Annotated in this window: 227 protein-coding genes and 4 tRNA genes (2 of these 231 running past the window's edge); 162 read left to right on the top strand and 69 right to left on the bottom strand. The window is 65.3% G+C overall.

Going from position 1 to position 227,489, the window contains the following annotated elements; all coding sequences use genetic code 11:
- A protein-coding gene (menD, locus tag GD628_RS02940) for a 2-succinyl-5-enolpyruvyl-6-hydroxy-3-cyclohexene-1-carboxylic-acid synthase (protein ID WP_091602284.1) crosses the window boundary here: on the top strand, positions 1–831 show its end. 870 nt of this gene lie to the left of the window's left edge; only the last 831 of its 1,701 coding nucleotides appear in the window; its start codon lies off the left edge, out of view; its stop codon occupies positions 829–831.
- Positions 832–923: 92 nt separating this feature from the next.
- Here menD and GD628_RS02935 read toward each other — a convergent pair whose 3' ends face one another.
- The 5 genes from GD628_RS02935 to GD628_RS02915 all read right to left on the bottom strand — a co-directional run bounded on the left by GD628_RS02935 (position 924) and on the right by GD628_RS02915 (position 5,728).
- Positions 924–1,685: an amino acid ABC transporter ATP-binding protein gene (locus GD628_RS02935; protein ID WP_091602287.1), complete on the bottom strand. Its 762-nt coding sequence runs from the start codon at positions 1,683–1,685 to the stop codon at positions 924–926.
- A gap of 6 nt (positions 1,686–1,691) precedes the next feature.
- The gene (locus GD628_RS02930; RefSeq protein ID WP_091602290.1) at positions 1,692–2,477 is read right to left on the bottom strand and encodes an amino acid ABC transporter permease; all 786 of its coding nucleotides are present in this window, start codon (positions 2,475–2,477) and stop codon (positions 1,692–1,694) included.
- Between the two features lie 73 nt (positions 2,478–2,550).
- The gene (locus tag GD628_RS02925; RefSeq protein ID WP_091602293.1) at positions 2,551–3,333 is read right to left on the bottom strand and encodes a basic amino acid ABC transporter substrate-binding protein; all 783 of its coding nucleotides are present in this window, start codon (positions 3,331–3,333) and stop codon (positions 2,551–2,553) included.
- 186 nt (positions 3,334–3,519) lie between these two features.
- The gene (locus tag GD628_RS02920) at positions 3,520–4,305 is read right to left on the bottom strand and encodes a basic amino acid ABC transporter substrate-binding protein (protein WP_152273776.1); all 786 of its coding nucleotides are present in this window, start codon (positions 4,303–4,305) and stop codon (positions 3,520–3,522) included.
- Positions 4,306–4,405: 100 nt separating this feature from the next.
- A complete protein-coding gene (locus GD628_RS02915; RefSeq protein ID WP_152274212.1) occupies positions 4,406–5,728 on the bottom strand; it encodes an isochorismate synthase in 1,323 nt (440 codons plus the stop codon).
- Between the two features lie 140 nt (positions 5,729–5,868).
- Here GD628_RS02915 and GD628_RS02910 point away from each other — a divergent pair, with 140 nt between their 5' ends.
- The 3 genes from GD628_RS02910 (at position 5,869) to GD628_RS02900 (ending at position 9,011) form a co-directional block, all read left to right on the top strand.
- Positions 5,869–6,579, top strand: coding sequence for a demethylmenaquinone methyltransferase (locus GD628_RS02910; RefSeq protein WP_152273775.1), 711 nt, complete (start codon positions 5,869–5,871; stop codon positions 6,577–6,579).
- Entirely contained in the window at positions 6,576–7,913 is a 1,338-nt protein-coding gene (locus GD628_RS02905) for a geranylgeranyl reductase family protein (RefSeq protein ID WP_091602302.1), read from the top strand. The genes GD628_RS02910 and GD628_RS02905 overlap by 4 nt, the downstream gene beginning before the upstream one ends.
- 87 nt (positions 7,914–8,000) lie before the next feature.
- Entirely contained in the window at positions 8,001–9,011 is a 1,011-nt protein-coding gene (locus GD628_RS02900; protein WP_091603700.1) for a polyprenyl synthetase family protein, read from the top strand.
- Positions 9,012–9,090: 79 nt separating this feature from the next.
- On the opposite strand, the gene GD628_RS02895 is transcribed toward GD628_RS02900, so the two are convergent.
- The 3 genes from GD628_RS02895 to GD628_RS02885 form a co-directional block, all read right to left on the bottom strand.
- Positions 9,091–9,513: a hypothetical protein gene (locus tag GD628_RS02895; protein WP_152273774.1), complete on the bottom strand. Its 423-nt coding sequence runs from the start codon at positions 9,511–9,513 to the stop codon at positions 9,091–9,093.
- A gap of 93 nt (positions 9,514–9,606) precedes the next feature.
- Positions 9,607–10,239 (bottom strand): putative glycolipid-binding domain-containing protein, encoded by a 633-nt coding sequence (locus GD628_RS02890; RefSeq protein ID WP_091602312.1) that lies wholly within the window; start codon positions 10,237–10,239, stop codon positions 9,607–9,609.
- Between the two features lie 91 nt (positions 10,240–10,330).
- Positions 10,331–11,758, bottom strand: a complete 1,428-nt coding sequence (locus tag GD628_RS02885) for a PucR family transcriptional regulator (protein ID WP_193313184.1) — start codon at positions 11,756–11,758, stop codon at positions 10,331–10,333.
- 170 nt (positions 11,759–11,928) lie between these two features.
- Here GD628_RS02885 and gabT point away from each other — a divergent pair, with 170 nt between their 5' ends.
- Positions 11,929–13,284 (top strand): 4-aminobutyrate--2-oxoglutarate transaminase, encoded by a 1,356-nt coding sequence (gene gabT / locus GD628_RS02880; protein ID WP_152273772.1) that lies wholly within the window; start codon positions 11,929–11,931, stop codon positions 13,282–13,284.
- Between the two features lie 78 nt (positions 13,285–13,362).
- Here gabT and GD628_RS02875 read toward each other — a convergent pair whose 3' ends face one another.
- Entirely contained in the window at positions 13,363–14,022 is a 660-nt protein-coding gene (locus GD628_RS02875; protein WP_152273771.1) for a TetR/AcrR family transcriptional regulator, read from the bottom strand.
- A 180-nt stretch (positions 14,023–14,202) separates the two neighbouring features.
- On the opposite strand from GD628_RS02875, the gene GD628_RS02870 reads away from it, so the two are divergent.
- The 3 genes from GD628_RS02870 to GD628_RS02860 are packed head-to-tail and all read left to right on the top strand — an operon-like array spanning position 14,203 to position 18,005.
- Complete coding sequence (locus GD628_RS02870) at positions 14,203–15,567, top strand: flavin monoamine oxidase family protein (protein WP_091602326.1); 1,365 nt, start codon at positions 14,203–14,205, stop codon at positions 15,565–15,567.
- A gap of 6 nt (positions 15,568–15,573) precedes the next feature.
- Positions 15,574–16,455, top strand: a complete 882-nt coding sequence (locus tag GD628_RS02865) for a universal stress protein (protein ID WP_152273770.1) — start codon at positions 15,574–15,576, stop codon at positions 16,453–16,455.
- The gene (locus GD628_RS02860) at positions 16,452–18,005 is read left to right on the top strand and encodes an APC family permease (protein ID WP_091602331.1); all 1,554 of its coding nucleotides are present in this window, start codon (positions 16,452–16,454) and stop codon (positions 18,003–18,005) included. The genes GD628_RS02865 and GD628_RS02860 overlap by 4 nt, the downstream gene beginning before the upstream one ends.
- Positions 18,006–18,067: 62 nt before the next feature.
- Here the strand turns inward: GD628_RS02860 and rarD are convergent, their stop codons facing one another.
- Positions 18,068–19,093, bottom strand: a complete 1,026-nt coding sequence (gene rarD, locus GD628_RS02855) for an EamA family transporter RarD (protein WP_152273769.1) — start codon at positions 19,091–19,093, stop codon at positions 18,068–18,070.
- Positions 19,094–19,231: 138 nt separating this feature from the next.
- Between rarD and GD628_RS02850 the strand changes: the two genes are divergently transcribed.
- Positions 19,232–20,659 carry an FAD-dependent oxidoreductase gene (locus GD628_RS02850; protein ID WP_152273768.1) on the top strand — a complete coding sequence of 476 codons (1,428 nt, stop codon included), beginning with the start codon at positions 19,232–19,234 and terminating at the stop codon, positions 20,657–20,659.
- A 212-nt stretch (positions 20,660–20,871) separates the two neighbouring features.
- Positions 20,872–22,200 (top strand): GAF domain-containing protein, encoded by a 1,329-nt coding sequence (locus GD628_RS02845; RefSeq protein WP_226802311.1) that lies wholly within the window; start codon positions 20,872–20,874, stop codon positions 22,198–22,200.
- Here the strand turns inward: GD628_RS02845 and GD628_RS02840 are convergent.
- The gene (locus GD628_RS02840) at positions 22,197–23,861 is read right to left on the bottom strand and encodes a DHA2 family efflux MFS transporter permease subunit (RefSeq protein WP_152273767.1); all 1,665 of its coding nucleotides are present in this window, start codon (positions 23,859–23,861) and stop codon (positions 22,197–22,199) included. The two genes, GD628_RS02845 and GD628_RS02840, sit on opposite strands and share 4 nt — an antisense overlap.
- A gap of 192 nt (positions 23,862–24,053) precedes the next feature.
- On the opposite strand from GD628_RS02840, the gene exaC reads away from it, so the two are divergent.
- The 8 genes from exaC to GD628_RS02800 all read left to right on the top strand — a co-directional run bounded on the left by exaC (position 24,054) and on the right by GD628_RS02800 (position 32,853).
- Positions 24,054–25,577: an acetaldehyde dehydrogenase ExaC gene (gene exaC / locus GD628_RS02835; protein WP_091602343.1), complete on the top strand. Its 1,524-nt coding sequence runs from the start codon at positions 24,054–24,056 to the stop codon at positions 25,575–25,577.
- Between the two features lie 57 nt (positions 25,578–25,634).
- Positions 25,635–26,654 (top strand): alcohol dehydrogenase AdhP, encoded by a 1,020-nt coding sequence (gene adhP / locus GD628_RS02830; RefSeq protein WP_176697538.1) that lies wholly within the window; start codon positions 25,635–25,637, stop codon positions 26,652–26,654.
- The gene (locus tag GD628_RS02825) at positions 26,654–27,058 is read left to right on the top strand and encodes a DUF779 domain-containing protein (protein ID WP_091602346.1); all 405 of its coding nucleotides are present in this window, start codon (positions 26,654–26,656) and stop codon (positions 27,056–27,058) included. Before adhP ends, GD628_RS02825 begins: the two co-directional genes overlap by 1 nt.
- A 116-nt stretch (positions 27,059–27,174) precedes the next feature.
- On the top strand, positions 27,175–27,549 hold the full coding sequence (locus GD628_RS02820) for a hypothetical protein (RefSeq protein WP_091602349.1): 375 nt from the start codon (positions 27,175–27,177) through the stop codon (positions 27,547–27,549).
- 137 nt (positions 27,550–27,686) lie between these two features.
- Entirely contained in the window at positions 27,687–28,298 is a 612-nt protein-coding gene (locus GD628_RS02815; protein ID WP_091602352.1) for a TetR family transcriptional regulator, read from the top strand.
- Positions 28,299–28,333: 35 nt separating this feature from the next.
- Positions 28,334–30,955 (top strand): MMPL family transporter, encoded by a 2,622-nt coding sequence (locus GD628_RS02810; protein ID WP_152273766.1) that lies wholly within the window; start codon positions 28,334–28,336, stop codon positions 30,953–30,955.
- A 118-nt stretch (positions 30,956–31,073) separates the two neighbouring features.
- A complete protein-coding gene (locus GD628_RS02805; protein WP_091602360.1) occupies positions 31,074–31,373 on the top strand; it encodes a DUF4193 domain-containing protein in 300 nt (99 codons plus the stop codon).
- 292 nt (positions 31,374–31,665) lie between these two features.
- Positions 31,666–32,853: a TerC family protein gene (locus GD628_RS02800; RefSeq protein WP_091602363.1), complete on the top strand. Its 1,188-nt coding sequence runs from the start codon at positions 31,666–31,668 to the stop codon at positions 32,851–32,853.
- 63 nt (positions 32,854–32,916) lie between these two features.
- Here the strand turns inward: GD628_RS02800 and GD628_RS02795 are convergent, their stop codons facing one another.
- Positions 32,917–33,549 carry a DUF2238 domain-containing protein gene (locus GD628_RS02795; RefSeq protein WP_152273765.1) on the bottom strand — a complete coding sequence of 211 codons (633 nt, stop codon included), beginning with the start codon at positions 33,547–33,549 and terminating at the stop codon, positions 32,917–32,919.
- 84 nt (positions 33,550–33,633) lie between these two features.
- On the opposite strand from GD628_RS02795, the gene GD628_RS02790 reads away from it, so the two are divergent.
- On the top strand, positions 33,634–34,407 hold the full coding sequence (locus GD628_RS02790) for a glycosyltransferase family 2 protein (protein ID WP_152273764.1): 774 nt from the start codon (positions 33,634–33,636) through the stop codon (positions 34,405–34,407).
- Here GD628_RS02790 and idi read toward each other — a convergent pair.
- A complete protein-coding gene (idi, locus tag GD628_RS02785) occupies positions 34,355–34,885 on the bottom strand; it encodes an isopentenyl-diphosphate Delta-isomerase (protein ID WP_091602417.1) in 531 nt (176 codons plus the stop codon). The two genes, GD628_RS02790 and idi, sit on opposite strands and share 53 nt — an antisense overlap.
- 50 nt (positions 34,886–34,935) lie before the next feature.
- On the opposite strand from idi, the gene GD628_RS02780 reads away from it, so the two are divergent.
- The 6 genes from GD628_RS02780 to GD628_RS02755 are packed head-to-tail and all read left to right on the top strand — an operon-like array spanning position 34,936 to position 40,084.
- A complete protein-coding gene (locus GD628_RS02780; RefSeq protein WP_226802310.1) occupies positions 34,936–35,988 on the top strand; it encodes a polyprenyl synthetase family protein in 1,053 nt (350 codons plus the stop codon).
- A gap of 2 nt (positions 35,989–35,990) precedes the next feature.
- Entirely contained in the window at positions 35,991–36,911 is a 921-nt protein-coding gene (locus GD628_RS02775) for a phytoene/squalene synthase family protein (RefSeq protein ID WP_226802309.1), read from the top strand.
- Positions 36,908–38,518: a phytoene desaturase family protein gene (gene crtI, locus GD628_RS02770; protein WP_152273762.1), complete on the top strand. Its 1,611-nt coding sequence runs from the start codon at positions 36,908–36,910 to the stop codon at positions 38,516–38,518. Before GD628_RS02775 ends, crtI begins: the two co-directional genes overlap by 4 nt.
- Positions 38,518–38,868 (top strand): lycopene cyclase domain-containing protein, encoded by a 351-nt coding sequence (locus GD628_RS02765; protein ID WP_152273761.1) that lies wholly within the window; start codon positions 38,518–38,520, stop codon positions 38,866–38,868. Before crtI ends, GD628_RS02765 begins: the two co-directional genes overlap by 1 nt.
- A complete protein-coding gene (locus tag GD628_RS02760) occupies positions 38,865–39,200 on the top strand; it encodes a lycopene cyclase domain-containing protein (protein ID WP_152273760.1) in 336 nt (111 codons plus the stop codon). The genes GD628_RS02765 and GD628_RS02760 overlap by 4 nt, the downstream gene beginning before the upstream one ends.
- Positions 39,197–40,084 carry a prenyltransferase gene (locus tag GD628_RS02755; protein ID WP_152273759.1) on the top strand — a complete coding sequence of 296 codons (888 nt, stop codon included), beginning with the start codon at positions 39,197–39,199 and terminating at the stop codon, positions 40,082–40,084. Before GD628_RS02760 ends, GD628_RS02755 begins: the two co-directional genes overlap by 4 nt.
- Before the next feature lie 144 nt (positions 40,085–40,228).
- Here GD628_RS02755 and GD628_RS02750 read toward each other — a convergent pair whose 3' ends face one another.
- The gene (locus GD628_RS02750; protein WP_152273758.1) at positions 40,229–41,719 is read right to left on the bottom strand and encodes a catalase; all 1,491 of its coding nucleotides are present in this window, start codon (positions 41,717–41,719) and stop codon (positions 40,229–40,231) included.
- 43 nt (positions 41,720–41,762) lie between these two features.
- Positions 41,763–42,230 (bottom strand): Fur family transcriptional regulator, encoded by a 468-nt coding sequence (locus tag GD628_RS02745; RefSeq protein WP_091602438.1) that lies wholly within the window; start codon positions 42,228–42,230, stop codon positions 41,763–41,765.
- Positions 42,231–42,337: 107 nt separating this feature from the next.
- On the opposite strand from GD628_RS02745, the gene GD628_RS02740 reads away from it, so the two are divergent.
- Positions 42,338–43,096, top strand: coding sequence for an alpha/beta fold hydrolase (locus GD628_RS02740; RefSeq protein ID WP_152273757.1), 759 nt, complete (start codon positions 42,338–42,340; stop codon positions 43,094–43,096).
- Positions 43,093–43,824 (top strand): esterase/lipase family protein, encoded by a 732-nt coding sequence (locus GD628_RS02735; protein WP_226802308.1) that lies wholly within the window; start codon positions 43,093–43,095, stop codon positions 43,822–43,824. The genes GD628_RS02740 and GD628_RS02735 overlap by 4 nt, the downstream gene beginning before the upstream one ends.
- A gap of 20 nt (positions 43,825–43,844) precedes the next feature.
- Here GD628_RS02735 and GD628_RS02730 read toward each other — a convergent pair whose 3' ends face one another.
- The gene (locus GD628_RS02730; RefSeq protein ID WP_152273756.1) at positions 43,845–44,588 is read right to left on the bottom strand and encodes an MBL fold metallo-hydrolase; all 744 of its coding nucleotides are present in this window, start codon (positions 44,586–44,588) and stop codon (positions 43,845–43,847) included.
- Positions 44,589–44,736: 148 nt separating this feature from the next.
- Between GD628_RS02730 and GD628_RS02725 the strand changes: the two genes are divergently transcribed.
- From GD628_RS02725 to GD628_RS02715, 3 genes are all read left to right on the top strand, one after another.
- Entirely contained in the window at positions 44,737–46,008 is a 1,272-nt protein-coding gene (locus tag GD628_RS02725; protein ID WP_152273755.1) for an MFS transporter, read from the top strand.
- 129 nt (positions 46,009–46,137) lie between these two features.
- Positions 46,138–47,010: a zinc metalloprotease HtpX gene (gene htpX, locus GD628_RS02720; protein ID WP_091602450.1), complete on the top strand. Its 873-nt coding sequence runs from the start codon at positions 46,138–46,140 to the stop codon at positions 47,008–47,010.
- 47 nt (positions 47,011–47,057) lie between these two features.
- Complete coding sequence (locus tag GD628_RS02715; protein ID WP_152273754.1) at positions 47,058–47,735, top strand: histidine phosphatase family protein; 678 nt, start codon at positions 47,058–47,060, stop codon at positions 47,733–47,735.
- A gap of 224 nt (positions 47,736–47,959) precedes the next feature.
- On the opposite strand, the gene GD628_RS02710 is transcribed toward GD628_RS02715, so the two are convergent.
- From GD628_RS02710 to GD628_RS02650, 15 genes are all read right to left on the bottom strand, one after another.
- Positions 47,960–48,208, bottom strand: coding sequence for a hypothetical protein (locus tag GD628_RS02710; protein WP_152273753.1), 249 nt, complete (start codon positions 48,206–48,208; stop codon positions 47,960–47,962).
- Between the two features lie 363 nt (positions 48,209–48,571).
- Positions 48,572–48,811, bottom strand: coding sequence for a MerR family transcriptional regulator (locus GD628_RS02705; protein WP_152273752.1), 240 nt, complete (start codon positions 48,809–48,811; stop codon positions 48,572–48,574).
- Between the two features lie 503 nt (positions 48,812–49,314).
- Positions 49,315–50,052: a hypothetical protein gene (locus tag GD628_RS02700; RefSeq protein ID WP_152273751.1), complete on the bottom strand. Its 738-nt coding sequence runs from the start codon at positions 50,050–50,052 to the stop codon at positions 49,315–49,317.
- Between the two features lie 26 nt (positions 50,053–50,078).
- The gene (locus tag GD628_RS02695) at positions 50,079–50,336 is read right to left on the bottom strand and encodes a hypothetical protein (RefSeq protein WP_152273750.1); all 258 of its coding nucleotides are present in this window, start codon (positions 50,334–50,336) and stop codon (positions 50,079–50,081) included.
- 682 nt (positions 50,337–51,018) lie between these two features.
- On the bottom strand, positions 51,019–51,198 hold the full coding sequence (locus GD628_RS02690) for a hypothetical protein (RefSeq protein WP_152273749.1): 180 nt from the start codon (positions 51,196–51,198) through the stop codon (positions 51,019–51,021).
- 498 nt (positions 51,199–51,696) lie between these two features.
- Positions 51,697–52,041 (bottom strand): terminase, encoded by a 345-nt coding sequence (locus GD628_RS02685; RefSeq protein WP_152273748.1) that lies wholly within the window; start codon positions 52,039–52,041, stop codon positions 51,697–51,699.
- 150 nt (positions 52,042–52,191) lie between these two features.
- Positions 52,192–53,028, bottom strand: a complete 837-nt coding sequence (locus GD628_RS02680) for a hypothetical protein (protein ID WP_152273747.1) — start codon at positions 53,026–53,028, stop codon at positions 52,192–52,194.
- A gap of 365 nt (positions 53,029–53,393) precedes the next feature.
- Complete coding sequence (locus tag GD628_RS02675) at positions 53,394–53,621, bottom strand: hypothetical protein (protein ID WP_152273746.1); 228 nt, start codon at positions 53,619–53,621, stop codon at positions 53,394–53,396.
- A gap of 90 nt (positions 53,622–53,711) precedes the next feature.
- Positions 53,712–54,839, bottom strand: coding sequence for an AAA family ATPase (locus GD628_RS02670; RefSeq protein WP_152273745.1), 1,128 nt, complete (start codon positions 54,837–54,839; stop codon positions 53,712–53,714).
- Positions 54,840–54,854: 15 nt separating this feature from the next.
- Positions 54,855–55,088, bottom strand: a complete 234-nt coding sequence (locus GD628_RS02665; RefSeq protein ID WP_152273744.1) for a hypothetical protein — start codon at positions 55,086–55,088, stop codon at positions 54,855–54,857.
- The gene (locus GD628_RS16440; protein WP_193313183.1) at positions 55,081–55,233 is read right to left on the bottom strand and encodes a hypothetical protein; all 153 of its coding nucleotides are present in this window, start codon (positions 55,231–55,233) and stop codon (positions 55,081–55,083) included. The genes GD628_RS02665 and GD628_RS16440 overlap by 8 nt, the downstream gene beginning before the upstream one ends.
- Entirely contained in the window at positions 55,230–55,478 is a 249-nt protein-coding gene (locus GD628_RS16960; RefSeq protein ID WP_152273743.1) for a DUF3039 domain-containing protein, read from the bottom strand. Before GD628_RS16960 ends, GD628_RS16440 begins: the two co-directional genes overlap by 4 nt.
- Positions 55,471–55,614: a hypothetical protein gene (locus tag GD628_RS16435; RefSeq protein WP_193313182.1), complete on the bottom strand. Its 144-nt coding sequence runs from the start codon at positions 55,612–55,614 to the stop codon at positions 55,471–55,473. The genes GD628_RS16960 and GD628_RS16435 overlap by 8 nt, the downstream gene beginning before the upstream one ends.
- A 95-nt stretch (positions 55,615–55,709) precedes the next feature.
- Positions 55,710–55,940 carry a hypothetical protein gene (locus tag GD628_RS02655; protein WP_152273742.1) on the bottom strand — a complete coding sequence of 77 codons (231 nt, stop codon included), beginning with the start codon at positions 55,938–55,940 and terminating at the stop codon, positions 55,710–55,712.
- A gap of 69 nt (positions 55,941–56,009) precedes the next feature.
- Entirely contained in the window at positions 56,010–56,186 is a 177-nt protein-coding gene (locus GD628_RS02650; protein WP_152273741.1) for a helix-turn-helix transcriptional regulator, read from the bottom strand.
- 132 nt (positions 56,187–56,318) lie between these two features.
- On the opposite strand from GD628_RS02650, the gene GD628_RS02645 reads away from it, so the two are divergent.
- Positions 56,319–56,870, top strand: coding sequence for a hypothetical protein (locus GD628_RS02645; RefSeq protein ID WP_152273740.1), 552 nt, complete (start codon positions 56,319–56,321; stop codon positions 56,868–56,870).
- On the top strand, positions 56,870–57,991 hold the full coding sequence (locus tag GD628_RS02640) for a tyrosine-type recombinase/integrase (RefSeq protein ID WP_152273739.1): 1,122 nt from the start codon (positions 56,870–56,872) through the stop codon (positions 57,989–57,991). The genes GD628_RS02645 and GD628_RS02640 overlap by 1 nt, the downstream gene beginning before the upstream one ends.
- Before the next feature lie 31 nt (positions 57,992–58,022).
- On the opposite strand, the gene GD628_RS02635 is transcribed toward GD628_RS02640, so the two are convergent.
- Entirely contained in the window at positions 58,023–58,514 is a 492-nt protein-coding gene (locus tag GD628_RS02635; protein WP_055239270.1) for a YajQ family cyclic di-GMP-binding protein, read from the bottom strand.
- Between the two features lie 151 nt (positions 58,515–58,665).
- On the opposite strand from GD628_RS02635, the gene GD628_RS02630 reads away from it, so the two are divergent.
- From GD628_RS02630 to amt, 6 genes are all read left to right on the top strand, one after another.
- Positions 58,666–59,115 (top strand): hypothetical protein, encoded by a 450-nt coding sequence (locus GD628_RS02630; protein WP_141653632.1) that lies wholly within the window; start codon positions 58,666–58,668, stop codon positions 59,113–59,115.
- Positions 59,116–59,206: 91 nt separating this feature from the next.
- Positions 59,207–59,288: transfer RNA gene (locus tag GD628_RS02625), tRNA-Tyr, on the top strand.
- Positions 59,289–59,450: 162 nt separating this feature from the next.
- On the top strand, positions 59,451–59,897 hold the full coding sequence (locus tag GD628_RS02620; RefSeq protein WP_152273738.1) for a MarR family winged helix-turn-helix transcriptional regulator: 447 nt from the start codon (positions 59,451–59,453) through the stop codon (positions 59,895–59,897).
- Between the two features lie 66 nt (positions 59,898–59,963).
- On the top strand, positions 59,964–60,362 hold the full coding sequence (trxA, locus tag GD628_RS02615; protein ID WP_091602462.1) for a thioredoxin: 399 nt from the start codon (positions 59,964–59,966) through the stop codon (positions 60,360–60,362).
- 232 nt (positions 60,363–60,594) lie between these two features.
- Positions 60,595–61,821, top strand: a complete 1,227-nt coding sequence (gene fdhA, locus GD628_RS02610; RefSeq protein ID WP_091602465.1) for a formaldehyde dehydrogenase, glutathione-independent — start codon at positions 60,595–60,597, stop codon at positions 61,819–61,821.
- Between the two features lie 290 nt (positions 61,822–62,111).
- A complete protein-coding gene (gene amt, locus GD628_RS02605) occupies positions 62,112–63,695 on the top strand; it encodes an ammonium transporter (RefSeq protein WP_218054922.1) in 1,584 nt (527 codons plus the stop codon).
- 66 nt (positions 63,696–63,761) lie between these two features.
- Here amt and GD628_RS02600 read toward each other — a convergent pair whose 3' ends face one another.
- Entirely contained in the window at positions 63,762–64,040 is a 279-nt protein-coding gene (locus GD628_RS02600; RefSeq protein ID WP_091602471.1) for a putative quinol monooxygenase, read from the bottom strand.
- Positions 64,041–64,078: 38 nt separating this feature from the next.
- Positions 64,079–65,035 carry a DNA-3-methyladenine glycosylase family protein gene (locus GD628_RS02595; RefSeq protein WP_152273736.1) on the bottom strand — a complete coding sequence of 319 codons (957 nt, stop codon included), beginning with the start codon at positions 65,033–65,035 and terminating at the stop codon, positions 64,079–64,081.
- A gap of 123 nt (positions 65,036–65,158) precedes the next feature.
- Here GD628_RS02595 and GD628_RS02590 point away from each other — a divergent pair, with 123 nt between their 5' ends.
- Entirely contained in the window at positions 65,159–66,529 is a 1,371-nt protein-coding gene (locus GD628_RS02590; protein ID WP_152273735.1) for a cystathionine beta-synthase, read from the top strand.
- Between the two features lie 57 nt (positions 66,530–66,586).
- On the top strand, positions 66,587–67,735 hold the full coding sequence (locus GD628_RS02585; protein ID WP_152273734.1) for a cystathionine gamma-synthase: 1,149 nt from the start codon (positions 66,587–66,589) through the stop codon (positions 67,733–67,735).
- A 21-nt stretch (positions 67,736–67,756) separates the two neighbouring features.
- On the opposite strand, the gene GD628_RS02580 is transcribed toward GD628_RS02585, so the two are convergent.
- Entirely contained in the window at positions 67,757–68,173 is a 417-nt protein-coding gene (locus GD628_RS02580) for a hypothetical protein (RefSeq protein WP_152273733.1), read from the bottom strand.
- Between the two features lie 240 nt (positions 68,174–68,413).
- Here GD628_RS02580 and GD628_RS02575 point away from each other — a divergent pair, with 240 nt between their 5' ends.
- From GD628_RS02575 to GD628_RS02565, 3 genes are all read left to right on the top strand, one after another.
- Positions 68,414–69,697: a glycosyltransferase 87 family protein gene (locus tag GD628_RS02575; RefSeq protein ID WP_152273732.1), complete on the top strand. Its 1,284-nt coding sequence runs from the start codon at positions 68,414–68,416 to the stop codon at positions 69,695–69,697.
- A 10-nt stretch (positions 69,698–69,707) separates the two neighbouring features.
- Entirely contained in the window at positions 69,708–70,373 is a 666-nt protein-coding gene (locus GD628_RS02570) for an MOSC domain-containing protein (RefSeq protein ID WP_091602489.1), read from the top strand.
- Between the two features lie 332 nt (positions 70,374–70,705).
- Positions 70,706–72,607: a DEAD/DEAH box helicase gene (locus GD628_RS02565; RefSeq protein WP_377955313.1), complete on the top strand. Its 1,902-nt coding sequence runs from the start codon at positions 70,706–70,708 to the stop codon at positions 72,605–72,607.
- 45 nt (positions 72,608–72,652) lie between these two features.
- On the opposite strand, the gene GD628_RS02560 is transcribed toward GD628_RS02565, so the two are convergent.
- Both GD628_RS02560 and GD628_RS02555 read right to left on the bottom strand, forming a co-directional pair.
- Complete coding sequence (locus GD628_RS02560) at positions 72,653–72,907, bottom strand: hypothetical protein (RefSeq protein ID WP_193313181.1); 255 nt, start codon at positions 72,905–72,907, stop codon at positions 72,653–72,655.
- 76 nt (positions 72,908–72,983) lie between these two features.
- On the bottom strand, positions 72,984–74,351 hold the full coding sequence (locus GD628_RS02555) for a protein kinase domain-containing protein (protein WP_226802307.1): 1,368 nt from the start codon (positions 74,349–74,351) through the stop codon (positions 72,984–72,986).
- Positions 74,352–74,597: 246 nt separating this feature from the next.
- Here GD628_RS02555 and GD628_RS02550 point away from each other — a divergent pair.
- From GD628_RS02550 to GD628_RS02530, 5 genes are all read left to right on the top strand, one after another.
- Positions 74,598–74,669, top strand: a tRNA-Thr gene (locus tag GD628_RS02550).
- Positions 74,670–74,742: 73 nt separating this feature from the next.
- Positions 74,743–74,816 (top strand) — tRNA-Met (locus GD628_RS02545).
- A 179-nt stretch (positions 74,817–74,995) separates the two neighbouring features.
- Positions 74,996–76,834, top strand: a complete 1,839-nt coding sequence (locus tag GD628_RS16430) for an AAA family ATPase (protein WP_193313180.1) — start codon at positions 74,996–74,998, stop codon at positions 76,832–76,834.
- Between the two features lie 91 nt (positions 76,835–76,925).
- A complete protein-coding gene (locus GD628_RS02535) occupies positions 76,926–77,492 on the top strand; it encodes a type 1 glutamine amidotransferase domain-containing protein (RefSeq protein WP_091602499.1) in 567 nt (188 codons plus the stop codon).
- Positions 77,493–77,678: 186 nt separating this feature from the next.
- Positions 77,679–78,893, top strand: a complete 1,215-nt coding sequence (locus tag GD628_RS02530) for a CaiB/BaiF CoA transferase family protein (protein ID WP_226802306.1) — start codon at positions 77,679–77,681, stop codon at positions 78,891–78,893.
- Here GD628_RS02530 and GD628_RS02525 read toward each other — a convergent pair.
- On the bottom strand, positions 78,878–80,368 hold the full coding sequence (locus GD628_RS02525; protein WP_152273729.1) for a PucR family transcriptional regulator: 1,491 nt from the start codon (positions 80,366–80,368) through the stop codon (positions 78,878–78,880). The genes GD628_RS02530 and GD628_RS02525 overlap by 16 nt on opposite strands.
- A gap of 157 nt (positions 80,369–80,525) precedes the next feature.
- On the opposite strand from GD628_RS02525, the gene GD628_RS02520 reads away from it, so the two are divergent.
- The 9 genes from GD628_RS02520 (at position 80,526) to GD628_RS02480 (ending at position 88,359) form a co-directional block, all read left to right on the top strand.
- Complete coding sequence (locus GD628_RS02520) at positions 80,526–81,716, top strand: acyl-CoA dehydrogenase family protein (RefSeq protein ID WP_152273728.1); 1,191 nt, start codon at positions 80,526–80,528, stop codon at positions 81,714–81,716.
- A gap of 36 nt (positions 81,717–81,752) precedes the next feature.
- The gene (locus GD628_RS02515; protein ID WP_226802305.1) at positions 81,753–83,231 is read left to right on the top strand and encodes an aldehyde dehydrogenase family protein; all 1,479 of its coding nucleotides are present in this window, start codon (positions 81,753–81,755) and stop codon (positions 83,229–83,231) included.
- A gap of 70 nt (positions 83,232–83,301) precedes the next feature.
- Complete coding sequence (locus GD628_RS02510) at positions 83,302–84,210, top strand: DUF2797 domain-containing protein (RefSeq protein WP_152273727.1); 909 nt, start codon at positions 83,302–83,304, stop codon at positions 84,208–84,210.
- A gap of 46 nt (positions 84,211–84,256) precedes the next feature.
- A complete protein-coding gene (locus tag GD628_RS02505; protein ID WP_091602508.1) occupies positions 84,257–84,487 on the top strand; it encodes a hypothetical protein in 231 nt (76 codons plus the stop codon).
- Positions 84,484–84,933, top strand: coding sequence for an FAS1-like dehydratase domain-containing protein (locus GD628_RS02500; protein WP_091602511.1), 450 nt, complete (start codon positions 84,484–84,486; stop codon positions 84,931–84,933). Before GD628_RS02505 ends, GD628_RS02500 begins: the two co-directional genes overlap by 4 nt.
- 2 nt (positions 84,934–84,935) lie before the next feature.
- The gene (locus GD628_RS02495) at positions 84,936–85,367 is read left to right on the top strand and encodes a MaoC family dehydratase (RefSeq protein WP_152273726.1); all 432 of its coding nucleotides are present in this window, start codon (positions 84,936–84,938) and stop codon (positions 85,365–85,367) included.
- A 5-nt stretch (positions 85,368–85,372) separates the two neighbouring features.
- The gene (locus GD628_RS02490; RefSeq protein WP_091603730.1) at positions 85,373–86,446 is read left to right on the top strand and encodes a UDP-N-acetylmuramate dehydrogenase; all 1,074 of its coding nucleotides are present in this window, start codon (positions 85,373–85,375) and stop codon (positions 86,444–86,446) included.
- Between the two features lie 162 nt (positions 86,447–86,608).
- The gene (locus tag GD628_RS02485) at positions 86,609–87,091 is read left to right on the top strand and encodes a MarR family winged helix-turn-helix transcriptional regulator (RefSeq protein ID WP_152273725.1); all 483 of its coding nucleotides are present in this window, start codon (positions 86,609–86,611) and stop codon (positions 87,089–87,091) included.
- A gap of 26 nt (positions 87,092–87,117) precedes the next feature.
- Positions 87,118–88,359, top strand: a complete 1,242-nt coding sequence (locus GD628_RS02480) for an MFS transporter (RefSeq protein ID WP_091602519.1) — start codon at positions 87,118–87,120, stop codon at positions 88,357–88,359.
- Positions 88,360–88,467: 108 nt separating this feature from the next.
- On the opposite strand, the gene asd is transcribed toward GD628_RS02480, so the two are convergent.
- The 9 genes from asd to GD628_RS02435 form a co-directional block, all read right to left on the bottom strand.
- A complete protein-coding gene (gene asd / locus GD628_RS02475) occupies positions 88,468–89,610 on the bottom strand; it encodes an aspartate-semialdehyde dehydrogenase (protein WP_091602522.1) in 1,143 nt (380 codons plus the stop codon).
- Between the two features lie 24 nt (positions 89,611–89,634).
- Positions 89,635–90,297: a dihydrofolate reductase gene (locus GD628_RS02470; protein ID WP_226802304.1), complete on the bottom strand. Its 663-nt coding sequence runs from the start codon at positions 90,295–90,297 to the stop codon at positions 89,635–89,637.
- A 12-nt stretch (positions 90,298–90,309) separates the two neighbouring features.
- On the bottom strand, positions 90,310–91,116 hold the full coding sequence (locus tag GD628_RS02465) for a thymidylate synthase (RefSeq protein ID WP_091602525.1): 807 nt from the start codon (positions 91,114–91,116) through the stop codon (positions 90,310–90,312).
- Positions 91,113–91,514 (bottom strand): GntR family transcriptional regulator, encoded by a 402-nt coding sequence (locus GD628_RS02460; RefSeq protein WP_152273724.1) that lies wholly within the window; start codon positions 91,512–91,514, stop codon positions 91,113–91,115. Before GD628_RS02460 ends, GD628_RS02465 begins: the two co-directional genes overlap by 4 nt.
- 90 nt (positions 91,515–91,604) lie before the next feature.
- On the bottom strand, positions 91,605–92,129 hold the full coding sequence (locus GD628_RS02455; RefSeq protein ID WP_091602530.1) for a ferritin: 525 nt from the start codon (positions 92,127–92,129) through the stop codon (positions 91,605–91,607).
- Positions 92,130–92,222: 93 nt separating this feature from the next.
- On the bottom strand, positions 92,223–93,269 hold the full coding sequence (locus GD628_RS02450) for an NUDIX hydrolase (RefSeq protein ID WP_152273723.1): 1,047 nt from the start codon (positions 93,267–93,269) through the stop codon (positions 92,223–92,225).
- Positions 93,269–95,494 (bottom strand): RNA degradosome polyphosphate kinase, encoded by a 2,226-nt coding sequence (locus GD628_RS02445; protein WP_091602536.1) that lies wholly within the window; start codon positions 95,492–95,494, stop codon positions 93,269–93,271. Before GD628_RS02445 ends, GD628_RS02450 begins: the two co-directional genes overlap by 1 nt.
- A 91-nt stretch (positions 95,495–95,585) precedes the next feature.
- Entirely contained in the window at positions 95,586–96,557 is a 972-nt protein-coding gene (mshD, locus tag GD628_RS02440) for a mycothiol synthase (protein ID WP_152273722.1), read from the bottom strand.
- Positions 96,558–96,598: 41 nt separating this feature from the next.
- Positions 96,599–97,309, bottom strand: a complete 711-nt coding sequence (locus GD628_RS02435) for a winged helix-turn-helix transcriptional regulator (protein ID WP_091602542.1) — start codon at positions 97,307–97,309, stop codon at positions 96,599–96,601.
- Positions 97,310–97,446: 137 nt separating this feature from the next.
- Here GD628_RS02435 and GD628_RS02430 point away from each other — a divergent pair, with 137 nt between their 5' ends.
- The 4 genes from GD628_RS02430 (at position 97,447) to GD628_RS02415 (ending at position 100,639) form a co-directional block, all read left to right on the top strand.
- On the top strand, positions 97,447–98,199 hold the full coding sequence (locus tag GD628_RS02430) for a hypothetical protein (RefSeq protein ID WP_152273721.1): 753 nt from the start codon (positions 97,447–97,449) through the stop codon (positions 98,197–98,199).
- A gap of 217 nt (positions 98,200–98,416) precedes the next feature.
- Complete coding sequence (locus GD628_RS02425; RefSeq protein ID WP_152273720.1) at positions 98,417–99,016, top strand: nitrobindin family protein; 600 nt, start codon at positions 98,417–98,419, stop codon at positions 99,014–99,016.
- Positions 99,017–99,072: 56 nt separating this feature from the next.
- Positions 99,073–100,170, top strand: coding sequence for a CAF17-like 4Fe-4S cluster assembly/insertion protein YgfZ (gene ygfZ / locus GD628_RS02420; RefSeq protein ID WP_152273719.1), 1,098 nt, complete (start codon positions 99,073–99,075; stop codon positions 100,168–100,170).
- Between the two features lie 64 nt (positions 100,171–100,234).
- Entirely contained in the window at positions 100,235–100,639 is a 405-nt protein-coding gene (locus GD628_RS02415) for an ankyrin repeat domain-containing protein (protein WP_152273718.1), read from the top strand.
- 64 nt (positions 100,640–100,703) lie between these two features.
- Here the strand turns inward: GD628_RS02415 and GD628_RS02410 are convergent, their stop codons facing one another.
- The 5 genes from GD628_RS02410 to GD628_RS02390 all read right to left on the bottom strand — a co-directional run bounded on the left by GD628_RS02410 (position 100,704) and on the right by GD628_RS02390 (position 104,775).
- A complete protein-coding gene (locus tag GD628_RS02410; protein WP_091602557.1) occupies positions 100,704–101,423 on the bottom strand; it encodes a GNAT family N-acetyltransferase in 720 nt (239 codons plus the stop codon).
- A gap of 65 nt (positions 101,424–101,488) precedes the next feature.
- Positions 101,489–102,517 carry a 6-phosphofructokinase gene (locus tag GD628_RS02405; RefSeq protein WP_091602560.1) on the bottom strand — a complete coding sequence of 343 codons (1,029 nt, stop codon included), beginning with the start codon at positions 102,515–102,517 and terminating at the stop codon, positions 101,489–101,491.
- Between the two features lie 153 nt (positions 102,518–102,670).
- Positions 102,671–102,910: a PspC domain-containing protein gene (locus GD628_RS02400; protein ID WP_152273717.1), complete on the bottom strand. Its 240-nt coding sequence runs from the start codon at positions 102,908–102,910 to the stop codon at positions 102,671–102,673.
- A gap of 81 nt (positions 102,911–102,991) precedes the next feature.
- Positions 102,992–103,285 (bottom strand): hypothetical protein, encoded by a 294-nt coding sequence (locus tag GD628_RS16595; RefSeq protein WP_226802303.1) that lies wholly within the window; start codon positions 103,283–103,285, stop codon positions 102,992–102,994.
- Positions 103,282–104,775 carry a PspC domain-containing protein gene (locus GD628_RS02390; protein ID WP_193313179.1) on the bottom strand — a complete coding sequence of 498 codons (1,494 nt, stop codon included), beginning with the start codon at positions 104,773–104,775 and terminating at the stop codon, positions 103,282–103,284. The genes GD628_RS16595 and GD628_RS02390 overlap by 4 nt, the downstream gene beginning before the upstream one ends.
- Positions 104,776–104,909: 134 nt before the next feature.
- On the opposite strand from GD628_RS02390, the gene GD628_RS02385 reads away from it, so the two are divergent.
- Positions 104,910–106,184: an ATP-binding protein gene (locus GD628_RS02385; protein ID WP_152273715.1), complete on the top strand. Its 1,275-nt coding sequence runs from the start codon at positions 104,910–104,912 to the stop codon at positions 106,182–106,184.
- 2 nt (positions 106,185–106,186) lie between these two features.
- Positions 106,187–106,840 carry a LuxR C-terminal-related transcriptional regulator gene (locus GD628_RS02380; RefSeq protein WP_091602572.1) on the top strand — a complete coding sequence of 218 codons (654 nt, stop codon included), beginning with the start codon at positions 106,187–106,189 and terminating at the stop codon, positions 106,838–106,840.
- Here the strand turns inward: GD628_RS02380 and GD628_RS02375 are convergent.
- Positions 106,837–108,060 carry a pyridoxal phosphate-dependent aminotransferase gene (locus GD628_RS02375; protein ID WP_152273714.1) on the bottom strand — a complete coding sequence of 408 codons (1,224 nt, stop codon included), beginning with the start codon at positions 108,058–108,060 and terminating at the stop codon, positions 106,837–106,839. The two genes, GD628_RS02380 and GD628_RS02375, sit on opposite strands and share 4 nt — an antisense overlap.
- Before the next feature lie 380 nt (positions 108,061–108,440).
- Between GD628_RS02375 and GD628_RS02370 the strand changes: the two genes are divergently transcribed.
- The 8 genes from GD628_RS02370 (at position 108,441) to rplL (ending at position 113,662) form a co-directional block, all read left to right on the top strand.
- Positions 108,441–108,513: transfer RNA gene (locus GD628_RS02370), tRNA-Trp, on the top strand.
- A gap of 102 nt (positions 108,514–108,615) precedes the next feature.
- Positions 108,616–108,885, top strand: a complete 270-nt coding sequence (gene secE / locus GD628_RS02365) for a preprotein translocase subunit SecE (protein WP_091602578.1) — start codon at positions 108,616–108,618, stop codon at positions 108,883–108,885.
- Between the two features lie 98 nt (positions 108,886–108,983).
- The gene (gene nusG / locus GD628_RS02360; protein WP_091602581.1) at positions 108,984–109,781 is read left to right on the top strand and encodes a transcription termination/antitermination protein NusG; all 798 of its coding nucleotides are present in this window, start codon (positions 108,984–108,986) and stop codon (positions 109,779–109,781) included.
- A gap of 126 nt (positions 109,782–109,907) precedes the next feature.
- Positions 109,908–110,339: a 50S ribosomal protein L11 gene (gene rplK / locus GD628_RS02355; RefSeq protein ID WP_091602584.1), complete on the top strand. Its 432-nt coding sequence runs from the start codon at positions 109,908–109,910 to the stop codon at positions 110,337–110,339.
- A gap of 134 nt (positions 110,340–110,473) precedes the next feature.
- Complete coding sequence (rplA, locus tag GD628_RS02350; protein WP_091602587.1) at positions 110,474–111,181, top strand: 50S ribosomal protein L1; 708 nt, start codon at positions 110,474–110,476, stop codon at positions 111,179–111,181.
- 123 nt (positions 111,182–111,304) lie between these two features.
- Positions 111,305–112,378, top strand: a complete 1,074-nt coding sequence (locus tag GD628_RS02345) for a GNAT family N-acetyltransferase (RefSeq protein WP_193313178.1) — start codon at positions 111,305–111,307, stop codon at positions 112,376–112,378.
- A 278-nt stretch (positions 112,379–112,656) separates the two neighbouring features.
- A complete protein-coding gene (gene rplJ / locus GD628_RS02340) occupies positions 112,657–113,223 on the top strand; it encodes a 50S ribosomal protein L10 (protein ID WP_091602593.1) in 567 nt (188 codons plus the stop codon).
- A 61-nt stretch (positions 113,224–113,284) separates the two neighbouring features.
- Entirely contained in the window at positions 113,285–113,662 is a 378-nt protein-coding gene (gene rplL / locus GD628_RS02335) for a 50S ribosomal protein L7/L12 (RefSeq protein WP_091602597.1), read from the top strand.
- Between the two features lie 84 nt (positions 113,663–113,746).
- Here rplL and GD628_RS02330 read toward each other — a convergent pair whose 3' ends face one another.
- Positions 113,747–114,199: an aminoacyl-tRNA deacylase gene (locus GD628_RS02330; protein ID WP_226802302.1), complete on the bottom strand. Its 453-nt coding sequence runs from the start codon at positions 114,197–114,199 to the stop codon at positions 113,747–113,749.
- Between the two features lie 33 nt (positions 114,200–114,232).
- Positions 114,233–115,453, bottom strand: a complete 1,221-nt coding sequence (locus tag GD628_RS02325; protein WP_091602604.1) for an acetyl-CoA C-acetyltransferase — start codon at positions 115,451–115,453, stop codon at positions 114,233–114,235.
- Positions 115,454–116,065: 612 nt separating this feature from the next.
- Between GD628_RS02325 and rpoB the strand changes: the two genes are divergently transcribed.
- The 17 genes from rpoB (at position 116,066) to tuf (ending at position 138,540) form a co-directional block, all read left to right on the top strand.
- On the top strand, positions 116,066–119,566 hold the full coding sequence (gene rpoB, locus GD628_RS02320; RefSeq protein WP_091602607.1) for a DNA-directed RNA polymerase subunit beta: 3,501 nt from the start codon (positions 116,066–116,068) through the stop codon (positions 119,564–119,566).
- A 192-nt stretch (positions 119,567–119,758) separates the two neighbouring features.
- Positions 119,759–123,649 carry a DNA-directed RNA polymerase subunit beta' gene (locus GD628_RS02315; RefSeq protein ID WP_152273711.1) on the top strand — a complete coding sequence of 1,297 codons (3,891 nt, stop codon included), beginning with the start codon at positions 119,759–119,761 and terminating at the stop codon, positions 123,647–123,649.
- Positions 123,650–123,788: 139 nt separating this feature from the next.
- On the top strand, positions 123,789–124,583 hold the full coding sequence (locus GD628_RS02310) for an IclR family transcriptional regulator (RefSeq protein ID WP_152273710.1): 795 nt from the start codon (positions 123,789–123,791) through the stop codon (positions 124,581–124,583).
- A gap of 183 nt (positions 124,584–124,766) precedes the next feature.
- Complete coding sequence (locus tag GD628_RS02305) at positions 124,767–125,963, top strand: 4-hydroxybenzoate 3-monooxygenase (RefSeq protein WP_226802301.1); 1,197 nt, start codon at positions 124,767–124,769, stop codon at positions 125,961–125,963.
- Between the two features lie 145 nt (positions 125,964–126,108).
- Positions 126,109–126,951, top strand: a complete 843-nt coding sequence (gene pcaH / locus GD628_RS02300) for a protocatechuate 3,4-dioxygenase subunit beta (protein ID WP_152273708.1) — start codon at positions 126,109–126,111, stop codon at positions 126,949–126,951.
- Positions 126,951–127,514: a protocatechuate 3,4-dioxygenase subunit alpha gene (pcaG, locus tag GD628_RS02295; protein ID WP_091602624.1), complete on the top strand. Its 564-nt coding sequence runs from the start codon at positions 126,951–126,953 to the stop codon at positions 127,512–127,514. Before pcaH ends, pcaG begins: the two co-directional genes overlap by 1 nt.
- Before the next feature lie 5 nt (positions 127,515–127,519).
- Positions 127,520–128,917 (top strand): lyase family protein, encoded by a 1,398-nt coding sequence (locus GD628_RS02290; protein ID WP_226802300.1) that lies wholly within the window; start codon positions 127,520–127,522, stop codon positions 128,915–128,917.
- Positions 128,914–129,714 (top strand): alpha/beta fold hydrolase, encoded by an 801-nt coding sequence (locus tag GD628_RS02285; protein WP_152273707.1) that lies wholly within the window; start codon positions 128,914–128,916, stop codon positions 129,712–129,714. Before GD628_RS02290 ends, GD628_RS02285 begins: the two co-directional genes overlap by 4 nt.
- A gap of 61 nt (positions 129,715–129,775) precedes the next feature.
- Positions 129,776–130,186 carry a 4-carboxymuconolactone decarboxylase gene (pcaC, locus tag GD628_RS02280; RefSeq protein WP_226802299.1) on the top strand — a complete coding sequence of 137 codons (411 nt, stop codon included), beginning with the start codon at positions 129,776–129,778 and terminating at the stop codon, positions 130,184–130,186.
- A gap of 143 nt (positions 130,187–130,329) precedes the next feature.
- Positions 130,330–131,532 carry a thiolase family protein gene (locus GD628_RS02275; protein ID WP_152273706.1) on the top strand — a complete coding sequence of 401 codons (1,203 nt, stop codon included), beginning with the start codon at positions 130,330–130,332 and terminating at the stop codon, positions 131,530–131,532.
- 15 nt (positions 131,533–131,547) lie between these two features.
- Complete coding sequence (locus tag GD628_RS02270; protein ID WP_152273705.1) at positions 131,548–132,231, top strand: 3-oxoacid CoA-transferase subunit A; 684 nt, start codon at positions 131,548–131,550, stop codon at positions 132,229–132,231.
- Positions 132,228–132,908 carry a 3-oxoacid CoA-transferase subunit B gene (locus GD628_RS02265; protein WP_091602640.1) on the top strand — a complete coding sequence of 227 codons (681 nt, stop codon included), beginning with the start codon at positions 132,228–132,230 and terminating at the stop codon, positions 132,906–132,908. The genes GD628_RS02270 and GD628_RS02265 overlap by 4 nt, the downstream gene beginning before the upstream one ends.
- A 19-nt stretch (positions 132,909–132,927) precedes the next feature.
- Entirely contained in the window at positions 132,928–133,719 is a 792-nt protein-coding gene (locus GD628_RS02260; RefSeq protein WP_091602643.1) for an IclR family transcriptional regulator domain-containing protein, read from the top strand.
- Between the two features lie 335 nt (positions 133,720–134,054).
- Positions 134,055–134,429, top strand: coding sequence for a 30S ribosomal protein S12 (gene rpsL / locus GD628_RS02255; protein WP_055239341.1), 375 nt, complete (start codon positions 134,055–134,057; stop codon positions 134,427–134,429).
- 1 nt (position 134,430) lies between these two features.
- Positions 134,431–134,901 (top strand): 30S ribosomal protein S7, encoded by a 471-nt coding sequence (gene rpsG / locus GD628_RS02250; RefSeq protein ID WP_091602646.1) that lies wholly within the window; start codon positions 134,431–134,433, stop codon positions 134,899–134,901.
- Positions 134,902–135,014: 113 nt separating this feature from the next.
- Entirely contained in the window at positions 135,015–137,129 is a 2,115-nt protein-coding gene (gene fusA / locus GD628_RS02245) for an elongation factor G (RefSeq protein ID WP_091602648.1), read from the top strand.
- A 220-nt stretch (positions 137,130–137,349) separates the two neighbouring features.
- A complete protein-coding gene (tuf, locus tag GD628_RS02240) occupies positions 137,350–138,540 on the top strand; it encodes an elongation factor Tu (protein WP_066295960.1) in 1,191 nt (396 codons plus the stop codon).
- A 51-nt stretch (positions 138,541–138,591) separates the two neighbouring features.
- Here tuf and GD628_RS02235 read toward each other — a convergent pair whose 3' ends face one another.
- Genes GD628_RS02235 through aroA form a run of 3 tightly spaced genes read right to left on the bottom strand, consistent with a single transcriptional unit; the run spans position 138,592 to position 144,938 of the window.
- On the bottom strand, positions 138,592–140,679 hold the full coding sequence (locus GD628_RS02235; protein ID WP_226802375.1) for an oxidoreductase: 2,088 nt from the start codon (positions 140,677–140,679) through the stop codon (positions 138,592–138,594).
- Positions 140,680–140,712: 33 nt separating this feature from the next.
- Entirely contained in the window at positions 140,713–141,912 is a 1,200-nt protein-coding gene (locus GD628_RS02230; RefSeq protein WP_226802298.1) for an acyl-CoA dehydrogenase family protein, read from the bottom strand.
- Complete coding sequence (gene aroA / locus GD628_RS02225; RefSeq protein WP_152273703.1) at positions 141,909–144,938, bottom strand: 3-phosphoshikimate 1-carboxyvinyltransferase; 3,030 nt, start codon at positions 144,936–144,938, stop codon at positions 141,909–141,911. Before aroA ends, GD628_RS02230 begins: the two co-directional genes overlap by 4 nt.
- Before the next feature lie 766 nt (positions 144,939–145,704).
- On the opposite strand from aroA, the gene GD628_RS02215 reads away from it, so the two are divergent.
- The 25 genes from GD628_RS02215 (at position 145,705) to map (ending at position 164,204) form a co-directional block, all read left to right on the top strand.
- The gene (locus GD628_RS02215; RefSeq protein ID WP_152273702.1) at positions 145,705–150,366 is read left to right on the top strand and encodes a hypothetical protein; all 4,662 of its coding nucleotides are present in this window, start codon (positions 145,705–145,707) and stop codon (positions 150,364–150,366) included.
- Positions 150,367–150,577: 211 nt separating this feature from the next.
- Positions 150,578–150,706 carry a hypothetical protein gene (locus tag GD628_RS16835; RefSeq protein WP_263127434.1) on the top strand — a complete coding sequence of 43 codons (129 nt, stop codon included), beginning with the start codon at positions 150,578–150,580 and terminating at the stop codon, positions 150,704–150,706.
- Positions 150,707–151,400: 694 nt separating this feature from the next.
- Positions 151,401–151,709 carry a 30S ribosomal protein S10 gene (rpsJ, locus tag GD628_RS02210; RefSeq protein ID WP_003803825.1) on the top strand — a complete coding sequence of 103 codons (309 nt, stop codon included), beginning with the start codon at positions 151,401–151,403 and terminating at the stop codon, positions 151,707–151,709.
- Between the two features lie 16 nt (positions 151,710–151,725).
- Entirely contained in the window at positions 151,726–152,382 is a 657-nt protein-coding gene (gene rplC, locus GD628_RS02205; RefSeq protein ID WP_055239346.1) for a 50S ribosomal protein L3, read from the top strand.
- A gap of 4 nt (positions 152,383–152,386) precedes the next feature.
- On the top strand, positions 152,387–153,001 hold the full coding sequence (rplD, locus tag GD628_RS02200; RefSeq protein WP_152226477.1) for a 50S ribosomal protein L4: 615 nt from the start codon (positions 152,387–152,389) through the stop codon (positions 152,999–153,001).
- Positions 152,998–153,303 (top strand): 50S ribosomal protein L23, encoded by a 306-nt coding sequence (gene rplW / locus GD628_RS02195; protein ID WP_055239348.1) that lies wholly within the window; start codon positions 152,998–153,000, stop codon positions 153,301–153,303. Before rplD ends, rplW begins: the two co-directional genes overlap by 4 nt.
- A gap of 30 nt (positions 153,304–153,333) precedes the next feature.
- Positions 153,334–154,173 (top strand): 50S ribosomal protein L2, encoded by an 840-nt coding sequence (rplB, locus tag GD628_RS02190; protein ID WP_055239349.1) that lies wholly within the window; start codon positions 153,334–153,336, stop codon positions 154,171–154,173.
- Positions 154,174–154,185: 12 nt separating this feature from the next.
- On the top strand, positions 154,186–154,467 hold the full coding sequence (gene rpsS, locus GD628_RS02185; protein WP_055239350.1) for a 30S ribosomal protein S19: 282 nt from the start codon (positions 154,186–154,188) through the stop codon (positions 154,465–154,467).
- A gap of 38 nt (positions 154,468–154,505) precedes the next feature.
- The gene (gene rplV, locus GD628_RS02180) at positions 154,506–154,871 is read left to right on the top strand and encodes a 50S ribosomal protein L22 (protein WP_055239351.1); all 366 of its coding nucleotides are present in this window, start codon (positions 154,506–154,508) and stop codon (positions 154,869–154,871) included.
- Positions 154,872–155,699 (top strand): 30S ribosomal protein S3, encoded by an 828-nt coding sequence (gene rpsC, locus GD628_RS02175; RefSeq protein ID WP_055239352.1) that lies wholly within the window; start codon positions 154,872–154,874, stop codon positions 155,697–155,699. It begins immediately after the preceding gene.
- Entirely contained in the window at positions 155,700–156,116 is a 417-nt protein-coding gene (gene rplP / locus GD628_RS02170) for a 50S ribosomal protein L16 (RefSeq protein WP_055239353.1), read from the top strand.
- A gap of 2 nt (positions 156,117–156,118) precedes the next feature.
- A complete protein-coding gene (rpmC, locus tag GD628_RS02165; protein WP_055239354.1) occupies positions 156,119–156,439 on the top strand; it encodes a 50S ribosomal protein L29 in 321 nt (106 codons plus the stop codon).
- Entirely contained in the window at positions 156,436–156,741 is a 306-nt protein-coding gene (rpsQ, locus tag GD628_RS02160; RefSeq protein WP_055239355.1) for a 30S ribosomal protein S17, read from the top strand. Before rpmC ends, rpsQ begins: the two co-directional genes overlap by 4 nt.
- 374 nt (positions 156,742–157,115) lie before the next feature.
- Positions 157,116–157,484: a 50S ribosomal protein L14 gene (gene rplN / locus GD628_RS02155; RefSeq protein ID WP_055239356.1), complete on the top strand. Its 369-nt coding sequence runs from the start codon at positions 157,116–157,118 to the stop codon at positions 157,482–157,484.
- Positions 157,485–157,487: 3 nt separating this feature from the next.
- Entirely contained in the window at positions 157,488–157,847 is a 360-nt protein-coding gene (rplX, locus tag GD628_RS02150) for a 50S ribosomal protein L24 (protein ID WP_055239357.1), read from the top strand.
- The gene (rplE, locus tag GD628_RS02145; RefSeq protein WP_055239358.1) at positions 157,847–158,416 is read left to right on the top strand and encodes a 50S ribosomal protein L5; all 570 of its coding nucleotides are present in this window, start codon (positions 157,847–157,849) and stop codon (positions 158,414–158,416) included. Before rplX ends, rplE begins: the two co-directional genes overlap by 1 nt.
- 86 nt (positions 158,417–158,502) lie before the next feature.
- Complete coding sequence (gene rpsH / locus GD628_RS02140; protein ID WP_091602669.1) at positions 158,503–158,901, top strand: 30S ribosomal protein S8; 399 nt, start codon at positions 158,503–158,505, stop codon at positions 158,899–158,901.
- A gap of 18 nt (positions 158,902–158,919) precedes the next feature.
- Complete coding sequence (rplF, locus tag GD628_RS02135) at positions 158,920–159,456, top strand: 50S ribosomal protein L6 (RefSeq protein ID WP_091602672.1); 537 nt, start codon at positions 158,920–158,922, stop codon at positions 159,454–159,456.
- A gap of 2 nt (positions 159,457–159,458) precedes the next feature.
- Positions 159,459–159,842, top strand: coding sequence for a 50S ribosomal protein L18 (rplR, locus tag GD628_RS02130; protein ID WP_091602676.1), 384 nt, complete (start codon positions 159,459–159,461; stop codon positions 159,840–159,842).
- Between the two features lie 29 nt (positions 159,843–159,871).
- A complete protein-coding gene (gene rpsE, locus GD628_RS02125) occupies positions 159,872–160,558 on the top strand; it encodes a 30S ribosomal protein S5 (protein WP_193313177.1) in 687 nt (228 codons plus the stop codon).
- The gene (gene rpmD / locus GD628_RS02120; RefSeq protein ID WP_091603746.1) at positions 160,558–160,770 is read left to right on the top strand and encodes a 50S ribosomal protein L30; all 213 of its coding nucleotides are present in this window, start codon (positions 160,558–160,560) and stop codon (positions 160,768–160,770) included. The genes rpsE and rpmD overlap by 1 nt, the downstream gene beginning before the upstream one ends.
- 1 nt (position 160,771) lies before the next feature.
- Positions 160,772–161,227: a 50S ribosomal protein L15 gene (gene rplO / locus GD628_RS02115; protein ID WP_091602681.1), complete on the top strand. Its 456-nt coding sequence runs from the start codon at positions 160,772–160,774 to the stop codon at positions 161,225–161,227.
- 252 nt (positions 161,228–161,479) lie between these two features.
- A complete protein-coding gene (gene secY, locus GD628_RS02110) occupies positions 161,480–162,793 on the top strand; it encodes a preprotein translocase subunit SecY (protein WP_091602684.1) in 1,314 nt (437 codons plus the stop codon).
- On the top strand, positions 162,790–163,362 hold the full coding sequence (locus GD628_RS02105; protein ID WP_091602687.1) for an adenylate kinase: 573 nt from the start codon (positions 162,790–162,792) through the stop codon (positions 163,360–163,362). Before secY ends, GD628_RS02105 begins: the two co-directional genes overlap by 4 nt.
- 20 nt (positions 163,363–163,382) lie before the next feature.
- A complete protein-coding gene (map, locus tag GD628_RS02100; RefSeq protein ID WP_226802297.1) occupies positions 163,383–164,204 on the top strand; it encodes a type I methionyl aminopeptidase in 822 nt (273 codons plus the stop codon).
- Here the strand turns inward: map and GD628_RS02095 are convergent.
- A complete protein-coding gene (locus GD628_RS02095; protein WP_152273700.1) occupies positions 164,182–165,102 on the bottom strand; it encodes a cytochrome c oxidase assembly protein in 921 nt (306 codons plus the stop codon). The two genes, map and GD628_RS02095, sit on opposite strands and share 23 nt — an antisense overlap.
- Positions 165,102–165,569 carry a DUF2243 domain-containing protein gene (locus tag GD628_RS02090; protein WP_152273699.1) on the bottom strand — a complete coding sequence of 156 codons (468 nt, stop codon included), beginning with the start codon at positions 165,567–165,569 and terminating at the stop codon, positions 165,102–165,104. Before GD628_RS02090 ends, GD628_RS02095 begins: the two co-directional genes overlap by 1 nt.
- A gap of 191 nt (positions 165,570–165,760) precedes the next feature.
- On the opposite strand from GD628_RS02090, the gene GD628_RS02085 reads away from it, so the two are divergent.
- The 14 genes from GD628_RS02085 (at position 165,761) to glmM (ending at position 177,415) form a co-directional block, all read left to right on the top strand.
- Positions 165,761–166,753 (top strand): carbohydrate ABC transporter permease, encoded by a 993-nt coding sequence (locus GD628_RS02085; protein ID WP_152273698.1) that lies wholly within the window; start codon positions 165,761–165,763, stop codon positions 166,751–166,753.
- Positions 166,750–167,649: a carbohydrate ABC transporter permease gene (locus tag GD628_RS02080; RefSeq protein WP_400502374.1), complete on the top strand. Its 900-nt coding sequence runs from the start codon at positions 166,750–166,752 to the stop codon at positions 167,647–167,649. The genes GD628_RS02085 and GD628_RS02080 overlap by 4 nt, the downstream gene beginning before the upstream one ends.
- A gap of 74 nt (positions 167,650–167,723) precedes the next feature.
- A complete protein-coding gene (locus tag GD628_RS02075; RefSeq protein WP_091602701.1) occupies positions 167,724–169,109 on the top strand; it encodes an ABC transporter substrate-binding protein in 1,386 nt (461 codons plus the stop codon).
- Entirely contained in the window at positions 169,106–169,855 is a 750-nt protein-coding gene (locus tag GD628_RS02070) for a glycerophosphodiester phosphodiesterase (RefSeq protein ID WP_193313176.1), read from the top strand. Before GD628_RS02075 ends, GD628_RS02070 begins: the two co-directional genes overlap by 4 nt.
- A gap of 210 nt (positions 169,856–170,065) precedes the next feature.
- Complete coding sequence (gene infA, locus GD628_RS02065; RefSeq protein ID WP_055239372.1) at positions 170,066–170,287, top strand: translation initiation factor IF-1; 222 nt, start codon at positions 170,066–170,068, stop codon at positions 170,285–170,287.
- 72 nt (positions 170,288–170,359) lie between these two features.
- Complete coding sequence (gene rpmJ, locus GD628_RS02060; RefSeq protein ID WP_012397712.1) at positions 170,360–170,473, top strand: 50S ribosomal protein L36; 114 nt, start codon at positions 170,360–170,362, stop codon at positions 170,471–170,473.
- Between the two features lie 177 nt (positions 170,474–170,650).
- Complete coding sequence (rpsM, locus tag GD628_RS02055) at positions 170,651–171,028, top strand: 30S ribosomal protein S13 (protein WP_055239373.1); 378 nt, start codon at positions 170,651–170,653, stop codon at positions 171,026–171,028.
- Positions 171,029–171,095: 67 nt separating this feature from the next.
- Positions 171,096–171,497 (top strand): 30S ribosomal protein S11, encoded by a 402-nt coding sequence (gene rpsK / locus GD628_RS02050; protein ID WP_055239374.1) that lies wholly within the window; start codon positions 171,096–171,098, stop codon positions 171,495–171,497.
- 183 nt (positions 171,498–171,680) lie between these two features.
- Positions 171,681–172,691: a DNA-directed RNA polymerase subunit alpha gene (locus tag GD628_RS02045; RefSeq protein ID WP_055239375.1), complete on the top strand. Its 1,011-nt coding sequence runs from the start codon at positions 171,681–171,683 to the stop codon at positions 172,689–172,691.
- Between the two features lie 64 nt (positions 172,692–172,755).
- The gene (rplQ, locus tag GD628_RS02040; protein ID WP_152273697.1) at positions 172,756–173,310 is read left to right on the top strand and encodes a 50S ribosomal protein L17; all 555 of its coding nucleotides are present in this window, start codon (positions 172,756–172,758) and stop codon (positions 173,308–173,310) included.
- A gap of 37 nt (positions 173,311–173,347) precedes the next feature.
- Positions 173,348–174,277 carry a tRNA pseudouridine synthase A gene (locus GD628_RS02035; RefSeq protein WP_152273696.1) on the top strand — a complete coding sequence of 310 codons (930 nt, stop codon included), beginning with the start codon at positions 173,348–173,350 and terminating at the stop codon, positions 174,275–174,277.
- 278 nt (positions 174,278–174,555) lie between these two features.
- The gene (rplM, locus tag GD628_RS02030) at positions 174,556–174,999 is read left to right on the top strand and encodes a 50S ribosomal protein L13 (RefSeq protein ID WP_055239378.1); all 444 of its coding nucleotides are present in this window, start codon (positions 174,556–174,558) and stop codon (positions 174,997–174,999) included.
- 39 nt (positions 175,000–175,038) lie between these two features.
- Complete coding sequence (rpsI, locus tag GD628_RS02025) at positions 175,039–175,536, top strand: 30S ribosomal protein S9 (RefSeq protein ID WP_152273695.1); 498 nt, start codon at positions 175,039–175,041, stop codon at positions 175,534–175,536.
- Positions 175,537–176,044: 508 nt separating this feature from the next.
- Positions 176,045–177,415, top strand: a complete 1,371-nt coding sequence (gene glmM / locus GD628_RS02020; RefSeq protein ID WP_152273694.1) for a phosphoglucosamine mutase — start codon at positions 176,045–176,047, stop codon at positions 177,413–177,415.
- Between the two features lie 18 nt (positions 177,416–177,433).
- On the opposite strand, the gene mscL is transcribed toward glmM, so the two are convergent.
- Both mscL and coaA read right to left on the bottom strand, forming a co-directional pair.
- Positions 177,434–177,862 carry a large conductance mechanosensitive channel protein MscL gene (mscL, locus tag GD628_RS02015; protein WP_091602719.1) on the bottom strand — a complete coding sequence of 143 codons (429 nt, stop codon included), beginning with the start codon at positions 177,860–177,862 and terminating at the stop codon, positions 177,434–177,436.
- Between the two features lie 51 nt (positions 177,863–177,913).
- Positions 177,914–178,894, bottom strand: coding sequence for a type I pantothenate kinase (gene coaA / locus GD628_RS02010; protein ID WP_091602722.1), 981 nt, complete (start codon positions 178,892–178,894; stop codon positions 177,914–177,916).
- Positions 178,895–179,008: 114 nt separating this feature from the next.
- On the opposite strand from coaA, the gene glmS reads away from it, so the two are divergent.
- From glmS to tsaD, 18 genes are all read left to right on the top strand, one after another.
- Positions 179,009–180,886 (top strand): glutamine--fructose-6-phosphate transaminase (isomerizing), encoded by a 1,878-nt coding sequence (glmS, locus tag GD628_RS02005; RefSeq protein ID WP_152273693.1) that lies wholly within the window; start codon positions 179,009–179,011, stop codon positions 180,884–180,886.
- A 33-nt stretch (positions 180,887–180,919) separates the two neighbouring features.
- Positions 180,920–181,270, top strand: a complete 351-nt coding sequence (locus GD628_RS02000; protein WP_091602728.1) for a holo-ACP synthase — start codon at positions 180,920–180,922, stop codon at positions 181,268–181,270.
- Between the two features lie 10 nt (positions 181,271–181,280).
- Positions 181,281–182,819, top strand: a complete 1,539-nt coding sequence (locus tag GD628_RS01995) for an NAD(P)H-hydrate dehydratase (RefSeq protein WP_152273692.1) — start codon at positions 181,281–181,283, stop codon at positions 182,817–182,819.
- Positions 182,820–182,873: 54 nt separating this feature from the next.
- Positions 182,874–185,060, top strand: a complete 2,187-nt coding sequence (gene glgX, locus GD628_RS01990; protein ID WP_152273691.1) for a glycogen debranching protein GlgX — start codon at positions 182,874–182,876, stop codon at positions 185,058–185,060.
- Positions 185,057–187,363 (top strand): malto-oligosyltrehalose synthase, encoded by a 2,307-nt coding sequence (gene treY, locus GD628_RS01985; protein WP_152273690.1) that lies wholly within the window; start codon positions 185,057–185,059, stop codon positions 187,361–187,363. Before glgX ends, treY begins: the two co-directional genes overlap by 4 nt.
- A complete protein-coding gene (gene treZ / locus GD628_RS01980) occupies positions 187,360–189,126 on the top strand; it encodes a malto-oligosyltrehalose trehalohydrolase (protein ID WP_152273689.1) in 1,767 nt (588 codons plus the stop codon). Before treY ends, treZ begins: the two co-directional genes overlap by 4 nt.
- A gap of 48 nt (positions 189,127–189,174) precedes the next feature.
- Positions 189,175–190,221, top strand: a complete 1,047-nt coding sequence (gene mgrA, locus GD628_RS01975) for an L-glyceraldehyde 3-phosphate reductase (protein WP_091602743.1) — start codon at positions 189,175–189,177, stop codon at positions 190,219–190,221.
- Positions 190,222–190,229: 8 nt separating this feature from the next.
- Positions 190,230–190,736 carry a GNAT family N-acetyltransferase gene (locus GD628_RS01970; RefSeq protein WP_325785792.1) on the top strand — a complete coding sequence of 169 codons (507 nt, stop codon included), beginning with the start codon at positions 190,230–190,232 and terminating at the stop codon, positions 190,734–190,736.
- Positions 190,737–190,770: 34 nt separating this feature from the next.
- On the top strand, positions 190,771–191,976 hold the full coding sequence (gene alr, locus GD628_RS01965) for an alanine racemase (RefSeq protein WP_091602749.1): 1,206 nt from the start codon (positions 190,771–190,773) through the stop codon (positions 191,974–191,976).
- Entirely contained in the window at positions 191,973–192,515 is a 543-nt protein-coding gene (tsaE, locus tag GD628_RS01960) for a tRNA (adenosine(37)-N6)-threonylcarbamoyltransferase complex ATPase subunit type 1 TsaE (protein WP_091602752.1), read from the top strand. The genes alr and tsaE overlap by 4 nt, the downstream gene beginning before the upstream one ends.
- Positions 192,516–192,606: 91 nt before the next feature.
- The gene (locus tag GD628_RS01955) at positions 192,607–192,921 is read left to right on the top strand and encodes a DUF6507 family protein (RefSeq protein WP_152273687.1); all 315 of its coding nucleotides are present in this window, start codon (positions 192,607–192,609) and stop codon (positions 192,919–192,921) included.
- Positions 192,918–194,081, top strand: a complete 1,164-nt coding sequence (locus GD628_RS01950; protein WP_152273686.1) for a hypothetical protein — start codon at positions 192,918–192,920, stop codon at positions 194,079–194,081. The genes GD628_RS01955 and GD628_RS01950 overlap by 4 nt, the downstream gene beginning before the upstream one ends.
- The gene (locus tag GD628_RS01945; RefSeq protein WP_091602762.1) at positions 194,060–194,401 is read left to right on the top strand and encodes a hypothetical protein; all 342 of its coding nucleotides are present in this window, start codon (positions 194,060–194,062) and stop codon (positions 194,399–194,401) included. Before GD628_RS01950 ends, GD628_RS01945 begins: the two co-directional genes overlap by 22 nt.
- The gene (locus GD628_RS01940) at positions 194,359–194,847 is read left to right on the top strand and encodes a hypothetical protein (RefSeq protein ID WP_193313175.1); all 489 of its coding nucleotides are present in this window, start codon (positions 194,359–194,361) and stop codon (positions 194,845–194,847) included. Before GD628_RS01945 ends, GD628_RS01940 begins: the two co-directional genes overlap by 43 nt.
- Entirely contained in the window at positions 194,840–195,655 is an 816-nt protein-coding gene (locus GD628_RS01935) for a hypothetical protein (protein WP_152273684.1), read from the top strand. The genes GD628_RS01940 and GD628_RS01935 overlap by 8 nt, the downstream gene beginning before the upstream one ends.
- A 62-nt stretch (positions 195,656–195,717) precedes the next feature.
- A complete protein-coding gene (gene tsaB / locus GD628_RS01930; RefSeq protein ID WP_152273683.1) occupies positions 195,718–196,386 on the top strand; it encodes a tRNA (adenosine(37)-N6)-threonylcarbamoyltransferase complex dimerization subunit type 1 TsaB in 669 nt (222 codons plus the stop codon).
- A 26-nt stretch (positions 196,387–196,412) separates the two neighbouring features.
- The gene (rimI, locus tag GD628_RS01925; protein ID WP_091603752.1) at positions 196,413–196,892 is read left to right on the top strand and encodes a ribosomal protein S18-alanine N-acetyltransferase; all 480 of its coding nucleotides are present in this window, start codon (positions 196,413–196,415) and stop codon (positions 196,890–196,892) included.
- Complete coding sequence (gene tsaD / locus GD628_RS01920) at positions 196,889–197,965, top strand: tRNA (adenosine(37)-N6)-threonylcarbamoyltransferase complex transferase subunit TsaD (RefSeq protein ID WP_152273682.1); 1,077 nt, start codon at positions 196,889–196,891, stop codon at positions 197,963–197,965. The genes rimI and tsaD overlap by 4 nt, the downstream gene beginning before the upstream one ends.
- 661 nt (positions 197,966–198,626) lie before the next feature.
- Here the strand turns inward: tsaD and GD628_RS01915 are convergent.
- Both GD628_RS01915 and GD628_RS01910 read right to left on the bottom strand, forming a co-directional pair.
- The gene (locus GD628_RS01915) at positions 198,627–200,783 is read right to left on the bottom strand and encodes an HNH endonuclease (RefSeq protein WP_152273681.1); all 2,157 of its coding nucleotides are present in this window, start codon (positions 200,781–200,783) and stop codon (positions 198,627–198,629) included.
- A gap of 296 nt (positions 200,784–201,079) precedes the next feature.
- A complete protein-coding gene (locus GD628_RS01910) occupies positions 201,080–202,228 on the bottom strand; it encodes a glutamate--cysteine ligase (protein ID WP_091602779.1) in 1,149 nt (382 codons plus the stop codon).
- A gap of 151 nt (positions 202,229–202,379) precedes the next feature.
- On the opposite strand from GD628_RS01910, the gene GD628_RS01905 reads away from it, so the two are divergent.
- Positions 202,380–203,192, top strand: coding sequence for a shikimate 5-dehydrogenase (locus tag GD628_RS01905; RefSeq protein ID WP_091602782.1), 813 nt, complete (start codon positions 202,380–202,382; stop codon positions 203,190–203,192).
- Here GD628_RS01905 and GD628_RS01900 read toward each other — a convergent pair.
- Positions 203,189–204,415, bottom strand: coding sequence for a THUMP-like domain-containing protein (locus GD628_RS01900; RefSeq protein ID WP_091602785.1), 1,227 nt, complete (start codon positions 204,413–204,415; stop codon positions 203,189–203,191). The genes GD628_RS01905 and GD628_RS01900 overlap by 4 nt on opposite strands.
- A 107-nt stretch (positions 204,416–204,522) precedes the next feature.
- Between GD628_RS01900 and GD628_RS01895 the strand changes: the two genes are divergently transcribed.
- The 5 genes from GD628_RS01895 to GD628_RS01875 all read left to right on the top strand — a co-directional run bounded on the left by GD628_RS01895 (position 204,523) and on the right by GD628_RS01875 (position 209,287).
- Positions 204,523–205,671 (top strand): MalY/PatB family protein, encoded by a 1,149-nt coding sequence (locus GD628_RS01895; RefSeq protein WP_152273680.1) that lies wholly within the window; start codon positions 204,523–204,525, stop codon positions 205,669–205,671.
- A gap of 116 nt (positions 205,672–205,787) precedes the next feature.
- A complete protein-coding gene (locus tag GD628_RS01890) occupies positions 205,788–206,150 on the top strand; it encodes a DUF6507 family protein (protein WP_152273679.1) in 363 nt (120 codons plus the stop codon).
- Positions 206,150–207,382 (top strand): hypothetical protein, encoded by a 1,233-nt coding sequence (locus tag GD628_RS01885; RefSeq protein WP_152273678.1) that lies wholly within the window; start codon positions 206,150–206,152, stop codon positions 207,380–207,382. Before GD628_RS01890 ends, GD628_RS01885 begins: the two co-directional genes overlap by 1 nt.
- Before the next feature lie 94 nt (positions 207,383–207,476).
- On the top strand, positions 207,477–207,872 hold the full coding sequence (locus GD628_RS01880; RefSeq protein WP_091602796.1) for a hypothetical protein: 396 nt from the start codon (positions 207,477–207,479) through the stop codon (positions 207,870–207,872).
- A complete protein-coding gene (locus tag GD628_RS01875) occupies positions 207,869–209,287 on the top strand; it encodes a hypothetical protein (RefSeq protein ID WP_152273677.1) in 1,419 nt (472 codons plus the stop codon). Before GD628_RS01880 ends, GD628_RS01875 begins: the two co-directional genes overlap by 4 nt.
- A gap of 6 nt (positions 209,288–209,293) precedes the next feature.
- On the opposite strand, the gene GD628_RS01870 is transcribed toward GD628_RS01875, so the two are convergent.
- The 4 genes from GD628_RS01870 to GD628_RS01855 form a co-directional block, all read right to left on the bottom strand.
- Positions 209,294–210,052 carry an iron ABC transporter ATP-binding protein gene (locus GD628_RS01870; RefSeq protein ID WP_091602802.1) on the bottom strand — a complete coding sequence of 253 codons (759 nt, stop codon included), beginning with the start codon at positions 210,050–210,052 and terminating at the stop codon, positions 209,294–209,296.
- Positions 210,049–211,065, bottom strand: a complete 1,017-nt coding sequence (locus GD628_RS01865) for an iron chelate uptake ABC transporter family permease subunit (protein ID WP_476726876.1) — start codon at positions 211,063–211,065, stop codon at positions 210,049–210,051. The genes GD628_RS01870 and GD628_RS01865 overlap by 4 nt, the downstream gene beginning before the upstream one ends.
- A complete protein-coding gene (locus GD628_RS01860) occupies positions 211,058–212,098 on the bottom strand; it encodes an ABC transporter permease (protein WP_091602808.1) in 1,041 nt (346 codons plus the stop codon). Before GD628_RS01860 ends, GD628_RS01865 begins: the two co-directional genes overlap by 8 nt.
- 80 nt (positions 212,099–212,178) lie before the next feature.
- Positions 212,179–213,132 (bottom strand): siderophore ABC transporter substrate-binding protein, encoded by a 954-nt coding sequence (locus GD628_RS01855; protein WP_091602811.1) that lies wholly within the window; start codon positions 213,130–213,132, stop codon positions 212,179–212,181.
- Between the two features lie 377 nt (positions 213,133–213,509).
- Here GD628_RS01855 and groES point away from each other — a divergent pair, with 377 nt between their 5' ends.
- From groES to GD628_RS01800, 11 genes are all read left to right on the top strand, one after another.
- Positions 213,510–213,806, top strand: coding sequence for a co-chaperone GroES (groES, locus tag GD628_RS01850; protein WP_055239413.1), 297 nt, complete (start codon positions 213,510–213,512; stop codon positions 213,804–213,806).
- A gap of 71 nt (positions 213,807–213,877) precedes the next feature.
- On the top strand, positions 213,878–215,488 hold the full coding sequence (gene groL / locus GD628_RS01845) for a chaperonin GroEL (protein WP_091602814.1): 1,611 nt from the start codon (positions 213,878–213,880) through the stop codon (positions 215,486–215,488).
- A 160-nt stretch (positions 215,489–215,648) separates the two neighbouring features.
- Positions 215,649–217,739, top strand: coding sequence for an acyltransferase family protein (locus GD628_RS01840; protein ID WP_226802296.1), 2,091 nt, complete (start codon positions 215,649–215,651; stop codon positions 217,737–217,739).
- 114 nt (positions 217,740–217,853) lie between these two features.
- On the top strand, positions 217,854–219,371 hold the full coding sequence (gene guaB, locus GD628_RS01835; RefSeq protein ID WP_152273676.1) for an IMP dehydrogenase: 1,518 nt from the start codon (positions 217,854–217,856) through the stop codon (positions 219,369–219,371).
- Between the two features lie 79 nt (positions 219,372–219,450).
- A complete protein-coding gene (locus GD628_RS01830) occupies positions 219,451–220,590 on the top strand; it encodes a GuaB3 family IMP dehydrogenase-related protein (RefSeq protein WP_152273675.1) in 1,140 nt (379 codons plus the stop codon).
- A 52-nt stretch (positions 220,591–220,642) separates the two neighbouring features.
- Positions 220,643–222,364: a glycerol-3-phosphate dehydrogenase/oxidase gene (locus GD628_RS01825; protein ID WP_152273674.1), complete on the top strand. Its 1,722-nt coding sequence runs from the start codon at positions 220,643–220,645 to the stop codon at positions 222,362–222,364.
- A 16-nt stretch (positions 222,365–222,380) separates the two neighbouring features.
- A complete protein-coding gene (locus GD628_RS01820) occupies positions 222,381–222,872 on the top strand; it encodes a PTS sugar transporter subunit IIA (protein WP_152273673.1) in 492 nt (163 codons plus the stop codon).
- Between the two features lie 56 nt (positions 222,873–222,928).
- Positions 222,929–223,741, top strand: coding sequence for an SURF1 family protein (locus GD628_RS01815; RefSeq protein WP_152273672.1), 813 nt, complete (start codon positions 222,929–222,931; stop codon positions 223,739–223,741).
- Complete coding sequence (locus tag GD628_RS01810; RefSeq protein ID WP_091602832.1) at positions 223,738–224,160, top strand: DUF3817 domain-containing protein; 423 nt, start codon at positions 223,738–223,740, stop codon at positions 224,158–224,160. Before GD628_RS01815 ends, GD628_RS01810 begins: the two co-directional genes overlap by 4 nt.
- Positions 224,161–224,230: 70 nt before the next feature.
- On the top strand, positions 224,231–225,820 hold the full coding sequence (gene guaA, locus GD628_RS01805; protein ID WP_152273671.1) for a glutamine-hydrolyzing GMP synthase: 1,590 nt from the start codon (positions 224,231–224,233) through the stop codon (positions 225,818–225,820).
- A 138-nt stretch (positions 225,821–225,958) separates the two neighbouring features.
- Positions 225,959–227,489 carry the 5' end (the start) of an AAA family ATPase gene (locus tag GD628_RS01800; protein ID WP_152273670.1) on the top strand. It continues 2,351 nt past the right edge of the window, so 1,531 of the gene's 3,882 nt are visible here — the first part of the coding sequence; its start codon is at positions 225,959–225,961; its stop codon lies beyond the right edge, outside the window.

The raw sequence follows: 227,489 nt of genomic DNA, 5'->3' as shown, positions 1-227,489 counted from the left end.
ACGCTCTCCCGTCCGGTCTCCGCCCTGCTGGCCCGGCCGGACGTGAAAAAGGCGCTCTACGTGCCGCGGCCGGTGAACTGGTTTACGCCCGGCAAACGGCCGGAGACCATCGTTTCGGACCTCGCCTCCCTTCTGGCCTTCGCCGGACGGGGAGCGCCGGGCTGGCTCGAAGAATGGCAGCGGGCCTCACACGCAGCGGCTGCCGCCATCCAGGAGCTGCTGGCAGCGGAGGAACAGCTCAGCGGACTCCGCGTTGCGGGCCTGGTGTGGGATAACTCCGATGCCAACCTGGTGCTTGGATCCTCCAACACCATCCGCGACGTGGACCTGGTCGCGGCAGGCAGGTGGCACCCGCTTGATGTATACGCCAACCGCGGGCTGGCCGGTATCGACGGAACCATCTCCACTGCCTCGGGCATCGCGCTGGCCAACGGAATTCCCACCCGCCTGCTGCTCGGCGACCTCACCTTCCTGCATGACGCCGGCGGCCTGCTTCTGGGGAACGGCGAGGCAGAGCCGGACCTGCAGCTGGTGGTGCTGAATGACTCCGGCGGCGGTATCTTCACCACGCTGGAGCACGGCGAACTCGGCGAACGCGAGGAGTACCGTGGCGTCGTCGAGCGTTTCTTCGGCACCCCGCACCAGGCGGATCTGGGCGCTCTGGCGGCCGGCTACGGCGTGCGGCACCTGCGGGTAGGCACTGCCGGGGAACTGGAAGCAGCACTGCAGGAACCGGTGCACGGCCGGTCCGTGATCGAGGTCCAGGCAGGCCGAACAGGCCTGCGTGACCTGCACCGCCGGGTGCAGGCAGCAGTGCGCAGCGCCGTCTGACGCCACCGGTGCCGCACCCGTGGCTGCGGGCGGCAAAAACGGCTGTGGCCTGCACCGGAAACGATGCAGGCCACAGCCGTTAGGGCTGAATACTAGAGGACCTTGGAAAGGAAGGAGCGGGTCCGTTCGTGCTGCGGGTTGCCCAGCACGGCCTCCGGTGCTCCCTGTTCGACGACGATGCCGCCGTCCATAAACACCACGCGGTCGCCAACCTCGCGGGCGAATCCCATCTCATGGGTCACCACCATCATGGTCATGCCTTCCTGGGCCAGCTGGCGCATGACCTCCAGGACATCACCGACCAGTTCCGGGTCCAGGGCCGAGGTGGGCTCGTCAAAGAGCATCATGTCCGGGTCCATGGACAGGGCGCGGGCAATAGCCACGCGCTGCTGCTGTCCGCCGGAGAGCTGGGACGGGAATGCCTTGGCGCGGTCCGCCAGTCCAACCTTCGCCAGGTTCTTCATGGCCGTCGCCTCGGCCTCGGCCTTGCCGCGCTTCTTGGCGCGGCGCTGGGCCAGGGTCAGGTTCTGCAGCACGTTCAGGTGCGGGAAGAGGTTGAACTGCTGGAAAACCATGCCAATCCGGGTGCGGACGGCGTCCAGGTCCGTCTCCGGATCCGTGATGTCCGTGCCCTCGACGCGGATGGTTCCCGTGGTGGGTTCCTCGAGCCGGTTCACGCAGCGCAGCAGGGTGGACTTGCCTGAACCGGACGGGCCGATCACGCAGACGACTTCGCCCTGGTTGACGTGGAAGTCGATGCCCTTGAGCACCTCGTTGTCGCCGAAGGACTTGTGCAGGTTCCGGACTTCAATGGCGGGAGTGCCTGCGGACGGGGTAGGTACAGGTGTGCTCACGCTGGATTACCGGCCTCTCTGGTTGTGGCGTTCGAGCTTGGCGACCAGCTGTGTCAGCGGCAGGGTGATGATCAGGTACATGATCGCGGCCAGCACCAGGGGAGTGGAGTTGGCGTTCTGCGAGACGGAGTCCCGCGCGAAGGTGGTCAGCTCCCGGTCCTGCATTGCCATGCCGGCAATGAACAGCAGCGAGGTGTCCTTGATCAGGATGACCAGCTCATTGGTCAGCGGCGGGGTGATGATGCGGAACGCCTGGGGCAGGGTCACGGAGACCATGGTCCAGGCCGGGCCCATGCCCAGCGAGCGGGCAGCTTCGGTCTGTCCGGCGGGTACGGCCTGGATGCCTGCACGGATGGTTTCGGCGATGTAGGCGCCGGACACCATGATCAGGGCGATCAGGCCCGCTCCCGCGTTGCCTCCCGGAGGACGCCAGGAGAAGGCGATCGGGACGGCGAAGGCCATTGCGAAGATCACCAGCAGGGCGGGCAGGCCGCGGAAGATTTCGATGTACACGGTGGCTGCCCACCGGTAGGGACCCACCGGTGAGAGCTTCATCAGGGCCAGGATCAGGCCCAGGATCAGGCCGCCGATGAACGCGATGATCGTGTAGACGACGGTGTTCTTGACGGCGACCGTGATGATGGTCGGGAAGGCCGCGCGGGCCACCTCCGGGTCGAAGAAGTTCACGCCGATGGCCTGCCAGTCGGCGAGCAGGACGACGGCAACAACTGCCAGGACGAAGACGGCGTACAGGATGCCCCGGGTGAGGCGTCTGCGGGTGGACGGTTTCAAGTAAAGGCCTTCCGCGGAAGTTTAGGGCCGTCCCTGGCGGGATGTGCCAGGGACGGCCGTGGGTCAGTCAGTGTTATTCGGTGAAGTACTTGTCGTAGATTTCCTGGTACTTGCCGTTGTCACGCAGGGCGGCCAGCTGTTCGTTGACGCCGGATACGAGTTCTTCGCTCGCGTTCTTCGCCATGGCGAAACCGTAGGATTCGTCCGTCTCGAACTTCGCGGCGATGGTGAAGGCGCCCTCCTGGGTGTGGCCCAGGTTCACGGGGAGGTCCTGGAGCACGGCGTCGACATTCCCTGCCTGCAGGGCCGGGAAGAGCTCGGCGTCCGAAGGGTAGGAGATGATCTCGGCGTCGGCGGCGTTGTCCCGGGCGTAGGCCTCGCCGGTGGTGCCCTGCTGGACTCCAACCTTCTTGCCTGCGAGGTCTTCGATGCCGGTGATGTCCGAGCCCTCGGGCACCAGGATGGACTGCAGCGAATCGTAGTACGGGTCGGAGAACGTCAGGTTCTTCTGGCGTTCCTCGGTAATGGTCATGGCGCTGGCGCCCAGGTCGCACTGTCCGGCGGCCAGGACGGTGCCGCCCTGCAGGCCGTCGAAACCGACGTCCTGGATGGAGGCTTCCAGGCCCATGCCGGAGGCGATTTCCTTGACGAGGTCCATGTCGAAGCCCACGTACTCGCCGTTTTCTTCGTATTCGAAGGGCGGGTAGGGAATGTCTGAGCAGACGGTGAGCTTCCCTTCGGAAACCAGGTTCATTCCGGAATCGGACGCGCTGTCACTGCCGCCGCCGCAGGCGGAAAGGGCAAGGACGGACAGTGCCGCAGCGGCCAGGACGGAGGATCGTGCTTTGTACGGCATGGATTGGTACCTTCTCTTGGTGCCGGGCAGGACCGCCGGCGGTCCCGAACATTGTTGGTAAGCAGTCTCGATTGTACGCATCCATCAGGTTTCGGGTGCCGCAGCTCACAGCGCGGGGCGTGCCCTTTACGGCAGACGGCGCTGGCCTGTGAACCAGGCCGGCGCCGTCGTGCAGCAGCAGATGGGTTATTCGGTGAAGTACTTGTCGTAGATTTCCTGGTACTTGCCGTTGCTGCGCAGCTCTGCCAGCTCTGCGTTGACAGCAGCAACCAGGTCTTCGCTTCCGGTCTTCTTCATGGCGAAGCCGTACACTTCATCCGTTTCGTACGTGGCGGAGATGGTGAAGGCACCGCCGTCCGTGTGGTCCAGGTTGACGGGCAGGTCCTGGAGGACGGCGTCGATGTTGCCGGCCTGCAGTGCCGGGAACAGTTCGGCGTCGGACTGGTAGGAGATGATCTCGGCGTCGCCGGCATTGTCCCGGGCATAGGACTCGCCGGTGGTGCCCTGCTGCACGCCAACCTTCTTGCCGGCCAGGTCCTCCAGGGATTTCACGGAGGAGCCCTCGGGAACCAGCAGTGACTGCAGGGAGTCGTAGTACGGGTCCGAGAAGGCGAGCTTTTCCTCGCGCTCCGGGGTGATGGTTACCGCTGCGGCGATCATGTCGCACTGGCCGGCGGCCAGGACGGTGCCGCTCTGGAGTCCGTCGAAGCCCACGTTCTGCAGTTCCCACTCCAGGCCCATGCCGGAGGCGATTTCGCGCGAAAGGTCCATATCGAACCCGGCGTACTCGCCGTTGTCATCCACATACTCGAAGGGCTGGAACGGCAGGTTGGAGCAGACAGTCAGCGTGCCGTCATTGACCAGTCCCAGTCCGGACTCATCAGCTGAACCGGACCCAGAGCCGCAGGCTGCGAGGCTGAGGGCACCGACGGCCAGAACAGCGGCGACGGCGTTGCGTGCTTTGTGGTGCATTGGTTTAGAACCTTAGGTCGGAACGGAGCGTGCGGCTCCGGTGGGGGCTGGAAAAAAGCGGCAGAAAGCCGCTCTTACGGGAATAAATTGTACGCGCCGCTCAGGAAGGCTGGCCGGAGAGCACCCGGGCACGGTCCAGTCCGAGGGCTTCGAGCATGGGACGGAACTTGGACCAGGTTTCCTCCAGCTCCGCCGCGGGGTTGGAACCGGAAACGATCCCGCAGCCCGCGAACAGGCGGACAGCCTGGGGGTCTTCGATGACGGCGCCGCGCAGCGCAATGCCCCATTCACCGTTGCCGGAGCCGTCGAACCAGCCGACTGGACCGGCATAGGGGCCCCGGTCCATGTGTTCAAGTTCACTGATGAGTTCCCCGGCCACGCTGGTGGGATAGCCGCAGACGGCGGCGGTCGGGTGGAGGGCTTCGACGAGGTCCAGCGAGCTGGGCACCGCGCCGTCTTCGCTCCGAAGCTCGGCCGTGACGTCCGAGGCGAGGTGCCATACGTTGGGCAGCTCCAGGACGAACGGTTCGCTGTGCGAGGTCATGGAGGAGGTGAAGGGTTCAAGCTGGCGGGTTACTGAATCGATGGCAATTGCGTGTTCGTGCTGCTGCTTTTCCGAACCGGCCAGGACGCGCTTGGCATAGTCCGGATCATCCAGCGGGGCAGTGGCACGGTCCAGGGTTCCGGCCAGGACACGGGCACGGGCCTTGCCGTCCTCCACCTTGATCAGCATTTCCGGGGTGGAGCCGATGAGCCCGTCCACGGAGTAGGTCCAGCAGCTCTGGTACCGCAGCGCCAGTTCCCGCAGGACCTGCGCCGTCGCAATGGGAGCGGAGAGGCTCGCAACGATGTCCCGGGCCAGCACGATCTTGCTCAGCTCACCGGCGGCAATGTGCGCCACGGACCGTGCCACGGCGTTCTTCCACTCGGATTCGGAGAGCATCCCGGGAAGGATGGTGTCGCTGCCGAGGGACAGCGAGTCAGCGGAAATCTCTTCGAGGTACCCCGCCAGGGCCGTAGCCACGGACTCGCGGTCCAGGACTGCATCCGGGTCCAGGGTGGTCTGCGTAACCCAGGCGGTGCCGTTGCGGGAACCGACGATGATTTCCGGCACGACGACGCGGGACAGGAAGGGGGACCGCTTCGAGAATGCGAAGGAGCCGAAAGCTGCGAGTCCGGTTCCCGGAACCTGCACCTCGTCGTCCACCTGCGCATCGGCGCGCACGGCGTTCCACCAGTTTCGGGCGGAGTCGAAACGGTCCGGGCCCGTGGAGGTGTGGCGCAGGACTTCTCCGAATCCCACCAGGCCTTCGCCGTGGCGGATCCAGCACAGCTGGTCATTGCGGACCAGGTATTCAAGCAGCCCGATGGCGGCCGACGGCACGCCCAGGGCAATGGTGAGGGAACGCAGGGTGGTCATAATGCCTCCAACCCTACTCCGCCTCCCTGATACCCCCATATCCCGAAGCGCAGGCAGCGTTGAGGAACACACGGGTATGTGGCCCATGACCAACCGGTACACGCCGGTTCGGCGGCCTGCGCTTTGTTTGAGACAATGAGCGGGTGAAGCGTGCAACTTTGGAAAAACGCCCCGATGAAGTCGCTGCCATGTTTGACGAGGTGGCCCCCAAGTACGACATCGTCAACGATGTTCTGTCCATGGGCCAGACCCGCCGCTGGCGGCGCCTGGTGGTCGACGCCGTCGGAGCCCGTCCGGGATCCCGCGTGCTGGACCTCGCAGCCGGCACCGGTACCTCCAGCGAGCCCTATGCCGACGCAGGCGTTTCGGTTGTTGCCTGCGATTTCTCCCTGGGCATGCTCAAGGTAGGCAAGCGCCGCCGCCCGGACATCGACTTCGTCGCCGGAGACGCCACCAACCTGCCGTTCGAGGACAACTCCTTCGACGCCACCACCATTTCCTTCGGCCTGCGCAACGTCAACGAGCCAAAGAAGGCGCTGGCAGAGATGCTGCGCGTCACCAAGCCCGGCGGCAAGCTGGTCATTGCCGAGTTCTCCTCGCCGGTGGTTCCGCTGTGGCGGACCATGTACACGGAATACCTCATGCGCGCGCTGCCTCCGATCGCACGCAAGGTGGCCTCCAACCCGGATGCCTACGTCTACCTCGCAGAGTCGATCCGCGCCTGGCCGAACCAGGATGAACTGGCGGCCTGGATCGCCGCAGAGGGCTGGGAGAGCGTCGCATACCGCAACCTTTCGGGCGGCATCGTTGCCATTCACCGCGCTGTGAAGCCTGCGGAGGCAGCCGGAGCGTGAGCGTCCTCATCGTCGGCGCCGGCCCGGCCGGCTCCACCGCCGCCTATTACCTGGCTTCGGCCGGGATCGACGTGACGGTCCTGGAGAAGACGGCGTTCCCGCGCGAAAAGGTGTGCGGCGACGGACTCACCCCGCGTGCCGTCCGTGAAATTCAGCTCCTTGGCCTGCCGCACCATGAGGCAGACGGCTGGCGGCGCAACAAAGGCCTCCGCCTGATTGCCGCCGGCCGCACCATCGAACTGCCATGGCCGGACCTGGATGACTTCCCTTCCTACGGCCTGGTCCGCACGCGCCTGGGCTTCGACGAGGAACTGGCGGAGCATGCCCGCGCTGCCGGTGCCCGCATCCTTGAACGCCACAGCGTCACCGAGGCACTCCGGAACGACGACGGGCGGGTACGCGGCGTCGTCGCGAATGTCCTTGACGAAAACGGCCGGAAAACGGGCGAGGTGCGGGAATTCACCGCCGACGTCGTGCTGGCCGCAGACGGCAACTCCACCCGCACGGCGCTGAGCCTGGGGCTCGAAAAGCGCGATGACCGTCCGCTGGGCGTTGCCGTGCGCACCTACTTCACGTCCCCGCGCACCAACGATGACTGGATGGAAGGCTGGCTGGAACTGCCCGACGCCGCGGGCAACCCGCTGCCGGGGTACGGCTGGGTCTTCGGCGTCGGTGACGGGACCTCCAACGTCGGCCTGGGCATCCTGAACTCCTCCAAGGAATTCGGCCGCCTCGACTACCGCCAGGTCCTGCGCGACTGGACTGCCGGCATGCCCGCTGAATGGGGGTTCACCCCGGAAAACCAGGTGGGGGAGATCCGCGGCGCAGCCCTGCCGATGGGTTTCAACCGCACCCCGCACTATTCGCCCGGGCTGCTGCTGCTTGGCGATGCGGGCGGCATGGTCAGCCCGTTCAACGGTGAGGGCATTTCCTACGCCATGGAGTCCGCGCGCTTCGCGGCCGATTACATCGTCTCCGCCGAACAGGCCCGCAGGACCCCCGGAATCCTGGCACCGGAGGCGGCGTACGACGCCGCGCTGGAGGGTTACGCCGGACGCGTCCGGTCCGAGTGGGGCAGCCACTTCACCCTGGGCCGCGTCTTCGCCGGCCTCATCGGCAAACCCGCCGTGATGAAGCTGGCGCTGCGCACCGGCATGCCAATCCCCGTCCTGATGCGATTCGTGGTCCGGATGCTGGCCAACCTCACGGACGACTCGCCGCGGCGGATCGAGGATAGAGTGATTGCGTTGATGGAAATGCTGGTTCCGGCCGCCTCCAACCAGGACGGCGCGCCGCAGCCCGTTCAGGGCGCGGGCCGCAATGCCAGAGTTTGACCCTGCCAACCCGTCCCCACGAGAAGTTAGCCTTGAACAGTGACTGAATCCACCAATGCCAGCCCGGATGCCCTCGGGGACGCCGAGATGGCGCTGCCTCCCGGGTTCACCCCGCTCGCGGAAGATCCCGTCCTGGGCCCAGCCATTGTGGCCGGCCTGGAAAAGGTCGAAGAGGAACTGCGCGAGGCGATCGCCAATTCGGACCCCTTCGCGGACGCAACCTCCCGGCACCTGATGGAGGCGGGCGGGAAGCGCGTGCGCCCGCTGCTGGTCCTGCTTGCTTCCCACCTGGGCCCGAACCCGGGCAATGACCAGGTGCGAATGGCCGCCGTCGTTGTTGAGCTGACGCATCTTGCCACCCTCTATCACGACGACGTGATGGATTCCGCGCCCGTGCGCCGCGGTGCACCGACCGCACACGAAGTCTGGGGGAACTCCGTTGCCGTCCTGACCGGCGACCTGATCTTTGCCCGGGCATCCTCACTGGTCTCGCTCCTGGGCGCCGAAGCCCTCGGCATCCAGGCCCGCACCTTCGAGCGCCTGGTCATGGGCCAGCTGCAGGAGACCATGGGGCCGGCCGACGGCGAAGATCCCCTGGCCCACTACCTCTCCGTCATTGCGGGGAAGACCGGATCGCTGATTGCGGCCTCGGGCCAGCTGGGCGCGCTGTTTGGCGGAGCAGATCCGCAGACCGTGAAAATCATGGTGGACTACGGCGAGAAGGTGGGCGTGGCCTTCCAGCTCGCCGACGACGTCATTGACGTTGCGGGCCTGCAGGACAAGTCCGGCAAGACTCCTGGAACGGACCTGCGGGAAGGCGTGCCCACGCTGCCGGTGCTGCTGCTGCGCCGCAACGCTGCCGCCGGGGACGCTGAAGCAGCTGCTGTGCTGGAGCTCGTGGATTCTGACCTGACCTCCGACGAGGCGCTGGCCGCCGCCGTCGCGGCCGTCCGCGGCAACCGCGCCACCGCCGAAGCCTGGGAGGTGGCCCGCCAGTGGGCCGCCGACGCGGTCGCGGCGCTGGCACCGATGCCGGACTCGGTCATCAAGTCCTCGCTCGCGGCCTTCGCTGAAGCAGTCGTGGAGCGCGAAGCCTAATCGGCTGAACCAGCCTCAAAACCCTTAAAAGCAGAACGGCTGCCCGGTTTCCACCGGGCAGCCGTTCTGCGTTCGGGCCTTAGTCCTCGTCGTCTTCGAAGACCCACTCGAACATGTCAAAGACGTATTCGCTGAACGTTCCTTCTTCGCTCTGCCATTCGCCGCGCGCGTTGTTCCGCCGCCAGACGATGGGGTCCGGAACGTCCAGCTGGCCGGCACGGAAGCCCCAGGCGAACTTCTCGTCCTCATCCTCCAGGAACAGCAGGAACCCGTCTTCGAGTTCGAGCTCGTCCGGATCCCAGAAGAAGTGGTACGCCTCCATGAGGTCCTCGCAGCCGCCCAGCGCCAGGTAGAACTCACGCAGGACGAGCGGGATGGAGAAGTCATGCTCATCGAGCATCTCGTCGAGTTCATCGGCGCTCAGCCCGTCTTCGGGACGCCAATTGTCCTCGAGGTACTTCGGGACCAGGGCACGGAATTTATCGAGGAACATTTCACTCATTGCGGGGGGCTCCAACGTTGCAGACGGACGAACTTCTATCCTAGCCGCGGGCGGGGACGGTCCCTGACGTGCAGGGGTCCAGGCCCCGGCCTCTCAGGCAGTGCGGCGGGCCAGGCCGGGGTAGTCCAGCACCACGCCGTCGGAATCCACGGTAATTTCGGCGGTGAACCCGCCGGAATCGGAGGAGTAGAGGACAATCGCGCTGCCGCGTTCGTCCCGGTAGGGGGACACCTGGGAGTACACCTGCTCGCTGGCAAGGACCCGGAGGCTGGGTACCTCCACCCACGCCATGGTCAGCCTGGTCTCATCCGGCGGGGCTGAGTTGTTGAGCAGGTCCAGCCGCAGGATTGGCATGGTGTTCGTGAGCGGGCAGAGGCCAAGGTCGCAGTCCTGGGCATTGTCCAGGGACCTTGGATCCTCAATGCCGGGGGCGGGCAGGTCCACGCTTCCGCTGGTGCTTGCGTGGGAATCCCAGCGCCCGTCGATGGACCGGACGAGTTCCAGTGAACGGGACCAGCCTTGCCCGGTCACCTTGACCTCGAGCCTGCGGGTGACCCAGCCGGGGGAGGTGGACAGGGACCAGGTGACACAGTAGTCGTCGCAGGTGGATGTGCCGCTGGCGGCCAGCTCGCTTTCGCGAAAGGATACGACCGCGGAATCCCGGCGTCCGGGGTCGTCAATGCCCGCCCAGTGAAGGGTCCTGGCGGGCTTAGCTGGCAAGTCCATCCCTACAGCGTAAAGTCCGGCCTAAACCGGCACAAAACCGCGCCGCCCGGCCGAAGCCGCGCTTCCGCGGCCCGGGACAGGGGCGGGCTGCCTAGGCGGTGAGGCGCCGCACACTCAGTGCGAGGTACAGATGCACGCGGTCGGCAGTCACGGCCGGGTCATACCCGGAGAGGTCCGCAATCTGCGTGAGCCGGTAGCGGACGGTATTCCGGTGCAGGCCCAGTGCCTGGGCCACCTTCGCCACGGAACCGTTGACGGCCAGGTACTTTTCAAGCGTCGGGACCAGCTCGGCGTCGTGGGCCGCGTCGAAGGCCAGCAGCGGATCCAGCGCCTCCGCCGCCAGGTCGGCCAGCGGAACGTCACGGCTGGCCATCAGGAGCGACGCCAGGCTCAGCCGGTCCGGTTCGTTGACGGCGGCCCCGCGCAGCAGGCCTTCCTTGGCCTCGTAATATCCCCAGCGCAGGCCGGCGGGTTCGGCGTATGCGCCTCCCACGCCCACCTTGGCCGGGATCCCGGCTTCCTGCAGGTAGTCGCCGAGCTCCGCTGCGAGGACGGCCGGATCGCCGTCGGGAACCCAGACGGCCAGCCGCTCCTCGCAGGTGGCGCTCACGGCGTCCTGCAGCGCCGGGGGCAGGGGCAGGGAGGCGAGCAGCTTGGCCTGCGCGGTCCCGGCTTCCACCAGGAGCGTCAGCTGCCGCCGTTCCGTGCTGACCCCGGCGGCCCGGAGGCGGTGGACGGCATCCTGGCCCGTGAGTTTGCCCGCCACAATGTCATCGAGCAGCTGGCCGTTGACTGCCCGTTCGCTGACCCTCCGCCGGGCCTGGTTGTTCAGCTCCACGCTGATCAGGCTCTGCGCGTAGGCAAGCAGGTCCGGATGGCCGAAGGGCTTGGCGACGGAAAGCGTGCAGCGGTCCCTCATGCCCGTGGCGATCGGCAACCGGTGCCAGGCGGTCTGCGTGCCCGGGCCGGTTGCCCGGAGGCTGGTGGAGAAGACCTCGGCGCCGTACTGCTGCAGGGCTACGTCGGTTCCCAGGATTCCGGCCAGGTCCTTCAGCAGGCCGGTCAGCCCGCGGCCCGAAAGCAGCGCCTTGGCGAGGACCTGGTGCCCGGAGAGCAGCTCCTGGAGCTGTTCAACATGGTCCGCGGAAAGGGCATCGGCCACGAGCTTGCCCACCGCGATGAACGGGGTACGGTAGGGGACCTCGAACACCGGCAGGCCCAGCCGGTTTGCTTCTTCGAGCAGGGGGCCGGGCACCCGTTCCAGGCTCAGGCCGGTTCCAAAGCCGATCGCCAGGGCACCGGCACGGTGCACGCTCTCCACGAACCGGCGCTGCACGGCTCCGGTCCGCTGGCGCATTCCGGTGGTGAGCACCACCTCCCCTCCGCTGAGGAAGGGGGAAGGGTCTTCGAGTTCGGTGACCGCAACCCACTGGACCGGTACCGGGGTGACGGCAGCGCTGCCGCGGATGGCGAGGTCCAGGTCTTTGGCGGACAGCAGATCGGTGAGCGAGATAGGCACGCAACAACTATAGGGGCAGTCTTTTGGGCGCTTGCACCGCAGACGCAACATGTCATTGTGCGGGTGTCCGTGCCTTATCGCGTCCTCGGCGCGTAAATTTGGATCACTGCGGCGCAGTGCATCCATCACTTTTCGCATATCCGATTCCCCTGTCGAAAGAGGCAACACCCATGAGCACCTCAGCTACCGCCCCGGCCTTCCGGCTGGAACAGAAGCGGAACATCACCGGTTCCTTCCCGGGCCCGAAGTCCGCCGCCCTGAATGAGCGCCGCGCCGCTGTGGTTGCCAAGGGCGTTGCGTCCAGCGTCCCCGTCTACGTCCAGGATGCCGACGGCGGCATCATCGTCGACGTGGACGGCAACTCCTTCATCGACCTCGGTTCCGGCATTGCCGTGACCAGCGTCGGAGCGTCGGACCCCGCCGTCGTGGCAGCTGCCCAGGAGCAGGTTGCGCACTTCACCCACACCTGCTTCATGGTCACCCCGTACGAGGGCTACGTCGCCGTGGCCGAGAAGCTCGCCGAGGTGACCCCCGGGAGCCACGAGAAGCGCACCGTGCTCTTCAACTCCGGTGCCGAAGCAGTCGAGAACGCCATCAAAATTGCCCGCTCCGCAACCGGCCGCCAGGCCGTTGTGGCCTTCGACCACGCGTACCACGGCCGCACCAACCTGACCATGGGCCTGACGGCCAAGGCCATGCCGTACAAGACCGGATTCGGCCCCTTCGCTTCCGAGATCTACCGCATGCCCATGAGCTACCCCTACCGGGAAGAGAACCCGGAGATCACCGGCACCGAAGCTGCCGACCGCGCCATCCTCGCCATCGAAAAGCAGATCGGCGCGGACCAGCTGGCTGCCCTCCTGATCGAGCCCATCCAGGGCGAAGGCGGCTTCATTGTCCCGGCTGAGGGCTTCCTGCCGCGGCTGGCCGAGTGGGCCAAGGCCAACGGCATTGTCTTCATCGCGGACGAGGTCCAGTCCGGCTTCTGCCGCACCGGCGAGTGGTTCGCCGTCGAGCATGAGGGTGTTGTCCCGGACATCATGACCATGGCCAAGGGCATTGCCGGCGGAATGCCGCTTTCCGCCGTTACCGGCCGCGCAGAACTGCTCGACGCCGTCCACCCGGGCGGCCTGGGCGGCACCTACGGCGGCAACCCGGTTGCCTGTGCCTCCGCGCTGGCCGCCATCGAGACGATGGAAGGCCAGGATCTGGCCGGCCGTGCCCGCCGCATCGAGGAAATCACCGTTCCGCGCCTGCGCAAGGTTGCCGAAGAGACCGGTGTCATCGGTGAGGTCCGCGGCCGCGGAGCCATGCTCGCACTCGAACTGGTCAAGCCGGGCACCAAGACGCCCGACGCCGCAGCCGCCAAGGACATCGCGGCTGCCTGCCTGGCCGAGGGCGTCATCATCCTCACCTGCGGAACGTACGGCAATGTCATCCGCCTGCTTCCGCCGCTGGTAATCAGCGAAGACCTGCTCTCCGACGGCCTGGACGTGCTGGAAGCAGCCATCCGCGCCCAGGCTTAGCAGGCCCCGCAGTACCTAACGGGCGGTATCCGGTAACTCCGGATGCCGCCCGTTTGCGGTTTCCGGACCCTGCGGGGCTCAGTTACCGGAGGGAGTGCCCGCGAAGCCGTGGATCAGGGCATCCAGCCCGGTTTCAAAAGCCTGCTCGGCAGCCTTGCCGCTTTCCCGCCCGGGCGCTGCGGCAACGGCCGCAGTGAAGAGCGGGCTTTCCGAGGCCAGGGACCCGGTATCGAAGATGTCTGTCGGGGCAACGGCGTCGAAGGCCGAGCCAAAGATAAAGGACTCCAGGGCCACGATCGCCGGAATGATCCTCGCCTGGTTCCAGCCCGCGCGCAGGAAACCCTCGGTGACGGCTTCGTACATGGCCAGCGTGCGCGGCGCGCCGGAGACCTGCAGGACGGCAATCACGGCGATCAGCGGAGTGTGCCGGGCAAAGACCTCCCGGTAGGAGCGGGCCCAGGTCCGCACCGCGTCAGGCCAGTCAAGCTCCGCGAAACAGGCCGTGTCCACCCCGGCCATCAGGTGGTCCTGGATCCATCGCAGTACTTCGGCCTTCGAGGACGCGTGGTTGTAGAGGGCCGACGGCGCCACCTGCAGCCTCGCCGCCAGGGAAGACATGGTGAAGCCTTCGTAGCCGCGGGACGTGATCACCTCAAGGGCGGCTGCTGTGATGTTTTCCTGTGTCAGGACACGCTGTGACGGACGGCCGGCACTGCGCCGTGTGCGTACTCCCGCCATCACGCTCCTTCAGGGGTCTGGGGCACCCGGGTGCCCAAAATTAATATTCGCACAGACTCTCCCCGCAGGGCCGGGGGTCCGCTAGAGTGTCCGTACAAATGAACGCTGTTCATTTATGTGAGTCGAAGACAGCGTTCGGTTTGAGCGGCCGGAGGTCGGCCGCTGGAGAGAGGAAACACAGTGCGAACCCTGGAACGGAACGTCGTCATTATTGGTGCAGGCCCGTCCGGCCTGACCGCGGCGAGGAAACTGAAGGCTGCCGGCCTGAGCGTGGCAGTGCTGGAGGCGCGGGACCGCGTGGGCGGGCGCACCTGGTCGGACACGATCGACGGCGCATTCCTGGAGATCGGCGGACAATGGATTTCCCCGGACCAGGAAGCCCTTAGCGAGCTCGTCGAGGAACTGGGCTTGGAAACCTTCCCGCGCTACCGCGAGGGGGAGTCCGTGTATATCGGCTCGGACCACCGTGCGGTCCGCTATTCCGGTGACATGTTCCCGGTTGCCGAATCCACCGCGCAGGAAATGGAACGCCTGATCACCCTCCTGGACGAACTGACGGCCAAGACCGATCCGGCGGCACCGTGGACGCATCCGGACGCTCGGGCGCTGGACACCATCTCCTTCTCCGCCTGGCTGCGCGAGCAGTCCTCCGACGAGGAAGCCTGCAACAACATTGGACTGTTCGTCGCCGGTGGCATGCTCACCAAGCCCGCGCATTCCTTCTCCACCCTGCAGGCGCTGCTGATGGCGTCCTCCGCGGGTTCGTTCTCCAACCTGGTGGATGAAAACTTCATCCTGGACCGCCGGGTGGCCGGCGGCATGCAGCAGGTCTCCGAACGGATGGCCGCTGAGCTGGGTGAGGACGTCATCCTGGGCGCACCGGTCCGGACGCTCCGCTGGAGCGAGGAGGGTCCGTCCGTCACGGCAGAGGCCGACGGCGTCACCGTCCACGCGCGCTACGCCATCATGGCCGTTCCGCCGAACCTGTACTCCCGGGTCTCCTTCGATCCTCCGCTGCCGCGCCGCCAGCACCAGATGCACCAGCACGTCTCCCTGGGACTGGTCATCAAGGTCCACGCTGTGTACTCCAAGCCGTTCTGGCGCGAGGCCGGGCTCTCCGGAACCTGCTTCGGTGCCCATGAGCTGGTCCAGGAGGTCTACGACAACACCAACCACAAGGACAGCCGCGGCACCCTGGTGGGCTTCGTGTCGGACGAGAAGGCCGACGCGATGTTCGAACTCAGCGCCGGCGAACGCCGCCAGGCGATCCTCGAATCCATCGCCGGCTACCTCGGCGAGGAGGCCCTGAACCCCGAGGTCTACTACGAATCCGACTGGGGATCCGAGGAATGGACCCGCGGCGCGTACGCCGCCAGCTACGACCTCGGCGGCCTGCACCGCTACGGCCCGGACCAGCTGGCACCCGTCGGCCCCATCCACTGGTCCTGCTCCGACCTCGCCGCCGAGGGCTACCAGCACGTCGACGGCGCGGTCCGTATGGGTGCCAAGACCGCCGAGCGCATCGCTGCGCTGTACAAGGGCTAAGAACCGATGCGCTACGTAGTCGGTTACACGGCCACTGAACGCGGCAGGGACGCATTGTTCCTGGCCTGCACCATTGCCCGGACCCAGGGGGCTTCCCTGGACCTGGTGATCGTGGACCCGGAGGAGTCGCCCTTCACCGCGGTGTATCCGCCGGAACGGACGTACTCCACCCTGCTGGCACGCCAGCTTCGGGACTGGCTGGATGAAGCGCTGGCCCTGGTGCCGGCGGACATCGAGGCCAGGGGACACATCCGCACCGCCGACTCGGACGCGCGCGGCCTCATCGAAGCCGCAGAGGAATTCGCTGCGGGCCTGATCGTGGTGGGCGCCGGAAGCAACGGCCTCTTCAAGCGCTTCACGGTCGGCAGCGCTGCGAACGCCCTGCTCCATGCGGCAAGCGTGCCGGTTGCCCTCGCACCGCGCGGCTACAGCCGGATGGATCCGCTCACCCGCATCACCTGCGCAGTAGGGGAGCGGCGCGGCGCCGAGGACGTCCTGGAAGTTGCCTGCGCCTCGGCAGCCCGCCGCGGCGTTCCCCTCCGCCTGCTCTCCCTGCTCGCGCTGGACGCCCCCGGCGACGCCGCCGTGGAGGAAGCACAGCTCCACATTGACGACAGGGTGCAGCGCGCGCTGTCCCTGACCGGCGGCAGGTGTGAGGTGGCAGGCGTGGTGGCCCAGGGCAGGACCATCGAAAACGCCGTGGACGAGCTGGACTTCGACGACGGCGAGATCCTCATCATCGGCTCCAGCCGGCTTGCCCGGACCAACCAGCTCTTCCTCGGTGCCACCGCCTCCAAGGTCCTGAGGAGCTTGCCGGTTCCCATGGTCGTGGTTCCCCGGAACTACACGCCCGCCCCGCAGCGCCAGACGTCAGGAGAACCGCAGTGAGCAACCGCACCAGCACCAAAAACACTGCCGGGGGCACTGGACTGAGCAGCAAGGGGCTGAAGGGCGGACAGGTTGGGCTGATTGGCGCCGTCGTCATTGGCATTTCCTGCATCGCCCCGGCGTACACCCTGACGTCCGGGCTGGGCCCCACCGTTTCGGAGGTGGGCGTGCAGCTTCCGGCCATCTTCCTGGTCGGCTTCATCCCCATGATCCTGGTGGCCCTCGGCTACCGGGAACTGAACAACGCCATGCCGGATTCGGGTACGTCCTTCACCTGGGCCACCCGTGCGTTCGGTCCCTGGGTGGGCTGGATGGGCGGCTGGGGGCTGATTGCCGCGACGATCATCGTGCTCTCAAACCTTGCGGCCGTGGCGGTGGACTTCTTCTACCTCATGCTCGCGCAGGTCACCGGTAACGATTCGCTGGCGGACCTGACCCTGAACCTGCCGCTGAACATCGCCACCACACTGGTCTTCGTGGCCATTGCCTGCTGGATCTCCTACCGGGGGGTGGAGACCACCAAGACCGTCCAGTACGTGCTGGTGGCCTTCCAGCTGATCGTCCTGGCCTGGTTCTCAATCGCTGCCTTCTCGCACGTGGCCGGAGGCACCGCCTTCGATGCGACGCAGATCAGCTGGGACTGGTTCAACCCGTTCGCGGTCGAATCCTTCTCCGCTTTCGCCGCCGGGGTTTCACTGTCGATCTTCGTCTACTGGGGCTGGGACGTCACCCTCACCATGAACGAGGAAACCAAGGACCCGGACAAGACTCCGGGCCGTGCGGCCACGGCTACGGTGTTTGTCATTGTGCTCATCTACATGATGATCGCGCTGGCTGTGATCTCCTACGCTGGTGTGGGCGACGGCGAGCTGGGTGCCGGCAACCCGGAGAACCAGGAGAGTATCTTCGCGGTCCTGGCCACCCCGGTGATGGGACCGTTCGCGATCCTGATGTCCCTGTCCATCCTGTCCAGCTCCGCCGCCTCGCTGCAGTCCACGTTCGTCTCCCCGGCGCGGACCCTGCTGGCGATGGGCCACTACCGTGCCCTGCCCAGGCGCTTTGGCCGGATCAGCCCTGCCTACAAGTCCCCGGGCTACGCCACCGTGGCTGCCGCCGTTGCGGCGTCGGCGTTCTACGTGGTCACGCGCCTGCTCTCAGAAAACGCGCTGTGGGATACCATCACGGCGCTGGGCCTGATGATCTGCTTCTATTACGGCATTACCGCGCTGGCCTGCGTCTGGTACTTCCGGCGTGATGCGTTCGAGAGTGCGCGGTCCTTCCTGCTGAAGTTCCTGGCACCCGCGATTGGCGGCATCATCCTGTTCGTCATGTTCATCAAGACGGCCTTCGATTCGATGGACCCCAACTACGGGTCCGGCTCCTCGGTGGGCGGCGTAGGACTGGTGTTCGTGCTGGGCATGGGCGTGATCATCCTGGGCGCGGTGCTGATGCTTGTGATGTACCGGATTCATCCGGGCTTCTTCCGCGGCGAGACGCTGCGGACCGGAGACTCGCGTTCGGCAGCGGAAGCCGAGCGCTCCGAGGTCTAGCCGCCAAAAAACGAAGTGCCCCTGGTTCTCTCCGCGAGGACCAGGGGCACGCCGGTCAAGCGCTAGACGGCGGCAGCGGCGCGCCGGATTCGTGCCCGCCGCGGCGAACCCAGCATGTCGATGCTCAGCAGCACCAGGGCCAGCCAGACCAGCCCGAAGCCGGCCCAGCGTTCGGCCGGCATCGCCTCGTTGAAGACCAGCAGTGCGAGCGTGAACTGCAGGATCGGAGCCAGGTACTGCAGCAGGCCCACGGTGCTCAGGGGCAGGCGCCGTGCCGCGGCGCCGAAGAACACCAGCGGAACGGCGGTGGCAATGCCGGAGGCGGCCAGCAGCCAGAAGTGTGCGGGCCCCTCGGCCAGCAGGGTTCCGGAGCCGGTCACCGCCAGGACTCCCAGTACGACGGCGGCGATGGGGGTGAGCACGGCGGTTTCGATGGTGAGGCTGGAGACAGCATCAACCCTCCCGCCGACGTTCTTTTTTACCAGCCCGTACAGGCCGAAGCTAAAGGCCAAAGCCAGCGCGACCCAGGGAACCGTCCCGTACCCGAAGGCGAGCACCAGCACGGCGATGAATCCCACCGCCATCGCCGCCCACTGCAGCGGACGCAGGCGCTCCTTGAGGACCAGGACCCCCAGGAGGACGGATATCAGCGGGTTGATGAAGTAGCCCAGCGCCGCTTCGACGGCATGCCCGTTCAGGACAGCCCAGGCGAATACCAGCCAGTTCACCGCAATGAGCAGAGCTGCCGCGGTCAGGGTAATAAGCGCCCGGCGGTCCTTCATGGCGGTCAGCGCCTTCCGCCACGAGCGCATGACCGTCAGCAGGACCGCACAGAAGACAAGGGAGAACACCACGCGGGCAGCGACGATTTCAACCGGTCCGGCGGGCTCGAGCAGCAGGAAGTAGAGCGGGAGGACGCCCCAGATGCCGTAGGCGCCGATGCCAAAAAGCAGTCCGGAGGTGCTCGCCTTCTCCTCCGGTGCGGCTGGCGCGGAAGGGGTGCCGGAGGTGGTCCCGGAGGAAACAGGGGCGGCGGTCCGCGGCGCTGCTCCGGACAGCGGCGCGCTGGGGGAATTCTCGTTGGCCATGTGCGGTGCAACCCGCTACGCCGTGGGCGTATTCCCGGCCGTTGGAGCGCCTCCGTTTAGACGCTGCGGAAGGAGGCAATTAGAATATAAAAACGTGCGCCATTTGCGTGCCACGACTCCCAAGTAGAAGGACTCTAAGTGTCTAACTCAGCTCCGGACAGCTCGCAGCGTCCCATGCGAGTCGCAATTATCGGTGCTGGTCCGGCCGGCGTGTACGCCGCTGACATCCTGACCAAAGCGGACCGCGACTTCGAAGTCAGCATTGATCTCTTTGACCAGTACCCGGCACCCTACGGCCTGATCCGATATGGAGTGGCCCCGGACCATCCCCGTATCAAGGGCATCGTCAACGCACTTGAGAAGGTGCTGGACCGCGGCGACATCCGCTTCCTCGGCAACGTGAACTACGGCCGTGACCTGACCCTGAAGGACTTCCGGCACTTCTACGACGCGATCATCTTCGCAACCGGTGCCCTGAAGGACGCCCCGCTGGATATCCCCGGGGTCGAGCTGGAAGGCTCATTCGGCGGCGCCGACTTCGTCTCCTGGTACGACGGCAACCCGGACGTGCCCCGCGACTGGCCCCTGGATGCCAAGGAAATCGCCGTCATCGGCAACGGGAACGTGGCCCTCGACGTCGCGCGCATCCTTTCCAAACATGCGGATGACCTGCTGACCACTGAAATTCCCTCCAACGTCTACGAGGGCCTGAAGAAGTCTCCGGTCACGGACGTGCACGTCTTTGGCCGCCGCGGCCCGGCCCAGGTGAAGTTCACGCCGCTGGAGCTGCGGGAGCTCTCGCATTCCCGTGACGTGGACATTGTCCTGTACCCGGAGGATTTCGAATTCGACGAAGCCTCGGATGAGCAGATCCGCACCAATAACCAGACCAAGACCATGGTCAACACGCTGACCAACTGGCTGGTCGAGGAACAGGACACCGGAGCTTCGCGCAGGCTGCACCTGCACTTCCTGCACTCCCCGGTGGAGATCCACGATGATCCCGCCACCCCCGGCAAGGTTGCCGGCATCAAGATGGAGCGCACGGAACTCGACGGTACCGGCAACGCCCGGGGCACCGGCGAAATCATCGACTACCCGGTCCAGGCCGTCTACCGCGCCGTTGGCTACTTCGGGTCCGAGCTGCCGGAAGTTGGCTACGATTCCCGTCGCGGCGTCATCCCCAACGAGGGAGGCAGGGTAGTGGACACCAGTGGCGCACCGGTACCGGGCATCTACACCACCGGCTGGATCAAGCGCGGTCCGGTTGGCCTGATCGGCCACACCAAGGGCGATGCGCTGGAGACCATCGGCTACCTGCTCGAAGACCGCCGCACCCTGCCCGCCGCCGAAGAGCCCGAGCCCGGGGCGATCATCCGCCTGCTCGAGGAGCGCGGCGTGGAGTACACCACCTGGGAGGGCTGGAAGCGCCTCGACGCCCACGAGAAGACGCTGGGCGCCGGCTATGTCCACGGCGATCCCGGAGTTGGGGACCTGGTCCGCGAGCGCGTCAAGGTAGTTGACCGCGAAGAGATGACCCGCGTCTCCCGCGAAGGCAGCAACTAGGCCTAGTCCCCGTTTACTGAAGCCAGGCCCGCAGGGGCCTGGCTTCAGTGCGTTAACGCCCGGCCGCCGCAAGAGCGGCGGGCGCACCTCTGGAACTCGGGAGTGAGCCGTGTCACTATGGACGGGCAGCCGCTGGCTGCCCGGAACGGCAACGCGGATCCGCGCCTGCTCCGGCCCGAACGGTCTCCTTATCGACGCGGATAGGTTGGACGGTGCAGCAGTCTTCCAGTGCCCTGCAGGCAAGGGTCTTCCGGAACCCCGAGAGCCTCCAGCGTGACGCCTGGCGCGCGCATGAGAGCCTGCGTTCCCAGGGCGAAGTCCTGGACGTCCTGCGGCCCGGGGTGCGCGAGTCCTGGCAGCGTTCGCTGCGGCACCACCCGGATCCCGACGCGGCGAGGTCCGCCCTGGTCCTTGAAGGTGCCGAACTGGACGCGTACCGCCAGTCCCATCCGCTGGCCTCGATCATGCCGGTTATCCAGCGCCTCCTTGTTGAACCGGGCAGGGACACCGGCCTGCTGGTTGCCGTGGGCGACCAGCTGGGGCGGCTGCTGTGGGTGGACGGAGATCCGGAACTCCTGCGCCGGGCGGAGAACATGATGTTCATGCCCGGAGCGGACTGGTCCGAGCACGCGGTGGGAACCAGCGCTCCCGGCACCGCGCTCGCCACGGGCCGCAGCGTGCAGATAGCCGGAGCGGAGCACTTCAGCCCGCAGGTCCATCCCTGGTCCTGTACGGCCGTTCCGGTCCAGGATCCTGAGTCCGGCAGTGTGCTGGGCGTGGTGGACATAACCGGCAAGGAAGAAGCCGTTGCGGTCCACACACTGGCCCTGGTCCAGGCTGCGGTGGCGGCGGCCACTGCCCAGCTCAGGGTCGAACGCCTGCAGACCAGCGGGGCCCGCCAGGCCCGGCGCGGCAGCGAAACCCGCACTCCCCGCTCCACGCTCTACCAGGACAGCCTCCAGGTCCTGGGAACAGACACCGCAGACCTGTGCGTGGACGGGAACCGGGTGCAGCTCAGCCAGCGCCACTCTGAACTGATGACGCTTCTGGCGCTGCACCCGCGGGGACTGAGCGCCGAAGAGCTGGCGGATCTGGCCTACCCGGAGGCCGCCTCTGTTGGCAGCGTGCGCGCGGAGATGCTTCGCCTGCGCAAACTCCTCTCCCGCTCGGTCTCAGCACGCATTGTTCCCGGCTCCCGGCCCTACCGCCTGCCGGCGGAGATCGTGCTGGATGCGGGGCAGGTCCGTGCCTGCCTCTCCCGCGGTGCCCACCGGCTGGCACTGAATATCTACAAAGGTCCCGTGCTTCCGCATTCCCAGGCCCCGGGCATAGTGGAACTGCGCCGGGGCCTCAGCGCCGAGCTGCGCGAAGCGGTCCTGGCCGAGGCCGGACTCGAGACCGTGCTGCAGTACCTCAAGCTTGAGGAGGCTGCGAACGACGCCGAGGCGTGGCGCCTGGCGCTTCGCCTCCTGCCCCCTCGTTCCCCGCGCCGGGCGGGGATAGTCGCCGGACTGCAGCGGATTGAACGTGACTTGGCCTAGGGGTGGTTCTCCTTGCCGCTCCCGGCTGCCCGTACTCCGGCTGGCTCGTCCGCCTGCGGGCTGGACACCGGCTTGATCCGCAGGCTGGTCAGGAAGCCAATGAGCAGGGCTACGGCAGCGATCCAGCCGGCCAGGGAGGCGCCGCTGGTCATGGCGTCACGCGCGGCGTCCGCAATGAACGCGGTCTGGGGATCCGCTGCCAGTGCGGTGATGCTGCCCCCGGATGTGGCATTCACCGAGTCCACGGCACCGGAAAGCTGGGGTGTGCCGGCAACGGCGTCAGCAACCGCGTTCTCCGTGCCGGTTCTCAGCGTCGTGAAGAACGCCGTTCCCAGGACGGCAATGCCCAGGGCAGAACCGGTCTGCCGGGCGGTGCTCTGCGTGGCGGACCCCTGGCCGCTCTTCGCGAGGGGAACCTCGGCCAGGATGACGGAGGTCAGCTGGGCGGTGGCCAGCCCTACGCCGATGCCGTAGAAGAGCAGGATGGGGGAAGTGAGCCAGGCGGTGCTGTCCGGGCGGATCAGCAGTGCCAGCGCGGAGATGCTGAGGATTTCGAGCGCCAGGCCCATCCGCACCACCACCACGGGGCTGTACTTCCGCGCCAGTGAGGCGACCCCGCCGGAGGCGAGGAAGGAACCGATTGCCAGGGGCAGCAGGGCAAGTCCGGCCTCGAATGCGGTGTAACCCAGCACGTTCTGGAACCACAGCGGCAGCGAAAGAATCAGGCCGAACTCTCCGAAGCTCACAATCAGGGCGGTCACGTTGCCGTTGGCGAAGGATGGGATGCGGAACAGGGAGAGGTCAAGGATGACACCCTTGCCCGCTGCGGTCCGCGAGCGCTCCAGCAGCACGAAGCTGACCAGGGCCACGGCCGCCAGCCCGAAGGCCAGTGGAACAGGGGAGAGGGTTCCCACCGTGAACGGCGCGTCGTCGGCGGCGTCCCACCAGCCGTAGCTCCGTCCTTCGATGAGGCCGAAGACCAGCGCGCCGAAGCCCAGAATTGACAGTGCGGCCCCGCCCAGGTCCAGTCGCTGGGCGGCTCCGGTCACGGCTTCGGAGGATTCGGCCACGAACAGCAGCAGGCCTGCAACTACCAGCACGCCCACCGGAATGTTGATGCCGAACGCCCAGCGCCAGCTGGCATTCTCGGTCAGCCAGCCTCCCAGCAGCGGGCCGACGGCGGCCATGCCGCCAATCGTTGAGCCCCAGACGGCGAACGCGATGCCGCGGTCCCGGCCCTGGAAGTTGGCGTTCAGCAGCGCAAGCGTGGTGGGCAGGATCATTGAGCCGCCCAGGCCCTGGACCGCGCGGCCGAGGATCAGGATGCCGCCGGATTCGGCGACGGCGCACAGCACCGACGCTGCGACAAAGAGCACGACGCCGGTGAGCATGATCCGCCGCCGGCCAACCCGGTCCGCAACCCGCCCCCAGGTCAGCAGCAGGGCGGCGAAGAGCAGCGTGTAGATTTCCTGCACCCACTGGATTTCGGTGCTGGAAATGCCCAGGTCCCCGACGATCGAGGGGACAGAGACGGACACGATCGTAGCGTCCATGATGATCATTGCCACGCCGAGGCTGATAGCCAGCAGGCCCCACCAGCGGTAGCGGATATACCGGCTGGGCACCCGTTCGGAGCCGGTACCCGGAAGTTCGGAAGTCATTAGCGTTCCTTATATCTCGATTACTAAGAAATTGCCCTAGGTAACCATAAACCCGCTCGGTGCGGGCCGCCAGACGGTACGCGGTTGTCCCTGCTACGCAGATGCTACGTCCGCCTGAGTACCGTTCACCACACCGATGGACACGACACCGACGTTGTGTACCAACGCTCGAATATGAGGAGCAGACACGTCATGACCGTTTACGCGCAGCCCGGCCAGGGCGAGGCACTTGTTTCATTCAAGCCCCGCTACGAGAACTGGATCGGCGGAGAATGGGTCGCCCCCGTGAAGGGCGGCTACTTTGAGAACGTTTCACCGGTAACGGGCAAGGTCTTCTGCGAAGTGGCCCGGGGCACCTCCGAGGACATTGACCTGGCACTGGATGCCGCGCACAAGGCAGCACCGTCCTGGGGCAGGACCTCGGTAGCCGAGCGGGCCAACATCCTGAACCGCATCGCGGACCGGATCGAGGAAAACCTCGAAATGCTCGCCGTCGCCGAGACCTGGGACAACGGAAAGCCGGTCCGGGAAACCCTGGCCGCGGACATGCCGCTGGCCGTGGACCATTTCCGGTACTTCGCCGGTGCCATCCGCGCGCAGGAAGGCACCCTCTCCCAGATTGATGACAACACCACGGCCTACCACTTCCATGAGCCGCTGGGAGTCGTGGGACAGATCATCCCGTGGAACTTCCCCATTTTGATGGCCACGTGGAAGCTGGCCCCTGCACTCGCGGCCGGCAACGCCGTCGTGCTCAAGCCTGCAGAGCAGACGCCGGCCTCCATCCTGGTGCTGGCCGAGCTGATCGCGGACCTCCTCCCCGCCGGTGTGCTGAACATTGTCAACGGATTCGGCGTGGAGGCCGGCAAGCCCCTGGCATCCTCCAAGCGCATCCGTAAGATCGCGTTCACCGGCGAGACCACCACCGGCCGGCTGATCATGCAGTACGCCAGCCAGAACCTCATCCCGGTCACCCTGGAACTGGGCGGCAAGAGCCCGAACATCTTCTTCGCCGACGTCGCCGCCCGGGACGACGCGTTCTACGACAAGGCGCTGGAGGGTTTTAATATGTTCGCCCTCAACCAGGGCGAGGTCTGCACCTGTCCCTCCCGTGCCCTGGTCCAGGAATCGATCTATGACTCCTTCATGTCTGATGCCCTGGCCCGGACCGCCGCGATGGTGCAGGGCAACCCGCTGGACACCAACACCATGGTGGGAGCCCAGGCCTCCAATGACCAGCTGGAAAAGATCCTCTCCTACATGGATATTGCGGGCCAGGAAGGAGCCAAGGTCCTGGCGGGCGGCAAGCGGAACGTGCTCGACGGCGACCTCGCCGGCGGCTTCTATGTGGAACCGACCGTCTTCGAGGGCACGAACAATATGCGCATCTTCCAGGAGGAGATTTTCGGCCCGGTGGTTTCAGTGACGAGGTTCTCTGACTACGGTGAGGCCATGGCGATTGCCAATGACACGCTCTATGGCCTGGGTGCAGGAGTCTGGTCCCGGGACGGCAACACGGCATACCGTGCGGGCCGTGACATCCAGGCCGGACGCGTCTGGGTGAACAACTACCACGCCTACCCCGCGCACGCGGCGTTTGGCGGGTACAAGTCCTCCGGCATCGGCCGCGAAAACCACGCCATGATGCTGGACCACTACCAGCAGACCAAGAACCTGCTGGTCAGCTACGCCGAGTCCAAGCAGGGCTTCTTCTAGGACACCGGTTCCACCTGCCAGTCCCCAAGCAGTGCACCCCCTACTAAGGAGATCCACATGGAACGCATGCAGGCCGCCGTCGTAAACACCCTTGCCGAACCGCTCACGGTAGGCGAGACGGATGTTCCGAGCCCCGGACCGGGGCAGGCCCTGGTCAAGCTGGTATCTACCGGGGTCTGCCACACGGACCTGCATGCGGCCCAGGGGGACTGGCCGGTGAAGCCCAGCCCGCCCTTCATTCCCGGACATGAAGGGGTGGGCCGGGTGGTCTCGCTCGGGGAAGGAGTAACCGAGCTGAAGGAAGGCGACATTGTGGGCAACGCCTGGCTGTGGTCCGCCTGCGGCGTCTGCGAGTACTGCCGCACAGGCTGGGAAACCCTGTGCGAGCAGCAGCAGAACGGCGGCTACACCGTCAATGGGTCCTTCGGCGAGTACATGCTGGTGGACGAGAAATTCGCCGCCCGGATTCCCGAGGGGGCGGACCCAGTGGAAGTGGCGCCCGTGCTCTGCGCCGGCGTCACGGTCTATAAGGGGCTCAAAGTGACGGACACCAGGCCAGGGGAGTGGGTGGTTATTTCCGGAATCGGCGGGCTGGGACACGTGGCCGTGCAGTACGCCAGGGCGATGGGCCTCCGGGTTGCCGCGGTGGACATCGCCGAGGACAAGCTGGCCCTGGCACGCGAATTCGGTGCCGAGGTCACGGTCAACGCGCTGAACGAGGACCCGGCGGAGGCAATCCAGGCCCAGACCGGGGGTGCCCACGGTGTCCTCGTGACGGCAGTGCATCCCTCGGCCTTCGGCCAGGCGATCGGCATGGCCCGCCGCGGCGGAACCATCGTCTTCAACGGCCTGCCTCCCGGAGATTTTCCGGCTCCGATTTTCGACATCGTGCTGAAGGGGCTGACCATCCGGGGTTCGATTGTCGGCACCCGCCAGGACATGGTGGAGGCCCTCGACTTCTACGCGCGCGGCCTGATTCATCCCAAGATTGCCACCCGGCCGCTGGATGACATCAATGACATCTTCGATGAACTGGCCGCCGGCAGGATCGACGGCCGGGTGGTGGTCGAGTACTAATGGACCAGGCCACTGACCACATCCTGGGCGCCGCGCCCGCCCTGCCCGGAGAAACCATGTCCCGGGTGGGCCTGACGCCCGCGGCCCAGGAGCTGCTCAGGTACCTGAGGCAGCAGCATGGGCCGCTAATGTTCCACCAGTCCGGCGGCTGCTGTGACGGTTCCTCTCCCATGTGCTACCCGGAGGGGGACTTCATCACCTCCGAAGCGGACGTGCTGCTGGGTGTCTTTGACCTGGATGGCGACGGCATTGGGTTCTGGATGTCCGCAGAGCAGTTCGAATACTGGAAGCACACGCACCTGACCGTCGACGTCGTGACCGGGCGGGGGAGCGGATTCTCGCTTGAGGCACCGGAGGGAAAGCGGTTTCTGATCCGCTCCCGGCTGCTGGATGTGACCCAGTAGTCATCAGGTAGTAAGGTTACTGTTTAATTCCTCCGCAGCCTCAGGCGGCGCAGGATTGGACGGTACATCATGATGCCTCGAGCGGGGCGGGAATGAGGAACACCATGGTTAGGAAGATGACTTTTCTGGCAGGGATCGGCGTCGGTTACCTGATTGGTTCCAAGGCCGGCCGGGAGAAGATCATGTCCCTGTGGAACGATCCCAAGGTCCAGGACACGGTCAACCACGGGACCGAGTGGGCCAAGGAAAAGGTGCCGGGGATCCAGGACAAGGTCACCGGGGCAGCCAAGGACGCTGCGTCCTCCGCCAAGGATGCGGCTGCGCACGCCAAGGACAGCGTCACCGGCGGCAGCTCCAGCAGTTCGTCCGGTTCGTCCGGATCGAGCGGTTCCTCCTCCGTGGCAGGAACGGCCAACCCGGCGGACAAGTCGCACACCTCCGGTGGGGATTCTGCGATGGATCCGGCTCGCCCGCAGCCCGAAACCCGCTAGGCCGCGCCGGGGCTCCGGCCCCGCGTACAGCAGGATGATGCCCGTCCCGGGAAGCCGGGGCGGGCATCTCTGTGTCCACATCCGCCTCTGGGTGGAAGAATTTGCCTCTCGTGCAAACTTGCACGTAGTGTAGCGATGTGACTGAGCAGCAGGTTTCCCGCAGGCAGCAGAATAAGACCGCGACCCGCCGGGCGATCGCCGATGCCACCCTGGAACTGGTCCGCAGCAGAGGCGCCGGCCAGTTCACCATTGACGACATTGCCGAGGCAGCCGGGATCTCCCGCCGGACCTTCTTCAATTACTTCCCCAGCACCACGGCGGCACTCAACGTCGCCATGGAGGACTTCCTGGACGGCGTGCTGGGCCACTTCCAGGCGCGTCCGCACAACGAGAACATCGTGGACTCGATGCTCCATGCCCTCTCCCAGCCTGCCGATCCCGCGAACCTTGCCGTCATGGCCGAGCTGCACGGCCTGGCGGAACAGAACCCTGACATGGCGCGGGTCCACCTCGAAGCCTGGGATCATGCCGAACACCGGATTGTGGACTCACTGCAGACCCGCCTGGGCCAGGAGGCGGACCCGTTCTACACCAGCACCCTCGTGGCCGCGGTCCTCGCCTGCGGGCGCACCGCGTTTGCACAGTGGCAGCACCGCACCCGGGGAAAGATCACGCCGCAGACCCTCACGCTGCTTGAGGAACTCTTCTCTGAAGCCATCGGGTTCCTCCGCGACGGCTTCAGCCGCTAGACAGCCCCACCCGACCCGCCCACAGAAAGAAATCCATGGCATCCCTGCTTTACCGGCTCGGTAAATTCAGCTTCCGGCACCGCTGGTGGTTCCTCAGCGCCTGGCTCGTAATGCTCCTCGGCATTGGCGGGGCGTTCGCAGCCTTCAGCGCTCCGACCACCAACAACTTCACCATTCCCGGGTCCGAGAGCCAGCGTGTCCTTGACGAGCTGCGGAACCGGGTACCGGATGCCGCCGGAGGATCCGGGCGGATCGTCTTCGAAACCTCATCCGGCGAGGCCTTCACCGAAGCCGAGCGCCGGGCCGTCACGGACACGGTGGCAGAGCTGAACAGCCTCGACTTCCTGAAGTCCGTCAGTGATCCCTTCGAGATGCAGGCCCAGCTGGACGGCAGCGCGGACCAGCTCGCGGCAGGCCAGGCAGAGCTGGAGGCCGCCCGTGCGCAGCTGGAGGCAGGCAAGCCGCAGCTCGACGCCGCCGCGGCGCAGCTCGCCGCTGGCCGGGACCAGCTCGCCATGGCACAAATGCAGGCTGACCAGCTCGACGCTGCCGGACAGGTGCAGCAGGCAGAAGCTGTCCGGGCGCAGCTCAGCGCACAGGAAGAGCAGCTTGCTGCCGGTGAAGCCCAGCTCGCGGAGCAGCAGGGCGCCTACGACGACGGCGTGGCCCGGCTGGCCGACGGCGAAGAGGAGCTGCTGGAGGCCCAGCGCCTGGCTGAGGCCACGGACGGACTGCGCTTTGTCTCCGAGGACGGCGCCACCGCCTTCTCAGAGGTCCAGTTCCAGGAACAGTCATACTCGGTCACTCCCGAACAGCGCCAGGAAGTGCAGGACACGGCCAACCGGATCACCGATTCCGGCGTCCAGGTGTTCTTCAGCAAGGAGATCGTAGAGGACGTTTCCTCCCTGTTTGGACCCTCCGAAGGGATCGGCGTGGCCGTCGCCGCCGTCGTGCTCATCCTGATGCTGGGCACCCTGGTGGCTGCCGGACTGCCGCTGCTGATGGCACTGGTGGGCGTGATTGCCGGCGTGGGCACCACCATGGCCCTCACCGGCGTGGTGGAAATGACGTCAATTTCCCCCATGCTGGCGCTGATGCTGGGCCTCGCCGTGGGCATCGACTACTCCCTGTTCATCATCAACCGGCACCGCACGCAGCTGCTGCACGGCATGGAGCTGGAGGAATCGGCCGGCGTAGCCACCGGTACCAGCGGCAACGCCGTGCTGTTCGCCGGCCTGACCGTGGTGATCGCGCTGGCTGCGCTCGCCGTTCCCGGACTGCCGTTCCTCAGCGTGATGGGCCTGGCAGCAGCCGGCACCGTGGCCATGGCCATCCTGGTGGCGCTGACCCTCACCCCCGCCTTCCTGGGCTTCATCGGGAACCGCATCCTCTCGAAGAAGGCCTGGGCCAAGGCCGGCATCACTCCACCAGCGCCGCACGCGGCCCTGGCCCCGGAGGACCAGGCCGCAGCAGCCCAACACAAGGAAAACGGCAGCCCGCGCCGCTGGGGCCGGCTGGTCACGAAGCACCCGGTAATCACCGTGGTCCTCAGCGTCCTGCTGCTGGGAACCATGGCCATTCCGGCCGGTTCACTGCGCGTGGGACTGCCCGACGGCGGTTCGGAACCGGTGGATTCCACGGCGTACCAGGCGTACCAGCGGCTGGGGGACAGCTTCGGTGAAGGAATCAACGGACCGGTGATCGTGGTGGGCTACCTGCCCGACGGTCTCACGGACAGGGAGGCCTCGGACCTCACCTATGAAGTCGCCGGCAAGCTGCGCGGGCTGGAGAACGTCACCACGGTGGTCCCCGCCTCCACGAGCGACGACGGCGGCATGGTTGTCTACCAGGTCATCCCCGAGGGCGGGCCGGCCGCCGAAGGCACCGAGGACCTGGTGCACACCATTCGCGACGACGCGGGCCAGATTCAGGACGAGACGGGCGTGGAGATCGCCATCACCGGCCAGACCGGCATCAACATCGATGTCTCGGACAAGCTGATGGACGCCATGCCGGTCTACCTGCTGATCGTCGTCGGGCTGTCCCTGGTCCTGCTCCTGCTGGTCTTCCGTTCCGTCCTGGTGCCGCTGATCGCCACCGGAGGGTTCCTGCTCTCCCTGGCTGCCAGCTTCGGTGCCGTCGTGGCGATCTACCAGTGGGGCTGGCTGGGCGGTATCTTCGACGTGCACAACCCCGGTGCAGTCCTGAGCTTCCTGCCGATCATCCTGATCGGCGTGCTCTTCGGGCTGGCCATGGACTACCAGATGTTCCTGGTCTCGGGCATGCGCGAAGCCTACGTGCACGGTGAAGATCCGCGCCAGGCTGTCCGGAGCGGCTTTGACCACGCTTCCCGCGTAGTGACCGCAGCCGCGATCATCATGGTCTCGGTGTTCGCCGGTTTCATCTTCGCGCACCTGACGATGGTCCGCCCGATCGGTTTCGCCCTGGCGATCGGCGTCCTGCTGGACGCCTTCGTCATCCGCATGACGCTGATTCCGGCCGTGCTTCACCTGCTGGGCAAATCCGCCTGGTGGATTCCGAAGTGGCTGGACCGGATCCTTCCGGACGTGGACGTCGAAGGTGCCCGCCTGCTGGGTCCGGCGCAGTCCCCGGACGGTACCGGCGCGGAACAGGAACTGGCTTCGGCCGGACGCTGAACCGAAATGTGTCACACTTGTTGCGCTTCTGACCTGCACGGCAGACAGTACCGGTTACCATCGGGGTGCACTGCCCCGTTCCACAGCCCCCACCAAGCATTGGAGAGTGAGCCTGAATATGGCTACTGATTACGACGCACCGCGCAAGGTCGAAGAGGACGCCGGAACCGCTTCGATCGAAGAGCTTCAGGCCCGCCGGAGCGACAAGCAGTCAGCCGTAGTGGACGTGGACGAATCCGAGGCGGCGGAAGCCTTCGAACTGCCGGGCGCGGACCTCTCCAGCGAGGAACTGCTGGTCCGCGTAGTGCCGGCCCAGGAAGACGAATTCACCTGCGGCTCCTGCTTCCTGGTTCGCCACCGCTCCCAGTTCGCTGTGGAGAAGAACGGCACCAAGTACTGCAAGGACTGCGAGGGATAGAGGTCCCCGGCCGGCCGCCTTCCGGGCCGGGCACAGCCGCCGTACCCGGTTTCGGGTGCGGCGGTTGTGGTTAAAGCCGCCGGTGTGCTTTTGTTCCTTCCATGGTCAGTGCCGTGTCCGTCGCGCCCCGCAGCGCGCATCGGGTAGAGTGGACGGTTCGTAGGGGAGTATCCACCCACGCTGAACCTCGTCAACACGTAGGGCACCGACGCCCGGCCGGGGCCAGCGGGCAGCCAATGGCTGCCGGAGAGACTTGCGGTCCTTTGGTGTACCCTACGAAAGCAGAGACTCCATGACTGTTTCCCCCCTGATCTGGGGCGTGACGATCGTCGTCATCCTCGGCCTGCTGGCCTTCGACTACTTCTTCCACATCCGCAAGGCCCACATACCAACCCTGAAGGAAGCGGCCATTTGGTCCTCCATCTACGTGGGCCTGGCCGTCATCTTCGGCATCCTGGTGCTCGTCTTCGGCGGCGTCACCATGGGCGGCGAGTACTTCGCCGGGTACATCACGGAGAAAGCCCTCTCCGTGGACAACCTGTTTGTCTTCCTGATCATCATGGCGTCCTTCCGGGTGCCCCGCGAGGACCAGCAAAAGGTCCTGCTTTTCGGCATTGTCTTCGCGCTGATTGCGCGAACCGGGTTCATCTTCCTGGGCGCAGCGCTGATCAACTCCTTCTCCTGGATCTTCTACCTGTTCGGACTGATCCTGCTGCTCACCGCCGGCAACCTGCTCAAGCCCGAGGACAGCGAGAAGGATGAGGCAAACAACTTCATCATCCGCATCGCCAAGCGCGTCCTGCCCACCACGGACCACTACGACGGCGACAAGCTGATGACCGTCGAAAACGGCAAGAAGGTCCTCACCCCGATGCTGCTGGTCATGGTGGCAATCGGTGGAACCGACATCCTCTTCGCGCTGGATTCGATTCCCGCCATCTTCGGCCTGACGCAGAACACCTTCATTGTCTTCACGGCTACCGCGTTCTCCCTGATGGGCCTGCGCCAGCTTTACTTCCTGATCGACGGACTGCTGGACCGCCTGATCTACCTTTCCTACGGCCTGGCCGCCATCCTCGCCTTCATTGGCGTGAAGCTTGTGCTGCATGCCCTGCATGAGAACACCCTGCCGTTCATCAATAACGGCGAGCATGTGGAAGTGGTCGAAGTCAGTACAGGCCTGTCACTCAGCGTCATCATCGGCGTCCTGCTCATCACCGTCATTGCGTCGCTGGTCAGCCCGGCAGGCAAGGCCCAGACCGCCGTGAACAACGCCCGCCGCCATGCCAACGCCTACCTGGACCTCTCCTACACCTCGGATGAGGCCGAGCGGGAGCGCATCTACCGGGCACTCTGCGACGAAGAGAAGCAGATTCTGCAGATGGACAAGAAGTACAGGGACAAGGTTAAGGACATCGAGGACATCCGGACCGAAGTGGCCCGTGCCCACGAGGAACACTCGCGCTACTCCAGCAAGTAGCTGACTTCGGAAGGGCCCCGCAGCAGCAATGCTGAGGGGCCCTTCCTTCGTGTACGGAGGGCTTCAGCCCTGGACCCGCCGCTGGAGCGTGCTGCCGGGTGCGCCACGGTGTGCCGGGGGAGGGTTCCGCCGCATCAGGCGCGCCAGCAGGATGCCGGAGAGCACCGAGCCCAGTCCGCCGGCCGCAAGGTCCCCGATCGTGTCCCGGTAGCCGACGTTGATCGTGGCATCCACGTAGTAGTGCCCCCACCACTCGCCGAACTCCCACAGCACGCTCAGGGCCAGGCCCAGCGCAGTTACCACTGCTGGGACCGCGAAGGCCGGAACCGGCTGCCCGGAGTCCTGCCAGGCCGTCACGGCCCCGTAAGCTGCGAGCAGGTACCAGGCCATGACAGCGATGGTGCCGGTGGCCGCGAAATGGACGGCGAGGTCCCACCAGGAAATCCGTGCGTACAGGTCCATCACGCTGCTCCATGCGGCCAGGAGCAGGGTTAGGCCGTAGAGCGAAGAAAACAGCGGGGCTGCCGGCAGGCAGCGGGACACCAGGAGGCCCAGCAGCACCAGTGAGAACAGGGCTGCCTCAACCGGGCCGTACCAGAGCAGGGCCACCAGCAGGCTCACTGCGCCCAGCAGGCGGATGCCGTCCGAAACCACCTCGGAGGAAGAGGCCGGTCGGCGCAGGAGGGCATCGATCATGTTCTAACCGTAGCGGAGCAGAACTTCGGCCGCCCATACTCCGCGGCGGGCATCAGCCGCCCAGTTGCACGTAGGATCACTGGCATGCCAGCCCCCGCACATCCGTCCGTCAGCGTCGTCATCCCATGCCTCAACGACGCCGAAGCGCTGAGGACATGTCTCGCCTCGCTGGCCGTCCAGAGCGTGCAGCCCGCCGAAATTGTGGTGGTGGACAACAACAGCACCGACAACAGTGCCGAGGTGGCCCGCGGGCTCGGCGCCCGGGTGGTGTTTGAAGCCAAGCCCGGCATCCCCGCCGCGGCCGCCGCCGGATACGACGCCGCCACCTCGGACATCATTGCCAGATGCGACGCGGACTGCGTCCTTCCGCCGGAATGGATTAAGCAGTTAGCGGAACACTTCGCCGCCGACCCGCAGCTCGCCGCCGTCAGCGGACCGGGACGGTTCTATGGTTTCCCACCCCGGGCCGGGCGGATCCTCTCCGGGCTCTACCTCGGTTCCTACTACCAGGCGATGACGCTGGCGCTGGCCCACCGCCCCCTGTTCGGATCCAATCTGGCGCTGCGCACGGACGTGTGGCGCGAGGTAGGTCAGGCAGTTCACCGGGAAGACCCGGAGCAGCACGACGACGTCTGCCTCAGTGCGCACCTGGGCCAGGACTACCGCTGTGCCTGGGACCGAAACCTCGTGGTTGGCATGGCACCGCGGGCGGTGACCGGCTGGTCCAACCTGGTCCGCCGCTTCCGCCGGGCCTTCCACACCCTTGCGGTGCACTGGCAGGCAGCGCCGCCGTGGGAACGCTGGATCAGGCGTTTTCGGGGTAAAGCAGGGGAAGCTGCAGCACCAGCCAGGGACTGAAAGCCCAGGGCGTGAGCCGCACGGATTCAACCAGCTTCGCCGGATCGGCCCAGGTCCAGTCCATGACCTCATCCGCGGCCGGGACCGGGTCGGCCTCCGCAACGGCGGTGTAGACGGGGCAGATCTCGTTCTCCACGATGCCCGAGGCATCAACGGCCCGGTAGCGGAACTCGGGAAGCGCGACGGCGATGCTGTTCAGCGTCAGTCCCAGCTCGCGTTCGGCCCGGCGCACCACGGCATCCTCGGTGGCCTCACCGGGACCGGGATGGCCGCAGAACGAGTTGGTCCAGACTCCGGGCCAGGTCAGTTTGGAGAGCGCCCGCCGCGTCACGAGGATGCGGCCATCCGGGTGGTAGACGTGCGTCGAGAAGGCCAGATGCAGCGGCGTGTCGCTTGTATGCACGGTCATCTTGTCCGCTGTACCTATCATTTGGCCCCCTTTATCGACCAGAATGACTTCTTCCCGGCGTTGCGGCATTTCTTCCCCTAACGATCAGCGTGTTTACTTTATGCATGGAGACAGAACACTTGCCTGACGAGAGAATTGGCCATCAGCAGGTGGACCGTGTCCTGGACAGGTTCTTCACCGCGGCCAAGGAACGCGCCGAGCGGATCAGTCCCAGCTACCTTAGCCTCTGGGAGACCCTCGAAAAATCCACGGTTGGCGGCAAGAGGCTGCGCCCGCAGATCGTGATGACCGCCTACACACACCTGGGCGGAACCGATCTGGAAGCGGCAGCCCGGGTGGGTGCGGCATTCGAACTCCTGCACACCGCGCTGATCGTCCACGATGACGTGATTGACCTGGACTTTGTCCGCCGCGGCCAGGACAACGTCTCCGGGGTCTACCGCCGGATGGCCGAGACTGCCGGCGAACCAGCCGAAGTAGCCCGGCACCGCGGACTGTCCGTGGGCATCATCGCCGGAGACCTCGCCCTGACCGGCGCCTTTCGCATGCTTGACTCCGTCTCCACGGACCCCATGACCCGCGAAATCCTGGCAGGGATCCTTGACGAAGCCGTCTTCGCGTCCGCCGGCGGAGAACTGATCGACGTCGACTTCTCCTTCGCGGCCGGCTCGCCGCCCCTGGCCGAGATCCTGGACATGGAACGGCTGAAGACCGCCGTGTACTCCTTCGAAGCCCCGCTGCGCGCCGGCGCGGTCCTGGCCGGAGCCGGCACCGAAGTCGCCTCTGCCCTCGGCCGGTTCGGCCGCGACATTGGCATCGCCTACCAGCTGGTGGATGACCTGCTGGGTGTTTTCGGCAATGAAAGCGCCACGGGCAAGTCCAGTATGGGGGACCTCCGCGAAGGCAAGCGCACCGTGCTGATCGCCTATGCCGCGCAGACCGCCGGCTGGCCGGAGCTCTCCGGCATTATTGGCCGCCCGGACATGGCTCCGGAGGACGCAGACCGTGCCCGCAGGATCCTGGTGGATTGCGGTGCCCGGCAGTACGCCCAGGACCTCGCTGCGAACTTCGCCTCGAGTGCCCGCAGCTACCTGGAGTGCGCCGAGGTGCCGGCTGGCCTGGCAGCGGTGCTGGACGACGTCGTTTCCGCTTCCGTGAACCGGGGCCGGTAGCCGTGGGCCAGACCACGGGGCTGCCCCTCTACAACCAGGCTGCCGTTGATACGGCCGCAGTCATGATCCGGGCCTACTCCACATCCTTCGGGCTTGCTTCCCGGCTGCTGGCACCCCGGACCAGGCGCCAGATCGAAACCATCTACGCGCTGGTCCGGCTGGCGGATGAGATCGTGGACGGGGTCGCCGCTGCCGCAGAGGTTCCTCCACCCGAGATCCGGCGCATGCTCGATGACCTGGAGGCCGAGACGGCAAACGCGCTGCGCACCGGCTACAGCGTGAACCTGGTGGTCCATGCTTTCGCACTGACCGCCCGCCGCACCGGGATCGGCACGGACCTCACCGGACCCTTCTTCCGGTCCATGCGTGCGGACCTGACCCGGGCCGAACACACCCAGGCCAGTTTCGAGGACTACGTCTACGGATCCGCCGAAGTGATCGGCCTGATGTGCCTCCAGTGTTTCCTTGACGGCCGGACGGTTCCCGCTGACCAGGAAAAACGCCTGCGCGAGGGAGCGCAGCGGCTGGGCTCCGCGTTCCAGAAGGTGAACTTCCTCCGCGACCTGGCGGAAGACTTCGAGGCACTGGGCCGCAGCTACTTCCCCGGCGTCACCGTGGACGCATTCACGGAGGCCGACAAGCACCGGCTGCTGGACGACATCGAAGCGGACCTCCTCGTCTCCGGGGCGGCCATCGCCGAGCTGCCCCGGGACTGCCGCCCCGCCGTCGCGCTGGCCCAGGAACTGTTCGCGGAGCTCGCCCGCCGTCTGCGCCGGACCCCGGCATCCCGGCTTCGCACCACGCGGATCCGGGTACCGAATCCCGTCAAGCTGCGGATCGCAGCGGACGCGGTCTACCGGCACCGGCTGCGCCGCACCTCCGTCCCGGCCTACTCCACCCCCGACGCCGAAAGGGCGCCATGACCCCCGGAAAATCCACGTCCAGCCCGCGTACCGCCGTCGTTATTGGCGGGGGAATCACCGGCCTCGCCACCGCGGCCCTCCTGGCCCGCGAGGGCCTGGACGTCACGGTGCTGGAGAAGAACAGCACACCCGGCGGCCGCACCGGCAACTGGGAAACCGAAGGCTTCCGCTTCGACACCGGGCCCTCCTGGTACCTGATGCCCGAGGTATTCGACCACTTCTTCCGCCTGCTGGGCACCAGCGCGGAGGAACAGCTGGAACTGGTGCAGCTGGACCCGGGGTACCGCGTGTACTTCGAGGACGAGGCTGCTCCGGTTGATGTGCAGGCCACCCGTGCGAAGAACGTTGAACTGTTCGAGTCGCTGGAACCCGGAGCCGGCGCCCGGCTGGAGAAGTACCTGGATTCCGCTGCCGAGGTCTACGACATGGCAAAGAAGCGTTTCCTCTACAGCACCTTCGCCTCTTTCCTGCCGCTGCTGCGCCCGGACGTGCTCTCCCGCGGGCCTCGCCTGGCGAAGCTGCTGCTGCAGCCGCTGAGCTCCTTCGTGGCGAAGCGGTTCACCGACCCGCGGATCCGGCAGATCCTGGGCTATCCGGCAGTGTTCCTGGGCTCTTCCCCGTTCACGACGCCGAGCATGTACCACCTGATGAGCCGCCTGGACCTGTCCGACGGCGTGCTCTATCCGCGCGGCGGGTTCCACCGGCTGATCACGGTGATCGCTTCCCTGGCCGAATCCGAGGGCGTGAAGATCCAGCTGGAAGCCAACGTCACCGCGATCCGCACCGAGCAGCAGGGCAACGGCAGGGCCCGGGCCACCGGCGTCGAATACCGCGACGCCGCCGGCATGCCTGCAGTGCTCGACGCCGACCTGGTGGTCTCCGCGGCTGACCTGCACCACACCGAAACCCGGTTGCTGCCCGCCCAGCTGCAGACCTACCCGCCGAAGTACTGGGAATCCCGCATCCCCGGCCCCGGCGGTATCCTCCTGCACCTGGGCGTCCGCGGCGAACTGCCGGAGCTGGCCCACCACACCCTGCTCTTCACCAAGGACTGGGAAGCGAACTTCGAAAAGATCTTCGGCAAGCACACGTCGGTGCCGGACCCGGCGTCGCTGTACATCTGCAGGCCCTCAGCCACGGATGAGGATGCCGCCCCTGAAGGACACGAGAACCTCTTTGTGCTGGTCCCCGTCCCGTCGGACCCCGCGCTGGGCAGTGGCGGCGTGGACGGCGCGGGCGATCCGCGGCTTGAGGCGATGGCGGACACCGTCATTGCCCAGATCTCCGGCTGGGCCGGCATCCCGGACCTCGCCGAGCGGATCACCGTGCGCCGGACGGTGGGACCGGGCGACTTCACCGCGGACTTCAATTCCTGGAAAGGTACGCTGCTGGGCCCGGCACACGTGCTGAAGCAAAGCGCCTTCCTGCGCGGCACCAATGCTAGCCGCAAGGTGGACGGCCTGCTGTACGCCGGCGGGTCAACCTTGCCTGGAATTGGGCTGCCGATGTGCCTCATCAGCGCCGAGCTGGTCCTCAAGCGCCTGCGCGGGGACACCAGCACCGAGGCGCTTCCCGAGCCGCCCCGGGTATCGGAGAAGACACACTGATGGGGGCTTTGTACCTGCTGTTCCTGCTGGCATCGATCGGCTGCATGATGCTGCTGGACCACCGTTTTCAGCTGTTCTTCTTTTCCGGGGCACCCCTGCGTGCCGCGGCCGTCCTGGTTGCGGGACTGGCATTCTTCCTGGTCTGGGACCTCTTCGGCATTGGCCTGGATATCTTCTACCGCGGCGAAACCCAATTCATGCTCGGCCTTGAACTGGCACCCCACCTGCCGCTGGAAGAAGCGTTCTTCCTGGCCTTCCTCTGCTACCTCACCATGGTGCTGTTCGGCCTGCTGAAGGTAGCGGCGGCCCGTTTCGGCAGGCCCCACACGCAGGCGGGGGCGCAGCGGTGACCTACTGGCTGCTGAACCTCTGTTTCCTGCTCCCCGCTGCGGGTCTGCTCGCAGCAGCACTGCTGCGCCGCCGTCGTTCCGGCCTCAGCAACCGCGGCTTCATCCTGCGCCTGGCCGGAACCGCCGGGGTGCTGCTGGCGCTGACTGCCGTCTTCGACAACCTGATGATCGCCGTGGACCTGTTCGGCTATAACCCTGAGCGCATCTCCGGTGCGTTCCTGGGCCTGGCCCCGCTGGAAGACTTCGCCTATCCGCTGGCCGCCGTCCTTTTGCTGCCCGCGCTCTGGGAACTGCTGTCCCCGCGCGCCGCCCTCCCGGAGGAGAATCAATGAGCGCCCCCGCCACCCGCACGCCCGGCACCCTTCGGATGCTGCTGCTCTCCTCCCGGCCGCTTTCCTGGGTCAACACTGCCTACCCCTTCGCAGCCGCGTACCTGCTGACCACGGGCGGGATTGACGCGGCATGGGTGATCGGCACGCTGTACTTCCTGATCCCGTATAACCTGGCCATGTACGGCATCAATGACGTCTTCGACTATGAATCCGATCTGCGCAATCCACGCAAGGGCGGCGTGGAAGGAGCGTTGCTGGACCGCCGGTTCCACCGCATCACGCTGTGGGCGGCGGTCGCTGCCAACGTGCCGTTCCTGGCGGTGCTGGCGTTTCTGGGCTCCCCGCTGTCCTGGCTGGTGCTGGCGGTCAGCGTTTTCGCGGTTATCGCTTACAGCGCTCCCGGCCTGCGGTTCAAGGAACGGCCGTTCCTCGACTCCATTACTTCGAGCACGCACTTCGTCTCCCCGGCCGTGTACGCGCTGGTGCTCGCCGGCGCGCAGTTCACCCCGGGACTCTGGGCGGTGCTGGGCGCGTTCTTCCTGTGGGGCATGGCGAGCCAGGCCTTTGGCGCCGTGCAGGACATCATTCCCGACCGCGAGGGCGGACTGTCTTCCATTGCCACCGTGCTTGGCGGCAAGACCGTAGTGCGGCTGGCCTTCGCTGCCTACGCTGCGGCCGGAGCCCTCATGCTGCTCACCCCGTGGCCCGCGCTGCTCGGTGCACTGCTGGCAGTGCCGTACCTGCTGAACCTCGTTCCGTTCCTGGGTATTACCGACGAACGGTCCGAGGAAGCGAACACCGGCTGGAAGCGGTTCCTGAAGCTGAACTTCCTGACCGGTTTCCTCGTCACCATGCTGCTGATCTGGTACTGGCCCTCCCGCTAACCCTCCCCAAATCATCGAGATAGCAGAAACTGCACGTTACAGCGCTGAGACGGGCAGTTTCTGTCATCTCGATGGGGAGGGAAGACAAAAGCGGCCGGCCCCCGAAGGGACCAGCCGCTTTTCAGCTAGCCGAAGGGCCGCAGGCTACTCAGCGACGCCGACGAACTCGGCCTTTTCGTTGGCCGTGGTCTCACCGGCAGCCAGGTTGGCCCGCAGCTTGGCGCCGAGGCCGGCGTCAACGTTGGTCCAGTACTGGATCGCAGCTTCGCGGATGTGCGGGCGCTGCACACCGGAAACAGCACCGGTGATGGTCTCCAGGAAACGCTCCTTGGCGGCGTCGTCGAACACCTCGCGGTACAGCGTGCCGGCCTGGCCGAAGTCGCTGTCCTCGGAGTGCAGGGTCGCTGCGGAACGCACCAGTGCGCCGTCGTTCTCCCACGTGCCTTCGCCGGCGAGTCCCGGGTCCGCCACGGGGCCGCCCATGGTGTTCGGGGCGTAGACCGGGGTTTCCGGGGAGTTGAAGGCGAAGCGGCCGTAGCCGTCCTGGGAGTAGTTGTTAACTGGGGCCTTCGGCGCGTTGACCGGCAGCTGGTTGTAGTTGGTGCCAACGCGGTAGCGCTGGGCATCCGGGTAGGAGAAGATGCGGGCCATCAGCATCTTGTCCGGGGAGGCTGCAATGCCCGGAACCAGGTTGGCGGGGGAGAGTGCCACCTGCTCAATCTGGGCGAAGAAGTTCTCCGGGTTGCGGTTCAGGGTGTGGGTGCCCACTTTGATCAGCGGGTAGTCAGCGTGCGGCCAGACCTTAGTCAGGTCGAACGGGTTGAACCGGTAGTTCTTGGCATCCTCGTACGGCATGACCTGGACGTGCAGGTCCCAGGACGGGAAGTTGCCCTCTGCGATGTTCTCGTAGAGGTCGCGGCGGTAGTAGTCGGCGTCGGCGCCGGCGATGCGCTCTGCCTCTGCACCGGTGATCTCGTGGTTGCCCTGGTTCGAGGTGAAGTGGTACTTCACCCAGAAACGCTCACCGGCAGCGTTGATCCACTGGTAGGTGTGGGAGCCGAAGCCGGGCATTTCACGCCAGGAGCGCGGGATGCCGCGGTCGCCCATGAGGTACGTGACCTGGTGTGCGGACTCGGGGGACTGGGTCCAGAAGTCCCACTGCATGTCTGCGTCACGCAGGCCGGAACCCGGGAGGCGCTTCTGCGAGTGGATGAAGTCCGGGAACTTGATTCCGTCGCGGATGAAGAACACCGGAGTGTTGTTTCCGACGATGTCGTAGTTGCCCTCGGAGGTGTAGAAACGCAGTGCGAAACCGCGGACGTCGCGCCAGGTGTCGGGCGAGCCCATTTCACCGGCTACGGAGGAGAACCGCTGGATGGTTTCGGTGGTGGTGCCGGGCTGGAAAACAGCGGCACGGGTGTACATGGACACGTCTTCGGTGACGGTGAATTCGCCGAACGCGCCGCCGCCCTTGGCGTGCACGATGCGCTCCGGGATGCGCTCCCGGTTGAACTGGGCAAGCTTCTCAACCAGGTAGCGGTCGTGGAGGACAACCGCGCCGTCAGCTCCGTGGGACAGCGAGTGTGCGTCGCTGGCAACCGGAGTGCCGGTCTGGGTGGTGGTGAAGTTCGACATTCTCTCTCTTTCTTCTTTTGGGTGGAGTGTTAAAGCCAAGGGGTCAGGAAGTCTTGACGGCAGTGTCCGGCTTCGCTGCGCAGTCGGCGCAGAGGCCCTGGTAGAGCACATCGGCAATCTGGATGGTCATGCCGTGGGTGTTGCTGGGGGTCAGGCACGGTGCATGCCCGACGGCGCAGTCAACGTCCTCGATGCGCCCGCAGCCGGTGCACATGGCGTGGTGGTGGTTGTCATCAACGCGTGTCTCATAGAGGGCGGGGGAGTGCGGCGGTTCGATCCGCCGCAGCATTCCTGTTTCCGTGAGGTCGGTGAGGACTACGTAGACAGACTGGAGGCTGATGTCCGGAAGGGTGGTCCGCACAATAGCTGCGACTTCATCCGCCCCTGCGTGGGGGGAATGGTCGACGGCGTCCAGCACGGCCAGGCGCTGCTTGGTGACCCGGCGTCCGTGTGCACGCAGCTGCGCTGACCACTTGTCAGTGGTTGCCGCGGAGGCTGCTGTGGAAGTCATGCAACAAGAGTACAGCTTATTCTGATCTATTCATAATAAGGTTCCCCTAAGTCTCCGGCTTAGGCTGGAAGCGCGGCCGTGAGTGCAGCCGCGAACCAGGAGGCGAAGTGTCCGCAACAGCTGCCAGGCCCGGGGTGCGCCGCCTGCGCACGGGTGGGATTGAGGTAGGACTCCGTTCGTCCGGAACGCCCGGACCAGACGTAGTCCTGGTGCATGGAATCGGCGCTTCCTCACGCTACTTCGAGCCCCTGGCATGCGAACTCTCCCGGGACCACAACGTCCATCTGGTGGAGCTGCCAGGCCACGGCGGAATGGAGCGTCCGCAGGCAGGCCTCACGATGGCCGGTTACGGCGCGGCCGTTACCGGGGCCCTGCGGCAGGCCGGTATTGAAGATGCCCTGCTGGCCGGCCACTCCATGGGATGCCAGGTTGTGGTGGAAGCCGCGCTCGCGGACCCCGGGCTGGTCGCTTCGATGCTGCTCCTTGCCCCTACCGTGAACCGGGCCGAGCGGAATGCTGCCGCCCAGGCCTTCCGGCTGGCCCAGGACACGCTGCACGAAACCCTCGCCGTAAACCGCATCGTCTTCACCGACTACCTGCGCACGGGCCCGCGCTGGTACCTCGGCACCCTCCGCAGCATGCTGGACCACCGGATGGAAGCGCGGCTGGCACTCACGCACTGCCCGGTGGCGGTGGTCAGCGGCAGCAGGGATCCGATCGTTCCCCGCTCCTGGCTGCTCCGGCTGGAAGAGTCCCGCGACGGCGTCGTGCTCGGTGAGGTTCCCGCTGCGCCCCATGTCCTGATGTGGAACAGCCCCGAACCCACCGCCGAGTGGGTGCGCAAACTCCGGAAGGCCGTGCGGTGAGCGGCACGGTGTCCCGCCCGGACGCCGAGCGCGGACTGAAGTACCGCCTGCGGCTGGCCGCCGCGTGGGCGGCAGACTACGCCTACGTGGCCCGCCGGCAGGTCCAGGGTTTCCTGTGCCGCGAAGATCCGTCGGCCTACCTGCATCCGGACCCGGATGCCGGGCAGCGCGAACCGGTAGTGCTGATCCCGGGAGTCTACGAGGACTGGCAGCTGCTGCGTCCGCTCGCCGAAGCCCTCGCGGCCCGCGGGCACCCGGTCCATACCGTCACGACGCTCGGCTACAACCGGGGCCGGATCGACGAGATGGCGCGGCGGGTGGAGCACTACCTGACTGCGGCTGACCTGGACAGCGCCGTGATTGTTGCGCACAGCAAGGGAGGGCTGATCGGCAAGCATGTCCTCCTGGGACCGCAGGGGCACCGCATCCGCCGCATGGTTGCCGTGAACGCACCCTTTTCCGGCTCGCCGTATGCCCGCTATTTCCTGGTCCCGTCCATCCGCGCGTTCTCACCGCGTAACGAACTGCTGCGCGGATTGCAGGCCAGCCTGGAGGCAAACGCCAGGATCACTTCGATTTACGCGGCCTTTGATCCGCATATTCCCGGCGGCAGCCGGCTCGACGGCGCCCGCAACCTGCAGCTGGAGGCAATGGGACACTTCCGGCCGCTGGGGGATACGGAACTGCACCGGCTGGTAGTGGACGAGGTGGAGGCAGGGGGCGCCTGACCCGGCCCGCCGGAAGGGGACTAGCTTGCCCCCTGCGCGAGCGCACGCTCGACCGCCGACTGGATGCCGGAAGTCCACGGCTCCCCATGCCCGGTGAGCACCGTGGGTGCTGCGGTCTCCGCCAGCGCCTGCAGCGAGGCGAGCGCCGCGGCGCTGTCCGCCGTCGCCGCCCCGGAGACGATCTGCGGTCCGCGGCCACCGGTGTAGGGATTCAGGGTCACAAGGGCGTCGCCGGCAATCAGCGCCCCGCGGTCCGGAAAATGCAGCGCGGTGTGTCCGGCGGTGTGTCCCGGGGTGTGGATCAGTGCGGGTGTGCCCGGCAGCGCTGCAGCAGCTGCCTCATCCAGATCCAGCACGTCGGCCACGCCGCGGACCACCAGCGCGCCCGCCATCGTCATGGCACCGAGCTGGCGCAGGGACGCCGGAAAGCGCAGCGGGTACTGGAACCGGGGCCGTTCGTGGCCGTAGCGGTAGGGGTGGGCGGCAATGTAGTGGTCCGCGGGATTGGCGAGCACCGGTGCCCGGAACTCAGCGCGCAGTTTCGCCGCCGTGCCCACGTGGTCAAAGTGCCCGTGGGTCAGCACGATGGCGCTGACCGATCCCGGGCCGTACCCGAGGGAGCGGACAGCCGAGGAAATCGCGTGCTGCGAGGCAGGCAGCCCGGTGTCCACAATCAGCACCTCACCGTCGCCCTCCACCAGGTAGGCATTGGTGTAGGCGTGCTCAATCAAGTGGATGCCCTCGGCAACATTGCGGGTCAGCATGGATCCTCCTGGTGGACAGTGCGGACGTCCCGGACGTAAGGCCCGGAGCAATATCGTAAGCATGCTTTGCTCCGGGAAGGGACGTTTTGGCCGGACCCGTAGTGCACGGCATCACGGAACACCCGCGGCGCTCGCCTAGACTGCTCTGGTGCCCAGACTGCTAGCTGACCTCTCCCCGCTGCGCGAAAGCCGGGATTTCCGCCGGCTCTGGACCGGAACCGCGCTCTCGGCGGTGGGCACGCAGCTGACACTCGTAGCCGTCAGCCTGGAGGTCTATGAGCTGACGCAGTCCAGCCTCTACGTCGGCATGCTCGGCGTCGTGGGGCTGGTGCCGCTGGTGCTGGCAGGACTCTACGGCGGGTCCGTGGTGGACGCCTATGACCGGCGGAAGGTGGCCCTGTTTTCCGCCGTCGTCCTCTGGCTGACCACCATCGGCATTGCCGTCCAGGCGTGGCTGGGCCTTGAAAGCGTATGGCTGCTGTTCGCCCTGGTGGCAGTGAACGCCGGAGCCGGCGGCCTGAACCATCCGGCCCGCAGTGCCATCATTCCGCGGCTGGTGCGGCCCGAACTGCTTCCGGCCGCCAACGCGCTGAGCATGATCACCTTCGGCATTGCGATGGCGGCCGGACCGCTGCTGGCCGGTGTGCTCGTGGGCCAGGTTGGCTACGGCTGGACCTACACGATCGACGTCGTGACCTTCACCGCCGCCATGTGGGCGCTGTACCGGCTGGATCCGATGCCGCCCGTGGGCCAGGTGCAGAAAGCCGGGCTGAAATCCGTCCTGGAGGGATTCACGTTCCTGGGCACCCGGCCAAACATCCGCATGACGTTCATCGTGGACCTCGCCGCGATGGTGCTGGCCCAGCCCCGGGCACTGCTGCCGGCCATCGGTGCCCTGATGCTCGGCGGCGGGGCGGAAACCGTCGGAATCCTGCTCGCAGCCACCGCCGCGGGGTCCTTCCTGGCCGGGCTGTTCTCCGGCCCGCTGGGCCTGGTGCGCCGGCAGGGGCTGGCCGTGATGTGGTCGGTGGTGGCATGGGGACTTTCGGTCTCGGCCTTTGGAGTAGTGGTGGTCCTGGCGGGGGAGCACGACGGCGGCGGAGTCTCGCCATGGCTCCTGCCTGCGGCGCTTGCCATGGGAGCTGCTGGAATCGCGGATTCGATCAGCGGAGTTTTCCGGTCAACCATCCTTCAGGCCGCCACACCGGATGCAATGCGCGGCCGGCTGCAGGGCGTGTTCGTCGTGGTGGTTGCCGGCGGGCCGCGGCTCGGTGACCTGGTGGCCGGTATCGACGCGTCCTTCCTTGGCGAAGGCTGGGCCGCGGTCGCCGGTGGACTGGCTTGCGCCGTCGCCGTCCTGGTCCTGGCCCGGCTGCAGCCTGGGTTTGCCCGCTATGACGCCCGGCATCCCGAGCCCTGAGCCGGGCGGCGCTGCGGAACAGCGTGGATCCCGGATACGTTAACGCTGAGGAAAAGTACTGCGGAAGGTTCTGGACCTGCGCTCCTGATGGGAGGGCGGGGCCTCCCGCCTAGGAAGGATCGTGTACACGTGCACCGACATTTCAACGGTTTGAAGACAGCAGCCCTCTTTGGGGTGCTCTTCGCTGTGCTGCTGGGTATCGGCGGCCTGCTGTCCAGTGGCACGGGCAGTTCCGCGTTCATCTGGATTTTCCTGTTCATCGGGCTCGCCACCACCGCGTACAGCTACTGGAACAGTGACAAGCTCGCCATCCGTGCCATGCACGCCGTCCCCGTCACGGAGGCCCAGGCGCCGGAAATGTACCGGATTGTCCGTGAGCTCTCAGCCAAGGCCAACAAGCCGATGCCGCGCCTTTACATTTCGCCGACCATGGCGCCCAATGCCTTCGCTACCGGCCGCAACCCGGAGAATGCTGCCGTGTGCTGCACCCAGGGAATCCTGCAGCTGCTCAACGAACGCGAGCTTCGCGGCGTGCTGGGCCATGAGTTGATGCACGTCTACAACCGGGACATCCTCACCTCCTCGGTTGCCGCCGCGATCGCCGGAGTCATCACCTCGCTCGGCCAGTTCCTGCTGTTCTTCGGCGGCGGGGACCGCCGCAACCAGAACCCGCTGGCCATGATCGCCATGGCAATCCTCGCGCCGCTGGCCGCTTCACTGATCCAGATGGCCATCGGGCGGACCCGGGAGTACGACGCCGATGAAGACGGTGCGACGCTGACTGACGATCCGCTGGCGCTGGCTTCGGCGCTGCGCAAGCTGGAAACCGGCACCCAGCAGGCACCGCTGCCCAACACGGACCAGAAGCTGGTCAACACCTCCCACCTGATGATTGCCAACCCGTTCCGCAACGGCGTGCGCGGCCTGCTGGCCACCCACCCGCCGATGGCGGACCGGATCCGCCGCCTCGAAAACATGGCGGGACGTCCCCTCGGTTCCTAACCGAACTGCCCGAGCGGAACCGGCAACGACACAGAGAGCGAGCACAGATGCGGCTGATCCTCGTCCGCCACGGCCAGACGCCGTCGAACATTGAACGGCTGCTGGACACCGGCGCACCCGGTCCCAGCCTGACAGACCTCGGGATGGCACAGGCGGCGGCCCTGCCGCAGGCGCTGGGGCACGAACAGATCAGCGGGGTCTATGCTTCCAACCTGGTGCGCACGCAGCTCACGGCAACACCGCTTGCCGACGCCCTGGCCCAGCCGATCGAGGTTCGGGACGGACTGCGGGAAATCTCCGCAGGAAGCCTTGAGATGCGCGGTGACAGCGAGTCCATCCAGGCCTATCTGCGCACCGTGTACGCCTGGGTGCAGGGGGACCTGTCCCTGCAGATGCCCGGCGGACCGGACGGCGCCGAAACCCTGGGACGTTTCGACGAGGTGGTGGCTGAGCTGCAGCGCACCGGCCTGGAGACTCCGGTGATCTTCAGCCATGGCGCGATCATCCGGGCCTGGGCCACGGCGCGCGCCCGCAACGTGGGACCGGACTTCATTGTCCACAACACGCTGAGCAACACCGGAATCGTGGTGCTCGAATCGCGTCCCGCCGCCAGCGGTCCTGCCAGGGAGCTGCTTACCTGGCAGGGAGAGGCCGTTGGCGGCGCCGCGCTGGAAGATCCGGATACGGACGGGCCCGCGGCCGACGACGTCGAGCTGGCACCCTAAGCGGGTTCCGGCCGGAACAGCGACGGCGGCGCTCCCCGAACCCGGGGTGCGCCGCCGTCGTCGTGTCCGGCCGGGCCGGAGGCCTAGCGGAAGTTGATGAACCTCTAGACAATGGTTGGGCTCCGCTGAGTATGTCGTTTTACCGCTAGCTTTCGGGCTTTATGGTGTTGGTGCTGCATGGCCGAATAGGTGCGTTTGTGGACCTGCGGCGGACTTTCTGCGGACTAACCCCGCCTCCCAAACGGATCCGGCTCCGGTTCGGCAGTCCAGTCGTTGGCTGCGTTCTTGCGGTCGCGGACCCATGCGACGAGCTTTTCAATGTCGTCCGCGTGGAGCATGATGCGGTTTTTGCTGAGCCGGGTGTGGATGCCCGAGACTCGGCAGTAGTTGCGGAGTTCGGTTTTGGTCATCCCGAGTTCGGGAGCCACTTCTTCTGGGGTTCGAAAGACGGTGTTCTCGTTATTGGGCGTCATGCAGGGCGAGCCTATCCGTGAGGCTGGATCCAGCTAACTAGGCTCACTAAGAAATGTGGGGATTTGCATAGGAGTAAGGATGGCCGAGAGTGGCTGAGAAGATGGCTTATACAGTCCAGGAAGCGGCCGCAGCATACGGTGTCAGCGCAGACGTCATCCGGGCCCACATCAAAGCCGGCAACCTCGCAGCTCGCTATCCAACATCTCGGCCCATCATCGGTTCTGAAGAGCTCAAAGACTGGTTTGACGCTCTGCCCTCGGAGGCGCCTAGGGGCTAGACCCTGCCCCCTGTGTCTCCTACGGAAGGACGCCAGCGGCGTCCAGGGCGATTTGCAGGAATGGATAGGGCCCCACCAGCGCACTTTAGTCCCGAAGTTTGCGGAGTGCTGCTGCGATGCGGTCTTTGTCGTATCCGCCGTGTTGTGTGCCGGCTACGATTTGCGCTATTTCGTCTTGCTGTGCGGGGGAGAAGCGGTAGAGGCGGCCGATCCTGTCGCAGGGCCATTTTCCCGAGCTCGCTTTCCGGCGGACCGTATCGGCCCCGATCCGGTACTTGGCGGCCATCTCCTGGGCTGTCGCGTAGGACTCTGATGAACGGGCCATGGTTAGGCGGATCCTTTGATGAACGTCATGCGCGGGAGTCTAGGTCAGTGGCGCGTCTTCGAGGCTCACATCTGAGGTGCATCTACGATCAGGCCATGACAGATGACGGACGAAGCCTAACGGTCGAGCAACTCGCAGAGAGATGGCAACGCCGGCCCCAATGGATCACAAAGGCCGCCCGTGCTGGAGACATTCCCGGTGCTTGGAAACTCGGGCATCTCTGGCGGTTCCGGCTAGTCGAGATCGAGGCCTACGAACTCGCACAGCAGATCCAGCCGAGAGCGGCAGACGAGAGTTGGCAGCCTTTTGGGGATGGCCCAGGCCCTGACAGTATCTTCGCTCTGACTCCACTGGCTCTGAAACGCCTGCAGAACAAGCAGCGCCGAGAGCTGGGGCACTTCTATTTTTCTGGGGGAACGGAAGGTCCTGCTGTCTGTCATGAAGCCAGAGCCTAGCCCTAGCTGCATCGGGCGGGGGCCGGTCAGAACCGATCTTGGGCGCGATCAGTCTTCGCTTAGCAGGGAATGCTGCGCCGCGACTGAAAGCAAGGTTGAAAAGATGATTTCACCTGGCTCAGGCTTTATGCCTACAGCTCCTTGTGGCTCTGGTAGCCAATCGTCGGAAGGGACTTCCTTGAAGGACGAGAGGATCAGCGCAAAGGTTTCTTTATCCGTAACGCCGCACATGGAAATGGCAAGATATGCATCCTCATGGTCCTTGATCCTGATACGAACACGAACCTCAGAGCGCTCGGTGAAGAGGAGAGACTCGGTTTGGCCGCTCCTCATTGACGCACGTCCAACGGTTCGAATTGCCCTTTTGACCGCTTGTTGTGCCTCGACAGCACGCTCTGCGTCCCAGCGCATCCAATCCCACTGAACCGGTGTCCTGGTGGTGGGGTCCTCTGGCAAGTTGTCATAGAAGTCATCCTGCCTGCTGTCCTGCTTGCGGTGCCCGGCGTCGCTCAGCCACCACGAAACAGGGAGGTCCATGCCTGGGTGGGGGCATTCGAATGATCCAACAATCCCGCGTAGATCGTTTACTTTAGCCTGATACCAAGGCTGGTCGTTCAAGCTCTGGATCCGCACCGAACCGCCCGCAGCTACTTTTCCGGGGACAGTTTGTGCTTTAACGACCAGGGGATGGTCAAGTTTGCTGAGGTCAACGCCCAAATCCGGGACTGCGATGGCGAGTTTGTCGAGTACGGCCTTAGACGGGCGTACGAAAGGGGACTCAGGCATGGATACATCCTAAGTCCCCTTCGGTATTATTCTGGAACGCCACCCAGTTCGTCGAGCTCAGATTTAGTGTATCCAGTCATCATCGACACAACTGCAGCATTGCTGCCGTCTAGTTTGTGCATGACTTCTTGGATGCTCGCGTTCAGTTCGTCTCGGTGAGCCTCGATATAGTCGCGAACTGCAGCATCAACAAGATCTTTCTTGCTGCGGCCAAGAAAATGGGCTGCGTGAGAAATGAGCTGATCGACTTCTTCACTTACTTTAATAGGGCTATTTGTAGCCATTTATACTCCTCCTACATAGAGGGTGGGCACCGAAGGGTGCATACACAGTCTGCACCAAGTACCGAAGTACCGCAAGTCGCCCGGTGGTCTTCTACGCTGGTGCCAATATTGCGACGCTATCCGTGAGCGAGCACCAGGAGGCTAGAACGTGCACTCTTAGTTGCCCCTGTGTGACGTGTGAATAGCACGAATTCTGACCGAATGCCGCACACCGTTGCGCGGCGCAGACCGAGAAGACACTGTAACGCAGCGAACCAACGAAATAGTTACACGCGGCGGTTCGGGGGTGAGGTGCCCCTCAAGGGGGCGGCCCTGCCGTCTCGAAGGGCGACTAAGGGTTGATAGTCGCCCTCGACAGCAGCGTGGGCCACTCCTGACAGAAGTTCAAAATGCTGATTTGAGGCGATCATGTTCCATCCCCCGGGGATCGATGTGCGGTCGCATGTCGACTCATTTGCGAGTAGCCCTTGCGCTCGTGCAGCCACGATGAGCTCCCCGAGGGCATTCCAGCTACGCGTATCGATCTCGCTCATGGCTGAGAACGGTAGGAACAACAGGCTGGAATCCTTACCTCTGGAAACGGTGAATTCTGACATGGAATTACTCCTCTTCTCCGTAGTTTCGGCGGACATGAAAGTGCTCCCCAACTGCCTTGAGAGACAGCTGGGGAGCACTGTTGGCCCTACTTTGTCGTGTCAGCCCGCTGAATCGTGGAAACCTTCTCCGCTCGGATGGAGAAGACCTTGGTCTTGTCTCCATCCAAGAAGTGGAAGTACCCGTCAGCGAAGGTGTACGAGTTGCCGGCCACCTTCCGTTGGCCGTTGAGTCCTTCATTGACTGTGTATTCATACCTGTGTGCCATGTTATTTCTCTCTTTGTTTGTCGAATGTTCAAAGTCTATAAGTTGGCTCTGACAGTCCCCGGCGCCGACGTATTCGCGGGCGCCGGGGACATACGTCTGCCGCAGCGGGGATGGAAGAAAGGCATTCCTTTTCTGATAAGTCCCAGCTCATTTATCGGCATGGCGCTGGTGGATCAGTGCGGAACGTAGGCACCGCTCCCCACCATCAATCCGGCACATGCGTTGTTGCAGCCCGCCGGCGATGTTGACGCCAAGTCTTTTAGATGTCGGACGGGTTCCAGGGCCTTGAAGGCGGTTCGGTCATTAGCTGCATAAGCGCGTCGAATCCTTCCGGCATGTGTTTCTCCGCCCAAGCGGCGGAAGCGTCCCACCACGCATCCCAGCGCTCCCAAGCCTCATATCCGGGCCAAGCGTCCTCACGGAAGCTGACTGCCCAGTCGGGAATCTTGCCATCCCACGGCTTCCCATCCTCTAGGAGGACAACCTTCGGACGCCGCCTCATCGGATGCTCGAAATGCTCCGGACCCCAGAGCGCTTCTGCGGTGTTCTCGCAGCCTCCTGCTCATCTTCCAAAGGGATCCGCAGCGAAGCGACCAGCTTCGCCAGTGTCACGCGCTGCTGCCGCGCCTCCACAAGTGCCGGATGAGCCCTCACACCCTGCGGAGAAATGTTGGTTACTCCCTCGTCCCTGACGATGCTTTCCAGCTCATCCAAGGCATCTACAGTCCGTGCAGCCTCAACCAGGATGCTCAGTTCATGCTGTCCCAACTCGAACTCATCGGTGATTGAACGCCACAGTTTGCGGCCTCCAGACTTCAACCCTGAAGGGGTCTTGTGTTCCATGTGTGCCTTTCTGACCCGGCAATGGCAGGTCGATTCATCCAGATCCTCGGGGATATATCGCTATACCCGGGGGAGCGAAGTGAGGGGTGGTGGGTAGGGGCATAGGGGTGGGCGTCTAGGCGCTACCTATGGCCCCTACCCGTGAGTGGTCTAGGAGAGACCGAAGATCCGTGCCTGTCGCTTGGCCGTCGCGTGCTGATCAGCTTCGGCACGGAGGTCTCGACCGGCTTCGTTGCGTCCGCGTTCAAGCAGTTGCATTCGGGTTTTGAACTCTTCTGCTGTGGTTGCGAGTTCCACGGTGATGCCGTCGTTGAGGAGGTCCCAGATGTTGTGGGTTCTGCCGTGGTTGTTCTGCGTGCTGTGGGAGCTGAGCCGGTGGTCGATGAACTGCTGGTGTGTGGGCTTGCAGTAGGTGAGGAGCCCGTAGTGTCCGCCTGAGGCGAGCCGCACTCCCGAGGCTTCTAGGATGTATGGGAGTGCTTCTACGATCGTCGTGGCTTTGGAGAGTGCCCGGAATGCGGCGGTGATGCCTTCCGCTACGTGGTCTCGGACGCGGTCGATCTCGGTGAGTGCGTGCTTGAGGTCTCGGTGCCCGATTACGGGAATCTGTTCCCTCATGGTGTCCACGGCTTCAGTGAACTCTTCGTCCAGCTGCTGCAGTAGGTCCGGTGCGTGCGCCTTGATGTGCTCCATCTTGGCTTTGGTAATGGCGAGCTGGTTGCGGTAGTGGAATCCTCCTACCTGGTCTACGAGGAGTTTCCTCATCATGAGCTGCTGCACGCTCTTGTCTGCGAGGGGATCTTTGCCTGCTGCGACTGCCTTGTGCACTGCTGCTGTGATTTCTTCAGGGGTGGCGGCGGTGACGTTGGGTGCGGGGACTGTGGAGGGATCAAACTCGGGGAGGTTCAGTCCGGCCTTTTTCGTGGCACGTTCGAAGAGGTTGATGGTGACGAGGTTCTTGCTTGCGTCTTCGGTGATCTGAAACATGGTGTTGCCTTTCAAGAGGAATGGTTCGTGTGCCCTGGGGCATGGGGTGTCCCGTTTGCTGGTCACATGAGTAAGGCCACGCCAGCATCGCTTGCTGGCGTGGCCTTGTGTTCCGGCACGGTTAGTGTCGTTCGGTTTGGGCGGTGGATAGTTTCGGTTCGGTGCAGGCGTTGTCTGCTAGGTCGTGGAGTTGGTCTGCCAGATCCCGCGCCTCCACATCTGTCAGATGTCCTGCAAGGCCGTTCCTGGCCCATAGAGCGATCCCTGCGGTTCTGGTTCCGTCCTTGTCTTTCCATGCGTAGGGCCGAGGCTGCACGCGGGGGCGTCCGTCGGGGCTGGTTGCCTTCGATCTACTTCTTGCCATGTCAGCTCCCGTAGTTGGTGGAGTGGTAGAGGAGCCCGTCCGGGCTGATGAAGAAGTTGGGTACTTGGCATCGCATGATGAGCCCGGTCCTCTCGTCCATGTGGAGATTGGGAAGTGTGACGTTTGGTGGCAGGGATGTCTTGGGCAGGGAATCCACGTCGATGTCGATTTGTTCGCCGTAGCCTTCGCCCGGAACGGTGTTGGTCCAGAGGTAGCGTCCCAGGCTCATTTACTGACTCCTTCAATGCCGGTGACGATGATGAAGCTGTTATTCATGGGTTCCGCCTTTCGCGGGGTTTATGGGGTGAACACATGGAGTTCATGCGGTCCGTTTTCGGTTCTGGACGAACCATGAATAGAGGCCGGCGGCCCGTTCGGGAGTCGTCTTCATTGCTGTCTCGACCTCGGCGGGCGTCTTTGGCAGGAGCATTCCCAGGCGTCGGATTTCGGCGTCGGTGGGTTCCCAAGGTGCCGAAGGTGCCGAAGATGCCAGTTCTACGGGCGTAGGCATCTTGGTGGCGTCTTCGGTGGAAGGTGCCACCAACGTGCCAAGACTCTCTGCATGTGGCACCTTGGCACCTTCGGCACCTTCGAGCTGTTGGGTGGCACCTTCCGGCTCCATCTGCCAGACCCACCCGGACCCGAATGAACTCTTGACGCTGGCGATCCGCGGGTTGCGGCATCTTCTCCGGGCGTGTTTGATCTCGTTGTCGGTGAATCCGGCGGCCTTGCCTGCTTTGAGGACCTCCGCTGCTGGCGCCTCCCAACCCTCACGATCACGGATGAAGTCCGAGACGAACGCCTGTGCCGCGTTTCTGTCGTCCTGCTCGTCTTCACCGCCTGGCTCCCGGTTGATCAGGTCCGAAACGTTGGTGTCCGTTTCTCCTAGGAAGTTGACCCTGGCGACGTTGGTTGTATCGCCGTCGTCGGTTTCCACATCGACGGACTCGAGCAGGAACTTGTAGCTGCCCTTGGACTCGGCATAGTTGTTCTTGTCCTGGCTGAAGACACGCTCCCCGGTGTCAGGATCGCTGGCGAATGCGAGGTAGGACCGCGTGAGGTCTCGCCACGCATGGGAGCCGGAGAGTTTCGCGGAGACACTGCCGGCACCTTTCCCGAAGTGGTTGATCAGGACCATCGCGACTTCGCATTGCTGAGCGAGTGCCATGAGCGGTTCGTAGGCTTCCCGGACGTCCTGGACCTTATTCATGTCCCCATGCATGAGCGACGGAGCCGGATCCAGGATGATCAGCTTCGCGCCCGTCTCATGCTGGGCCTCACGAATGCTGTCCATATCCAGAGGGAAGCGGAGGGATCGCTGCCGGGTGTATTCATCAAAGGTGGTCTGCACCTCAATTTTGAAGATTCGGTCAAGGTCAGCGCCCGCTGCGGTCAGCCGGGGGATCATTACGGTCTCCCAGTCGTCCTCAGGCCCGATGATGATCACCGTCCCCTTGGTTCCTTAGAGGTCGCCGGGGAGCAGCCCCTGAGTAAGCAGCGCGGCGAGGTGCAGCATGAAGGTTGTCTTGCCCTCCCCGCCCTGCCCGGCTGCAATGGTCCCGGTTCCCAAGGGGATGACCCCTGAGCCTTTGTAGGGCTCCCAGAACCATTTCTGGCGGCGACTCTTGATGAGGCTTGCCGGGGTGAGGAGGAGACGCTTGGTTTCTGTGTGCGCCTGGTCTGTCAATCTATGCACTCCCACTTCTCATAGGTACGTACGCGCTGCCGGGGCTTTGGCGGTGGATCAGGACGTCTATCCATTCGATGCTGCTGCGGATGGTCCTGTGCATCTCGGCTCGCATGTCCGGGATCGAGTTGTAGTAGTCCTCGTGCGGGTTCATACCGTTCCCCCGCTCCTGATGTCGGCGAGGACGGTGGCGCAGAGGGGGCAGACCGTGCCAGCTCCCGTGAGACTCCCCGCGGGAGGCGTGCTTCCTACCGGGCCTTGGGCTCCGCATAGGGCTTTGATGCTCGCACCGGTGATTTGGGAGAACCTGATGTCGGTGTTCCGGTGGTAGTGGTACACCAAGGGGGTCGGTACTGGCGACACCCTTGTCTCTATGGCAGTTGATGCTTCCCTAGACATTTGCGCCTCCGAGCAGTTCGGAAGGTCGGATGCCGCGTGTATCGGCGTATCGCGCCAGGTCCTGGATCGTGTGGACTCCGAGCTGCCGCAAGGCCTCAATCTGGTCGTTGATGCTGGTTTTGTGTACAGTGACCATTAGTTGAATCTGTTCCTTTCAGAGGGATTGTTTGGCGGTCTGGACGAACTTCTTGGCGGGAGTGTCCAGGCCGCTTTTTGCTGCTTGCGAGGCGTTCATTCGAGCCTCACTGGGTGGTGGTGAAACTCTGTCCACCGTCTGGCTACGCCTTCTCCTACCGGATCAGCGTGAGTAATCCGCTTGTAGCAGTCGGGATCGTTCTGGGCGAGATAGTCGCCGGCGAGTTTCTTCGCGTGACGCACGCTCATCTTTGTGTTTGAGTCCCTGGCTGCTTCGAGGATCCATTTCTTGATGGTCGTGAAGCTTGGTAGGTCTGCTGTGGGCATGGCTATGTACCTTTTCTCAGCTGGGGTGCTTGCCGTCTGACAACGGACTTGGTGCTGCTGGGTAGATGCCTAGTTGTTCTCCTCGAATGCCTGGTTTACCCATTCGATGACGTCGGCTTCCCTGTAGACGATCCGTCCACCCAGTCGTGCAGATCGCGGTCCTGTCCCGTTGTGACGCATCCAGCGCATCTGTGCAGGCGACTTCCGCAGCATTTCTGCCACCTCGTCGAGAGTTAGTAACTTCATGGCTTTCACGGTGTCCACAGGGTTCCTGTCCTTGGGTTGCGTATGCTTGACAAGCACAGACAATCACGCATTGCCGTTGCTTGTCAACGCAACGCAATTGCAGACCCTTGACAATGGTCGTACGCTAGCCCTGTGATCGAAATCGACTACCCACTTCGCCCCTCAAACTTCGTCAACATTGGGGATGAGCTGACTATCCTCCGACGGATTGAGGCCACCGTTACGCAGGATGATCATTTGAACTGGGATCCTGAGCGGACATCCAGGGTTCGTATGGTGATCCTCTGGAGTGATGAGAGGTTCACTTATGAGGTGCGGGAATTGACCATCGAGGCGCCAGTCGATGACTTCCCTGTCACCGGGACCCTGTTGCGTAGCGTTCCGGTGCAGATGTTGCTGAAACTTTGCATCAACCGAGCTCTCCTTACGAAACAGAAGGGGAAGGCGCTCCCGCTGTTCCAGTCCATGCACAACGCAATGGGCAGTGATCCCGAGATGCTCCCTCGGATGGCGGAGAAAGGGCCGCAACCTGAGACCCTGCGATGGGTGGCCCGTCTATATACGTTGGCGAAGATCAAGTTGGTGCCGCCAGCGCAGTACGTCTCTGATGCCTTCGAAGTTCCTCTTAGGACGGCGTCACACTGGATCAAATTGGCGCGTGAGCGTGGACAGCTGACGATCTGATGGCGTCGATCCAGAAGAGGCCTGACGGGCGGTGGCGTGCCCGCTACCGCGATGAAATAGGTAAGGAGCATGCCCGTCACTTCGCCAGGAAGATAGACGCGCAGCGGTGGCTGGATGAGGTCACGGCATCGGTCGTAACCGGGACCTATGTGGATCCGAAAGCGGGGACGATCACGTTCGCGCAGTGGTTTACACAGTGGGCAGAACTGCAGATCTGGTCACGCGGGACGAGACTGTCTGCTGCCCAGGCGTTGCAATCCGTCACCTTCGCAGATCTGCAAATGAAGAAGATCAAGCCCTCCCATGTCCAAGCATGGGTTAGGTCGATGACGCTGCCTGCAGCAACTCGCAAGTCTGGTTTGTCGCCGGCAACCGTGAAAGTCCGATACAACCTGGTGCGTTCCGCCTTTAAAGGCGCCGTAGCGGATCGAGTAATCGTCTTGGACCCGTCCGACAACATCAAATTGCCTAGAGAGCGCCGCCCCGAAGTGGCTATGACCATACCGACGACGCAACAGGTGGCCTCAGCACTGAAAGCTGCGCCCGAATGGTTCGAGACCTATATAGGCGTGTGTGCCTTCGCCGGGCTTCGACTCGGTGAGGCAGCCGGCCTGCAGGTGGGCGATGTCGACTTTCTGCGGCGGACGTTGACGGTCAACCGGCAGGTGCAGGGAGAGAATCGCAAGGTGGCGGAAGTGGTGACCCCTAAGCATGGCTCAGAGCGGGTCATCTTTGTCTCTGCCCGCCTCACTGAGATGATCGCTCGTCACATTGAGCACGTGGGCGTGCATGGCGATGAACAGTGGCTGTTTTCAACGGGTGGACATCTTTGGAACAGGGGAATGGCTGGCTACTACTGGCGCGAGGTCCGCGAAGCATGCGGGATGGAAGACTTCACCCTTCATGACCTCCGGCACTTCTATGCCTCTGCTCTGATCGCCTCAGGGTGCGATGTCGCAACCGTTCAGCGAGCCCTGGGGCATTCACTGCCGTCCATCACATTGAACACCTACACCCACTTGTGGCCGACCGCGGAAGACAAAACAAGGACCGCAGCCGATGAACTCATGGCTGCGGTCCTTGACGGTCCTGCGGACTCTGAGCGGACTGAGGTCCAATAATCCGCGTCTGACTAGGTGATACGCGCTCTACCTAGCGGAAGTTGATGAACTGCAGGTCAACGTCCAGGTCCGCGCCCTTGAGCATGGCCATGGTGGCCTGCAGGTCATCGCGGGACTTGGAACTGACACGCAGCTCATCGCCCTGGATCTGGGACTTGACGCCCTTGGGACCTTCGTCGCGGATCATCTTGTTGATCTTCTTGGCCTGGTCCTGGGCGATGCCTTCCTTCATGGAGGCTTCGATCCGGTACTCCTTGCCGGAGGCGTAGGGCTCGCCGTCATCGAGGGACTTCAGGGAGATGCCGCGCTTGACCAGCTTGGACTGGAAGACGTCCAGGACGGCCTTGACGCGCTCTTCCGAATTGGCCTTCATCAGGATCTTCTCGCCGCTGAAATCAACCTCGGCACCGACGCCCTTGAAGTCGTAGCGCTGGGCAATTTCCTTCTGGGCCTGGTTCAGGGCGTTGGCAACTTCCTGCTTGTCGATCTTGCTGACGACGTCGAATGATGACTCGCTGGCCATAGTGCGCTCCTTAGGTGTGCGTGGGTTAGGTGGATATGTCCTGTGCACCAGCCTAATAGGTGGGCACGGCGTGCGGGCAGCGCCGCAGCTCACAGGAATCACCCAGCCGCAGTGGACGATCCTCCCATCTGGCTGGGAAATGGTGGGGTTCATGAGCACGACGCACCCCACCGACCCCAAGGAACCTCCGCGGACAGCCGTGCCGGCTGGCGAACAGGGACAGGCACCCGTGCCGCCCGGGAAACCGCTTCCGCCAGGTGCTGCGGCACAGGTGACCTCAGCGTCGCCGCGCCGCTCGGCTGGAATCCGGCTGCGGCAGGCAGCGGCCTCCTCGGTCCTGGCGGCTGTCTCCGTGACAGGGGTGGGCACGGCAGCGGCCCAGGCAAGCGAACCCCGGGAAGCGTCCGTCTCTTTTCCTGCCGGTGACGAGGCCGCGGTAACTGTTGCGGCGGTCCAGGAAGACGAGGCCCGGCAGGGCGCCGAACGCCTTGCCGGTGTCCGGCAGGACCTGGCGAACGCCGTCGCCTGGGGCAGTGTGACCGCCGCCCAGGCTGAGCATTTCTACGCCCAGATCAGCGCCCGGATTGCCCGCGGACTGTAGCGCGGAGGCCCGATTCGATTCTTGGCCGAATGTTCTGTAAAGTTGTCTTGCCCGCGGTTACCGCGGACAAAGTCTTCGCAAGAAGGCCTTCGGCAGATTACCCGAGCGGCCAAAGGGGGCTGACTGTAAATCAGCTGGCAATGCCTACGGGGGTTCGAATCCCTCATCTGCCACCGAAGAGAGAATATCCCCGGTCCAAGGACCGGGGATATTTTTTTGTTTCCGCACGTCCCGGGGCAGAAAAAGCGGACCGCAGGCAAAATCTCGGCATAAAAGCTCCCGTTATGGGCACGTCCCCGAGAACTCAGTGGCTAGGCCGTCTAGTGTTTCTAAGCATGAAAGAGGACCTGGCCCTGGACCGGCTTGCCGAGGATTTCCGGGAAGCGCTGCGCGAGGCCGTCTTCCTGGTGCGCCATATGGACACGGAGTTCGGGATCACTTCCAACCAGCTGGGAACCCTGCGGATGGTCGCCGGTGACGGCATGCGCGTCTCGGACATAGCCAGGAACCTGGGAGTCAAGGTGCCCAGCGCCACGGAGCAGATCATCCGCCTGGAGCATGCCGGACTGGTGCGCCGCAGCCCGGACCCGGAGGATTCCCGTGGGGTGCGGGTCAGCCTGACACCGGACGGGCGCCGCAAGCTGACAGTGGAGACCCAGAGGCGGGAGTCGCTGCTCTCCGACCTGCTGGCACGGCTGGGCGACGGGGATCGGGAAAAACTCCGCGAGGCTCTGCCCGTGATCGCCAAGGTCACGCACATGGGATTCTCCACCATGAGCTGATCCGGTTCTTCACCGCAGAGCGAACAATTGCAGACATGGCGCGGCTGGGGCGATAGCGTGGCTGGTATGGCAACTATTGACATCACCGAGGCAACGTTCCCCGAAACCATTGAGGAAAACGACATTGTGTTCGTTGACTTCTGGGCGGACTGGTGCGGCCCGTGCAAGCAGTTCGCACCGGTTTACGACGCCGTCTCGCAGCAGCACGAGGACATCACCTTCGCGAAGGTGGACACCGAGGCAGAGCAGGGCCTGGCCGCCGCCGCAGGCATCACCTCCATCCCCACGCTGATGGCGTTCCGCGAGAAGGTGCTGGTCTTTTCCCAGCCCGGCGCGCTCAACGCCAACCAGTTCAGCGAACTGGTTGAAGCGGTCAAGGGCCTGGACATGAAGGCTGTCCACGAGCAGATCGCAGCCCAGGAGCAGGGCCAGGCAGCAGCAGGCCAGGACGGCCAGGCCAGCTAGCCCCCAGCACAAGCTTTAGCAGGGAGCTCCTCCACAGCGGAGGAGCTCCCTGCTGTGCGTTAACGCCCGTAACCGTGCACGGATTGCGGTTTTTCGGGAAGATCTTCGCCCTAGCCGCGCGCACTTTTCGGTTGTAGGCTCGGACAACCCGGGGGAGCTGTGCGGCCACCGGCTGCCCGCCTGCCGGGGAACCCAGTCAACGTCGACCAAGGTTACAAGGCGAGGAATACCAATGAGCGGTAATCGAGCAGTTGCTTATATCGAACCCGGTGTCGTGGAAGTCCAGGACATCGACTATCCCACCTTCGAACTGAAAGACGGCCCGGGCGTCAACCCGGCCAACGTCGGGCGGAAACTGCCCCACGCAGCCATCCTAAAAGTCCTGACCACCAACATCTGCGGCTCCGACCAGCACATGGTCCGCGGGCGTACCACGGCCCCGCCCAACCTGATCCTGGGCCACGAAATTACCGGAGAGGTTGTTGAAACCGGACCCGATGTTGAATTCATCAAGGTGGGCGACGTGGTTTCCGTCCCCTTCAATATTTCCTGCGGCCGCTGCCGCAACTGCAAGGAACGCAAGACCGGAATCTGCCTGAACGTGAACCCGGACCGGCCGGGCAGCGCCTACGGCTACGTGGACATGGGCGGATGGGTAGGCGGCCAGGCCGAATACGCACTGGTTCCGTACGCAGACTGGAACCTGCTGAAGTTCCCGGACGCAGACCAGGCCATGGAGAAGATCATGGACCTGACCATGCTCTCCGACATCTTCCCCACCGGGTACCACGGAGCCGTTACCGCCGGAGTGCGCACCGGCTCAACCGTCTACATCGCCGGCGCCGGTCCGGTGGGGCTTGCCGCCGCCGCGGGCGCCCAGCTGCTCGGTGCCGCCGTCGTCATAGTGGGTGACCTCAATGAGGACCGGTTGGCGCAGGCACGCAGCTTCGGCTGTGAAACCGTGGACGTCTCCAAGGGAGACCCCAAAGACCAGATCGAGCAGATCCTGGGTGTTCCGGAGGTTGACTGCGGTGTGGATGCCGTTGGTTTCGAGGCGCGCGGACACGGACACGGAGCCGGGCAGGAAGCACCCGCCACCGTACTGAATTCGCTCATGGACATCACTGCCGCCGGCGGGGCCCTGGGCATCCCGGGCCTTTACGTGACCGGCGATCCGGGTGGCATCGACGAGGCGGCCAAGGTGGGTTCGCTCTCGCTCAGCCTCGGCACCGGCTGGGCCAAGTCGCTGTCCTTCACTACCGGCCAGTGCCCGGTGATGAAGTACAACCGGGACCTGATGATGGCCATCCTGAATGACAAAGTGCAGATTGCGAAGGCCGTAAACGCCACCGCGATCCGCCTCGACGATGCACCGCAGGCATACCGGGAATTCGACTCGGGTGCCGCCAGGAAGTACGTCATCGATCCCCACGGGGTCACCGGCGCCAACGCCAACTAGGCGCGCTCCGCACAGGGCCGCCGGGACGGCATCAGCACGAAGTGCGTTCCCCGGCGGTCCTTTGCGTGCCCGCACCTTCCGCCCGCAGATTACGCGTCGCTAGACTCGATGGGCCGGAGACACCCCTCCAGCTTCATGGACCTCCGGCGGCACCACTCATGCGGGCCACGAGTTGGAAGCGGGGACACCATGCGCGAACTGCTCATCTGCCGGGATGCTGCTGCAGCCCTGGACCAGGCTGCATCCCCGCCAGTGCCGGCAACAACGGGCGGACGCCATGGAGCCGCGCAGTGAACGGGGCGGATACCGCCTGGGTGCTGGTGTGCGCCGGGCTGGTGCTGTTCATGACCCCCGGCCTGGCACTGTTCTACGGCGGAATGGTCCCGGTACGGAACGTCCTGGCCATGATGATGCAGAACATCATTCCGCTCGGTGTCATCACCCTCACCTGGGTGCTGGTCGGTTACACGCTGGCGTTCAGCAACCGGGGAAACTCCGTCCTGGGCGAGTTCGACGCCTTCGCGCTGGTCGACGTCGATACGCCCCAATTCCACACCGTGGCCACGGGCGTCACCATCCCGGCCCTGGCCTTCGTGGCCTACCAGATGATGTTCGCCATCATCACACCTGCCCTGCTTACCGGGGCGACGGCCGGGCGTCTGAAGTTCGCCGGCTGGACCGTGTTCCTGGTGGTCTTCTCGATTGCGGTGTACCCGCAGGTTGCGCGCTGGCTCTGGCACCCCAAGGGATGGCTGGCACAGCTGGGAGCCCAGGACTGGGCCGGAGGACTCGTGGTACATGCCTCCGCAGGAGCTGCGGCGGCGGCCGTCCTCCTGGTTGTGGGGCGCCGCCGGGGATGGCCGAACCTCCGGACCTCGCCAAACAACCTCCCACTCATGCTGGTTGGCGGTGGGATCCTGTGGTTCGGCTGGTTCGGGTTCAACGCCGGAGACGGGCTGCAGGCCAACGCCATCGCCGCCCAGGCGCTGCTGAATACCCACGTGGCAGGCAGCGCCGCTATGGTTACCTGGCTCATCGTCGAACGCCTGACCAGCGGTCACTCCACGCTGGTAGGTGCGGTGTCCGGTGCCGTTGCCGGCCTGGCCACCATCACACCCTCCGCCGGCTACGTAAGTACGGGCTCGGCACTGCTGATCGGGCTGATCGCCGGCTGCGTGTGCTGCTTCGCGGTCCGGCTGAAGCACCTGCTGCGTTACGACGACGCCCTGGACGTGATCGCAGTCCATTTCGTTGGGGGCCTTCTCGGCTCATTCCTGGTGGGGTTCTTCGCGGACAGCAGCGTGAACCCGGTCAGTGCGGACGGGCTGTTCGCCGGCGGCGGCGGAATCCTGCTGTGGCACCAGGTGGTGGCAATCGTCTGCGTAGTGGTGTTTTCCTTCGTGATCAGCTGGCTGGCAGCCGCCCTGATCAACAGGACCCTGGGGCTGCGTGAACCCGGGCCCGAACAGGATTCCCTGGACAAGGCGCAGCAGGGCCAATCTGCCTATTCACTCAGCGGGATCACAGCCCACCCGACAACCAGCGGGCGCGGGGCCGGCGCGTCGCCGCTCGCGGCCCAGCCGGGTGAAACGTGGCATGTTATTAGCGCGGTCGTCAACACCGAACGGCTTGACGGGCTGCGCGACGCCCTGCTGATGGCCGGGGCCAGGAGCATGGAACTCACGGAGACCACCGTCTATACCGGCCGCGTCCGCACCGAGGTTTTCCGCTCCGACGTGCGGAAACTGGATTTCGAGGACCGGATGCGGGTGTACGCCGCGGTCGACGACGAGCATGAGGAAGCGGTAGCCGCTGTGCTCCGGCGCTTCGGGGCTGAACCGGAGTCCCTCCACCGGCTTGAAATCAGCCCGTAGCCGCCCCCGCCGGAACAGCTCCCGGGCCGCCGCGGCAACCCAGCGAACTGTTCCGTGCAGGGGGCCCTAGCCGCGGTGCAGCGCCACCGGTTCTGCCAACAGGGCGCTGAGGGACTCATCCAGGTCCTGCTTGGCCGCCCCGCGGGAGTGCCGGGCGAGGTCCTCTTCGGAGGCCCACTGTTCGGTCAGGACGATCCGGTCTTCGGACTCCTCGGTGATTTCATAGCGGAGGCAGCCGGGTTCGGCCTGGACCTGCTCGATCGCGATCTCCAGGGCCAGCTTGACCCGGAAGAACTCTCCGGGGTTGGGAACTAATACGGCTGTCAGGTCTACGGGTGCGCTCATTTACCCAACTCTAGGCGAACCGGCGGCCGGGGGAGCGGTCAGTGCCCGCGGTGGTCCTGAGGGGCGAGGCGGGGCCCGTAAGCCTGTTTCCGGAAACCGGTGAGGACGATCAACCGCACCACCCGCTGGCGGTGTCCGCGCCACGGTTCAAGCAGCGCCAGCATGCCGGCGTCGTCCGTCCGCTTGCCGGTGAGGGCCGCACCCACGTAGGCGGCGAGGTGGAAGTCGCCCACGGAGACGTGATCCGGCGAACCATGGGTACGCTGCAGGATCTCCGCCGCGGACCATGGGCCGATGCCGGGCAGGGACTGGAGCTTGGCGCTCACCCCGTCTCCCAGCGGTTCGGCGGCCAGGCGCTCAAGGCCCGACGCCGAGGCACTGGCACGCAGGATGGTGCGGGAACGGTGCGAATCGACTCCGGCGCGGTGCCAGTCCCAGCTGGGGATGCGCCGCCAGCCGGCGGCGTCGGGAGGAAGCATCAAGCCGGGCGGAACCGGCCCGGGTGCCGGTTCGCCGAACCGCCGAACCAGGTAGCGCCAGGCATGGACTGCCTCCATCTGTGTCACCTTCTGGCCCAGCACCACCGGTATCAGGGTCTGCAGGATCCTTCCGGTACTGGGCAGCCGCAGGCCGGGATGGTGGCGGCGGGCATCGCGGATTCCGGCAGGCAGGGTGGCAAGGAAGGAAGGGTCGTCGAAGGAGGACCAGTCGTCCTGTTCACCGAGCAGCGCAGGGACGGAAGCCAGTGCTTCATCTGCGCCCGGGCCCCAGGCCTGGGCGGAGACCCGGGCGGGGGAGCGCAATGCCCCAGCGTGCTGCCGCAGGCAGAGCGTAGCCGGACCGGCGGCGGTGCGGAAAGCCAGCCAGGCTCCGGCTGGGGAGACCTGCACGGTGGGGTCGGAGGCGCCCAGCGCCACGGTCCTCAGGGTGCCGGCGATTTCCAGCGGACGGGAGGATTCAAACTCCCTGCGCAGGCAGGCCGATCCGGAAGACATGCCACCATGCTCGCACGTCCGGAGTGAACTTCTGTCCCAAAACAGGGCAGGCAGTAAGCAAGTTTGCTACGCCGTGTTCAGCACGGCCTGTTCCTGCGCGGCACAGCCAGTAACGTGGTGCCCATGAAGTATGCCAACACTGTCCTGGACCTGATCGGCAACACCCCGCTGGTGAAACTCCACCACGTCACCGAAGGCATACAAGCCACGGTGCTGGTGAAGCTGGAGTACCTGAACCCCGGCGGATCCATTAAGGACCGCATCGCCGTGAAGATGATCGAAGCGGCCGAGGCGGAAGGCAGACTCCGCCCGGGCGGGACGGTAGTTGAACCGACCAGCGGCAACACCGGCGTCGGGCTGGCGCTGGTGGCCCAGCAGAAGGGCTACAGCTGCATCTTCGTCACTCCGGACAAGGTTGGTATTGAAAAGCGGGACGTCCTGCGCGCCTACGGTGCCGAGGTAGTGGTGACGCCCACCGCCGTCGCTCCGGAAAGTCCCGAGTCCTACTATGGTGTCTCCGACCGCCTGGTGCGGGAGATCGACGGCGCCTACAAGCCGGACCAGTTCTCCAACCCGGCGGCCCCGGCCAGCCACTACGAGTCCACCGGCCCCGAAATCTGGAATGACACCGAGGGCAGGATCACCCACTTCGTCGCGGGTGCAGGCACCGGCGGAACCATCACCGGCACCGGCCGCTACCTGAAGGAAGTCTCTGCGGACCGGGCTTCCGGCCCGGTGAAAATCATCGCCGCGGATCCGGACGGATCGGTGTACTCCGGCGGCACCGGACGCCCGTACTTCGTCGAGGGCGTGGGCGAGGACATGTGGCCGGGCAACTACGACCCCTCGGTTCCTGACGAGGTCATTGCCGTCAACGACGCCGAGTCCTTTGCCATGACCCGCCGTCTGGCCCGCGAAGAAGGCCTGCTGGTGGGAGGCTCCTCCGGCATGGCGGTAGTCGCCGCGCTGCGCGCAGCCAAGGACCTGGGGCCCGACGACGTCATGGTGGTCCTGCTGCCGGACAGCGGCCGCGGCTACATCGGCAAGATCTTCAACGACGGCTGGATGAAGTCCCACGGTTTCCTGGCCGAGACGGACCAGGACCCCACCGTTGCGGACGTGCTTGCCTCCCGCGGCGGCGAAGCAGCCCCGTACGTGCCCAAGTCCGCCACCGTACTGGAGGCAGTCGAACTGCTGGCCCGGCACGGCAGCGCACTTCCGGTGCTTGCCCACGAACCCCCCGCGGTGCTCGGCGAAGTCCACGGTTCGGTGGACGAGCGCTCGCTGACAGAGAAGCTCTTCCGCGGCGAAGCCAAGCCAACAGATCCCGTCAGCGACCACCTCTCGGCCAAGCTCCCGCAGATCGGTGCGGCTGAATCCGTGTCCGCCGCCATGGAACGCCTGGCGGATGCTGACACGCTGCTGGTCGCCTCCCGCGGAGGCTGGCACGGCATCCTGACCCGCCGAGACCTGCTCTCCTACCTCAGCGCCTAGGCCCGGCCCGCGGCACAAATCCCGACCGCCGGCCAGCCGGCACAGGAGGAACAAACCATGACTGAAGGCTTCAACACCCGCGCTATCCACGCCGGGCAGGCACCGGACCCCACCACCGGCGCCGTCATTCCGCCGCTTTACCAAAGCACCACCTACGCGCAGGACGGTATTGGCGGCCTGCGCAACGGCTACGAGTACGGCCGCGGCACCAACCCCACGAGGGATTCGCTGCAGGCCCAGCTGGCAGCCCTTGAAGGCGGACGCCACGCCTTCTCCTTCAGCTCTGGGCTGGCTGCCGAGGACGCCCTGATCCGCGCCCTGCTCGCACCCGGGGACCACATTGTCCTGGGCAACGATGCGTACGGCGGAACCTACCGGCTGATCAACCGGGTGCTCTCGGCCTGGGGCATCACCAACGCAGCCGTGGACATGTCCAACACCGCTGCCCTGGAAGCGGCCATCGCCGCCGGGAACACGAAAATCGTGTGGCTGGAAACGCCGTCGAACCCCATGATGAAGATTTCGGACATCGCCGCAGTCGCGCAGGCGGCCCACAGCGCCGGCGCCCTGCTGGTGGTGGACAACACCTTCGCTTCCCCGTACCTGCAGCAGCCGCTCGCCTTCGGCGCGGACATCGTGGTGCATTCGACCACCAAGTACATTGGCGGCCACTCGGATGCGGTGGGCGGTGCGGTGATCCTGAACGACGACGCCGCCGCTGAAAAGATCGGTTTCATCCAGTACGCCGTGGGTGCCGTTTCGGCTCCGATGGAAGCCTGGCTCACCACCCGCGGGCTCAAGACCCTTGGAGTGCGCATGGACCGGCACTCCTCCAACGCCATGGCCGTGGCCCGATGGCTGAAGGAGCAGCCCGCCGTCGAGTCGGTGCTCTATCCGGGGCTGGAAGAGCATCCCGGCCATGAGCTCGCCAAGGCACAGATGAAGGACTTCGGCGGCATGGTCTCCGTGAGCTTCAAGGGCGGGGAAGCCGCAGCCCGCAAGGTGGCGGAGTCAACGAAGGTGTTCACGCTGGCCGAATCGCTTGGCGGAGTTGAATCCCTGATGAACTACCCCTCGGAAATGACCCATGCCTCCGTAAAGGGAACAGAGCTGGCCGTGCCGGAAAACCTGCTGCGGCTCTCGGTGGGAATCGAGGACGTTGAGGACCTCATTGCGGACCTGGACCAGGCGCTGAAGCAGCTCTGATTCCGCCGTGTGGCGGTGCGCCTAGCGGCGTCCCGCCAGACGGCGCCGACGGACCCGGGGGTCCGTCACTGCATAGAAGCGGCTGCTTTGCGGCAGCCACAGCAGCACCGCGCAGGCCAGCAGCAGGGCGCCGAGGGCCATCAGCGACGGGCCGCGGAACAGCAGGGGAACGCCGGCGATGAGAGCCAGGGTGGTCAGGGTTTCCCGGCTGCTCCGCTTTCCCCGGCGAAGCCGCAGGGAGTAGAAGGCGGTAAGGGCACCGAGGGCGATCCCCAGGATTCCCAGCGTCAGCAGGCCCTGGGAATCCTGCCGCTGTGTCTGGGCGGTCAAAAGGAAGGATGCGCCGGCCAGGATCAGGACGACGGCGGCAATCAGCCAGGCTGCCGTGGCCAGCCGCATCGCTGCGGGCATCGGGGTCCGGGGATGTGTCTTGCTCACGCTGGGTCTCCTTAGTGGGATCCGCCTGCAGCCACCGCAGGTATCCCGTCCACTGACTACGGTAGCGGCAGCCGCGGCCCCGCGGTTTGAACATGACGAACGCCACGGTAAGTCCGTCCGCCTGATTGCGGGACACCAGCGGCAAAATCGCCTCCTTCCCCCGTCAGCGCCGGGGCAGGCGGGTAGAGTGTGCCTCGCTCGCCTGCTCGCCAAAACGGCGGCAGCACAGGAGGGAAGCAGATGGCGCAGGGACTGCGTTCTCGGACCGCGGCGGCGGCCCTGGTGCTCGGTGCTGCTGCGCTTTGCGCCGGACTGCTGGCCCTCGCCATGGTGCTTGCGCCGCGGGACGGCATCGACTTCCGGGTCTACGTGGCCGGCGGACAAACGGTCCTGAAAGCCAGCGGCGAACTGTATTCGGTGGGCATACCCAACCCTCCCAATCCCTCCCTGATGTTCACGTACCCTCCGGCAGCCGCCCTGCTGTTCGCGGTCCTTGTGCCCTTCGGGGACTCCATCGGCTTCAACATTTTCCTCGGCTTCTCCCTGGCCCTGACCGCACTGACTGCCCTGTGGCTCGTGGCGCACTTCAGCGGCACGGGCCTGCGGGCGGTCCTGAAGGGGTTCTGGCTCCGGCCCGCAGCCATCGTTGCCTTTGGCCTCGTGACTGCCCTCGGACCGTGGCGGGACACCCTGGCCCTTGGACAGGTGAACATCATCCTGTTCGCAATGGTCATGGTCGATTTCCTGAACCGCAGCGAGCAGTGGCCCCGGGGCCTGCTCACCGGCGTGGCCGCCGGACTGAAACTGACCCCACTGGCCTTCGCGTTCTATTACCTGGTCCGCGGAGACTGGCGTGGCCTGCGGAACATGGCCTTCGGTTTCCTTGCCACCTTCGGACTCGGGTTCCTGATCCTGCCCCGGGAGTCGAAGACCTACTGGGGCGAACTGCTCCCGGACACCTCGCGGGTTGGCGGGGGAGCGTACGTTGACAACCTCTCCTTCCGCGGCGCGCTGCTGCACTTCGCCGGACCCGATGCGGACGTCACCGTTCCCTGGCTGCTGCTGTGCCTCGCCGCAGCGGCAGCCGCCGCGGTCATCATTCGGCTGGCGGCACGTGCAGGAGCGGACCTGCTGGCACTGTCCGCCGCAGCGCTGCTGATGCTGCTCGCCTCGCCGGTCTCCTGGTCCCACCACTGGGTATGGGTGGCGCTCTTCCTGCCGCTGGTCGCTGCGGGGACCTGGCGACTGCCACGGCGCCGCCGGGCCATGCGCGCTACAGGATGGATACTTTTCATGGCCACGGCCGCGGCCTTCTACCTGACGCCCAAGGGAATCGGCGGCCTGCTGGGTGCAGGGGACCTCGATTCCCAAACCCCCGAACTGTGGCTGATGGCGTCCAGCGCGGGAGTCTTCTGCGGCGCAGCCATGCTCGCCTGGTTCGTTCTGCTGCTGTGGCCGGACCGGCCACGCCGGTGGTGGCGCGCCGCACCGGTCTCCGGCGATATCCAGGTTCCGCGCCCCTAGACTGTTGCCCATGACTTCCGGATCCCTCCTGGCCATCTGCCGCGTGCACGCCCTGCGGCCCACTTCCGATGCGGTTGGCGTCAGCGCGATCGACAAGCGTGCCGTCGAGGGTCCGGTCAAGGTCTATGCCCTGGGCCTGACCGGTGACGTGCAGGCCGACCGCAGGCACCACGGCGGTGAGTCCAAGGCCGTGTATGCCTACTCGCAGGAGGACGCGGACTGGTGGGCTGCCGAACTCGGCGAGTCCGTGCCGCCTGGCCGTTTCGGCGAAAACCTCCGAGTATCAGGGATTGACGCGTCCCATGCAGTGGTAGGGGAGCAGTGGCGGATCGGCACGGACGTGGTGCTGGAAGTGACCTGCCCGCGCACCCCCTGCCGCAACTTCGCCCAGTACATGGGCCAGCCACGGTGGGTGGCACGGTTCGCCGCCGCGGGACGGCTGGGAACCTACCTGCGCGTTGTTTCCCGCGGCTCGATCCAGTCCGGAGACAGCGTAGAAGTTATCTCCCGTCCGGATCACGGCGTGACCGTGGCGGACGTGTTCCAGGGGCTCTCGCCGGAACAGCATTACCGCTTGTCGGAGGCCGGGGAAGCGGGAACGTACTTGTCCCCGGAGATCCGCAAGGTGCTGCGCCGCAAGCCGGCCGCGCAGGAAGCGCCGGCAGGCGCAGTCTAGGGCACTGTGCCGGACCTCACGGCGTTACGGGGTGGGTAAGCGGCTCCCATGCCGTACACTTGAGGAATCCCCCACTCCGGTATTCCCTGATTTCCCTGCGGACTGAGAGTCCATTGCAGGTACGTTGTGTTGGGGCCCGCATGAAACATGCGGGCAGATTCATCTCCTGGGAGCGCCGGCAAAGAAATCGTCACACCGAGCCGCGGTCGCAACCCAGTGATACTGGCCCACAGCTGTGACGGAGAGTCCTGCCTGGGATTGCAACAGTGCCCGGACTTATGTACTCGCAGCCGCTCGAACCGGCTGCCCGGCCCCACTGATGAGGAATACCCTTGCCTGAGAACACCCAAGAAATTGTCGAAGAAAACACTGCCGCAGAAGCTGTAGAAGCTGAGGTCCTGTTCTCCGATTTCAACCTGGATGCCCGCATCCTCGCCGCGCTGACCGACGTCGGCTACAAGAACCCTTCGCCTATCCAGGCTGCCACCATCCCCGTCCTGCTTGAAGGCCGCGACGTCGTAGGCCTGGCCCAGACCGGCACCGGCAAGACCGCCGCCTTCGCTGTCCCCGCCCTGTCCCGCATGGCGGAGCTGGCCGAGGTCAACGGACCCACCAAGGACACCCAGATCCTGGTGCTGGCTCCGACCCGTGAACTCGCCCTGCAGGTAGCCGAGGCCTTCACCTCCTACGCCGTGCACATGGATGACTTCACCGTGCTGCCCGTCTACGGCGGTTCCCCCTACGGCCCCCAGCTCGCCGGCCTCCGCCGCGGTGCGCAGGTTGTTGTTGGAACGCCGGGCCGCGTCATCGACCACATCTCCAAGGGTTCGCTGGACCTGTCCAACCTGCAGTACCTCGTCCTGGACGAAGCCGACGAAATGCTGCGCATGGGCTTCGCCGAAGACGTTGAGCAGATCCTCTCCAGCACCCCGGATGAGAAGCAGGTTGCCCTCTTCTCCGCCACCATGCCCGGTGCCATCCGCAAGATCGCCAAGAAGTACCTGAACGATCCGGCAGAAATCACCGTCAAGTCCAAGACCACCACCGGCGCCAACACCCGCCAGCGCTACGTGCAGGTCATGGGTCCGCACAAGCTCGACGCAATGTCCCGCATCCTCGAGACCGAAGACTTCGACGGCGTCATCGCCTTCGTGCGCACCAAGATGGCCACCGAGGACCTGGCGGACAAGCTGAAGTCCCGCGGCTACAAGGCAGCAGCGATCAACGGCGACATTCCGCAGCAGCAGCGTGAGCGCACCGTCGAGGCGCTTCGCGAGGGCAAGATTGACATCCTCGTTGCCACCGACGTCGCAGCACGCGGCCTGGATGTTGAGCGCATCAGCCACGTCTTCAACTACGACATCCCGCATGACACCGAGTCCTACGTGCACCGCATCGGCCGTACCGGCCGCGCAGGCCGCACGGGCGACGCGATCCTGTTCATGACCCCGCGCGAGAAGTACCTGCTGCGCGCCATCGAGAAGGCAACGCGCCAGCCCGTTGAGCACATGCAGCTGCCCGGTGTTGACGTTGTCAACGCCAAGCGCCTGGCCAAGTTCTCCGAGCGCATCACCGAGACCCGCAACTCCGAAGACCTCTCCGTCTTCCGTGAGCTGGTCACCAAGTACATCGCCGAGAATGACGTTCCCGCCGAGGAAATCGCCGCCGCGCTGGCCGTCATGGCCCAGGGTGGACGCCCGCTGCTGATGGAAGAAATCCCGCAGGCACCGGCCCGCCAGCGCGAGCGTGCCGAAGGCCGCAACGACGGCTTCGGCTCACGCGGCCCGACGCGCCCGCTGACCGAAGGCAACGCAACGTACCGCATAGCCGTCGGCCGCCGCCAGCGCGTTATGCCGGGCTCGATCGTTGGTGCCATCGCGAACGAGGGCGGCCTGTCCTCCTCGCAGATCGGCGGTATTGATATCCGCTCGGACCACACCCTCGTGGAACTTCCCGCGGACCTGTCCAAGGACCAGCTGCGTGCACTGTCCCGCACCCGGATCGGTGGCGAACTGATCCACCTGGAACTGGACAAGGGACGCCGTCCGGCCCGTGAAGGCGGCTCCTACGACCGCGCCGACCGCGGCTTCAAGAAGGACTTCAAGAAGCGCGACGGCGAGCGGTCCTTCGGTGACCGCGGCTCGGACCGCCCGTACAAGAAGAAGTTCGACGGCGACCGCAGCTTCGGCAAGCCGGCCGGTGCCGGTGCCCGCAAGCCGCGTTTCCGCGACTAGGAGTTAGCAGCAGGCTGGGCGTCCTTCGGGGCGCCCTTCCTGCGTTTAACGGCGATTGGCTGTGCGGCTTGAGGCAATGCCCGCTGATTCAGACGCGTCCAGGGGGCGGGCGCGGCGACCGCGGAACCGGTGGAAGAACCAGACGGCGGGTCCCAGGACAGGGAAGCCAAGGATGCCCAGCAGGCACAGGAACCGTATGCCCGGTGCGAGGTTCTTCTGCCGGGACAAGGAAATGACGGCGGTGACGGCCAGGAGCAGCATGATGATGCCTGCGGCTGGGACCATGAACTCCCAATACATGGGAACAACAGGGTTGGCGCCTTGGTCGATGGGGTGCCTCCCGGGGCAGTCGGGTCCCTTCTTGGGATGTAGCCTGTCAGTCTGCCACAGCCGGATCCCGGTTCAGGGCATCCTGGGCCTCCCGGACCTCCTGCCGGAGCTGCAGCACGTCCGAGGCGATGGCCGCCAGGTCCCGCAGGGTGCTCTCCTGCTCTCCGGTGAGGCTCCGTGCGTCCCGGTCCATGACGCACAAAGTTCCCAGCGCGAGGCCCTCCGCATTGCGCAGCGGTACGCCGGCGTAGAAACCGAACCCGGGTGAGGCCGCAACCAGCGGGTCATCCGAGGTGCGCGGATCCTTCTGGACATCATCAATGATGAAGGGCGCGTCTTCGCGCACCGTCGCCGGGCAGAGGGACTTCGCCGAATCAGCCGAACCGCGTTGAGTTCCGCTTCCGGATACCGTCCACACCCGGTCCCCGCCCACAATCGAGACGGCTGCTACCGGAACGTCCAGCACCCGGGCGGTAACGGCGGTAATGCGGTCAAGCAGCGGATCGGGTCCGTCTTCCGACTCCGCGCCGAGTTCTTCCGCAGCACGGATCCGCTCAGGGTCTGCCGCAGTGCTGCGCCGGCCGCGGCCGGCCGTGGCAAGTTCCATCATGGCTTCGGATACTTCGTGCGCGGAGGGGCGCTCATCCACGTCCGGCGCCGTCATCGCCGCCAGGACAGCGCTCCATCCGGGGCCCAGCGAATCCGGGATCACCGGCCCGCGGAACAGGCGGGCCAGGGCGCTTTCAACGGCCATGCCCGGGAAAGCCCGTTCACCGGTCAGGCAGCGCAGCAGCACCAGGCCCAGCGAATACACGTCGCTGTGCGGCCCGGCGGGTTCTGAGCGGACCTGCTCGGGGCTCATGAACCCAGCCGTGCCCGTGAACTCGTCGGCCTGGGGCATTGGGTCTCCGGCCATCTGCGCCACACCGAAATCGGTCAGTTTGGCCCGCAGCCGGGATTCGTCTTCCCGGTAGTCGAAGAGAAGGATGTTGGCGGGCTTAATGTCGCGGTGGATGATGCCGGCCCGGTGGATGTAGTCCAAGCCGATCGCGACGTCGTAACCGAGCAGTGAGACCTGCCTTGCCGGCAGCTTGCCGCCCGCAAGGCGGCGGCTGAGGTCAGGGCCCTGGACGAGTTCCATAGCCAGCCACACAATCGAGGTGCCCGACGGCGAAACCTCAGTGCCGGCGTCGAACAATGTGATCAGGCTGTGGTGGTTCAGCTGCGAAAGTACCTTGGCCTCGGCTTCGTCCCGGCGGCGTTCCTCGTCCGTCCGGGCGCGGGAAGCGATGAGTTTCACGGCGACATCGCGGCCCAGAAGCTCGTCGACCGCCCGGTGCACTGCACCCATGGAACCAGCGCCGATTCTCTCCTGCAGGCGGTACCTGCCGCCCACTACTGTTCCTGGACCCATGTGCCTTGGCATCCGCGCACTCCTGTAAGAATCATCCTGCCGGCGGGGAGGCAGCGGCGGTGCGGAAACCCAGTTGTTTCCTGGCCTAAGTCTAAGTCCCTGGCACCGTCCATCGAACGCGTGACAGGCCGCTGACGTGCAGCGAAAGTGTCTTCGGTCACAGAAGCGGGGTTTGGCCCGAATCGATTTCGTGATGCGGAGAAAGTACTGGTAGAGTCTTATGTCGTTGCCCCGGTAAGGGGCGATGCCCCGATAGCTCAGTGGTAGAGCGCCATCTTGGTAAGATGGAGGTCCCGGGATCGATTCCCGGTCGGGGCTCTCAATGGGAGGGTCCGCGTTTGTAAGCCTGTTGTCCAACATGGGGCGAAGCACGCGGGCTTGACTCATTTATGGCGGTGTAGCTCAGTTGGTTAGAGCGCACGACTCATAATCGTGAGGTCGGGAGATCGAGCCTCCCCACCGCTACAGAGTAAAACCCCCGGGATCCACGAGATTCCGGGGGTTTTCTGCTTTCCCGGACACTTTGGAAAGTGGTTGTGACACGCGGTCCTCCGCGGGGGCCGAACGGGGGCGGCTTGTAGGATCACAGGGAGAGCCCCGTCCTAAGTCAATCGCCCGAGCACGGAACGAAAGATGCAGACCCCATGACAGAGAACAACCCTGCCGCCAACGATCAGGCATTGCCGACCAGGCGCGCCCGGCGAGCAGCGCAAAACCGTGATCTGTCCGGCGCTCCGGACGGTGCCGAACGGAGCACCAGCCAGACTGGCGGGGTCCGGGAGCCGGGCAACTCCGGCCAGGCGGCAGGGGAGCAGAATGACACCCTTCCGTCCCGACGCCGTGCCCGTGCCGAACTGCGTTCCTGGGGGAGTGTTCCGGCAGGGGAGGCGTCCGAGTCCGCGAGTGGGTCTTCACCGGCTCCCGCTCCAGGGGCGGTGCTCGAAGAGTCTGCCCCGGATGAAGGGAACGACGGCGGAGAGCCGGTTCCTGCGCCGGTGGCAGACGAGGCGGCAGACAGGCCGGAGCCCCTGACAGAACCGGATGCTTTGACGGAACCGGGTGCGGTGCAGGAGCCGGAAGCTCTGACGGAACCTGATGCGGTGCCGGGGCGGAATACGGCGCCCGGACCGGAAACGGAACGCGATTTCGAACGCGCTGCTGATGACGAACCTGAACATGCTCCTGAAGTTGAGTCAGCTCCCGAAGCTGAGCCTGCCTCCGACTCCGGGCCCGCCCGCGAACCCGAATCCGAAACCGAGCCGGTCTCCGCACCCGCGAACACCGTCCACGCAGCGCCTGCGGCCGCGCCGGAGCATGGGGTCCACCCGGCCCCTGAGCCTCTCCCTGAGCCGGGCGGGGGCGCCGATGGCCAGCCGCTCGCCGTCGCACTTCCCGAACTTCCGGCAGCACCGCCTGCCGGCCCACAGCAGGAGATGGAAATCACCGACCGCGAAGCCGCTGAAACCCCGGCTGGCCCTCCCGCCGGCCTCCCGCTGGAACCAGCCCACATGCCGGTCGATCTGCGTGAACGCACCCGGGCCGCGGTGCGCGGCGAGCCCAACGACGTGCGCCGGGCAACGTTCCTCGACACGCAGACTGCCAAGATCCCGGCTGCCCGCGGGTTCCGCGGTTTCCTGGCGTCCCTGGGCATCCGGATAGCGCCGTCCGCGCGGGAGCTCGAGGAACGCCGGGACACCCGGATCGTGAGCCAGCACTGGCCCGGCCCGCGGACCATCTCCGTGGTGAACGGCAAGGGCGGCGCGAACAAGACCCCCACCACGGTGATGCTCGCGGCCATCTTTGCCCGCAACGGCGGAGGTCCCGTCCTGGCCTGGGACAACAATGAGACCCGAGGTACCCTCGGCTGGCGGACCGAGCAGGCCCAGCACGATGCCACGGTCATGGACCTGCTTCCGGAAACCGGGCTGCTGCAGTCCCCGGCAGCCCAGTCGGCCATGCTGGCCAAGTTCGTCCATCACCAGACGGATGACAAGTACGACGTACTGCGTTCCAACCCGAATGTCCTGGCCTCGGAACAGAAGGTCACCAAGGCTGACTTCGACGCGCTGCACTCTGTGGCATCCAAATACTTCCGCCTGAATGTGGTGGATTCCGGCAATGACGAAAGCGCCGAGCGGTGGCTGCGCATGATCGACCACACCGACCAGCTGGTCATCGCCACCACCACGGTCGAGGAACATGCCGAGGCAGGCGCGCTGCTGCTTGAAGCGCTGCAGGAACGAGGCGGAAAGTACGCGGAGCTGGCGCGCGGCGCCGTCGTTATTGTTTCCCAGGCTGACCGCAACGGCACCGAAGCGCAGGCACGGAGGGTGGCTGAGGCCTTCAAAGTGCTGGCGCGGGCCGCGGTAACAATTCCGTATGACCCGGCGCTGGTCAAGGGGCAGATCCGCTACGCCTCCCTCCGGCCCGCCACCCAGCGCGCCTGGCTGCGGGCGGCGGCAGCCGTAGCCGGAGGTCTGTAGAAAGATCAGCTTGCTTATCTTTGCCGTTGTTTCCTAGGGTAGAGGGCAGAGGCGGCCCAGACCGGGCCGCCAGACCACGAACGGAGGAAAAATGTCAGCACATGATATTTCCGGCAAGAAGGTTGCTTTCCTGCTCACGGACGGCGTAGAGCAGGTCGAACTCACCAGCCCCTGGGAAGCCGTAAAGGAAGCCGGCGGATCGCCGGTCCTGGTTTCGCCGTCCAGCGGGAGCATCCAGGGCTTCAACGGTTTGGACAAGGGCGACACCTTCTCCGTGGACCTGGATGTGGCGGATGCCAAGGCGTCGGACTTCGATGCGCTGGTCCTGCCCGGCGGTGTTGTCAACGCCGACTACCTGCGCGTGAACAAGGACGCCCAGCGTTTTGCCCGGGACTTCTTCGAAGCAGGCAAGCCTGTAGCAGCGATCTGCCACGGACCGTGGCTCCTGATCGACGCCGAGGTAGTTAAGGGCCGGGACCTGACGTCCTTCCACACCCTCGCCACCGACCTGCGCAACGCGGGTGCCAACTGGAGTGACGAAGAGGTAGTGGTGGACCAGGGACTGGTTACCAGCCGCACGCCCGACGACCTTGAGGCATTCAACGCCAAGGTGGTCGAAGAGATCTCCGAAGGGCAGCACGCCGGGCAGCACGCCTGACGTTTCCCCTTTCCCACTCCGCCCCGGAAGCCAGCAGGCATCCGGGGCGGAGTGCTGTCTGCAGCGCTTCTGTGCGTGTTGACCCGGCGGTTTGGATGAGATGACCCGGTTCTCCCGGCCCAAAGTACCTAGGGTGGGGGAAGCCGTGGAGTCTGACGCAGATTCGAACCAAGGGGGAATTCATCCGTGACCAGCAGCGACACGACGCCGGAGGTCCAGCGGCCGCTCGAGGGAATCCTGGTGGCTGACTTCTCCCGGGTCCTTGCCGGTCCGCTGTGCACCATGACCCTGGCGGACCTCGGAGCCCGCGTCATCAAGGTTGAACGTCCGGGAACCGGGGATGACACACGCAGCTGGGGGCCGCCCTTCTCCGGTACCGGTGCCACGTACTTCGAAGCAGTGAACCGGAACAAGGAATCGGTCTGCCTTGACCTGGCGGACGCGCAGGGCATCCAGCTCGCGCGGGAACTGGCCCTGCGCGCGGACGTGCTGGTGGAAAACTTCAAGCCCGGGGGACTCGGCAAACTGGGCCTGGGCTACGCAGACCTGAGCAAAGCGAACCCCGGCCTCGTGTACGCGTCAATCTCCGGCTTCGGCGACGGGGGTGGCCGTGACCTGCCGGGCTACGACTTTGTGGTCCAGGCCCTGGGCGGGCTCATGAGCGTCACGGGAGAGCCCGGCGGAACGCCCATGAAAGCCGGGGTAGCCCTGGTGGATGTGCTCACCGCCAAGGACGCCGCGACGGCGGTGCTCGCGGCACTGCTTTCCCGCCGCGTGACCGGCCGGGGGACCCACGTCCGGCTCAACCTGCTCTCCAGCCTGCAGGGGGCGCTGGCCAATCAGGCGCAGGCCTTCCTGGGAGCCGGCGTGGTTCCGGCCCGGATGGGCAACGCCCATCCCTCGATAGTTCCGTATCAGCTGCTGGACTGCGCTGACGTCCCGCTGGCGGTGGCGTGCGGCAACGACCTGCAGTTCGCCCGGCTGGCCCGCGAACTGGGTGCTCCCGGCCTGGCCCAGGATGAACGGTTCGCCACCAACAGTGCCCGGGTGCAGCACCGGGAAGAACTGATTCCCCTGCTGGAAAAGTACCTCGCCGCTGCGCCGGCCGCGCACTGGCAGGAACGCCTCACCCGGGCAGGAGTGCCTGCAGGCAAAGTTGCCGGCATCGACGAGGGGATCGCGTACGCCGAGTCGCTCGGCCTGGACCCGGTGCTTGAACTGACGGATGCCGACGGCGCTCCGGCCGGGCGGCAGATCCGCCACCCTGCCCAGTGGGAACCTGCCCTGGCTCCGCGGACGGATGCTCCGCCCAGGCTCGGACAGCACACGGAAGACGTCCTGAAATGGCTGCAGGAACCGGCGCCCGGACGTACGGATACCCGCGGCTACCCCTGGCGCTGACGCAGCTCCAGCCACAGCGGGGCGAAGACATCCGGGTCATCCAGGTCAACGCCGAGCAGGGACGAGGCGAGTGCCATCCGGTGCCGGAGGGAATTGCGGTGGATGCCCAGGGCCCGCGACGCGTTTTCCCAGTGGCCCCGGTGACGCAGGTATTCGGTAACGGTACCCAGCAGGTCGGCGCGGGCATAAGCAGCCAGGGCTTGCACCCACACCTGTGCTGCAGCGCTGGCGGGTGCGGCCAGTCCCGCAAGGGTTCCGGCCGGTGCCTGGTCCAGCGCCCGCCGGAGTCCGGCCAGGACCCCCGGCACCTCGGAGAGGGTGAGCGGATCGCTGACGGCGCCGGCGCCGTCCGGGGCTGGTGGTGCAGGGAAAGCCTCCGTGCGGGGAAGCTGGCTTTCGCTTTCCGGCAGCAGGACGTAGAGCACCCCGTCCCGTTCGTGGCGGAGGGTGCAGTGTGAAACCGTCTCAGGGACCGGCTGCACACCGGGCGCCGGCACAAGGGCCGGTGCCGCGGCCACCAGTTGTTCAGGGGCCGCAGGCTCTCCGGCCCTCAGCGCCAGGACCCGAACGCGGCGCGGCAGCTCGGGATGTCCCGCATCTTCAGCCAGGATGCGGGCCGCCTCTGTGTGTCCGTGGAGCACCAGCTTGGCGACAGCGGTTTCCAGCACGGCTGCGGCGCTGGACGCTGCCTCCCGCTGCCGGGCCTTCAGCGCCAGGAGCGTGCAGACGGTCATGATGACCTGCCGGTCCGGTGCAGCGAGCTTCCGGCCGGGCCCCACCGCGAGGAAGCCGTGGATCCGCCCGCCGGCGGCGATGGGGTACTCCACCACCGGCTGGCCGTGGAGTTCGAAGGTCGCGGCCGAATGCGTGCCGGCCCGGTTCAGCCGAATGGTCTCCTCACGCAGCAGGGGGAGCAGCGCGCCGGTGCTCTCCGGCCAGTACCGCTCCGGTTCAGCGTCCGAGGGCAGGAACGCCGCCCATCCGCCCAGGGCCTGGGCGAGTCCGCGGATGACGGCGGCGGCGCCCCCGGGGCGCATGGCCGCCTGGGCGAGGGACGTCTGGGTTCCGAGGCTGCCCAGCAGCTCGGCCTCGCCGCTGCGGGACGAAAGCCGCCAGAAGGAGCGGGACACGTTCTGGAAGGGCACGCCGTCGGGCACTGCCAGCAGGTGGATCTGCGCCTCGTCGCAGGCTTCGGAGAGGAAGTTCGGAACTTCGGTAAGCCAGGGCCCCAGCCCGATACCGAGCGCATGGACTCCCCTGGCGCGCAGCCGGTCTACATAGCGGGCGGTGGCTGCGGGACTTCCGCCCAGCGGCATGCCCGTGGTGAGCAGCAGTTCCCCGCCGTCCAGGTAGGGCGTGGGGTCCTCCAGTTCCGACACATGGACGCCGGTCAGTTCCCGGGCCGGAAAGGAGCGCCTGTTGACCGGCACCAGATCGGTTCCGAGGACGGCACAAAGCTCAGAAAGGGAAACCATGGGATAAATCATCCGGTATCCGCAGCCCCGTTGGGCCAAATGCTCAATGACGCATGTCGCAGGCCTCCGTAGCGTGTCCTCAAGACCTTGGAGCCTGCCATGCCCAGACCCGGCGAGGGCAGTCTCCACAGCCGTCAACCCGAGAGAGAAGAGCGCCATGAGCACCACAGCAGTCCCGCCCGCGGAAACCCTGGAACCGGCAGACCTCATCAGCTTCGATTCACTGCTCAGCAGTGACGAACTGGCGCTGCGGGCCAAGGTCCGCTCCTTCGTGGACGAGGCGATCCGCCCCAACATCGCCGGCTGGTTCGAAGCCGCCCATTTCCCGCTGGAGATTGTGCCGGAGATGGGAAAGCTCGGACTGCTGGGAATGCACCTGCACGGCTACGGCTGCGCGGGGCGTTCCGCCGTAGAATACGGGCTGGCCGGAGCCGAGCTGGAGGCCGGTGACTCCGGACTGCGCACCTTCGTCTCCGTGCAGGGCTCGCTGGCCATGAGCGCCATCTCCAAGTGGGGGTCCGAGGAGCAGAAGTCACGCTGGCTGCCGGGTATGGCCAAGGGCGAGGAGATCGGCTGCTTCGGGCTGACCGAACCCACCGCGGGCTCCGACCCCTCGGCCATGAAGACCTTCGCGCGGCGGGATGGCGAGGACTGGGTCCTCAACGGGACCAAGCGGTGGATTGGACTCGCCAACGTCGCCTCGGTGGCCGTGATCTGGGCGCAGACCGAGGAGGGTATCCGCGGCTTCGTGGTGCCCACCGGGACTGCCGGGTTCACCGCCGTCCCCATCGAGCCGAAGCTCTCCATGCGTGCCAGCATCCAGTGCGAGATCGAACTCAGTGACGTGCGGCTGCCGGCGCACGCAGTGCTTCCCGGAGCCCGCGGCCTGCGCGGACCGTTCTCCTGCCTCAATGAAGCGCGCTACGGCATCATCTGGGGGTCCATGGGGGCGGCCAGGGACTCCTTCGAAGCCGCCCTGGCCTACTCCAGGGACCGCCTGCAGTTCGACAAGCCGCTGGCGGGTTACCAGCTGACCCAGCAGAAGCTGGTGGACATGGCCCTGGAGATCAACAAAGGATTCCTGCTCGCACTGCACCTGGGCAGGCTCAAGGACGCCGGCACGCTGCAGAACCACCAGATCTCGGTGGGCAAGCTGAACAACGTCCGGGAAGCGATCGCCATCGCCCGTGAAGCCCGGACCATCCTCGGCGGCAACGGAATCACCCTGGACTACTCGCCGCTGCGCCACGCGAACAACCTTGAATCCGTGCGGACGTACGAGGGCACGGACGAGGTGCACACGCTCATCCTCGGCCAGCACCTCACCGGCGTCCCCGCCTTCCGCTAGCCCGGTCCGCCGGTCCACCGAACACAGGAGAAGTCCTTGCCCCACACCATCCCCGCCGCGGCCCTGCGGCAGTTCATCGCAGGCAAGTGGGAAGACGGCGACGGCGCCGGGCTGGCCTCGGATAATCCGGCCAGGCCCGGGGAGACCGTGGCTGCCGGACGGCAGGCTACCGCGGAGCAGCTGGAGCGTGCCGTTGCGGCAGCCTCCGCGGCGGCACCGGCGTGGTCCGCGGTCCCCATGCACGAACGCGGGGCGGTCCTGCTGCGTGCGGCCGCGCTGCTGGAAGGCTCTGCGGGGGAACTCGGGCTTGAACTCGCCCGGGAGGAGGGCAAGACCCTGGCCGAGGGCCGGGGGGAAGTGGCCCGCGCCGCGCAGATCCTGCGCTATTACGGCAATGAAGGGGACCGGCCGGCGGGAGAGGTCTTTTCCTCCCCACGACGGGGCGAACAGATCCTGGTGGTCCGCAAACCGCTGGGCGTCGTCGGCGTCGTAACGCCCTTCAACTTCCCCATCGCCATCCCGGCCTGGAAGATTGCCCCCGCGCTGGTGTACGGGAACACCGTGGTCTGGAAGCCTGCCAGCACGGTTCCCCTCCTGGCCCAGCGCCTGGCCGAGGTACTGGACGGTGCCGGCCTGCCCAAGGGCGTGCTGAACCTGGTGATGGGGCCGGGCGCGCTGGGGACGGAACTGGTGGAGCACCCGCTGCTGGACGGGCTGACGTTCACGGGATCCACCGGAGTGGGCCGCCGCCTCGCTGCGGCGGGCGCCGGACGCGGGGTGCCGGTGCAGGCTGAGATGGGCGGCAAGAATGCGGCCGTTGTCCTGGCGGGCGCGGATCTGGACCTGGCTGCCGAGCAGGTGATGTTCGGTGCCTTCCGGTCAACGGGGCAGAAATGCACCGCCACTTCCCGGCTGGTCCTCCAGGATTCGGTGGCGGATGACTTCCTGGCCCGACTGACCTCCCGGCTGCAGAACTGGAGCACCGGGGATCCTGTTGACCCGTCAGTCCTGATGGGACCGCTGGTTTCAGCCTCTGCTGCGGACGGCGTCCGCCGGGGAATCGATGAGGCGCTAGCCGGCGGCGCAACACTGGTGTTCCAGGGCGTCCTGCCCGAAGAAGCCGGCGATGCGTTCATTCCGCCCACCATCCTCGAACTGCCGGCAGGCCAGGCGGATGCCGAGGCGAACCCCGCCTGGACCGATGAATTCTTCGGCCCGGTTCTCGCCGTCCGGAGGGCCGCTGATGCCGCCCAGGCGTTTGAATGGGCAGGACAGGGCGAGTACGGGCTGTCCGCCGCCGTCTTTACCCAGGACGTCACCCGGGTGCTCGAGGCCGTGGAGGGGATCGACGTCGGAATCCTGCATGTGAACTCCGAATCCGCCGGAGCTGATCCCCACGTTCCGTTCGGCGGGGCAAGGAAATCCGGGTACGGGCCGAAGGAACAGGGGCAGTCCGCCAAGGAATTCTTCACCCACACCACCACGGTCTACCTGCGCGGCGGCAACCCTGCATAGCTCCTGCCGGGGCTCCCAGACAGGTGCGGTACCGTGAACAGGCACCCCTAGCTCCCGGAGGCTCCGCTCAATGACTCACGCCATGTATCTCTGCGGCGGCACGGCGTGGGACGGCGACGGCGCTTTTCTCCGGCTGTTCCAGCCCGACGGACGGTCCACGCTGAGACTGGATCCAGGAACCCAGCTGCGCTTCCGGGTCCGTTCCGAAGCCGCGCGCTACTGCCTGGGTTATGAGCTGCTCGGCGACGAGGGACGCACCGCCCAGCCCTGTCCGGCACAGGCGCCCGCAGAGCGGGGCTACCAGTGCAAGCGGTGCTTCTTCCAGGATGAGGGACGGCTGGTACACAACAGCCACCGCGGCGGTGACGTTCCAGCCGGACTGAAGAATTACCTGGCCCGGCCGCAGTGGCTGTACATCGCCACCTTCGCGGACGGGACCACCAAGGTTGGAACCGCCGCGGACCGGCGGAAGGCCCTGCGCCTCACCGAACAGGGGGCGCTCGCCGCCCGGTACGTGGCCCGCGCCGCCAACGGCCAGCAGGTCCGGGTGCTCGAAGACGAGGTCTCCGGCACCCTCGGCCTGCCGCAGGCCGTCCGTTCCGGCCACAAGTGTGCGGCCCTGGCGGCTCCGCTGCCGTATGACGAGCTGGACGCCATCAACGCGACCCACGCCGACGCCGCCCGGGCAGTCCTGTTCAACCTCAACCCCGAGGGCTTCGAGGTAGTGAAGGACACCTGGGAGCGTCCGAAAGCCTTCGGCACGGTCCTGGCGGAGCCGGCACCGGCGCCCTACCCGCTTGGACTGGCTGCCGGCGAACACGGACTGGTGATCTTCGGCATGCTGGGCAGCACCGCACTCGCAGCCACGGATGATCCCGGCCTGCGTTTCCTGGCGGACCTCACCGCCCTGAAAGGCCAGCGAATCGAATTCGGCGACTTCCGCACCGAGCTGCCCGCCCTCCAGCAGCAGCTGTTCTGAGAGGTCCGTTTCGGTGCCTGCAGCGCCGCGACTGTATTCTGTAGCCATGCTTAACACCCCCTGGGAAACCGGTTCGCCGCTCTACCGCCGGCTCGTAGTCATCGCGCTCTCGGTGACCGGCGCCGGCATCCTCATGGTCATCCTGGGCGCCGTGACCAACCAGCAGATCATCATGTACCTTGCCCTGCCGGTGATTGTGGTGGGCATGAGCACGCACCTGAGCGGTATGGTGGTGCGAGCCCGCGACGCCCGCCGCCGGATGAAGGGAAACCAATGAGCATCAACCCCGAGCTGGCCGGCCGGAGCTATCCGGCCGGAGAGTCCTACCAGGTAGGACGGGAAAAGATCCGGGAGTTCGCCCGGGCCGTGAAGGCGACCAGCCCGGCCCACTTCGAGATCGCGGCAGCGCAGAAGCTGGGATACGCAGACCTGGTAGCCCCTCCCACCTTCGCCATCATCGTGGCCCAGCAGGCTGACGCACAGCTGATCCGGGACCCCGGCGCCGGCATCGACTTCTCCCGGGTGGTCCACGCGGACCAGCGCTTCACCCACCACCGTCCCATCGTGGCGGGGGATGAACTGCTGGCTGAACTGCACGTGGACAACGTGCGGGCCATGGGCGACGGTGCCCTGATCACCACCCGCGCGGAAATCTCCACCGTGGAAGGCGAGAAGGTTGCCACCACACTCTCATCGATCCTCGTCCGGGGAGAGGGCCAGTAGCCATGTCGATTGCACTCAGCGAACTGCAGCCCGGACAGGAAATCGGCCGGAGCACCCTTGAGGTCAGCCGGGCGGACCTGGTCCGTTACGCCGGAGCCTCGGGAGATTTCAACCCGATTCACTGGAACGAACGCTTTGCCCGCTCCGTGGACCTTCCCGGCGTTATTGCCCACGGGATGTTCACCATGGGCGCGGCCGTGCAGCTGGTCACCGATTGGATCGGGGATCCGGGAGCCGTCCTGGATTACCAGACCCGCTTCACCCGCCCCGTGACCGTTGAAGACGTCGACGGCACTCCGGGCGCCGTCGTGGAAGTCACCGGTGTGGTCGGAGCCGTGGATGCGGACAGTTCCACGGCACGAATCGACCTGACAGTGACCTTCAACGGCCAGAAAGTTCTGGTCAAGGCACAGGCGGTTGTACGGGTCTGGTGAGCGCCCTGACCTCGATGCAGCTGGCATCCTTGACGACATCCCGCGTGGGCGGGCCGGCGTACCGCTACCTCAACGCGGAAACACCTGACGAACTGATCTCGATGGTCCGCGCGGCAGATGAGGCGTCGGAGCCCCTGCTGATCGTGGGAGGGGGTTCGAACCTGCTCATCTCCGACGCCGGTTTTGACGGCGCGGTGGTGCACGTCGGCAACCGCGGCATTGAGTTCCGGGACGGCGAGGGCGGCACCGCCGTCGTTGATGTCCAGGCCGGCCACCCATGGGATGACCTGGTGGCAAGGACCGTGACCGAAGGCTATTCAGGCCTTGAAGCGCTGTCCGGGATTCCCGGGCTGGCAGGCGCGACGCCGGTGCAGAACGTGGGTGCGTACGGTTCGGACGTCTCCCACAGCATTGTCTCGGTGCTCACCTGGGACCGCCGGGAACGCGCCCGCCGCCGCTTCGGCGCAGCGGACCTGGAATTCGGGTACCGGGATTCGCTGCTCAAGCGCACCACGGTAAACGGCTCTCCGCGCTACGTAGTCCTGAGCGTCGAATTCGCCGTGACCAAGACAAACGCCAGTGCTCCGGTGCGTTACGCCGAGCTTGCCCGCGCCCTGAACGTTGAGGTGGGGGAGAGCGCGGATACCGCCGACGTCCGCCGGGAAGTCCTGCGGCTGCGCGCCGGCAAGGGCATGGTCCTGGACCCCTCGGATCCGGACACCTACAGCACCGGGTCCTTCTTCACGAACCCCATCCTTCCCGCCCCGGACGCCGACCGGCTCCCTGCGGACGCTCCGCGCTACCCGGTGGCGGAGCCGGGCAAGGTCAAGCTCAGCGCGGCCTGGCTGATTGAGCATGCCGGTTTCGGCAAGGGCTTTGGCCTGCCGGGCAGCGCCGGGGAAGACATCGCCGGCGGACGGGCATCACTGTCCGCCAAGCACACCCTGGCCGTGACGAACCGCGGCAGCGCCACCGCCGAGGACCTCCTCGCCGTCGCCCGAGCGGTTGCCGACGGCGTCGAGCAGCGCTTTGGCATCCGGCTGCACCCGGAACCGCTGCTGATCAACTGCGCGCTGTAGCCGTTCCGCCACTGACGGCACCACGCCTTCCCGCGGAGGCCGGCACCATCTCCCTCTTCCGTCGCGCCCGATATCGCCCGGCGCGCCCTCTCCCAACGCGCCGTCGGCGCCTTCCCAGCGGCTAATTGTGCTTAGAGCTTCTAATACTTAGAATCTTTAACTATGAGTTTCGATGAGTCCCTCCAGCTGTCCCGCGAACTGCGCCCCATGCTGCCCCGGCTCTACCATCTGAGCCGCCGCCGTATTCCCGGCTGGGACCTGACAACCTCCCAGTCCTCGGCCATGAGCACCCTGGTGGACCGCGGTCCGCTGCGGATGAGTGAGCTTGCCGCGCTGGAAGGCGTCCAGCTGCCCTCGGCGACGTCCGTGGTCAACGGGCTGGTCAAGCTCGGACTGGTGGAGCGGCGGGCAGATCCGGCCGACCGGCGCGCCGTCGTTATCGATCTCACGCCTAAGGGGCGGCGCCAGGTGGACGAGCTGGTGGATCGCCGAAACCATTCCTTCGCCCTGCTGCTCGACCGGCTCGATGAACAGGACCGTCGGCTTCTGGAGGATGCCGTCCCGGCGGTGGCACGGCTTCTGTCCCTGGGGCCGGATACGCCGGAAGCGGACCAGCCCGGCAACCGTCCCGGGACGGACGACTAAAGACTTCCTTGAAAGGCGCCACAGACATGAGTAAAACTGCAGCCGTGCGGGAAGCTTCCGCACATCCACGGCTCGCGGACGCACTGCGCGGTCAGCCAAAAACCGTGTGGGTCACGGCGTTCGCCGCTGTTATCGCGTTTATGGGCATCGGCCTGGTAGACCCGATCCTGAACACGATTACCGAGGAGCTCGGTGCTTCTCCCACTGAAACCACCCTCCTCTTCGGTTCCTACCTGGGGGTTCAGGTCCTCGCCATGCTGCTGACCGGGGTGATGTCCTACCGCTTCGGCGCCAAGCGCACCCTCGTGACAGGGCTGGTGCTGATAGTGCTGGCCGCGGGGGCCTGTGCGCTGGCGAACAGCATCGAGACGCTTGTGTGGCTGCGGGCGGTCTGGGGACTGGGAAACGCCTTTTTCATCGCAACGGCGCTCTCCGTCATTGTGGGGGCCGCTGCGGGCGGGCAGGCGGGCGCAATCCTGCTGTATGAAGCAGCACTCGGTGTGGGACTTGCTGTCGGGCCGCTGCTCGGCGCAGTGCTGGGAACCATCTCGTGGCGTGGGCCCTTTGCCGGCACGGCCGTGCTGATGGCCATCGGCGTCATTCTCTGCACAGCCATGCTGGCCAAGGACAAGAACAAATCCGCGCGGCAGAAGATTCGGCTCATTGACCCGATCCTGGCGCTGCGCAACCGCAACCTGCTGCTGACTTCCCTCGGATCCGCGTTCTACACTGCGGCGTTCTTCTCCATCATTGCCTGGTCCCCGTTCGTCCTCGGGGAAGGCGCCTTCTTCGTCGGATTCGTCTTCTTTGGCTGGGGCCTCTGTGTGGCGGTTTCTTCCGTAGTGCTGGCACCGAAGGTGGCCGGCTGGTTCGGCGAACGCGGGGGAGCGGTGATTACGGTCCTCATCTACGCGCTGGTGCTGCTCGCAATGGCGGCCGGGAACAAGACGGTGGTGGTCATCGGCATCATTGTCTCGGGTATCTTCTCCGGCATCCTCAACACTCTCTTCACCGGTACGGCCATGAGCTCAGGCGCTGGACCGCGTGCGGTGAACAGTGCCGGGTATAACTTCCTGCGCTGGTTCGGCGGAGCCGTTTCGGCGATCCTGGTGGGCCATCTGGCGCAGTGGCTCGGGATGCGGGCGCCGTTCTGGGCCGGTGCCATCTGCTGTGCCGTGGCCGCGGGCCTGCTGCTTCTGCGCAGCGGAGCCGGTGACCCGGATCCGCACGCGGTTCCGGAAGCGGCGGCCGCCGTCGGCGCCGACTAGCGCGCCGGCACTGCTCGACCGCAGGCAAAGCCCAAGCACGGCAGGGCCCGGCCACAAGAAACCGCCCGTTTGATGATTCAAACGGGCGGTTTCTTCGTGCTTCGCGGGTTAGAGGTTGCCGGTGGCGATGCGCAGCATCCGGCGCAGCGGCTCGGCGGCGCCCCAGAGCAGCTGGTCACCGATGGTGAAGGCGCTGATGTACTCCGGGCCCATTTCAAGCTTGCGGATACGGCCCACGGGGATGTCCAGCGTGCCGGTCACGGCGACCGGGGTCAGGTGTTCCATGGTGGCTTCCTTGGTGTTTGGAACCACCTTGGCCCACTGGTTGTCCGCGTCGATGATCCGCTCGATCTCGGCGACGGACAGGTCCTCGGTGAGCTTCAGGGTCAGTGCCTGGGAATGTGAGCGCATGGCACCGATGCGGACGCAGAGACCGTCGAAGGGGATCCGGCCGGAATCGGAGCCGAGGCCGAGGATCTTGTTGGTCTCCGCGCCGCCCTTCCACTCTTCCTTGGACTGGCCGTTGCCCAGGTCCGCGTCGATCCACGGGATGACTGACCCTGCCAGCGGAACCCCGAACTGCGAGGAATCCATGGACGGATCCTTCTGCTGGGCCAGCACTGCGCGGTCGATTTCAAGGATGGCCGACGCCGGATCGGCCAGGTTGGCTGCCACGGCAGAGTTCAGCGAGCCGAACTGGTTCAGCAGTTCGCGCATATGGCGCGCACCGCCGCCGGAGGCCGCCTGGTAGGTCATGGACGTGCCCCACTCTACGAGGCCGTTGCGGAACAGTCCGCCCAGGCCCATGAGCATGCAGGACACGGTGCAGTTGCCGCCCACAAAGTTCTTCACGCCGCGGGCCAGGCCGGCGTCGATGACGTCCCGGTTGACCGGGTCCAGCACGATGATCGCGCTGTCGTCCATGCGCAGCGTTGACGCGGCGTCGATCCACAGGCCGTCCCAGCCGGCGTCACGCAGCTTCGGGTAGACCTCGGAGGTGTAGTCACCGCCCTGGGTGGTGACGATAATCGGCAGCTTGGCCAGCGTCTGGATGTCGTAGGCGTCCTGCAGGAAGCCGGCACCTTCAGCGAAGGACGGCGCTGCGCCGCCTGCGTTGGAGGTGGAGAAGAAGACGGGGTTGATCAGGCCGAAATCGCCTTCATCCTGCATGCGCTGCATGAGGACGGAACCGACCATGCCCCGCCAGCCGACGAAGCCCGCGGTGGGAACAGAAGAAGCTGCTGAAGTCATTCCTTCAGTCTAGGGCAGACGGTCTCAGCCGTCCTGCTCGGTTACGTTCCGGTGCCGGGTCCACAGCGCGAACCGGTACTGCAGGCCGTTGGCGGACGTGTACCAGTCCTGGGCAGGGCTGACACCGCTGAACGTCCAGTCGGCTCCCAGGTGCGGGGCATAGCTGTCGCCCTCGGTCTCGGTATTGATCACCGTGACAACCGCAACATCCGCCAGCGGTTCAGCCTCGGCGTACACCTGGGACCCGCCGACGATCCAGATCCGGCTGCTGCCCTCACTGCCCTCGGCGGCTTCCAGCGCAGCTTCCAGGGAGGGTACGACGACGGCGCCGGCCGGCTCAAGCTCGGCGGCCAGTCCTTCGCGGGAGGAGATGACGATGTTCTTCCGTCCGGGAAGCGGCCTGAACGCTTCCGGGAAGGATTCCCAGGTGCGCCGCCCCATGATGACGGGGTGGCCCAGCGTGCTGGCCTTGAAGTGGGCGAGGTCTTCGGGCAGGTGCCAGGGCATTCCGCCGTCCTTGCCAATGACGCCGTCGGAGGTCTGCGCCCAGATCATGCCGACGAGCGGCACGCCGGTGTTCCCGTAGCCCCGGGCTGCCAGGGCGTCGTCGAGTCCGAGGCCCTCTTCGCCGGAGCGGCCAACGGGGTAGTAGCGGGTTGAATCTGCGAACCTGTTCGATTCAGTCAAGACGGGGCCCTTTCACACGGCGATAGGTGCCTTGATGCCGGGATGGTGCTGGTAGTCCAGGACCTCGAAGTCATCAAGTTCGTAGTCGAAGATGCTGGCAGGCTTCCGCCTCAGCCGCAGTTTAGGATACGGGAACGGCGAGCGGGACAGCTGTTCCGTGACTTGGTCCAGGTGGTTGTCGTAAATATGCACGTCGCCGCCGGTCCAGACGAATTCGCCCGGTTCCAGGCCCACCTGCTGCGCCACCATCAGGGTGAGCAGCGCGTAGGAGGCGATGTTAAACGGCACGCCCAGGAAGGTGTCTGCCGAGCGCTGGTACAGCTGGCAGGAGAGCTTGCCGTCCGCTACGTAGAACTGGAACATGGCGTGGCACGGCGGCAGTGCCATGTTCTCCACCTCGGCAGGGTTCCACGCGGTCACTATATGCCTGCGTGAATCCGGGTTGTTCTTCAACCCGTCGATCAGCTTGGCGATCTGGTCGATCTGGCCTCCGTCCGGCGTAGGCCAGGAGCGCCACTGGACGCCGTAGACCGGCCCCAGCTCGCCGTCGTCGTCCGCCCATTCATCCCAGATGGTGACGCCGCGTTCCTGCAGCCAGCGGACGTTCGAGTCTCCGCGCAGGAACCACAGCAGCTCCAGCGCCACGGACTTGAAGTGCACGCGCTTGGTGGTGATCAGCGGGAAGGACTCGCTGAGGTCAAAACGCATCTGGCGGCCGAAGACACTGCGCGTTCCGGTGCCGGTACGGTCGGATTTCGCGGTGCCGTGCGCCAGGATGTCGCGCAGCAGGTCTTCGTACGGTGTGGGAATCGTGGTCACGGCTCCAGTCTAGTAGGGAGGGACATGGCAGAGGCCAGCGCGCTGAGGACAACGGCGTCGGGAACTCCATGCCGGCGTGCCGTCTCCGCAAGGTGTCCGACGGCGGCACTCACCTCCGCGGGTAGACCGCCCGCTTCACCCGCAGGCGCGGCAGCACGCTGCGATATGACGGTGCCCCGACGGCGAAGAGCTGTGACGGTTCCCTCAGTTTCAAGTTCCTTGTAGGCCCGGGCGACAGTCCCGGGGGCCACGCCGAGGTCGGCGGCCAGCGTGCGGATAGTGGGCAGCCTGTTCCCCGGTGCCAGGACGCCCGCGGCCGCGAGGGCGCTCACCTGTGATCGGATCTGTTCGTACGGAGGTACGGGAGAGGCCAGATCCACGCGGATCTGGGCGCTCATGTCCGTTGCGCCGGGGGACGATCATGGTTCCATCGAGATGACAGAAACTGCCCGTATCCGCGCTCATACGGGCAGTTTCTGTCATCTCGTTTAGAGGGCGCCGCCCGCGGCCTCGGGAGCGCCGGCGTCGTGCCCGCCGTCGCCCACGCGCTCGCGGGCCATGAAGTTCTCAAGATCGAACAGGTTGTCCGCCCGGCGGGCCACTGTGAGCAGCGTGCTCATGGAGGCAACCTCCTCCACCTGTTCCTTGAGGAACCAGAGCATGAACTGCTCGCCCAGCGCGTCGCCTTCCTCCCGGGCCGCTGCGAAGAGGGCCTCGATCTGCGAGGTCACCTGCTTCTCCTGTTCCAGGGCGAGGGCGATCGGCTCGACGACGTCGCTGAAGTCATTCTTCACCGGGTCGACGCCGGGAATGCGGACGGGCAGGTCCCGGTCCAGCATGTACTGAACCAGCATCATGGCGTGGTTCCGCTCTTCGACGGACTGCGCGTAGAAGTGGCGGGCCAGCTGGGGAAGGTCTTCGCCGTCGAAGTACACGGCCATGGCCACGTACTGCTGGGAAGCGTTGAACTCGTTGCCAATCTGGGCTGCCAGAAGATCAGTGAATTTGCTCATGGGGACACAATATGCCCGCTGACCTGCAGGGAAAAGGACGGATAGGCTTAGCTCGCCAAGGCTTGGCTAGCCTCAGTACCTACCCGGTACGGGCTAGTCGTCGAACGGGCGGTACTGCTCCAGGGACATGATTCGGCGGGGATTCCTGCGGCTCACCTGACAGACCACAATTTCGCCCGGCGCCAGATAGGGATCCTTGTCCGGCAGCAGCGTGGCCATCCGGTCATCCATCTGGTCGGCGAGGACGCCGAAGACCAATGGAAGCACCGGCCGGTGCGTGCACAATGCCACCGGCCGGGCTTTCTCGAACAGGTTGTCCACGGCCAGCCGCGCCTTGGCAGGCTTGCGCTTGGCATTGTGCTCGGTGATCGCATCCACGGTCTTGAACTTGGGCTTGCGGGTGTTCACGTACGGTCCCATGGTCTGCACGCACCGGAGCCATGGGCTGGACACCACCCGGTCCGGATGCCAGGCCTGCAGCAGCCGTGCCACCGCCTTTGCCTGGCGCTGGCCCGTGGCTGCCAGAGGACGGTCACCCTCTGCCCGGGCCCAGGAGGAACGCGGTTTGGCCTTCGCATGGCGGACTATGATCAGCGGCCAGGTATCCAGGTCACCGTCTTTATGGGCGCTGACGAGTGCCTCCAGCGGTAGCTTGTCGGTGGGGTTCGTCAGGAGCGCAGCGGCTTCCTCCGGGGAGCACCACCGTACGCCGTCCACTTCCTTTCCGTCGGGCCGGGGTTTGGCGTTGTTGCCGTTCGCGGCCCAGTAATGCACGGCCTTGATGCCGGAAGAGACCGGATAGCGGGTTTCCGGCAGCGCGATGCCAAGCCGGATATCCAGCCCTATTTCCTCTTTCACTTCCCGGACGGCGCATTCCGGAATGGTCTCGCCTGAGTCGAGTTTGCCCTTCGGCCAAGACCAGTCGTCATAGCGCGGCCGGTGGATGATGAGCACTTCCAGCTTGTCACCGCGCACGCGCCAGCACAGGGCACCGGCTGCGACCACCTTGGGGTCGCCGGCCAGGTCGAGGGCGGTCGCCCTGCCGTTCAGCAGCAGGGCGGCCGTGTCATCCGGTGTATCCCGGCCGTCGCCGGAAGTGTCCAGCGGCAGGTCCTCCGCAGCGGGCTCCCCGGTGTGCATCAGCGGCGGGCCACTGCGCGCTGGCGCGAGCGGGAGGCGAGCAGCCAGGACTGCACATCCTCAAGCGGGTTGCCCTCGTCATCCTTGTGGTGCCGGGTCCAGATGCCGTCTGCGTCGAGGTGCCAGCTTGCCGTCCCCGGATCGAGGTAGCGGTCCATGAGTTCGATCAGGTCTGCAATGTCCTCGGCGGATCCCAGCTGGACCAGGGCTTCCACCCTGCGGTCCAGGTTGCGGTGCATCATGTCCGCCGACCCGATGTACACCACCGGGTCCCCGCCGTTGGCGAAGGCAAAGACCCGTGAGTGCTCCAGGAAGCGGCCCAGGATGGATCGGACGGTGATGTTCTCGCTGAGGCCGGGAACTCCGGGCCGTACCGAGCAGATGCCGCGGACAATCACGTCCACGCGGACCCCGGCCTGCGACGCGCGGTACAGCGAATCGATGATGGCTTCGTCCACCATTGAATTCACCTTGATGATCACCCGGGCGTCCAGGCCTGCCTTCTTGTTGGCAATCTCGCGTTCGATCCGGTCTATGAGGCCCGAACGCACGGAGCGCGGCGCCACCAGCAGCCGCTTGAACGTTGACTTGGGTGCGTAGCCGGAGAGCTGGTTGAACAGCTTGGTCAGGTCTTCGCCAACCTTTTCGTTCGCGGTCAGCAGTCCCAGGTCCTCGTAGTAGCGGGCGGTGCGCGGGTGGTAGTTGCCCGTGCCGATGTGGCAGTAGCGCCGCAGGCCGTCCACTTCCTGGCGGACCACCAGCGACAGCTTGCAGTGGGTTTTCAGGCCCACGATCCCGTAGACCACGTGGACGCCGGCCTGCTCCAGCTTCCGTGCCCAGGAGATGTTGGCCTGCTCGTCGAACCGGGCCTTGATCTCCACGAGCGCCAGGACCTGCTTGCCGGACTCCGCGGCGTCGATCAGGGCATCGACAATGGGGGAGTCCCCGGATGTCCGGTACAGGGTCTGCTTGATGGCCTGTACCCGCGGGTCGGCTGCGGCCTGCTCCAGGAACGCCTGCACGGACGTGGAGAAGGAGTCATAGGGGTGGTGCAGCAGGATGTCCCGGCGGCGCATGGCGGCGAAAACGTCCGCCGGCTTGGACGTCTCGGATTCCTTCAGGTGCAGGGAAGTGTGCGGAACCTGCTTGGGGTAGTGCAGGTCCGGCCGGTCGATCTGGCTGATCGGACTCAGGCCGCGCAGGTCCAGCGGGCCGGGAAGGGTGTAGACCTCGTCCGCTTCCACTCCCAGCTCCCGGATCAGCAGCTGCCGGATGCTGGGATTGATGTCCGGTGTGACTTCAAGACGGACGGGCGGGCCGAAGCGGCGGCGCAGCAGTTCCTTCTCCAGCGCCTGCAGCAGGTTCTCGGCGTCGTCCTCTTCAACCTCCAGGTCCTCGTTGCGGGTCACCCGGAAGGTGTAGTGCTCCACCACGTCCATGCCGGGGAAGAGCTGGTCAAGGTGCTCGGCAATGACGTCCTCAAGCGGAATGAACCGGGCCGTGCGTCCGGCAACGTTCCCGGCACGCGGGCCGTCCACCGAGATGAGGCGCGGCAGCTGGTCCGGAACCTTCACGCGGGCGAAGAATTCCTTGCCGCTCACCGGATTGCGGACCACGACGGCGAGGTTCAGTGAAAGCCCCGAAATGTAGGGGAACGGGTGGGCCGGGTCCACGGCCAGCGGCGTAAGGATGGGGAAGACCTTGGCCGCGAACTGCCGGTGGAGCTGCGCCTTGGAGGCGTCGTCGAGGTCCTGCCAGCCCACCAAATGGATGTTTTCCTTCTCCAGGGCGGGGCGGATCTGCCGGGCGAAGACTTCGGCATGCCGCTGCTGGAGCCGGTAGCCGGCCTCGGTGATCTGCTCCAGCTGTTCCACCGGGCTCAGGCCCGCGGCGGACGGCACTGCCAGTCCGGTGGCGATGCGCCGCTTCAGCCCGGCCACCCGGACCATGAAGAACTCGTCCAGGTTGGAGGCAAAGATGGAGAGGAAGTTGACGCGCTCGAGCAGGTAGAGGTCAGGATCTTCCGCCAGCTCCAGCACCCGGGCATTGAAGTGCAGCCAGCTGATCTCCCGGTCAAGGAAACGCTCGGGGGTTATGTCGCCGCTGGGCAGCAGTGCCGGCCCAAAATCCGGAATGTCGATGCGGTCCTGTGTGGCCCGCGGCGCAGGCATCGCCTCGGACGACCCAAAGGGCGACCGTGCGCCGGCTGCGGTATCGGAATCCATAGTGTTTCTCCCCTGGCAGTTCTGGCAGGCCCGGCACCCCTGCAGCGCAGGGGCACAGCGCCCTCTCCTCAACCCTACAATCAGCAGGCGGCTATTCGGCGGCGTACATCACGTCCACGTCCCAGCGCACAAAGCCCAGCTTGCGGTAGAGGGACACCGCGGCCGTGTTGTCTGCGTCTACATAGAGCATGACGGCGTCCAGGCCGGAGTCGTGCAGGTAGCTGATACCGGCAAGGGTCAGGGCTTTTCCAAGTCCTGTTCCCTGCGCCTGGGGAGTCACGCCCACCACGTAGACCTCCCCGATGGCCGGGTGGCTCCCGCTGCGGGGATGGACCTTGGTCCAGTGGAAGCCCAGCAGCTCGCCGTCGGATTCGCGGACGGCGAGCAGGAAACCGCTGGGATCGAACCAGTCTTCGGCCATTCTCGCTTCGAGGTCCGCCCGGGTCATGGATCCCTGCTCCGGGTGATGGGCGAATGCGGCGGCGTTTGCCGCGAGCCAGGCGTCCTCATCCTGGCCGGGAACGAAGGCACGTACCTGCACGCCGTCGGGTACCTTGGCCGTGGGCAGGCCCTGGGACAGTGCGTCGTGGGAGAGCCGCATCCGCCACAGCTCGCGCACCGGGTGGAACCCGAAGCGGGCAGCGAGCTTCACCGCCGCTTCATGGTTCCCGTGTGACCAGGCCTTGAAGTCCTGCCCGGCGTCCTTCCGCGCGGCTTCTGCCAATGCGGTGCCAACACCCTTGTTGCGGTAATTGGGGTGGACCACCAGTTCCAGTACGCCGGGCTCGTCCTCAGCTGAGACGGTGAGCACGGCGGCCCCGGCGAGTTCCTGCGCGGTGGCGGGGTCCGAGTGCTCGTCATGGGTCAGTGCCAGGAAGACCCGTACCTGGTCCGGGTCCGCGCTGGTTGAGCGCAGGTCAACCAGTGTCTGCTCGGAGAAAGGGGGATTGCCGTCGGCTTCGGCAGCTGCCGCGGCCAGCTCCAGGATGCCGCGGAGCGCGGATTCTTCCGGGGTGCCGCGCGTTGTGAGGACAGGCCATGTGGTCAGGGGGTTCTCGCTCATTGAAGAAGACTAACCACTCAGGCCGCAGTGCGGGAGACGGCTTACGCTTCGTGCCCGGCCACGGCTGCCTGCTCCTCGTGGGTGCGTGCCTTCGCGAAGCGGTAGCCGACGTTGCGGACGGTGCCGATCAGGTTCTCATGGTCAGGGCCCAGCTTCGCCCTCAGCCGCCGGACGTGGACGTCTACGGTGCGGGTGCCGCCGTAGTAGTCGTAGCCCCACACCTCATGCAGGAGCTGGTCGCGGGTGAAGACCCGCCCGGGGTGCTGTGCGAGGTACTTGAGCAGTTCAAACTCTTTGTAGGTCAGGTTCAGGGCCGTGCCGCTGACGCGGGCGGTGTAGCTGGCCTCATCAATGACGACGCCGGAGGCGTGGATTTCGGTGCTGGATTCCTCCGCGGCCGCCTGGGTCCGGGAAACGGCCAGGCGAAGCCGGGCTTCCAGCTCGGCAGGACCTGCGGTGTCCAGGACGACGTCGTCTGCCAGCCAGTTGGCCGCGACCGCGGCCATCCCGCCCTCCGTAAGGACCAGAACCAAGGGAGTGCCCAGGCCGGTTGCCTTGAGCAGCTGGGTTAGTGAGCGCGCACCAACCAGGTCCTTGCGTGCGTCAACGAGGACGACGTCGCACGGGTCGATGTCCAGGAGTGCGGTTGGTTCCGCGGGGAGGATGTGGACCCTGTGGTTGAGCAGTTCCAGGGCAGGGAGGACTTCAACTGATGACCCCGGGCTGTTGGTCAGGAGCAGAATGTGCGACATAGTTCCTCCGAAAGTTAGGCGCACATCATCGGGCACGTTATCCCATCCGGTCCCCAGCGGCCGAAGAGTGGTTGAAAGTATACCCAGCGGCGCCCCGGCGCCCTGTAGCTTTTATCCGCGCTGCGTAATAAGGCAGTATGACTAGGGTGAAACTTTGGAGCATAGCGGTGCCGGCGGCAACTGTACTGGTCGGAATCGTGGCGGCATCCTTTGTTTCCCCCGAAGCCACGGCACTGTTCACCGGAGCCGCCGCTGCAGTGGCTGGTTTCGGCTGGCCCTATCTCCTTGGTGTCCCGGCCCGCAAGACCCAGGGGCTGGTGCTTGCACTCGTCGGCGCAGGCGGGGTTGCAGCCGCCTACTTCGCACCCGCCACCGCCATGCTTACCTGGATGCCCGGCATCGTCGCCGTTGGCGTCGGGGCTGTGTTCCTCATCCAGCTGCTGCGCGGCACGGGGCAGCCGCACCGGCTTGAGTCCACGATCGGCGTGATCGCCGGGGCCCTCGTTGCGGGGATGGCAGCGGGCTGGGTCGCAGCGGACCGCCTGCCGGGCGGGAATGGATCCGAAGGACTCATCTCTGCCGGGGCCGCGGCCATCGCAGTGGCCATCCTGATCTCCCTGATTCCGCTTGCGGACCGCATTACCGCACCGATCGGGGTGGTTGCCGGGGCCCTCGCGGGCGCCGGGGCAGCCGCACTGGTGACCGGCCTGCCTCTGGCGGCGGGTGCCTTCGTCGGAGTGCTGTGTGCAGCGGTGATCGTTGCTGTACGCCGGCTCGTGCTGATCCGGGACGATTCTCCGGGCGTCCTGGGAATCATCGCGGCGGGCGCCTCTCCGGTACTGGCTCTGGGTACCGCCGTGTACTTTGCCGGCCGGCTCCTGGTCCCCTAGGTCCGCGGCCGGGAGTCACAAGAGACAAAGACCCTGCGGGGCGGGTTAGGATGTAGGCATGTCGCTTCTTGCTCTTGAAATCTTCTTCATTGTCCTTCTGGGTGTCACTGGCCTGGCCATGGCAGGTTTCGCAGCCCTCGTTGTTTCCCGCCTGTACAAAGGCCAGAAGTAACCCGAAACGCACAACCGCCCGAACTGACCAGGGAAGGGTCCGGCCATGCCAATGGAGATCCCCACAGACCTCACGCCCGAACTCGTGCCGCTGTCCTGGCTCCTGGGAGTCTGGGAAGGAACCGGCCGCCTTGGTGAAGGCGATGCGGAGTCCGAGCACTTCTCCCAGCGGGTCACGTGCCGGCAAAACGGCCTGCCCTACCTGCAGTACACGGCGGAGAGCTGGCTGACGGACGAGGCCGGGACAGTGCTGCGCCCCCTCGCCGTCGAGACCGGCTTCTGGGCACTGGACCGTCCGCTGAACGACGCCGACGGCGGCCCGGGCCTTATCCCCGCGGACATTGTCCCGGCCCTGCGCAGCGCCGACGAGGTTGAAGAACTCCGCAACGACTCAGGCGGCTTCGACATCACGGCAACCATCGTGCACCCCGGCGGGATTGCGGAACTCTATTACGGCCAGATCAAGGGCCCGCAGATCCAGCTCACCACGGATCTGGTGATGCGCGGCGTGAACTCCAAGGAGTACACCGCCGCCACCCGGATCTACGGGCTGGTAAACGGCGATCTCTACTGGCGCTGGGATGTCGCGGCCGATGGCAAGGCGCTTGAAGCGCATGCCTCCGCGATCCTCAAGAAACGGGACTGATCCCCGCAGACCGGGGGACCGGAATACCACTACCCGGCTAGGACGTTGCACCTGACATGAGCATCAAAAGCCCCCTCCTTGCCCGCCCCGGAGCCGTCGAAGCTTCCAGCGCTGATGCCGGTACGGCAGCCCACTACGGCGACCCCCTGCGTGAACAGCGTGCACTGGCACGCGGCGAAGCGATAACCGACCTCTCCAGCCGCGGCGTCGTCACCGTCAGCGGTGAAGACAGGCTGAGCTGGCTGAACACCCTTTCCTCCCAGCAGGTCACCAACCTTCGTCCGGGCGAAAGTTCGGAACTGCTGCTGCTCAGCATCCAGGGCCGGATCGAGCATGATGCCCGCATCCTGGATGACGGCGAACGGGCCTGGCTGATCGTGGAGGGCGCCGAGGCGCCGCAGCTGGCGGACTGGCTGAACAGCATGAAGTTCATGCTCCGGGTGGAGATCCAGGACGTAACAGCCGACTGGGCTGTGGCCGGCTCAGTTGCGCCGGTGCCGGCCTGGACAGACTTCGCCGTCTGGACAGACCCCTGGCCTCGGGTAGGCCCGGGCGGGCACGCCTACACGGAGACGGCGGATCCTGCGCACCCCGGCCACGAGCGCCCCTGGTACGAATACCTGATTCCCCGGGAAGGGTTCGAAGCCGCCGTCGATGCGTCCGGACTGCCCCTGGCCGGGTCCATGGCCGCCGAGGCACTGCGCATCGCGGCGTGGCGCCCGCGCCTTGGCGCGGAGACGGATGACAAGAGCATTCCGCATGAGCTGGACCTGATCCGGACCGCCGTCCACCTTTCCAAGGGCTGCTACAAGGGACAGGAAACCATTGCCCGGGTGCACAACCTGGGCCATCCGCCGCGCCGGCTGGTTTTCCTGCAGCTGGATGGATCGCAGCACACCCTTCCGGCCGCCGAGAGTCCGGTCAAGCTCGGTGAGCGGGTCGTTGGCCGGGTGACCTCCGTGGCGCAGCACTACGAGATGGGGCCGGTTGCCCTGGCGGTGGTCAAGCGCTCGGTGGATCCTGAGGCGCAGCTGGTGGTTGAGGATGAAGGTGAACTCTACGCCGCGGCACAGGAACTCGTGGTTTCTCCCAACGCGGGTCAGGCCGTGGGCCGCCCCACCGGCCTGCTGCGGACTCCACGCTCCCGTGCCTAGCGCCGGAGCACTTCTGGCAGGATCTATCATCGCCGGCGGCTGCCGGCAGGGAAGGACAAGGTTGATGGCTGAGACACCGGACCAGGCACAGACGAACGCTGCAGACCCGGAGATGCTTGAACTCGCCGAACGGCTGTTCGACGGCGCCCGCCAGGGGGACACCGAACTGCTGCGGACCTACGTCAGCGCCGGGGTGCCCGTCACGCTGACCAACGCTGCGGGGGATTCACTGCTCATGCTTGCGGCCTATCACGGGCATGCCGGAACGGTGCAGGCGCTTGTCGAGCTCGGCGCCGACGTCAACACGCTCAACGACCGCGGGCAGTCTCCGCTGGCAGGTGCCGTGTTCAAGGGATATGCGGACGTTGTCCGCACCCTGCTGGCTGCCGGTGCGGATGCCGACGCCGGAAATCCGTCGGCGCGTGCCACGGCCGCCTACTTCCAGCGCGCGGACCTGCTCGAAGGCTAGCCGGAGGCCACGGGGCCACGGGGCCCGGGCTTCATAGCAGCAATGCCAAGCCGCCCGTGGACCGCTAGACCGGCAGGGACACCGAGGTGCAGAGCCCGGCTGAGACAAAGCCTGCCCCGGACGCCATGCGGCTGGCCCCCAGGTTGTTGGACTGGATGCGGGACTGCGGGATCAGCCCGGCTGCCATCGCGTCTTCCACGGCGATGGAGGTCACATAGGAACCGAGCCCCCGCATTCGGTGGTTCGGATCCGTGAGGGTTCCAACGTCCGCGAGGATCCCTTCCCGGATGCTGTAGCCCGCACCGGCAACGGGAACCGGTGTGCCGGGGCCCGTGTCGTCGACGAGGATGAAGAGGATCTCGCGGCCGGAGAGTTTGGCTTCCACGACGTCGTCCGGCGGGCACAGCCGCTCAAGGGCTTCGGCGTAGTGGTAGTCGTCCGCCACGGCAAGTTCTTCCGCCGCCGGGATCGGCGGATAGGAATCGGTGTAGTACAGGTGTTCCTCCGCCATTCCCCGGCCGCCGTGGTCGAGGGAGAGGCGCAGCAGCCCGGAGAAGCTGCTGAGCTCCTCAGTGCTTTTGGAACGCACCTGTTCGGCGGCCCACTCGGGGCCGGAGAAGACTTCGCGGCCGAACAGCCGGACGAACCTGACTTCGTTCGCTTCGTCGTGCACGTCGTAAATGCGCTCTTCGTCTTCCGCAGCTGAGAGAGCGTCGTCTTCCAGTCCCAGCCTGCGGGACCAGGCGAGCTGGATAATGGCAATTGTGCCGGGGTCAAGGTCCATAGGACTCAAGCTACACGGGTGTGCGCAGGGCGGCGCAAGGTTCGGATAGCAAACTGATAGGGGACCTAACCAAAAAGAATGGCCGCCTCGTTGTAGCGGTGCTCGGGAACGGTCTTGAGGTTGTCCAGGGCCTTCTCGAACCCTACGCGGACAATGTCGGTTCCATGCAGGGACACCATGGTTCCCCACAGTCCGTCCATGACCGAATCTACGGCAGCCATACCCAGCCGGGTGGCCAGGACACGGTCGAAGGCGGTGGGGACTCCGCCGCGCTGGATGTGGCCCAGCACGGTGGCGCGGGTTTCGATTCCGGTGCGCGCCTCGATTTCCGGGGCGAGCAGCTCTCCGATCCCGCCGAGCCGGGGACGGCCGAAGGAATCAAGTCCGCGTTCGGAGTGCGGCGCTTCCATGTCTGTGGTGACGAAGCCCTCCGCCACAACCACCAGGGGCGCGCGGCCACGGTCCCTGGCCTCGGTCACCCACTGGGCAATCTGGTCCAGGCTCACGGGCTTCTCGGGTATCAGGATGGCGTGGGCACCGGACGCCATGCCGGAATGCAGGGCGATCCAGCCCACATGGCGGCCCATGACTTCAGCGACCATGCACCGGTGGTGGGACTCGCCGGTGGTGCGGAGGCGGTCAATCGCTTCGGTGGCAATCTGGACCGCCGTATCGAAGCCGAAGGTGAAGTCGGTGGCGTCCAGGTCATTGTCCACGGTCTTGGGAACGCCGACGATCTTCAGTCCGGCGTCGGTCAGGCGCTGGGCGGCAGCGAGGGTACCTTCGCCGCCGATGGCGATCACGGCGTCGATCCCGAGCCGTTCGAGCGTCTTCCGGATGTTCTCGGGTCCGCCGTTGGGGCCCTCGAAGGGATTGGTGCGGGAGGTGCCCAGGATGGTTCCGCCCTGTTTGGAGATGCCGCGAACCCGGGTTCGGGGCAGGTCGATGACGTCGCCGTCGACCACACCGCGCCATCCGTCGAGGAAACCGACGAACTCAACGTTATGGGTCTTGATCCCGTTGAGGACCGCTCCGCGGATGACCGCGTTCAGTCCGGGGCAGTCGCCCCCGCTGGTAAGGATGCCGATCTTCATTACGTGACCCCTGGATCTGGTAGGTGGGCGGCGGCCTCCTACGATTCTAGCCACGCCCGGCCCGGTGCACGGTGCCCGGCACTCCCACCGGGCGCTGCATGACGCGGATTGACCGCCGCTGCACGCAGAAGGACGTGCCGGGCCGGCGGGGAATCAGCGCTTAACGAGCTTCTCGAGCATGATCTTGCCGTCCGTGGTGGGCAGCAGGAGCCAGGCCACCAGGTACGTGCCGATGCCAATGAACGGCAGCAGGAAGCTCAGCAGGACCGCAATGCGGACGAGGGAAACATCCCAGCCGAATTTCAGGGCTATGCCGGCACAGATTCCTGCCAGCCAGCCGCCGCGGGCCCGTTTGATGGGGGAGGAGCGCAATACATCGAAAAACTTGTCCATCGGTTGATTCTTTCCTTCTTCGTCGATTCGTACACTCTTTACCGGCCGTTTCGGCCAGGGGCGAAACGGCCGGGGGAAGTCCTACGCGGCGCGGTTCTTCCCCAGGACGGCCAGCAGGCCGCCAATAACCAGTGCCGCACCGGCCCCGATGAGCAGGCCCAGCAGGACAACCCCGGTGTCCAGCCGGATTCCGGTGAGCTGGACTGCGAGGATCAAGGCCCCCGCCACCGCAAGGACCAGGCCCCAGACGATTGTGCCTACGCGCAGCGGCCGGCGCTCGGGTTCGTTTTCCTGGACATATCCGGCGTCCGAAGCTGCCCCGAAGACGGCCGGATCGGAGTCGTAGCTGCGTGGTTGGTTCGTGGATTCGCTCATCGGTCCAGGCTGCTTTCGTCCGTGGTCACCAGGACGTTGCTGGCGACACCTTTGATTTCAATGATGATGCGGTTGCCCCGTGCACCGGGGTTCAGTTGCCGCTCCTGCGGACCGACCCACAGGCCTCCCGCGGAGCTGTACCTGCCGTCGTGTTCGAGTTCCACGTTGCCAAGGGCCATCTCCGAGTAGACCGAGACGGGAACGTTGTCCGGCACCAGGATGCTGAGGTCCCCGGCCGCCACGCTCACCGGAACGGTGACGTCACCTTCCCTGAGTTCACCCGCCAGTCCGCGCAGGTCCAGGTTCCCGTCCGCAGCGGCGACGCTGTAGCCTTCAGACGCCGCGGCTGACTGGCTGGCACTCCAGTTGGACTGGTTGGCAACCACAAGGTTGCGGTAGGCGAAGCTGCCGTTGAACAGCAGGGCGGCGATCAGGGCAAGGACGCCGAGCCCTCCTGCGAGCCCGGAGGACCTGCCGGCCGCGCCCAGTCCCACAATCCCGAGTCCGAACACAACACCGGCTGCTGCCAGGGCCACCGTCACCGGAGATCCGGTCTCATAGATGCCGCTGTAGTCCAGGGCAAGCAGCACCCCTGCGGCCAGGAGGGCAAAGCCGCAGATCAGGGCAACCCAGGACGCCGGCGGGTGGTAGCTGACCGTCTTGGGTTCCTTGCCCGGCGGGGGGAACTGCACGTAGTAGCCGCCAAATTCCGGGTTGGTGGCAGCTGCCTGCCCGGCTGCCGGCGCAGCGTGCGCGCCGTAGGAGAGGGGCATGGTCGGTGCCTCCGGGCCGGGATAGCCCGCCGGCCGCGGGTCCATAGTGGCAGGGCCGGAAGCATGCGCCGCCACATCCTGGGCGGCGTCCGCCTTTTCCCCGTATGAGCCGGCCGAGGAGAAGCCCTGCGTGTGCGGCTGGTTCGGATAGGCATCCCCCTGCGCAGCGCCGGCGGGCTGGCCGGCCGGGCTGTTGCCGCTCCCCAGGGGCTTGCCGTTGTTCCGCGTGGTGAGCCAGTAGATCCCCAGGACCAGCGCCGCTACCCAGAACAGGCCCCAGAACACGGACCCAAACCAACCGTCATTGGCCCAGAAGGAGATCCCGGGACCGCTCAGGCCCAGGACGGTAAAGACCAGGGCTCCGGTCATCCCGGCGGTCCAGGAACCCCGGACGGCCCCTTCCAGGTGGATTCGTCCGTCCGGCTCGGGCAGCAGTGCCCAGGCAACGCCATAGAGGACGACGCCGATGCCGAAGATCGACAGCACGATCACCAGGCCGCGGACAAGGATCGGGTCCAGTCCGGTGCGCTGGGCGATGCCTCCGGCCACGCCGCCTATCCACCGGTCGGGGGAGCGGCGGATGCCCAGTTGGCGGATCCAGGCAAAGAATGAGTTCTCGGGGGCCGCGCCGTGCGGCGGTGTGCCGGGCATGGGCTGCGGTGCCGGCGGGGTGTGTTCCCCGCCGGGGTTTCCGGGGTCAGTTGAGTGCGGGTTCATGCTTCCAGTCTTCCAACCAGGGAACATCCGCACATCCGGGTTTCCCCTGAGCGGCCCCTGAACGTACCCCTGAACGGGGAGCCGGAAAGGAAATATGTGCTGGTGACCGGCCGTCGCCGTGCTTGGATTGGAGCATGAGACCTCCCCTGCTCCGCCCCCCCGAGAAGGTGGTTGCCGGTGTCTGTTCCGGGCTGGCAGTTCACCTCGGCATGCCCGCAGGGACCGTCCGCCTCCTCATGGTGGTGCTTGCGCTCGTGGGAGGTGCCGGCGTCGTTCTCTATGGCTGGCTGTGGATCATGGTGCCCACCGCTGAGGAACAGGCCGCGGCGGGGGACAGGAATCCCCGCAGCGTGGCTGAGAACTTCGCCCGGTACCTGCAGCAGGGCCAGCAGTCCCGGACGGGTGCTGCCGGTTTGATCGGCAGCCGCGAGATCCTGATTGGTCTCGCCCTGCTGGGCCTGGCTGCCACGGTGGTGGCCCAGGCACTCGGAGCGCAGATCAACCTCCAGCTGATCTTCCCGTTCGCCGTGATCGCTGCCGGGGCCGTCCTGGCCTGGTCACAGCTGGACGCGAGCCGGAAAGCCGGACTCGTTGCCGGTGCCGGAGCGGACCGGAAAATGGGGCTGCTTCGGCTCGCTGCCGGCCTGGTACTGGTCATTGCCGGTTTCCTGCTGGTCGTCTCCGGATCCATCACGTGGGACGTGCTGCTGGCTGCTTCCCTGGCTTCGCTGGCGGTCCTGGCGGGCATCGCGCTGGTGCTGGCACCCTGGGCGGTCCGCTGGTGGCGCGCGTTCCAGGCTGAACGCGCCGGCCGGATCCGGCAGACCGAACGCGCGGAGATTGCTGCCCACCTCCATGACTCGGTGCTGCAGACGCTGGCCATGATCCAGAACCGCGCGGGCTCCGAGGCGGAGGTCATCAAACTGGCCCGTGCCCAGGAACGTGAACTGCGCCAATGGCTTTACGCGGACCCGGAGAAGGGCACAGGGACGCTGGCGGACGCGTTGAAGGGCGTGGCCGCGGAGGTTGAAGACGCCTACGGGCATCCGGTGGACTTCGTCGCCGTCGGAACCGCGGAGCTCACGGTCCAGAGTTCCGCGCTGGTGCAGGCGGCCAGGGCTGCGCTGTTCAACGCGGCGCAGCACGCCGGCGGCCAGATCTCCCTCTATCTGGAGTGCGGTCCCGAGGCCGCGGAGGTGTTCGTCCGTGACCGCGGCGCTGGCTTTGACCCGGATGCGATCCCGCAGGACCGGCTGGGCCTGCGGGAATCAATCATCGGACGCATGCAGCGCCACGGCGGCACCGCGCGGATCCGAACCAGCCCGACCGGCACCGAGATACATTTGGCATTGCCCCTGGCCGGAGCGGACGCACCGGCAGGACAGCAGAAGGAAGCGGAGAACACGTGAGCATGGCGGCAGAATCCATTGACGTAGTGGTGGTGGACGACCACGCCATTTTTCGGTCCGGGCTCAAGGCGGACCTCGACGCGCGGATCAACGTCGTGGCGGAGGCAGCCACGGTTGAAAGCGCAGTCGCGGCCATCCGCAGCGCCAGTCCCCAGGTAGTCCTGCTGGATGTCCACCTCCCGGGCGGCTCCGGGGGAGGAGGGGCGGAAGTCATCGCTGGATGCGCGGACCTCCTGGCCTCCACCCGGTTCCTGGCGCTGAGTGTTTCCGACGCCGCAGAGGACGTTGTCACCGTGATCCGCGCCGGAGCGCGGGGCTACGTCACCAAGACCATTTCCGGTGCGGAGATTTCCGACGCCGTTGTCCGGGTGGCGGGCGGCGACGCCGTGTTCTCACCCCGCCTCGCCGGCTTCGTCCTGGACGCTTTCGGAGCGTCCACAACCGTCAGTGTGGATGACGAACTGGACCGTCTCTCGGTCCGGGAACGCGAGGTCATGCGGCTGATTGCCCGCGGCTACAGCTACAAGGAGGTGGCCCGGGAACTGTTCATTTCGGTAAAGACCGTTGAGACGCACGTCTCCGCAGTCCTGCGGAAGCTGCAGCTCTCATCCAGGCACGAACTGACCCGGTGGGCTGCAGCCCGCAGGCTGCTCTAGGCCTTGGCCCTTCCCAGGAAATCCTTCAGCCGGTCCATGCCGGTGGCCAGGTCCTCGTCGCCCAGGGCGTAGGACAGGCGCAGGTACCCGGAGGGGCCGAACGCTTCGCCGGGAACCACGGCAACTTCCACCGCGTCCAGGATCAACGCGGCGAGCTCCGCGGACGTCTGCGGACGGACCGGTCCCGCGGCGTTGGGGAATTCGCGGCCCAGCAGTCCCCGCACATCGGGGTAGGCGTAGAAGGCGCCCTCGGGCATCGGGCAGACGACGCCGTCGATTGAGTTGAGTGCCTCCACCATGGCGCGCCGGCGGCGGTCGAAGGAAACCTTCATCTCGTCGACTGCGGTGAGCGGACCCGAGACGGCGGCCAGCGCGGCCATCTGCGAGATGTTGGAGACGTTGGAGGAGAGGTGGGACTGGAGGTTGGTCGCAGCCTTGATGATGTCAGGCGCGGCGATCATCCATCCAACGCGCCAACCGGTCATGGCGTAGGTCTTGGCGACGCCGTTGAGGATGACCACCTTGTCTCCCAGTTCCGGGCAGCGGGTGGCAATGGATGTGAAGGGCACGCCGCCGTAGGTGAGGTGCTCGTAGATCTCGTCGGTGACCACGAACAGGCCGTGGTCCGCGGCCCACATCCCAATCTCGGCGACGTCGTCGGACGGGTACACCGCGCCGGTCGGATTGGAGGGGGAGACAAAGAGCAGCACCTTCGTGCGTTCCGTCAGGGCAGCGTCCAGCTGGGAGACAGTGACGCGGTAGTCCTGTTCCGGCCCCGCGAAGATCTCCACGGGAACGCCGCCGGCAAGGCGGATTGCCTCGGGGTACGTGGTCCAGTACGGAGTGGGGACCAGCACTTCGTCGCCCGGGTTGAGCAGGGTGGCGAATGCCTCGTAGACGGCCTGCTTGCCGCCGTTTGTCACCAGCACCTGGGACGGATCCACCGAATAGCCCGAATCTCGCAGCGTCTTATCCGCGATCGCCTTCTTCAGCTCCGGCAGGCCGGAGGCAGGGGAGTAGCGGTGGAAGCGGGGATCCTGCGCAGCTGCAACGGCGGCGTCGACGATGTACCCGGGGGTCGGAAAATCGGGCTCGCCGGCACCGAAGCTGATGACCGGGCGGCCGGCAGCCTTCAGGGCCTTGGCCTTCGCGTCGACTGCAAGGGTGGCGGATTCCGCAATGGAGGCGATGCGCTCTGAGATTCGGCCGTTGGAAGGCATGGCGTTCCCGTCTGGTTTGGTACTGGATGCGTGCTGTATTGAGTTTGTACGTGCGTGTGGCCTGCGGTTTCGCCCGGAAGGACTGGGTCCTCCGGGAAGGGGCACGGCGTTACCTTATGCAAGCCAAGCTTAGGCGTGCGGGGGAGACATTGCAGTCTTTTACAGTTCCGTGGCCGGGCGCGGTGCCCGGAATCCCTCCCCGGCAGCCCGCTGCTGCCGCCGTCCGGATGCAGGGTTTGGGACGTGCCGGGAGTCCGGTTCGACTCGGGGGCAAAGATTGCGTAGACTTGTTCCTCGGTGTTGTTCTCTCGATGCTGGAGCATGCCCGCGGACCGGTTAGGTTATGAGCGGGATGTGCCGGTAAAGTAGAACTCTCCCGAAGGGTAGTGGCGCAATTGGTAGCGCAGCGGTCTCCAAAACCGCAGGTTGCAGGTTCGAGTCCTGTCTGCCCTGCGCATGACGTCGGTTTCGCCGTCTAAAGCAGTCCTTCATGAAGCAGCGGTGCCCAGCCTGAGGCTGCGGACCCGTGAACCGAACAGATGAGTGAGGCGAAAGGTGACCGAGACAGCTGCCAGCAGCTCCAAGGGACACCCCTCCGGCAAGCCTGCGAAGAAGCGGGGCTTCTTCGGCGCCATTGCTCTCTTCCTGCGCCAGGTTATTGCAGAACTGAAGAAGGTTGTAACCCCCACCCGCAAGGAGCTGGTTCGGTTCACCATCGTGGTTCTCGCCTTCGTGGTGGTCATGATTATCATCGTGTCCCTTCTGGACTTTGTCTTTGGTGCTGGCGCACTGTGGATCTTCGGTTCGGGCGGCGGCGAAAGCTAGCCATCGAATTCTCTGCCGCCAGCCGCGCGGGGAAGGTCCGTTCGAAGAACTGAGCTAGTGACAGACCAATAGAGCTGAAGAAGAAAGCAGGAACCTACGTGTCCGAGCAAGAACTCGAATCACAGATCAATGACGAAACCGCTGATCTGGATACCGAGGATCAGGTGACCGAAGCAGCCGCTGCGGCGGATGCCGGTGACGCATCGGCCGAAGACGCGGAGAATGCTGACCAGGCTCCCGCCGAAGAAGCAGAGGCCGGCGACGAAACCCCTGCCGCAGCCGAGCCCGAAGAAGACCCCGTTGCCGCCTTCAAGGCAAAGCTGCGCCGCCAGGAGGGTGACTGGTACGTCATTCACTCCTACGCAGGTTACGAAAACCGCGTAAAGGCGAACCTCGAGACCCGCATCCAGACCCTTGACATGGAAGAGAACATCTTCCAGATCGAGGTTCCGATGGAAGAAGTCGTCGAGATCAAGAACACCACCCGCAAGATCGTGAACCGCGTCCGCATCCCCGGCTACGTGCTGGTGCGCATGGAACTCACGGATGCGTCCTGGGGCGTTGTCCGCCACACCCCCGGTGTGACCGGATTCGTCGGAAACGCACACAATCCGGTCCCGCTGAGCCTGGACGAAGTCTTCTCCATGCTTGAGCACACCGTGGTGTCCCCGAAGACCACCGCATCCGGTGCACCGGCGAAGGCAGCCCAGGCACCCATCGCCGTGGACTTCGAGGTTGGCGAGTCCGTGACCGTCAACGAGGGACCGTTCGAGACCCTCCCGGCCACGATCTCCGAGATCAAGCCCGAATCCCAGCAGCTGGTTGTCCTGGTGACCATCTTCGAGCGCGAAACCCCGGTTACGCTCTCCTTCGGACAGGTCACCAAGATCCAGTAACAGACTTCGCTGCGTGCAGGACTGCTTTATCCTGCACGGCAGCGTACGGCCGCCGCGCCACGGCGGCCACCAACCCGGACGGACGCTCCTGTCCTTCGGGAACTTATTTCAGAGAAGGACCCTTTCATGGCCCCCAAGAAAAAGGTCACCGGCCTTATCAAGCTGCAGATCAATGCAGGCGCCGCCAACCCGGCTCCTCCGATTGGTCCCGCCCTTGGCCAGCACGGTGTCAACATCATGGAATTCTGCAAGGCGTACAACGCTGCGACGGAATCCCAGCGCGGAAACGTCATCCCGGTTGAAATCACGGTTTACGAAGACCGTTCCTTCACCTTCATCACCAAGACGCCTCCGGCAGCCGAACTGATCAAGAAGGCTGCAGGCGTAGCCAAGGGTTCCGGCACCCCGCACACCGTCAAGGTTGCGAAGCTGACCCAGGCACAGGTCGAAGAGATCGCCACGCAGAAGATGGAAGACCTGAACGCCAACGACGTCCAGGCCGCCGCCAAGATCATCGCCGGCACCGCCCGCTCCATGGGCATCACCGTCGAAGGCTAATAACGCCTCACCGCACGGCCGAACGGCCGGGCACAACCAAAATCATTCAGCCGAACCGCCCGCAACGGGCGTCCGGCACGTGGCAGGGCCGAGCGCGGTCCGACAGACCACAACTGCACAAGGAGAAAAAGCAGATGGCAAAGCGCAGCAAAGCATATGAAGCCGCTGTGGCAAAGATCGACGCGGACAAGCTGTACGCGCCGGCCGAAGCCGTAGCACTGGCCAAGGAAACCAACCCGTCCAAGACGGACGCCACCGTTGAGGTTGCTTTCCGCCTGGGCGTTGACCCCCGCAAGGCTGATCAGATGATCCGCGGCACGGTCAACCTGCCCAACGGCACGGGCAAGACCGCCCGCGTCCTCGTCTTCGCCACCGGCGAGAAGGCCGAAGCAGCTATTGCTGCCGGCGCCGACTTCGTTGGTTCCGACGACATGATCGAAAAGGTCGCAGCAGGCTGGACCGACTTCGACGCCGCAGTGGCTACCCCGGACCTCATGGGCAAGGTTGGCCGCCTGGGCCGCGTGCTCGGCCCGCGTAACCTCATGCCGAACCCGAAGACCGGCACCGTGACCCCGAACGTCGCCAAGGCTGTCTCCGACATCAAGGGCGGCAAGATCGACTTCCGCGTCGACAAGCACTCCAACCTGCACTTCATCATTGGCAAGACGTCCTTCGACGCCCAGAAGCTGGCCGAGAACTACGCCGCTGCCCTGGAAGAAGTACTTCGCCTGAAGCCGTCCGCAGCCAAGGGCCGCTACATCCAGAAGGCAACCGTGACCACCACCTTCGGCCCCGGCATCGCCGTGGACCCGAACGTCACCAAGGTCCTCGCCGACGCATAGTCGACGTACCGCTTGGGGAGGATTCCTCCCCGCAAACGGCCGCAGCACATGCTGCGGCCGTTTTGTGTTTCCGGGGCGGTACACGCTTTGGTTCCGGAGGCGTTCTCCGGAAGGATGAGGAGCATGACCGACTTGTCCATTGAACCCCTGGTCCTGCCGCAGAGCACGGAATCGCCGGATGCGGAAGACTTCCTGGCTGCTGCCCGGGTCTTCAACGCCCAGCAGCGCGAGATGTGGGGCAATGACGACTTTCTCGAGACGCCCCAGGCGCAGCTCGCCAGGCTGCGGAGCACACCCACCCGCCGGCGTCAGCTGCTGGTTGCCCGTGCCGGGGCCGGACAGCAGATCCTCGGCGTGGCCCAGGTGAGCTTTCCCCTGACTGACAACCTGCACACGGGCACGATGAACGTTGTGGTGGATGCCCGTTCGCGGCGAAGGGGCGTCGGAACGGCGCTTAGTGCTGCTGCCGAGAAGCTGGCCGCCGCAGACGGCCGGAGAGCGCTGATAGCCGAGACCGATCATCCGCTGCGTGGAAGCAAGGGCCCATCCGCCCAGGGGCCGGCGTCGTTCATCCCGCAGGATGCCGCGGCTTGCTTCGCTGTGGCCCGCGGGTTCAACCTTGAACTCGTTGAGCGGATCAGCCGGCTTGACCTGCAGGAGGAAGGTGCCGCCGAAGGTTCTCCGCAGAGTGTCCCGGGTCCCGCCTACGAACTGCTCTTCTGGCAGGGCGCGTGCCCCGTTGAGCTGGTGGATGCCTATGCCCGGTTGAGGCAGAAAATGAGCACCGACGCTCCGCAGGGAGGGCTGGACCTGGCTCCGGAAGCCTGGGACGGTGAGAGGGTCCGCGAAGCCGAGGGCAAGGCCCACGCGATGGGGTATGACGTGCTCGTGTGCGCCGCACGACACAGGACCTCGGGCGAGCTCGCGGGCCATACGGTGCTGGAAGTTAACCGGGGCAACCCGGCCGTGGCCTACCAGGACGATACGCTCGTGCTGCAGGGCCACAGAGGTAACCGGCTGGGAATGGTGATGAAGGCCGGAAACCTCCGGCGGCTGGGGCAGCTCTTCCCCGCGGTGCAGCGGGTCTACACCTGGAACGCGGAGGAGAACCGGTACATGCTCGCGGTGAACGAGCAGCTCGGATTCCGGGCCATCGGGTACGCGGGGGAGTGGCAGAAGCCGCTTTCCCGGGGCTAAACCGGATTTGGTCCCTGCCCGGATCTCCCGTACTCTTGAACTACCAAAGACCGTCGGTCGATGTGCCTTCAATCCCACAGCAAAGCTGAACCTTCAGTTTCCGTGTGTGGAATCCGGTTGGAGAACCATCCGAAAGTCCCTTCCAAGGGCGGCCTGCGCAGGTGAACGAAGTGAACTCCGGGAGAAATTCCGTTGAGTGCCGCCCCGTGCATCTGTCCGGGGCGTTTTTTGTGTTTGGGACCCGATCCACCGGCATTATTTTCCCCGGAAGGAGGGTTATGGCAACGCCAACCAAGGTGTCAGCAGTTGAAGAAATCACCAACGATTTCAAGGATTCAACCGCCGCTGTCCTAACCGAATACCGCGGGCTCACCGTTGCACAGCTCAAGGAGCTGCGCCGTTCGCTCGGCCAGGACACCAAGTACTCGGTCGTCAAGAACACCCTGACGGGCATTGCAGCCAAGGAAGCCGGCATCGACGCGTTCGATGGCCAGCTCTCCGGCCCCACTGCAATCGCCTTCATCAAGGGTGACGCAGTTGCCGCTGCGAAGAGCCTGACGGATTTTGCAAAGACCAACCCGCAGCTGATCATCAAGACCGGTATCTTCGAGGGCAACGCCCTTGACGCCTCCGGTGTTGCTGCCCTGGCTGCGCTCGAGTCCCGCGAGTTCCAGCTTGCCCGCGTCGCCGGTGTCCTCAAGGCCCCGATGTCCATGCTGGCCCGCTCTGTCGATGCCCTGCGCATCAAGCTCGAAGAAGAAGGCGGCGCTGCTGCTCCCGCTGCGGAGGAAGCCCCGGCTGCCGCAGAAGAAGCACCGGCCGCCGAAGCAGCCACCGAAGAGTAAACCCTCTTCACCCTCAACTCCCGGTGCCTTAGCGCACCACTTATAGGAAGGACGCCACATCATGGCGAAGCTCACCAACGAAGAGCTCATTGAAGCTTTCAAGGAACTGTCCATCATCGAGCTCTCCGACTTCGTGAAGCTCTTCGAAGAGACCTTCGACGTCACCGCTGCTGCTGTTGCAGTTGCCGGCCCGGCTGGCGGCGGCGCTGCTGAAGCTGCTGAAGAGAAGAGCGAATTCGACGTTATCCTCGAAGCCGCTGGCGACAAGAAGATCGCAGTGATCAAGGAAGTCCGCGCGCTGACTTCCCTGGGCCTGAAGGAAGCCAAGGACCTGGTTGACGGTGCTCCGAAGGCTATCCTCGAAGGCGCCAACAAGGAGACCGCTGACAAGGCGAAGGAAGCTCTCGAGGCTGCCGGCGCCACGGTTACCCTCAAGTAGTACCGCTTCTGCGGCACGCCGCAGGACAGAAAAAACCCCCGCTTCGTTTCGAAGCGGGGGTTTTTTCATGCGTGCATCCTGGCGCTAGGGGAGCGGATCGGTGATCTCCGCGACCGTGGCGTCCAAGGCTGTGAGCAGGGCATCCCCGTCAACAAAGAGGCTGGCTCCATGCTCACCGGCGCCCATCGAGACCCGGCGGCCCCGGATGCCCGGTGCAGCAAAAACAGGCCACGCAACCGTGCTGCCCAGCGGAGTGATGGTGCCGCGGGCATAGCCGGTGGCCTCAAAGGCTTCATCGGCAGGCGGGAGCATCAGTTTGTTGGCGCCCGCGGCCGCACGGAGCTTAGGCCAGGAAATCTGGGCGTCCCCCGGCACCAGGACGAACAGGTACTCGCCCGCTTTGCGCCGGACAACGAGCGACTTCACGATGTCCGCCGGAGTAATGCCAAGCATTTCGGCTGCTTCGGCCAGGCTTCCGGCCGGCGGCCTGTCGACTACCTCAACGTCCAGGCCAAGGTGCGCCGCAGCGGCCAGCACGCGGCTCCGTCCAGCAGGTAGGGACTCCAAACCTTAGGCCCTGTACAGCAGCAGGGCTTCACCCTGTCCACCGCCTCCGCAGAGTCCGACGGCGGCGCGCCCAGAACCTCGGCGGTTCAGCTCGTGCGCCGCGTGCAGTGCAAGCCGGGCACCGGACGCACCGATGGGGTGGCCGAGGGCTATGGCGCCGCCGTGGATGTTGCAGTCCGCGAGGTCGACGCCGAGCTCCTGCAGGGACTGGACGGCTACGGAGCCGAACGCCTCGTTGATCTCGACAAAATCCAGGTCAGCCGCAGTCCAGCCGGCGCGCTTGAGCGCCTGCGCAATGGCATTGGAAGGCTGCGAGTGCAGGCTGTTGTCCGGCCCGGCAACTTGTCCGGGCATTCCGACGGCGGCAAGGATGGGCAGGCCCTGTTCCTCGGCGAAGGCACGCGTGGTCAGGACCAGTGCGCTGGCGCCGTCGGACAGCGGCGAAGAGTTGCCGGCCGTAATGGTGCCTTCCGGGTCGAAAGCAGGGCGCAGTCCCGCGAGAGTCTCCACCGTGGTGGCCGGGCGGACACCTTCGTCGGCCGTGAGCACCACGGGATCGCCCTTGCGTTGGGGAACGGTGACCGGGGTGATTTCGACGTCGAAGATCCCGGCTTCGGCGGCCGCGGCGGCCCGCTGGTGCGAAGCCGCGGCAACTTCGTCCTGTGCTGTCCGGCTAATGCCAAGGGCGCCGTTGCCCCGCTCGGTGGAAACACCCATGGACTCGTTGTCGAAGGCATCCGTCAGCCCGTCGTGGGCCACGGAGTCCAGCACGGACATGCTGCCGTAGTTCCAGCCCTGGCGGGAACCGGGCAGCACATGCGGCCCGCGGGTCATTGATTCCTGGCCGCCGGCCACCACCACGGTGGCCTCGCCGCCGCGGATGAGCCGTGCAGCGTCGATCACCGCCGCAAGGCCGGAGAGGCACACCTTATTGATGGTCACGGTGGGTACGTCCCAGCCCAGTCCTGCCTTGATGGCCGACTGGCGGGCCGGGTTCTGGCCGCAGCCGGCCTGCACGACGTGGCCCATGATCACGCTGTCTACCTGGGAAGCGTCGACGCCGGAGCGCTCCAGGGCACCGGCAATGGCGAAGGCTCCCAGTTCGACGGCGGTGAAAGAGGCCAGCTGGCCGTTCAGCCGGCCCTGCGGGGTACGTGCGCCGCCCACTATGACAACTTCGGGTGCCGGCGCTGTTCCGGATCCTGCAAATGCGTCAGTGCTCATGGCCGCTAGTCCGCTTTCAATAGAGGTTTTAACAGAGGTTTCAACAGAGATTCCAACATGAGGTTCACGAGAAAATGATCCGATGGTCCTGCGGATTCGCCTATAGGCTACCCGCTCGCCGTGGCGGGGAACACATTTGGGTGCCGGGTCCGTAGCCGGTTTAGCGGGCCGCGGGGCGCAGGCGCCGGAGCTGTGGACGGAAATCGCGCGGATCCGCCGGACTTGGGGTACTCTATGGAGGTAGCCACGCGTCACATCGGTTCGCTGGCACCGCCCGCAGCTCCCCGGCAGGAAGCCGCAGCGCAGGAACTTTGAAGATTCCCGCTGCAGGATCCGGGGTTGAGCTGGCAGGGGTTTCGATTACCGGGTAGACTTCTGTGTCCCCAATGCCCTATAGTAGATATTTGCTTCCCTCTCTTAACCTTCAGCCTTCATATAGCGGTGGGCTGTGTCACGGGCCAGGCGGCGTCCGAAGTGTCCACGCAGGCGTTCCAAACGCACGCGCGCTGGGCATGCCACGGCGCCCGGGACCGCCAGGACGCACGCGGACCAGGTCCGTCAGTGCAGAGTGGGAGCGCGAAACACGCCTGAAGGTCTGTGGAAGGATCCCTCTTGGTCGCCTCGAGCACCTCTAATAATGCAACCGCTACCAATCCGGAGAACGCAGCTTCCCGGATTTCATTCGCAAAGATTCACGAACCGCTGGATGTTCCCAATCTTCTTGCCCTGCAGACGGACAGCTTTGACTGGCTCGTAGGCAACGAGCGCTGGAAGGAACGCCTGCGGAAGGCCCAGGAAGAGGGCGACGCCGGTTTCGCCACTACCTCCGGCCTCGCGGACATCTTCGAAGAAATTTCCCCGATCGAAGATTTCCAGGGCACCATGTCCCTGAGCTTCTCGGAGCCGGAATTCGCTGATCCGAAGTACACCATGGCCGAGTGCAAGGACCGGGACGCAACGTACTCGGCACCGCTGTACGTCAAGGCCGAGTTCATGAACAACAACACGGGTGAAATCAAGCAGCAGACCGTGTTCATGGGCGACTTCCCGCTGATGACGGACAAGGGTACCTTCGTCATCAACGGCACTGAGCGCGTCGTCGTCTCGCAGCTGGTCCGTTCCCCGGGCGCCTACTTCGAGCGCGCCGCTGACAAGACCAGTGACAAGGACATCTACACCGCGAAGATCATTCCTTCCCGCGGTGCATGGTTCGAACTCGAAATCGACAAGCGGGACCAGGTTGGCGTCCGCCTGGACCGCAAGCGCAAGCAGTCGGTCACCATCCTGCTCAAGGCCCTCGGCTGGACCGAAGGCCAGATCCTGGAAACGTTCGGCGAGTACGACTCGATCCGCGCCACCCTGGAGAAGGATCCCACCGAAACCCAGGAAGATGCCCTGCTGGACATCTACCGCAAGCTCCGTCCGGGAGAGCCGCCCACGGTTGAGGCTGCCAAGACGCTGCTGGAGAACCTGTACTTCAACCCGAAGCGCTACGACCTGGCGAAGGTTGGCCGTTACAAGATCAACCGCAAGCTCGGCGTCGAAAAGCCGATTGGCGACGCTGACGCTTCGGTCCTGAACATCGACGACATCGTCGCGATGATCAAGTTCCTCGTGGCACTGCACGCCGGCGAGAAGACCATCCCGGGCAAGCGCGACGGCCAGGACGTGGACATCCGCGTTGAGGTTGACGACATCGACCACTTCGGTAACCGTCGCATCCGCGCCGTCGGCGAACTGATCGAGAACCAGATCCGCACCGGTCTTTCCCGCATGGAGCGTGTTGTCCGCGAACGGATGACCACTCAGGACGTCGAGGCAATTACGCCGCAGACCCTGATCAACATCCGTCCGGTCGTTGCTGCGATCAAGGAGTTCTTCGGAACCTCCCAGCTCTCGCAGTTCATGGACCAGAACAACCCGCTGGCCGGCCTGACCCACAAGCGCCGCCTTTCCGCGCTGGGCCCGGGCGGTCTGTCCCGTGACCGTGCAGGCATGGAAGTCCGAGACGTCCACCCCTCGCACTACGGACGCATGTGCCCCATCGAAACCCCTGAAGGCCCGAACATCGGCCTGATCGGTTCGCTGGCCTCCTACGCCCGGATCAACGCCTTCGGCTTCATCGAAACCCCGTACCGCAAGGTAGTGGACGGCGTCGTCACCGACCAGGTCGATTACCTGACCGCGGATGACGAAGTAGAGCGCACGATCGCACAGGCAAACGCCCCGCTGCGCGAAGACATGCACTTCGAAGAGGACCTCGTCCTCGTCCGTGCCCGCGGCGGATCCGGCGAGCCCGTGCTCGTCGAGCCCGAAGGCGTGGAGTACATGGACGTTTCCCCGCGCCAGATGGTGTCGGTTGCAACGGCCCTGATTCCGTTCCTCGAGCATGACGATGCCAACCGCGCCCTCATGGGTGCGAACATGCAGCGCCAGGCCGTGCCGCTGCTCCGTTCCGAGCGTCCCGTCGTGGGCACCGGTATGGAGAAGTACGCAGCTATTGACGCCGGTGATTCCGTCACCGCCGCCAAGGCCGGCGTCGTCACCGAGGTTTCGGCTGACCTGGTTACCGTCATGAACGACGACGGCACCGAGACCAGCTACCCGATCATGAAGTTCGCACGCTCGAACCAGGGCAACGCCTACAACCAGCGCGTGATCGTCTCCGAGGGCACCCGCGTTGAGGTCAACGACGTCATCGCCGACGGCCCCTCCACGGACCAGGGTGAACTGGCACTGGGCAAGAACCTGCTCGTGGCATTCATGTCCTGGGAAGGCCACAACTACGAAGATGCCATCATCCTCTCGCAGCGCATGGTCTCCGACGATGTCCTGACCTCGATCCACATCGAGGAGCACGAAGTCGATGCCCGCGACACCAAGCTTGGTGCCGAGGAAATCACCCGTGACATCCCGAACGTGTCCGAGGAAGTCCTCTCCCAGCTCGACGAGCGCGGCATCATCCACATCGGTGCCGAGGTCGAAGCAGGAGACATCCTGGTTGGCCGCGTGACCCCGAAGGGCGAAACGGAACTGACCCCCGAAGAGCGCCTGCTGCGCGCCATCTTCGGCGAGAAGAGCCGCGAAGTCCGCGACACCTCCCTGAAGGTTCCCCACGGCGAGTCCGGAACCGTCATCGGCGTGCGCATCTTCGACCGCGACAACGACGACGAGCTGCCCCCGGGCGTGAACCAGCTGGTCCGTGTCTACGTGGCCCACAAGCGCAAGATCACGGACGGCGACAAGCTGGCCGGCCGCCACGGCAACAAGGGCGTCATCTCCAAGATCCTCCCGATCGAAGACATGCCGTTCCTGGAAGACGGCACCCCCGTCGACATCGTCCTGAACCCGCTGGGTGTTCCGGGCCGAATGAACGTCGGACAGGTCCTGGAAATCCACCTCGGCTGGGCTGCCAAGCAGGGCTGGAAGATCGAAGGCGAGCCGGACTGGGTCAAGGACCTGCCCGCCCTGCCGCGTGAAACCGGACCCACCACCGTTGCCACCCCGGTGTTCGACGGCGCCAGCGAGGATGAAATCACCAACCTCCTGGACTCCACGAACGTCACCCGCGACGGCGACCGCCTGATCGGATCTTCCGGAAAGGCCCGCCTGTTCGACGGCCGTTCCGGCCAGCCGTTCCCGGATCCGATCTCCGTTGGCTACATGTACATCCTGAAGCTGCACCACCTTGTCGACGACAAGATCCACGCACGCTCCACGGGTCCGTACTCCATGATCACGCAGCAGCCGCTGGGTGGTAAGGCACAGTTCGGTGGCCAGCGCTTCGGTGAAATGGAAGTCTGGGCCCTGGAAGCCTACGGTGCCGCTTACACCCTGCAGGAACTGCTCACCATCAAGTCCGATGACATCCACGGCCGCGTCAAGGTCTACGAAGCCATCGTCAAGGGTGAGAACATCCCGGAGCCCGGCGTTCCGGAATCGTTCAAGGTGCTCATCAAGGAAATGCAGTCGCTGTGCCTGAACGTGGAAGTCCTTTCCACCGAAGGCAACACGATTGAAATGCGTGACTCGGATGAAGAAGTCTTCCGGGCCGCGGAAGAGCTGGGTATTGATCTGTCCCGCGCAGAGCCGAGCTCAGTAGAAGAGGTTTAGGTTTCATCCGTCCTGGCTCCGCACCGGTGCCCGGAACGGCGGCAACGAAATTCCGCAGCTCGCAGAGCTCGCTGGGAATATTAAAGCCGCCTTCCTCCGGACACCGGCGCGGGGCTGGGCTTGGATCTTTCCTTTCGCTTCTTCCCGTACCCGAGACATTCAGATTTAGAGAACAAGAGAGAACAGGGACCCATGTCCAACGATTCCACGTTCGGCCTCATGCGAATCGGCCTTGCCACTGCGGACGAAATCCGCAACTGGTCTTACGGCGAGGTCAAAAAGCCGGAAACCATTAACTACCGAACCCTGAAGCCGGAGAAGGACGGTCTTTTCTGCGAGAAGATCTTCGGTCCTTCCCGTGACTGGGAGTGCTACTGCGGCAAGTACAAGCGCGTGCGCTTCAAGGGCATCATCTGTGAGCGCTGCGGCGTCGAGGTTACCCGTGCCAAGGTCCGCCGCGAACGGATGGGCCACATTGAGCTCGCCGCTCCGGTAACCCACATCTGGTACTTCAAGGGTGTCCCCTCCCGCCTGGGCTACCTCCTTGACCTGGCTCCGAAGGACCTCGAAAAGGTCATCTACTTCGCTGCCTACATGATCACCTCGGTCGACGAAGAGAACCGCCACGCCGAACTGCCGAACCTGCAGGCCGAGCACGACCTGGAGCGCAAGCACCTGGTTGACCAGCGCGACTCCGACATCGCCGCGATCGCCAAGGACCTCGAAGACGAGCTCGCTCGCCTCGAAGGTGAAGGCGCGAAGGCTGCCGACAAGAAGAAGGCCCGCGACTCCGCCGACCGCCAGATGGCCAAGGTACGCCGCGACGCCGACAACAACATCGAGCGCCTCGAGCAGGTTTGGGAACGCTTCAAGAACCTCAAGGTCGGCGACCTCGAGGGCGACGAAGGCCTGTACCGCGAACTGCGCGACCGCTACGGCCTGTACTTCGAAGGCTCCATGGGCGCCGAAGCCATCAAGAAGCGCCTTGAAGACTTCGACATGCAGCAGGAGTCCGAGAACCTGCGCGAGATCATCCAGAACGGCAAGGGCCAGCGCAAGACGCGTGCCCTGAAGCGCCTGAAGGTTGTCAACGCGTTCCTCACGACGTCCAACAGCCCCATGGGCATGGTCCTCGACGCCGTTCCGGTGATCCCGCCGGAACTGCGCCCGATGGTCCAGCTCGACGGCGGCCGTTTCGCGACGTCGGACCTGAACGACCTGTACCGCCGCGTGATCAACCGCAACAACCGCCTGAAGCGCCTGCTGGATCTCGGTGCCCCCGAGATCATCGTGAACAACGAAAAGCGCATGCTCCAGGAAGCCGTTGACTCCCTGTTCGACAACGGCCGCCGCGGCCGTCCGGTCACCGGACCGGGCAACCGTCCGCTGAAGTCGCTCTCCGACATGCTCAAGGGCAAGCAGGGCCGGTTCCGCCAGAACCTGCTCGGCAAGCGCGTTGACTACTCGGGCCGTTCGGTCATCGTCGTCGGTCCGCAGCTGAAGCTGCACCAGTGCGGCCTGCCCAAGCAGATGGCGCTGGAGCTCTTCAAGCCGTTCGTGATGAAGCGCCTGGTTGACCTCAACCACGCGCAGAACATCAAGAGCGCCAAGCGCATGGTCGAGCGTTTCCGCCCGCAGGTCTGGGACGTGCTGGAAGAGATCATCACCGAACACCCGGTGCTGCTCAACCGTGCACCCACCCTGCACCGCCTCGGCATCCAGGCCTTCGAGCCGCAGCTGGTTGAGGGCAAGGCCCTTCAGCTGCACCCGCTGGTCTGCGGCGCCTTCAACGCTGACTTCGACGGTGACCAGATGGCAGTGCACCTGCCGCTGAGCCCCGAAGCCCAGGCTGAAGCCCGTATCCTGATGCTGTCCTCGAACAACATCCTGAAGCCGTCGGACGGCCGTCCGGTGACCCTGCCCTCGCAGGATATGATCATCGGCCTGCACCACCTGACCACCAAGCGCGAAGGCGCAGCAGGCGAAGGCCGTGTGTTCTCCTCGATGGCGGAAGCCATCATGGCGAACGACCTCGGCGAGCTGCACCTGAATGCCCCGGTCAAGATCCGCGTCGAAGGCTTCGTGCCCAGCGACGAGCAGCCGGCTCCGGAAGGCTGGGAAGAGGGCACTCCCGCTCTCATCCCGACCACCCTCGGCCAGGTGCTGTTCAACCAGACCCTGCCCGTGGACTACCCCTGGGTTGAGTCCGTGGCGGACAAGGGCCAGCTCTCCAAGATCGTGAACGATCTCGCCGAGCGCTACCCGAAGGTCGTCACCGCTGCCACCCTGGATAACCTGAAGGACGCCGGTTTCTACTGGGCCACCCGCTCGGGCGTTACCGTCGCCATCTCGGACATCGCTGCTCCGATCGACAAGCCTGCCATCATGGAGGTTTACGAAGCACGCGCTGCCAAGGTTGAAAGCCAGTACGGCAAGGGCCTGATCGCTGAAGACGAGCGCCGCCAGGAGCTCATCGACATCTGGAACCAGGCAACCAACGAGGTTGCCAAGGCTATGCGCGACAACATGCCGATCCAGAACAACATCAACCGCATGGTTTCCTCCGGTGCACGAGGCAACTGGCTGCAGGTCCGGCAGATCGCCGGTATCCGTGGCCTGGTGGCCAACCCGAAGGGCGAGATTATCCCGCGTCCGATTAAGTCCTCCTACCGTGAGGGCCTGTCGGTGCTGGAATACTTCATCGCCACGCACGGTGCCCGTAAGGGCCTGGCCGATACCGCACTGCGTACCGCCAACTCGGGTTACCTGACCCGTCGTCTGGTGGACGTCTCGCAGGACGTCATTGTCCGCGAAGAAGACTGCGGTACCGAGCGCGGCCTGAAGGTCACGATTGCTGTTCCGGACCACAACGGTGAACTGGTGCTGCACGAAGAGGTCGAGAACTCGGCGTACGCCCGTACGCTGGCTACCGACGTGACCGACGCTGAAGGCAACGTCCTGGCCAAGGGCGGCGACGACGTCGGCGATGTGCTGATCGAGAAGCTGTTCAAGGCCGGCGTCACCGAGATCAAGGTTCGCTCCGTGCTGACCTGTGAATCGGCAGTCGGAACCTGTGCCCTCTGCTACGGCCGTTCGCTGGCCACCGGCAAGACCGTGGACATTGGCGAGGCCGTTGGCATCATCGCCGCACAGTCCATCGGTGAGCCCGGTACCCAGCTGACCATGCGTACCTTCCACACCGGTGGTGTTGCATCGGCGGAAGATATCACCCAGGGTCTGCCCCGTATTCAGGAGCTCTTCGAAGCACGTACCCCCAAGGGCGTTGCTCCGATCTCCGAGACGGCCGGCCGCGTCACCATCGAAGAGACCGACCGCCAGATGCGTCTGGTTGTCACTCCCGATGACGGCTCCGAGGAAATCGCCTACCCGGTCCTGCGCCGTGCCCGCCTCCTGGTTGCCGACGGCGACCACGTAGAGGTTGGCCAGCAGCTGGTTGCAGGTGCAGTGGATCCCAAGCAGATCCTCCGCATCCTCGGCCCGCGCAAGGCACAGGAGTTCCTGGTGGACGAAGTCCAGCGCGTTTACCGCAGCCAGGGCGTAGGCATCCACGACAAGCACGTGGAAGTCATCGTCCGCCAGATGCTGCGCCGCGTGACCGTGATCGAATCCGGCGATTCCGACCTGCTCCCGGGTGAGCTGGCCGAGCGCCGTCGGTTCGAGAGCGAGAACCGCCGCGTGGTTTCCGAAGGACGCCGTCCGGCCGCTGGCCGTCCGGAGCTGATGGGTATCACCAAGGCATCCCTGGCAACCGAGTCCTGGCTGTCCGCTGCTTCCTTCCAGGAGACCACCCGCGTCCTGACGCAGGCGGCTATGGAAGGCAAGAGCGATCCGCTGCTCGGCCTCAAGGAGAACGTCATCATCGGTAAGCTGATCCCGGCCGGAACGGGCCTGCCCCGTTACACCGAGGTCACGGTTGAACCGACTGAGGAAGCAAAGGCCAATCTCTTCACCGGCCCGAGCGCCTTCAGCGACTTCGACTACGCCGGAGTTGACGGTGGCCTGAGCCCCGAGTTCCACGCCATCCCGCTGGATGACTACGACATGGGCAGCGAGTTCCGCTAAGGCTGAATAGCCCCGCGGAGCGCACACCGCGAAGGAAGGACCCCGCCGAAAGGCGGGGTCCTTCCTTCGTTAACGGCGCCCGCGGTCCGGAGGCGGACCGCAGCAGCGGGGCAGCGGCGTAGTATGCCAAAGTACTTGTATGGCCAATTCCCCCTCCGGCGACTCCATGGCGGAGCGCATTGTGCGCGTGATCTCGGCGTTCGACGCCGAGCGTCCCGCCATGCCGGTGGCAACCCTGGCCCGGCGGGCCGGACTGCCGCTCTCGACGGCGCACCGGCTCGCGGGGGAGCTCGTGTCGCTGGCCCTGCTGCAGCGCACGGACAGCGGAGAACTGCGGCTGGGCCTGCGGCTCTGGGAACTGGCCAGCCGCAGCTCTGCCGCACTGGACCTGCGTCAGGTGGCCATGCCGTTCATGGAGGACATCCAGGCGGTGATCCGCCAGCACACCCAGCTGTCCGTCCTGCAGGTGGACGAGGTGCTGTTCATCGAACGCCTCTCCAGCCGCGGCTCCGTATCCAACTTCGCGAAGGTTGCCGGCAGGCTCCCGCTGCACATCTCGTCCTCCGGCATGGTGCTCATGGCGCACTCGCCCCGCCATGTGCAGGAGGAGTTCCTCGACCGGCACCGAAGCGATCCGCCGCCGTTTCCTGCCGCCGGCTCCCTGCGGCGGCAGTGGGCCGAGATCCGGCGGGAGGGGTGCGCGACGCTGCCCGGCGTCGTCGACCCCGATACAACGGGTATTGCCGTACCGGTCTTTGGCCCCCAGGGTTCGGCAGTGGCAGCACTGGGTGTGGTGGTTCCGCGCGGGAAAGAGAACACGTCCGCAACGGTCCCGGCGCTCATGACTGCCGCCAGGGGGATCTCCCGCGGATTGGGAACCGACTCAGCCGAAGCCGGCCCCCGCTACGGCGGCGGCGCAGGGGCAGGGGACTGACCCCGCCCATCGAGATGGCAGAAAAAGCTCTTATGAGCGTCCATAAGGGCAGTTTCTGCCATCTCGATGGGGAAGATTTCCATTGAATGGGAATCGGCTCGCGGCAGAGGTGTGCTGGTCCTCACACTGGGAGAGGGGGTTCCAACCCCGGTTCTTCCCGCCTGTCCCCGAAGGAGTCCTGCATTGGCTGCAGCCCGCACCGTCCTGAAGACCAAAGTCGGCATTGTTGGAGGCGGGCCTGCAGGCCTGATGCTCTCCCACATGCTGGCCAAGTCAGGCATCGAGAGCATCGTGGTGGAAAAGCGCGATCACGAAACCATCCGTACCACCCACCGCGCCGGGATCCTGGAGCACGGCAGCGTCCGGATGCTCACCGAGGGCGGCGTCAGCGACCGTGTGCTGACCGACGGCTACAAGCATGACGGAATCGACCTCCGTTTCGGCGGCGAAAGCCACCGGATCGATTTCGAGGAACTGGTGGGGGAGTCGGTCTGGCTCTACCCGCAGAACGAGGTCTTCGTTGATCTGGCTGCCGCCCGCGAACGGGACAACGGCGACGTCCGCTACGCAGTATCCAATACCGAGGTGCTGGACCAGACGACGGCGGTTCCCAAGATCCGCTTTACCGATGCAGACGGCACGGACTTTGAAATCCACTGCGACATCCTGGTTGGCGCCGACGGCTCGCAGGGCATCTGCAAGCGCTCCATTCCCAAGGAGCTGCGCACGGACAACTTCATTGAGTACCCGTTCGCCTGGTTTGGCATCCTCACGGAGGCGCCGCCCAGTGCGCCCGAGCTGATCTACGCCAACTCCGAGCACGGTTTTGCCCTGATCAGCCAGCGAAACGACAACGTGCAGCGCATGTACTTCCAGTGCGATCCCAATGAGGATGCGGATGCCTGGGGTGACGAGCAGATCTGGAACGAACTTCAGCGCCGCGTCGACGGCCCGGACGGCTTCCAGCTCAAGCGCGGTCCGATCTTCGAAAAGACAGTCCTGAAGTTCCGCTCCTACGTCTGCGAACCGCTGCGCTACGGCAACATGTTCCTGGCCGGCGACGCCGGACACACGGTTCCGCCCACCGGTGCCAAGGGCCTGAACCTGGCCCTGGCGGACGTCAAGGTACTGTTCGAGGCAATCGATTCCTTCTATGCCACGAAGTCCGCGGACCTGCTTGACGGCTACAGCGACAAGGCGCTCAAGCGCGTCTGGCGCGCGCAGAACTTCTCCTATTGGATGACGTCCATGCTGCACACCCGGCCCGACGCAACCGACTTCGAACGCAAGCGTGCCCTGGGCGAGCTGAACGGTGTTGTCTCTTCCCGCCACGGACAGGCCTACCTGGCCGAGGCCTACACAGGCTGGCCGGAGCACTAAGTCCGTCCCGCCAGCGCCATATTCTGTTCACAATGTGAACGTCTGTACTAACAGTGAACACGAGGTGTACTGTGGGTTCCATCCACGGGATGCCTACCCATCGCGGGACGCAGCGACGCGTCCTGCCCTGACAGGAAGAAGGACCATGGACACGGACAACGGTTCCGCCCTTGCGGAAGACCTGTTCTCGGACAGCCACGTCGTCGAGCGGCTCGACGCCGCCGAAGCATCGCAGGACCAGATCTCCAAAGAGATCCGGACTATCCACGAGGCGTACCGGAAGGGCGTGGAAGAGGGTGCTCCCGAGGAAACCCAGCCCCGCGTGGACTTCCGGCCGTACCGCAGCTCGCTGCTGCGCCACCCCACCAAGAACCTGCACCACACGGACCCCGAGACCATTGAACTCTGGTCCCCGGCGTTCGGCCACCAGGATGTGCATCCCCTGGAAGCGAACCTGACCATCCAGCACAACGGTGAGCCCCTGGGTGAGCGCATCATCGTCCGCGGACGGGTGCTCGACGGCGACGGACGTCCGGTCCGCAACCAGCTGATCGAGGTCTGGCAGGCCAACTCCGCCGGCCGCTACATCCACAAGCGGGACCAGCACCCGGCTCCGATCGACCCGAACTTCACCGGCGTCGGCCGCGCCATCACCGGTGACGACGGTTCCTATGAGTTCCTCACGATCAAGCCGGGGCCCTACCCGTGGAAGAACCACTTCAATGCCTGGCGCCCGGCGCATATCCACTTCTCCCTCTTCGGGACGGACTTCACCCAGCGCATGATCACCCAGATGTACTTCCCGGGTGATCCCCTGTTTGCCCTGGATCCGATCTACCAGTCCATTACCGATCAGAAGGCGCGCGACCGCCTCGTCGCCACCTACGATCACAACATCACCTCGCACGAATGGGCCACCGGCTACAACTGGGACATCGTGCTGACCGGCAGCAACCGCACCTGGATGGAAGAAGAGGACGCAGAGTAATGAGCGAGAAACTCACGGCCACTCCGGGCCAGACAATCGGCCCCTTCTACGGTTACGCGCTTCCCTTCGAAAAGGGCGGGGAGCTTCTCGCCCCGGGCCTGCCCGGAGCCATCCGGCTGCAGGGAACCGTGCGCGACGGCGCCGGCGATCCGATTCCCGATGCACTGCTTGAAATCTGGCAGGCAGACGCCGAAGGCAACATCCCGCAAAAGACGGGTTCGCTGGTCCGCGACGGCTACACCTTCACCGGCTGGGGACGGGTGCCGGTGGACAACGCCGGCAACTACACCTTCACCACGGTGAACCCCGGACCGACGGAAGAAGGCTCCGCGCCGTTCATTTCCGTGGTCATCTTTGCCCGCGGGCTGCTGAACAAGCTCCACACCCGGATGTACCTGCCGGAGGACCAGGACGCCCTGGCCGCGGATGCGCTGCTTTCATCGCTTCCCGAGGACCGGCGCCGGACCCTCATCGCTACCCGCGAAGCCGACGGCGGACTCCGCTGGGACATCAAGCTGCAGGGCGAAGACGAGACCGTCTTCCTGGCCTACCCGGGAGCGTAATTCCTTTGGGCTTCGCGGAAACTGCCGACTACGGACTCCTGTCGCCGGCATGGGCCGGCACCCGTGCTGCCGCTCTGACCTCGGACCAGGCCCTGCTGCAGGCCATGCTCGACGTCGAACTCGAGTGGCTGCGGGTGCTCGCCTCCGCGGGGCTGATCAAGGAGGGCGTCCCCGACGCCGTCGCGCCGGCCTGCCAGGCAAGCCGCTACGACATAGCGGACCTGGCAGCCCGGGCGCAGGGCGGCGGGAACCCCGTGATACCGCTGCTTGCCGACCTCCGGGCAATCGTGCGCGAGGAAGCTCCTGACGCCGCCGGTCCGATCCACAGGGCCACCACCAGCCAGGACATTCTTGATTCGGCACTCATGCTGATGGCTTCGCGTGCCCTGGAAACAATCCTCGCGGACGCCTACCGGGCCCAGGCCGCGCTGGCAGGCCTTGCCCGGGAGCACGCGGATACCCTGAGCGTGGCCCGCACTCTCACCCAGCATTCGCTTCCCTCCACCTTCGGGCTGAAGGCAGCCCAGTGGCTGCACGGCATCGGACAGGCCACTGCCGCCCTGGAAGCCGCCGCGGCTGCCCTGCCCCTGCAGTGGGGCGGCGCCTCCGGCACCATGGCAGCGCTCACCACGGCAGCTGAAGGATCAACCTCAACGCCGCTGGAACTCTCCGCGGATCTCGCTGCCCGCCTGGGACTCGCGGATCCGGTTGCGCCGTGGCAGACCAACCGCCTGCCGGTCACGGCGCTGGGCGGCGCACTTGCAGACCTGCTGGCAGCGGCCGGGAAGGTTTCCAACGACGTCCTGCTTCTGAGCAGGCCCGAAATCGGCGAGGTCAGCGAACCGCGGGAAGCCGGCCGCGGCGGATCCTCCGCCATGCCGCAGAAGCAGAACCCCGTCCTCTCCGTGCTGATCCGCAGCGCAGCACTGGCCGCACCCGGGTACACCGCCATGCTGCAGGCGGCTGCCGGTGCCGCCGACGACGAACGTCCGGGCGGATCCTGGCACGTTGAGTGGCAGGCCCTGCGCCAGCTGCTGCGCCTTGCCGGGGGAGCGGCTGTGAAACTTGCCGAACTCTCCGCCGGACTCCAGGTCCATACCGCTGCGGTCGCGCGGAACCTCACGGCAGCCGGCCCGCTGGTGGTCAGCGAAAAGGTCATGGCACGTGTGGCGCCACTCCTGGACGGCGGCACCCCCGGACAGGGAAAAAGGCGGGTCCAGGAACTCGTCGCGCGTTCACTGGCCGGCGAAGACTTCCCCGCCCTGCTGCGCGACGCGGTGCCGGCACAGGCCCTCAGCGACGCGGACATCGCGGACTTGCTGAATCCCGCGAACTACATCGGCCAGTCCAGGGCCCTGATTGAACGAATCATCTCGGCTTACCCCGGAAGGAAAAACGCGTGAGCGTCCCGCAGATCAAAGCAACCCAGCTCTCCAACGCCGGCCCATCAGCCCCGGTGCTGATCGCAGGACCATCGCTGGGCACCTCCGGTACCGCACTGTGGGCCAGCACGGCGGCCCTCCTGGACGGTTTCACCGTTCTTGCCTGGGACCTGCCCGGGCACGGTAACAGCCCCGCCGCTGCTGAGGCTTTCTCCATGGGGGAACTGGCCGCCGCCGTGCACCAGCTGGTGCAGGACGCCGTCGCGGCTGGCGACATTTCGCCTTCGCAGGACGTTCACTACGCCGGAGTCTCCCTGGGCGGCGCGGTGGGCCTCCAGCTGGGACTCGATTTCCCCAAGGCCTTCACCTCGCTGGCGATCCTCTGCTCCGGAGCAAAGATTGGTGACGCTGAAGGCTGGGAAACCCGGGCTGAGACGGTCCGGAACCAGGGCACGCCCGCGGTGCTCATCGGCTCGGCCCAGCGCTGGTTTGCCGAAGGGTTCATCGAACGTGAGAAGGGCGCCTCTGCGGCGCTGCTTCACTCGCTCCAGGACGCCGACCGGTTCTCCTATGCTTTCTGCTGCCAGGCCCTGGCAGCCTTTGACGTCCGGAACCGCCTGGCCGAGATCCAGGTCCCCGTGCTGGCCGTCGCCGGCGCCCAAGACGTGGTGACTCCCGCCTCCTTTGCCGAGCTGATCGCCGACGGCGTGCCCGCCGGGCGCTCCGCCGTCGTGCCCGATGCCGCTCACCTGGTGCCGGCCGAGCAGCCGGCCGTTACCGCGGAACTGCTCGGCAGCTTCTTCCGCGCGGCGAAGTAATCCGCGCCAGCACAGCTACACCTCCCGAAACACCCCGGAAGTCCAGAGAACAGGCATCACAGTGATTGAAGAGCACAGCGCCAAGACCCAGCAGGAAATCTATGACGAGGGCATGGCGGTGCGCCGCGAGGTCCTCGGTGACGCCCACGTGGACCGCGCCAATGCGGCCAAGGACGGGTTTACCACCGACTTCCAGGACATGATTACCCGCTATGCGTGGGGAACCATCTGGACCCGCCCGGGCCTGGACCGCACAATGCGCAGCGCCATCACGCTGACGGCCCTGATTGCACACGGCCACCTCGAGGAACTGGCGATGCACGTCCGCGCGGCGCTGCGGAACGGTCTGTCGAGGGATGAGATCAAGGAAATCTTCCTGCAGTCCGCCATCTACTGCAGTGTTCCTTCCGCCAACTCTGCCTTCAAGGTGGCCCAGAACGTCTTCGCTGAACTGGACGCTGCCGAGAACTAAGGCTGGCACAAAACGCCAAACTCGGATAAATTCGCATCTTGTACGTATGTTCGCAGATTGAACACTGGATCGAGCACTAGCGGCGCCCCGGGGGTGGATGCGATCCGCGAGTACAAGTGCCGCAACCAGCCAAAGGAGCCACGGTGAACCAGGCCTACATTTACGACGCAGTCCGAACCCCGTTCGGACGATTCGGGGGAGCCCTTGCGGGGGTTCGGCCGGACGACCTTGCCGCACAGGTGATCCGGGCCTCCGTGGCCCGCGCGCCCGAACTCGATCCTGGACGAATCGACGAAGTGGTCTTCGGCAACGCCAACGGTGCCGGCGAGGAAAACCGCAATGTGGCGCGCATGGCCACGCTGCTTGCAGGCCTGCCGGTTTCAATCCCCGGAACCACCGTGAACCGGCTCTGCGGTTCCTCCCTGGACGCCGCCATGATCGCCTCCCGGCAGATCAACACCGGTGAGGCAGACCTCATGCTGGTGGGCGGAGCCGAATCCATGAGCCGCGCCCCCTGGGTACTGCCCAAGAATGACAAGCCGTTCCCGGCCGGTGACCAGACGCTGGCCTCCACCACCCTGGGGTGGCGCCTGGTCAACCCGCAGATGCCCAAAGAATGGACGGTCTCGCTGGGCGAGGCCACCGAACAGCTGCGCGAGAAGCACGGCATCAGCCGTGAGCGCCAGGACGAGTTCGCGGCCAGATCCCATGAGCAGGCTGCACGCGCCTGGGACGAGGGGCACTATGACAACCTGACCGTTGCGGTCGACGGCGTTGAGCTGGCCCGTGACGAGAGCATCCGGGCGGGTTCAACCGTGGAGAAGCTCGCTACGCTGAAGACCGTCTTCCGGCCGGTCTCCGATTCCCCGGCCGGCGGCACCGTCACGGCGGGCAACGCGTCCCCGCTGAACGACGGCGCCTCCGCAGCCTGGCTGGGCAGCGAAGCGGCTGCCGGGATCCTTGGCCTGGAACCCCTGGCCCGCATCGCCGGACGCGGCGCCGCGGCCAACGAACCGCAGTTCTTCGGGTACGCGCCGGTCGAAGCCGCGAACACCGCGCTCAAGCGGGCCGGGATCTCCTGGAGCGAGGTTGGCGCCGTTGAACTCAATGAAGCCTTCGCCGCACAGTCCCTGGCCTGCCTCGACGCCTGGGACATCGACCCCTCGATCGTTAACGCCTGGGGCGGCGCAGTATCCATCGGACACCCGCTGGGTGCCTCGGGCACCCGGATCCTGGGCACCCTGGCCCGCCGGCTCGAAGCCACCGGTGAACGGTGGGGCGTTGCCGCCATCTGCATCGGCGTCGGGCAGGGACTCGCCGTCGTACTCGAAAACACCAAAGCCTAGCTCCCGAGGAGAACCGTGCTGAACATTCTGCAGGACGTCGACGAAGCCGTCGCGCCGATCCATGACGGAGCAACCGTGATGATCGGCGGTTTCGGCAAGGCCGGGCAGCCGGTCGAGCTGATCGAGGCACTTTTGCGCCAGGGCGCAAAGGACCTCACGGTCGTGAACAACAATGCGGGCAACGGTGAAGAAGGGCTCGCGGCGCTGATCGGCGCCGGCCGCGTCCGGAAGATTGTCTGCTCCTTCCCCCGCCAGTCCGATTCCCAGATTTTCGATGCGAAGTTCCGGGCCGGGGAGATCGAACTAGAACTGGTTCCGCAGGGCAACCTGGCTGAGCGTATCCGCGCCGCAGGCGCCGGCATTGGTGGATTCTTCACCCCCACCGCCTACGGCACCCCGCTGGCGGAAGGCAAGGAAACCCGCATGATCGACGGCCGCGGCTACGTCTTCGAAACCCCGCTGCACGCAGACTTCGCGCTCGTGAAAGCGCTGAAGGCGGACCGGGCAGGAAATCTGGTCTACCGCAAGACCGCCCGGAACTTTGGGCCGATCATGGCTGCGGCCGCGAAGAACGCGATTGTCCAGGTCCGCGACATCGTCGAGGTTGGCGGCATCGATCCGGAAATCGTCGTGACCCCCGGGATCTACGTCAACACCCTGGTGCAGGTAACCCGCGAGAAAGAACCGGCAGCAGCATGAGCGAGAAGGCAGTGAACACCACCGTGAGCGAAAAACTGGACCGGAACTCCCTGGCAGAACTCGTGGCCCGGGACATCGCACCCGGTTCCTTCGTCAACCTGGGCATTGGGCAGCCGACGCTGGTCTCCAACTACCTCAAGCCTGAGCAGCACGTCACGCTGCACACCGAAAACGGCATGCTCGGCATGGGCCCTGAGGCGCAGGGGAACCAGATTGACGGTGACCTGATCAATGCCGGCAAGATCCCCGTCACGGAACTGCCGGGTGCATCGTACTTCCACCACGCCGACTCGTTCGCCATCATGCGCGGCGGGCATCTGGACGTCTGCGTGCTGGGCGCCTTCCAGGTTTCCGCCAGCGGGGACCTGGCGAACTGGCACACCGGCGCACCCGATGCGATTCCCGCCGTCGGCGGTGCCATGGACCTGGCCACCGGCGCCAAGGACGTCTACGTGATGATGTCCCTGTTCACCCGCGAAGGCGTCAGCAAACTGGTGAAGGAATGCTCCTACCCGCTCACTGGCGTTGGCTGCGTCACGCGCGTTTACACTAATGAAGCGGTGTTCCTCCTGAAGGAGGACGGTGTCCACGTTCGCGAGACCTACGGGATCAGCTTCGAGGAGCTGGCCGCGAAGGTGGATGTGCCGTTGATCGGCCCGTCGGCCGGCACCGACTAAGACCACCAACGGGGGAGACATGAGCGAAACGATCGCGGCCAGTGACCAGTTTGTCCAGTCACTGGCCCGCGGCCTGTCCGTGATTAGGGCGTTCGACGCCGAGCACGTGCAGATGACCCTCAGCGATGTCTCCCGGCGCACCGGACTGACCCGGGCCACCGCCCGGCGGTTCCTGCTGACCCTGGTGGAGCTCGGCTACGTGCGGACCGACGGCCGGAGCTTTGAGCTCACAGCCCTGGTCCTGCAGCTGGGATACTCCTACCTGGCGGGGCAGTCGCTGCCTCAGCTGGCCCAGCCGCTGCTGGAGGACCTTTCCCGCGAGATCCACGAATCGACGTCGGCGTCCATCCTGGACGGCAACGAGATTGTCTACGTGGCCAGGATCCACACCCGCCGGCTCATGACCGTAGGCATCACCGTCGGAACGCGGTTCCCGGCGTACGCCACCTCCATGGGGCGGGTGCTGCTCGCCGGACTGGACGACGCAGCGCTGGACACCTACTTCTCCGAAGTTGAACTCGTTCCCTTGACGGAACGCACCATCACCGAGGAAGCGGCCCTGCGCCGTGAAGTGAAGCGGGTCCGCGCCCAGGGGTGGGCCGTCGTGGACCAGGAACTCGAGCGGGGACTGCGCTCAGTGGCCGTTCCCATCTTCAGCCCCGCCGGCGACGTGATCGCGGCACTGAATACCTCGATGCAGGCGACCCTCGGCCTGGACGGGCCTACACTGGAGGAGGCGGCAGCGCAGGTGCTGCCGCAGCTGCAGGAGGCGTCGCGGAAGATCACCCAGGCGCTGGCAGCCCGGAGCTGAGACAGGCTTCGAGGTGCCGCGGCAGCTCCCCGGCTTAAGCCTTCCGGGATGTCTGCTAGACTATTGGTAATTGTTTGTGTGGCAGTGGATGAAGGCCGCTCGCATGTTTCCCGGGATTCCGTCTCCGGGGCGCGGGTGGGGGCCTGTTTCCGGGTTGCAGGGTTCTTGTGCAACGAATGCCACACTTTTGCACGCCTACGGTCGCTTCGGTTCACGGAACGTCTCGGGGGCACTGCGGCAACAACTTTGAAAAGCCTCGCTCCGGGACCCGCACCAAGCGGACCGGGCAAGCGCAACCAGAGAATTTTTCTCGAGATAAAACGGAGAACTGATAAGTGCCTACGATTCAGCAGCTGGTCCGCAAGGGCCGCTCACCCAAGGTCTCCAAGACCAAGGCTCCTGCCCTTAAGGGCAGCCCGATGCGCCGTGGTGTGTGCACCCGTGTTTACACCACCACCCCGAAGAAGCCGAACTCGGCTCTGCGCAAGGTAGCCCGTGTCCGCCTTAACGGCGGCGTGGAAGTTACTGCCTACATCCCCGGTGTGGGTCACAACCTGCAGGAACACTCCATCGTGCTGGTTCGCGGTGGTCGTGTGAAGGACCTGCCCGGTGTCCGTTACAAGATCGTTCGCGGCGCGCTCGACACCCAGGGTGTCAAGAACCGCAAGCAGGCTCGCAGCCGCTACGGCGCGAAGATGGAGAAGAAGTAATATGCCCCGCAAGGGTCCGGCCCCCAAGCGGCCGCTCGCAGTCGATCCCGTCTACGGCTCCCCGCTGGTCACGCAGCTGATCAACAAGGTTCTCATCGACGGCAAGAAGTCCACCGCAGAGCGCATCGTTTACGGCGCACTTGCCGGTGCTCAGGAGAAGACCGGACAGGATCCGGTTGCAGCCCTGAAGAAGGCCATGGACAACATCAAGCCGAGCCTTGAGGTTAAGTCCCGCCGCGTCGGCGGCGCCACCTACCAGGTTCCGGTTGAGGTTAAGCCGGGCCGCGCAACCGCCCTGGCGCTGCGCTGGCTGGTTGGCTACTCCAAGGCCCGCCGCGAGAAGACGATGACCGAGCGTCTGCGCAACGAGATCCTGGACGCCTCAAACGGTCTTGGTGCTGCTGTGAAGCGTCGCGAAGACACCCACAAGATGGCCGAGTCCAACAAGGCCTTCGCCCACTACCGCTGGTAATTAGCACCACGAATATCTTTTCAGCCCAGGCCCTGCGGCCCGCTCCGGCGGGCCTCAGGGCCGAAGGCCGAATAGGTGACCGGCGGGGCCAGAACCAAAACTAGGGAGTAACCGTGGCACTGGACGTGCTTACCGACCTCAACAAGGTCCGCAATATCGGCATCATGGCGCACATCGATGCCGGCAAGACCACCACCACCGAGCGCATCCTGTTCTACACCGGTGTCAACCACAAGATTGGCGAAACGCACGACGGCGCTTCGACCATGGACTGGATGGCACAGGAGCAGGAGCGGGGTATCACCATTACCTCCGCAGCTACCACGTGCTACTGGGACAACAACCAGATCAACATCATCGACACGCCGGGTCACGTTGACTTCACTGTCGAGGTTGAGCGGTCCCTGCGCGTGCTTGACGGCGCCGTCGCTGTCTTCGACGGCAAGGAAGGCGTGGAGCCGCAGTCCGAGACTGTCTGGCGCCAGGCTGACAAGTACAACGTTCCGCGTATCTGCTTCGTCAACAAGATGGACAAGCTCGGCGCCGACTTCTACTTCACCGTCGACACCATCATCAACCGCCTGGGCGCCAAGCCGCTGGTTCTTCAGCTGCCGATCGGTTCCGAGAGCGAATTCGAGGGCGTCGTCGACCTCCTCGAAATGCGTGCACTCACCTGGCGCGGCGACGCCAAGGGTGACGTGACCATGGGCGCCAAGTACGAAGTTGAGCCGATCCCCGCAGACCTGCAGGAAAAGGCCGAAGAGTACCGCGCGAAGCTCGTGGAAACCGTTGCCGAAGCCAGCGAAGAGCTCATGGAGAAGTACCTCGAAGGTGAAGAACTCACCCTTGAGGAACTGAAGGCCGGCATCCGCAAGATGACCGTCAACTCTGAGGTCTACCCGGTTCTGTGCGGCTCCGCGTTCAAGAACCGCGGCGTTCAGCCGATGCTTGACGCCGTCGTCGCTTACCTGCCCTCTCCGCTCGACGTTCCGAACATCAAGGGCCACGATGTCCGCGACGAGGAGGTCGTGCTGGAGCGCAGCGCCGACGCGAACGCACCGTTCTCCGCGCTGGCGTTCAAGGTTGTCACCCACCCGTTCTTCGGCCGCCTGACCTACATCCGCGTTTACTCCGGCAAGGCTGCTTCCGGCGCCCAGGTCATGAACTCGACCAAGCAGAAGAAGGAGCGCATCGGAAAGCTCTTCCAGATGCACGCCAACAAGGAAAACCCGGTTGACGAGATCACCACCGGACACATCTACGCAGCGATCGGCCTCAAGGACACCACCACCGGTGACACCCTGTGCGATCCTGCGAACCCGATCGTCCTCGAGTCGATGACCTTCCCGGAACCCGTTATCCGTGTTGCCATCGAACCGAAGACCAAGGGTGACCAGGAGAAGCTCTCCGTGGCCATCCAGAAGCTCTCCGAAGAGGACCCGACGTTCACCGTCGAACTCGACGAGGACACCGGCCAGACCATCATCGCCGGCATGGGCGAGCTGCACCTGGACATCCTGGTAGACCGCATGCGCCGCGAATTCAAGGTTGAAGCAAACGTGGGCAAACCCCAGGTTGCCTACCGCGAAACCATCCGCCGCACGGTCGAGCGCTACGACTACACGCACAAGAAGCAGACGGGCGGCTCCGGCCAGTTCGCAAAGATCCAGATCGCCATCGAGCCCCTGGATACTTCCGAAGGTGCGATGTACGAGTTCGACAACAAGGTCACCGGTGGCCGTGTTCCCCGCGAATACATCCCCAGCGTTGACCAGGGTATCCAGAGCGCCCTCAACGACGGCATCCTCGCCGGTTACCCGGTTGTCGGCATCAAGGCGACCCTTGTTGACGGCGCTTACCACGACGTCGACTCCTCGGAAATGGCGTTCAAGATCGCCGGCCGCCAGGCTTTCAAGGAAGCCGCAAAGATGGCGAGCCCGGTTCTGCTTGAACCGATCATGGATGTTGAAGTCCGCACCCCTGAGGAATACATGGGTGAAGTCATCGGTGACATCAACTCGCGCCGCGGGCAGATGCAGTCGATGGAAGACGCCAGCGGCGTGAAGGTCATTCGCGCCCTCGTTCCGCTGTCCGGCATGTTCGGGTACATCGGTGACCTGCGGTCCAAGACCCAGGGCCGCGCCGTTTACTCGATGCAGTTCAACAGCTACGCAGAGGTCCCGAAGGCAGTAGCCGACGAGATCATCCAGAAGACGCGCGGCGAGTAAGACCCAGCCGGCGTTCCGGTAAAACGGAGCGCCGGCCATGTGCGGCCCGTCCCAGGGGAGACCCGGACGGAGGGGCCGCACGGCCAGACTGAGCGGGACCTGCGGGAACCGCGGCACAAGGCAATTTCATCAAATAAACAGCCCCAAGTAGACTTGTATCGGATCAGTTGCGAGAAGCGCGGCTGGTGATTGAGTCTTCTAACCTTTCTAGGAGGAACCCGTGGCGAAGGCAAAGTTCGAGCGGACTAAGCCGCACGTCAACATCGGCACCATTGGTCACGTTGACCATGGAAAGACCACGTTGACCGCTGCCATTTCAAAGGTGCTTGCTGACAAGTACCCTGACCTGAACGAGCAGCGCGACTTCGCTGCTATTGACTCCGCGCCGGAAGAGCGCCAGCGCGGTATCACCATCAACATCTCGCACATTGAGTACCAGACCGAGAAGCGTCACTACGCACACGTTGACGCCCCGGGCCACGCTGACTACATCAAGAACATGATCACCGGCGCTGCTCAGATGGACGGTGCAATCCTCGTGGTTGCCGCCACTGACGGCCCGATGGCTCAGACCCGCGAGCACGTTCTGCTCGCCCGCCAGGTTGGTGTTCCCTACCTGCTGGTCGCGCTGAACAAGTCCGACATGGTTGAGGACGAGGAACTTCTCGACCTCGTGGAAATGGAAGTTCGCGAACTGCTGAGCTCCCAGGAGTTCGACGGCGACAACGCTCCCGTCGTTCGCGTTTCCGGCCTGAAGGCACTGGAAGGCGACCCCAAGTGGGTTGCGTCCGTCGAAGAACTGATGGAAGCCGTTGACAACAACGTTCCGGACCCCGTTCGCGACAAGGACAAGCCGTTCCTGATGCCGATCGAGGACGTCTTCACCATCACCGGTCGCGGCACCGTTGTGACGGGCCGCGCCGAGCGCGGTACCCTCGCTATCAACTCCGAGGTCGAGATCGTCGGCATCCGCCCGGTCCAGAAGACCACGGTTACCGGTATCGAGATGTTCCACAAGCAGCTCGACGAAGCATGGGCCGGCGAGAACTGTGGCCTGCTGCTCCGCGGCATCAAGCGCGAAGACGTAGAGCGTGGCCAGGTTGTCGTCAAGCCGGGTTCCATCACCCCGCACACCGACTTCGAGGCCAACGTCTACATCCTGTCCAAGGATGAAGGCGGCCGCCACAACCCGTTCTACTCGAACTACCGCCCGCAGTTCTACTTCCGCACCACCGACGTCACGGGTGTCATCACCCTGCCCGAGGGTACGGAAATGGTTATGCCCGGTGACAACACCGAAATGACCGTTGAACTGATCCAGCCGATCGCAATGGAAGAGGGCCTCGGCTTCGCTATCCGCGAAGGCGGCCGCACCGTTGGATCCGGCCGTGTCACCAAGATCATCAAGTAATTTGATGTTCTGACGCCGGGCCTTTTGGTTCAGCTTTGAAGGGTCCCGCTGCTACGGCAGCGGGGCCCTTCTGCGTTCCCCTCCCTGCCCATACGCAGCGCCGTGCAGGGAAGCTGCGACGGCCGTACCCGCCTCCAGACCTTCACGGAAGGCACGGACGGCGTTCAGGCCCGCTGCGGCCAGGGCCCCTCCGACGACGGTGCAGGGGATACCCGCTTCCTTGAGGTCCTCCTGCAGTCTGGTGTTTTCCACCTGGCCTGCGGCGATGACTACGGCATCTGCCGCAATAACTTCCGCCTCACCGTCCGGGCCGTCGATAAGCAGCCCCCCGGGGAGCAGCTCCCGGTAGGAGATTCCGGTGCGCAGCTCAACGCCCGCGCTGCGCAGCGCCTGCAGTGCGGCCCACCGGGTGGACGGCCCGATGCCGCGGCCCATGGAAGGACCGCGCCGCAGGACGGTGATCTCACGGACCGGACATGATGGGCCGGGGTCCAGGTGCTCCTGGCGGAACCGTGCGGTAGCTTCCGCATCCGATTCAGGCACGGGGACCGCCGTGCCTTTTCCATGAACCAGAAAGTGCGCCAGGTCCACCGCTATCCCGCCGCCGCCGAGGATGGCTATCCGGTGCGGGAGTGCACCTGGATCCTCGAAGGCTGAGCGGTAGTCCAGGACCGGAACTCCCGTCCCTGGCAGGGCCACAATCCTGGGAAGAACCCCGGAGGCGTCCACGACATGCGCGAAGCTGCCCAGATCTGCGGCCGTAACGGCGACGCCGCTGTGGATGCGCACCCCAAGACGCGGCAGTTCGCTGGCGAAGTAGCGGATGGTTTGGGCGAAGTCGCTCTTGCCGGGGACCACCTGCGCCAGCCGGAACTGTCCGCCGATCCCGGGGCCGGATTCGAAGAGCTGCACCCTGGCGCCTGCTGCCGCCAGCGTGGCGGCGGCCTGCATCCCGGCCGGCCCGGCACCGGCAACGGCCACCTCCGTCCCAATACGCCGGTGAGGGAACGACGGCGGCGGGAACTCCGTCTCCCGGCCCGCCCTGGGGTTGACCAGGCAGGAGACCCGGTCCGTGCCGAGCGAACGGTCAATGCAGGCCTCATTGCACCCGATGCAGGTGTTCACCAGATCCTCGCGGCCGGCTTCGGTTTTGGCGACCAGGCGGGGGTCGGCGAGGAAGGGCCGGGCCATCGACACGTAGTCGGCACCGCCGGACGCCAGGGCGGCGTCGGCCTGGGCCACTGAATTGACCCGGTTGGAGCCGATGACCGGTACCGGGTGGCCCCGGCTGTGCAGATGGGCCCGGATCCCGGCAGCGACGCCAAGCCAGCTGCCGTGCGGCACGAGTGACTGGACTGTGGGGATGCGTGATTCGTGCCAGCCGACGCCGATGGCCAACGCTGCCGCACCGGCGGCCGCCAGCGCCTCGGCGAGTGCCGCATATTCCTCCGGGGGAGCAGACCCCTCCACCAGATCCGCTCCGGACATCCGGAAGATCACCGGAAAATCCTTCCCAACGGCACCCCGCACCGCAGCCAGGACAGCCAGCGGAAAAGCCCGGCGCCGGGCTGCGTCTCCGCCCCACGCATCTTCCCGGTGGTTCGCGGCGGGGGAAGCGAACTGGTTAACCAGGTATCCCTCGGAACCCATGATTTCCACCGCGTCGAATCCCAGGGTTCGGGCCTGGGCAGCAGCCGCGGCGAAGTCCGCCAGCGTGGCGCGGATTTGTGTTTCGTCCATGGCCTGGGGCACGGTCCTCGCGAAACCGGACCAGAGTGCGGAGGGCGCCAGGGGAAGCAGGCCGTAGGTGCCGGGGAAGGCGTAGCGCCCGGCGTGGAACAGCTGCAGCGCAATCCGCCCACCGGCGTCGTGCACCGCCCCGAGGGCAGCCTCGGCCGCCCGCAGGTAAGCCGGTTCCCCGGATACCAGGTAGGTGGGGCCACCGGAACCTGCACGGTTCACAGCCACGCCTCCCGTGACGATCAGGCCCGCACCGCCGGCGGCTCGTTCGGCGTAGAACGCCGCCAGCGCCGCGGCGTCGGTCTCGAAGTTCAGGTGCATGCTGCCCATGACGATGCGGTGCGGAAGCCCCATGGACCCGATACTTCCGGGGGCGAATGCATGGGGATGCCGCCGCACGCCCGGCCTCGGGTCAGATGCCACGGGGTCCTCCTAGCCTGCCGATTGGCCGAGGAGGGCTTTGGCAATCACGGATTTCTGGATCTCGTTGGTTCCCTCTTCGAAACGCTGGGCCCGGGCGTCGCGGTAGACCCGTTCAATGGGTTGGGACTGCCAGTAGCCAATGCCGCCGTGTACCTGCAGGGCCTTGTCGGTGACCCGCCCCAGCATGTCCACTGCGGTCAGCTTGGCCATGGATGACAGGGCGGGGGCCTCAGCTTCTGCATTCTGCCAGGCTGCGGCAGCCGTGAGGGTGAGGGCCCTGGCCGCCGCGATGTCCGCGGCGTTTTCTGCGAGGCTAAAAGCGATGGCCTGCCGGGAGGAGAGCGGTTTGCCAAAGGTGGTGCGCCGGGCGGCATAGTCCAGGGCCAGCTGCTGTGCACGCTGGGCAAGGCCGACACAGCTCATGGCCACCGAGATGCGGCTGGGGGTAAGGAAGCCGCCCAGGGCGACTGCCAGTCCTTCGCCTTCTGCGCCCAGCCGGTTGGCTACCGGAACAGGCGCGTTGGTGAACGTCAGGGACGCGTGGTCGGTGCCGCGCACACCCATGGTCCGGGAGGTGTCTTCCACCTCTGCGCCGGGGGTATTCCGGTCAACCAGGAGGGCTACTGTTCCTTCCCTGCCCGCAGTCCCCTCCAGCCGGGCGAAGAGCAGCCAGTAGTCGCAGCGGACCCCGAACGTGATCAGGTGCTTGGACCCCGTGAGGAAGTACGTGTCACCCTCCCGCCGGACGGAAGACGTGATGTCCGCTCCGCTGCCGTTCGCCGGTTCGGTCAGGGTGAAGGCAACCACCGACTGCCCGGCGACGGCGGGAACAATGAACTTCCGCCGCTGGGCGTCGTCGGCGAACGGGTTCATGGCCCGCCAGGTTCCGTTAACCACGTGCACGATCATGCGCACCGATGCATGGGATCGGGAAAAGACCTCCATGAGGCCCATCCACTGCAGGAAGCTCAGCCCGGCCCCGCCGATCTCACGCGGTGCTGCGAGGGAGAGGAAACCTTCGGCACGCAGCTGGTTCCACAGCTCATCCGGCACAATGCCCGTGGTTTCGATTTCCTCAGCCCAGGCCTCGCCGGGGCCAATGACCCACTCAGTGACCCGGGCCAGGAGTGCCTGGTACTGCCCCTCGGGGATGGAGCTGCCGCGGCCGTCCGCTCCTGCGGCGGCCGCTTCAACGCTGCTGGTCTTCACGCCTGGCTCCTGTCTGTGCCGTCCGCGGCACCTGCTGCCAATTGCCGCGCCCTGTCCCGAAGAATGTATTTCTGGACCTTCCCTACCGGATTCCGGGGAATAGCGTCCAGCAGTTCCAGCTGCTCCGGCCAATAGTGCTTGGAGACCTGGCAGCTGTCCAGATACCGGGTGATTTCAGCGAGGGTGGGGCGGACACCCGGCGCCGGAACCACAAAGGCACAGGCCCGCTCGCCCAGGCGCGGGTCCGGCATGGCTGCCAGCGCGACGTCGTCCACTGCCGGATGCCGGAACAGGAGCTGTTCGATTTCGGCGACCGGTATCTTCTCCCCACCGCGGTTGATGACGTCCCTCACCCTTCCCGTGATGCGCAGGTACCCGGCGTCATCCAGGGTGGCGAGGTCCCCGGTGCGGTACCAGCCGTCCTCCGTGAAGGCTTCCTTCGTCAGGTCCGGACGGTCCAGGTACCCCTCGAACATGGTGGGGCTGAGCAGCTCAAAGTTGCCTTCGGTGCCGGACGGCAGCGGCTGGCCGCGGTCACTGACGATCCGGCCCTTCACCCCGGGCAGCAGCTGCCCATCCGTGCCCCAGACCAGTGCCGTGTCCCCTCCGGGGGAGGACACCGCACCGAGACAGGTTTCGGTGGTGCCAAACGCGCCGCAGACCCAGGCGCCCAGCACCCGGGTAGCCTGCTCGGCCAAATGCCGGGGTACGCCGGCCCCTGTGTTGACGAAGATCCGCAGGCCCGCCGGAGCAGGTGCTCCGGCTTCCACAGCCTTCACCAGGTCCGCCAGAAAGGGAGTCGCGGCCTGGACAAAGGTCCCCTTCCATCCCTGCAGCAGGTTCAGGGCCCGGAACGGATCCCAGACCGGCTGCAGGATCTGCGGAACCCCCAGCACGAAGGACAGCCACATGCCGTACAGGAAGCCGGTCTGGTGCGCCAGCGGTGACGGGATGAACACGGCGTCACCAGCATGCAGGCCAAGGTGCCGCGCCTGCAGAGCCGCGGCACGTGAAAGAGTGCAGTGCCGATGAAGCACTGCTTTGGGCTCGCCGGTGGTCCCGGAGGTGAAGAGCAGCTGGGCTGCGGCATCCGCTGCCGGTGCCGCGGCGTCGATCCTTTCCCGGTCCACGGTCGCCTCGGACAGTTCCTGCTCCCAGCCGTGCCACGTGACGCTGGAGTTCCCCTGCAGCGCCGGGGCGGCACCGCCGACCACCAGGACATGCCGGACACTGAGGTCATAACCGGGGTTCATGCCGGTTCCGGCAGAGAGGATGCCGGCCATTTCCTGCGCATAGCGGCGGCCCCGGAACTGCTCCGGCACCACTACGACGGCGGCGCTGGAACGGTGCAGGGCAAAGGCCACCTCCCGCTCCCGGAAGATAGGCATGATTGGCGCAGCAACGGCGCCGATGCGCAGTACTGCTGTACACAGGAGCACGAACTCGGTCCAGTTGGGCAGCTGGAACGCGACCCGTTCGCCGGGACGCACCCCAAGGTCCAGGAGCAGGGCGGCTGCTTTGTCCGCACCGGCATCGAGTTGGGCCCAGGTCAGGTGCCCGGAGTCCTGCGGGCGTCCGTCCACCACGGCTGTCTGGTCCGGGCGCTCGCGGGCCCATCGGCGTACCCAGTCCGCTCCGGGAATCTGCGATGCCGCCTCGGGGGTTGGGGCGGTGGACTGGTCCGGGCGGGAGCGCGGCCTTCTCGATGTGCTGCGCCGGGGAACCGGCCCGTCCTGCACGTGCATCGCCAGGCCGAATGAATTCATGGCATCCAGGAACTCCGGATAGGAGATGCGGTAGGCATTGGGATAGCTGAGGGTACTGCGTCCGACGGCACCGGATGCAGCGACTGCGAGGGACATGAGGACCCGGTGGTCGTTGAAGGAGGAGAGATCCGCTGCCGTGAGGGTGTCGGTGCCCCGAACCACCAGGTCATTTCCCGTGGCCCTGATGCCTGCGCCCATCGAATTCAGCTGTGCCATCGCCGCCACGCGGTCGGATTCCTTGAGCCGAACATGGCCGACATTGCGGAAAATGCTCTCTCCGTCAGCACACGCAGCCATCGCGGAAAGGACCGGAAGCATGTCCGGAACCAGCCTGCAGTCGATGTCTGCGGGCCGCAGCCGCAGCCCGTCATGCCGGATCCGCACGCCGTCCAGTCCGGCGTCGTACTCCATTGGCAGCCCCATCTCCGCCGCAACGTCGAGGAAGTGGGCTTCAGGATGGTCTGCGCCGCGGGCGGTGACGGAGCGCAGCCCTCGCAGCAGGAGGTCCGACGGGTGGAGCGCGGCGGCGGCCAGGCCGAAGGCTGCCGAACCGATGTCTTCCGGCATCCTCAGGTCTGCGGGCACTGCCTCCTGGGCCGGAGGGATCTCGAAGCGGTGCCAGTCCTCCCGGACGTTGACCTGCAGGCCGAAACTGCGCATCATCCGGACCGTCAGTTCCAGATAGGTGCGTTCATTCAGGGGACCGTCCACGACCACGGACGTGGGGTGTTCCGCGAACGGCGCGAGCAGCAGCAGCCCGGAAATCCATTGGGACAGTGTCCCGGCGATATGGACTTCGCCGCCCGCGGGCCTGCCGGCACGCACCCGGATGGGCGGGCAGCCGGTGGGGGAGCCGACGTCGAGCCCCATCTGTGACAGGGCCGAGAGCAGGGGGCCGATGGGGCGGCGCTGGAAATACTTCTGGCCTGTCACGGTGACGTCCCGGGTGCCCAAGGCCGCCAGTCCCACCATGAAGTACAACGTGGTGCCGGAGCTCCCCGCAGACACCTCGTTCCGGACCGGCCGGTATGGTCCGCCGTGCACCACGTAGGTTCCGCCGTCGATGTCGATCCGGGTACCAAGCTGTCGCAGCATCGCCACGGTGTAGTGGACGTGCCGGGCATCGGTGAGGCCGGTGATCCTGCTGAGGCCGGGGGCGAGCGAGGCCAGAATCAGGGCCCGGTGGGCGTGGTATTTGGAGTTGGGCACCTGCGCGTGGCCGTGGATGCGCTGCTGTGTTCCCAGGACCGAAAGATACATGGCATTCAAGCCCTTCCGCCGGCTGTCCTACTCTGGCGGCCACCCCGGGGCCGACGTTACCAGTTGCTCCGAGGGGCCGGAACAGGACGTACTCCCAGTAGCACCAAAGCGGCGGCATTGGCTGAAGAGGATGAGTTTTTCAACATCAGGGCACGCCGCCGGGCACGTTCGGTGAAGGCAATCTAGGATAGGCGGGTCTTGATGTCTAGAGGGGAAGCAGCAGGTCATGGGGGAGATTCTCTTTTTTCTCGTCGTCGCGGGAGTGGGATTCGCGGTGGGCCGCCTAACCCCGCGAAGACGGTCAGTTCCACACAGCGATCCCTCAGCCGGCTACGGGTATGGCAGGACGCTGCCCCATCCGGCGCAGATCTTCGAGGAGGGTTATGCCGCGGGGCGGCGGGATGCTGCGGCGGCTGCGCAACCTTCCTCTACGCCGCAGGGGACTGCTGCGCCGTCTGAAGCTGCCGTGGGTTATGGAACTGCTGCTCCTTCTGGAACCGCTGCTCCTTCTGGAACGGCTGCTCCTCTTGGAACTGCTGCTCCGGCGAGTTCCGCTGCGTCCCGGGAAATCGGCACGCCGCAGCGTCCGGGGCCACAGGATCAGTTCCCTCCACTGGTGCTGCCACCCGTTCCGCCGGCGCCCGCTCCCGTTCCACCGGCTCCCGTTCCGCCGGTGTCGACAGTCCGGCCCGCTGCACCTGCTGCGTTCAGCATGCCCGTTCCGGGGCCACCGGGTCTGCCCCCTCGGCCGGCTGCCGGTTCCGGCGTGCCGGGTCCCGGAAATCCCGTACTCAACGACCCAGGAGCCCGGACACCGTCCACTCCGCCTCAGCCCACTCCGCCTCAGCCCGCTCCGCTGACGGAAGCGGAGCTCGCAGAGCGGAAACGCCGCAGGGACCTGCGCAACATCAACATCACCCTGTACTCGGGCAGCCTCCTCCTGGTGGCGGCCGCAGCCCTGTTCATCGGAATCTCAATTCCGGAACAGGCACGGTTCGCAGGCGTGGGAGTACTGGCAGCGCTCTTCTACGCCTCCGGTCTGGTGATCCACTCACGGAAAGAGGCACTCCGCCCGGCGGCAGTGGCATTCACCGGTACCGGCCTGGCACTCATCCCCGTTGTGGGGCTCGCTTTCTACAACCTAATCCTTCCGGATCCCATGCTGGCCTGGCTTCTCACCTCGGTGGTGGGAACGGCTGGCTTCGCCTATGCGGCCGCGCGGCTGGACAGCCGCGTTGTGTCCTACCTTGCGCTGACCTTCCTGCTCTCCACCGCCCTGGCATCGGGTGCTGCGCTCCGCTCCGGCATCGTGTGGTACTTCATCTGCACAGTCCTGCTGGCCACGCTGATTAGCCTCGCGGCCATCCGGAAACCCCGCTGGCTGCGGAACATCTACCTTGAAGCCTTCGTCGCGTCCCACCGTTTCCTGGTGCCGGCAACCGCCGCAGCCGCCGTCCTCACGGCTACGGACCTCGGTTCAGGACCGCTTTCCGTCCTCTTCCTGGTCTTTGCCGCTTACTACGGCGTCCTGCTCTGGGCCGCGCCGCGCAGCCAGGCACTGGTCCACAGCTACGGTTTGAGGTCAGCAGCGACGGCAGGCTTCGCGATACTCACGTTCCGCCTAACGGACAGCTGGCCGGCCACGTTGCTGGCTGCCGTCGTCCTGCTCGGTGCGCAGGCCGCCCTGCTGCTCGCCGGCCGGCATTGGTACCTTCAGGTCGCTGCAGGGGCGGACCTGCCCGGTGCGGGACGGCGTCCCCGGGCCGAAAGGGACAGCGACGCGAACGGCCACATCCGGGGGCGGGCGGAACAGATACACCTCGCTGATGTCCTGGTCATTCTGGCTGTGCAGTTCCTGGCCGGAACGGCAGCTGCAGTGGCTTATGCCGTGGACTCCCACGCCGGCGGCCCGGGGGAGGCCCTGCTGTTCGCGGCTACTGCGGTGGCAGTCCAGCTGACGCTCTGCGCATCAGCCTGGCGGCTCGCTCAGCGGGCCGAGTTCCTGGCTCCTGCCGGTGTGCTGACTCCTGCTTTGGCCAGTTTGCTGACCCCTGCCGTCCAGCTGTGGCCGGTATTGCTGAACCTGGGTATCCTCACCGGCTACTTTGTCCTGCGTGCAGTGCGCTCCGGCGGCCGCAGGCGCGGCGGTTTCGTCCTGGCTGCCCGGGCCTCGGCCGCCGTCGTGCTGCCGCTGGCAGTCTTCCTGGTGCTTCGGCATCAGGACGCAGGGACAGCGGGAAGCTGGACGGCGGCGGCTGCCTTCCTGGCGGCCGCAGGCAGCCAGCTGTGGTCCGTGCTGGCGGCCGCTTCCGGCCGCGGGGAACTGTTCCCGCGTACCGTGCCCGCAGTGTCCGCTGCTGCCGCAGTCCTGCTGGCTGCCGTGCTGCGCTTTCAAGACTTCCCCTCCACAGCACCAGCCCTGGGAGCGTTGTGGATCATTGTGCTGCTCAACGCGGCCTACTCATTGCTGCCGCTGCGCAGCAACCGCGAGCTGGCCGCGGGCTACGCGCCGGTCGCTTTCCTCGCAGCGGCTGTCCTCGGCGCAGGGCTGCTGGGTGTGCGCGGGTATGTCCTGCTCACCGGTGCCGCACTGGCCTACAGCCTGCTTCAATCCCTGAAACCAGTCATCCCCGCGCTGCGTGCCTGGCACTTCGCGGCGGCGCAGGTGCTGCTGACGGTCCTTGCCGGACTGCTGGCAGCGGACCTTGGGCTTGGAACCGATGGGGTGTTCATCGTGATCGCCGCGGTTCTTGCGGCACAGCACGTCGCACGGACGATGCTCGGGAGCCGGCTGGAGAACTTTGGGCCAGTCCACGCCTTGCGATGGGGAACGCTGCTGGCCCTGGCGGCAGTGCCGCCGGCGTACTACGTGCTGCTTTCCGCGGCGGCGCGGCCGGAGACCGGCACCGTCCTGCTGCTGACAGCGGCCGGAAGCGCCGTGCTCGCTCAGCTGGCCGCAGCCCTGCGTCCGCGTAGGGCCGGCGGCTTCCCCGGAGCGCCAGCCGCCGCGGCGGCGCTGGTGCTCCTGCTCACGGTGGGTGTGCGCACCGCCGAGTTCCCGGCTGCGGTCTCTACTCTGTGGGTGCTTTGGGTGGCTTTCGCCGCCAACCTGCTGACGGCCGTCCTGCACAGACAAAACCGTCTTGCGCTCCTGGCACCGGCCGGATTTGCTGCCGGGATGCTGCTCGGAGCCGGAGTCCTCGGTCTCCGAGGCTATGAGCTGCTCTTTGCCGCAGCGCTCGCGTACTGCCTCGCCCTGGTCCGGGACCGGTCAACCGGACTGCGGGGCATCTACCTCGCCGGAGCGCAGGGAACCGGCACAGTCCTCGCGGCCCTGCTGGCCGCTGACGCTGCCGGAAATTCCCTCAGCGCGTTCGCAGCCGCACTGGGGCTGGGCCTGGCAGCCGGCCACATCCTGCGGACGGTCCTCCACGACCGGCTGAAGGCACTCGGCGCCGTCGAGCCCCTGAGGTGGGGCGGCCTCGCGGCGCTGGCGGCGGTTCCTGTCTCCTGTCTGCTGTTCGAGCACATGCTCGATTCGGCGGCGGTGCTGACGGCAGTGCTCAGCGCTGCGGCAGCGTTTATGGGAACCGAGCTGGACGCGGCATTCAGGAAGGGCCGTGGGATGGCACTGCCGCACACTCCTCACCTAGTCCTGGCCGCGGCAGCCGGTGCGGCCCTCGCTGTCCCTGCCGTGCGGGTAATCGACGGACCATACGCGCTCTGGGCACTGGGTGTCCTGTGGTTGGGACTTGGTGCCAACGTGCTGTGTTCGCTTTTGCTTGGAGCGGGCCGCGGGGAGCTTCTCGCAGCGGCAGGCTTCACCGGCGCTGCGCTTACCGGTGCCGGACTGCTGGGACTGCGCGGCTATGAGCTGCTTGTTCTGGCGGCCCTGGCCTGCGGACTGTTCCTGGCCAGGTTCAGGACGGCACACCGGGGGCAGTACCTGCTCGCTGCGCAGCTGCTGGCCGGAATCCTCGCACTGCTCGTGGCACGGGACGCCGGCGAAAACATTCATGGACTGGCTGCAGCCGGCGCTGCGGCACTTGCTGCAGCGCAAATAGTCCGTAGCCTCCTGGAGCCAAGACCCGGGGCAGGATGGGCCCGGGCTGCTCTCTGGACGAGCATGGGCATCCTGGCCCTGGCGCCGGCAGCCTACGCCGTTCTGCTGACGGGGTCCCCCCGCCGGGACGTTGTTGCCCTGCAGCTGGTCCTTCTCCTGGCCGTTAGCGTGACGGAGTTTGCCCGGAACCGGTATGTCCCGGCACTTCTCCCGGGGCTGTACGCGGTTGGCGCCCTTCCGCTTGTCCTGTCCGACGCCGTCGTGCTGGCGTCCGGTGCCGTGCTGACGGGACCCGTTATGCCTGCGGCAGCGGCAGGACTGGTCCTGGCAGCCCTGGGCGCTGGAGCTCTTGCGGGTCATATCCGGGTGCGCAGCGACGCCGGGCTGGCCACAGCGCTCCTTGCAGCCTCGGTGGCCTATGCGGTTGCCGTGCTGCCCGCAGCCGCAGCTAACGGAGGGAACCTGCTGGCTGCCGCGATGGCTCCCGCCCTGCTCAGTGCTGCAGCGCTGGCAGTGTCCTATACCCGGGGCATTCCATGGCTGGCTGCCGGAACACCCGTGCTGCTGCTGGCGGCGGCACTGCTCGCTTCCGCCGGCTTCGAGCAGGAGCTGCTGGGCCGGCCGTTCACTCCGGGCTACGGGCTGCTGTGGCCGGTTTGGGCAACTGCTCTGGTGCTGCAGGCGCTTCGACTGTTCCTGTCACTGGGAGATGACATATCCAGGCTCCGGGTGCGCATCATGGGTGCCGGATCCTCCTTTGTCCTCCTGCTGGGCGCGGTGCCGGCGATGGCGGAATACAACTTGTCCGCGGTCGCCGGGGCAGTGAGCCTCATCGCGGCGCTTGGCCTTGCGGTGCGGGAAGTCCCGGGTGCACTGCGCGAGACCGCGGCCGAGGCAGCGTGCCTGCCGGCAGCGCTTGCCGTGCTGCGGATCGTCTGGTTCGCGGCCGGTGGAGTGGACGCATTCTGGTCCCTCCAGTACTGGGTGGTGGTCCTCGCCGGAATCGCAGCATGGGAATACCTGCGCCACCGCCCCCGCCGGGGCACGGTGCTGCTGGCAGGGTCTGCGGTAATCCTCTCCGGCAGCGGACTGGGCACCGTCGTATCCGGCGGAACAGGGGAGCAGCTGTGGGCACTCGTCGCCCACGCCGGGCTCCTGGCTTTCGGCCTGCTGGCCAGCAGGAAGCTCTTTACGCTCTGGGGAGCGGCCGGGGTAGCGCTCGCCGTGCTGTGGTACCTCCGCGGATACACCTTCCTGCTGCTCGCCCTGCTGGCGGTGGGGCTGATCGCGCTGGCGGTCTGGCGCCTGACCCGGGTACGGGCGGCTCCGGAACAGCAGGTGCAAGAGACGCTGGAGGAGCGATGAGCGATGAGCGGGATGTGGGGGAGGAATAGCGATGAGCGGGTGTGGGGGAGCTTCGACAACGGGCGGCCCCCTTCCCGGTTGCTCTTTCCGGTACCCCTTCCCGCGGCTCTTTCCAGCCGTGGTCCTGCGGGGGCTGCACCCGGCGGGCCGGGGATTGGGCCGGATTGGAGGGAGACTGACATCGCCCACTGGCCTCCGATAGGCTCGGAGGATGGAACTTCTTATCTTCCTGATCGTCGCGGCAGCCGTTGTCGGCGGACTGGCCTGGGGCCGCCGCCACTTCTCATCCGAAATTGACCGCGCCAAACGCATCCGCCGGGCGAACCGGGACCAGCGCTGACCCGGGAACTGCGCTGCTCGGTCCGGTGCAGGGCGCTGGGCCGGCAAGCCCGGGCGGCACTCTGGAACCGGAGCCAGCCGCCAAACGGGCCGGCCGCCAGCCCGGCACCGGCACCGGCACCGGTCTCTGGCGTCGGCACCGGTCGCGGGCGCGGGTGCGGCGGGCCCTGCTGCCGGGTGCAGGGCTGCCGGATTTCAGCACCGCACTGCGATTTAAGCTCCGGACCCGGCTGGGCTAGACTGAGAAGAAATGACGCGCCATGAACCGGGAAATTAAGGTTCATGGTGACTCCATATGCTAGGAGCCACAGGCATCCGCTGGGCGCTGATTAGCGTTCTGGCCGCTAATCTGGCAGACTAGAGAAGTTGTTCAAGCGCTTTTGTGCCCGCACGCGCTTCAGCAGGCCGCTAACACGGCACTGTGTGCGTGATGAGATTGCGTCCCGGTCAGGATAATGCCTGGCGCAGGGTCGGATCCTTCAGGGGAAAAGCCCATATATAACCCGCCCCCATTCTTGAACGGGTGTTGCCAGTTTCGAATCTGCGACACGCCCGAGCGCGGGGGTCGGAGCCTCGGCAGGTTGAGGAACCCGGAGCTTCCGGATTCAGCTTGTTGGAGGAGCGCCGGGGCCACCATGGCCGCCAGGGGCAAAAACTGTACAGAGAGCAATACTCGAAGAAAGAGGCACGACGCCATGGCGGGACAAAAAATCCGCATCCGGCTGAAGTCGTATGACCACGAGGTCATCGACGTATCAGCACGGAAGATCGTTGAGACGGTCACGCGTGCAGGCGCAACGGTAGTAGGCCCCGTGCCGCTGCCCACGGAAAAGAACGTGTACTGCGTTATCCGTTCGCCGCACAAGTACAAGGACAGCCGCGAGCACTTTGAAATGCGCACGCACAAGCGTCTGATCGACATCATTGACCCCACGCCTAAGGCCGTTGACTCGCTGATGCGTCTTGACCTGCCTGCAGACGTGAACATCGAAATCAAGCTGTAGGGGGGAGCAGATACTTATGTCTTCTTCACTTACCCGCCAGGTTAAGGGCCTCCTGGGCACCAAGCTGGGCATGACCCAGGTCTGGGACGAGAACAACAAGCTCATCCCCGTCACCGTGGTCCAGGCTGATTCCAACGTCATCACCCAGCTGCGCAATGCGGAGAAGGACGGCTACACCGCCGTTCAGATCGGCTACGGCCAGATCGATCCCCGCAAGGTCACCAAGCCGCTGGCCGGCCACTTCGAGAAGGCCGGCGTTACGCCTCGCCGCCACGTTGTTGAGCTGCGCACCGCTGACGCTGACACCTACGAGCTCGGCCAGGAACTCTCCGTTGAGATGTTCGAAGCCGGCCAGAAGGTCGACGTCGTCGGTACCTCCAAGGGCAAGGGCTTCGCCGGTGTCATGAAGCGTCACGGCTTCCACGGCGTTGGCGCTTCCCACGGTGCCCACAAGAACCACCGCAAGCCCGGCTCCATCGGTGGCGCATCCACCCCCGGCCGCGTCTTCAAGGGTCTCCGGATGGCCGGCCGCATGGGCGCCGTCCGCCACACCACGATGAACCTCACCGTCCATGCTGTGGATACCGAGAAGTCGCTGCTGCTGATCAAGGGTGCCGTTCCCGGCGCCCGCGGCCAGGTCGTCCTCGTACGCACCGCCGTGAAGGGAGCTTAGTCTCATGGCTAACAAAGCAACTGTTGAATTCCCCGCAGCAATCTTCGACGTTCAGACGAACGTTCCGCTGCTGCACCAGGTAGTTGTGGCCCAGCTTGCTGCTGCCCGCCAGGGCACGCACAAGACGAAGACCCGCGCCGAGGTTTCCGGTGCAGGCCGCAAGCCGTTCAAGCAGAAGGGCACCGGCCGCGCCCGTCAGGGTTCAATCCGTGCTCCTCACATGACCGGTGGCGGCGTTGTCCACGGACCGACGCCCCGCGACTACAGCCAGCGCACCCCCAAGAAGATGATTGCCGCCGCCCTGCGCGGAGCTCTCTCTGACCGGGCACGCAACGGCCGCATCCACGTGCTGGAAACCCTGGTTGCCGGCGAAACGCCGTCCACCAAGGCTGCACGCGAAGCGCTGCGTTCACTTACCGACCGCAAGAACATGCTCGTTGTCATCGAGCGCGCCAACGATGTTGCTGCACTCTCCGTGCGTAACCTCACCGATGTTCACGTGATCTACGTAGATCAGCTGAACACCTACGACGTGCTCGTTGCTGACGACGTGGTCTTCACCCAGGCCGCCTACGACGAGTTCGTCGGCAAGAACACTGTCAAGGAGGACGCCAAGTGAGCGCGACCACCGCAAAGGACCCTCGCGACGTGGTGCTTGCACCCGTCGTCTCGGAAAAGAGCTACGGCCTGATCGACGAAGGTAAGTACACCTTCCTGGTCGACCCCCGCTCGAACAAGACCGAGATCAAGCTGGCCGTGGAGAAGATTTTCTCCGTCAAGGTCGACTCGATCAACACCATCAACCGTGCCGGTAAGCGCAAGCGCACCAAATTCGGATGGGGACAGCGCAAGAGCACCAAGCGTGCGATTGTCACCCTGAAGGAAGGCACAATCGACATCTTCGGCGGTCCGCTCAGCTAGGGCGGAGACCACTTTAACGAGGAATAAATAATGGGAATCCGTAAATACAAGCCGACTACCCCGGGCCGCCGCGGCTCGAGCGTAGCCGACTTCACCGAAATCACGCGGTCGACGCCGGAAAAGTCGCTGGTACGTCCGCTGCCCAAAAAGGGCGGCCGTAACAACACCGGCAAGATCACGACCAGGCACAAGGGTGGCGGACACAAGCGCCAGTACCGCCTGATCGACTTCCGCCGGCACGACAAGGACGGCGTCAACGCTCGCGTTGCCGAGATCGAATACGATCCGAACCGCACCGCCCGCATTGCGCTGCTGCACTACGTTGATGGCACCAAGCGTTACATCATTGCGCCGAACAAGCTCAAGCAGGGCGACTTCGTCGAGGCCGGCGCCGGGGCTGACATCAAGCCCGGCAACAACCTGCCGCTGCGCAACATCCCCGTGGGTACCGTTATCCACGCCGTTGAACTGCGCCCGGGCGGCGGTGCCAAGATGGCCCGCTCCGCCGGTGCATCGGTTCAGCTGGTTGCAAAGGAAGGCCGCTTCGCCCAGCTGCGTCTGCCTTCCGGCGAAATCCGCAACGTCGACGTCCGCTGCCGCGCCACCATTGGCGAGGTCGGCAACGCCGAGCAGTCCAACATCAACTGGGGCAAGGCCGGCCGCATGCGCTGGAAGGGCGTCCGCCCGACCGTCCGTGGTGTCGCCATGAACCCGGTTGACCACCCGCATGGTGGTGGCGAAGGCAAGACCAGTGGTGGACGCCACCCGGTCAACCCGAACGGTAAGCCCGAGGGCCGTACCCGCCGCCCCAACAAAGAGAGCGACAAGCTTATTGTGCGTCGCCGTCGTTCCGGCAAGAACAAGCGATAGGAGCCTGGAAACATGCCACGCAGCCTGAAGAAAGGCCCCTTCGTCGACCAGCACCTCTTCCTTAAGGTGCAGGCCGAAAACGAGAAGGGCACCAAGAACGTCATCAAGACGTGGTCCCGCCGCTCGATGATCATCCCCGACATGCTCGGGCACACGATCGCCGTGCACGACGGACGCAAGCACATTCCGGTGTTTGTCACCGAGTCGATGGTCGGGCACAAGCTCGGCGAATTCGCTCTGACGCGTACATTCCGCGGCCATGTGAAGGACGACCGCAAGGGCAAGCGCCGCTAGGCGCTGCTCTTTCGGCAGAAGACGAGAGAAGGAAAGCAATGGAAGCCAAGGCAATTGCGCGTCATATCCGCGTAACGCCTATGAAGGCCCGGCGCGTCGTCAACCTTGTTCGTGGCAAGCAAGCGAATGAGGCATTGGCAATTCTGAAGTTTGCCCCCCAGGCAGCTTCGGAGCCGGTATTCAAGGTAGTTCAGTCGGCAATGGCCAACGCACGTGTCCTCGCGGACCGTGACGGCGTGGCCTTCGACGAAGGTGACCTCTACATCAGCGAAGCATTCGTTGACGAAGGACCCACCATGAAGCGGTTCCAGCCGCGGGCCCAGGGCCGCGCCTACCGCATCAACAAGCGGACCAGCCACGTCACCGTGGTTGTCGCAACCCCCGAGAACGAGGAGGACCGTTAAGTGGGACAGAAGGTAAACCCGCACGGGTTCCGACTCGGCATCACCACTGACCACGTTTCGCACTGGTTTGCTGACAGCAACAAGCCGGGCCAGCGTTACAAGGACTTCGTCCGCGAGGACATCAAGATCCGTCAGCTGATGTCCACCGGCATGGACCGCGCCGGCATCGCCAAGGTTGAGATCGAGCGCACCCGCGACCGTGTCCGTGTGGATATCCACACCGCACGTCCGGGCATCGTGATCGGCCGCCGCGGCGCCGAAGCAGACCGCATCCGCGGCGAGCTCGAAAAGCTCACCGGCAAGCAGGTCCAGCTGAACATCCTCGAGGTCAAGAACCCCGAGATGGAAGCACAGCTGGTTGCCCAGGGTGTTGCAGAGCAGCTCTCTTCCCGCGTGGCTTTCCGCCGTGCGATGAAGAAGGCAATCCAGTCCGCACAGCGTGCAGGCGCCAAGGGTATTCGTATCCAGTGCTCCGGCCGCCTGGGCGGCGCTGAAATGAGCCGCTCGGAGTTCTACCGCGAAGGCCGTGTGCCCCTGCACACCCTCCGCGCGAACATCGACTACGGCTTCTTCGAAGCCAAGACCACCTTCGGCCGCATTGGTGTGAAGGTTTGGATCTACAAGGGCGACGTCACTTCCAAGGAACTGGCTGCACAGCAGGCTGCTGCACCGTCCCGCGGACGTTCCAACGACCGTCCGGGCCGCGGCCCGGCCGACCGTGGGGACCGTCGTCGTCGTAACGACCGCGGCGACAAGGCCGCCGCGCCTGCTGCAGAGGCTCCGGCCGCTGAGGCAGCTGCCCCCGCAGCAGAAGGAGGACAGGCTTAAATGCTTATCCCACGTCGAGTCAAGTACCGCAAGCAGCACCACCCGGGTCGTTCCGGCGCTGCAACCGGTGGCACCGCTGTCAGCTTCGGTGAATGGGGTATCCAGGCTCTCACGCCTGCATACGTAACCAACCGCCAGATTGAAGCTGCACGTATTGCCATGACGCGCCACATCAAGCGCGGCGGCAAGGTCTGGATCAACATCTACCCGGACCGTCCGCTGACGAAGAAGCCGGCCGAAACCCGCATGGGTTCCGGTAAGGGTTCGCCGGAGTGGTGGGTTGCAAACGTCAAGCCGGGGCGGGTTCTGTTCGAACTCTCCGGTGTTTCCGAAGAGGTAGCTCGCGAGGCACTGCGCCTGGCGATCCATAAGCTGCCGTTGAAGGCACGCATTGTGCGTCGCGAGGGTGGTGAATAGCAATGGCTATCGGTTCAAAGGAACTTGCAACTGATCAGCTGGACGGGTTCGACAACGAGCGTCTCGTTGAAGAACTGCGCAAGGCTAAGGAGGAGCTGTTCAACCTCCGCTTCCAGTCCGCCACCGGGCAGCTGGAGAACAACGGACGGCTCCGTGCCGTAAAGCGCGACATCGCCCGCATCTACACGGTGCTGCGTGAGCGTGAACTGGGAATTCGTCCCGAGGCAGTTGCTCCCGTTGAGGAAGCAGCCCCCGAGAAGAAGAAGTCCAAGAAGAAGGCTGCGGAGTCCGAAGCTGCGGTTGCCGAGGATGATGCCAAATGAGCGAAAACAAGAATGAGGCAGCAGTGACAACTGACGCAAACGGAGCCGATGCCCGCGGGTACCGGAAGACCGCTCGCGGCTACGTGGTCTCCGACAAGATGGACAAGACCATCGTCGTCGAGGTCGAAGACCGCGTGAAGCACGCACTGTACGGCAAGGTTCTTCGCCGCACCGAGAAGCGTAAGGCCCATGACGAGCAGAACGCTGCCGGCATTGGTGACCTTGTGCTGATCGCCGAGACCCGGCCGCTGTCCGCTACCAAGCGGTGGCGCCTGGTCGAGATCATCGAAAAGGCCAAGTAGCTAACAGCTGCTAAGCACATAACAGGCCGGAGCGTGTGCCGGGGGAGAGGCTGGAAAGCAGCTCCTTCGGCGCACAGGCGCCGTCCACAGCGTCAGGGCCCCGGCGGCGGAATCATACGATTTCGTTTCCGGGGCCCTTTCGCGGTAAACTTGAAATCTTGTCTGTGTGGTGCGGAAGCATGTCCTCTTTCGGATGCCCTTCCTCACCGCCGAAAAGGCAAAAGCCCGATAATCTTGTTCAGCATGGTGCTGCGGCTTGCGCTGCAGAGCGGCCCGTAGGGGCCGGTGCTGAGTACCAGTATTACGGGGTCCACCCATATCCGTTCCGCAAGGCTCAGGAAGACTGAGAACCGGCGCGACGACAGGAGTAATAAGTGATTCAGCAGGAGTCGCGACTGAAGGTCGCCGACAACACGGGTGCCAAGGAAATCTTGACCATCCGCGTTCTCGGTGGATCCGGCCGTCGCTACGCAGGCATTGGCGACACCATTGTTGCCACCGTCAAGGATGCAATTCCCGGCGGCAACGTCAAGAAGGGCGATGTGGTCAAGGCCGTCATCGTCCGTACCAAGAAGGAACGCCGCCGCCAGGACGGTTCCTACATCAAGTTCGATGAGAACGCTGCAGTGATCTTGAAGAATGACGGTGACCCCCGCGGTACCCGCATCTTCGGCCCGGTCGGCCGCGAACTTCGCGACAAGAAGTTCATGAAGATCATTTCGCTGGCTCCGGAGGTGCTGTAGTTCATGGCAAAGATCAAGAAGGGTGACCTGGTTCAGGTCATCACCGGTGCCAAGGCTGAGCGCGGCGGAGACCGCGGCAAGCAGGGCAAGGTTCTGAAGGTTTTCCCGGAGACCAACCGCGTGCTCGTTGAGGGCATCAACCGCGTCACCAAGCACACCAAGGTTGGCCAGTCCTCCCGTGGTTCCAAGACCGGAGGCATCGAAGTTGTTGAGGCCCCGATCCACGTTTCCAACGTGGCCGTCGTGGATCCCGAGACGAAGAAGCCCACCCGTGTTGGCTACCGCACCGAAATCGTCGAAAAGGACGGCCGGACCCGCACTGTGCGCATCCGCGTCGCCAAGGGCTCTGGGAAGGACCTCTAATGACTGAGACTGTCACGAAGATCGTTCCCCGTCTGAAGACCCGCTACGCAGCGGAAATCAAGCAGACTCTGCAGGACGAATTCAACTACGCAAACGTCAACCAGGTTCCGCGCCTCGTCAAGGTTGTTGTGAACATGGGTGTTGGAGATGCCGCCAAGGACTCCAAGCTCATTGACGGTGCTGTCCGCGACCTGACGGCCATCACCGGCCAGAAGCCGCAGATCACCAAGGCACGCAAGTCCATCGCACAGTTCAAGCTGCGCGAAGGCATGCCGATCGGTGCGCACGCTACGCTGCGCGGCGACCGCATGTGGGAATTCGTGGACCGCCTGGTCACCCTGGCGCTCCCGCGTATCCGCGACTTCCGCGGCCTGAGCGGCAAGCAGTTCGACGGCAACGGCAACTACACGTTCGGTCTGACCGAGCAGTCGATGTTCCACGAAATCGATCAGGACAAGATCGACCGCGTACGCGGCATGGACATCACCGTGGTTACCACCGCAAAGACCGATGACGAGGGACGCGCGCTGCTGAAGGCGCTCGGCTTCCCGTTCAAATCCGAAGATTAATTACTACGTAAAAGGTCTGTTGCTTAACGCGAGGCACGCCCCGCGCCGAGCAGCAGAAACCGTTACGAGGGAGGGCTAGAGCCCACATGACAATGACAGATCCTGTCGCAGACATGCTCACGCGTCTGCGCAACGCAAACTCGGCATACCACGATTCCGTGTCCATGCCGTACAGCAAGCTGAAGGCACGCGTTGCCGACATCCTGAAGGCCGAGGGTTACATCTCCGGCTGGAAGGAAGAAGAGGCACAGGTTGGCAAGACGCTGACCCTGGACCTCAAGTTCGGTCCGAACCGCGAGCGTTCAATCGCCGGCGTACGCCGCATCTCCAAGCCGGGCCTGCGTGTATACGCAAAGTCCACCAACCTGCCGCGCGTTCTGGGCGGGCTGGGTATCGCCATCCTGTCGACGTCGTCAGGTCTGCTGACCGACCGCCAGGCCGCCAAGAAGGGTGTGGGTGGGGAAGTCCTCGCCTACGTCTGGTAGCAGGGAAGGGAAAGAATAATGTCACGTATTGGACGTCTGCCCATCTCTGTCCCCGCCGGTGTCGATATTGCCATTGATGGCAACACCGTCACGGTCAAGGGTTCCAAGGGCGAGCTGAGCCACGTTGTGCCCAGCCCGATCTCGGTTTCCATGGACGAGAACACCATCACCGTCGCCCGCCCGAATGACGAGCGCGAATCCCGTTCCCTCCACGGCCTGACCCGCACCCTGATCTCCAACATGATCACCGGTGTGACCGAAGGCTACAAGAAGGACCTGGAAATCGTTGGCACCGGTTACCGCGTGCAGGCCAAGGGCTCGGACCTCGAGTTCGCCCTGGGCTACAGCCACCCGGTTTCCGTGAAGGCTCCGGAGGGCATCACGCTCACCGTCACGGGCCCCACGAAGCTCACCGTTTCCGGCATTGACAAGCAGCAGGTCGGCGAGGTTTCCGCCAACATCCGCAAGCTGCGCAAGCCTGACCCCTACAAGGGCAAGGGCATTCGTTACGCCGGCGAGATTGTCCGCCGCAAGGTCGGAAAGGCTGGTAAGTAATCATGGCCATCAGCATCAATAAGAAGCGCAATTCCAAGAGCAAGTCCGCTTCCCGGAGCCGCCGCCAGCTGCGGATCCGCAAGCGCATTGCCGGCACCGCGGCCCGTCCGCGCCTGGTCGTCAACCGCTCTGCCCGCCACGTATTCGTCCAGGTTGTCGATGACAGCCGCGGCGTAACCGTTGCATCCGCGTCCACCATGGAAGCAGACCTGCGTTCCATGGAGGGCGACAAGACTGCCAAGTCCAAGCGCGTCGGCGAGCTCGTTGCCGAACGTGCCAAGGCTGCTGGCGTCGAAGCCGTGGTATTTGACCGCGGCGGCAACCGCTACCACGGCCGCATCGCGGCTGTCGCAGACGGCGCACGCGAAGGTGGGCTGGCACTGTGACCGAGGCAAACAAGGAAAAGGAAAATCAGGTGACTGAAGCTACATCTGCTGAGGCAACTGAGACCAAGGAAACCGCTGCCGCAGGCAACGACGACCGCCGCGGCGGCCGCCGGGGCGAGCAGCGCTCTGACCGCGGAGGCCGTGACCGCGGCGGACGCGGCGGACGCGACGGCGGACGCGACGGCGGACGCAATGATGACAAGGACAAGTTCATTGAACGCGTCGTAACCATCAACCGCGTCGCCAAGGTGGTCAAGGGTGGTCGTCGCTTCAGCTTCACCGCCCTGGTTGTTGTCGGTGACGGCAACGGCATGGTCGGCGTTGGCTACGGCAAGGCAAAGGAAGTTCCCTCGGCTATCGCCAAGGCAGTCGAGGAAGCGAAGAAGTCCTTCTTCCGCGTTCCCCGCATTGCCGGCACCGTCCCGCACCTGGTGCAGGGCGAAGCAGCCGCAGGCGTCGTCCTGCTCCGTCCGGCTTCCCCGGGTACCGGTGTTATCGCCGGTGGTCCGGTTCGTGCCATCCTCGAGTGCGCCGGTATCCACGACGTGCTTTCCAAGTCGCTGGGTTCCTCCAACGCGATCAACATCGTGCACGCCACGGTTGACGCGCTGAAGCGCCTCGAAGAGCCCCAGGCCGTGGCTGCCCGCCGTGGCCTGCCGCTGGACGAAGTTGCTCCCGCAGCGATGATCCGCAACATGCAGAAGGCTGGTGCATGATGAGTACTCCGAAGCGCGTTGCCGTCAGCTCGGCACAGCTGGAAATCACCCAGATTAAGTCCACCATCGGTGGTAAGCAGAATCAGCGCGACACGCTGCGTTCACTCGGCCTGAAGCACATCGGCGACACCGTCGTCCGTACTGCTGATGCCGTGACCGTTGGCATGATCAACACGGTTCCGCACCTCGTGAAGGTTGAGGAGGCGAAGTAACATGGCCGAAGATAACAAGGCTCTGAAGGTCCACCACCTGCGTCCTGCTCCGGGTGCCAAGACGGCTAAGACCCGTGTTGGCCGCGGTGAAGGTTCCAAGGGCAAGACCGCTGGCCGCGGTACCAAGGGTACTGCCGCCCGCTACCAGGTCAAGGCCGGTTTCGCAGGCGGGCAGCTGCCGCTGCACATGCGCCTGCCGAAGCTGCGCGGCTTCAAGAACCCGTTCAAGGTCGAGTTCCAGGTTGTAAACCTGGACAAGATCTCCGAACTGTTCCCCGAAGGAGGCGAGGTCACCGTAGAGGCCCTCGTTGCCAAGGGTGCCGTGCGCAAGAACCAGCCCGTCAAGGTGCTGGGCACCGGTGACATCACCGTCAAGGTGGATGTCACGGCGGATGCGTTCTCTGCAAGCGCCGCTGAAAAGATCGCTGCAGCAGGCGGATCGACCACGGCGCTCTAAGCACCGTGTTCTTCCGCGCACTGACCGAGCTGCCGGTCCCGGGTTTCCCGGGTTCCGGCAGCCGGTTGTGCGCTAAGCCAGCATGACACTAAGCTCCCGGAAGGCCTCCAAACGGCCGGCCGGGGGCTTGGTGCCTTTAACGCTCCCGCCGCTGTTATGTTCAATAACGCAACAGCGGCCCTGAGCGGATAGACTCAGGTTTTGTTCGAGTCCCGCCGGGACTCATTTCCACACTTTTCTTCAGGAGGACGCTTGCTTAGCGCTATTGGCCGGGCTTTCCGGACGCCAGACCTGCGACGCAAGCTGTTGTTTACGCTGGGAATCATCACTATCTTCCGCATGGGTGCTTTTATCCCGGCCCCGGGTGTTGACTACGGCAATGTGCAGCAGTGCTTGGCTCTTGGTGCCACCTCGGGTGGCCTCTACGAGTTCGTTAACCTCTTCAGCGGCGGCGCCCTGCTGCAGGTCTCAGTCTTTGCCCTTGGCATCATGCCGTACATCACCGCCAGCATCATCGTTCAGCTGCTGCGCGTAGTGATCCCCCACTTCCAGGCACTCTACGAGGAAGGTCAGCAGGGGCAGTCCACGCTCACGCAGTACACCCGCTACCTGACCATCGCCCTTGGCCTGCTCAACGCGACCACCGTCGTCTCCCTGGCCCGCTCCGGCGCACTATTCAACAACATGTGCTCCGTGCCGATCATCCCGGACGACAACATCATCACCATCCTGCTGCTGATCATCACACTGACGGCCGGTACCGGCCTGATCATGTGGATGGGCGAGCTGGTGACCGAGAAGGGCGTCGGCAACGGCATGTCCCTGCTCATCTTCACCTCCATCGTCGCGAGCTTCCCCAGCGCCCTCGGCGCCATCCTGACCGCGCAGGGCTGGACCATCTTCCTCGGCGTGATTGCCATCGGCATTGTCACCGTCGCGCTCGTGATCTTCGTTGAGCAGTCCCAGCGCCGCGTCCCGGTCCAGTACGCCAAGCGCATGGTGGGCCGCCGCACCGTCGGCGGGACGAACACCTACATCCCGATCAAGGTCAACATGGCCGGCGTGATCCCCGTGATCTTCGCGTCCTCCATGCTCTACCTGCCGTCGCTGCTGGCCCAGTTCAACACTCCTTCGGACGGATCCGCTCCGCCGGAATGGGTGGTCTGGATCAACAACTACCTGACGTCAGGCGACCACCCGCTGTACATGGCCGTGTACTTCCTGATGATCGTGTTCTTCACGTACTTCTACGTGTCCATCACGTTCAACCCCGAGGAAGTCTCGGAAAACATGAAGAAGTACGGCGGGTTCATCCCCGGCATCCGTGCCGGCCGCCCCACCGCCGAATACCTGCAGTACGTGCTTTCCCGCATCACCCTGCCCGGCGCCATGTATTTGGGCATTGTTGCCCTCATTCCGCTGATTGCCCTGGTGCTGGTCGGGGCAAACCAGAACTTCCCGTTCGGCGGAACCTCGATCCTCATCATGGTTGGTGTGGGACTCGAGACGGTCAAACAAATTGACGCGCAGCTCCAGCAGCGTCACTACGAAGGGTTATTGCGATGACACGTCTGCTCATTATTGGGCCTCCAGGTGCCGGCAAGGGAACACAGGCAACACGTATCTCCGAACGGCTCGGTGTCAGCGCTATCTCCACCGGAGACATCTTCCGGCACAATGTGAAGAACCTGACTCCGCTTGGCATCGAAGCCAAGAAGTACATCGATGCCGGCAACTTCGTGCCCGACGAGGTCACCAACAACATGGTGCGCTCCCGGCTGCAGGAAGACGATGTCCAGGACGGTTTCCTCCTTGACGGTTACCCGCGCACCGTGGCGCAGGTCGAGGAGCTGGATGACATCCTCGCTGCCGGCGGCGACAGCCTGGATGCCGTGCTCCTGCTGACCGCGGATGACGAGGAACTCGTGTCCCGGCTGCTGCGCCGGGCAGAAATCGAAGGCCGCACGGACGACAACGAAGAGGTCATCCGCCACCGCCTTGAGCTCTACAAGCAGCAGACCGCCGACGTCGTTGCCCGCTACGAGGACCGGGGCATCGTGACCCGGGTTGACGGCCTGGGAGACATCGACGAAGTCACCGAGCGCGTCATGCAGGCACTCAAGCAGACCAGCTAGATCAGATAGAAGGCGAGACGTTGGCCCAGCCGCGGATCCAGTACAAGACAAACGCGCAGATGCGCACCATGCGCGAGGCAGGCCTCGTGCTGATCAAGGCACTGGACGCGGCGGTCGCCGCTGCCCGTCCCGGCATCACCACGGCGGAGATCGACAAGGTCTTCGCCGCGGTGCTGGCCGAGGAGGGCGCGGCGTCGAACTTCCTGGGGTACTACGATTTCCCGGCCACCATCTGCACGTCGGTCAACGAGGAAGTAGTGCACGGGATCCCCGGAGGCAGGGTGCTGGCCGACGGCGACATCATCTCGATCGACGGCGGCGCCATTGTGGACGGCTGGCACTCCGACTCGGCGCGGACCGTCATTGTCGGTACCGCTGATCCGGAGGACCAGCGGCTCTCCGACGTCACCGAGACCGCCATGTGGCACGGCATCGCGGCCGCAGCCAAGGGCCGGTTTGTCGGAGACATCGGTGCCGCCATCGATGACTACGTAAGTTCCGTCCCGGGAAAGCCCCTTGGCATCCTCGAGGACTATGTGGGCCACGGCATCGGGTCCGAAATGCACCAGGCCCCGGACGTGCTGAACTACCGGACCAGCCACCGCGGTCCCAAGCTGAAGCCCGGGATGTGCCTGGCCATTGAACCAATGCTGGTTCGCGGCGGCATTGAAACAGTCACGCTGGAGGATGACTGGACCGTGGTAACCACAGACGGTGCCCGGTCCTGCCAGTGGGAGCACACGGTTGCCATCCATGACAAGGGAATCTGGGTGCTTACGGCTCCCGACGGCGGTGCCTCGCGGCTCGCGCCGCTGGGCGTCACGCCGGTCCCTGTTCCCTGACGCCGCTTCCTCCGGGCCCTGCACCGGAGGCCGGAGTGAAAGGCCCTTCCTGCCCGCCGGCTGGAGGGGCCTTTCGGCTGTCCGGGGCTTTGCCGGTGGCAGTCGAATGTGCAGGCACGGTCCCATGTCCGGATACAGCCGGTGCGGAAGGCCGCTGCGCCGGGTTCCGATACCACTGGTGGCAGAGGACGATCATGACGGCGATTTCCACGGCACCGCCGGCGTAGTACATGGCCATTGCACCGGCCTCGGCCTGATCAGCGGGAACCCCGGCTGGCGGCTGGGCGAAGAGGGACTTCGCCAGGATGTTGTGCGCGGCAGCGGTGAGGACCAGGATGCCCGCCCGCAGCCGAAGGCCCGCACGGTGCGGGTTCGGGTCCCGTCCAATCAGTGCCGCTGTCCAGAGGTATCCGGCCGCCACGAGGTGGAAGGTGACGATCCAGTGCATGGGGGCGTGGGTGCGCATAGCGTCATAGAGCGGGGTTCGGAACATCAGGTACATGCCGCCGAGGTTGAGCGCGGCTGCGGTGAGCGGACTGGCGAGTATCCGGGCCGGAGGGCTGCGCAGGATCCGCACGGTGCGCAGGGCGGGAATCCGGTCCATGGACCGCAGCGCGAGTGTGACGGGGCGGGCGAGCACCAGCAGCAGCGGAGCAAGCATGCCGGCCACCACGTGGGTGAGCGCCAGCACCGCGAAGTTGCCGTGCGCGAGTGCCGGCACGGGGCCCAGAACGGTGGACACGGCGAAGGCGATCCCCAGGAGGAACATCGCGGTACGGTGCTTCGGCCAGCCGCGTGCCTTCGCCGAACAGGCGCCGGCCACGTAGGCGGCGGATGCCGCGAGGGCAGGGACCAGGAAGAACACTTCGGCTGGGAAGGAGCCCGCGGAGTGGTCCATCAGCGCCGCGGGCGGTCCGTGCCGGTGCGGACCAGGAGGAGTGTCCCCGCACCAATCATGAGTACCGCGGCACTGTTCCAGGCCAGGTCATAGGGGAGCAGCTCGACGTCGTACCGGATCTGGTGCAGGGTCAGCAGCTTGTGCTGCACGGTTCCGTCGTAGAGCTGGAAGGTACCCGTTCCGAGGAGGACGGCTCCGGCCCATCGAGCCGGGAGGAGCACTCCACGGCGGCGGAGGTCGGCGAACAGGAAGAGACCCGCGACGACGGCGAACCATCCGAAGGCGTGGAAAAGGCCATCCGAGAACAGTCCCACGGATGCGGTGGACTTGTCGTAGAAGTGGTGCCACTGCAGCAGCTGGTGAAAGACCACCTCATCGACGAACGCGGCAATGCCGATACCCACCAGGACTCCGGAGACCACGTTCCTGCGGGCCGGCCTCAGTGCGTCTGCGTGTGGGGAGTTCATGGACCCGACCCTAGCAAAGGGGTTTCGAACTGCGCCCGCGTCACTAAGTGAACGCTCCCTTAACCCGTGTTGAAAGCACTTCCAACGGACGCTGAAGTCTTCGCTGCCGGGACGGTTTTGGAACCTTCCAGGGGTTTCCGAAACCTACGCTGAAGGCGTCACCAAGCTCCCGACGAAGGTCCTTACCCGCTATGTCTTCAACTATCTTGTCCCCGCCGGGGCGGGGCCCCTCCGCGGGCCCGGGCATCACTCCTGCGGCGCCGGGCTCCCGGCACGGCCAGGCAAGGCCCCGGCCGGCCGGACGGCGCCGGCGCACATCAGCCAACTGGCTGCTCTTCGCCCTGCTGGCCGGTCCCAACATCGCCCTGCTGCTGGTCTTTACCTACAAGCCGCTGCTCCAGTCGCTGTACTACTCAACGCTCCAGTGGAATATCGGCTCGGCGATAGCGCGCCCGGTTGGCCTGCGGAATTACACCGACTGGTTCACGGCGCCCGGGACGGGGCAGATCATCATGGTCACCGTAGTCTTCACGCTCGCCACGGTGGGCGGCGGAATGGTCATCGGGCTTGCCCTGGCGTTGCTCCTGAACAGCAGGCTGAAGCTCAGGGGCGCGGCCCGCACCATCGTCGTCGCGCCCTACGTGCTTTCCGGCGTCGCCGTCGGGCTGCTGTGGCTGTTTGTGTTCGATCCGAATTTCGGCATCACTTCGGCGGTGCTGCAGGGAATCGGGCTGGCCTCGCCCGACTGGTACAACCACCCGGGCTACGCACTGGCAATGGTCATCATCGTCTACCTCTGGAAAAACGTGGGCTATGTAGCCCTCATTTATCTGGCGGGCCTGCAGGCAATTCCCAGGGACCTGCTGGAAGCCGCGTCCCTGGACGGAGCAGGACGAATCCGGACCCTTGTGGGGATCACCTTTCCGCTGCTGGGGCCGACTACCTTTTTCCTCTCGGTGACGACGCTGCTCAGTTCGCTGCAGTCTTTCGACATCATCCAGGCGATGACCAAAGGCGGGCCCCTGGAAGGGACCACCACCATGATGTACCAGATCTACCAGCAGGGCTTCGTGGCCGGAACCGCCGGGTACTCGTCAGCCATCGCCACCATCCTGTTCCTGGTACTCCTCGCCGTGACGCTCCTGCAGCTGAAATTCGTCGAACGGAAGGTGCACTACTCGTGAGCACCAGAACGCCTCCGCCCGCGCTGTCCATGGCAGTACCGTCCAGGCGGCAATCACACGCGCCGGGCGGCCGTCCAACGCGACGTCCCCCGGTTGGCGGCTACCTGTGGATGCTCGCTGCCGTGGCGGTCATGATCCTGCCCCTGGTTTGGATGCTGCTGGCCAGCTTCAAGGAACCGGACGAAATCTACACGGTACCGATCCAGTGGCTGCCCTCCGGCTGGGACCTGTCCAACTATGCCCAGGCCCTGGAACGCGTGCCGTTTGGATCCTTCTTCGCCAACTCACTGTTCGTCACCCTCATCGGTGCCGGCCTGAAGATTGTCCTGGGCCTGACCACGGCCTATGCACTGGTCTTCGTGGACGTGCCCTTCAAGAAGGTGTTCTTCGCGGTGGTGGTCTTCGCCCTGCTTGTTCCGCAGCAGATCGTGATCATTCCCAACTACACCCTGGTGGCCGAGCTTGGCTGGCTCAACACCTACCAGGGCATCATCCTGCCCGGGCTGGCCAGCGCCTTCGGCACCTTCCTGTTCCGCCAGCACTTCCTCTCACTTCCGGCGTCAGTCATGGAGGCGGCGGTGCTCGACGGCGCCGGACACCTTCGCCGCCTGTTCCAGTTCGTGGTCCCGATGTCCGCGCCCACCATCGCCGCCGTAGCGCTGGTCTCGGTCGTCAACGAATGGAACGAGTACCTCTGGCCGCTGCTGGTTGTTGACCGGGCAGAAATGATGACGCTGCCCGTCGGACTGACGCTGCTGCAGAACAACGACGGCGTCACCAACTGGGGAGTGCTCATGGCCGGAACCGTCATGGTCACCGTCCCCGTCCTCGCCCTGTTTTTCGTCCTCCAGCGGCGGATCGTGTCCGGCCTGACCGCCGGCGCGGTGACCGGCTGACACAGCCGTCCGCTCTCTCCTCAAACCAACGCGCACCAAAACCCACCCGCTGTGCAAACCAATCGAAGGAAATCATGAAGAACCGCTTTGCCTCCATCCCCTCCGCGGGCACCTCCGCGGTCCCCGCCGGCCTCAGCCGCCGGAACATCCTCACCCTCGCCGGGATTCTCGGCGGTTCCGCCGCCCTGGCTGCCTGCGGCGGCCCGTCAACCGCCGGAACCGGGGGAGCGGTGGAAACGGCAGGGACCGACTGGGGCTCCATCACACCGGCAGACAGGATCACCTGGTGGTCCAACCACCCCGGAGCTTCGAAGCCCATTGAGGAGGAACTGATCCGCCGGTTCACTGCGGAGACCGGCATCGAGGTGGACCTGGTGACCGCGGGCGCGAACTACGACGAGGTTGCCCAGCGGTTCCAGGCTTCAGCCGGAACCAACAACGTTCCAGACCTCGTTGGCGCCAGCGACGTCTGGTGGTTCCGCTACATGATCAACGGGCAGATCCTTCCCGTTGACGATGTGGCTGCCCACCTGGGAATCGACACTGCCGACTACAACACCGGCCTGTACAACGACTACGAGTTCAACGGCAGCCACTGGGCATTCCCGTATGCCCGTTCCACCCCGCTGTTCTACTACAACCGCACCCTGTTCAAGGCCGCAGGGCTGCCCGACCGCGCACCCAAAACGTGGGACGAATACAACTCCTGGGCCCCGGACCTCGCGGCGGCCAACGGCGGTGCCGTTCCCATGGCACTCGGCTCGGACACCTCCTGGTCCGCCTGGTGGTTCTGCAACATCATGTGGGGACTCGGTGGGCAGTATTCCAAGGAATGGACGCTGACACTGGACGATCCCAAGACGCTCGAAGCCGGGGAATTCCTGCGCCGGATGATCCACCGCGATCAGACCGTTGCTGTTTCTGCCGCGGACTATGTCGCGGATTTCACGGCCGGCGTGAGCTCGTGCACCATTGCCTCCACGGGCTCCCTCAGCGGCATCCTGGAAGCGGCCAAGTTCGACGTCGGCACGGGGTTCCTGCCGGAAGGCCCGGCCGGCCCCGGATGCCCAACCGGAGGTACCGGCATTGCCATCGCGGCGGAAAAATCGCCTGAACAGCAGCTGGCAGCAGCGATGTTCCTCCAGTTCATCGGCGAACCCGAGCAAACTGCCTACTTCTCCGCGAATACCGGATACATGCCGGTTCGGACCTCGGCCGCGGACAGCGCCGAAATGCAGGCCGTCTACGCCAAGGCACCCCAGTTCCGCACCGCAGTCGACCAGCTCGCCACCACCCGGGTACAGGACTGGGCACGTTCGTTCGTCCCCTCAGGGGACCAGCACTTGACCACCGCCCTGGAGAAGATCATGCTTCAGGACACTCCCGCGGCGGACGCTTTCGCAGCTGCCTCGGATGCAATCGCCAAGTCCTTTGAACAGAACGTTGAGCCATACCTGTGAACCCGCTGAACATAGCTCACCGCGGCAACTCATGCTCCGCTCCCGAAAACACCTTGGCCGCGTTCGCTTCAGCGGCCGCAGCCGGGGCCGCGATGATCGAAACCGACCTGCAGCTCTGTGCGGACGGCAGCATCGTGCTGATCCACGATTCCACACTGGACCGCACCGCAGGCCGACACGGAAGGGTGGCGGAACTGGCCAGCGCCGAACTGCGCAGTGCAGATGCCGGCAGCTGGTTCTCCTCGGAATTCGCAGGGGAACGCATTCCGGGACTGGAAGACCTGGCGAAATTCGCCGCCGACGAGCCGGAGCTGCGCTGGCTGCTGGAGTTCAAGGGGGAGTGGACCCCGGATCAGGCTGGGACTGCGGCGCAGATCCTGCGGGACGCGGGAATCGCCGGCCGCTGCGTGCTCCAGAGCTTCTCCCGGAACACTGTCCAGAGCCTGCACGAAGCCGCACCGGACATCGGCCGCGGCCTGCTCATCACGGGTCCACCGGAAAATGGGAGGGAAGCGTTGCTCCTGGAATTCCTGGCTGAAACCGAAAGCTCGTACTGCAATCCCCACGGCGGGGTACTGCAGGGATCTCCCTCCCTGGTCCCGATGCTGCAGGGCGCAGGCGTCAAGGTCCTTGCCTGGACGCTGAATGAGCCGTGGCAGTGGGAGGAGGCGGCGAACGCGGGAGTGGACGGGATCATTACGGACCGGCCCGCAGAGCTTGCCGTCTGGGCCGGCCCTGCCGCATAAGCCGCTTTCCCGCCTGCCGAAGCGTGAACCGGGAGGAGGGATTTAACTTAAACGGGGGTGTGCCGTAGAGTTATCTGTTGGTTGTCTCTACATTCGTGCCCTTTTCCATCCGGCCCTGCGCTGGCTGGAACGGTTCGGGGAGAGAGACCATCAAACACCAAAAACCGCTGTCCAAGGCAAATAAGGGCAGCACAGACGTTAGCGGAGGATATGGCCAAGAAAGACGGCGTCATAGAGATTGAGGGCTCGGTCAACGAAGCCCTGCCCAATGCGATGTTCCGCGTTGAGCTGGCCAACGGCCACATTGTGCTCGCACACATCTCGGGAAAGATGCGTCAACACTACATTCGCATCCTCCCCGGAGACCGCGTTGTGGTGGAACTTAGCCCGTACGACCTCACCCGGGGCCGTATCGTCTACCGCTACAAGTAACAACCAAGGCTCCGGTTCACTCCCTAAAGGAGGGGACTGGAGCTCAACCCTGCAACCACGCAAAGGAAAACCATGAAGGTCCAGCCGAGCGTCAAGCAGATCTGCGATAAGTGCAAGGTGATTCGCCGTAACGGCCGAGTCATGGTGATCTGCGAGAACCCGCGCCACAAGCAGCGCCAGGGCTAAATAGCGGCCACTGTTCCGGCCCGGTGCCGGAGCGCGCTCAGCCCACGCGTAGTAATTGAATATGAGCAGTACAGCGTCTGATACGCGTGACGCATACCCCCGGTACGGAGGCCGGGGACCTGGCAACAGGGACGTACTGCTTCAGACCTCCGGTAACACCAAAGGAGAACCGCCAATATGGCACGTCTCGCCGGCGTAGACATTCCCCGCGAAAAGCGGGTTGTCATTGCGCTTACCTACATCTACGGCGTGGGCAAGACCCGTGCAGAGCAGACCCTGGCAGAGACCGGCATCAGCCCGGACACTCGCGTCAAGGACCTCACCGACGCTGAACTCGTTCAGCTGCGTGACTACATCGAGGGCAACTTCAAGGTTGAGGGTGACCTCCGCCGCGAGGTAGCAGCCGACATCCGCCGCAAGGTCGAGATTGGCAGCTACCAGGGCATCCGCCACCGCCGCGGCATGCCTGTCCATGGCCAGCGCACCAAGACCAACGCTCGTACCCGCAAGGGCCCGAAGCGCACGGTTGCCGGTAAGAAGAAGGCCGGCCGCTAAATAACGCGGTCCAGGCCATGACCTGCACAGCCAGGTCACCTAAACCAAACTCTTTGTAGGAGAAGTAATGCCCCCCAAGACTCGTGGAGCGGTACGCAAGCCGCGTCGCAAGGATAAGAAGAATATCGCGCTGGGCCAGGCGCATATCAAGAGCACTTTCAACAACACCATCGTGTCCATCACGGACCCGACCGGTGCTGTCATCTCATGGGCTTCCGCCGGTGAGGTTGGCTTCAAGGGCTCCCGCAAGTCCACCCCGTTCGCTGCGCAGATGGCTGCCGAAGCCGCTGCCAAGCGTGCCCAGGAGCACGGCGTCCGCAAGGTCGACGTCTTCGTGAAGGGTCCGGGATCCGGACGCGAGACCGCGATCCGTTCGCTGCAGGCCACCGGCCTGGAAGTTGGCACCATCCAGGATGTCACCCCGAGCGCACACAACGGCTGCCGTCCCCCGAAGCGCCGCCGCGTCTAATTCGCATTCGTTGCCGGTGCCTGTGCCGCGCTTCGGTTTCCTGCCCAGCAGGGAACCGGACGCGGCACAGGCCCGGGTGCGAGGCTGCTAGCCGTCCAAGACGCGCGCGGGGTGTCCCCGTCGTCGTCGTTTCCACCATTTGTGTTGCGTCATATAGCGGACGCTCGCTGAAAGGAAATGCAAGTGCTCATTGCACAGCGCCCCACCCTCACTGAAGAAGTAGTAGCCGACAACCGCTCACGGTTCATCATCGAGCCGCTGGAGCCGGGCTTCGGCTACACGCTTGGCAACTCGCTTCGCCGTACGCTCCTTTCCTCCATCCCCGGTGCTGCCGTAACCAGCATCCGGATCGACGGAGTTCTGCATGAGTTCACCACCGTTCCGGGCGTTAAGGAAGATGTCACTGAGATCATCCTGAACGTCAAGAACCTCTCGGTGTCCTCCGAGCACGACGAGCCCGTCGTGGCCTACCTGCGCAAGCAGGGCCCCGGCGTCGTCACTGCCGCGGACATTGCTCCGCCGGCCGGCGTCGAGTTCCACAACCCGGATCTGCACATCGCCACCCTGAACTCGAAGGGCAAGTTCGAACTCGAACTGACCATCGAGCGTGGACGCGGCTATGTTTCCGCAAGCCAGAACAAGTCCGGCGACCAGGAGATCGGCCGTATTCCGGTTGACTCCATCTACTCGCCGGTCCTCAAGGTGACCTTCCGCGTGGAGGCCACCCGCGTCGAGCAGCGCACCGACTTCGACCGCCTGATCGTCGACGTCGAAACCAAGGACGCCATTGCACCGCGCGACGCTGTCGCCTCTGCCGGCACCACCCTGGTTGAGCTCTTCGGCCTGGCCCGTGAACTGAACACCGCAGCTGAAGGCATCGAAATTGGCCCGAGCCCGACGGATGCCGCACTGGCAGCCGACATGGCCCTGCCGATTGAGGACCTTGAGCTGACCGTGCGCTCCTACAACTGCCTCAAGCGCGAAGGCATCCACACCGTGGGTGAACTCGTAGCCCGCTCCGAGGCTGACCTGATGGACATTCGCAACTTCGGTGCGAAGTCCATCGACGAGGTGAAGGCGAAGCTGGTTGAACTGGGTCTGTCCCTGAAGGATTCCCCTCCCGGGTTTGATCTGGCCGCCCGCGCCGCAGCCATCGAAGAGGACGAGTCCGAGTTCTCGGACGACGAGCTCTAAACACGCAAAATCTTGCCGCCAGTGCCATGGAGCACTGCGTGGCACCGTTTGAGGAGAAAATGTAATGCCTACACCCACCAAGGGTAAGCGCCTCGGAGGCAGCCCGGCTCACCAGCGCCTGATGCTGGCGAACCTGGCAGCCCAGCTGTTCGAGCACAAGCAGATCACCACCACGGTGACCAAGGCCAAGCGCCTGCGCCCGTACGCCGAGCGCCTGATCACCTTCGCCAAGCGTGGAGACCTGTCTTCCCGACGCCGCGTCCTGGCACTGATCTCTGACAAGGGCCTCGTTCACGAGCTCTTCACCGAGATCGCCCCGGCCGTTGCCCAGCGCGACGGCGGCTACACCCGCATCACCAAGATCGGCAACCGCAAGGGCGACAACGCTCCCATGGCCGTCATCGAACTGGTGCTGGAGCCGCTTTCCGCTAAGCAGTCCGTCGTTGCGGAGGCTTCCACCGCTGCTGCCGCCGCTGCTCCGGCTCCAGTTGCAGAGTCCGCCGATTCGGCTGACTCCAGCGATTCCGCAGAGTCTGCCGATTCCGCAGAGTCCGCTGATTCGGCAGAGTCTGCAGACTCCGCTGACGAAGCTTCTGAGGAAACCGAAGAGAAGAAGTAATTCTCGGATTTCCCCGCCGTGCCCTTAATATTGGGGTATGACGATCGAGAGGCCCGCTGTCCCTAACCCGGACGGCGGGCCTCTTCGTGTTCGGCTCGACCTCTCCTACGACGGCGCCCCGTTCGCCGGCTGGGCAACGCAGCCCGGGCTGGTGACCGTGCAGGGAACACTTGAGACTGCGCTGGCGGTACTCTTCCGCCGCCCCGTGCGGGTCACGGTCGCAGGACGGACCGACGCCGGGGTTCATGCCCGCGGGCAGGTGGTGCACTTCGACGCCACAGCCGGTGAATGGGCCGCCCTTGCCCGCAGCACCGACCTCCCTCCGGCCGAAGCGTTCAGGCGGCGCCTGCGCGGAGTCCTTAACCGGGAACTGACAGTGCCTCTCAAGGAAGCCGGTCTGTCCCGGAGGGCCGTGGAAGCCATGGCCGGTGCCATCGAAGTCCACCGGGCCTCGCTTGCCCCGGAAGGCTTCGACGCAAGGTTCTCGGCGCTGTGGCGCCGCTACAGCTACCGCATCGCGGACCGTCAGCAGGACTGGGACCCGCTGCAGCGCAGCATCACCCTCTGGCATAAGACCGAGCTGGATGAGGCGGCCATGAACGAAGCGGCATTGGGAGTGCTGGGCGTGCAGGATTTCCTTTCCTTCTGCAAACCTCGTGAACGCGCCACGACTATCCGTGAACTCCAGGAATTCACGTTCACCAGAGCACCTGACGGGATCCTCGAAGCGCGGCTGAAGGCTGATGCCTTCTGCCACAACATGGTGCGGTCCCTGATAGGGGGAGCGCTGCTGGTCGGGACAGGAGAGCGGCGTCCGGGCTGGCTGGCCGAGCGAATGTTCGCCAGGGTGCGGGACTCAAAGTCAAAGCTTGCTCCGCCGCATCCGCTGGTGCTCGAAGAAGTGAAGTACCCCGAAGAGGCTGAGCTCCGGGCGCGGGCGGAAACAACACGGGCGCTGAGGGAATAGAATGGTCCCAGGCAGTAGTGCGCCTGCCGGGACTTTGACCTGACTCGGCAAGCAGGCTATTGTTTATAGTCGTTGTGCGTGTCCTACCTCGATAGGCCTATGCCCACGGGAGCGGCTCAGTTGCAGAGCCACCTGGCCCCGGGGAAATAGCCGAGATCTCAGGACCACTGGTTAATTCAGTCCTCACCTGACCATCCGGTAACGCATAGAGAAGCTGCACTGCGTATGGCATCCATGCGCGGCGCGCCACCTAAGAAGAAGAAACGAAGGCAAAAACCGTGCGTACGTACACCCCGAAGCCCGGCGACATCAACCGCCAGTGGCACGTCATTGACGCCACCGACGTTGTCCTAGGCCGTCTTGCCAGCCAGACCGCAACACTGCTGCGCGGAAAGCACAAGCCGACCTTTGCTCCCCACATGGACATGGGCGATTTCGTCATCATCATCAACGCTGAGAAGGTTGCCCTGACCGGCGCCAAGCTCGAACAGAAGCGTGCCTACCGCCACTCGGGTTTCCCGGGCGGCCTGTCCTCCGTCAACTACGCCGAACTGCTGGAGAAGAACCCGGTGCGCGCAGTTGAGAAGGCCATCCGCGGCATGCTGCCCAAGAATTCCCTTGCTGCACAGCAGATGGGCAAGCTGAAGGTGTACAAGGGTGCCGAGCACCCGCACGCCGCACAGCAGCCCAAGACCTTCGAAATCACCCAGGTCGCCCAGTAGTTCTGGCCCGCCAACTAAGAAATTAATTCAAGGAGAATCGTGGCTCAGAACACTGAAGAGCTGAATGAAAACACCGAGGAGCTCACCAGCTACACCTCGGAAACCCCTGACGCTGCCGAATCGGCCGTCAAGGAGCGCCCGGCCCTGACCGTTGCAGGTTCCGCAGTTGGCCGCCGCAAGGAAGCAATCGCCCGCGTGCGCGTTATCCCCGGCACCGGCAAGTGGATCGTCAACGGCCGCGAACTGGCTGACTACTTCCCGAACAAGCTGCACCAGCAGGAAGTCAACGAGCCGTTCAAGCTCCTCGACCTCGACGGCGCATACGACGTCATCGCCCGCATCCACGGCGGCGGCGCTTCCGGCCAGGCCGGCGCACTGCGTCTCGGTGTGGCTCGCTCGCTGAACGAGATCGACCGCGAGAACAACCGTCCGGCACTGAAGAAGGCCGGCTTCCTGACTCGTGACGCCCGCGTCATCGAGCGCAAGAAGGCTGGTCTCAAGAAGGCCCGCAAGGCGCCTCAGTACTCCAAGCGCTAATTCAGCGCTACCCAAAGGGCAGGCGCTGGAGCGCCTGCCCTTTGGGGCCCTCGCGCCGAATTGGCGCTTGGCTCCACAAGCGCTGGTTTGGCGGTGTGGGCGCTTGGCTCCGCAAGCGCTGGCTTGGCGGTTGGAACCAGAGGGTTTATGCAGAAGGCCCCCGGCAGTTGCCGGGGGCCTTCTGCGTTCCTGGACAAGGGTCGCGGACGGGCACCAGAGAGTCCCTCACGGCGAGACGGCTCTGGTGGGCCGATAGGGCCGTGATGGGCGCCCGTAGGTCCTTTGTGCCGCATCGGACACTGGGTGCCGAAATACCAAGCCAGCGGGGGAACACCGGTTGTGCAGGGGACAAAATGCGGCCGCCTGACCCGGCGGAAGGCGCCCTGCGTTTCGCCGGAGGCGATAATGAGGTGGCAGAATAGGCGCGGGGGTTGCGCCTGAACCTCCGCCGGGCAGTCCCCACGTTCCCGGTTTTCCCTGGCGGCCGCATGCTTTAAGGACTTTTTCTATGACACGACTGTTCGGTACCGACGGGGTTCGGGGCCTGGCCAACGGACTCATTACCGCAGAGGTCGCCCTTGGCCTGGCGCAGGCCGCAGCAGTTGTGCTCGGACACCGCCAGGTGCCCAGCGGCAAACGTCCGGTCGCCGTCGTGGCCCGGGACCCGCGCATCAGCGGCGACTTCATCTCCGCGGCGGTCGAAGCGGGACTGGCGAGCTCCGGCGTGGACGTCTTCGACGCCGGCATCCTCCCTACTCCTGCTGCAGCGTTCCTGGTAGCGGACCTCGAGGCGGACTTCGGCGTCATGATCTCCGCCTCCCACAACGCCGCCCCGGACAACGGCATCAAGTTCCTGGCCCGCGGCGGACAGAAGCTCGACGACGCCCTGGAAGACGCCATCGAAGCCGAGATGCAGGAACCGAGCCTCCGGCCTACCGGAGCCGAAGTGGGCCGGATCAAGCGTTTCGCGGACGCCGAGGACCGGTACGTAGTGCACCTGCTGCAGACCCTTCCCAACCGGTTGGACGGCATCAAAGTGGTGCTTGACTGCGCGCACGGTGCCGCCAGCGGCTGCTCGCCCCAGGTCTTTGCCGACGCCGGCGCGGAGGTAGTCGTCATTGGTGCGGATCCCGACGGCGTGAACATCAACGACGGATACGGTTCCACGCATCTGGGAGCCCTGCAGGCTGCCGTCCTCGAACACGGAGCTGACCTCGGCATAGCCCACGACGGCGATGCGGACCGCTGCCTGGCCGTGGACGCCGAAGGCAGCATCGTGGACGGTGACCAGATCATGGCCATCATGGCCGTAGCCATGAAAGCGTCGGGAGAACTCAAGGACGACGCACTCGTAGCCACGGTCATGAGCAATCTCGGCCTCAAGCTGGCGCTGCGCGAGGCAGGCATCAGCATCCGTGAAACCGGTGTTGGGGACCGCTACGTGCTCGAAGCCATGCGCGAAGGCGGCTACAGCCTGGGCGGTGAGCAGTCCGGCCACGTCATCTTCTCCAAGTACGCCACAACCGGTGACGGCGTCCTGACCGGCCTGCAGCTGGCCGCGCAGGTAGCCAAGACCGGGCGCAGCCTCAAGCAGCTTGCCAGCATCATGGACAAGCTCCCGCAGGTCCTGATCAACGTCAAGAACGTGGACAAGACGGCAGCAGCCACCAATGACGCCGTCCGCCAGGCCGTCATCGATGCCCAGGAAAAGCTCGGGGAAACCGGCAGGGTCCTGCTGCGGCCTTCGGGAACGGAACCCCTGGTGCGCGTCATGGTGGAAGCTGCGGACATGGACACCGCGCAGGCCGTTGCGGCCAAGCTGGCCGCGGTCGTCGAAGCGAACCTCTCGCTGAAGGCCTCCGAAAGCGCCGCAGTCTAGCCCGTCCCGCCAGCGGTGCTAATGCTTGGGGCCGCCCGGTGACTGGACCGTCCCGTGCGGGGGCTGCGCCGTCAGCGCATCCCGGATCTCCGTCAGCAGCATGACCTGCGGGTCCGCACTCTCTTCGGGCGTGATCCCCAGCCGGCGGTTCCGGCGTTCAATCATCTTGTTCATCGGCAGCACGATCACGAAGTAAACGGCCGCTGCCACGAGCAGGAAGTTGACGACGGCGGTCAGCAGGACTCCAAACTGGATCTGGTTCCCGTTGAAATTCACGGCTGCGAAACTGTCGAAGTTCGGCGACCCGACCAGGCCGGAGATAAACGGCATCAGCACCGAGTTGACCAGTGCGTTCACCACGGTCGTAAAGGCAGCGCCGATGATGACGGCGACGGCCAGGTCCAGCACGTTGCCCTTCATGATGAAGTCTTTGAATCCCTTTAGCATTCCGCCAGCGTAACCGCCGGAGTGCCTCCCGCGCCGCCCCGACCCGGCGTTTCAGGTCTTGCGCAGCAGCATGCGGCTGACCGAATGGTCCGCGTCCTTGGTCAGTACCAGCTGGGCGCGGCCGCGGGTCGGCAGTACGTTGGTCACCAGGTTGGGTTCGTTGATCCGCTTCCAGATGCCGAGGGCGGTCTCGCGGGCCTCATAATCCGTGAGAGCCGCATAGCGGTGGAAATAGGATGCCGGATTGGCGAAGGCACCGCTGCGCAGTGACTGGAAACGCTGCACATACCACTCCTCGATGTAGGAGGTGCGGGCATCTACGTAGATCGAGAAGTCGAAGAAGTCGCTCAGGGCGAGGCCGGAGCGGCCATCCGGGCGGGTGCGTGCCGGCGCCAGCACATTTAGTCCTTCAACGATGAGGACGTCAGGACGCCGCACCACGATTTCCGAGTCGGGAACAATGTCATAGGTGAGGTGTGAGTACCGCGGCGCCCGCACTTCCTCCGCCCCGGACTTGACGGCGCTGACGAAGCGCAGCAGGCGGCGGCGGTCGTAGCTTTCCGGGAATCCTTTGCGTTCCATGAGTCCGCGGCGCTTCAGCTCCGCGTTCGGGTACAGGAAGCCGTCGGTGGTGATCAGCTCAACGTTCGGGGTGTCCGGCCAGCGCCGCAGCATCTCCCGAAGCACGCGGGCTGTGGTGGACTTCCCGACGGCGACCGAACCTGCGACGCCGATGACGAAGGGTGTGCGCGTGGTCTGCTCGCCAAGGAAGGTTGTGGTGGCGCTGTGCAGCTTCCCGGCCGCTGCCACATAGAGGTTCAGCAAGCGGGAAAGCGGAAGATAGACCTCACGGACCTCGTCCAGGTTCAGCTGGTCACCCAGCCCCCGGAGGCGCGTGATGTCCTCCTGGTTCAGCGGGGATTCAATCTCGTGGGACAGGCGCGACCAGGTTTGGCGGTCCAGCTCAACGAACGGCGTGAAATTGGTCTCATGGCCGTTGCCGGGCGCCGGCTTCGGAGTTGGTTCGCTCACTCTAGGAATTGTGCACTGCCCCGGCGGGCAATCCAAACGGAGCAGGCCCCTGTCCGGCACAGGGATGCAGCGCTGTTTAGACCGGCAGCCGCTCGTGCCGGTAGTCTTAGCAGCATGTGTGGAATCGTAGGTTATACAGGCCGCCCGGGTGCCGCCGCAGCAGTAGGACACAGCGCCCTGGACGTTGTCATGGAGGGCCTGAAGCGCCTCGAATACCGCGGCTATGACTCGGCCGGCGTCGCTGTGCTGACTCCCGGGGGAGTCGATTCCCGGAAGAAGTCCGGCAAGCTGGCCAACCTGGTCGCTGAGCTGGAAGCTGCGCCCCTGCCGGAGGCAACCACCGGCATCGGCCACACCCGCTGGGCCACCCACGGCGGACCCACCGACGGCAACGCACACCCCCACCTCGCGGACAATGACCGCCTTGCGCTGATCCACAACGGAATCATCGAGAACTTCGCCGAGCTCAAGGCAGAGCTCCTGGCCGCCGGCGCCGTATTCCGCTCCGAAACCGACACCGAGGTAGCAGCGGCGCTGCTGGGCAGCATCTACGCAGGCGCCGGCAACAAGGACCTCGCCCTGAGCATGCAGCTTGCCTGCCAGCGGCTGGAAGGCGCCTTCACCCTCCTGGCCGTCCACGCCGATTCCCCGGACACCGTAGTGGCCGCACGCCGGAACTCTCCCCTCGTCGTCGGCCTCGGTGACGGCGAGAACTTCCTCGGTTCGGATGTGTCAGGCTTCATCGACTTCACCCGCCGTGCCGTGGAACTGGGCCAGGACCAGATCGTCACCATCACCCCGGACAGTGTTGAGATCACGGACTTCTTCGGGGCACCCGCAGAAGGTACCGAATTCGACGTGAACTGGGACGCTGCCGCCGCCGAGAAGGGCGGCTACGACTCCTTCATGGAAAAGGAGATCAATGACCAGCCCCAGGCCGTGGCAGATACCCTGCTGGGCCGCTCCGACGCGGACGGCCGGCTCACGCTGGACGAACTGCGGGTGAGCCCGGAGGAACTGAAGTCCGTCAACAAGATCATGGTCCTGGCCTGCGGCACCTCCGCCTACGCAGGGCAGGTTGCCAAGTACGCCATTGAGCACTGGTGCCGGATTCCCGTTGAGGTCGAACTCAGCCATGAGTTCCGCTACCGGGATCCAATCGTTGACTCCAACACACTGATTGTTGCCATCTCCCAGTCAGGCGAGACCATGGACACCCTCATGGCCGTCCGCTACGCCAAGGAGCAGGGCGCCAAGGTGCTGGCCATCTGCAACACCAACGGCTCCACGATTCCGCGCGAAGCGGACGCCGTCCTGTACACGCACGCAGGACCCGAGATCGCCGTCGCCTCCACAAAGGCATTCCTCGCCCAGATCACTGCCACCTACCTGCTGGGGCTGTACCTCGCGCAGATCCGCGGCAACAAGTTCCAGGGCGAAATCAAGGACATCCTCGCGGACCTCGCCAAGGTTCCGGCCAAGATCCAGCAGGTGCTGGACAGTGCCGAGGACATCAAGGAACTGGGCAAACTGATGGCGGATACGTCTTCGGTCCTGTTCCTGGGCCGCCACGTGGGCTTCCCCGTCGCCATGGAAGGTGCACTGAAGCTGAAGGAGCTGGCGTACATCCACGCTGAAGGCTTCGCCGCCGGCGAGCTGAAGCACGGGCCGATCGCACTGATCGAAGAAGGCCAGCCGGTTTTCGTGGTTGTTCCGTCGCCGCGCGGCCGGGACTCGCTGCACGCCAAGGTGGTCTCCAACATCCAGGAGATCCGTGCCCGCGGCGCCAAGACCATCGTGATTGCAGAAGAGGGCGACGACGCCGTCAAGGCCTACGCCGAGCACATCTTCTACGTGCCGGAGACCCCGACGCTGCTCGCTCCGCTGCTGACCACGGTTCCGCTGCAGATCTTCGCCTGCGTCCTGGCAACTGCCAAGGGATACGACGTCGACCAGCCGCGTAACCTGGCCAAGTCCGTCACCGTCGAATAAACAGCCGTCAGCCAAGGGACCAGGGGGAACACCATGATTGTCGGTATCGGAGTGGACGTGGTGGATGTGCCGCGGTTCGGACGCCAGCTTGAACGCACACCCGGCCTTCGGACCCGGCTGTTCGTACCGGCCGAACGGGAACTGAACCTGCGTTCCCTGGCGGCCAGGTTTGCCGCCAAGGAAGCCGTGGCCAAGGCTCTCGGTGCGCCGGCCGGCATGAACTGGCAGCACTGCCAGGTTGAACTGGATGCCGCCGGGGCGCCAAAAATCCGGGTCGAGGGCACGGTTGCCGCAGCGGCAGAAGCGCGCGGCGTCCGGGTTTGGCACCTGTCGCTGAGCCACGACGGCGACCTGGCCACTGCCATGGTGGTCGCGGAAGGCTAGTCTGGTACGCATGATCAGTGCGTACTCCGGGACCGCGGTCCGTGCCGCCGAGCGCCCTCTTCTGGATGCCGGCCGGGGCGCGGAGCTCATGCAGCTGGCAGCCCACGGACTCTTCTCATTCTGTGCCGCGCTGCTCAAGGAACGGCGCGGCCGGATCTACGGCGCATCCTGCGTAGTGCTTGCAGGGGCGGGCAACAACGGGGCAGACGCGCTCTATGCGGGAGCCCGGCTGCTGAAGCGGGGCTGCGCAGCCACCGCCGTCCGCACCTCGTCCAGTGCTCATGCCGAGGCCCTGTCAGCGTTCCTTGCCGCAGGAGGACGGGTGCTGGAGCTCAGCACGGACAACACGGACGAAGCCCTGCAGCTCTGCCGAGCCGCGGACCTGGTCCTGGACGGCGTTCTTGGAACGGGCGGCAAGGGAGGCCTGCGTGGCCCGGCAGCCCACCTGGCCGCCCTGGCACCTGCGAGGCTGCGCCGCGGGCACCCGCCCGCCGTCGTCGCGTGCGACCTGCCCAGCGGCATTGATGCCGATACCGGGCAGGCTCCCGGATCATACCTGCAAGCGGATGCCACCGTGACGTTTGGCGCCGTGAAAACCGGACTCGTTGCCGGACCCGGCGCTGAAGCGGCCGGGCATATCGAGGTGGTGGACATTGGCATCACCCCGTACCTTGGCACGCCCGCCGTGAACCGCCTGCTTGCACCGGACATCGCAGCGCTGCTGCCACGTCCGGCGGCCGGGGACCAGAAATACAGCAGGGGTGTGCTCGGCATAGCGGCCGGATCGGATACCTATCCCGGGGCAGCCGTGCTTGCAACGGGCGCTGCCCTGGCCACCGGTACCGGAATGGTCCGGTACCTGGGTCCGGAACCGGTTCGCAGGCTCATCAACCAGGCGCATCCGGAGGCTGTCTGTTCGGACAGCACCGTCCCGCTCACACATGTCCAGGCCTGGGTCGCCGGGCCCGGCGCGGGTACGGACGAGGCGCAGCGCCGCCGCGCCGTCGATGCAATGGCGTCCGGGCTCCCCTGCGTTATCGACGCCGACGCACTCTCCGCCGTCGAGCCGGGGATGGGCGAGCAGGTGATCCTCACCCCGCATGCCGGCGAGCTGACCGCGCTGCTGAACCGGCTGGGCGAGGACACCGACCGGGAATCGATCGAAGCCGATCCGCTCACCTGGGTGCGGAAAGCCGCCGCCCTGACCGGTGCGACAGTCCTGCTGAAGGGCTGGGCAACACTGGTAGCTGCCCCCGGCGGGCCTGTCTTTAGCCAGGCCGACGCGACGCCGTGGCTCGCCACGGCGGGCAGCGGCGATACCCTCTCCGGCATCCTCGGGGCGATGCTCTCCACCGCCCGGAAGTCCTCGCCGCATCCCGGCTGCTACGCCGCGGTGGCTGCGGCAGCGGCCAGCATCCACGGCCGGGCCGGGAAGCTCGCCGCCGAGCAGGGGCCGGTCCAGCCCTCGCTGCTTCCCGAGGCTATCCGCCGGGTGATCTCGGCCATGGAACAGTGGCGTCCCGGGCCCGGAGAAGCTGGCATACTGTAGAAAAGTAAGCAGGCATAGTATCTGCCTGCTACCCACCGCAGCGAGGAGCTTTGAATGGAAGTGTGGCCCGGAGATGCCTACCCGTTAGGAGCAACCTACGACGGAAACGGCACAAATTTCGCTCTGTACAGCGAAGTAGCGGATTCCGTAACCCTCTGCCTCTATGACGACGAGGGCGCTGAAACATGCATTCCGCTCACCGAAGTGGATGGCTATGTGTGGCACTGCTATCTGCCTCACGTGGTTCCGGGCCAGAAGTACGGCTACCGCGTGGACGGACCGAACGACCCCGAACAGGGCAACCGCTGCAACCCCAACAAGCTGCTGCTGGATCCCTACGCGAAGGCCGTCTCCGGGCAGGTTGACTGGAACCAGTCCCTGTTCGGCTACAACTTCGGTGACGAAGACTCCCGCAATGACGAGGACTCGGCGCCCCACATGATGAAGGCCGTGGTGATCAACCCGTTCTTCGACTGGGACGGAGACCGCCGTCCGCGCACTGAGTACCACCAGTCCGTCATCTACGAGGCCCACGTCAAGGGCCTGACCGAGATGCAACCCGAAATTCCCGAAGAGCAGCGCGGCACGTACGCCGGCATTGCGCACCCCGCCGTGATCGCCCATCTGGAGAAGCTGGGCGTGACCGCACTTGAGCTCATGCCGGTGCACCAGTTCGTGAACGATTCAACGCTGCAGGAGAAGGGCCTCTCCAACTACTGGGGCTACAACACCATCGGCTTCTTCGCCCCGCAGAACACCTACGGCTCCACCGGGGAGGACGGCCAGCAGGTCCAGGAGTTCAAGGCCATGGTCAAGGCCCTGCACGCGGCCGGCATCGAAGTGATCCTTGACGTGGTCTACAACCACACCGCCGAGGGAAACCACATGGGACCCACCCTTTCCTTCCGCGGCATCGACAACGCGGCCTACTACCGGCTGGTGGACGACGACAAGCGCTACTACATGGACTACACGGGCACCGGCAATTCCCTGAACGTCGGCAACCCGCACTCCCTGCAGCTGATCATGGACTCGCTGCGCTACTGGGTGACGGAAATGCACGTAGACGGATTCCGTTTCGACCTCGCTTCCACCCTGGCCCGTGAGTTCTATGACGTGGACAAGCTGTCCACGTTCTTCGAGCTGGTGCAGCAGGACCCGGTTGTCTCCCAGGTCAAGCTGATCGCCGAGCCGTGGGACATCGGGCCCGGCGGCTACCAGGTGGGCAACTTCCCGCCGCAGTGGACGGAATGGAACGGCAAGTACCGTGACACGGTTCGGGACTTCTGGCGCGGCGAACCGTCGACACTGGGTGAATTTGCCTCCCGCATCACGGGTTCGGCGGACCTCTACGAGTCCTCGGGGCGGCGTCCCGTTGCCTCCATCAACTTCGTCACGGCCCACGACGGGTTTACCCTGCGGGACCTGGTTTCCTACAACGAAAAGCACAACGAGGCCAACGGGGAAGACAACAACGACGGCGAGTCCCACAACCGTTCGTGGAACTGCGGCGTTGAAGGTCCCACGGATGACCCGGAGGTCCTGTCGCTGCGCGCCCGGCAGCAGCGCAACATCCTGGCAACGCTGCTGCTCTCCCAGGGTGTCCCGATGATCTCCCACGGTGACGAGCTCGGCCGGACCCAGAACGGCAACAACAACGGCTACGCCCAGGATTCCGAGTTGACCTGGATCAACTGGGACAACATGGACGCGCCGCTGATGGAATTCACCGCTGCGGTGAACCGGCTGCGCGCAGAACACCCAACGTTCCGCCGGCGCCGGTTCTTTGACGGCCGTCCGGTGGAGCGCGGGGAAGAAGACGTCCTTCCGGACATTGTCTGGCTCAATGAGGACGGATCGCCGATGAAGCCCGAGGACTGGGACAGCCAGCTGGGCCGTTCCCTGGGCGTCTTCCTCAACGGACAGGGCATCCGCGGCAACGACCGCCGGGGCCAGCCGATCACGGATGACAGTTTCCTGCTGTACTTCAACGCGGACGATGACGCCGTAACCGTCACGCTCCCGCCGCAGGAGTACGGGGACCTCTGGGACCAGGTCATCGATACCGCAGGGCGGGGGGCTGACTCCGATCCCATCGGCAGCGACGGCAAGCTTGAGGTAGCCGCGAAGTCGATGGTCGTGCTGCGCGCCCACCGGCAGGAAGACGAAGTCCACGACCACTCAGTAGCGGCTTCCCTCGCGGTGCTGGCCGAAGCCAGGACCCGGGAGAGCGACGTATGAGGGCCCCCCGCTCCACGTACCGGCTCCAGCTGCATGAGGGCTTCACCCTGCACGACGCCGCGGCCCTGGTCCCGTACCTGAAGGATCTGGGCGCGGACTGGGTCTACCTCTCGCCGCTGCTTACGGCAGAGCGGGGATCCACGCACGGCTACGACGTCACGGATCCTTCCGCCGTTGACCCGGCACGCGGCGGCCCGGAAGGACTGCAGGCGCTGTCGGACGCAGCCCACCAGGCTGGCATGGGCGTGCTGGTGGACATTGTTCCCAACCACATGGGCGTCGCGACGCCGTCCGCCAACCGGTGGTGGTGGTCGGTTCTCCAGGAAGGCCGCAGCTCCCGGTACGCCGAGGCTTTCGACATCGACTGGGACGCCGGAGCGGGGCGGCTGCGCCTGCCCGTGCTGGGAGAGAACAGCGACGCCCTGGATGAGCTGCGGATCGAGGACGGGGCGCTGCACTACTACGAGCAGACCTTCCCGATCGCCGAGGGAACGTACAGCCCCGGAGACACCGCTCGTGAAGTCCATGACCGCCAGCATTATGAGCTGGTGAGCTGGCGCCGCGCCGATAATGAGCTCAACTACCGGCGGTTCTTCGGCGTGAATACCCTCGCCGGTGTGCGCGTGGAAGTTCCGTGGGTTTTCGAGGAAACCCACGCTGAGGTGGGCCGCTGGTTCCGCGAAGGGCTGGTCGATGGCCTGCGGATCGACCACCCGGACGGGCTGGCGGATCCGGCAGGGTACCTGGGCCAGCTCAGCGAACTGACCGGCGGCGCCTATGTCCTGGTGGAGAAGATCCTTGAGCCGGGGGAGAAGCTCCCCGAACGCTGGCCGGTCGCCGGGACCACCGGCTACGACGCGCTGGCCGAGGTGGACCGGCTGTTCGTGGACCCGCAGGCAGCGGGACTGCTCACGGACGCATCCGACGCCGAGCCCTACCGCCACATGATCCACGACACCAAGAGGGCCGTTGCCGACGGGCTGCTGCACTCCGAGGTCCAGCGGCTGGTGCGCCTGCTGCCCGAAGACTCCGGCCTGGATGCCGCGGTGGCCGCCGACGCGATTGCCGAGCTGCTCGCCTGCTTCCCCGTGTACCGGAGCTACCTTCCCGACGGCGCCGAGTACCTGGAGGAAGCAGTCCTGAACGCGCGGGTGCGGCGTCCAGATCTTGAACCCGCCCTGGATGTCCTGGTTCCGCTGCTGCGCGGCGAGGGCACTGGATCCGGGCTGGATGAACTCCCGGTCCGGTTCCAGCAGACATCCGGCATGGTCATGGCCAAGGGAGTGGAGGACACCGCGTTCTACCGCTATTCCCGGCTGACGTCGCTGAACGAGGTAGGGGCGGATCCGTCCCTGTTTGCGCTGGAACCGCATGACCTGCACCTCGCCATGCTGGTGCGGCAGCAGGAAGCACCGCTGGCGATGACCACCCTGAGCACCCACGACACCAAGCGCAGCGAAGACACCCGGGCACGGATCAGCGTCCTGTCCGAGATACCCCGGGAATGGACCGAAGCTGTGGCCACCCTTGGCGAACTCCTGCCCCTGGGCGACCGTCCGCTGGCAGACCTGGTGTGGCAGGCGCTCGCCGGAACCTGGCCGCTGGAACGCGAACGAGCCCACGCCTATGCAGAGAAGGCGGCCCGGGAAGCTGGCCAAAGCACTACCTGGACCGCACCGGATGAGGCCTTCGAGAAGCAGCTCCATGCGCTGGTGGACGGTGCCTGGGACCACCCCGAAGCCAACGCCGTCCTCTCCTCCGTCGTCGAGCGGATTACCTCGGCCGGGTGGTCCAACGCCCTGGGTGCGAAGCTGGTGCAGCTGACCATGCCCGGAGTCCCCGACGTCTACCAGGGCACGGAGCTGTGGGACCACTCCCTGGTGGACCCGGACAACCGTCGCCCGGTGGACTACTCCCTGCGTACCGCCGTCGCCGAAGCCGGGCAGGGTCAGCCCGGCCCGGTGGACGACTCGGGGGCGGCCAAGTTGCGCGTCACCCGTGAAGCACTGCGCCTGCGGCGGGAACAGCCGGAACTCTTCAGCGGCTATTCGGCGCTGGGCAGTGAAGGACCGGCCGCGGAACACGTCTTCGGATTTGACCGCGGCGGCGCCCTCTCCCTGGTCACCAGGCTTCCCCTGGGGCTGGCGTCCGCAGGCGGCTGGCGGGGCACGACCGTCCAGCTCCCGCAGGGCAACTACACCGACCGTCTAAGCGGCAAGAGCCATAAGGGAGGAAGCGTGGAAGCTGAAGAGCTGTTCGAGCACTACCCCGTGGCCCTGCTGGTCCGCCAGGAGGCATCATGAGCAGAACGTTCAGTGTTTGGGCTCCGCGGGCACAGTCCATGAGGCTCCTCGCTGACGGACGCGAGGTGCCCATGGGAGCCGGAACCGGGGGATGGTGGCATGCCGACCATGCCCGGGACACGGAGACGGCCGGCACTGAGATCGACTACGGCTACCTCATTGACGACGCCACCACCCCGGTGCCGGATCCGCGTTCGCGCCGGCAGCCCGACGGCGTCCACGGCCTCTCCCGGACCTTCGATCCTTCCAGGTTCCAGTGGACGGACTCCGGCTGGGTCTCGCCCGGTATGGCCGGGGGAGCGATCTACGAACTGCACATTGGAACCTTCACTCCCGAGGGCACCCTGGACGCCGCCGCGGGGAAGCTTGACTACCTGGCGGACCTGGGCGTGCAGTATGTGGAGCTGATGCCGGTCAACGCCTTCAACGGCACCCACAACTGGGGTTACGACGGCGTGCTGTGGTACGCGGTCCACGAAGCCTACGGCGGGCCGGAGGCATACCAGCGCTTTGTTGACGCCGCGCATTCCCACGGGATCGGCGTCATTCAGGACGTTGTCTACAACCACCTCGGTCCCAGTGGGAACTATCTGCCGCTGTTCGGTCCTTACCTGCAGCAGGGCAGCGCCAACTCGTGGGGCGATTCGATCAACCTGGACGGTCCGCATTCGGACCCGGTCCGCGAGTACATCCTGGACAACGTGGAGATGTGGTTCCGTGACTACCACGTTGACGGCCTGCGCCTGGACGCAGTCCATGCCCTGCGTGACGAGCGTGCCCTCCACATCCTGGAGGAAATGGCTGCCCTGACCGACGACCTCTCCGCGGACCTGGGCGGAACCCTGTTCCTGATCGCTGAGTCGGACCTGAACAATCCCCGGCTGATCACGCCCAGGCACCTCAACGGCTACGGGATTGCGGGCCAGTGGTCCGACGACTTCCACCACGCGGTGCATACGAACCTCACCGCCGAAACGCAGGGGTACTACGCGGACTTCGATTCCCTCGACGCCATTGCGAGGGTCATCACCAACGGCTACTTCCATGACGGCAGCTTCTCCTCCTTCCGGCAGCGCAGCCACGGCCGGCCGCTGGACACGTCCGTGATTACTCCGCGTCAGCTGGTGGTTGCGGTGCAGAACCATGACCAGATCGGCAACCGGGCGGCCGGGGACCGGAACACGGCTGTCCTGGGCTATGACCAGCTGGCGCTCGCCGCCGTCCTGAACCTCTCGTCGTCGAACACTCCCATGATCTTCATGGGTGAGGAGTTCGGGGCGTCCACCCCCTGGCAGTTCTTCACGTCCCATCCGGAAGAAGCACTGGGAACGGCTACGGCTGAGGGGCGGCTCGCGGAGTTCGCGCGGATGGGCTGGGACCCGTCCCTGGTTCCCGACCCCCAGGATCCCGAGACGTTCATCCGGTCAAAACTGGACTGGTCCGAAGTCGGCAATGACGGGCATGCCAGGCTGCACCGGCTCTACCGCGACCTGTTGGCGCTGCGCCGGACAGTGCCGGAACTGACTGAACCCGATTTCCGGAATATCAGCGTGGACTTCGACGAGATATCGCGGTGGCTGACCATTCACCGCGGGGGCGTCGTCGTCGCCCTGAATTTCGCTGACTCCCCGCGCGAACTGCCCATTCCCGTGAGCGGAAGTGTGCGGGTCCTGCTGGAGACCGCGCCGCTGTTGACGTACGACGGCGGCGTGGAGCTTCCTGGCTACGGCGCAGCGATCCTCACCGGGAGCGGCCAGGACTGAGAACGCCGCTTCCTCGATTCGCGGCGGCAGCGGTGGCAGGATGGAGCCATGACTTTTACTCCCGCGGAAGACCGCTACGAATCCATGCCGTACCGCCGTGTTGGCCGCAGCGGACTGCACTTGCCGGCCGTGTCCCTTGGCCTGTGGCACAACTTCGGAGATGACGTAGCGTTCGAGACCCAGCGCTCCATCCTGCGCCGGGCCTTCGACCTTGGAGTCACGCACTTCGACCTGGCCAACAACTACGGTCCGCCGTACGGCAGCGCAGAAACCAACTTCGGCCGCCATATGAAGGACGACTTCCGGCCCTTCCGGGACGAACTCATCATTTCCAGCAAGGCCGGATATGACATGTGGCCGGGGCCCTACGGAAACTGGGGCTCCCGGAAATACCTCCTGGCGAGCCTGGACCAGTCACTTGAACGCATGGGACTGGACTATGTGGACATTTTCTACAGCCACCGTCCGGACCCGGAGACACCGCTCGAGGAGACCATGGGCGCGCTTGACACCGCGGTGCGTTCGGGCCGGGCACTGTACGCCGGTATCTCGTCCTACTCTGCGGAGAAGACCATCGAGGCTGCGCGCATCCTCCGGGAGATGGGCACGCCGCTGCTGATCCACCAGCCCTCCTACTCCATGCTGAACCGGTGGGTGGAACAGGGCGAGCCGAACCTGTTCCAAGCCCTTGAAGAGACCGGCGCAGGGTCCATCGCCTTCTCGCCGCTCGCGCAGGGCCTGCTGACGAACAAATACCTCGGCGGCGTGCCGGAGAACTCCCGCGCCGCAGCCGGAAAGTCACTCGACCCGTCGCAGCTCTCCGACGAAAACCTGGACCGGGTACGCGGATTGAACCGCATCGCCGAGTCCCGCGGACAGACGCTGGCACAGATGGCGATCGCGTGGGTACTGCGTACCCAGCGCAACGGTACCGCCATCACGTCCGCGCTGGTGGGCGCTTCCAGTGTCAAGCAGCTCGAAGACAGCCTGGCGGCAGTCCGGAAGCTGGATTTCACGGACTCGGAGCTCGCGGAGATTGACACCTTTGCGCAGGACTCGGATATCAATCTCTGGGCTGCAGCCCTCGACGCCTGAGCCACGCCTTGGGTATCAGCATCCGGGAAGCCGAAGAAGGGGACTGGCCGGGCATCTGGACAGTCATGGAGCCAATCGTGCGGGACGGGGGAACCTACTGCTGGAACCGGGACCTGACGGAGGAAGAAGCACGGGCCGTTTGGCTTGAACCCCGCCCGGCGCACATCTTCGTGGCGGAGGAAGCCGGGCAGGTCCTCGGAACGGCCCAGCTTCACCCCAACCGTGCCGGTGCCGGCAGCCATGTGGCCAACGCATCCTTTATGACTGCCGGGTGGGCGAGCGGCCGGGGAATCGCCAGGGCGCTCGCCGCGCACGTGCTGGAGCAGGCTGAGGCGCAGGGGTACCGTGCCATGCAGTTCAACGCCGTGGTCCAGACAAACACGCGGGCTGTGGCGCTGTGGCAGTCCCTGGGGTTCGGGATCCTCGCCACAGTTCCGGAAGCGTTCGCCCATCCAATTCACGGGTTTACCGGCCTGCACATCATGCACAAGCACCTCGCGGAGACCGGCCTGTGATTTCCTGCCGGGCGCGCAGTGAAAGAATGGACCCGTGAATTACCTCGAAACTGTCCCCGCGGCGGAGCGCAGCGCCGTCGTCGATCTCGCCGCTATCCGGCACAATGTCCGCCATCTTGCCGAAATCGCCAAGCCCGCCCGCCTCATGGCCGTGGTGAAGGCCGATGCCTACGGACACGGGGCGCTGGAGGTTGCCCGCGCCGCGATCGACGCCGGAGCCTCCTGGCTGGGGACGGCACACATTTCCGAAGCGCTGGCCCTGCGCACGGCGGGAATCACCGCGCCCGTGCTGGCCTGGCTGCACACCGCGGACAGTGACTTCTCCGCGGCCATCGCCGCGAATATCGACATTGGTGTTTCGGGCTGGGAGCTTGAAGCCGTAGTGGCAGCTGCCCGTGAACTGGAGGTACCGGCGCGGGTGCACCTGAAGATCGACACCGGGCTGGGACGCAACGGCTGTCCCGAAGAGCTGTGGGAGTCCTTCGTCGGTGCCGCGCTGGCGTACCAGGAAGACGGCCTGCTGCGGGTGGTGGGCATCTTCTCCCACCTTGCAGTGGCGGACGAGCCGCGCAGGCAGGAAACCGACCAGCAGCTGCAGAAGTTCCGCGAGGCCGTGGCAGTGGCAGAGGACGCAGGGGTGGACCACGAGGTGCGCCACATTGCGAACACTCCCGCGGTCCTCTCCCGCCCGGATTCGCACTTCGACCTGGTTCGGGTGGGACTGGGCATGTTCGGGCTGTCCCCGTTCCCGGGCCAAAGCGCGCAGGAGCTCGGACTCGTCCCGGCCATGACCCTCAAGACCACCATCGCCAACTGCAAGGAAGTCCCTGCCGGGCAGGGAGTTTCCTACGGGCTGCACTACCGCACCGCCGAACCCACAACCCTGGCCCTTGTGCCGGTGGGATATGCGGACGGGATTCCCCGCGTCGCCACGGGCGGCCCCGTGATGGTTGACGGCGAGGTCTTTCCGGTAGTCGGCCGCATCGCCATGGACCAGATGGTGATCGACCTGGGCCGCACTGGCGTGGCCGGCACTGCGGATACGTTCCTGGGCAAGGAAGCAGTTCTCTTTGGGCCGTCCGGTTACCCGAGCGTTGACGAGTGGGCCCAGGCCAGCGGCTCGATCAACTACGAGATCATCACCCGGATCAGCGGCCGCGTGACCCGGAGCTACATCGACTCGGAGGCCGCTGAATCCGCCGTGAGCCTTGACCCGGACGCTGAAGCGGCGCTGCCGTGAAAGCCGCCGAAGCTCCGGCGTGGGAGCAGAAGTACACCACTTCCAGCGCGGCGCAGACGCAGGAACTCGCCCGCACGCTCGGCGGCGAGCTGCGCGCCGGCGACCTGCTTCTCCTGACCGGGGAACTTGGTGCAGGCAAGACCACCTTTACGCAGGGCCTCGGCGAGGGCCTTGGCGTGCGCCCGGGAATTATTTCCCCAACCTTCGTGCTCGTGCGGATCCATCCGGCGCTGGGTGCCGGTCCGGATCTGGTGCACGTGGACGCCTACCGGCTCGGGTCGGCCGCGGAGATCGACGACATCGATCTTGAAAACACCATGGATTCGTCCGTAACAGTGGTGGAGTGGGGGCATGGCCTGGTGGAGCACCTCGCTGAGAGCCGCCTCGAAATCACCCTGCAGCGTGCCACCGGGGGAGAAGCGGCCGGAGCCGGCGAACTGGTCACGGACTTCTCGGCGGAGGACGACGACGAGGAGCGGTCCATCCGGATCGCCGGGTATGGTCCGCGCTGGGCCACAGCCCCTGGGCTGGCTTCCTAACCTCCGGGCGATGGGTACTTCTCCCCATCGCGGGTGCGTCCGGGCCCCGGATACGATAAACCGCAACCGGATATCGCTTTGGGGGAGGGACATGGCCAGCTGGAACATTGACCTGGCATCGGCACGATCCGTGGTGAACCGCACCGCCGAGGAAGCCGCTAACCTGGCCGACGCGGCGAAAAGCCTGCAGGACGCAGCCGAAGGGGCGCAGGCCGCCGCGCGCAGCACCGTCGTCGGTGATGCACTGAAAGCAGCGTACGAGCAGTACGCTGCCCTCCTGATCGCCAACGCGAGGAGCCGCGCTGAGACCGCCTGCTCGTCCCTCCACCAGGCACTGGACGCTTATCGGGACGCCGACCTCGAGATGGCCGCCCGCGCCCAGGCAAACGCGGCGGAGGTTGGATGACCGCCGTGGATTTCTCCTCGCTCCCCGATTTCGCGGAGGCCGGGGAGCTTGAACGCCAGGCAGACCTGATTGCTGCCGCCGGGACGGATGCTTCCGGTACCGCCACTGCCAGCCGGGAAATCTGGCTGGGGCTGGGTGCGGTCTACAGTGCGCCGGAAGCGGAGGCAGCCTACGGGGCCTTCGACAAGGTCCAGTCATTCGGGAACGAGGCCGAAACTGTCACGGGCCTGATCCGCACAGCACTGGTGGAATTTGCCGCGGATGCCAGGGCCCTCAGGCAGCAGGCGGGCGACCTGGTTTCGCTTTCCGGCCAGTGCACGCCCCAGCCGGACGCAGACCCGGAAAGCCGGGAAGCGGAGGTGGTCTCCCTTCAGCTGCAGGTTCGGGAGCTATGCCGAAAATACGCGGAAGCAGAGGCCCGGTGCGCCGGCTCGATCCGTGCGGCGTCGGGACTGCTGCCGGACAGCGGAATCCTGGGCAGTACCGGATTTGGTACCACCACCTCCCTGGCGGACACCGTGCTGGAGCACGTCCATCAGTCCCAGTTGCATGTTCGCCGGACCGTGGATGTCAGCGGCGACCTTGCCGCGGAACTGCGCCTGGAGAACATTCCCTACGAAGTGGTGGACGGAGGTGTGCGCTATACCCGGTCTCCATCCGGCATCCTGATTCCCGTTGAACGCTCGGTAGACCTGACCCGTGTCCCGTTCCCGGATGACGGCTTCGCCCGTCCGGGCCCTGAGCTGCGGCTCAATGCTGAAGCAGCGACCCCTCCGGCCTGGGCGCGCTGGGGCGGGCGCGGACTTTTTGTCCTGGACGCCGGAATAACCGCATGGGACCAGGGCAGCGAACAGTACAACGCGGACCGGATTGAGCATCCGGACTGGACCCCCGGCCAGCGGGCCCTGTCCGTCACGGAGAACGTTGCGATTGTTGGAGGCGCTTCCCTGGCTGCCGGTGCCGGAGGCGCCTGGGCAGGAGCGAAGGCCGGCGCCGTCGTCGGCGGGGTAGTTGGCAGCTGGATCCCGGTGGTGGGAACGGCGGCCGGCGCGGTTGCCGGCGGTATTGTGGGTGGCATTGCCGGCGGCATTATTGGCAGCGGCGTCGGAGAAAAGATAGGGAAGAAGGCCAAGGACCTATGGGATTCATTCTGGGGCTGATCCTCGGCCTCGTGGTGCTCGCCATGGGATGGCGCGCCTACACCGGACGCTGGCGCACATGGCTGGGGCATCCGGGCCTCCTTCCGAAGGTCAAGGCTTATCCCGCCCTTGGCATGCTTTACGGCGGCGTTGGGTTGCTGACCGGAACGCTGCTGTGGGACGTGGACGGCGACTCCCTGCCCCGGCCCCTCCTGGGAGTGCTGCTGGTGCTTATGCTGGGAGGAATCTGGACCTTCCTCATGAGCCTGGTTTGGCTCCCGCGCTTTATGCTGCCCCGATGGGTCAAAATGGCCGAGAACGCGAAGGCCCGGGCAGCGTGAACCCGGTGGACATCATTACTGTTGATTCTGTGTCGATGCAGGTTCCGCCCGGATGGGAAGCCAGCCGCCAAAACGGTGAGGCGCTGGTCCTGGCACCGGCAACCGGAGGGTTCCGGCCCAATCTGACCCTGCGCACACGCCCGTTTGAGGGGACGGCAGGCCGGGCAGCAACCCAGGAGGCAGCCGGCGTACTCGCCGCCCTCGAATCTCCCCAGGTGCTGAGCTGGAATCTCTGGCCGTACAGCGGCGCCGAAGGCCGCTGGATCGAGTACACCTACGAAACTCCCGAAGCAGTCCTGCACGTCCAGCAGTGGTTCCACCTCCGGGACGGCTTGCTGACCACCTGCACAGCCACATGCCGTACTTCACAGCTTCCGGCCTATGACCAGGCCTTCTCGGTCATGGCGGGCAGCATCCAGGCACAGGACGGAACAAGGGATGGATGACTTCCCCGCGGCAGAACCGCGACTTGAGCCTTTCGCCTCACAGCAGGCAGGCGAACCGCTGGAAGCCCTGTCCGGGCTGGCAGCGACGCAGGATTTCCGGTCCGAGGGCCCGTGGCTCTCACCGGCCGCCCAGGATGTTCTCCTCCTGCTGGGCAGGGGAGGAAAACTGGGGCGCTTCGGCCTAGGTGCCGCACAGGAAGGCCTGGAAGAACTTGAGGCCGCCGGGCTGGTGACGGGCAGGGGCCGTCTCACGGCCGAAGGCCGGCTGGTCGCTTCGCCTCTTGACGGCACGTCAGGCAGCGTGCAGTTCGCTGCGGCCTGCGGCGGACAAGAGTCTGCGTTCTACGGCGCGCTGGGACGCGAGGGCGTTCTTGTGCTGGCCGGACCGTCGTGTGCCAGGCTGCGGACGGGGGACCAGGCAGATCCGGGCCGGCGCCAGGTCGATTTCTTGTCCCTCGACCAGTTTTTCCCTGCGCTCGCAGCATGGCTGGGCCTGGGACCTTCGTGGCTCCTTGACGCGGAAGTATCGATCTCCCCGGAGGCAGTCCAGGCACGGATGTCCGGTGTGTCCGGTGCGGAGGTTCCCCTCCCTGAGAAGGCGGACGCCGCGGTGCGGCACATGTGGGAGCAGGAGTGGTTCATCTGGCAGCAGGTTGATGGACGCACTGGCCTTCAAACCGGTATCCAGGCGGGGCCTGCAGGAACGTGGCAGCTGGTGAACAGTGCGAGGGGGCTGCTGCTGAAGCCTTGGCCCTCGGCGCAGGCATACAGGGGCCTGCTGCAGACGGTCAGCGCCGAGCTGGCCTGACCGTTTGTCCGGCCGCTGCCCTTCCGCACGTGAGCCGCGGGCGACGGCGTAAACTGAACACCGTGCTTATCCTCGCCATCGACACCTCTGCCATAGCCAGTGCGGCACTTCTCAACGGTGAGGGTGAAACGCTCGCGTCCTTCGCCACCGAGGACACCAGGTCCCATGCCGAGGTTCTGGCGCCGGGTATCCAGAGGATCCTCAGCGACGCCGGTGTCTCCGGGAATCAGGTCGATGCGATCGTCACGGGTGTGGGCCCCGGCCCGTTTACCGGCCTGCGGTCGGGCATAGCCACCGCGCGCACCCTTGCTTTCGCCTGGAACAAGCCGCTGCACGGCGTCATGAGCCTGGACGCCATTGCAGTGGACGCTGCCCTGGACGCGTGGCGCGCCGGAGTGGATGAGTTCGTTGTGGCTACGGATGCCCGGCGCAAAGAGGTTTACTGGGCGCGCTACCGCAGTACCGGCGGCACCGCCGAACTCCTCGACGGGCCGCATGTTTCTGTCCCGTCTGAGGTTCCGGACGTGCCGGCCTATGGTGCAGGTGCAGGACTGTATCCGGAGGAGCTGCGCACGGTGCAGGACTTTGCCGCAGCCCAGCCGACGGCTGAAGCGCTGGGACGCACCGCCGTCGTGCGTTTGGTCCGGGGACTGGAGCTGCTTCCGGACCTGCCGCTCTATCTTCGCGAATCCGATGCCAAGGTGCCCGGTCCCCGGAAGCGGGCGCTGTGATCGGGCAGCCTTCCGTGATCCGGGCGATGACCGAGGACGATATCCCGGCAGTGGATGCGCTGGAAAAGGCGATGTTCCCGGTTGATGCGTGGCCCACCGAGATGTTCTACGACGAACTGCGACAGCGCGATACCCGTTCGTACTATGTTGCCGAGGATCCTGACGGCGCGGTGATTGGGTATGCCGGGCTGATGTGCGTACTGCCCATCGCGGATGTGCAGACCATTGCCGTCGACTCAGCCCATGAGGGTGCCGGTACAGGGTCCAGGCTGCTTGCCACTCTTGTGGATGAGGCGAAGCAGCGGGGTGCAGATGACGTGCTTCTCGAAGTGCGTGCTGACAATCCCCGGGCGCAGCGGCTTTACCGCTGGTTTGGCTTTGAACAGATCCACGTCCGTCCGAGGTACTACCGGGACGGAGCGGATGCCTTGATTATGCGTCTGGAGCTTTCCACCTGGGAAGGTGCTCCGGTGCGCGAATCCAACCCTGTGAAGGACGTCCAATGAACCGCACCGAACCACTGGTGCTTGGCATCGAATCCTCTTGCGATGAAACCGGTGTCGGTATTGTCCGCGGCGACACGCTGCTGACCAATGCCGTGTCCTCCTCGATGGAGGAGCATGTCCGTTTTGGCGGTGTCATTCCGGAGATCGCCTCGCGTGCGCATCTGGACGCTTTTGTTCCGACCCTGCGCCAGGCCCTGGATGAGGCCGGTGTAACGCTGGAGGACATCGATGCGATTGCTGTCACCTCCGGCCCCGGCCTTGCCGGTGCCTTGATGGTTGGTGTTTGCGCTGCTAAGGCCCTGGCTGTGGCTACGGGCAAACCGCTGTATGCGATCAACCATCTGGTGGCCCATGTGGGTGTTGGTGTTCTCGATGGCGGCAAGCTTCCGGAAAACCTTGGTGCCCTGCTTGTTTCGGGCGGGCATACAGAGATTCTTCGTGTCGGGTCCCTGACAGCGGATGTCCAGCTGCTTGGGTCCACCATTGATGATGCTGCCGGTGAGGCGTATGACAAGGTTGCCCGGATTCTGGGTCTTGGGTATCCCGGTGGCCCGGCAATCGACAGGCTTGCCCGCCAGGGGAACCCGAAGGCTATCCGGTTCCCCCGCGGACTGACCCAGCCGAAGTACATGGGTACGGCCGAGGCTCCGGGTCCGCACCGGTATGACTGGTCCTTTTCCGGTTTGAAGACTGCTGTTGCCCGGTGTGTGGAGCAGTATGAGGCTGCCGGGCAGGAGCTTCCTGTTGAGGATATTGCTGCGTCCTTCCAGGAGGCGGTGGTGGATGTCATTACGTCCAAGGCTGTTCTCGCCTGTACTGAGCAGGGGATTACGAACCTTCTGCTGGGTGGCGGTGTTGCTGCGAATTCCCGGCTTCGTGAGCTGACTGCCGAGCGTTGTGCTGCTGCCGGAATTTCGCTTCGGGTGCCTCCCATCCGTCTGTGTACCGATAACGGTGCAATGGTTGCTGCCCTGGGTTCGCAGATCGTCATGGCTGGCGGCGAACCTTCCGGTGTGGATTTCACCCCGGATCCTTCCCAGCCTGTGACCAGCATTCAGCTTCCTGCTGCGTAGCAGGGTAGGGGCTAGACCCCAGCCGCGGCTCGGTTAGGCGCCGGTTTGGTGAGGGGGCTCACGCAGCCGCCGGGTCGGGGGACCGGGCCCATTTAGCCGCTGGATCGGTTAGGCGCCGGTTCGGGGGACCGGGCTCATTTAGCCGCTGGTTAGGTGACCGGGTACGCGCAGCCGCCGTCTCACGCAGCCGTCTCCGCGACCCGGCTCACCCCGCCACCGGTTGGGCGACCGGGTAAGCACAGTCGCCGGGCAGGCATGGCCGGGCAGGACAGGGCTCACGCAGCCGCCAGCTCCGCGACCCGGCTCACCCCGCCACCGGTTGGGCGACCGGGTAAGCACAGTCGCCGGGCAGGCATGGCCGGCCAGGACAGGGCTCACGCAGCCGCCAGCTCATTTAGGCGCCGCCTCGGCATGGCCGGTCGCTGGCCGGGCCGTCTTCCGGGCTACACCCTGGCCGCGCTTCCGGAGGGTGCGCAGGACCGGCACCGGACTGACTCCCGTCGAACAGGGATCCCACGTAGACAAACATCTCGGACCCGAGTTACAACCGGCTGGTACCCAGTTCCCTGTCATTCACCCTCGTGGAGATCCGTCCCTCCGTCCCTCCGTCCCTCCGTCCCTCCGTCCGGTCGTGTACCGCCTTCTACCGGACGGTCTCCGGCTAGAAGGGCGGCGGATCATCCTCCGGCGACGGCGACGGCGACGGCGACGGCGGATGCGGGTGACGCCGTTGTTCCGGAGCCCGCGTGGTCGGTTGTAACTCAGCCTGTTGAGACTCAGGCTGTTGGTACTCCGCGTGCTGGTACTCAAGAGTCGGACCGGTTGCGTAGGTTCGTCCGGTGGGTGAGTGCCATTCGATGGTTCCTGGTTCGGGTTGGCGTGCTGTCCATTGGCCGAGGGTTTTGAACCGGTGGTGTTTGGGGCAGAGGTGTTCCAGGTTCGCATGCTCTGTTGCCCCGCCGCGGGAGAAGGGCTTGGTGTGATCGATCTCGGCATGGGTGACGCTCACGGAGCAGCCGGGGAACCTGCAGGTGCCGTCCCGTGCCTGGAGCCAGCGTTTGAGTCCAGCCGGGATCCGCCGTGTTCGTCCGACGGTGAGGATGTGCCCGGTGGCGGGGTCCTGGATCAGGGGTGTCCAGTGCAGGGCGTCGAGAATCATGGCCCGCGCTGTTTCTGCACTGATCGGTCCGTAGCCGTTGAGCTCCGCGGGGTTCTCGTCGAGTCCGGCGAGGGTGTCGGCGTTGATGAGGACCATGACCTCGGTGCGGACCGTTGACCGGTTCCGGTTCTGGGTGCGGTGCCGCTCTGCGCGGCGGGGTCTTCTGCCCGGTTGGGTGTTGCCCGCCGGGCCGCTAATAGGGTTGCCGTCCGGGTCGCCCGCCGTGCCGCTGTCCGGGTTGCCGTCCGGGTTGCCGTCCGGACCGGGGGCCGGGGCGGCGGTAGGGGTGGGAGCCGGGACGGGATCGGGAGCTGGTTCGTTCGCGGTGATATCCGACCCGGGACGGGTGCCCGGCATTGCCGGGCCGGGAACGAGTGGTGCTCCTTTCATGTCTTTGGCACGGGGTGTTCCCTGGGCAGGCGGAGCCGCGGTCCTTGAAACCTCGGTGGGTGGTGTCGCTGCCTGGGTTTCCCGCATGCCGGTTGGTGGCTGGTTTTCGAGGAGCAGTTCGGTGAGGGTGTCCGCGCGGAGCTGGTCCATGGTGCGGGGGTCCCCGGCATGTTTGCCGGCTTTCGCTGCACTAGTCAGGGCGGCGAACATGGCCTGGCCTTTTTCTGCGGCGATGATTGCGCTGAGGCAGGACATGCCATCTGGCAGGGGTTGGAACATGACCCGGCGTTGGTTTTTGGCCTGGCGGTGCCGGACGGGGATCAGGTCCGGGAACCGTGATTCCCGCAGCCGTCGGGCACGGCGGCCGAATCCGGCAGCGGTCCTTCCCTCGGCTGCCGCGAGCAGGTCGCGTTCGAACGCACCCCGGACGGTGAGCCCGGCTCCGGGCGCGGGATCGCGGGGGCCGTCCCCGTCAGCCTGTTCGTTCGATCCGTGGTCGCTGGGAGGCCCGGGTTGCGGATCAGGGTTTTCGAGTCCGAGGTCCAGTTGGCCGGGTTCCCCGTTACCCGGTGCGCCTGGGCCTGCTGGTGCGGGAGCACTACCGGGAGCGCGGCCGGCGGCGTTGCCGGTGGCTGGTTCTTCGAGGATGTCGGTGGGGAGGTTGTGGGTTTCGTCCAGGATGATGCGGGCGTGCTGGAGGGCGATTTTCCCTTCGGCCAGGCGGGCGAGAGTCTGGGGTGCGTCGGTGCAGAGCCGGGTGGATTCGCTGATGAGCTGCATGGCGGTCATGTGGGGGATGTTCAGGGCGGTGGAGGCTTCGGCTGCTGCGAGGCTCATGGCCAGTGCTGGTTCTTCGCGTCCGGATGCCTCGGTGATGTCCCTGGCGAAGAGTACTTCCAGGCGGGCGGCTACGCGGGCCTGCTGGGCCTGGGCCCAGGAGATGAGTATGCCCAGGCGCTGCAGCGTGGAGACGGTTTCGTCGTAGCCGAGGGTTTCGGGTCCGCGGAGGGATAGCTGTCCGGTGAATCCTTCAGGCAGCGGAGCGGGATCGGTTGTGTCTGTCTGCCCGGGCTCGGCATGGAAGACAGAAACCGTGGGGACCACACCGCCCGAACCGCCCGAGCCATCCGGTCCGCCGGGACCAGCCGCTCGTCCGGGACCGGGCGGGGAAAAGGAACCGGCAGCATCTCGTCCTGGTTCCGCACCCGGAGCACCGTCCTGCTCCCGGTCAGCTGACCGGGAAAACGGGGTGTCCGAGGAACGGTTCATACCCCAAGACTCTCAGCTGCCACTGACATTCCGAGGCCAAAATCGGCCCTTTTCAGACCACCGGATTACCGGTAAATTACCCGCTTTTGAAACGTCCGGCTGAGCACTTACGGGGCCTAGCAGACATGGGGAGAGATGGTAAGCGGGCACCCAACCACGGCTTAGCTCCAGCCCAGCCGGCCAGGCTCCCAGCCCCGCCATCGGTCACGGACCGCAACGCGTAAGAAACACCAGGCCGCACTCGGAAGCCCAGGCGTAACTCCCATGGAGGTGTGAAAGGCCCAGCGGAATGACAGCTAGGCCTCGCCGCGAAGCTGCGCGACGCCGTCGTGCACCACTGCGCGCAGGTCGCCACCGTTGGCCTCCGCAACACGGCGCTGCCGCTGGTAGCCGGCACCGCGCTCGATGATGCCCGCAACATCGGCCAGTTCGGCACTGCAGCCAAGCTTCTCGGCAACCGGAGCAAGACGCGGAAGAACGTCCTCGAGGAGGTGTTCGGTGACGAGCTTTTCGTTGCCGGCAGCATCGAGAATGATGATGGCATCGAGCCCGTAGCGGGCAGCGCGCCATTTGTTCTCCTGCACATGCCACGGAGGCATGGTCGGAATCGTTCCGCCATTGTCCAGGATGGTGGAGAACTCGTCGACAAGGCACTGGGTCAGCGCAGCGATGGCCCCGATGTCCGTAGCCGTGGAAAGCCCGTCGCAGACACGCAGCTCGATGGTTCCAAGCGCAGGAACCGGACGGATATCCCAGCGGATCTCACTGATCGAATCGATGACACCCGTGGTGAACATGTCCTGCACGTACGACTCATACTCGTGCCAGGAACGAAACTGGAACGGCAGCCCGGCCGTAGGGAGCTGCTGGAACATCAGGGCACGCTGGGAGGCATACCCCGTGTCCTCACCCGACCAGAACGGAGATGACGCTGACAACGCCTGGAAATGCGGGAAGTAGTTCACCAGGCCGTCGAGGACCGGAAGCGCCTTGTCCCGTGAATCCAGGCCGACGTGGACGTGGACACCGTAGATGAGCATCTGCTGGCCCCACCACTGGGTGCGGTCAATGAGCTTGGCATAACGTTCCTTGTCCGTCACCGGCTGGGAACGCGGCGCGGCAAAGGGGTGGGTCCCGGCGCAAAACAGCTCCACACCCATGTCATCCGTGACCCGGCGGACGGCTGCCATTGAACGCGCCAAATCAGCTTTGGCTTCGGCCACGGTAGTGCAGATTCCGGTCACCAGCTCAACCGTGTTCTCCAGCAGTTCCTGCTTGATGTGCGGGTGCTCGTCATCCGGGCTGAGGCTGGGATCGTTGGCGTTCACCGCCCGCAGGACTTCGTCGGCTACCGAGAGCAGCTCACCGGATTCCCGGTCGACCAGCGCCAGTTCCCACTCGACCCCCAGGGTCGACTGCGGTGAAGCTGCGAACTCAATATCCAATACGTCTCCTGCTGTGCGCTGCGAAAGTCAGATTCTCCGGTACCGCACCATTGCGTTCTTAGAGCTGACTTCAATCGTAGCCCGGACACCGGCCTCTTCAGTTCCGCTGCCAAAGCTCCGTCCGGCGTCCGCCGCACGCCATAATGGACCAATGCCGATCCTGAACAAAGACATGACCCTGTGCATCTCCCTGGCCGCCCGCCCGAGCAACATCGGCACCCGGTTCCACAATTACCTGTACGAGCAGCTGGGCCTGAACTACGTCTATAAGGCATTCGCGCCGGCGGACCTGGCCCAGGCGGTAGCAGGGATCCGTGGCCTGCCCATCCGCGGCGCCGCCGTCTCCATGCCCTACAAGGAGGACGTCATTGCGCTGGTGGACCGTATGGATCCCTCCGCGGCGGCGATCGATTCAGTGAACACCATCGTGAACGACGACGGCGTGCTCACCGCCTACAACACTGACTACCTCGCGATCGCGCGGCTGCTGGCAGACCACGAGGTCCCGGCGTCCAGCTCGGTGCTGCTGCGCGGCTCCGGCGGAATGGCCAAGGCCGTCGCGGCGGCGCTGCGTGATGCCGGCTTCGCGGACGTAACCATCGTGGCCCGCAACGAAGCCACCGGCCGGTCGCTGGCTGACCTCTACGGCTTCAACTGGGCTCCGGAACCCGGTGAGGCAACCGCTGATCTGCTCATCAACGTGACGCCCCTGGGCATGGCAGGGGCCGACGAGGACGTCCAGTCCTTCGACGACGAAACCATCGCGGCCGCAGAGACGGTGTTCGACGTCGTCGCCCTTCCGTCTGAAACGCCGCTGATCCGCGCCGCCCGGGGTGCGGGCAAAAAGGTCATCACCGGCGCCGAAGTCATCGCGATCCAGGCAGAGGAACAGTTCGTCCTCTACACCGGGGTCCGTCCCACACCGGAGCAGGTGCGCGAAGCCAGCGAGTTCTCGCGCAGCTAGCCGTCCACCGCAGAAGGCACCGGCTCGACGACGATAGCCACGCGGTCCTCACCAATCCGGGTGAGGACCAGGGTGGCCTTGTTCGGGCCCTTGCCCGATCCGGTGAGGAGCTGCTTGCGCAGTTCCTCGGGCGTCACGGCCATACCGCGCTTCTTGATGTCCAAGACCCCGATGCCTTGGGCTCGGACCCAGGCTTTCAGGGCCTTGACGTTGTAGGGCCGAACCTCCAAGATCCGGTAAGCCCGTGCGAACGGCGACTCCATTCGGTCCGGAGCGGCTATGTAGGCGATCTGCGGGTCCAGCAGATGCCCGCCCAGGGAACGCGCGACGTCGGCGACCAGGCCCGCGCGGATGACCGCGCCGTCGGGCTCGTAGAGATAGCCCTCCGCCGGACCGACCTGCACGTCCTGGGCACCGGGAACATAGTCCTCGTGCGAGGTCAGCTCCGCGGCACCGTTGGCACCAATGACCAGTGCTGCCCGGCGGATACCGGGGCGGCGCAGCTCGTTGAACCACAGCGTGGCCTCGGTAACGTCGCCGCCGACAGACACCCACTGGACTTCGCAGTTCGCCGGAATCGACTCGTGCGGGATGCCCGGCCCGAGCTTCACGCCCACCGGCATACCGCGCTCGGCGAGGGATTCAACGAAGGACAGCGGAGGTGAGAAGGCTTCCGGGTCGAAGATGCGGGAGGTTCCCGACGTCGACGTCGTCCGCCGCGCGGGATCCAGCCACACGGCGTCGATCCCGGTCAGGTCAAACGACTCAGCGTCCCCCTGCACTACCTTCGCTTCCGGCCACGGCATCAGGTTGATGGTTGCCACGGCTGCAGTGATTTCATCAAGCTCGACGGCGGTGACCTGGCGGTCCAGCGTGGCCAGGGCCAGCGAGTCGGCGCCGATGCCACAGCCCAGGTCGGCTACCTTTTCCAAGCCCGCTTCCTGGTAGCGCTGGGCATGCAGCGCCGCAACATTCAGCCGAGTGGCCTGCTCGAGACCGGCCGGGGTGAAGAGCATGTGTTCGGCGAACGGCCCGAACTTTGCGCGGGCTTTCATCCGCAGCTTCGCCTGGGTGAGGACGGCGGCGACGAGCTCGGGGGAGTGCCCGGCCTTGCGCAGGTCGGTGTTGAGTTTCAGGGACTCGGACTCCAGATACGGGCCAAGGGAATTGAGCAGGGCCCAGCCTTCGGGGGTCAGGACATGGGCAAGGGAAGTGTCGGGCATGGATACAAGCCTAGTTCTTCGGAGACAGGGCGGGTTAGGCGGCGACGGCGCCGCTTGGCACCCGCGCTGCCACTGGGCGCCCGGCCGCGACCGGGTATCTTGGGGCCATGACTGAGCTGGCTGTAGATCCCCTTGATGTCCTCCGCCTCCGCACCAGCGCCAAGTGGCGCACCTATCACGGCGACGTGCTGCCGATGTTCGTAGCGGAAATGGACTACCCGCTGGCCCCGCCCGTGGCCCGCGCGATGATCGAACGGATCGAAGCGTCCGACGTCGGCTACGTTTCCGGGCCCGGTCCGGTGGGCCCGGCGTTCGCGGGCTTCGCGCAGCGGCGCTGGAACTGGGAAGTGGACCCGGAGGACGTGCGGACCACCACGGACGTGAGCGTCGCCATCGTGGAAACTCTCCGGCAGGTGCTTGAGCCGGGGGACGAAGTCATCATCACCCCGCCGGTGTATCCGCCGTTCTTCGATCTTCCGCTGGAGGCGGGCGGCAAGGTCCGTGAGGTACCGCTGCTGCAGGACGATGCCGGGTGGTCCCTGGACCTGGACGGACTCGAGAATGCCTTCTCCGGGGGTGCCCGCGCGCTGCTGCTGTGCAATCCGCACAACCCGCTGGGCCTGGTGCACCCGAAGGAAACGCTCGACGCCGTCGCCCGCCTCGCTGCGAAGTACGGCGCCACGGTGGTCAGCGACGAAATCCATGCCCCGCTGGTCTATTCTCCGGAGACCTTCACTCCCTTCCTGTCGGTGTCAGATGAAGCACGGACCCATGGTGTCTGCGTGACAGCGGCCAGCAAGGGGTGGAACATTGCCGGCTCGAAGTGTGCCCTGATGATCGCCTCAACCCCTGAAACCCGGCTGCTGCTGGATGAGATGCCGGAGGAAGTAGGTTTCCGCACCTCGATCCTCGGCCTGCACGGTACAGCGGCCGCATATGCCGACGGCGAGGAGTGGCTCGACGGCGTGCTGGCAGTCCTGGCCTCCAACCGGGAACTTCTCCGCGAGCTGCTGGCAGCAGAACTGCCGGGAGTGGGATACCGGATGCCGGACGCGAGCTATCTGGCCTGGCTGGATATGCGTGCACTGGGCTGGGGGACGGACCCGGGGGAGTACGCCCTGGAGAAGGCCCGGGTAGCGCTGGAACCCGGACTGAAATTCGGGACGGCCGGGGCAGGGCATGTCCGGTTGAACTTTGGCTGCGCACCGGAGGTCCTTGAGGAAGCTATCCACAGATTGAGCGCAGCCAGATCCTAACTGCCTGGAAACCCGTACGCTCTCCGGAAAAGGAGCACGAAGCCGCCGGGGAGAGGACTCCCGAGTCGGCGGCAGCCGGCTCCCCCACGGACGTACGAGGGGTACTAGGAGGCGGCATGCCGTTGAACGGATACAGCGTCAATCCCGAGGGCTGCGCCGCCATCCTCATCCAGGTGGAGGAAGACGAGACCAGGCACGCAGCACTGTCCGCTCTGCGGGAAGGCATGGATTCAGCGCAGTCCGCCTGTGGGGACGGTTCCGGGACCGTGGCGCAGGCGCTCGCCGAGGTCTGGCAGGACACTATGAGCCTGCAGATAGAGGCCGCGGAGGAACGCATTCACAACGCGGCCGAAGGCGTCCGGAAAGCCGTGTCCATTCTTGGGGGCGCGGACCAGGACATGGCCGAAACAGCGAAGTCCAGCCTCGCTGAGCTTCAGGCCGGAATCCTTTGGGAACCTCAACTGGACAGGGCCCGCTGATGCCGATCGAGACATCCAGTCTCCGTGGCTGGTGTTCGCCGGACGCGGTGGAGAGCGCGGCACCAGCAGTGAAACGGGGCGGGGATGCGTATCTCCAGAGTGTTGAACGGGCCGGGGACACCTGGAGGCAGCTCGGATCGCACTACGCCGGGGACGGCTCTGCCGAGATGATCAGTGCGTATCGGAACGTGTTGCCTAACGCCGGAATGCTCGCGGACACAGCCCAGGCTGTCAGCACGGCGCTGACGGAATTCGCCGATGGAATTCGTTTCCTTCACATCCGGCGGACGGCGCTCCTGGAACGAGTGGAAGCCGCAAACCTGCGCGCTGCGCAAGAACATGAGTCCGTCTGCCGTGCGGAGCCGGCATACACACCGCGGCCGGCAGCCACGGCGGACCTGCTGCTGCCGGCCGAAGTGGCGGGGCTGGCCGCCCAGTACCGGGCACTGGAAGAGCAAACTAGCGAAAAACTTCGATCCGCTTTTCGAGGTGACGGTTGGTTCCTGGACGCCGCCACGAGTATCCCCGCGACGGTTCTCTATGGGACAGCAGGCACAGGCATAAACGCCACTCAGGTTCGGCAGGCAGCTCTTAGGGATACGCGGCCCGGGCTGTTGTTCCGCCCATACCAAACTGCAGTGCAACGTATGCGCATGGCGAGGGGGCGCTGGAAAACTGAACTGAGACCGACAGCCGTCTTTAGTTTTGACCTTCGCCCGAAAGTCTCCAGGGATTTCTACAACCATTCGAGCTGGTACCGCAACCGGGTCAGGGCGAATCCATCGAACTGGGTGTTGCCGGACAGGTTGAAAGACCTTGGCTCGGCAGCGAAAGGGCTCAAGATCGGTGGCAGCGGTGTACTCACCGCTGTTACAGCGGGATTCACCGTTGCCGACGAGCGGAAGGACGCCTACAACGAATTGCTGCAGGCGAACCCGGGGTGGAGCAAGGAGGAACTCGACCGGCGGGCAAACATCGAGGGCGGGATCAAGGGCGGCACCAAGGCGGGCATCGACCTCACGGCTGCCGCCACGGGCGCACTCATTGGTACCGCAATCGGCGGACCGGCCGGTACTCTGATTGGCGCCGGAATCGGGATCGGAATCTCCGTGGTTACGTCTATCGAGTTCGATTTCCTGGGCGGCCGCACACTGAAAGATGTTGCAGCCGACGGCGTCTGGGACGCCGTAAACAGTTTGGCGACGGGTTGGAACAAACTCTTTGGCGGTTGACTCTTACTGAAATGGAATACGAATGCGCAGGATGAGAAAGCCTGAGTGCATGACGGCACCGCATGACCGGGCGTAGCGAACGTGGAGGTCCAACATGGAAACCAACTACTGGGCGTTCTTCGCGTTCATGCTGCCCTTTGGCCTGGTCGTCTTTACCGGTGGTGTCCTGGTTTATACAAGGAAGTTTGTTGGGCTGCTGATCCTGGATAGGTTCATGCCGGGAAAACCTTCACTGGCCACCACCTTCTTAGGGGCGTGGCTCCTTCTTATGGCCCCGCAACACTTCGTGAATGAAAGCGGCATTGATGCGCTGATCATGCCCTACAGTGCGCTTCTTCTCGCCTGTCTCGCCATCGGTCTCATGGGCTGGTACTGGATGCCCAAGTTCCTCCAACCCAAGTGGATGAAAGAAGGAGACAAACTCGAGGCCCGCGGGGAAGACCGGTTTGTAAAGGACTTTTACGATTCGGACGGGAGGCTGAAAGAGTGACGAATGCTGCCGGCATCAGCCACGAACGGCTGCGCGGTTTCCGGGTTCCCCGCCCGGGTGGCTGGGAATTGGCTGAGTGCCCCGGAAACATGATCGCCGTGGCACATCCGCCTGTACCCTTCGGGGTCTTCCGCCCCAATATGGTCCTGCGATGGGCACCCGCAAACGGGATCTCCCTCACCAGGTATGCGACCGCAGCGCTGGCCTCAACCATGCAGACAGCACAGCAGGTCCGCATCATCGCCCACGAGGCCTGGCCGATGAACGGTCCGGAAGGTCCCGTCAGCGGCCGGCGACAGCGCTTCGTGCACCAGATGGATCAGCACCCGGTCTGCGTCGACCACTGGCTCTGGATAGCGGGCAACCGGATATGCGAGGCGACGGCAAGCTACACCGCTGACCAGCTAGTCGGAATGAAGCTGCTGTTCGAACAGATGATCAAGGACTTGAAGATCGAAGCCGGAGGTGATGCCGGGGAGAGCCAGGAACGCAGTCTCATGGACACCATCGCGCCCACAGAGCCGCGCCTGGACCTACAGGCCACACGGCTGGCCGGAGAGGACCGCGAGGATCTTGCCGTGCTTGCAGCAGCCCAGCCGTACCGGGAACCGCCACTTCTCCTGCCCATCCCCGCCCTGGAGCTCATGGACAGCCTGGCGGAACGGAACCGCCTGGGAAGGTTCCAGCGCAAGGGGCCGGAACTCGCGGTGCTGCAGAATGCAGGTTTGCTTGACGCAGACAGCAGCCTGACGCAGGCAGGTACCGACTTCGTGGCACCGTTACGCAGCTCGGACGCGGCATTCAGCGTCACAGCGGCCGACGCACAAGGGGGCGCCATTCTCCAGGCGTGGATAGGCGGCGGCCTCGGCAGGGTGACGGCGGAACCGTCGCGCTTCTCCGCGTCGTCCGGGCGCGTACCGGGGCCTGATGACCTGGCAGTTCAGGTGCTTCAGGCCAACGCCGTCCCTCAAGCGATAGCGGACTGGCTGGGCTTCTCACCGGCATGGAGCATTGCGCATGAACCGGTGGTCCTGACGACGGACCAGTACGAAGCGAGGATGAAGTCCCAGGAGGCAGAAGCCCCGGAAAGCCTGGGAGAGGCGGCCAAGCGCATGTGGGAACAACCCTGGACCGAATGGGAGATCGTTGAGGAGTGGACAGGCGGCTGGTTCGCGTTCGTGAACGCAGGAAGGGCCGGCCATTACCGGCTGGGTCCGGTGGACGAACGTCCGGGCGAGGCCGGTTTGCTGATGCTGGAGCCGGTGTCTTCCGCCGCTGTCTGGGACACTCTCGTGCGGTTCATCCACGCTGCCGTTGAAGGAACCCCGCTCTGGATCCCGGAGCTGCCGGGCTTCGATGACCGGCCGGCAGACGGCAGAGCCCCGGAAGGCAAGGTCTGGGAAGCGTACGGCTAGGCAGCCCTAGGCGAAGTACACGCCGATCCGGTTGCCCTCGATCTCCTCGATCCGGATATCGATCTCGTAGATGTCCCTAAGGACCTCAGGCTGCATGATCGCCGACGGCGGTCCCTGATGGAGCAGCTTGCCGTCTGCCATGGCAATGATGTCGTCCGAGTAGCAGGACGCGAAGTTGATGTCGTGGATGACCAGGACAACGGTCTTGCCCAGCTCATCGGTGAGCCGGCGCAGCAGCCGCATCATCTCCACGGAGTGCTTCATGTCCAGGTTGTTCAGCGGCTCATCCAGCAGCAGGTAATCCGTGTCCTGCGCCAGCACCATGGCGATGAACGCACGCTGGCGCTGGCCGCCGGAAAGCTCGTCGACAAAGCGGTCGGCCAGCTCAGTGAGGTCCAGGAAGGCCATGGCCTGCTCGATCTTTTCCCGGCACGCCGCCGTCGGGCGCCCCCCGTTGTGCGGGTACCGGCCGAATCCGACCAGGTCGCGGACCGTCAGCCGGACGGTGAGGTGGTTGTCCTGGCGGAGGATAGCCATCTTCCGGGCCAGGTCCTTGCCCGGTGCGGCAGAGACGTCCAGGCCGTCCACGGTGACCGAACCGGCGTCGGACTTCAGCAGGCGGCTGATGATTGAAAGCAGCGTGGACTTGCCGGCTCCGTTCGGACCGATGATGGAGGTGACGCCGCCCTCCTTGATGTGGCAGCTCACCCCGTCCACTACCGGGGTGGAGCCGTAGGTCTTGGTGACGCCGTTGACCTGGATCATTTAAGGGAGCCTTTCAGGAGCAGAATCAGGAACACGATTCCGCCAACGAATTCAATGACAATGCTCAGCGCGGTATCGAAAGCGAAGATGCGTTCAAGGACCAGCTGGCCGCCTACCAGTGCAATGATGCCCAGCAGCACGGCGATGGGAACCACGGCCTTGTGGGAGAAGTGGGAGCACAGCTGGTAGGCCAGTGATGCCACCAGCAGGCCGAAGAAGGTGACCGGGCCAACCAGTGCGGTGGAGACGGCAACCAGGACCGAGCAGATCACCAGCACACCGGTCACGGAACGCTTGTGGTTCACGCCCAGGTTGATGGAGGTATCCCGTCCCAGGGACATCACATCGAGGGAGTGCCGCATCCGCCAGGCCGGAACGCTGACGATTGCGACGGCAATCAGCGAGTAACCCAGCAGTGCGCCGTCGACATTATTAAAGGACGCGAAGAACAGGTCCTGCAGGATGATGAACTCGCTGGGCTCGATGAGGCGCTGCAGCAGGGAGGACATGCCGCGGAACATCGTGCCCAGCACAATTCCCACCAGCAGCATCAGGTGCAGGGACTTGCCCCCGCCGGTGAACAGCCACCGGTAGAGCAGGAAGGAGAAGCCCACCATCAGGGCGACTTCCATCCCGTAACGCAGCGGCTCGGACATGGAAAGAACCAGTCCGCCGCCGAAGGTGAACACCAGGACGGTCTGGATCAGCACGTACAGGGCATCGAAACCCATGATGGACGGCGTCAGGATCCGGTTCGCGGTCACGGTCTGGAACAGGACGGTGGAAACCCCGACGGCGTAGGCCACCAGGATCATCGACCCCACCTTGATGGCGCGGCGCGGCAGCACATAGCCGATGTTTCCGCGCAGCTCGATGGTCATGAAGACGGCGACGAGCGCCGCGGCCACGACGGAAAGGGCAATGATCCAGAAGCGGGGGGAGAGGTTCCGTACGGGACGGCGGCGCTGGACCGTCATTGCCGAAGGCAGGACGCTGGTGGGTGAGCTAGGCACGGGCGGAGCGCTTTCTCAGGAGCAGGTAGAGGAACAGGACGCTGCCCACGGCGGCAACGATCACGCCCACGGGGATTTCGTAGGGGTAGCGGATGGTCCGGCCGATGATGTCGCACACGAGCACAAAGCCCGCACCGAAAATCGCGACCCAGGGGATGGCTCGGCGGACGTTGTCTCCTACCAGGAGGGAGACAAGGTTGGGCACGATGAGACCCAGGAACGGGACCGAACCCACACTGACCACGACGACGGCGCTGATCAGGGACACGATGATCAGGCCGAGGGTCATCACTCGGTTGTAGTTCAGGCCGAGGTTGGTGGTGAACTCCTGTCCCATGCCGGCGACCGTAAACCTGTCTGCGGCGAGGAAACCGATCAGCGTCAGCGCGCCGACGATCCAGAGCAGCTCATACCGTCCGCGCAGGACGCCGGAGAAGTCCCCGGTCATCCAGGAATTCAGCGTCTGGAGCAGGTCGAACCGGTACGCGAAGAAGGTGGTGACGGCAGCGATGACGCCGCCGAGCATGATGCCCACAAGGGGGACGATCAGGGTATTGCGCAGCGGGATGCGGCGCAGGATCAGCAGGAAGAGTGCGGTTCCGGCGACGGCAAAAAGGGTGGCCGTGGACATTTTCATGAACAGCGAGGCTCCGGGAATCAGGACCGTCACCACGAGGATGCCAAGGGACGCGGACTCGATCGTTCCCACTGTGGAGGGTTCAACGAATTTGTTCCGCGCCATGAGCTGCATGATCAGCCCGGCCACGCTCAGTGCCATGCCGGCAAGGATGATGCTCAGTGTCCGCGGCACCCGGCTGACCCAGAAAATCGTCCAGGCGTGCTCGTCGCCGGCCAGCAGCGAGGAGAGGGAGACGTCGCTGACGCCCACGAACATGCTGACGACGGCGAGCACCAGGACGGCGGTGCCGCCCAGGACCAGCATGGCTGCCGGGCCGGGGACCCGGCGTCGTGGTCCGGGTACGGCAGCGGCCCCGGCAGGAGCCGGAGCTGAGGGGCTGATCTGTGTTGTCATGGGGGTTCCGTCTCCCTCGCCGGCCGGGGCCGCCCGAAGGCGGTCCCGGCCGGCGAGGATCTAGCAGGTACGAAGGACGGTTAGGAAATGCCGTCCTGGACAGCGCTGACCATGGCGTCAACGTTGTTCAGGCCGTAGCCCACCAGGTACCAGCTGGAGGAATCGAGCATGGTGATGCGGTCATTCTTGGCGGCCTTGGTGCCCATGACGAGTTCGTTGTCCAGGACTGCGGAGGCAACTTCGCCTGCGTTTCCGACTGCGACGTCGCGGTCGATGACGAACAGGTTGTCCGGGTTGATCTCCGCGACGTACTCGAAGGAGACGGATTCGCCGTGCTGTGCTTCGGACTTAATGTCAGCGGCGGTGGCAACGCCCAGGACGTCGTGGATCAGGCCGAAGCGCGAACCTGCGCCGTAGGCGGTCATTTCGCCGCCGCTGGTCATGATGATCAGGCCGTTGCCGGCGTCGGCCGCGGTTGCCTTGGTTTCTTCTACCTTGGAGTCAAGGGCGGCGAGTTTCTCATCGACTTCGGCTTCCTTGCCGAAGATCTCACCGATGATTTCGGTGTTGGAGATGAAGGAATTCCACGGATCCGCAGCGTCGGTGCTGAGGTTGATCGTGGGGGCAATCTTGGAGAACTCTTCGTAGGAGTCTGCGGTGCGGCCGGACATGATGATCAGGTCCGGAGCGCCGGCACTGATGGCCTCGAAGTCCGGTTCCTTCATGCTCCCGATCTTGGCGTAGTCATCCGAGCCGTACTTGGAAAGGCTTTCGGGGTAGTTCGCGGCCGGAACGCCGTCCACCTCGATGCCCAGGGCGTCGAGTGTGTCCAGGGCGCCGAGGTCGAAGGTGTAGACGACCTCCGGGTTCACGGGAACCTCAGTGGTGCCCTGGGTGTGCTCCACGGTAACGGTGGTCGGCTCTGCCGATGCAGGTTCGGCGGCGGCGTCGGTCTCCGAGCCGCAGGCGCTGACGGCGAGCAGGGAAACCAGGGCGGTTCCGGCCAGCAGCCGGGACTTAAGGGTGGTCTTCACTTTGGGGGTGCTCCAGATGATCTCTTCGGTTTGGCCTGCCGGGGGATGCCTCCACCATTAGGTCACAAAATCGTTTGCTAATTTTGCGCGCCTCTGAAAACTATCTTGTTAGGCAAGGCTAAGCAACTTAGATGTCGCCCGGGCAGTAACGTGCGAACGCCCGCCCGGGGAACCGGTCCCGGACGGCAGAGAATTATCTTGCGGCCTTTGTTGGCACTCGCCTTGACCGAGTGCTAACCGTTGCATAAAGTCGGAGCTAGCACTCCCCTTGTGAGGGTGCTAATTCCTGAGGGAAGCGCCCACCGGCACCCGCGACGACGGCAAGCGCCTACCGACGGTCCACAAACCCGTTAGTAACTAAGCAAAGGAGAGCCCGAGTGTCGGTCTCTATTAAGCCCCTTGAGGATCGCATCGTTGTTCGCCCGCTCGAAGCTGAGCAGACCACGGCTTCCGGCCTGGTTATCCCGGACACCGCCAAGGAAAAGCCCCAGGAAGGTGAAGTCGTAGCAGTCGGCCCCGGCCGCGTTGACGACAACGGCAACCGTGTGCCGATCGATGTTGCTGAGGGCGACGTCGTCATCTACTCGAAGTACGGCGGAACCGAGGTCAAGCAGGGCGGCCAGGAATACCTGGTGCTCTCCGCACGCGACGTGCTGGCCATCGTCGTCAAGTAAGTCTTTGAAGACCCCGGCCAGATTCGGCCGGGGTCTTCTTTTGTAGATGTAGTTCTCGAAAGGACACGCACATGGCAAAGCAGTTGGAGTTCAACGACTCCGCCCGTCGTTCACTGGAAGCCGGTGTCGACAAGCTCGCCAACACCGTCAAGGTCACCCTCGGCCCGCGCGGCCGCAATGTGGTGCTCGCCAAGACCTGGGGCGCACCCACCATCACCAACGACGGCGTCACGATCGCCCGCGAGGTCGAACTCGACGATCCGTATGAGAACCTTGGCGCCCAGCTGGCCAAGGAAGTTGCCACCAAGACCAACGATGTTGCCGGCGACGGCACCACCACCGCAACGGTCCTGGCCCAGGCACTGGTCAAGGAAGGCCTGCGCAACGTAGCCGCAGGCGCCGCTCCCGGCGCACTGAAGCACGGCATCGAAACCGCTGTTGAAGCCGTTGCCGCACGCCTGCTGGAGAACGCCAAGGAAGTTGAAGGCAACCAGGTTGCGCACGTGGCAGCCATCTCCGCCCAGAGCGAGGAAGTTGGCCAGCTGCTGGCCGAAGCTTTCGACAAGGTCGGCAAGGACGGCGTCATCACCATCGAGGAATCTTCCTCGACGTCCACCGAACTGGTCATCACCGAAGGCATGCAGTTCGACAAGGGCTACCTCTCGCCCTACTTCGTCACGGACGCCGAGCGCCAGGAAGCCGTTCTCGAAGATGCGCTCATCCTGATCAACTCCGGCAAGATCTCCTCGGTCGCCGAGTTCCTGCCGCTGCTGGAAAAGGCACTGCAGGCCTCCAAGCCGCTGTTCATTATCGCCGAAGACGTGGACGGCGAAGCCCTCTCCACCCTGGTGGTCAACAAGATCCGCGGCACCCTGAACGTTGTTGCGGTCAAGGCGCCGGGCTTCGGCGACCGCCGCAAGGCCATGATGCAGGACATCGCCACCCTCACCGGCGCCCAGGTTGTATCCCCGGACCTCGGCCTGAAGCTGGACCAGGTTGGCCTGGAGGTGCTGGGCTCCGCCCGCCGGATCACCGTCACCAAGGACAACACCACGATCGTGGACGGCGCCGGCTCCGAAGCTGACGTTGCGGACCGCGTAGCGCAGATCCGTGCCGAAGTTGAGCGCACCGATTCCGACTGGGACCGCGAGAAGCTCCAAGAGCGCCTCGCGAAGCTCTCCGGCGGCATCGGCGTGATCAAGGTTGGTGCTGCAACCGAGGTTGAGCTGAAGGAAAAGAAGCACCGTATCGAGGACGCCGTGTCCTCCACGCGTGCTGCCTTGGAAGAGGGAATTGTCGCCGGCGGCGGTTCCGCGCTGGTGCACGCTTCCCACGCCCTGGATACCGATTCCGAGGTGGCAAAGCTCGACGGCGACGCCGCCACTGCCGTAGGCCTGGTCCGCCGTGCGCTGGCCCAGCCGCTGCGCTGGATCGCCGAGAACGCAGGTGCCGAGGGCATGGTCGTCGTGTCCAAGGTGGGCGAGCTGGAAGTCAACAACGGCTTCAACGCCGCCACGGGCGAATACGTCAACCTGATCGAGGCCGGCGTCATCGACCCGGTCAAGGTCACCCGCTCCGCACTGCGGAATGCCGCGTCCATTGCCGCGCTGGTCCTGACCACCGAGGCACTCGTCGTCGAAAAGCCGACTGACGAGGAAGATGAGCACGGCCACAGCCACTAACTTTCGGCTGGCCCAGGGCCCCGTCAGACGCGGATTTTCTCCGCGGCTGGCGGGGCCTTTGCCCTTTCCTGGAGCTGTTGCAGGGCCGCCGGATTCAGGCTTCGCGGGGTTCGGCCGGTAAACTTGTGCGGTATTTGCCGCTTTGAAAGGACACCAGTAAGTGTCAGCACCCGTGCAGCACGCTGCCGCTTCGGACTTCCCGCAGGCCCCTGCCCCGCGCGCCGCGGAACGGCGCTACCGCCCCGAAGTCCAGGGGCTGCGCGCTCTCGCCGTGGTGCTGGTGGTTCTCTATCACGTCTGGCTCGGCAGGGTTTCCGGGGGAGTGGACGTGTTCCTGCTGATCTCCGCGTTCCTGCTGACCGGCTCCTTCATCCGGAAGGCCGAAAGCGGAAAGGCACTGGCCCTGGGCCGGTACTGGCTGCACCTGTTCAAGCGGCTGCTGCCCGCCGTCGCCGTCGTCCTGCTGGCAGTGCTCGCCGCTGCCGCGGCGCTCCTGCCGGCCAGTGCCCGCCAGGACCTGATTGGACAGACCTGGTCCTCGTTGTTCTATTTCCAGAACTGGACTTTGGCCAACAATGCGGTGGACTACCTGGCAGCAGACCACAGTGCGGCCAGTCCGCTGCAGCACTTCTGGTCCCTGTCCATCCAGGGCCAGGTCTTTGTCCTCTGGCCGCTGATCTTCGCGGCAGCGCTCCCGGTCTCGAGGCTGGCGGGCAGGAGCTACCGGTCCGTGCTGGCGGTAATCTTCACCGCCGTGTTCGCGGTGTCCCTGGCGTACTCCGTCTGGCAGACCGGAACCAACCAGGCCTATGCCTACTTCGACACCCGGACCAGGCTCTGGGAGTTCGCCCTGGGTTCCCTGCTGGCGCTGGCCCTGCCATACCTCCGCCTGGGCCACCGGGTCCGCATCCTGATCGGGTGGACCGGCGTGATCGCCATGCTCAGCTGCGGCATCATCCTGCAGGTCCAGCAGCAGTTCCCCGGCTACCTCGCACTCTGGCCTACGCTGGCTGCGGCCATGGTGATCGCTGCCGGAGACACGGGCAGCCGGATCGGAGCGGACCGGCTGCTGAAGGCCGGGCCGCTGGTGAGGCTGGGGGACAATTCCTACGCCCTGTACCTGTGGCACTGGCCGGTGCTGGTCTTCTGGCTGATTGCCTCCAAACAGCAGAACGCCGGGCTGGTGGACGGCGCCGTCGTCATTGCGGTTTCGCTGCTGTTGGCTGTACTGACCACCAAACTGGTGGAAGGGCCGCTGCGCGGCTGGTCCTGGCCGCAGGTCTCCGCATGGCGCTCGGCAGTGGTGCTGGCAGCTTCCTTCGCCCTCGTTGCCGCGCCGCTGGCCGGCTGGCAGGAACGCGTGGATGCGCAGGCAGAAGCCGTGCGGCTGCAGTCCATTGCGGACAATCCGGGCGCGCTGTCCCTGGATCCTGATTATGAAACCGTCTCCTCCACCCAGGCCCTCGTCAAGCCGGCGCCGTCAGAGATGGACCAGGAATGGGCACAGCTGGACGAGGCGTGCGGGGAGGCCGCGGCGCCGGAGGCCGGCAGTGTCCTGGAAGGGCACTGCAAGCAGATCGGTACTGCCGAAGGATCGCAGAAGACCATCGTGGTGCTGGGAGATTCCCATGCCATGCAGTGGACCGCGGCCCTCGGCCCGGTGGCGCGCGCCAACGACTGGCACGTGGTCACTGTCCTAAAGATGGGTTGCCGGTACGGAGCCGAAGACCCTGAACGGTCCGAAGAGTGCAATGCCTTCAACCAGGCCGCGGGGGAGTACGTCCTGGACCTCATGCCGGACGCGGTGTTCACCGTCGCGTCCCTCACGCGGGAATCGAGTCCGGATGAAACCCTGGGCGGCGGCTACGACGACGGCGTCCGCCCCTTCACCGAGGCTGGCATCCAGGTCCTGGCCATGCGGGACAACCCGCGGTTCGAGTTCGACATGTTCAAGTGCCTTGAATCCAACGGCTTCGACGTGCGGGCCTGCCACGTGCCCCGCAGCCAGCTGCTCGCGGACGTTTCGCCGCTGGAAGGACTAGAGGCCCGGATACCCGGCGTGCGCGTGCTGGATCTGAGCGACCAGTTCTGTTTCGATGACGCCTGCCCGGGGATCATCGGCAACGTGATTGTCTACAAGGACCATGACCACCTGAACCGGACCTACATGGAGACCACGTCCCGTGTCCTGGCGGAACGCATCCTGGCCGCCACCGGCTGGGAAGGCGTCACAGTGCCCGGAACCACATAGCCCAAAGGGCCCCAAGGAATAGGGAGGGGTACCGGTTTCGTTCTACGATTAGATAAACGCGGGCGTGTTGTCCCAGCCACCCCACAAATCTCCGGTCCCGAAAGAGGCGCGCACTTGAGCCAGCAGTCCCCAGAACACGATCCGTTCGGCTTCGTCGGACTTACCTATGACGACGTCCTTCTGCTGCCCGGCCCCACGGATGTCATCCCTTCAGAGGCAGACACCAGCTCCCGCCTGACCAAGCGCATCACCGTACAGACACCCCTGCTCTCCGCTGCAATGGACACCGTCACCGAGTCCCGCATGGCCATCGCCATGGCCCGCCACGGCGGCCTCGGCGTGATCCACCGCAACCTTTCCATTGCGGACCAGGCCGAGCACGTGGACCGGGTCAAGCGCAGCGAATCCGGCATGATCACCAACCCGGTGACCATCGACCCGGAAGCCACGCTCCAGGAACTCGATGACCTCTGCGCGCACTTCCGCGTCTCCGGCCTGCCGGTCGTGGACCCGCAGAACAAGCTGCTGGGAATCGTGACCAACCGCGACACCCGTTTCATTCCGCGCTCCGAGTACGCCACCCGCAAGGTGGGGGAAGTCATGACCCGGATGCCGCTCATCACCGGCCGGGTGGGCATCTCCCCGGAGGAGACCGTTGAGCTCCTGGGCAAGAACCGGATCGAGAAGCTGCCGCTGGTCGACGACGAGGGGCACCTTCAGGGCCTGATCACCGTCAAGGACTTCGATAAGGCCGAGCAGTACCCGTTCGCCACCAAGGATGACGAAGGCCGGCTGCGCGTCGGTGCCGCCGTCGGCTTCTTCGGCGACGGCTACGAGCGCGCCATGGCCCTCGTTGACGCCGGCGTGGACGTCCTGGTGGTGGACACCGCCAACGGCCACAGCGCCGGTGTGCTGGAAATGATCACCCGCCTCAAGAAGGACCCCGCTGCTGCCCACGTGGACATCATCGGCGGGCAGGCAGCTACCCGTGAAGGCGCCCAGGCGCTGATCGACGCCGGTGCTGACGCCATCAAGGTTGGCGTTGGCCCGGGCTCCATCTGCACCACCCGCGTGGTTGCCGGCGTCGGCGTACCGCAGGTCACCGCGATCTACGAAGCCGCCAAGGCTGCGATTCCCGCCGGTGTTCCGGTCATTGCCGACGGCGGGCTGCAGTACTCCGGCGACATCGGCAAGGCAATCGTTGCCGGCGCGGACACCGTGATGCTCGGCGGGCTGCTGGCAGGTTCTGCCGAAAGCCCCGGAGACCTGGTCTTCGTGAACGGCAAGCAGTTCAAGACCTACCGGGGCATGGGCTCGCTGGGCGCCATGCAGACGCGCGGCAAGAACACCTCCTACTCCAAGGACCGTTACTTCCAGGCCGATGTGCCCAGCGACGAGAAGCTGATCCCCGAAGGCATCGAAGGCCAGGTGCCGTACCGCGGCCCGCTGTCCGCCGTCGCGCACCAGCTCGTAGGCGGCCTGCGCCAGACCATGTTCTACACGGGCGCGCACACCATCGCCGAGCTCAAGGCCAAGGGCCGCTTCGTCCGGATCACCCCGGCCGGCCTGAAGGAATCCCACCCGCACGACATCATGATGACCGCCGAAGCGCCGAACTACGGTCGCCGCTAAGCATGAAGACTCCAGGAGCAGGCACCGTCCCCACCGGAACGGTGCCTGCTTCTTTTAACGACTGGGATAACCTAGAGCAGTGACTAACGAGATTGAGATCGGCCGTGGCAAGCGTGGGCGCAGAGCCTACTCCCTGGATGACGTAGCGATTGTGCCCTCCCGGCGCACCCGTGATCCCCAGGACGTCTCGGTCAACTGGCAGATAGATGCCTACCAGTTCGAAATGCCAGTCATCGGCGCCCCGATGGACTCCGTGATGTCCCCGGCAACCGCCATCGCGCTGGGCCGGCTGGGCGGACTGGGCGTCCTGAACCTTGAGGGCCTGTGGACCCGTTACGAGGATCCGCAGCCCATCCTGGACGAAATCGCCGTCCTCAGCGAAGAGAACTTCAATCCCTCGGCCACCCGCAGGCTGCAGGAGATCTACACCGCGCCGATCCAGGCCGAGCTGATCACCTCCCGCCTGGCCGAAATGCGCGAGGCCGGCGTCACCGTAGCCGGCTCGCTCACGCCGCAGCGCACCCAGGAGTTCTACAAGACCGTCCTCGCCGCCGGCGTGGACATCTTCGTGATCCGCGGAACCACCGTTTCCGCCGAGCACGTCTCCAAGAACGTTGAACCGCTGAACCTCAAGCAGTTCATTTACGAACTCGACGTCCCCGTCATCGTTGGCGGTGCCGCCGGCTACACCCCGGCGCTGCACCTCATGCGCACCGGCGCTGCCGGCGTCCTCGTCGGCTTCGGCGGCGGAGCGACGACGACGACGCGGCGTGCCCTGGGCATCCACGCTCCCATGGCCACTGCGATCTCAGACATCGCCGAAGCCCGCCGGGACTACATGGATGAGTCCGGCGGCCGGTACGTGCACGTGATCGCCGACGGCGGCATGGGTACCAGCGGCGACATCATCAAGGCCATTGCCATGGGTGCGGACGCCGTCATGCTCGGCTCCGCGCTTGCCCGCGCCGAGGAAGCACCCGGACGCGGCTGGCACTGGGGACAGGAAGCCCACCACAGCGAACTTCCCCGCGGCGACAGGGTCCACCTGGACACCGTTGCCCCCCTGAAGGAAGTCCTGTGGGGCCCCTCGCACCACACCAACGGAACCTCCAACCTGATGGGGGCCCTGAGGCGGGCAATGGCCACTACCGGATACTCTGACCTCAAGGCGTTCCAGCGCATCGATGTGCTGGTATCGCCATACCTTTACGACACCTGAGCACGTCCAACCCCGCCACCCCAGGGGCACGCTTCAGAGAGGAACCTAGACCATGGCAACAGATGCACTCAGTCCGGAATACCGCGAAGAAGCCCTGCAGAAACTGCGTTCCACGTCGGCCCCCGGCGGCGAACTGGACGTCCTGATTGTCGGCGGCGGGGTGGTGGGCGCCGGCGCTGCACTGGACGCCGTCACCCGCGGCTTGAAGGTGGGCATGGTGGAAGCCCGGGACTGGGCCTCCGGAACGTCCTCACGTTCCTCCAAGCTCATCCACGGCGGCCTGCGCTACCTCGAAATGCTGGACTTCGCCCTGGTCCAGGAAGCCCTGAAGGAGCGCGGCCTGCTGCTGCAGCGCATCGCCCCGCACCTGGTGAAGCCGGTGCCCTTCCTGTACCCGCTGACCAAGCGCTTCGTGGAACGCCCCTACGTCGGTGCCGGTATCTTCCTCTATGACACGCTGGGCATGACCTCGGGCAACTCCCGCGGCGTACCCATGCAGAAGCACCTGACCCGGCGGGGGACCCTGCGCGCGGCCCCCAGCCTGAAGGATGACGCCATGATCGGCTCCATCCGCTACTACGACGGCCAGGTGGACGACGCCCGCTACGTGGCCAACATGGTCCGCACCGCGGTGCACTACGGCGCCACCGCCGTGAACCGGCTCTCCGTCGTCGACTTCCTCCGTGAGGGGGAGCGTGTGGTGGGAGCCCGCGTCCGGGACCAGGAGACCGGCGAAGAGTTCGACATCGCCGCCAGCCAGGTGGTCAACGCCACCGGCGTGTGGACGGACGAAACCCAGGCCATGGTGACCGACCGCGGCCAGCTGAAGGTGCGCGCTTCCAAGGGCATCCACCTGGTGGTTCCCCGGGACCGCATCCAGTCCACCGTGGGCATGATCCTGCGCACCGAAAAGTCCGTGCTCTTCGTGATCCCGTGGGGACGCCACTGGATCATCGGAACCACGGATACCGACTGGAACCTGGACAAGTCCCACCCGGCGGCAACCTCCGCGGACATCGACTACCTGCTTGAACACGTCAACCGCGTGCTGAAGCGCCCGCTGACCCGCGAAGACGTTGAAGGCGTCTACGCCGGCCTGCGTCCGTTGCTGGCGGGGGAGAACGACTCAACGGCCAAGCTCTCCCGCGAACACGTCGTCGCGCACCCCGTGCCCGGCCTGGTGGTCGTGGCCGGCGGCAAGTGGACCACGTACCGCGTCATGGCCAAGGACGCCGTGGACGAAGCTGCCCGGGCGCTGGATGAGAAGGTGCCGGAATCCTGCACGCAGACCATCCCGCTGCTGGGCGCCGTCGGCTACAAGGCCGCCTGGAACAGGCGCCACCGCACAGCCGACGAATACGGCATCCACGTAGTGCGCGTGGAGCACCTGCTGAACCGTTACGGATCCCTTGCCGGTGAAGTCCTGGACCTCATCAAGGCGAATCCGGAACTTGGCGAACCGCTTCCCGGTGCGGACGACTACCTCGGTGCCGAAGTGGTTTACGCCACCACGCACGAGGGCGCCCGCCACATCGAGGACGTGCTTGCACGCCGTACCCGGATCTCGATCGAGTCCTGGGACCGCGGCGTTTCCGCCGCCCCGGTCGTTGCGGAGCTGATGGCACCCATCCTCGGCTGGGACGACGCCCGGGTTGAGGAAGAGGTACGCCACTACCTCGCCCGTGTGGAAGCAGAACGGCTGAGCCAGGAACAGCCCGACGACGTCTCCGCCGACGCCGCACGGCTGGCTGTCCAGGACATCACCCCGCGCTGACCGGGAGCACCGACGCATGAGTGAACTCAGCCTGAACGCGTCCGGCGCCGTCCTTACCGAGCCGGAAATGGTCATCCTGGAAATGGAGGCCAAGGACAGGGACGACGCCGCCGCGCAGCTGGCGGAGCGGATGTACGCCCAGGGCCGGCTGCTGGACCTGGACGGCTTCCTTAAGGACGTCACCGCCCGGGAGCACCAGATGGCTACGGGACTGCCCGGGGGCATCGGACTGCCCCACGCCCGCAGCAAGCACGTGGTGAAGACCTCGATCGCGGTGGGAGTCTGCAGGTACGGGCACAGCGTGAATTTCGGCGCCTCCGACGGACCCGCAACGGTAGTGCTGCTGATCGCTACGCCGGCGGCAGCCTATTCGGAGCACCTGGAGGTTCTGGCCACGCTGGCCCGGTCCCTGTTCCGGCCGGCTTTCCGGGAATCCCTGCGCCGCGCGCAGGACCCGGAGGTCCTGGCTGAACTCATCAATTCCTCGCTGGTGTTCTTCGACCACTGAGCAGCCCCGGAGGCGCCCATTGGGTTTTCTACACGACTACGAAGTACCGTTAAGCCGTGCTTAAGACTGCCCTGAAACCACGCTGGATCGCAGGACTCCTGTTTGCCCTGGCCATATCCACCGTGTTTGTGCTGCTCTCCGAGTGGCAGTTCTCGGCAGCCGAAAGTGAGGGCCCGCCGCCTGCCGAGGACACCGAAGTGGTTCGTCCCCTGACCGAGGTCTTCACTCCCGGCGGACCGCTGTACGGCACCCAGGCTGACCAGATGGTCACCTTCAGCGGATCCTTCGACCCCGAGGACCAGGTCCTCATCGACAACCGGCTGCTGGATGGCAAAGAGGGCTACTGGGTAGTCACCGCGTTCGACGTCGACGGCGCTCCGCAGGACGCCTCGATTCCCGTGGTTCGCGGCTGGGCCGAAGAAGCAGACGACGCGGGAACCGCTCCCGAGGGCGACGTCACCATTACCGGCCGGCTGCTGCCGCCGGAAGCCCCGGTTGCCGGACCGGTGCCCGCGGGCACCGTCGCCGCACTGTCCAGCGCCGAACTGGGCAACATCTGGGACAAGCCGCTGTACTCCGCGTTCGTCACGGCGCATGAGACGACGGTGGACGGAACTCCGGCAGATACCGGGCTGCAGACCGTCACCGTGGATCCCCAGCCGCAGGAAACCACCATCAACTGGCTGAACATCTTCTATGCCGTCGAATGGGTAGTCTTCGCCGGATTCTCCGTCTTCCTGTGGTGGCGGCTGCTGGCTGATTCATACCAGCGCAGCCTCGAAGAGGACGAGTACGAGGACGACGATGATGAAGACGACGACGAGTACGACGAAGAACCAGGCACAACGAGCAGTGAGGTAAAGAATTGAGCGACCCCGCAGTGACCCGGCCGCCCCGCCCCAAGAAGAAGAAGCGCCGCTTCGGAGGCACCCACGCGCAGATCCGGACAGCCCTGGCCTTCTACAAGGTCTCATCCTGGGTAACGGGTATCTTCCTGCTGCTGCTCGTGGCCGAAATGGTCATGAAGTACATGCTCCAGATCCCACCCGTGATTGTAGGCGGCCTGAACCTCTACACAGCCGTGCTCATTGCGCACGGCTGGCTGTACGTGGTGTACCTCTTCGCTGACTTCCGCCTTTGGCAGCTGATGCGCTGGCCGTTCTCGAAGTTCATTGTGATTGCCCTGGGCGGCGTGGTGCCGTTCCTGTCCTTCATCGTGGAAGCACGCACCCACAAGCAGGTTCTCGCGGAACTCGCTGCCCACCCGGAAGCCGCCAAGCGCTACTAGCCGCCTTCGGGGGGAGGCGGCAAGCCGCCCAAGGTGCGTGCGGTGCACTGTGGCGACTATCCTTGAAACCGTGACTAATCCCGCGACTGCTCCCATTGAAGAGCGCCCCGTCCTGGTTGTGGACTACGGTGCCCAGTACGCCCAGCTGATTGCCCGGCGCGTACGCGAAGCCGACGTCTACTCCGAGGTCGTGCCGCACACCTACAGCACCCAGGAACTCCTGGCCAAGAACCCCGCAGCGATCATCCTCTCCGGTGGACCTTCCAGCGTGTACGCCGAAGGTGCGCCCAAGGTGGATCCCGAACTGTTCGACGCCGGCGTGCCGGTGTTCGGCATCTGCTACGGCTTCCAGGCCATGGCCGCGGCCCTCGGCGGCAAGGTCGCCGAGACTGGCCTGCGCGAATACGGCTCCACCGATGCCGCCGCAGTAAACGGCTCCCGTTCAATCCTTGAAGGGACGCCGGAACACCAGAACACTTGGATGAGCCACGGTGACAGTGTCCAGGAAGCCCCCGAGGGCTTCGAGGTCCTCGCGAGCACCGCAGGCGCCCCCGTTGCCGCATTCGCGAACGAGGAAAAGAAGCTCTACGGCGTCCAGTGGCACCCGGAGGTCAAGCACTCGGCCCACGGCCAGCAGGTGCTTGAAAACTTCCTGTTCAAGGGTGCACGGCTGGACCGCAGCTGGACCACCGGCAACATTGTCGAAGAACAGGTCGAGCGTATCCGCCAGCAGATCGGTTCCTCCCGCGTCATCTGCGGCCTGTCCGGAGGCGTGGACTCCGCTGTGGCCGCGGCCCTGGTGCAGCGTGCGGTCGGCGACCAGCTGACCTGCGTTTTCGTGGACCACGGACTGCTGCGCGAAGGCGAAGCCGAGCAGGTTGAACGTGACTACGTCGCCGCAACCGGTGTCAAGCTTTACGTCGCCAACGAGCAGGAGCGCTTCCTGAACGCCCTAGCCGGCGTCACGGACCCGGAGACCAAGCGGAAGATCATTGGCCGCGAATTCATCCGGGCCTTTGAAGAAGCCGAACGCGCCATCATGGCCGAAGCCAATGCCGCCGGAGAACCGATCCGGTTCCTGGTGCAGGGCACCCTGTACCCCGACGTCGTCGAATCCGGCGGCGGTGAAGGCGCAGCGAACATCAAGAGCCACCACAACGTGGGCGGCCTGCCGGAGGACATGCAGTTCGAACTCGTTGAGCCGCTTCGCCTGCTGTTCAAGGACGAAGTCCGTGCCGTGGGACGCGAACTCGGCCTGCCCGCCGAGATCGTTGGCCGCCAGCCGTTCCCCGGCCCCGGACTGGGTATCCGCATCATCGGGGAAGTGACCAAGGACCGCCTTGACCTGCTCCGCCGCGCAGATGCCATTGCCCGTGCCGAGCTCACCGCGGCCGGCCTGGACGAGGAAGTCTGGCAGATGCCGGTTGTCCTGCTGGCCGATGTCCGCAGCGTAGGCGTCCAGGGCGACGGCCGCACCTACGGCCACCCGATCGTGCTGCGTCCGGTCTCCAGTGAAGACGCCATGACGGCGGACTGGTCCCGCCTGCCGTACGACCTGCTGGCCCGGATCTCCAACCGCATTACCAACGAGGTGGACGGCGTGAACCGAGTGGTGCTGGACGTCACCAGCAAGCCGCCGGGAACCATCGAGTGGGAGTAGCATCGTAGAGCGCGGGGGACGGCTGAACAGCCGTCCCCCGCGTTGCTATCCGGAGCTATTCGGGCAATTGACGATAGCTTGGAAGGTATGCCAGTTTGGTCGAGATCGTCGCGCGGAAGTGCAGGAAAGAGGGCATCAGTGTCTGAGCAGAATCCCGGGGACAGCGCCTCGGACTTCCTGCTGCCGTGGCTGGCCGGGCTTGGCCAGCACGCCGGGTCGGACACGCTGCTGCATTTCACGGTCACGCCGGAAAACAGCATCGACCTGACCCACGCCCACCCCTCCGGGCTTGCCCAGCTGCTTGCCGGGAGGAAAACCCGGCTCTCAACCCTGCTGCGCGACGCGGACCACTACAGCACTGCAATGCGGGCCGCCAGGGCGCTGCGGGCCAAGATCTACGAACTCGGCTCCGACCGCGGGATCGACGTTGGCTATCTCGCCGCAGGCACCGCTTCCTGGCGCTACGCCTCTGACGAAGCCCTGCGCCCCGAATCCCTGACCGCACCGGTACTGCTGACCGCCGTCAGCCTGACCGTGCATGCCTCCCAGGACGACTACGAGCTCCAGCTCACCGGCAAGGCCGAGCTGAACCCCGCCTTCATCCGCCACCTCGAAAACCAGCAGGGCCTGGAGGTCGACGCCGAATCCCTGGCGCGGCTGGCCTACGGCACGGCCCGGTTTGATCCGCACCCGGTGCTGGAACGGCTGCGCGGCCTCACCGACGGCGTGCGGGGCATGAACATCGAGCACCGCCTGCTCGTCTCCACCTTTGCGGACCTGCCGGACCTCTCCGAGGACACGGCCCTGGACCCTTCCCATCCCATCCTCCGGGCACTGATGGACGCAGCCGTGGACGGCAGCGCAGTGGTAGCCGAACCCGCGGACCCGGGGCTGCCGCCCCTGGATGACCGCGCACCGGCGTCCGAGCTCCTGGTACTGGACGCAGACCGCGAGCAGCAGGACGTGCTGGACCTCGCCGGAGCCGGAAACTCCCTGGTGGTTTCGGCTCCTCCGGGAACCGGCCAAACGCAAACCGCCGTCAATGCGGCCGCTGCCCTGGTGAACGCCGGCAAGTCCGTGCTGGTCGTTGCTGAACGCCGCGGAACCCTGAACGAATTTGTATCCGCGCTGGAGAACCTCAACCTCGGTTCGCTGGTGCTGCAGCTCGGAGCAGGGCTCGGCGAAGACGCCCTGCGGGACCGTCTGGTCCGCGCCATCGTGCGGAACGAGAAGGCTGCTGAGCCGAACCTCGGCAACCTGCACAAGGTTCTCCAGGACAGCCGCCATCAGCTGCGGGACCACGTGAAGTCCCTGCACAACGTCCGGCAGCGCTGGGGATGCTCTCCCTACCAGGCCATGCAGTCCCTGGCCGAACTGACCTCGCTGACGCCCGCCCCGGCAACCACCGTACGGCTCAAGCGCAGCGTCCTGGACAGCATCACGGACCGCACCGAGCTGACCGGCCGCCTGCGCCGCGCCGCTGAACTGGGCAGCTTCTCCCGTGCCGCCGTCTCAAGCCCCTGGTTCGGTGCCAAACTGTTGAACCGCAAGGAAACCGAGGTAGCGCACAGGCTCACCGAGGAACTGGCCGAAGCGCTGCCGCAGCTGCGTGCGCGCGTGCAGGAAGTCGCCGAGCATTCGCAGATTCGGCTGGGTGAGACCTTCGCGC

The sequence above is a fragment of the Arthrobacter koreensis genome, from assembly GCF_009193255.1.
GTDB classification, from domain to species: Bacteria; Actinomycetota; Actinomycetes; order Actinomycetales; family Micrococcaceae; genus Arthrobacter_B; species Arthrobacter_B koreensis.
Note: the sequence above shows the minus strand (reverse complement) of the source record. Positions and strands in the feature narration are given on the sequence as shown.

Excerpts from the sequence above, each read along its gene's own strand:
- GD628_RS02390 (WP_193313179.1), bottom strand. The coding sequence starts at position 104,775 with ATGAACCCGCACTCAACTGACCCCGGAAACCCCGGCGGGGAACACACC.
- GD628_RS02265 (WP_091602640.1), top strand. The coding sequence starts at position 132,228 with ATGAGCGAGAAGGCAGTGAACACCACCGTGAGCGAAAAACTGGACCGG.
- GD628_RS02715 (WP_152273754.1), top strand. The coding sequence starts at position 47,058 with ATGCGGCTGATCCTCGTCCGCCACGGCCAGACGCCGTCGAACATTGAA.
- GD628_RS02700 (WP_152273751.1), bottom strand. The coding sequence starts at position 50,052 with ATGCCTGAGTCCCCTTTCGTACGCCCGTCTAAGGCCGTACTCGACAAA.
- GD628_RS16435 (WP_193313182.1), bottom strand. The coding sequence starts at position 55,614 with ATGGTCACTGTACACAAAACCAGCATCAACGACCAGATTGAGGCCTTG.
- GD628_RS02895 (WP_152273774.1), bottom strand. The coding sequence starts at position 9,513 with ATGAGTGAAATGTTCCTCGATAAATTCCGTGCCCTGGTCCCGAAGTAC.
- GD628_RS02840 (WP_152273767.1), bottom strand. The coding sequence starts at position 23,861 with ATGACTTCCGAACTTCCGGGTACCGGCTCCGAACGGGTGCCCAGCCGG.
- groL (WP_091602814.1), top strand. The coding sequence starts at position 213,878 with ATGGCAAAGCAGTTGGAGTTCAACGACTCCGCCCGTCGTTCACTGGAA.
- GD628_RS02260 (WP_091602643.1), top strand. The coding sequence starts at position 132,928 with ATGAGCGAAACGATCGCGGCCAGTGACCAGTTTGTCCAGTCACTGGCC.
- GD628_RS01935 (WP_152273684.1), top strand. The coding sequence starts at position 194,840 with ATGGATGACTTCCCCGCGGCAGAACCGCGACTTGAGCCTTTCGCCTCA.
- glmS (WP_152273693.1), top strand. The coding sequence starts at position 179,009 with ATGTGTGGAATCGTAGGTTATACAGGCCGCCCGGGTGCCGCCGCAGCA.
- rpmC (WP_055239354.1), top strand. The coding sequence starts at position 156,119 with ATGGCTATCGGTTCAAAGGAACTTGCAACTGATCAGCTGGACGGGTTC.
- GD628_RS02655 (WP_152273742.1), bottom strand. The coding sequence starts at position 55,940 with ATGCCCACAGCAGACCTACCAAGCTTCACGACCATCAAGAAATGGATC.
- rpmJ (WP_012397712.1), top strand. The coding sequence starts at position 170,360 with ATGAAGGTCCAGCCGAGCGTCAAGCAGATCTGCGATAAGTGCAAGGTG.
- GD628_RS01870 (WP_091602802.1), bottom strand. The coding sequence starts at position 210,052 with ATGATCCAGGTCAACGGCGTCACCAAGACCTACGGCTCCACCCCGGTA.
- mscL (WP_091602719.1), bottom strand. The coding sequence starts at position 177,862 with ATGCTAAAGGGATTCAAAGACTTCATCATGAAGGGCAACGTGCTGGAC.
- GD628_RS02590 (WP_152273735.1), top strand. The coding sequence starts at position 65,159 with ATGAAGTATGCCAACACTGTCCTGGACCTGATCGGCAACACCCCGCTG.
- GD628_RS01995 (WP_152273692.1), top strand. The coding sequence starts at position 181,281 with ATGATCAGTGCGTACTCCGGGACCGCGGTCCGTGCCGCCGAGCGCCCT.
- GD628_RS02555 (WP_226802307.1), bottom strand. The coding sequence starts at position 74,351 with ATGGGTCCAGGAACAGTAGTGGGCGGCAGGTACCGCCTGCAGGAGAGA.
- rplD (WP_152226477.1), top strand. The coding sequence starts at position 152,387 with ATGGCTAACAAAGCAACTGTTGAATTCCCCGCAGCAATCTTCGACGTT.
- GD628_RS01820 (WP_152273673.1), top strand. The coding sequence starts at position 222,381 with ATGAGTGAACTCAGCCTGAACGCGTCCGGCGCCGTCCTTACCGAGCCG.
- GD628_RS02525 (WP_152273729.1), bottom strand. The coding sequence starts at position 80,368 with ATGGTTTCCCTTTCTGAGCTTTGTGCCGTCCTCGGAACCGATCTGGTG.
- GD628_RS16440 (WP_193313183.1), bottom strand. The coding sequence starts at position 55,233 with ATGAACCCGCACGAGGACTACTACAACTCGATCCCGGACATGCGAGCC.
- GD628_RS02510 (WP_152273727.1), top strand. The coding sequence starts at position 83,302 with ATGACTCACGCCATGTATCTCTGCGGCGGCACGGCGTGGGACGGCGAC.
- GD628_RS01955 (WP_152273687.1), top strand. The coding sequence starts at position 192,607 with ATGGCCAGCTGGAACATTGACCTGGCATCGGCACGATCCGTGGTGAAC.
- GD628_RS01880 (WP_091602796.1), top strand. The coding sequence starts at position 207,477 with ATGGAAACCAACTACTGGGCGTTCTTCGCGTTCATGCTGCCCTTTGGC.
- rpsM (WP_055239373.1), top strand. The coding sequence starts at position 170,651 with ATGGCACGTCTCGCCGGCGTAGACATTCCCCGCGAAAAGCGGGTTGTC.
- GD628_RS01915 (WP_152273681.1), bottom strand. The coding sequence starts at position 200,783 with ATGAACCGTTCCTCGGACACCCCGTTTTCCCGGTCAGCTGACCGGGAG.
- GD628_RS02745 (WP_091602438.1), bottom strand. The coding sequence starts at position 42,230 with ATGACTTCCACAGCAGCCTCCGCGGCAACCACTGACAAGTGGTCAGCG.
- rimI (WP_091603752.1), top strand. The coding sequence starts at position 196,413 with ATGACCGAGGACGATATCCCGGCAGTGGATGCGCTGGAAAAGGCGATG.
- GD628_RS02900 (WP_091603700.1), top strand. The coding sequence starts at position 8,001 with ATGGCGCTGCCTCCCGGGTTCACCCCGCTCGCGGAAGATCCCGTCCTG.
- rpsH (WP_091602669.1), top strand. The coding sequence starts at position 158,503 with ATGACAATGACAGATCCTGTCGCAGACATGCTCACGCGTCTGCGCAAC.
- gabT (WP_152273772.1), top strand. The coding sequence starts at position 11,929 with ATGAGCACCTCAGCTACCGCCCCGGCCTTCCGGCTGGAACAGAAGCGG.
- GD628_RS02310 (WP_152273710.1), top strand. The coding sequence starts at position 123,789 with ATGGCCAATTCCCCCTCCGGCGACTCCATGGCGGAGCGCATTGTGCGC.
- GD628_RS02825 (WP_091602346.1), top strand. The coding sequence starts at position 26,654 with ATGGACCAGGCCACTGACCACATCCTGGGCGCCGCGCCCGCCCTGCCC.
- GD628_RS02450 (WP_152273723.1), bottom strand. The coding sequence starts at position 93,269 with ATGCACACCGGGGAGCCCGCTGCGGAGGACCTGCCGCTGGACACTTCC.
- GD628_RS02410 (WP_091602557.1), bottom strand. The coding sequence starts at position 101,423 with ATGGACCTTGACCCCGGCACAATTGCCATTATCCAGCTCGCCTGGTCC.
- GD628_RS02405 (WP_091602560.1), bottom strand. The coding sequence starts at position 102,517 with ATGAAGATCGGCATCCTTACCAGCGGGGGCGACTGCCCCGGACTGAAC.
- asd (WP_091602522.1), bottom strand. The coding sequence starts at position 89,610 with ATGACTTCAGCAGCTTCTTCTGTTCCCACCGCGGGCTTCGTCGGCTGG.
- treY (WP_152273690.1), top strand. The coding sequence starts at position 185,057 with ATGAGGGCCCCCCGCTCCACGTACCGGCTCCAGCTGCATGAGGGCTTC.
- rplB (WP_055239349.1), top strand. The coding sequence starts at position 153,334 with ATGGGAATCCGTAAATACAAGCCGACTACCCCGGGCCGCCGCGGCTCG.
- rplE (WP_055239358.1), top strand. The coding sequence starts at position 157,847 with ATGACTGAGACTGTCACGAAGATCGTTCCCCGTCTGAAGACCCGCTAC.
- GD628_RS02415 (WP_152273718.1), top strand. The coding sequence starts at position 100,235 with ATGGCTGAGACACCGGACCAGGCACAGACGAACGCTGCAGACCCGGAG.
- GD628_RS02425 (WP_152273720.1), top strand. The coding sequence starts at position 98,417 with ATGCCAATGGAGATCCCCACAGACCTCACGCCCGAACTCGTGCCGCTG.
- GD628_RS02500 (WP_091602511.1), top strand. The coding sequence starts at position 84,484 with ATGAGCATCAACCCCGAGCTGGCCGGCCGGAGCTATCCGGCCGGAGAG.
- GD628_RS02790 (WP_152273764.1), top strand. The coding sequence starts at position 33,634 with ATGCCAGCCCCCGCACATCCGTCCGTCAGCGTCGTCATCCCATGCCTC.
- GD628_RS02385 (WP_152273715.1), top strand. The coding sequence starts at position 104,910 with ATGAGACCTCCCCTGCTCCGCCCCCCCGAGAAGGTGGTTGCCGGTGTC.
- trxA (WP_091602462.1), top strand. The coding sequence starts at position 59,964 with ATGGCAACTATTGACATCACCGAGGCAACGTTCCCCGAAACCATTGAG.
- mshD (WP_152273722.1), bottom strand. The coding sequence starts at position 96,557 with ATGAGCGAGAACCCCCTGACCACATGGCCTGTCCTCACAACGCGCGGC.
- GD628_RS01860 (WP_091602808.1), bottom strand. The coding sequence starts at position 212,098 with ATGACAACACAGATCAGCCCCTCAGCTCCGGCTCCTGCCGGGGCCGCT.
- GD628_RS01950 (WP_152273686.1), top strand. The coding sequence starts at position 192,918 with ATGACCGCCGTGGATTTCTCCTCGCTCCCCGATTTCGCGGAGGCCGGG.
- rplV (WP_055239351.1), top strand. The coding sequence starts at position 154,506 with ATGGAAGCCAAGGCAATTGCGCGTCATATCCGCGTAACGCCTATGAAG.
- rpsK (WP_055239374.1), top strand. The coding sequence starts at position 171,096 with ATGCCCCCCAAGACTCGTGGAGCGGTACGCAAGCCGCGTCGCAAGGAT.
- ygfZ (WP_152273719.1), top strand. The coding sequence starts at position 99,073 with ATGAGCATCAAAAGCCCCCTCCTTGCCCGCCCCGGAGCCGTCGAAGCT.
- rplA (WP_091602587.1), top strand. The coding sequence starts at position 110,474 with ATGGCAAAGCGCAGCAAAGCATATGAAGCCGCTGTGGCAAAGATCGAC.
- GD628_RS02675 (WP_152273746.1), bottom strand. The coding sequence starts at position 53,621 with ATGAGCCTGGGACGCTACCTCTGGACCAACACCGTTCCGGGCGAAGGC.
- GD628_RS02085 (WP_152273698.1), top strand. The coding sequence starts at position 165,761 with ATGTCTTCAACTATCTTGTCCCCGCCGGGGCGGGGCCCCTCCGCGGGC.
- GD628_RS01825 (WP_152273674.1), top strand. The coding sequence starts at position 220,643 with ATGGCAACAGATGCACTCAGTCCGGAATACCGCGAAGAAGCCCTGCAG.
- GD628_RS02315 (WP_152273711.1), top strand. The coding sequence starts at position 119,759 with ATGTCCAACGATTCCACGTTCGGCCTCATGCGAATCGGCCTTGCCACT.
- GD628_RS02805 (WP_091602360.1), top strand. The coding sequence starts at position 31,074 with ATGGCTACTGATTACGACGCACCGCGCAAGGTCGAAGAGGACGCCGGA.
- exaC (WP_091602343.1), top strand. The coding sequence starts at position 24,054 with ATGACCGTTTACGCGCAGCCCGGCCAGGGCGAGGCACTTGTTTCATTC.
- crtI (WP_152273762.1), top strand. The coding sequence starts at position 36,908 with ATGACCCCCGGAAAATCCACGTCCAGCCCGCGTACCGCCGTCGTTATT.
- pcaG (WP_091602624.1), top strand. The coding sequence starts at position 126,951 with ATGAGCGAGAAACTCACGGCCACTCCGGGCCAGACAATCGGCCCCTTC.
- rplC (WP_055239346.1), top strand. The coding sequence starts at position 151,726 with ATGTCTTCTTCACTTACCCGCCAGGTTAAGGGCCTCCTGGGCACCAAG.
- GD628_RS01890 (WP_152273679.1), top strand. The coding sequence starts at position 205,788 with ATGCCGTTGAACGGATACAGCGTCAATCCCGAGGGCTGCGCCGCCATC.
- rplK (WP_091602584.1), top strand. The coding sequence starts at position 109,908 with ATGGCCCCCAAGAAAAAGGTCACCGGCCTTATCAAGCTGCAGATCAAT.
- GD628_RS02630 (WP_141653632.1), top strand. The coding sequence starts at position 58,666 with ATGAGCACGACGCACCCCACCGACCCCAAGGAACCTCCGCGGACAGCC.
- GD628_RS01940 (WP_193313175.1), top strand. The coding sequence starts at position 194,359 with ATGGGTCAAAATGGCCGAGAACGCGAAGGCCCGGGCAGCGTGAACCCG.
- GD628_RS16960 (WP_152273743.1), bottom strand. The coding sequence starts at position 55,478 with ATGTCTAGGGAAGCATCAACTGCCATAGAGACAAGGGTGTCGCCAGTA.
- rpsG (WP_091602646.1), top strand. The coding sequence starts at position 134,431 with ATGCCCCGCAAGGGTCCGGCCCCCAAGCGGCCGCTCGCAGTCGATCCC.
- GD628_RS02875 (WP_152273771.1), bottom strand. The coding sequence starts at position 14,022 with ATGGCGGGAGTACGCACACGGCGCAGTGCCGGCCGTCCGTCACAGCGT.
- GD628_RS02620 (WP_152273738.1), top strand. The coding sequence starts at position 59,451 with ATGAAAGAGGACCTGGCCCTGGACCGGCTTGCCGAGGATTTCCGGGAA.
- GD628_RS02690 (WP_152273749.1), bottom strand. The coding sequence starts at position 51,198 with ATGGCACACAGGTATGAATACACAGTCAATGAAGGACTCAACGGCCAA.
- rpsJ (WP_003803825.1), top strand. The coding sequence starts at position 151,401 with ATGGCGGGACAAAAAATCCGCATCCGGCTGAAGTCGTATGACCACGAG.
- GD628_RS02640 (WP_152273739.1), top strand. The coding sequence starts at position 56,870 with ATGGCGTCGATCCAGAAGAGGCCTGACGGGCGGTGGCGTGCCCGCTAC.
- tsaD (WP_152273682.1), top strand. The coding sequence starts at position 196,889 with ATGAACCGCACCGAACCACTGGTGCTTGGCATCGAATCCTCTTGCGAT.
- rplO (WP_091602681.1), top strand. The coding sequence starts at position 160,772 with ATGGCCGAAGATAACAAGGCTCTGAAGGTCCACCACCTGCGTCCTGCT.
- GD628_RS02380 (WP_091602572.1), top strand. The coding sequence starts at position 106,187 with ATGGCGGCAGAATCCATTGACGTAGTGGTGGTGGACGACCACGCCATT.
- GD628_RS02570 (WP_091602489.1), top strand. The coding sequence starts at position 69,708 with ATGACTTCCGGATCCCTCCTGGCCATCTGCCGCGTGCACGCCCTGCGG.
- GD628_RS16430 (WP_193313180.1), top strand. The coding sequence starts at position 74,996 with ATGACAGAGAACAACCCTGCCGCCAACGATCAGGCATTGCCGACCAGG.
- pcaH (WP_152273708.1), top strand. The coding sequence starts at position 126,109 with ATGGACACGGACAACGGTTCCGCCCTTGCGGAAGACCTGTTCTCGGAC.
- rplR (WP_091602676.1), top strand. The coding sequence starts at position 159,459 with ATGGCCATCAGCATCAATAAGAAGCGCAATTCCAAGAGCAAGTCCGCT.
- glgX (WP_152273691.1), top strand. The coding sequence starts at position 182,874 with ATGGAAGTGTGGCCCGGAGATGCCTACCCGTTAGGAGCAACCTACGAC.
- treZ (WP_152273689.1), top strand. The coding sequence starts at position 187,360 with ATGAGCAGAACGTTCAGTGTTTGGGCTCCGCGGGCACAGTCCATGAGG.
- GD628_RS01885 (WP_152273678.1), top strand. The coding sequence starts at position 206,150 with ATGCCGATCGAGACATCCAGTCTCCGTGGCTGGTGTTCGCCGGACGCG.
- GD628_RS02705 (WP_152273752.1), bottom strand. The coding sequence starts at position 48,811 with ATGGCCCGTTCATCAGAGTCCTACGCGACAGCCCAGGAGATGGCCGCC.
- GD628_RS02375 (WP_152273714.1), bottom strand. The coding sequence starts at position 108,060 with ATGCCTTCCAACGGCCGAATCTCAGAGCGCATCGCCTCCATTGCGGAA.
- GD628_RS02495 (WP_152273726.1), top strand. The coding sequence starts at position 84,936 with ATGTCGATTGCACTCAGCGAACTGCAGCCCGGACAGGAAATCGGCCGG.
- mgrA (WP_091602743.1), top strand. The coding sequence starts at position 189,175 with ATGACTTTTACTCCCGCGGAAGACCGCTACGAATCCATGCCGTACCGC.
- GD628_RS01895 (WP_152273680.1), top strand. The coding sequence starts at position 204,523 with ATGACTGAGCTGGCTGTAGATCCCCTTGATGTCCTCCGCCTCCGCACC.
- rplQ (WP_152273697.1), top strand. The coding sequence starts at position 172,756 with ATGCCTACACCCACCAAGGGTAAGCGCCTCGGAGGCAGCCCGGCTCAC.
- GD628_RS02595 (WP_152273736.1), bottom strand. The coding sequence starts at position 65,035 with ATGTCTTCCGGATCGGCCTGCCTGCGCAGGGAGTTTGAATCCTCCCGT.
- glmM (WP_152273694.1), top strand. The coding sequence starts at position 176,045 with ATGACACGACTGTTCGGTACCGACGGGGTTCGGGGCCTGGCCAACGGA.
- GD628_RS02445 (WP_091602536.1), bottom strand. The coding sequence starts at position 95,494 with ATGGATTCCGATACCGCAGCCGGCGCACGGTCGCCCTTTGGGTCGTCC.
- GD628_RS02560 (WP_193313181.1), bottom strand. The coding sequence starts at position 72,907 with ATGTATTGGGAGTTCATGGTCCCAGCCGCAGGCATCATCATGCTGCTC.
- rarD (WP_152273769.1), bottom strand. The coding sequence starts at position 19,093 with ATGGCCAACGAGAATTCCCCCAGCGCGCCGCTGTCCGGAGCAGCGCCG.
- GD628_RS16835 (WP_263127434.1), top strand. The coding sequence starts at position 150,578 with ATGGAACTTCTTATCTTCCTGATCGTCGCGGCAGCCGTTGTCGGCGGA.
- rplL (WP_091602597.1), top strand. The coding sequence starts at position 113,285 with ATGGCGAAGCTCACCAACGAAGAGCTCATTGAAGCTTTCAAGGAACTG.
- GD628_RS02435 (WP_091602542.1), bottom strand. The coding sequence starts at position 97,309 with ATGTCGCACATTCTGCTCCTGACCAACAGCCCGGGGTCATCAGTTGAA.
- GD628_RS02865 (WP_152273770.1), top strand. The coding sequence starts at position 15,574 with ATGCGCTACGTAGTCGGTTACACGGCCACTGAACGCGGCAGGGACGCA.
- aroA (WP_152273703.1), bottom strand. The coding sequence starts at position 144,938 with ATGTATCTTTCGGTCCTGGGAACACAGCAGCGCATCCACGGCCACGCG.
- GD628_RS02890 (WP_091602312.1), bottom strand. The coding sequence starts at position 10,239 with ATGGACTTGCCAGCTAAGCCCGCCAGGACCCTTCACTGGGCGGGCATT.
- GD628_RS02505 (WP_091602508.1), top strand. The coding sequence starts at position 84,257 with ATGCTTAACACCCCCTGGGAAACCGGTTCGCCGCTCTACCGCCGGCTC.
- GD628_RS02650 (WP_152273741.1), bottom strand. The coding sequence starts at position 56,186 with ATGAAGTTACTAACTCTCGACGAGGTGGCAGAAATGCTGCGGAAGTCG.
- GD628_RS01945 (WP_091602762.1), top strand. The coding sequence starts at position 194,060 with ATGGGATTCATTCTGGGGCTGATCCTCGGCCTCGTGGTGCTCGCCATG.
- GD628_RS02455 (WP_091602530.1), bottom strand. The coding sequence starts at position 92,129 with ATGAGCAAATTCACTGATCTTCTGGCAGCCCAGATTGGCAACGAGTTC.
- rplF (WP_091602672.1), top strand. The coding sequence starts at position 158,920 with ATGTCACGTATTGGACGTCTGCCCATCTCTGTCCCCGCCGGTGTCGAT.
- rpsS (WP_055239350.1), top strand. The coding sequence starts at position 154,186 with ATGCCACGCAGCCTGAAGAAAGGCCCCTTCGTCGACCAGCACCTCTTC.
- GD628_RS02485 (WP_152273725.1), top strand. The coding sequence starts at position 86,609 with ATGAGTTTCGATGAGTCCCTCCAGCTGTCCCGCGAACTGCGCCCCATG.
- GD628_RS02920 (WP_152273776.1), bottom strand. The coding sequence starts at position 4,305 with ATGCACCACAAAGCACGCAACGCCGTCGCCGCTGTTCTGGCCGTCGGT.
- GD628_RS02600 (WP_091602471.1), bottom strand. The coding sequence starts at position 64,040 with ATGAGCGCACCCGTAGACCTGACAGCCGTATTAGTTCCCAACCCCGGA.
- GD628_RS02345 (WP_193313178.1), top strand. The coding sequence starts at position 111,305 with ATGACCGACTTGTCCATTGAACCCCTGGTCCTGCCGCAGAGCACGGAA.
- GD628_RS02520 (WP_152273728.1), top strand. The coding sequence starts at position 80,526 with ATGAGCACCACAGCAGTCCCGCCCGCGGAAACCCTGGAACCGGCAGAC.
- GD628_RS02685 (WP_152273748.1), bottom strand. The coding sequence starts at position 52,041 with ATGGAACACAAGACCCCTTCAGGGTTGAAGTCTGGAGGCCGCAAACTG.
- adhP (WP_176697538.1), top strand. The coding sequence starts at position 25,635 with ATGGAACGCATGCAGGCCGCCGTCGTAAACACCCTTGCCGAACCGCTC.
- rplP (WP_055239353.1), top strand. The coding sequence starts at position 155,700 with ATGCTTATCCCACGTCGAGTCAAGTACCGCAAGCAGCACCACCCGGGT.
- infA (WP_055239372.1), top strand. The coding sequence starts at position 170,066 with ATGGCCAAGAAAGACGGCGTCATAGAGATTGAGGGCTCGGTCAACGAA.
- rplJ (WP_091602593.1), top strand. The coding sequence starts at position 112,657 with ATGGCAACGCCAACCAAGGTGTCAGCAGTTGAAGAAATCACCAACGAT.
- GD628_RS02460 (WP_152273724.1), bottom strand. The coding sequence starts at position 91,514 with ATGAGCGCCCAGATCCGCGTGGATCTGGCCTCTCCCGTACCTCCGTAC.
- GD628_RS02680 (WP_152273747.1), bottom strand. The coding sequence starts at position 53,028 with ATGTTTCAGATCACCGAAGACGCAAGCAAGAACCTCGTCACCATCAAC.
- GD628_RS02325 (WP_091602604.1), bottom strand. The coding sequence starts at position 115,453 with ATGAGCACTGACGCATTTGCAGGATCCGGAACAGCGCCGGCACCCGAA.
- GD628_RS02795 (WP_152273765.1), bottom strand. The coding sequence starts at position 33,549 with ATGATCGATGCCCTCCTGCGCCGACCGGCCTCTTCCTCCGAGGTGGTT.
- GD628_RS02820 (WP_091602349.1), top strand. The coding sequence starts at position 27,175 with ATGACTTTTCTGGCAGGGATCGGCGTCGGTTACCTGATTGGTTCCAAG.
- GD628_RS02105 (WP_091602687.1), top strand. The coding sequence starts at position 162,790 with ATGACACGTCTGCTCATTATTGGGCCTCCAGGTGCCGGCAAGGGAACA.
- GD628_RS02635 (WP_055239270.1), bottom strand. The coding sequence starts at position 58,514 with ATGGCCAGCGAGTCATCATTCGACGTCGTCAGCAAGATCGACAAGCAG.
- GD628_RS02750 (WP_152273758.1), bottom strand. The coding sequence starts at position 41,719 with ATGTCGAACTTCACCACCACCCAGACCGGCACTCCGGTTGCCAGCGAC.
- GD628_RS02755 (WP_152273759.1), top strand. The coding sequence starts at position 39,197 with ATGAGCGCCCCCGCCACCCGCACGCCCGGCACCCTTCGGATGCTGCTG.
- fdhA (WP_091602465.1), top strand. The coding sequence starts at position 60,595 with ATGAGCGGTAATCGAGCAGTTGCTTATATCGAACCCGGTGTCGTGGAA.
- GD628_RS02575 (WP_152273732.1), top strand. The coding sequence starts at position 68,414 with ATGGCGCAGGGACTGCGTTCTCGGACCGCGGCGGCGGCCCTGGTGCTC.
- GD628_RS02000 (WP_091602728.1), top strand. The coding sequence starts at position 180,920 with ATGATTGTCGGTATCGGAGTGGACGTGGTGGATGTGCCGCGGTTCGGA.
- idi (WP_091602417.1), bottom strand. The coding sequence starts at position 34,885 with ATGCCGCAACGCCGGGAAGAAGTCATTCTGGTCGATAAAGGGGGCCAA.
- GD628_RS02800 (WP_091602363.1), top strand. The coding sequence starts at position 31,666 with ATGACTGTTTCCCCCCTGATCTGGGGCGTGACGATCGTCGTCATCCTC.
- GD628_RS02710 (WP_152273753.1), bottom strand. The coding sequence starts at position 48,208 with ATGACGCCCAATAACGAGAACACCGTCTTTCGAACCCCAGAAGAAGTG.
- GD628_RS02535 (WP_091602499.1), top strand. The coding sequence starts at position 76,926 with ATGTCAGCACATGATATTTCCGGCAAGAAGGTTGCTTTCCTGCTCACG.
- GD628_RS02400 (WP_152273717.1), bottom strand. The coding sequence starts at position 102,910 with ATGGACAAGTTTTTCGATGTATTGCGCTCCTCCCCCATCAAACGGGCC.
- GD628_RS02090 (WP_152273699.1), bottom strand. The coding sequence starts at position 165,569 with ATGAACTCCCCACACGCAGACGCACTGAGGCCGGCCCGCAGGAACGTG.
- GD628_RS01900 (WP_091602785.1), bottom strand. The coding sequence starts at position 204,415 with ATGCCCGACACTTCCCTTGCCCATGTCCTGACCCCCGAAGGCTGGGCC.
- GD628_RS02035 (WP_152273696.1), top strand. The coding sequence starts at position 173,348 with ATGACGATCGAGAGGCCCGCTGTCCCTAACCCGGACGGCGGGCCTCTT.
- GD628_RS02075 (WP_091602701.1), top strand. The coding sequence starts at position 167,724 with ATGAAGAACCGCTTTGCCTCCATCCCCTCCGCGGGCACCTCCGCGGTC.
- GD628_RS02695 (WP_152273750.1), bottom strand. The coding sequence starts at position 50,336 with ATGGCTACAAATAGCCCTATTAAAGTAAGTGAAGAAGTCGATCAGCTC.
- GD628_RS02765 (WP_152273761.1), top strand. The coding sequence starts at position 38,518 with ATGGGGGCTTTGTACCTGCTGTTCCTGCTGGCATCGATCGGCTGCATG.
- rpmD (WP_091603746.1), top strand. The coding sequence starts at position 160,558 with ATGAGTACTCCGAAGCGCGTTGCCGTCAGCTCGGCACAGCTGGAAATC.
- GD628_RS02585 (WP_152273734.1), top strand. The coding sequence starts at position 66,587 with ATGACTGAAGGCTTCAACACCCGCGCTATCCACGCCGGGCAGGCACCG.
- GD628_RS01905 (WP_091602782.1), top strand. The coding sequence starts at position 202,380 with ATGCCGATCCTGAACAAAGACATGACCCTGTGCATCTCCCTGGCCGCC.
- GD628_RS16595 (WP_226802303.1), bottom strand. The coding sequence starts at position 103,285 with ATGAGCGAATCCACGAACCAACCACGCAGCTACGACTCCGATCCGGCC.
- GD628_RS02730 (WP_152273756.1), bottom strand. The coding sequence starts at position 44,588 with ATGCTGACCCGCAATGTTGCCGAGGGCATCCACTTGATTGAGCACGCC.
- GD628_RS02430 (WP_152273721.1), top strand. The coding sequence starts at position 97,447 with ATGACTAGGGTGAAACTTTGGAGCATAGCGGTGCCGGCGGCAACTGTA.
- rpsQ (WP_055239355.1), top strand. The coding sequence starts at position 156,436 with ATGAGCGAAAACAAGAATGAGGCAGCAGTGACAACTGACGCAAACGGA.
- rplX (WP_055239357.1), top strand. The coding sequence starts at position 157,488 with ATGGCAAAGATCAAGAAGGGTGACCTGGTTCAGGTCATCACCGGTGCC.
- GD628_RS02810 (WP_152273766.1), top strand. The coding sequence starts at position 28,334 with ATGGCATCCCTGCTTTACCGGCTCGGTAAATTCAGCTTCCGGCACCGC.
- GD628_RS02095 (WP_152273700.1), bottom strand. The coding sequence starts at position 165,102 with ATGGACCACTCCGCGGGCTCCTTCCCAGCCGAAGTGTTCTTCCTGGTC.
- GD628_RS02925 (WP_091602293.1), bottom strand. The coding sequence starts at position 3,333 with ATGCCGTACAAAGCACGATCCTCCGTCCTGGCCGCTGCGGCACTGTCC.
- GD628_RS02480 (WP_091602519.1), top strand. The coding sequence starts at position 87,118 with ATGAGTAAAACTGCAGCCGTGCGGGAAGCTTCCGCACATCCACGGCTC.